Origin of the sequence: Kluyvera sp. EC_51, assembly GCF_019584505.1 — a bacterium.
Lineage (GTDB): Bacteria > Pseudomonadota > Gammaproteobacteria > Enterobacterales > Enterobacteriaceae > Kluyvera > Kluyvera sichuanensis.
This window is the reverse complement of sequence record NZ_VDAG01000024.1, coordinates 57,672-281,600: the sequence shown is the minus strand read 5'-3', so window position 1 is coordinate 281,600 and position 223,929 is coordinate 57,672. Positions and strand designations below refer to the sequence as shown.

Annotated in this window: 202 protein-coding genes, 8 tRNA genes, 5 pseudogenes, 1 riboswitch and 1 other annotated feature (1 of these 217 cut by a window edge); of the genes and pseudogenes, 136 read left to right on the top strand and 79 right to left on the bottom strand. The window is 54.3% G+C overall.

What is annotated here, in order from left to right; genetic code table 11:
• Together FHC49_RS07420 and FHC49_RS07415 are read left to right on the top strand one after the other, a co-directional pair.
• On the top strand, nt 1-100 hold a 100-nt coding region (locus FHC49_RS07420; RefSeq protein WP_000641146.1), incomplete at its 5' end, for an IS1 family transposase.
• Nucleotides 101-465: 365 nt separating this feature from the next.
• Nucleotides 466-1,122 carry an oligogalacturonate-specific porin KdgM family protein gene (locus FHC49_RS07415; RefSeq protein WP_220439431.1) on the top strand — a complete coding sequence of 219 codons (657 nt, stop codon included), beginning with the start codon at nt 466-468 and terminating at the stop codon, nt 1,120-1,122.
• A 65-nt stretch (nt 1,123-1,187) separates the two neighbouring features.
• Here the strand turns inward: FHC49_RS07415 and FHC49_RS07410 are convergent, their stop codons facing one another.
• The gene (locus tag FHC49_RS07410) at nt 1,188-1,760 is read right to left on the bottom strand and encodes a DedA family protein (protein WP_185666930.1); all 573 of its coding nucleotides are present in this window, start codon (nt 1,758-1,760) and stop codon (nt 1,188-1,190) included.
• A gap of 154 nt (nt 1,761-1,914) precedes the next feature.
• On the opposite strand from FHC49_RS07410, the gene FHC49_RS07405 reads away from it, so the two are divergent.
• Together FHC49_RS07405 and pbpG are read left to right on the top strand one after the other, a co-directional pair.
• Entirely contained in the window at nt 1,915-2,502 is a 588-nt protein-coding gene (locus FHC49_RS07405; RefSeq protein WP_185666931.1) for a Yip1 family protein, read from the top strand.
• Nucleotides 2,503-2,682: 180 nt separating this feature from the next.
• A complete protein-coding gene (pbpG, locus tag FHC49_RS07400; RefSeq protein WP_185666932.1) occupies nt 2,683-3,636 on the top strand; it encodes a D-alanyl-D-alanine endopeptidase in 954 nt (317 codons plus the stop codon).
• Here pbpG and FHC49_RS07395 read toward each other — a convergent pair whose 3' ends face one another.
• Nucleotides 3,637-4,191, bottom strand: a complete 555-nt coding sequence (locus FHC49_RS07395; RefSeq protein WP_185667042.1) for a GNAT family N-acetyltransferase — start codon at nt 4,189-4,191, stop codon at nt 3,637-3,639.
• 121 nt (nt 4,192-4,312) lie between these two features.
• Entirely contained in the window at nt 4,313-6,034 is a 1,722-nt protein-coding gene (dld, locus tag FHC49_RS07390) for a D-lactate dehydrogenase (protein ID WP_220439419.1), read from the bottom strand.
• A gap of 198 nt (nt 6,035-6,232) precedes the next feature.
• Here dld and bglX point away from each other — a divergent pair, with 198 nt between their 5' ends.
• The 8 genes from bglX to FHC49_RS07350 all read left to right on the top strand — a co-directional run bounded on the left by bglX (nt 6,233) and on the right by FHC49_RS07350 (nt 17,031).
• Nucleotides 6,233-8,530, top strand: a complete 2,298-nt coding sequence (gene bglX, locus FHC49_RS07385) for a beta-glucosidase BglX (RefSeq protein ID WP_220439418.1) — start codon at nt 6,233-6,235, stop codon at nt 8,528-8,530.
• Between the two features lie 411 nt (nt 8,531-8,941).
• The gene (locus FHC49_RS07380) at nt 8,942-10,282 is read left to right on the top strand and encodes a glycoside hydrolase family 28 protein (protein WP_220439417.1); all 1,341 of its coding nucleotides are present in this window, start codon (nt 8,942-8,944) and stop codon (nt 10,280-10,282) included.
• A 62-nt stretch (nt 10,283-10,344) separates the two neighbouring features.
• Entirely contained in the window at nt 10,345-11,907 is a 1,563-nt protein-coding gene (locus FHC49_RS07375) for an MFS transporter (protein WP_185666936.1), read from the top strand.
• A 71-nt stretch (nt 11,908-11,978) separates the two neighbouring features.
• On the top strand, nt 11,979-13,214 hold the full coding sequence (locus FHC49_RS07370) for an MFS transporter (RefSeq protein WP_220439416.1): 1,236 nt from the start codon (nt 11,979-11,981) through the stop codon (nt 13,212-13,214).
• Between the two features lie 71 nt (nt 13,215-13,285).
• Nucleotides 13,286-14,203: an ABC transporter substrate-binding protein gene (locus tag FHC49_RS07365; RefSeq protein WP_220439415.1), complete on the top strand. Its 918-nt coding sequence runs from the start codon at nt 13,286-13,288 to the stop codon at nt 14,201-14,203.
• Between the two features lie 12 nt (nt 14,204-14,215).
• On the top strand, nt 14,216-15,370 hold the full coding sequence (locus FHC49_RS07360) for an ABC transporter permease (RefSeq protein ID WP_220439414.1): 1,155 nt from the start codon (nt 14,216-14,218) through the stop codon (nt 15,368-15,370).
• Complete coding sequence (locus FHC49_RS07355) at nt 15,363-16,310, top strand: ABC transporter ATP-binding protein (RefSeq protein WP_220439413.1); 948 nt, start codon at nt 15,363-15,365, stop codon at nt 16,308-16,310. The genes FHC49_RS07360 and FHC49_RS07355 overlap by 8 nt, the downstream gene beginning before the upstream one ends.
• Entirely contained in the window at nt 16,294-17,031 is a 738-nt protein-coding gene (locus FHC49_RS07350) for an ABC transporter permease (RefSeq protein WP_220439412.1), read from the top strand. Before FHC49_RS07355 ends, FHC49_RS07350 begins: the two co-directional genes overlap by 17 nt.
• On the opposite strand, the gene FHC49_RS07345 is transcribed toward FHC49_RS07350, so the two are convergent.
• Both FHC49_RS07345 and FHC49_RS07340 read right to left on the bottom strand, forming a co-directional pair.
• Nucleotides 17,006-17,119 carry a protein YohO gene (locus tag FHC49_RS07345; protein WP_185666941.1) on the bottom strand — a complete coding sequence of 38 codons (114 nt, stop codon included), beginning with the start codon at nt 17,117-17,119 and terminating at the stop codon, nt 17,006-17,008. The genes FHC49_RS07350 and FHC49_RS07345 overlap by 26 nt on opposite strands.
• A gap of 59 nt (nt 17,120-17,178) precedes the next feature.
• Nucleotides 17,179-17,898 (bottom strand): MerR family transcriptional regulator, encoded by a 720-nt coding sequence (locus FHC49_RS07340; RefSeq protein ID WP_220439411.1) that lies wholly within the window; start codon nt 17,896-17,898, stop codon nt 17,179-17,181.
• A gap of 334 nt (nt 17,899-18,232) precedes the next feature.
• On the opposite strand from FHC49_RS07340, the gene FHC49_RS07335 reads away from it, so the two are divergent.
• Genes FHC49_RS07335 through FHC49_RS07325 form a run of 3 tightly spaced genes read left to right on the top strand, consistent with a single transcriptional unit; the run spans nt 18,233 to nt 21,149 of the window.
• Nucleotides 18,233-19,918, top strand: a complete 1,686-nt coding sequence (locus FHC49_RS07335; protein WP_185666943.1) for a sensor histidine kinase — start codon at nt 18,233-18,235, stop codon at nt 19,916-19,918.
• On the top strand, nt 19,915-20,634 hold the full coding sequence (btsR, locus tag FHC49_RS07330) for a two-component system response regulator BtsR (protein WP_185666944.1): 720 nt from the start codon (nt 19,915-19,917) through the stop codon (nt 20,632-20,634). The genes FHC49_RS07335 and btsR overlap by 4 nt, the downstream gene beginning before the upstream one ends.
• 47 nt (nt 20,635-20,681) lie before the next feature.
• Nucleotides 20,682-21,149, top strand: a complete 468-nt coding sequence (locus FHC49_RS07325) for a DUF1456 family protein (RefSeq protein ID WP_185666945.1) — start codon at nt 20,682-20,684, stop codon at nt 21,147-21,149.
• A 142-nt stretch (nt 21,150-21,291) separates the two neighbouring features.
• On the opposite strand, the gene metG is transcribed toward FHC49_RS07325, so the two are convergent.
• Nucleotides 21,292-23,325 (bottom strand): methionine--tRNA ligase, encoded by a 2,034-nt coding sequence (gene metG, locus FHC49_RS07320; RefSeq protein WP_220439410.1) that lies wholly within the window; start codon nt 23,323-23,325, stop codon nt 21,292-21,294.
• Between the two features lie 139 nt (nt 23,326-23,464).
• On the opposite strand from metG, the gene apbC reads away from it, so the two are divergent.
• Nucleotides 23,465-24,574, top strand: coding sequence for an iron-sulfur cluster carrier protein ApbC (apbC, locus tag FHC49_RS07315; RefSeq protein ID WP_185666947.1), 1,110 nt, complete (start codon nt 23,465-23,467; stop codon nt 24,572-24,574).
• A gap of 51 nt (nt 24,575-24,625) precedes the next feature.
• Here apbC and FHC49_RS07310 read toward each other — a convergent pair whose 3' ends face one another.
• A complete protein-coding gene (locus tag FHC49_RS07310; protein ID WP_185666948.1) occupies nt 24,626-24,943 on the bottom strand; it encodes an RcnB family protein in 318 nt (105 codons plus the stop codon).
• Nucleotides 24,944-25,098: 155 nt separating this feature from the next.
• Here FHC49_RS07310 and FHC49_RS07305 point away from each other — a divergent pair, with 155 nt between their 5' ends.
• A complete protein-coding gene (locus FHC49_RS07305; protein WP_220439409.1) occupies nt 25,099-25,998 on the top strand; it encodes a LysR family transcriptional regulator in 900 nt (299 codons plus the stop codon).
• A gap of 71 nt (nt 25,999-26,069) precedes the next feature.
• On the opposite strand, the gene speG is transcribed toward FHC49_RS07305, so the two are convergent.
• From speG to FHC49_RS07290, 3 genes and pseudogenes are all read right to left on the bottom strand, one after another.
• Nucleotides 26,070-26,627 (bottom strand): spermidine N1-acetyltransferase, encoded by a 558-nt coding sequence (gene speG / locus FHC49_RS07300; RefSeq protein WP_185666950.1) that lies wholly within the window; start codon nt 26,625-26,627, stop codon nt 26,070-26,072.
• Nucleotides 26,628-26,778: 151 nt separating this feature from the next.
• Nucleotides 26,779-28,122: an NCS2 family permease gene (locus FHC49_RS07295; RefSeq protein WP_220439408.1), complete on the bottom strand. Its 1,344-nt coding sequence runs from the start codon at nt 28,120-28,122 to the stop codon at nt 26,779-26,781.
• A gap of 17 nt (nt 28,123-28,139) precedes the next feature.
• Nucleotides 28,140-29,934 (bottom strand): annotated as a pseudogene (locus FHC49_RS07290) (adenine deaminase); the annotation flags it as partial.
• 125 nt (nt 29,935-30,059) lie between these two features.
• Here FHC49_RS07290 and FHC49_RS07285 point away from each other — a divergent pair.
• Complete coding sequence (locus FHC49_RS07285) at nt 30,060-30,980, top strand: LysR family transcriptional regulator (protein ID WP_185666953.1); 921 nt, start codon at nt 30,060-30,062, stop codon at nt 30,978-30,980.
• A 74-nt stretch (nt 30,981-31,054) separates the two neighbouring features.
• Here the strand turns inward: FHC49_RS07285 and FHC49_RS07280 are convergent, their stop codons facing one another.
• The gene (locus tag FHC49_RS07280; protein WP_370631757.1) at nt 31,055-31,546 is read right to left on the bottom strand and encodes a hypothetical protein; all 492 of its coding nucleotides are present in this window, start codon (nt 31,544-31,546) and stop codon (nt 31,055-31,057) included.
• A 419-nt stretch (nt 31,547-31,965) separates the two neighbouring features.
• A protein-coding gene (locus FHC49_RS07275) for an IS1-like element IS1B family transposase (protein WP_095033700.1) occupies nt 31,966-32,663 on the bottom strand; the annotation gives its coding sequence in 2 pieces (ribosomal slippage) (nt 31,966-32,414 and nt 32,414-32,663; 699 coding nt in all).
• A 118-nt stretch (nt 32,664-32,781) separates the two neighbouring features.
• Here FHC49_RS07275 and FHC49_RS07270 point away from each other — a divergent pair.
• The 12 genes from FHC49_RS07270 to FHC49_RS07215 all read left to right on the top strand — a co-directional run bounded on the left by FHC49_RS07270 (nt 32,782) and on the right by FHC49_RS07215 (nt 46,875).
• Nucleotides 32,782-34,140, top strand: a complete 1,359-nt coding sequence (locus FHC49_RS07270; protein WP_370631756.1) for an amidohydrolase — start codon at nt 32,782-32,784, stop codon at nt 34,138-34,140.
• A 304-nt stretch (nt 34,141-34,444) separates the two neighbouring features.
• Nucleotides 34,445-35,797 (top strand): bifunctional diguanylate cyclase/phosphodiesterase, encoded by a 1,353-nt coding sequence (locus tag FHC49_RS07265; RefSeq protein WP_220439406.1) that lies wholly within the window; start codon nt 34,445-34,447, stop codon nt 35,795-35,797.
• A 110-nt stretch (nt 35,798-35,907) separates the two neighbouring features.
• Nucleotides 35,908-36,004: riboswitch (TPP riboswitch) on the top strand.
• Between the two features lie 34 nt (nt 36,005-36,038).
• A complete protein-coding gene (gene thiM, locus FHC49_RS07260) occupies nt 36,039-36,824 on the top strand; it encodes a hydroxyethylthiazole kinase (RefSeq protein ID WP_220439405.1) in 786 nt (261 codons plus the stop codon).
• On the top strand, nt 36,821-37,621 hold the full coding sequence (gene thiD / locus FHC49_RS07255) for a bifunctional hydroxymethylpyrimidine kinase/phosphomethylpyrimidine kinase (RefSeq protein ID WP_220439404.1): 801 nt from the start codon (nt 36,821-36,823) through the stop codon (nt 37,619-37,621). The genes thiM and thiD overlap by 4 nt, the downstream gene beginning before the upstream one ends.
• 145 nt (nt 37,622-37,766) lie before the next feature.
• Nucleotides 37,767-38,819, top strand: coding sequence for a class I fructose-bisphosphate aldolase (fbaB, locus tag FHC49_RS07250; RefSeq protein ID WP_220439403.1), 1,053 nt, complete (start codon nt 37,767-37,769; stop codon nt 38,817-38,819).
• 269 nt (nt 38,820-39,088) lie between these two features.
• The gene (locus tag FHC49_RS07245; protein ID WP_035894884.1) at nt 39,089-40,243 is read left to right on the top strand and encodes a mandelate racemase family protein; all 1,155 of its coding nucleotides are present in this window, start codon (nt 39,089-39,091) and stop codon (nt 40,241-40,243) included.
• A 67-nt stretch (nt 40,244-40,310) separates the two neighbouring features.
• Nucleotides 40,311-41,933, top strand: coding sequence for an ABC transporter substrate-binding protein (locus FHC49_RS07240; RefSeq protein WP_220439402.1), 1,623 nt, complete (start codon nt 40,311-40,313; stop codon nt 41,931-41,933).
• Nucleotides 41,930-42,967: an ABC transporter permease gene (locus FHC49_RS07235; protein ID WP_220439401.1), complete on the top strand. Its 1,038-nt coding sequence runs from the start codon at nt 41,930-41,932 to the stop codon at nt 42,965-42,967. Before FHC49_RS07240 ends, FHC49_RS07235 begins: the two co-directional genes overlap by 4 nt.
• Entirely contained in the window at nt 42,964-43,869 is a 906-nt protein-coding gene (locus FHC49_RS07230) for an ABC transporter permease (RefSeq protein ID WP_220439400.1), read from the top strand. The genes FHC49_RS07235 and FHC49_RS07230 overlap by 4 nt, the downstream gene beginning before the upstream one ends.
• Entirely contained in the window at nt 43,841-44,707 is an 867-nt protein-coding gene (locus FHC49_RS07225) for an ABC transporter ATP-binding protein (protein ID WP_220439399.1), read from the top strand. The genes FHC49_RS07230 and FHC49_RS07225 overlap by 29 nt, the downstream gene beginning before the upstream one ends.
• Before the next feature lie 10 nt (nt 44,708-44,717).
• On the top strand, nt 44,718-45,491 hold the full coding sequence (locus FHC49_RS07220; RefSeq protein ID WP_220439398.1) for an ABC transporter ATP-binding protein: 774 nt from the start codon (nt 44,718-44,720) through the stop codon (nt 45,489-45,491).
• 94 nt (nt 45,492-45,585) lie between these two features.
• Nucleotides 45,586-46,875 (top strand): ABC transporter substrate-binding protein, encoded by a 1,290-nt coding sequence (locus tag FHC49_RS07215; protein ID WP_255581212.1) that lies wholly within the window; start codon nt 45,586-45,588, stop codon nt 46,873-46,875.
• On the opposite strand, the gene yegS is transcribed toward FHC49_RS07215, so the two are convergent.
• Complete coding sequence (gene yegS, locus FHC49_RS07210) at nt 46,872-47,771, bottom strand: lipid kinase YegS (protein ID WP_220439397.1); 900 nt, start codon at nt 47,769-47,771, stop codon at nt 46,872-46,874. The two genes, FHC49_RS07215 and yegS, sit on opposite strands and share 4 nt — an antisense overlap.
• A 145-nt stretch (nt 47,772-47,916) precedes the next feature.
• Between yegS and FHC49_RS07205 the strand changes: the two are divergent.
• Both FHC49_RS07205 and FHC49_RS07200 read left to right on the top strand, forming a co-directional pair.
• Nucleotides 47,917-48,245: pseudogene (locus tag FHC49_RS07205) on the top strand (type II toxin-antitoxin system RelE/ParE family toxin).
• The gene (locus tag FHC49_RS07200) at nt 48,242-48,583 is read left to right on the top strand and encodes a DNA-binding protein (protein ID WP_185666963.1); all 342 of its coding nucleotides are present in this window, start codon (nt 48,242-48,244) and stop codon (nt 48,581-48,583) included. The pseudogene FHC49_RS07205 and the gene FHC49_RS07200 overlap by 4 nt, the downstream one beginning before the upstream one ends.
• A gap of 183 nt (nt 48,584-48,766) precedes the next feature.
• Here the strand turns inward: FHC49_RS07200 and yegQ are convergent, their stop codons facing one another.
• The 7 genes from yegQ to FHC49_RS07165 all read right to left on the bottom strand — a co-directional run bounded on the left by yegQ (nt 48,767) and on the right by FHC49_RS07165 (nt 61,347).
• Nucleotides 48,767-50,128: a tRNA 5-hydroxyuridine modification protein YegQ gene (gene yegQ, locus FHC49_RS07195; RefSeq protein WP_220439396.1), complete on the bottom strand. Its 1,362-nt coding sequence runs from the start codon at nt 50,126-50,128 to the stop codon at nt 48,767-48,769.
• Between the two features lie 167 nt (nt 50,129-50,295).
• A complete protein-coding gene (gene baeR, locus FHC49_RS07190) occupies nt 50,296-51,018 on the bottom strand; it encodes a two-component system response regulator BaeR (RefSeq protein ID WP_220439395.1) in 723 nt (240 codons plus the stop codon).
• Nucleotides 51,015-52,466, bottom strand: coding sequence for a two-component system sensor histidine kinase BaeS (gene baeS, locus FHC49_RS07185; protein WP_220439394.1), 1,452 nt, complete (start codon nt 52,464-52,466; stop codon nt 51,015-51,017). Before baeS ends, baeR begins: the two co-directional genes overlap by 4 nt.
• 3 nt (nt 52,467-52,469) lie before the next feature.
• Nucleotides 52,470-53,882, bottom strand: coding sequence for an MFS transporter (locus FHC49_RS07180; protein WP_185666967.1), 1,413 nt, complete (start codon nt 53,880-53,882; stop codon nt 52,470-52,472).
• A 2-nt stretch (nt 53,883-53,884) separates the two neighbouring features.
• Complete coding sequence (mdtC, locus tag FHC49_RS07175; RefSeq protein WP_185666968.1) at nt 53,885-56,962, bottom strand: multidrug efflux RND transporter permease subunit MdtC; 3,078 nt, start codon at nt 56,960-56,962, stop codon at nt 53,885-53,887.
• Nucleotides 56,963-60,085, bottom strand: coding sequence for an MdtB/MuxB family multidrug efflux RND transporter permease subunit (locus FHC49_RS07170; RefSeq protein WP_220439393.1), 3,123 nt, complete (start codon nt 60,083-60,085; stop codon nt 56,963-56,965).
• Nucleotides 60,085-61,347 (bottom strand): MdtA/MuxA family multidrug efflux RND transporter periplasmic adaptor subunit, encoded by a 1,263-nt coding sequence (locus tag FHC49_RS07165; RefSeq protein WP_220439392.1) that lies wholly within the window; start codon nt 61,345-61,347, stop codon nt 60,085-60,087. Before FHC49_RS07165 ends, FHC49_RS07170 begins: the two co-directional genes overlap by 1 nt.
• Before the next feature lie 253 nt (nt 61,348-61,600).
• On the opposite strand from FHC49_RS07165, the gene FHC49_RS24660 reads away from it, so the two are divergent.
• Nucleotides 61,601-61,660 carry a type I toxin-antitoxin system Ibs family toxin gene (locus FHC49_RS24660; RefSeq protein ID WP_220439428.1) on the top strand — a complete coding sequence of 20 codons (60 nt, stop codon included), beginning with the start codon at nt 61,601-61,603 and terminating at the stop codon, nt 61,658-61,660.
• Between the two features lie 82 nt (nt 61,661-61,742).
• Here the strand turns inward: FHC49_RS24660 and yegD are convergent, their stop codons facing one another.
• Nucleotides 61,743-63,095, bottom strand: coding sequence for a molecular chaperone (gene yegD, locus FHC49_RS07155; RefSeq protein ID WP_220439391.1), 1,353 nt, complete (start codon nt 63,093-63,095; stop codon nt 61,743-61,745).
• A gap of 149 nt (nt 63,096-63,244) precedes the next feature.
• On the opposite strand from yegD, the gene alkA reads away from it, so the two are divergent.
• Nucleotides 63,245-64,087, top strand: coding sequence for a DNA-3-methyladenine glycosylase 2 (gene alkA / locus FHC49_RS07150; RefSeq protein ID WP_220439390.1), 843 nt, complete (start codon nt 63,245-63,247; stop codon nt 64,085-64,087).
• On the opposite strand, the gene FHC49_RS07145 is transcribed toward alkA, so the two are convergent.
• On the bottom strand, nt 64,039-66,309 hold the full coding sequence (locus FHC49_RS07145) for a PAS domain S-box protein (protein ID WP_220439389.1): 2,271 nt from the start codon (nt 66,307-66,309) through the stop codon (nt 64,039-64,041). The two genes, alkA and FHC49_RS07145, sit on opposite strands and share 49 nt — an antisense overlap.
• Before the next feature lie 352 nt (nt 66,310-66,661).
• Here FHC49_RS07145 and udk point away from each other — a divergent pair, with 352 nt between their 5' ends.
• From udk to asmA, 3 genes are all read left to right on the top strand, one after another.
• Nucleotides 66,662-67,303: a uridine kinase gene (gene udk / locus FHC49_RS07140; protein ID WP_185666974.1), complete on the top strand. Its 642-nt coding sequence runs from the start codon at nt 66,662-66,664 to the stop codon at nt 67,301-67,303.
• Between the two features lie 79 nt (nt 67,304-67,382).
• Nucleotides 67,383-67,964, top strand: a complete 582-nt coding sequence (dcd, locus tag FHC49_RS07135; RefSeq protein WP_185666975.1) for a dCTP deaminase — start codon at nt 67,383-67,385, stop codon at nt 67,962-67,964.
• A gap of 26 nt (nt 67,965-67,990) precedes the next feature.
• On the top strand, nt 67,991-69,841 hold the full coding sequence (gene asmA, locus FHC49_RS07130; RefSeq protein WP_220439388.1) for an outer membrane assembly protein AsmA: 1,851 nt from the start codon (nt 67,991-67,993) through the stop codon (nt 69,839-69,841).
• A gap of 94 nt (nt 69,842-69,935) precedes the next feature.
• On the opposite strand, the gene FHC49_RS07125 is transcribed toward asmA, so the two are convergent.
• Nucleotides 69,936-71,519: a TerC family protein gene (locus tag FHC49_RS07125; RefSeq protein ID WP_220439387.1), complete on the bottom strand. Its 1,584-nt coding sequence runs from the start codon at nt 71,517-71,519 to the stop codon at nt 69,936-69,938.
• Nucleotides 71,520-72,176: 657 nt separating this feature from the next.
• On the opposite strand from FHC49_RS07125, the gene FHC49_RS07120 reads away from it, so the two are divergent.
• The 35 genes from FHC49_RS07120 to ugd all read left to right on the top strand — a co-directional run bounded on the left by FHC49_RS07120 (nt 72,177) and on the right by ugd (nt 112,994).
• Entirely contained in the window at nt 72,177-73,310 is a 1,134-nt protein-coding gene (locus FHC49_RS07120) for a polysaccharide export protein (RefSeq protein ID WP_185666978.1), read from the top strand.
• 5 nt (nt 73,311-73,315) lie between these two features.
• A complete protein-coding gene (gene wzb / locus FHC49_RS07115; protein WP_220439386.1) occupies nt 73,316-73,759 on the top strand; it encodes a low molecular weight protein-tyrosine-phosphatase Wzb in 444 nt (147 codons plus the stop codon).
• A 2-nt stretch (nt 73,760-73,761) separates the two neighbouring features.
• Nucleotides 73,762-75,924 (top strand): tyrosine-protein kinase Wzc, encoded by a 2,163-nt coding sequence (wzc, locus tag FHC49_RS07110; protein ID WP_220439385.1) that lies wholly within the window; start codon nt 73,762-73,764, stop codon nt 75,922-75,924.
• 129 nt (nt 75,925-76,053) lie between these two features.
• Nucleotides 76,054-76,896, top strand: coding sequence for a colanic acid biosynthesis glycosyltransferase WcaA (gene wcaA / locus FHC49_RS07105; protein ID WP_220439384.1), 843 nt, complete (start codon nt 76,054-76,056; stop codon nt 76,894-76,896).
• A gap of 2 nt (nt 76,897-76,898) precedes the next feature.
• A complete protein-coding gene (wcaB, locus tag FHC49_RS07100; RefSeq protein ID WP_220439427.1) occupies nt 76,899-77,387 on the top strand; it encodes a colanic acid biosynthesis acetyltransferase WcaB in 489 nt (162 codons plus the stop codon).
• On the top strand, nt 77,384-78,601 hold the full coding sequence (gene wcaC / locus FHC49_RS07095) for a colanic acid biosynthesis glycosyltransferase WcaC (protein WP_220439383.1): 1,218 nt from the start codon (nt 77,384-77,386) through the stop codon (nt 78,599-78,601). Before wcaB ends, wcaC begins: the two co-directional genes overlap by 4 nt.
• Complete coding sequence (gene wcaD / locus FHC49_RS07090; RefSeq protein WP_220439382.1) at nt 78,576-79,799, top strand: colanic acid polymerase WcaD; 1,224 nt, start codon at nt 78,576-78,578, stop codon at nt 79,797-79,799. Before wcaC ends, wcaD begins: the two co-directional genes overlap by 26 nt.
• Before the next feature lie 8 nt (nt 79,800-79,807).
• On the top strand, nt 79,808-80,554 hold the full coding sequence (wcaE, locus tag FHC49_RS07085) for a colanic acid biosynthesis glycosyltransferase WcaE (RefSeq protein WP_220439381.1): 747 nt from the start codon (nt 79,808-79,810) through the stop codon (nt 80,552-80,554).
• 9 nt (nt 80,555-80,563) lie between these two features.
• The gene (gene wcaF / locus FHC49_RS07080; protein ID WP_185666985.1) at nt 80,564-81,118 is read left to right on the top strand and encodes a colanic acid biosynthesis acetyltransferase WcaF; all 555 of its coding nucleotides are present in this window, start codon (nt 80,564-80,566) and stop codon (nt 81,116-81,118) included.
• A gap of 24 nt (nt 81,119-81,142) precedes the next feature.
• Nucleotides 81,143-82,264 (top strand): GDP-mannose 4,6-dehydratase, encoded by a 1,122-nt coding sequence (gmd, locus tag FHC49_RS07075; protein WP_185666986.1) that lies wholly within the window; start codon nt 81,143-81,145, stop codon nt 82,262-82,264.
• A 2-nt stretch (nt 82,265-82,266) separates the two neighbouring features.
• Nucleotides 82,267-83,232 carry a GDP-L-fucose synthase gene (locus tag FHC49_RS07070; protein WP_185666987.1) on the top strand — a complete coding sequence of 322 codons (966 nt, stop codon included), beginning with the start codon at nt 82,267-82,269 and terminating at the stop codon, nt 83,230-83,232.
• Nucleotides 83,233-83,235: 3 nt separating this feature from the next.
• Nucleotides 83,236-83,715 carry a GDP-mannose mannosyl hydrolase gene (locus FHC49_RS07065; protein WP_185666988.1) on the top strand — a complete coding sequence of 160 codons (480 nt, stop codon included), beginning with the start codon at nt 83,236-83,238 and terminating at the stop codon, nt 83,713-83,715.
• The gene (gene wcaI / locus FHC49_RS07060; protein WP_185666989.1) at nt 83,712-84,935 is read left to right on the top strand and encodes a colanic acid biosynthesis fucosyltransferase WcaI; all 1,224 of its coding nucleotides are present in this window, start codon (nt 83,712-83,714) and stop codon (nt 84,933-84,935) included. Before FHC49_RS07065 ends, wcaI begins: the two co-directional genes overlap by 4 nt.
• A 3-nt stretch (nt 84,936-84,938) precedes the next feature.
• Nucleotides 84,939-86,375: a mannose-1-phosphate guanyltransferase gene (gene cpsB / locus FHC49_RS07055; RefSeq protein WP_220439380.1), complete on the top strand. Its 1,437-nt coding sequence runs from the start codon at nt 84,939-84,941 to the stop codon at nt 86,373-86,375.
• Between the two features lie 106 nt (nt 86,376-86,481).
• Nucleotides 86,482-87,852: a colanic acid biosynthesis phosphomannomutase CpsG gene (cpsG, locus tag FHC49_RS07050; protein ID WP_220439379.1), complete on the top strand. Its 1,371-nt coding sequence runs from the start codon at nt 86,482-86,484 to the stop codon at nt 87,850-87,852.
• Nucleotides 87,853-87,971: 119 nt separating this feature from the next.
• Nucleotides 87,972-89,366 (top strand): undecaprenyl-phosphate glucose phosphotransferase, encoded by a 1,395-nt coding sequence (gene wcaJ, locus FHC49_RS07045; RefSeq protein ID WP_220439378.1) that lies wholly within the window; start codon nt 87,972-87,974, stop codon nt 89,364-89,366.
• Between the two features lie 9 nt (nt 89,367-89,375).
• Nucleotides 89,376-90,857, top strand: coding sequence for an MOP flippase family protein (locus FHC49_RS07040; protein WP_220439377.1), 1,482 nt, complete (start codon nt 89,376-89,378; stop codon nt 90,855-90,857).
• A gap of 30 nt (nt 90,858-90,887) precedes the next feature.
• Nucleotides 90,888-92,168: a colanic acid biosynthesis pyruvyl transferase WcaK gene (gene wcaK, locus FHC49_RS07035; RefSeq protein ID WP_220439376.1), complete on the top strand. Its 1,281-nt coding sequence runs from the start codon at nt 90,888-90,890 to the stop codon at nt 92,166-92,168.
• Nucleotides 92,165-93,388 (top strand): colanic acid biosynthesis glycosyltransferase WcaL, encoded by a 1,224-nt coding sequence (gene wcaL / locus FHC49_RS07030; protein ID WP_220439375.1) that lies wholly within the window; start codon nt 92,165-92,167, stop codon nt 93,386-93,388. Before wcaK ends, wcaL begins: the two co-directional genes overlap by 4 nt.
• A 9-nt stretch (nt 93,389-93,397) precedes the next feature.
• On the top strand, nt 93,398-94,792 hold the full coding sequence (gene wcaM / locus FHC49_RS07025; protein ID WP_220439374.1) for a colanic acid biosynthesis protein WcaM: 1,395 nt from the start codon (nt 93,398-93,400) through the stop codon (nt 94,790-94,792).
• Nucleotides 94,793-94,926: 134 nt separating this feature from the next.
• A complete protein-coding gene (gene galF, locus FHC49_RS07020) occupies nt 94,927-95,820 on the top strand; it encodes a UTP--glucose-1-phosphate uridylyltransferase GalF (protein ID WP_220439373.1) in 894 nt (297 codons plus the stop codon).
• Nucleotides 95,821-96,136: 316 nt separating this feature from the next.
• Entirely contained in the window at nt 96,137-97,255 is a 1,119-nt protein-coding gene (locus tag FHC49_RS24655) for a glycosyltransferase (protein WP_220439372.1), read from the top strand.
• A 159-nt stretch (nt 97,256-97,414) separates the two neighbouring features.
• Nucleotides 97,415-98,851 (top strand): mannose-1-phosphate guanyltransferase, encoded by a 1,437-nt coding sequence (cpsB, locus tag FHC49_RS07010; RefSeq protein WP_220439371.1) that lies wholly within the window; start codon nt 97,415-97,417, stop codon nt 98,849-98,851.
• Between the two features lie 123 nt (nt 98,852-98,974).
• Entirely contained in the window at nt 98,975-100,342 is a 1,368-nt protein-coding gene (gene cpsG, locus FHC49_RS07005; RefSeq protein ID WP_220439370.1) for a phosphomannomutase CpsG, read from the top strand.
• A gap of 13 nt (nt 100,343-100,355) precedes the next feature.
• Nucleotides 100,356-101,630: a lipopolysaccharide biosynthesis protein gene (locus tag FHC49_RS07000; RefSeq protein WP_220439369.1), complete on the top strand. Its 1,275-nt coding sequence runs from the start codon at nt 100,356-100,358 to the stop codon at nt 101,628-101,630.
• Nucleotides 101,617-102,849: an oligosaccharide repeat unit polymerase gene (wzy, locus tag FHC49_RS06995; protein WP_220439368.1), complete on the top strand. Its 1,233-nt coding sequence runs from the start codon at nt 101,617-101,619 to the stop codon at nt 102,847-102,849. The genes FHC49_RS07000 and wzy overlap by 14 nt, the downstream gene beginning before the upstream one ends.
• A 143-nt stretch (nt 102,850-102,992) precedes the next feature.
• Nucleotides 102,993-104,090: a glycosyltransferase gene (locus FHC49_RS06990; RefSeq protein ID WP_220439367.1), complete on the top strand. Its 1,098-nt coding sequence runs from the start codon at nt 102,993-102,995 to the stop codon at nt 104,088-104,090.
• 9 nt (nt 104,091-104,099) lie between these two features.
• A complete protein-coding gene (locus FHC49_RS06985; RefSeq protein WP_220439366.1) occupies nt 104,100-105,131 on the top strand; it encodes a polysaccharide biosynthesis protein in 1,032 nt (343 codons plus the stop codon).
• A complete protein-coding gene (locus tag FHC49_RS06980) occupies nt 105,124-105,993 on the top strand; it encodes an SDR family oxidoreductase (RefSeq protein WP_220439365.1) in 870 nt (289 codons plus the stop codon). Before FHC49_RS06985 ends, FHC49_RS06980 begins: the two co-directional genes overlap by 8 nt.
• On the top strand, nt 105,971-107,125 hold the full coding sequence (gene wecB / locus FHC49_RS06975; protein WP_220439426.1) for a non-hydrolyzing UDP-N-acetylglucosamine 2-epimerase: 1,155 nt from the start codon (nt 105,971-105,973) through the stop codon (nt 107,123-107,125). The genes FHC49_RS06980 and wecB overlap by 23 nt, the downstream gene beginning before the upstream one ends.
• The gene (locus FHC49_RS06970) at nt 107,125-108,318 is read left to right on the top strand and encodes a glycosyltransferase family 4 protein (protein ID WP_220439364.1); all 1,194 of its coding nucleotides are present in this window, start codon (nt 107,125-107,127) and stop codon (nt 108,316-108,318) included. The genes wecB and FHC49_RS06970 overlap by 1 nt, the downstream gene beginning before the upstream one ends.
• 18 nt (nt 108,319-108,336) lie before the next feature.
• On the top strand, nt 108,337-108,831 hold the full coding sequence (locus tag FHC49_RS06965) for a WbuC family cupin fold metalloprotein (protein ID WP_220439363.1): 495 nt from the start codon (nt 108,337-108,339) through the stop codon (nt 108,829-108,831).
• Between the two features lie 153 nt (nt 108,832-108,984).
• Nucleotides 108,985-110,391 (top strand): NADP-dependent phosphogluconate dehydrogenase, encoded by a 1,407-nt coding sequence (gene gndA / locus FHC49_RS06960; protein WP_220439362.1) that lies wholly within the window; start codon nt 108,985-108,987, stop codon nt 110,389-110,391.
• 187 nt (nt 110,392-110,578) lie between these two features.
• On the top strand, nt 110,579-111,598 hold the full coding sequence (locus tag FHC49_RS06955; protein WP_220439361.1) for a Wzz/FepE/Etk N-terminal domain-containing protein: 1,020 nt from the start codon (nt 110,579-110,581) through the stop codon (nt 111,596-111,598).
• A gap of 229 nt (nt 111,599-111,827) precedes the next feature.
• Nucleotides 111,828-112,994, top strand: a complete 1,167-nt coding sequence (gene ugd / locus FHC49_RS06950; RefSeq protein ID WP_220439360.1) for a UDP-glucose 6-dehydrogenase — start codon at nt 111,828-111,830, stop codon at nt 112,992-112,994.
• Nucleotides 112,995-113,094: 100 nt separating this feature from the next.
• Here the strand turns inward: ugd and FHC49_RS06945 are convergent.
• From FHC49_RS06945 to hisL, 11 genes and pseudogenes are all read right to left on the bottom strand, one after another.
• Nucleotides 113,095-114,459 (bottom strand): annotated as a pseudogene (locus tag FHC49_RS06945) (IS3 family transposase).
• A 66-nt stretch (nt 114,460-114,525) separates the two neighbouring features.
• Nucleotides 114,526-115,530, bottom strand: coding sequence for an NAD-dependent epimerase (locus FHC49_RS06940; RefSeq protein WP_220439359.1), 1,005 nt, complete (start codon nt 115,528-115,530; stop codon nt 114,526-114,528).
• A gap of 154 nt (nt 115,531-115,684) precedes the next feature.
• The gene (hisIE, locus tag FHC49_RS06935; protein WP_123652587.1) at nt 115,685-116,284 is read right to left on the bottom strand and encodes a bifunctional phosphoribosyl-AMP cyclohydrolase/phosphoribosyl-ATP diphosphatase HisIE; all 600 of its coding nucleotides are present in this window, start codon (nt 116,282-116,284) and stop codon (nt 115,685-115,687) included.
• Nucleotides 116,278-117,054, bottom strand: a complete 777-nt coding sequence (gene hisF, locus FHC49_RS06930) for an imidazole glycerol phosphate synthase subunit HisF (RefSeq protein WP_220439358.1) — start codon at nt 117,052-117,054, stop codon at nt 116,278-116,280. Before hisF ends, hisIE begins: the two co-directional genes overlap by 7 nt.
• The gene (gene hisA / locus FHC49_RS06925) at nt 117,036-117,773 is read right to left on the bottom strand and encodes a 1-(5-phosphoribosyl)-5-[(5-phosphoribosylamino)methylideneamino]imidazole-4-carboxamide isomerase (RefSeq protein ID WP_220439357.1); all 738 of its coding nucleotides are present in this window, start codon (nt 117,771-117,773) and stop codon (nt 117,036-117,038) included. Before hisA ends, hisF begins: the two co-directional genes overlap by 19 nt.
• Nucleotides 117,773-118,363, bottom strand: a complete 591-nt coding sequence (gene hisH / locus FHC49_RS06920; protein WP_185667010.1) for an imidazole glycerol phosphate synthase subunit HisH — start codon at nt 118,361-118,363, stop codon at nt 117,773-117,775. The genes hisA and hisH overlap by 1 nt, the downstream gene beginning before the upstream one ends.
• On the bottom strand, nt 118,363-119,430 hold the full coding sequence (gene hisB, locus FHC49_RS06915) for a bifunctional histidinol-phosphatase/imidazoleglycerol-phosphate dehydratase HisB (protein ID WP_185667011.1): 1,068 nt from the start codon (nt 119,428-119,430) through the stop codon (nt 118,363-118,365). The genes hisH and hisB overlap by 1 nt, the downstream gene beginning before the upstream one ends.
• Entirely contained in the window at nt 119,427-120,488 is a 1,062-nt protein-coding gene (gene hisC / locus FHC49_RS06910) for a histidinol-phosphate transaminase (protein ID WP_220439356.1), read from the bottom strand. Before hisC ends, hisB begins: the two co-directional genes overlap by 4 nt.
• The gene (gene hisD, locus FHC49_RS06905) at nt 120,485-121,789 is read right to left on the bottom strand and encodes a histidinol dehydrogenase (RefSeq protein ID WP_220439355.1); all 1,305 of its coding nucleotides are present in this window, start codon (nt 121,787-121,789) and stop codon (nt 120,485-120,487) included. The genes hisC and hisD overlap by 4 nt, the downstream gene beginning before the upstream one ends.
• 5 nt (nt 121,790-121,794) lie before the next feature.
• Nucleotides 121,795-122,694 carry an ATP phosphoribosyltransferase gene (hisG, locus tag FHC49_RS06900; RefSeq protein WP_185667014.1) on the bottom strand — a complete coding sequence of 300 codons (900 nt, stop codon included), beginning with the start codon at nt 122,692-122,694 and terminating at the stop codon, nt 121,795-121,797.
• Between the two features lie 34 nt (nt 122,695-122,728).
• Nucleotides 122,729-122,849: a sequence feature (His leader region), on the bottom strand.
• Nucleotides 122,825-122,875: a his operon leader peptide gene (gene hisL / locus FHC49_RS06895; protein ID WP_071594744.1), complete on the bottom strand. Its 51-nt coding sequence runs from the start codon at nt 122,873-122,875 to the stop codon at nt 122,825-122,827. (Overlaps the previous feature by 25 nt.)
• Before the next feature lie 178 nt (nt 122,876-123,053).
• On the opposite strand from hisL, the gene FHC49_RS06890 reads away from it, so the two are divergent.
• The 4 genes from FHC49_RS06890 (at nt 123,054) to tsuB (ending at nt 127,136) form a co-directional block, all read left to right on the top strand.
• Entirely contained in the window at nt 123,054-123,875 is an 822-nt protein-coding gene (locus tag FHC49_RS06890; protein WP_220439354.1) for an SDR family oxidoreductase, read from the top strand.
• A 440-nt stretch (nt 123,876-124,315) separates the two neighbouring features.
• Nucleotides 124,316-125,674 (top strand): APC family permease, encoded by a 1,359-nt coding sequence (locus tag FHC49_RS06885; protein ID WP_035894859.1) that lies wholly within the window; start codon nt 124,316-124,318, stop codon nt 125,672-125,674.
• Between the two features lie 171 nt (nt 125,675-125,845).
• Entirely contained in the window at nt 125,846-126,901 is a 1,056-nt protein-coding gene (gene tsuA / locus FHC49_RS06880) for a thiosulfate utilization transporter TsuA/YeeE (protein WP_185667016.1), read from the top strand.
• 10 nt (nt 126,902-126,911) lie between these two features.
• A complete protein-coding gene (tsuB, locus tag FHC49_RS06875; RefSeq protein WP_035894857.1) occupies nt 126,912-127,136 on the top strand; it encodes a thiosulfate utilization sulfurtransferase TsuB/YeeD in 225 nt (74 codons plus the stop codon).
• Between the two features lie 83 nt (nt 127,137-127,219).
• On the opposite strand, the gene sbcB is transcribed toward tsuB, so the two are convergent.
• The gene (gene sbcB / locus FHC49_RS06870) at nt 127,220-128,644 is read right to left on the bottom strand and encodes an exodeoxyribonuclease I (protein WP_220439353.1); all 1,425 of its coding nucleotides are present in this window, start codon (nt 128,642-128,644) and stop codon (nt 127,220-127,222) included.
• Nucleotides 128,645-128,858: 214 nt separating this feature from the next.
• Between sbcB and dacD the strand changes: the two genes are divergently transcribed.
• The 6 genes from dacD to cobT all read left to right on the top strand — a co-directional run bounded on the left by dacD (nt 128,859) and on the right by cobT (nt 134,419).
• The gene (gene dacD / locus FHC49_RS06865) at nt 128,859-130,025 is read left to right on the top strand and encodes a serine-type D-Ala-D-Ala carboxypeptidase DacD (RefSeq protein ID WP_185670123.1); all 1,167 of its coding nucleotides are present in this window, start codon (nt 128,859-128,861) and stop codon (nt 130,023-130,025) included.
• A gap of 237 nt (nt 130,026-130,262) precedes the next feature.
• Nucleotides 130,263-131,321, top strand: a complete 1,059-nt coding sequence (locus tag FHC49_RS06860; protein WP_185670124.1) for an FUSC family protein — start codon at nt 130,263-130,265, stop codon at nt 131,319-131,321.
• Nucleotides 131,322-131,522: 201 nt separating this feature from the next.
• Nucleotides 131,523-131,843, top strand: coding sequence for a DUF496 family protein (locus tag FHC49_RS06855; RefSeq protein ID WP_035894853.1), 321 nt, complete (start codon nt 131,523-131,525; stop codon nt 131,841-131,843).
• Nucleotides 131,844-132,052: 209 nt separating this feature from the next.
• Nucleotides 132,053-132,598, top strand: coding sequence for a bifunctional adenosylcobinamide kinase/adenosylcobinamide-phosphate guanylyltransferase (gene cobU, locus FHC49_RS06850; RefSeq protein WP_185670141.1), 546 nt, complete (start codon nt 132,053-132,055; stop codon nt 132,596-132,598).
• Nucleotides 132,595-133,335: an adenosylcobinamide-GDP ribazoletransferase gene (gene cobS / locus FHC49_RS06845; protein WP_185670125.1), complete on the top strand. Its 741-nt coding sequence runs from the start codon at nt 132,595-132,597 to the stop codon at nt 133,333-133,335. Before cobU ends, cobS begins: the two co-directional genes overlap by 4 nt.
• Nucleotides 133,336-133,363: 28 nt before the next feature.
• A complete protein-coding gene (gene cobT / locus FHC49_RS06840) occupies nt 133,364-134,419 on the top strand; it encodes a nicotinate-nucleotide--dimethylbenzimidazole phosphoribosyltransferase (protein WP_220439352.1) in 1,056 nt (351 codons plus the stop codon).
• 3 nt (nt 134,420-134,422) lie between these two features.
• Here cobT and FHC49_RS06835 read toward each other — a convergent pair whose 3' ends face one another.
• On the bottom strand, nt 134,423-135,313 hold the full coding sequence (locus FHC49_RS06835; protein WP_220439350.1) for a LysR substrate-binding domain-containing protein: 891 nt from the start codon (nt 135,311-135,313) through the stop codon (nt 134,423-134,425).
• 124 nt (nt 135,314-135,437) lie between these two features.
• Between FHC49_RS06835 and FHC49_RS06830 the strand changes: the two genes are divergently transcribed.
• Nucleotides 135,438-135,956: a hypothetical protein gene (locus tag FHC49_RS06830; RefSeq protein WP_220439349.1), complete on the top strand. Its 519-nt coding sequence runs from the start codon at nt 135,438-135,440 to the stop codon at nt 135,954-135,956.
• A gap of 38 nt (nt 135,957-135,994) precedes the next feature.
• On the opposite strand, the gene FHC49_RS06825 is transcribed toward FHC49_RS06830, so the two are convergent.
• Nucleotides 135,995-136,070 (bottom strand) — tRNA-Asn (locus FHC49_RS06825).
• Nucleotides 136,071-136,076: 6 nt separating this feature from the next.
• On the opposite strand from FHC49_RS06825, the gene FHC49_RS24650 reads away from it, so the two are divergent.
• From FHC49_RS24650 to FHC49_RS06810, 3 genes are all read left to right on the top strand, one after another.
• A complete protein-coding gene (locus FHC49_RS24650; RefSeq protein ID WP_220439348.1) occupies nt 136,077-136,256 on the top strand; it encodes a DUF5951 family protein in 180 nt (59 codons plus the stop codon).
• Complete coding sequence (locus FHC49_RS06815; RefSeq protein WP_255581206.1) at nt 136,232-137,698, top strand: EmmdR/YeeO family multidrug/toxin efflux MATE transporter; 1,467 nt, start codon at nt 136,232-136,234, stop codon at nt 137,696-137,698. The genes FHC49_RS24650 and FHC49_RS06815 overlap by 25 nt, the downstream gene beginning before the upstream one ends.
• A 141-nt stretch (nt 137,699-137,839) precedes the next feature.
• Nucleotides 137,840-137,915, top strand: a tRNA-Asn gene (locus FHC49_RS06810).
• Between the two features lie 91 nt (nt 137,916-138,006).
• Here FHC49_RS06810 and FHC49_RS06805 read toward each other — a convergent pair.
• On the bottom strand, nt 138,007-139,455 hold the full coding sequence (locus FHC49_RS06805; RefSeq protein WP_220439346.1) for an AMP nucleosidase: 1,449 nt from the start codon (nt 139,453-139,455) through the stop codon (nt 138,007-138,009).
• A gap of 187 nt (nt 139,456-139,642) precedes the next feature.
• Between FHC49_RS06805 and ldtA the strand changes: the two genes are divergently transcribed.
• Nucleotides 139,643-140,575, top strand: coding sequence for a L,D-transpeptidase (gene ldtA / locus FHC49_RS06800; protein ID WP_185670131.1), 933 nt, complete (start codon nt 139,643-139,645; stop codon nt 140,573-140,575).
• Between the two features lie 80 nt (nt 140,576-140,655).
• Nucleotides 140,656-141,597, top strand: coding sequence for a Gfo/Idh/MocA family protein (locus FHC49_RS06795; protein WP_220439345.1), 942 nt, complete (start codon nt 140,656-140,658; stop codon nt 141,595-141,597).
• Nucleotides 141,598-141,635: 38 nt separating this feature from the next.
• Here FHC49_RS06795 and FHC49_RS06790 read toward each other — a convergent pair whose 3' ends face one another.
• Nucleotides 141,636-142,517, bottom strand: coding sequence for a DMT family transporter (locus FHC49_RS06790; protein WP_220439344.1), 882 nt, complete (start codon nt 142,515-142,517; stop codon nt 141,636-141,638).
• Between the two features lie 87 nt (nt 142,518-142,604).
• On the opposite strand from FHC49_RS06790, the gene FHC49_RS06785 reads away from it, so the two are divergent.
• Nucleotides 142,605-143,939 (top strand): PLP-dependent aminotransferase family protein, encoded by a 1,335-nt coding sequence (locus FHC49_RS06785; RefSeq protein ID WP_220439343.1) that lies wholly within the window; start codon nt 142,605-142,607, stop codon nt 143,937-143,939.
• Nucleotides 143,940-144,029: 90 nt separating this feature from the next.
• Here the strand turns inward: FHC49_RS06785 and FHC49_RS06780 are convergent.
• Nucleotides 144,030-144,105 (bottom strand) — tRNA-Asn (locus FHC49_RS06780).
• 306 nt (nt 144,106-144,411) lie between these two features.
• Between FHC49_RS06780 and nac the strand changes: the two genes are divergently transcribed.
• From nac to FHC49_RS06765, 3 genes and pseudogenes are all read left to right on the top strand, one after another.
• Nucleotides 144,412-145,329 (top strand): nitrogen assimilation transcriptional regulator NAC, encoded by a 918-nt coding sequence (gene nac, locus FHC49_RS06775; RefSeq protein WP_185670136.1) that lies wholly within the window; start codon nt 144,412-144,414, stop codon nt 145,327-145,329.
• 102 nt (nt 145,330-145,431) lie between these two features.
• A complete protein-coding gene (gene cbl, locus FHC49_RS06770; protein ID WP_185670137.1) occupies nt 145,432-146,382 on the top strand; it encodes an HTH-type transcriptional regulator Cbl in 951 nt (316 codons plus the stop codon).
• 188 nt (nt 146,383-146,570) lie between these two features.
• A pseudogene (locus FHC49_RS06765) lies at nt 146,571-148,175 on the top strand (alpha/beta hydrolase); the annotation flags it as partial.
• Here FHC49_RS06765 and FHC49_RS24345 read toward each other — a convergent pair.
• From FHC49_RS24345 to mtfA, 3 genes are all read right to left on the bottom strand, one after another.
• On the bottom strand, nt 148,092-149,024 hold the full coding sequence (locus FHC49_RS24345; protein ID WP_255581205.1) for a nucleoside recognition domain-containing protein: 933 nt from the start codon (nt 149,022-149,024) through the stop codon (nt 148,092-148,094). The pseudogene FHC49_RS06765 and the gene FHC49_RS24345 overlap by 84 nt on opposite strands.
• Before the next feature lie 180 nt (nt 149,025-149,204).
• Nucleotides 149,205-149,280 (bottom strand) — tRNA-Asn (locus FHC49_RS06760).
• A gap of 100 nt (nt 149,281-149,380) precedes the next feature.
• The gene (gene mtfA, locus FHC49_RS06755) at nt 149,381-150,175 is read right to left on the bottom strand and encodes a DgsA anti-repressor MtfA (protein WP_185670139.1); all 795 of its coding nucleotides are present in this window, start codon (nt 150,173-150,175) and stop codon (nt 149,381-149,383) included.
• Nucleotides 150,176-150,268: 93 nt separating this feature from the next.
• Between mtfA and FHC49_RS06750 the strand changes: the two genes are divergently transcribed.
• The 4 genes from FHC49_RS06750 to FHC49_RS06735 all read left to right on the top strand — a co-directional run bounded on the left by FHC49_RS06750 (nt 150,269) and on the right by FHC49_RS06735 (nt 152,532).
• A tRNA-Ser gene (locus FHC49_RS06750) sits at nt 150,269-150,358 on the top strand.
• Between the two features lie 224 nt (nt 150,359-150,582).
• Nucleotides 150,583-150,837, top strand: coding sequence for a hypothetical protein (locus tag FHC49_RS06745; protein WP_220439341.1), 255 nt, complete (start codon nt 150,583-150,585; stop codon nt 150,835-150,837).
• Between the two features lie 467 nt (nt 150,838-151,304).
• The gene (locus tag FHC49_RS06740) at nt 151,305-151,865 is read left to right on the top strand and encodes a DNA-directed RNA polymerase subunit beta (protein ID WP_185670140.1); all 561 of its coding nucleotides are present in this window, start codon (nt 151,305-151,307) and stop codon (nt 151,863-151,865) included.
• A gap of 16 nt (nt 151,866-151,881) precedes the next feature.
• Nucleotides 151,882-152,532 carry a hypothetical protein gene (locus tag FHC49_RS06735; RefSeq protein ID WP_220439340.1) on the top strand — a complete coding sequence of 217 codons (651 nt, stop codon included), beginning with the start codon at nt 151,882-151,884 and terminating at the stop codon, nt 152,530-152,532.
• Between the two features lie 87 nt (nt 152,533-152,619).
• Here the strand turns inward: FHC49_RS06735 and FHC49_RS06730 are convergent, their stop codons facing one another.
• Nucleotides 152,620-153,360 (bottom strand): ABC transporter permease subunit, encoded by a 741-nt coding sequence (locus FHC49_RS06730; RefSeq protein ID WP_220439425.1) that lies wholly within the window; start codon nt 153,358-153,360, stop codon nt 152,620-152,622.
• A gap of 14 nt (nt 153,361-153,374) precedes the next feature.
• Entirely contained in the window at nt 153,375-154,283 is a 909-nt protein-coding gene (locus tag FHC49_RS06725; RefSeq protein ID WP_220439339.1) for an extracellular solute-binding protein, read from the bottom strand.
• Nucleotides 154,284-154,796: 513 nt separating this feature from the next.
• Between FHC49_RS06725 and FHC49_RS06720 the strand changes: the two genes are divergently transcribed.
• Complete coding sequence (locus tag FHC49_RS06720) at nt 154,797-156,773, top strand: alkyl/aryl-sulfatase (protein WP_185669487.1); 1,977 nt, start codon at nt 154,797-154,799, stop codon at nt 156,771-156,773.
• 144 nt (nt 156,774-156,917) lie between these two features.
• Entirely contained in the window at nt 156,918-157,547 is a 630-nt protein-coding gene (locus tag FHC49_RS06715; protein WP_220439338.1) for a winged helix-turn-helix transcriptional regulator, read from the top strand.
• A gap of 44 nt (nt 157,548-157,591) precedes the next feature.
• On the opposite strand, the gene FHC49_RS06710 is transcribed toward FHC49_RS06715, so the two are convergent.
• Nucleotides 157,592-157,975 (bottom strand): hypothetical protein, encoded by a 384-nt coding sequence (locus tag FHC49_RS06710; RefSeq protein WP_185669485.1) that lies wholly within the window; start codon nt 157,973-157,975, stop codon nt 157,592-157,594.
• Between the two features lie 252 nt (nt 157,976-158,227).
• Here FHC49_RS06710 and FHC49_RS06705 point away from each other — a divergent pair, with 252 nt between their 5' ends.
• Nucleotides 158,228-160,210 carry an alkyl/aryl-sulfatase gene (locus tag FHC49_RS06705; RefSeq protein WP_220439337.1) on the top strand — a complete coding sequence of 661 codons (1,983 nt, stop codon included), beginning with the start codon at nt 158,228-158,230 and terminating at the stop codon, nt 160,208-160,210.
• An 82-nt stretch (nt 160,211-160,292) separates the two neighbouring features.
• Here the strand turns inward: FHC49_RS06705 and FHC49_RS06700 are convergent, their stop codons facing one another.
• The 5 genes from FHC49_RS06700 to FHC49_RS06680 all read right to left on the bottom strand — a co-directional run bounded on the left by FHC49_RS06700 (nt 160,293) and on the right by FHC49_RS06680 (nt 166,362).
• Nucleotides 160,293-161,270, bottom strand: a complete 978-nt coding sequence (locus FHC49_RS06700; protein WP_220439336.1) for a LacI family DNA-binding transcriptional regulator — start codon at nt 161,268-161,270, stop codon at nt 160,293-160,295.
• A 17-nt stretch (nt 161,271-161,287) separates the two neighbouring features.
• A complete protein-coding gene (locus tag FHC49_RS06695) occupies nt 161,288-162,193 on the bottom strand; it encodes an ROK family protein (RefSeq protein ID WP_185669482.1) in 906 nt (301 codons plus the stop codon).
• A gap of 168 nt (nt 162,194-162,361) precedes the next feature.
• A complete protein-coding gene (locus tag FHC49_RS06690; protein WP_220439335.1) occupies nt 162,362-162,922 on the bottom strand; it encodes an Ail/Lom family outer membrane beta-barrel protein in 561 nt (186 codons plus the stop codon).
• 219 nt (nt 162,923-163,141) lie between these two features.
• Nucleotides 163,142-164,791, bottom strand: a complete 1,650-nt coding sequence (gene fumA, locus FHC49_RS06685; protein WP_220439334.1) for a class I fumarate hydratase FumA — start codon at nt 164,789-164,791, stop codon at nt 163,142-163,144.
• Nucleotides 164,792-164,847: 56 nt separating this feature from the next.
• Entirely contained in the window at nt 164,848-166,362 is a 1,515-nt protein-coding gene (locus FHC49_RS06680) for a DASS family sodium-coupled anion symporter (RefSeq protein ID WP_191092161.1), read from the bottom strand.
• 631 nt (nt 166,363-166,993) lie between these two features.
• On the opposite strand from FHC49_RS06680, the gene FHC49_RS06675 reads away from it, so the two are divergent.
• The gene (locus tag FHC49_RS06675; RefSeq protein ID WP_220439332.1) at nt 166,994-169,798 is read left to right on the top strand and encodes a flavocytochrome c; all 2,805 of its coding nucleotides are present in this window, start codon (nt 166,994-166,996) and stop codon (nt 169,796-169,798) included.
• A 76-nt stretch (nt 169,799-169,874) separates the two neighbouring features.
• Nucleotides 169,875-170,840 (top strand): FAD:protein FMN transferase, encoded by a 966-nt coding sequence (locus FHC49_RS06670; RefSeq protein WP_220439330.1) that lies wholly within the window; start codon nt 169,875-169,877, stop codon nt 170,838-170,840.
• Here FHC49_RS06670 and dcuR read toward each other — a convergent pair.
• Together dcuR and FHC49_RS06660 are read right to left on the bottom strand one after the other, a co-directional pair.
• Complete coding sequence (dcuR, locus tag FHC49_RS06665; RefSeq protein ID WP_185669477.1) at nt 170,821-171,540, bottom strand: two-component system response regulator DcuR; 720 nt, start codon at nt 171,538-171,540, stop codon at nt 170,821-170,823. The genes FHC49_RS06670 and dcuR overlap by 20 nt on opposite strands.
• Nucleotides 171,537-173,156 carry a sensor histidine kinase gene (locus FHC49_RS06660; protein WP_185669476.1) on the bottom strand — a complete coding sequence of 540 codons (1,620 nt, stop codon included), beginning with the start codon at nt 173,154-173,156 and terminating at the stop codon, nt 171,537-171,539. Before FHC49_RS06660 ends, dcuR begins: the two co-directional genes overlap by 4 nt.
• A 168-nt stretch (nt 173,157-173,324) precedes the next feature.
• Between FHC49_RS06660 and FHC49_RS06655 the strand changes: the two genes are divergently transcribed.
• Entirely contained in the window at nt 173,325-174,221 is an 897-nt protein-coding gene (locus FHC49_RS06655) for an N-acetylmuramic acid 6-phosphate etherase (protein WP_220439328.1), read from the top strand.
• A gap of 49 nt (nt 174,222-174,270) precedes the next feature.
• On the opposite strand, the gene ompC is transcribed toward FHC49_RS06655, so the two are convergent.
• Nucleotides 174,271-175,434 carry a porin OmpC gene (gene ompC / locus FHC49_RS06650; protein WP_220439326.1) on the bottom strand — a complete coding sequence of 388 codons (1,164 nt, stop codon included), beginning with the start codon at nt 175,432-175,434 and terminating at the stop codon, nt 174,271-174,273.
• A gap of 707 nt (nt 175,435-176,141) precedes the next feature.
• On the opposite strand from ompC, the gene drpB reads away from it, so the two are divergent.
• From drpB to FHC49_RS06630, 4 genes are read left to right on the top strand one after another with little or no spacing between them, the layout of a single operon-like run.
• Complete coding sequence (drpB, locus tag FHC49_RS06645) at nt 176,142-176,423, top strand: cell division protein DrpB (RefSeq protein ID WP_220439324.1); 282 nt, start codon at nt 176,142-176,144, stop codon at nt 176,421-176,423.
• Nucleotides 176,424-176,468: 45 nt separating this feature from the next.
• Nucleotides 176,469-177,179: a phosphohydrolase gene (locus FHC49_RS06640; protein ID WP_220439323.1), complete on the top strand. Its 711-nt coding sequence runs from the start codon at nt 176,469-176,471 to the stop codon at nt 177,177-177,179.
• A 40-nt stretch (nt 177,180-177,219) separates the two neighbouring features.
• Nucleotides 177,220-178,641 (top strand): DNA cytosine methyltransferase, encoded by a 1,422-nt coding sequence (locus tag FHC49_RS06635; protein WP_220439322.1) that lies wholly within the window; start codon nt 177,220-177,222, stop codon nt 178,639-178,641.
• Nucleotides 178,622-179,116: a very short patch repair endonuclease gene (locus FHC49_RS06630; protein WP_220439424.1), complete on the top strand. Its 495-nt coding sequence runs from the start codon at nt 178,622-178,624 to the stop codon at nt 179,114-179,116. Before FHC49_RS06635 ends, FHC49_RS06630 begins: the two co-directional genes overlap by 20 nt.
• Here FHC49_RS06630 and yedA read toward each other — a convergent pair.
• Nucleotides 179,091-180,002 carry a drug/metabolite exporter YedA gene (yedA, locus tag FHC49_RS06625; RefSeq protein WP_220439321.1) on the bottom strand — a complete coding sequence of 304 codons (912 nt, stop codon included), beginning with the start codon at nt 180,000-180,002 and terminating at the stop codon, nt 179,091-179,093. The two genes, FHC49_RS06630 and yedA, sit on opposite strands and share 26 nt — an antisense overlap.
• 175 nt (nt 180,003-180,177) lie before the next feature.
• Between yedA and FHC49_RS06620 the strand changes: the two genes are divergently transcribed.
• The 3 genes and pseudogenes from FHC49_RS06620 to dgcQ all read left to right on the top strand — a co-directional run bounded on the left by FHC49_RS06620 (nt 180,178) and on the right by dgcQ (nt 183,212).
• Nucleotides 180,178-181,089: a DUF808 family protein gene (locus tag FHC49_RS06620; RefSeq protein ID WP_220439320.1), complete on the top strand. Its 912-nt coding sequence runs from the start codon at nt 180,178-180,180 to the stop codon at nt 181,087-181,089.
• Nucleotides 181,090-181,166: 77 nt separating this feature from the next.
• Entirely contained in the window at nt 181,167-181,346 is a 180-nt protein-coding gene (locus tag FHC49_RS06615; RefSeq protein ID WP_185669468.1) for a YodC family protein, read from the top strand.
• A 169-nt stretch (nt 181,347-181,515) separates the two neighbouring features.
• Nucleotides 181,516-183,212: pseudogene (dgcQ, locus tag FHC49_RS06610) on the top strand (cellulose biosynthesis regulator diguanylate cyclase DgcQ).
• Between the two features lie 320 nt (nt 183,213-183,532).
• Here the strand turns inward: dgcQ and FHC49_RS06605 are convergent.
• Entirely contained in the window at nt 183,533-183,739 is a 207-nt protein-coding gene (locus tag FHC49_RS06605; RefSeq protein ID WP_220439319.1) for a YodD family protein, read from the bottom strand.
• Nucleotides 183,740-183,912: 173 nt separating this feature from the next.
• Between FHC49_RS06605 and dsrB the strand changes: the two genes are divergently transcribed.
• On the top strand, nt 183,913-184,101 hold the full coding sequence (gene dsrB, locus FHC49_RS06600; protein WP_185669465.1) for a protein DsrB: 189 nt from the start codon (nt 183,913-183,915) through the stop codon (nt 184,099-184,101).
• 50 nt (nt 184,102-184,151) lie between these two features.
• Here the strand turns inward: dsrB and rcsA are convergent, their stop codons facing one another.
• The 14 genes from rcsA to fliF all read right to left on the bottom strand — a co-directional run bounded on the left by rcsA (nt 184,152) and on the right by fliF (nt 195,696).
• Nucleotides 184,152-184,775, bottom strand: coding sequence for a transcriptional regulator RcsA (rcsA, locus tag FHC49_RS06595; protein WP_220439318.1), 624 nt, complete (start codon nt 184,773-184,775; stop codon nt 184,152-184,154).
• 279 nt (nt 184,776-185,054) lie between these two features.
• The gene (gene fliR / locus FHC49_RS06590; protein WP_220439317.1) at nt 185,055-185,849 is read right to left on the bottom strand and encodes a flagellar biosynthetic protein FliR; all 795 of its coding nucleotides are present in this window, start codon (nt 185,847-185,849) and stop codon (nt 185,055-185,057) included.
• A 5-nt stretch (nt 185,850-185,854) separates the two neighbouring features.
• Nucleotides 185,855-186,124 (bottom strand): flagellar biosynthesis protein FliQ, encoded by a 270-nt coding sequence (fliQ, locus tag FHC49_RS06585; protein ID WP_062778154.1) that lies wholly within the window; start codon nt 186,122-186,124, stop codon nt 185,855-185,857.
• 9 nt (nt 186,125-186,133) lie between these two features.
• On the bottom strand, nt 186,134-186,871 hold the full coding sequence (gene fliP, locus FHC49_RS06580) for a flagellar type III secretion system pore protein FliP (RefSeq protein WP_185669462.1): 738 nt from the start codon (nt 186,869-186,871) through the stop codon (nt 186,134-186,136).
• Complete coding sequence (gene fliO / locus FHC49_RS06575) at nt 186,871-187,206, bottom strand: flagellar biosynthetic protein FliO (RefSeq protein ID WP_185669492.1); 336 nt, start codon at nt 187,204-187,206, stop codon at nt 186,871-186,873. Before fliO ends, fliP begins: the two co-directional genes overlap by 1 nt.
• 121 nt (nt 187,207-187,327) lie before the next feature.
• A complete protein-coding gene (gene fliN, locus FHC49_RS06570; RefSeq protein ID WP_185669461.1) occupies nt 187,328-187,741 on the bottom strand; it encodes a flagellar motor switch protein FliN in 414 nt (137 codons plus the stop codon).
• Complete coding sequence (gene fliM, locus FHC49_RS06565; RefSeq protein WP_220439316.1) at nt 187,738-188,742, bottom strand: flagellar motor switch protein FliM; 1,005 nt, start codon at nt 188,740-188,742, stop codon at nt 187,738-187,740. Before fliM ends, fliN begins: the two co-directional genes overlap by 4 nt.
• A gap of 4 nt (nt 188,743-188,746) precedes the next feature.
• Nucleotides 188,747-189,214 carry a flagellar basal body-associated protein FliL gene (gene fliL, locus FHC49_RS06560; protein WP_220439315.1) on the bottom strand — a complete coding sequence of 156 codons (468 nt, stop codon included), beginning with the start codon at nt 189,212-189,214 and terminating at the stop codon, nt 188,747-188,749.
• Between the two features lie 104 nt (nt 189,215-189,318).
• Nucleotides 189,319-190,512 carry a flagellar hook-length control protein FliK gene (locus tag FHC49_RS06555; RefSeq protein WP_220439314.1) on the bottom strand — a complete coding sequence of 398 codons (1,194 nt, stop codon included), beginning with the start codon at nt 190,510-190,512 and terminating at the stop codon, nt 189,319-189,321.
• Nucleotides 190,509-190,952: a flagellar export protein FliJ gene (fliJ, locus tag FHC49_RS06550; protein ID WP_106929946.1), complete on the bottom strand. Its 444-nt coding sequence runs from the start codon at nt 190,950-190,952 to the stop codon at nt 190,509-190,511. Before fliJ ends, FHC49_RS06555 begins: the two co-directional genes overlap by 4 nt.
• 21 nt (nt 190,953-190,973) lie before the next feature.
• The gene (gene fliI, locus FHC49_RS06545; protein ID WP_185669491.1) at nt 190,974-192,344 is read right to left on the bottom strand and encodes a flagellar protein export ATPase FliI; all 1,371 of its coding nucleotides are present in this window, start codon (nt 192,342-192,344) and stop codon (nt 190,974-190,976) included.
• Nucleotides 192,344-193,042, bottom strand: coding sequence for a flagellar assembly protein FliH (fliH, locus tag FHC49_RS06540; protein ID WP_220439312.1), 699 nt, complete (start codon nt 193,040-193,042; stop codon nt 192,344-192,346). The genes fliI and fliH overlap by 1 nt, the downstream gene beginning before the upstream one ends.
• Complete coding sequence (fliG, locus tag FHC49_RS06535) at nt 193,035-194,030, bottom strand: flagellar motor switch protein FliG (protein WP_185669456.1); 996 nt, start codon at nt 194,028-194,030, stop codon at nt 193,035-193,037. The genes fliH and fliG overlap by 8 nt, the downstream gene beginning before the upstream one ends.
• Nucleotides 194,023-195,696 (bottom strand): flagellar basal-body MS-ring/collar protein FliF, encoded by a 1,674-nt coding sequence (gene fliF / locus FHC49_RS06530; RefSeq protein WP_220439311.1) that lies wholly within the window; start codon nt 195,694-195,696, stop codon nt 194,023-194,025. The genes fliG and fliF overlap by 8 nt, the downstream gene beginning before the upstream one ends.
• 215 nt (nt 195,697-195,911) lie before the next feature.
• Here fliF and fliE point away from each other — a divergent pair, with 215 nt between their 5' ends.
• Nucleotides 195,912-196,223 (top strand): flagellar hook-basal body complex protein FliE, encoded by a 312-nt coding sequence (fliE, locus tag FHC49_RS06525; protein ID WP_220439309.1) that lies wholly within the window; start codon nt 195,912-195,914, stop codon nt 196,221-196,223.
• Nucleotides 196,224-196,407: 184 nt separating this feature from the next.
• On the top strand, nt 196,408-196,821 hold the full coding sequence (yedD, locus tag FHC49_RS06520; RefSeq protein WP_220439307.1) for a lipoprotein YedD: 414 nt from the start codon (nt 196,408-196,410) through the stop codon (nt 196,819-196,821).
• A gap of 43 nt (nt 196,822-196,864) precedes the next feature.
• Here yedD and fliT read toward each other — a convergent pair whose 3' ends face one another.
• From fliT to fliD, 3 genes are read right to left on the bottom strand one after another with little or no spacing between them, the layout of a single operon-like run.
• Nucleotides 196,865-197,239: a flagella biosynthesis regulatory protein FliT gene (gene fliT, locus FHC49_RS06515; protein WP_185669452.1), complete on the bottom strand. Its 375-nt coding sequence runs from the start codon at nt 197,237-197,239 to the stop codon at nt 196,865-196,867.
• Nucleotides 197,239-197,649, bottom strand: a complete 411-nt coding sequence (fliS, locus tag FHC49_RS06510) for a flagellar export chaperone FliS (protein ID WP_220439305.1) — start codon at nt 197,647-197,649, stop codon at nt 197,239-197,241. The genes fliT and fliS overlap by 1 nt, the downstream gene beginning before the upstream one ends.
• Before the next feature lie 24 nt (nt 197,650-197,673).
• Nucleotides 197,674-199,083: a flagellar filament capping protein FliD gene (fliD, locus tag FHC49_RS06505; RefSeq protein WP_220439303.1), complete on the bottom strand. Its 1,410-nt coding sequence runs from the start codon at nt 199,081-199,083 to the stop codon at nt 197,674-197,676.
• 264 nt (nt 199,084-199,347) lie between these two features.
• On the opposite strand from fliD, the gene FHC49_RS06500 reads away from it, so the two are divergent.
• The 8 genes from FHC49_RS06500 (at nt 199,348) to sdiA (ending at nt 206,603) form a co-directional block, all read left to right on the top strand.
• The gene (locus FHC49_RS06500; protein WP_220439302.1) at nt 199,348-200,679 is read left to right on the top strand and encodes a FliC/FljB family flagellin; all 1,332 of its coding nucleotides are present in this window, start codon (nt 199,348-199,350) and stop codon (nt 200,677-200,679) included.
• A gap of 164 nt (nt 200,680-200,843) precedes the next feature.
• Nucleotides 200,844-201,563: an RNA polymerase sigma factor FliA gene (locus tag FHC49_RS06495; RefSeq protein ID WP_185669448.1), complete on the top strand. Its 720-nt coding sequence runs from the start codon at nt 200,844-200,846 to the stop codon at nt 201,561-201,563.
• Between the two features lie 60 nt (nt 201,564-201,623).
• Nucleotides 201,624-202,175 (top strand): flagella biosynthesis regulatory protein FliZ, encoded by a 552-nt coding sequence (gene fliZ, locus FHC49_RS06490; protein ID WP_220439423.1) that lies wholly within the window; start codon nt 201,624-201,626, stop codon nt 202,173-202,175.
• Between the two features lie 86 nt (nt 202,176-202,261).
• Nucleotides 202,262-203,062 carry a cystine ABC transporter substrate-binding protein gene (tcyJ, locus tag FHC49_RS06485; RefSeq protein WP_220439300.1) on the top strand — a complete coding sequence of 267 codons (801 nt, stop codon included), beginning with the start codon at nt 202,262-202,264 and terminating at the stop codon, nt 203,060-203,062.
• 81 nt (nt 203,063-203,143) lie between these two features.
• Nucleotides 203,144-204,130, top strand: a complete 987-nt coding sequence (gene dcyD, locus FHC49_RS06480) for a D-cysteine desulfhydrase (RefSeq protein WP_185669401.1) — start codon at nt 203,144-203,146, stop codon at nt 204,128-204,130.
• 13 nt (nt 204,131-204,143) lie between these two features.
• The gene (gene tcyL, locus FHC49_RS06475; protein WP_185669402.1) at nt 204,144-204,812 is read left to right on the top strand and encodes a cystine ABC transporter permease; all 669 of its coding nucleotides are present in this window, start codon (nt 204,144-204,146) and stop codon (nt 204,810-204,812) included.
• The gene (gene tcyN, locus FHC49_RS06470) at nt 204,809-205,561 is read left to right on the top strand and encodes an L-cystine ABC transporter ATP-binding protein TcyN (RefSeq protein ID WP_185669403.1); all 753 of its coding nucleotides are present in this window, start codon (nt 204,809-204,811) and stop codon (nt 205,559-205,561) included. Before tcyL ends, tcyN begins: the two co-directional genes overlap by 4 nt.
• Nucleotides 205,562-205,880: 319 nt before the next feature.
• On the top strand, nt 205,881-206,603 hold the full coding sequence (gene sdiA, locus FHC49_RS06465; RefSeq protein ID WP_220439298.1) for a transcriptional regulator SdiA: 723 nt from the start codon (nt 205,881-205,883) through the stop codon (nt 206,601-206,603).
• Nucleotides 206,604-206,672: 69 nt separating this feature from the next.
• Here the strand turns inward: sdiA and FHC49_RS06460 are convergent, their stop codons facing one another.
• Nucleotides 206,673-206,897: a DUF2594 family protein gene (locus FHC49_RS06460; RefSeq protein ID WP_035894108.1), complete on the bottom strand. Its 225-nt coding sequence runs from the start codon at nt 206,895-206,897 to the stop codon at nt 206,673-206,675.
• Between the two features lie 457 nt (nt 206,898-207,354).
• On the opposite strand from FHC49_RS06460, the gene uvrY reads away from it, so the two are divergent.
• From uvrY to FHC49_RS06420, 8 genes are all read left to right on the top strand, one after another.
• Nucleotides 207,355-208,011, top strand: coding sequence for a UvrY/SirA/GacA family response regulator transcription factor (uvrY, locus tag FHC49_RS06455; protein ID WP_064544562.1), 657 nt, complete (start codon nt 207,355-207,357; stop codon nt 208,009-208,011).
• Nucleotides 208,008-209,840 carry an excinuclease ABC subunit UvrC gene (uvrC, locus tag FHC49_RS06450; RefSeq protein WP_185669405.1) on the top strand — a complete coding sequence of 611 codons (1,833 nt, stop codon included), beginning with the start codon at nt 208,008-208,010 and terminating at the stop codon, nt 209,838-209,840. The genes uvrY and uvrC overlap by 4 nt, the downstream gene beginning before the upstream one ends.
• Before the next feature lie 55 nt (nt 209,841-209,895).
• Nucleotides 209,896-210,444 carry a CDP-diacylglycerol--glycerol-3-phosphate 3-phosphatidyltransferase gene (pgsA, locus tag FHC49_RS06445; protein ID WP_185669406.1) on the top strand — a complete coding sequence of 183 codons (549 nt, stop codon included), beginning with the start codon at nt 209,896-209,898 and terminating at the stop codon, nt 210,442-210,444.
• 151 nt (nt 210,445-210,595) lie between these two features.
• Nucleotides 210,596-210,671, top strand: a tRNA-Gly gene (locus FHC49_RS06440).
• Between the two features lie 40 nt (nt 210,672-210,711).
• A tRNA-Cys gene (locus FHC49_RS06435) sits at nt 210,712-210,785 on the top strand.
• A gap of 11 nt (nt 210,786-210,796) precedes the next feature.
• Nucleotides 210,797-210,883, top strand: a tRNA-Leu gene (locus tag FHC49_RS06430).
• 296 nt (nt 210,884-211,179) lie between these two features.
• On the top strand, nt 211,180-212,307 hold the full coding sequence (locus FHC49_RS06425) for a PD-(D/E)XK nuclease family protein (RefSeq protein WP_185669407.1): 1,128 nt from the start codon (nt 211,180-211,182) through the stop codon (nt 212,305-212,307).
• A 215-nt stretch (nt 212,308-212,522) separates the two neighbouring features.
• Nucleotides 212,523-213,218, top strand: coding sequence for a hypothetical protein (locus FHC49_RS06420; RefSeq protein ID WP_220439296.1), 696 nt, complete (start codon nt 212,523-212,525; stop codon nt 213,216-213,218).
• Nucleotides 213,219-213,284: 66 nt separating this feature from the next.
• Here FHC49_RS06420 and FHC49_RS06415 read toward each other — a convergent pair whose 3' ends face one another.
• Nucleotides 213,285-213,962: an HAD family hydrolase gene (locus FHC49_RS06415; protein ID WP_185669430.1), complete on the bottom strand. Its 678-nt coding sequence runs from the start codon at nt 213,960-213,962 to the stop codon at nt 213,285-213,287.
• Nucleotides 213,963-214,412: 450 nt separating this feature from the next.
• Between FHC49_RS06415 and FHC49_RS06410 the strand changes: the two genes are divergently transcribed.
• The 7 genes from FHC49_RS06410 to FHC49_RS06380 all read left to right on the top strand — a co-directional run bounded on the left by FHC49_RS06410 (nt 214,413) and on the right by FHC49_RS06380 (nt 220,854).
• Nucleotides 214,413-215,534 (top strand): branched-chain amino acid ABC transporter substrate-binding protein, encoded by a 1,122-nt coding sequence (locus tag FHC49_RS06410; protein ID WP_185669409.1) that lies wholly within the window; start codon nt 214,413-214,415, stop codon nt 215,532-215,534.
• A 79-nt stretch (nt 215,535-215,613) separates the two neighbouring features.
• Nucleotides 215,614-216,528 (top strand): branched-chain amino acid ABC transporter permease LivH, encoded by a 915-nt coding sequence (locus tag FHC49_RS06405; protein ID WP_220439422.1) that lies wholly within the window; start codon nt 215,614-215,616, stop codon nt 216,526-216,528.
• Nucleotides 216,529-216,537: 9 nt separating this feature from the next.
• Nucleotides 216,538-217,827 (top strand): high-affinity branched-chain amino acid ABC transporter permease LivM, encoded by a 1,290-nt coding sequence (gene livM, locus FHC49_RS06400; RefSeq protein ID WP_185669410.1) that lies wholly within the window; start codon nt 216,538-216,540, stop codon nt 217,825-217,827.
• Entirely contained in the window at nt 217,824-218,702 is an 879-nt protein-coding gene (locus FHC49_RS06395; RefSeq protein WP_185669411.1) for an ABC transporter ATP-binding protein, read from the top strand. Before livM ends, FHC49_RS06395 begins: the two co-directional genes overlap by 4 nt.
• The gene (locus FHC49_RS06390; RefSeq protein ID WP_220439294.1) at nt 218,699-219,415 is read left to right on the top strand and encodes an ABC transporter ATP-binding protein; all 717 of its coding nucleotides are present in this window, start codon (nt 218,699-218,701) and stop codon (nt 219,413-219,415) included. Before FHC49_RS06395 ends, FHC49_RS06390 begins: the two co-directional genes overlap by 4 nt.
• Nucleotides 219,416-219,457: 42 nt before the next feature.
• On the top strand, nt 219,458-220,111 hold the full coding sequence (locus FHC49_RS06385; RefSeq protein ID WP_220439292.1) for a LysE family translocator: 654 nt from the start codon (nt 219,458-219,460) through the stop codon (nt 220,109-220,111).
• Nucleotides 220,112-220,188: 77 nt separating this feature from the next.
• Complete coding sequence (locus tag FHC49_RS06380) at nt 220,189-220,854, top strand: YecA family protein (protein WP_220439290.1); 666 nt, start codon at nt 220,189-220,191, stop codon at nt 220,852-220,854.
• 79 nt (nt 220,855-220,933) lie between these two features.
• Here the strand turns inward: FHC49_RS06380 and tyrP are convergent, their stop codons facing one another.
• Nucleotides 220,934-222,145, bottom strand: coding sequence for a tyrosine transporter TyrP (tyrP, locus tag FHC49_RS06375; RefSeq protein ID WP_185669416.1), 1,212 nt, complete (start codon nt 222,143-222,145; stop codon nt 220,934-220,936).
• Between the two features lie 195 nt (nt 222,146-222,340).
• Between tyrP and FHC49_RS06370 the strand changes: the two genes are divergently transcribed.
• Nucleotides 222,341-222,580 carry a YecH family metal-binding protein gene (locus tag FHC49_RS06370; RefSeq protein ID WP_220439289.1) on the top strand — a complete coding sequence of 80 codons (240 nt, stop codon included), beginning with the start codon at nt 222,341-222,343 and terminating at the stop codon, nt 222,578-222,580.
• A 35-nt stretch (nt 222,581-222,615) separates the two neighbouring features.
• Here FHC49_RS06370 and ftnA read toward each other — a convergent pair whose 3' ends face one another.
• The 3 genes from ftnA to FHC49_RS06355 form a co-directional block, all read right to left on the bottom strand.
• Nucleotides 222,616-223,113 carry a non-heme ferritin gene (ftnA, locus tag FHC49_RS06365; RefSeq protein WP_220439287.1) on the bottom strand — a complete coding sequence of 166 codons (498 nt, stop codon included), beginning with the start codon at nt 223,111-223,113 and terminating at the stop codon, nt 222,616-222,618.
• Between the two features lie 186 nt (nt 223,114-223,299).
• Nucleotides 223,300-223,635 (bottom strand): YecR family lipoprotein, encoded by a 336-nt coding sequence (gene yecR, locus FHC49_RS06360; RefSeq protein WP_220439286.1) that lies wholly within the window; start codon nt 223,633-223,635, stop codon nt 223,300-223,302.
• Nucleotides 223,636-223,719: 84 nt separating this feature from the next.
• Nucleotides 223,720-223,929: the end of an HD domain-containing phosphohydrolase gene (locus tag FHC49_RS06355; protein ID WP_220439284.1), read on the bottom strand. The gene runs 1,977 nt beyond the window's last position; 210 of the gene's 2,187 nt are visible here — the last part of the coding sequence; its start codon lies off the right edge, out of view; its stop codon occupies nt 223,720-223,722.

Sequence of the window (223,929 nt, the reverse complement as noted above, 5' to 3'; positions counted from 1 at the left end):
CCTGGCACGGCTGGGACGGAAGTCGCTGTCGTTCTCAAAATCGGTGGAGCTGCATGACAAAGTCATCGGGCATTATCTGAACATAAAACACTATCAATAAGTTGGAGTCATTACCACTTCCCCCCCTGTATTATTCATGCAGGGGGAAAGTGGAAAATAAATACTTAGATTAAATAATATCACTAGCTAATATATACCCTCGGTATTTGATTTTTAATTTTATTAAAAATCACCATCAATATTGCATTAAAATATGTTTGTGATCACGTATTTTGATTTAATTTAATGACACTTCATTTGCTCGCCACTAGTATCGCCCTCCGAAGAAAGAATATTCTTTATTGATAATAAATACCCTACACCTTTTTATATTCATATTTTAAATATTAAAGCCAGTTCCTCACCGCTTTGGAGTTAACGATAACAACAGAGGACGATTGCGTGAAAAAATTAATAACCTTTGGGATGCTGGCCTTCGCCAGCGCATCAGCACAGGCGGTCACTATCGACCTGCGCCATGAGTATACCGACGACAGTCAGGTGCAGAAGGACAGGGTGCTGATATCACACCGCTTTGCTAACGGCTTTGGCTTCTCGGTTGAGGCAAAAAGCAAATCGGGCGGTGAACATTCGCGGAAAGCGTTTAATGACGTCGTTGATAATGGTAGCGAATATGTGGTGAGCTATCAGTTTAACGCGACGCCGGAAATAACGATTCAACCCGGCCTGGCATTAGAGACCTCTTCGTCTAAGTCAATTTATAAACCGTATATTCGTGGGCAGTATAATTTCAGTAATGGTATTTATCTGGCAGCGCGATATCGCTACGAATATGTGCGAGATACTTCTGAAGATAAAGACGATGAACATATTAACCGCGGTGACGTATGGCTGGGTTATAAAACCGGCGCGTGGGCATTCGAAGGCAACTACCTTTATAAAAAGAGCGAAGATTTTAATCGCTATGACAACGGTAAAGATGATTACGAGCTGAACTTTAAAACGGCCTACAGTATTGATAAAAACTGGAAGCCGTATGTGGAAATCGGCAACGTCTCCGTGCGTAATACCACCGACGAGCGTCAGACGCGTTATCGTGTGGGCGTACAGTATTCGTTTTAAGTCCTGAGCGATTCCCGGCGTCGCGTTGCTCGGCTGGGCTACCCTAAACCCGGCCTGCGCCGGGTTTATTCCTGCGGTTTTTTCGCTTCGCGATGCTTCATCCACCAACGAACGGCAATCACCAGCGCGACCACCAGCACCAGCCAGATGAGATGCTTCAGATGTTTATCCAGATGATGCAACCACGGACCAATGGCTTCACCGCCAAGGTACCCAAGCGTGGTGAACAGCAGCGCCCAGATTAACGCCCCCAGAATATTGAGCGGCAGGAAGATCTTCGGCGGCAAACCGCTGGCGCCAATCAGCAGCGGCCCAATGACGCGGAAACCGTACATAAAACGGGTGCCAATCACGAACAGATAGGGACGACTTTTAATCAGCCGCTGCGCCTTGCGAATGCGCGCCTGGTGGCGTGAAAAACGTTTAAGCAGTCGCCCGCCAAACCGCCGACCAAGCAGGTACAGCAACTGGTCGCCAATCATACCGCCCAGCGCCACCGAAATAACCACTAGCGGAAATTTTAACAGACCCTGATGCGCCACCACCCCGCCGAGCAGCGTAATCGTTTCGCCCTCCGCCATACTGCCAATCACCAGCGCAGCGTAACCATAGTGGGAAATCAGGTTATTGATATCCATGCAAACACTCACTCCTTACTGCATCAATCCTTTAATCATACACCCTCACGCGAGAAGTGCGGCGGCGTCTATTTTTTGCGTTGTACATAAAACAATCTATTTATGTGAATTATACTTAGAGCAACGTGGTACGAAGCCGTGCTGAGGAGGCGTTATGAACCATGTATGGGGACTCTTCTCCCACCCTGATAAAGAGATGCATGTGATCCGTAGTGAGAACGAAACCGTCTCTCACCACTATATGCATCATGTGCTGGTGATGGCGGCCATTCCGGTGGTGTGCGCGTTTATCGGTACCACCCAGCTTGGCTGGAACTTTGGCGAAGGCACCGTGGTCAGGCTTTCACTGATGACCGGGATTGGGCTGGCGATACTCTTCTACGCACTGATGCTGGCGGGCGTAGCGGTGATGGGCCGGGTTATCTGGTGGATGGCACGCAACTACCCGCAGCGTCCTTCACTCAAGCGCTGTATGGTGTTTGCCGGCTACGTGGCGACGCCGATTTTCCTGAGTGGTATTGTCGCGCTCTATCCGCTGGTGTGGCTGTGCGCGCTGGTGGGGACGGTGGCGCTGTTTTATACCGGGTATTTGCTCTACGTCGGCATCCCTACCTTCCTCAATATTAACCGGGAAGAGGGGCTGAGCTTTGCCAGTTCCACCCTCGCCATTGGGGTGCTGGTACTGGAAGTGCTGCTGGCGCTGACCGTGGTGCTGTGGGGCTACGGATACAGGCTATTTTAACTCGCTGAATGCATTGCTGATGTGAATGTAGATTCCGTCAGCAATGCAGCATTTATTCACTATTCTTTTCTGGTAGATGCCGCGTACTCCGCGCTATGATGAGCCATTCCGCTTCGTACCCCTTAGGTACGAGGCGGTTGTCTATCATAATGTGCATAAATAACCACCAGAATACTCACCATGCAGAAATTTCGCGTTTCCCTGCTAAGCCTTGCCTTTGTGCTGGCTTTGCCTTTTGCGCCTCAGGCGAGTGCTAAAACGGCCGTCACCGCCGTTGCCTCGCAGCCGGAAATTGCCTCCGGTAGCGCGATGATTGTTGATCTTGAAACGAACAAAGTTATTTACGCCAACCAGCCGGATCTGGTGCGCCCGATGGCCTCTATCACCAAGCTGATGACGGCGATGGTAGTGCTGGACGCGCATTTGCCGCTGGATGAGATCCTGACGGTGGATATCAGCCACACGCCAGAGATGAAAGGGATTTACTCCCGCGTGCGTCTGAACAGCCAGATCAGCCGTAAAAATATGCTGCTGCTGGCGCTGATGTCGTCAGAAAACCGCGCGGCGGCGAGCCTGGCTCACCACTATCCGGGCGGCTATGACGCGTTTATCCGGGCGATGAATGCCAAGGCAAAATCGCTGGGGATGACCAACACCCGCTACGTTGAGCCAACCGGGCTGTCGATTCATAACGTGTCGACCGCGCGTGACCTGACGAAGCTGCTGATTGCCACCAAACAGTACCCGCTGATTGGCCAGCTCAGCACCACCAAAGAAGACACCGCGACCTTCGCCCATCCGGCTTACACGCTGCCGTTCCGCAATACCAACCATCTGGTGTATCGCGATAACTGGAGCATTCAGCTGACCAAAACCGGCTTTACCAACGCCGCGGGTCACTGCCTGGTGATGCGCACCGTGATGAACAAACGCCCGGTGGCGATGGTGGTGATGGATGCGTTCGGTAAATTTACCCACTTCGCCGACGCCAGCCGTCTGCGTACCTGGGTAGAAACCGGAAAAGTGATGCCGGTACCTGCGGCCGCGCTGAGCTATAAGAAGCAGAAGGAAGCCCAGGTAGAGGGCGATATCGCCAGAGCCCAGAAGAGCGGGCAGACCACCCAGGACGATTAATTACTCGGGCAGCGTCCAGTCACCATCATTGAGTGGACGCTGCATAATCACCGTATCCCGCCAGTCACCCATCTTGTAGCCGACGCTACGCAGTTGACCCACCACCTCGAAACCGTGCTTTTTATGCAGGCGCAGCGAACCGGTATTGTTATTGCCGTCGCCAATTACCGCCAGCAGTTGCCGCCATGGCCCTTGCTCGCAAATCGTAATCAGCGCCGTTAACAGGCGGCTGCCGATGCCGTGCGCCGTCATGGTGGTGTCAACGTAGATAGACTCTTCAAGGGTGTAACGGTAAGCCGGGCGAGGGCGGTAGTGGTTGGCATAGCAGTAACCGACCACTTCGCCGCGATAGAGCGCCACCAGCCACGGCAGGCCCTGTTCCTGAATATTGCGCATCCGCTGCTGCATTTCATCAATGGACGGCGGCACCTCTTCAAACGAGGCGCGGCCGTTAAGCACGTGCCAGGCATACAGCGCGGCAATGGCTTGTACATCGTCAGCCTGCGCGTCACGGATTTCAACATCGCCGTCGCGGGTGACATCAAGCGTAGACATCATTGTATTCCTTATCGTGTTGGGAAAATTCCCAGCGTCGCTGCGCTCGGCCGGGCTATATGCGAATCGTAGCCCGGGCGAGGCGTTTACGCCGCCCCCGGGAAACGCTACCGGCGTCGAGTTATACGTCGGTTTTTTCGCCCCAATATTTGAGCTTACTGGTTTTACCGATCCCCGGGTTCATACTGTTGGTCGGATCGTTTTCGCGGTAATGGCGCTTCAGGTTTTCATCTGCTTCATACAGATGCCCTACGTTATGCTCCGCCGGATACTGTGCGCCGCGTTCACGCAGCAGGGCCAGCATCTGCTCTTTGACCTCGTGCGGATCGACCCCTTTCTTGACGATATAATCCTGGTGGAACACGTAACACATAAAGTGCCCGTAATAGAGCTTATGCACCAGCTTGCTGTCGATTTCCGCCGGCAGATGCTCGAACCACTCGGTATCATTACGGCGTAGCGCAATATCCAGCGCCAGAATATCTTCCACCTCATCGGCGTGAACCGCCTGATAACGGATGGCTGCGCCCGCCGCCGCGAAGCGGTGCAGGAAGGCTTTGCTACCTTCTTCTGGCGTACAGACGAAGAAGTCACCTTCCGCCTCTTTAAAGTATTCGGTCAGCCATGCCTGCGCTTCATCAATGCCGTCACCGGCCATTTTCAGCAGCAGGTGATGCTCGTATTTATCACGCCAGGTTTTCATGCGCTCCGGCAGATGCGCCGGGAAGGCATGCCCCAGCTTTTGCATAAAGCGGTCGGTGAAGTGCGGCTTGAACAGCGACACTTTTTCCAGCATCGCATCCGCGCGGCCCTTCATGGTGAAGAAGAACGGCATTTTGTCGGTGCCGAGCTTGTCGATCATCAGGAAGGTATCTTTGCCGTACTGCTCGGCAATATCGTAGATATCGCGGTGCATGTATTCGCCCGCGACCGGCAGATTTTTGAACTCCGCCAGAATATGGCGACGAATCTCGGTCAGCACACCCGGCTGATTGGTGCCGATATAGAACACCTGCTGGCGTTTTTCCGCCGGGAAGGTGTCGAGGCGCACCGCAAACACCGCCAGCTTACCCGCACAGCCGGAGGACTCAAACAGGCGTTCCGGGTCGGCGTTGTAACGCGCTGGCGTATCCGCGTTCACGTCGCGCACGCGGTTCACGTAATCATAGTCATGCGCGTGGCGACCATCGTGCTGCACGTCGCTGTCTTTGACGCGCTCGTCGTCAAGCTTGCTGAGGATCTGCTCTGGCGTCTCGCCAAGGTCAATGCCCAGATGGTTGACCAGCGTCAGCTTGCCCTGTTCGTCAATGCGCGCAAACAGCGACATTTCGGTGTAGGCCGGGCCGCGCTGCACCAGCGAACCGCCGGAGTTGTTGCAGATACCGCCAATCACCGAGGCGCCGATACAGGAAGAACCAATCACCGAATGCGGCTCGCGGCCAAAGGGCTTCAGCGCTTTTTCCAGCGAATAGAGCGTGGTGCCCGGCCATGCCAGCACCTGTTCGCCGTTATCCAGCAGGTGCAGCTTATCGAGGCGCAGGGTGCTGATAATGACGATATCGCGGTCGTAGTCGTTACCGCTCGGGGTTGAACCTTCGGTCAGGCCGGTGTTGGCGGCCTGCATCAGAATAATTTTGTCGGCGTTGATGCAGGCGTTCAGCACGCGCCACAGCTCAAGCAGAGAGCCGGGGAAGACCACGGCCAGCGCGTCGCCGTGGCCGGAACGGAAGCCTTTGCGATAGCGAGCGGTTTTAGCAGGGTCGGTCAGCAGGTGGGCGTGACCAACCAGGCGGGAGAGTTCGTTAATCAGCGCATTATTATCAGTTGTGGTTTGAGAAGACATTCTCCACTCCTTGTGGCGAGACAAATTTGTCGTTTCTAAGAATAGCGCTTTGTATGATCATTTGGTGAGCGAATGTTTCTAAAAATCAGAGAATAACCTTAGCTTTCTGTACCGCCGTCATTTAAGTTTATGGCAAACTGCGTTTTTTCATCGACTCTCGCCGCGCTACCCGGCATGGAATAAAGAGATTACAAGAATATGAAATGGCTACTTTCTGTTGGCGTCGCCGTGAGCCTGGCGCTGCAACCCGCTCTGGCGGAGGAACTGTTCGGCAATCACCCACTCACGCCGCAGGCGCGTGACGCCTTTGTGACCGGTCTGCTTAAGAAGATGACGGTCGATGAAAAAATCGGTCAGCTGCGCCTGATTAGCGTCGGGCCGGACAACCCGAAAGAAGCCATTCGCGACATGATCAAAGAAGGGCAGGTGGGGGCAATCTTTAACACCGTCACCCGTCAGGATATCCGCACCATGCAGGATCAGGTGATGTCCCTCAGCCGCCTGAAGATCCCGCTGTTTTTCGCCTATGACGTGGTACACGGTCAGCGTACCGTCTTCCCGATTAGCTTAGGGCTAGCCTCTACCTTTAACCTCGATGCGGTGAAAACCGTGGGCCGCATTTCGGCCTATGAAGCGGCGGACGACGGCCTGAACATGACCTGGGCGCCGATGGTCGACGTGTCCCGCGATCCGCGCTGGGGCCGTGCCTCCGAAGGTTTTGGCGAAGATACCTATCTAACCTCCATCATGGGTGAAACCATGGTCGAAGCGATGCAGGGCAAAAGCCCGGCAGACCGCTATTCGGTGATGACCAGCGTGAAGCACTTCGCTGCCTACGGCGCGGTCGAAGGCGGTAAAGAGTACAACACCGTCGACATGAGCCCGCAGCGCCTGTTCAACGACTATATGCCGCCGTACAAAGCGGGGTTGGATGCCGGCAGCGGCGCGGTAATGATCGGCCTGAACTCGCTAAATGGCACCCCGGCCACCGCCGACGCCTGGCTGATGAAAGACGTGCTGCGTAAGCAGTGGGGCTTTAAAGGCATTACCGTTTCTGACCACGGGGCCATCAAAGAGCTGATTAAACACGGCGTGGCCGCCGACCCGGAAGATGCGGTGCGCGTCGCGCTGAAAGCCGGTATCGACATGAGTATGAGCGACGAGTTCTACAGCAAATACCTGCCGGGGTTGATTAAGTCGGGCAAGGTCACGATGGCGGAACTCGACGATGCCACCCGCCACGTGCTGAACGTCAAATATGACATGGGGCTGTTTAACGACCCGTACAGCCACTTAGGGCCGAAAGATTCTGACCCGCAGGACACCAACGCCGAAAGCCGTCTGCACCGCACCGAAGCGCGTGAAGTCGCGCGTCAGAGCCTGGTGCTGCTGAAAAACCGTCTGGAAACGCTGCCGCTGAAGAAAAATGCCACCGTCGCCGTGGTGGGTCCGCTGGCCGATAGCCAACGCGACGTGATGGGGAGCTGGTCTGCCGCAGGCGTCGCCGCGCAGTCGGTGACCGTGCTGACCGGTATCAAGAACGTGATGGGCAACGAAGGCAAAGTGGTTTATGCCAAAGGCGCTAATGTCACCAACGACAAAGGCATCGTCGACTTCCTGAACCTGTACGAAGAGGCGGTAAAAATTGACCCGCGCTCGCCGCAGGCGATGATTGATGAAGCGGTTGCAGCGGCGAAACAGTCCGATGTCGTCGTTGCCGTGGTCGGTGAAGCGCAGGGCATGGCGCATGAAGCCTCCAGCCGTACCGAACTTTCGATTCCGAAAAGCCAGCAGGATCTGATTGCCGCGCTGAAAGCCACCGGCAAGCCGCTGGTCTTAGTGCTGATGAACGGTCGCCCGTTGACCCTGGTGAAAGAAGACCAGCAGGCTGATGCCATTCTGGAAACCTGGTTTGCCGGTACCGAAGGCGGTAACGCTATCGCCGACGTGCTGTTTGGCGACTACAACCCGTCCGGTAAGCTGCCGATGTCCTTCCCACGCTCCGTAGGGCAGATTCCGCAGTACTATAGCCACCTGAACACCGGTCGCCCGTACAATGCCGACAAGCCGAACAAATACACCTCGCGCTACTTCGATGAAGCGAACGGCCCGCTCTATCCGTTTGGCTATGGCCTGAGCTACACCACCTTCTCGGTCTCCGACGTGAAGCTGTCTGCGCCAACCATGAAAGCGGGCGGTAGCGTGACCGCCAGCGTGCAGGTGACTAACACCGGCAAGCGTGAAGGGGCGACGGTTATCCAGATGTACCTGCAGGATGTCACCGCTTCGATGAGCCGTCCGGTTAAACAGCTGAAAGGGTTTGAGAAAGTGACCCTTAAGCCGGGTGAAACCCAGACCGTCAGCTTCCCGATTGACGTCAACGCGCTGAAGTTCTGGAACCAGCAGATGCAGTACGCGGCGGAGCCGGGCAAGTTTAACGTCTTTATCGGTGTGGATTCAGCGCGCGTGAAGCAGGGCGAGTTCGAGCTGCTGTAAGGATTACCCTCACCCCGGCCCTCTCCCTAAAAGGGAGAGGGTGTGTGCAAACCTCCAGACCGCACCAAACAGTCCCCTCTCCCCCTGGGGAGAGGGTTAGGGTGAGGGGAGCAATCCCCCAATCCTCACTTCCGCACCGCTTTGTGATCCCCCTCCCAATTTATCCACTATTCCCCCCTTATCTGCGTCAACCCACCGCTTTTCCCCCACCAAACCCAGCCATTATGTGACCTCCGTCACTCATCAAATCCCGCCGCCTCGCCGTTTTGTGCGCTTGCTCAAAAGCGATGACCGGGGGCCATAACAGGCGTGATGCCATTCACTAATACGTAAAAAAGCCCGTATCTGCCCGGCGAGAGAATGAGTGGAACCGCGTTAAATGCAGCTATCTCAATCTACGCAGGTAGCCACATGAAGATTTCATTGCATAACACCGCCCTCGACCGCAGCGGCAACACCCCGCTTACCGCGCAGCTTCAGCAGTTGATTGATGAAATCGACCGCGCCGGAGGCGGCACGCTGGTGGTCTCTCCGGGCGACTGGATGACCGGGACGCTGGTCCTGCCATCGAACTTTACCCTGCATCTGGAAGCCGGAGCGCGCCTGTTGGCGAGCCCTCACGCCGAGGATTATCCGGCTGAGCTGACGCAAACCGTCGCCGAACTGTCCCGCATGGCGCTGATTTATGCGCGCAACGCCCACCACATTACGCTGAGCGGTGAAGGCTGCCTGGCGGGTGGGGCCAGCGCCTGGTTTTCTGAGTGCGCCGATGCCCAGGGCTACCGTCAGCCGAAAACCATGCGCCCGCGCATGCTGGTGCTGGAAGACTGCCAGCAGGTGCGCATCCGTGATATCACCATCAGCGACTCGCCGATGTGGACGGCGCATCTGGTGAGCTGCAACCAGGTGTTTATCCAGAATCTGACCATTGATAACGATCTGGCGCTCTCCAACACCGACGCGCTGGACATCGACAGCTGTCAGCACGTGCATATCAGCGACAGCTACTTCAGCGCCGCCGATGACGGCATCTGCGTGAAAACCACCCGCAAACCGGAAGGGCTCCAGCAGCCAACGCGCCACGTGGTGGTGAGCAACTGCCTGATCCGCTCAAAAAGCTGCGCCATCAAAATTGGCACCGAAACCTTCGCCGACATCAGCCATATCGCGGTGCACAACTGCTCAATCTTTGAGTCCAACCGCGGCATTGGCCTGGTCTCCCGCGACGGCGGCCAGTTCAGCCAGATGATCTTCAGCAACATTCTGTTCGACTGCCGTCACGGTCACCCGTGCCACTGGGGTAAAGCCGACCCGGTGTTTATCTCCGTGCGCCACCGCGACCCGCAGGTGCAGCCGGGAAGGGTAGAGGACATTACCTTCAGCCAACTTTCTGGGGTGAGCGAAGGGGCCATCAACCTGCATGCGGAAACGCCGGGCGATATCCGCCACGTCACCTTCAACGGACTTTCATTGCAGCAGCTTACCGGCCCGTCCGATGAGCAGGGCTGCTATGACATCCGCCCGCCGTGCAATCCGGCAAGCCCAACCGGGATGGGGCTGGATAACGCCTACCGCGTGAACCCGCAAACCGGCCGCGCCTGGGGCGTGGATGCCTATCCGGGTGGCCTGCCCGCGCTGTACGCCAACGGGGTGAGGGGACTCACGCTTAACGATTTACGCATACGCCGCCCGCAACCGCTGCCGCAGGGCTGGAGTGAGCACACCATCGTGCAGGAAAACGCCGACGCCTGATGCTATTTGACGACGGCGCGGCTTGTGGCTTCGCCGTCCTGTTATGTTCAAGGGGATGGAAAATGATAAAAAAAGTGCGGGAGATAAAACTCCACAACTATATCTGTTACGGCCTGGCCGATGTTATCGGTTCAGGGGCTTTTACTCTGGTGAGTGCCTGGCTGCTGTTCTTCCTGACCACCTTCTGCGGCCTGACGCCGATTGAAGCCGGTTCGCTGTTTGCCGTGGCGCGTATCGTCGATGTGATCATGTGTCCGTGCATGGGCTACATCTCCGATAACTTCCACAAAACCCGCCTCGGTCGTCGCTTTGGCCGTCGCCGTTTCTTCCTGCTGCTGAGCATTCCACTGGTGGCGGTTTACAGTCTGCTGTGGGTGCAGGGCTTTAACTACTGGATGTACCTGCTGGTCTATATCCTGTTTGAAATCGTCTACTCGATGATTTTGATCCCGTACGACACGCTGTCGGCCGAGATGACCAACGACTTCACCAAACGCTCGAAGCTGACCAGCGCCCGCATGTACATTGCGCAGTTCGCGGGCTTCACCGCTGCGTTCCTGCCGGGCCGCCTGCTGGCCTACTTTGGATCTGATTCTGCTATTTCCTTCTTCTACGCCGGGGCGATTTTCACCGTTGCCTTTATGGTGGTGCTGTTCTTCGTCTACTTCGGTACCTGGGAACGTTCGCTGGAAGAGATTGAACAGAGCGAACGCAGCGTTGAGACCGAAGAGAAGCAGCCGCTGAGTAAGCGCCTGTTCGATATCTACTACGATTTTGTCTCTACCCTGAAAATTAAAACCTTCCGTTCACACCTGGGGATGTATCTGGGCGGTTCGGTGGCGCAGGATATCTTTAACTCCGTCTTTACCTATTTCGTGGTCTTTGCCCTGGCGACCTCTTCCGTTGTGGCCAGTAACCTGCTGAGCGTCATCAACGGCCTGCAGTTCTTCGGCGTAGGCGTCGCCACCTGGCTGACCCTGCGTTACTCGCCGTCTCGCGCGTTTGCGACTCAGGCGCTAATGGCGCTGGTGGCATTTGCCCTGTTCGCGGTGACCTATCTCTACGGCTCGACCAGCATGTCGATGCTGTATCTGGCAGCGGGCGTTGCTGGCCTGGCACGCGGCGGTATCTACTCCATTCCATGGAACAACTACACCTTCGTGGCGGATGTGGATGAAATCCTGACCTGTAACCGTCGTGAAGGGATCTTCGCGGGCTTTATGAGCCTGCTGCGTAAAGCGTCCCAGGCGTTCTCTATCTTCCTCGTTGGCGTGGCGTTGCAGATGTCCGGCTTTATCACCGGCCACACCAGCCAGCCGCAGTCGGCGATTAATATGATCCTCGCCATCATGATTATTCTGCCGGTTATCCTGACCCTGTGGGGCATCTGGTCGGCCTTCCAGTTCAAAGTCAACAGCCGTACCCATGCGGTGCTGAACGAAGAAGTGGCGCGCCTGAAACAGGGCGGCAGCAAGGCAACCGTGACGGCAGAAACCAAAGAGGTTATCGAAAGCCTGACCGGGATGCCGTACGACCACTGCTGGGGTGATAACACCGTCGGCCACGTCAACCGCAGCCTGCTCAAAGCCAAACAGCATCAGTTAGCGCAGTTGAAAAACGCGTAAAACCAAACAAATAAACACCTTGTAGCCCGGGCGAGCGCAGAGCGACCCCGGGATTTTTTTGGATAACAGAAATGACCGATCAAAGTTTATATATTCAACAAGGCATCTGGGCACGCATCGGCCTCCCACGCGAGCTGGTATGGGGATTCGTGGGCGTCTTCCTGTTTATTACTGGGGCAACCATCGAACAGAGCTGGCTGGCCTCGCTGCTGCAACAGCGCGGGCTTGATGCGGTACATATCAGCCTGCTGTCATCCGTCTTTGGCCTGTGCGTGGCGGCTATTTCGTGGTTTTCCGGCATTGGCGCGGGCGTACTTGGCGTGCGTCGCCTGATGTGGCTGGCGACGCTGCTCTACTTTGTCGGCTCAGTACCGTTTATTTTCGTCGCGCTGCCGGACGGCAACTACCCGTTGATGATGGTGAGCTATGCGGTGCGCGGCATGGCCTATCCGCTGTTCGCCTACTCGTTTCTGGTGTGGATTAACCAGCGCTGCGAAAGCCGGATCCTCGGCCGCGCCGTCTCCTGGTTCTGGATTGCCTTCGGCGTCGGCATGACCATCGTCGGGCCGTGGTTCTCCGGCTTTATGATCCCGCGTTTGGGCGAAACGACCACCTTGCTCTCCGGTTTTATCTTTGTGCTGGCGGGCTGCGGCTGTGCGCTTCTCCTCAACCGCGATAAACCGCAGTGGCAGCAGGATGGTGCGGTCGGCAAGGCGCTGGCGGAAGGGATTATCGTGCTGGTGCGCGAACCGAAAATGCGCCTGGCGGTGGTGGTTAAAACCATCAACGATATCGGCAAGTTCTCGCTGGTGATTCTGATGCCGGTTTACCTGCCGCGCTTTGGCTTCAGCATTGAAGAGTGGCTGACCATCTGGGGACTGGTGAACGTGGTGAATATCTTCGCCAACTACTTCTTCGGCTGGCTGGGCGATACCATTGGCTGGCGTAACACCGTGGTCTGGTTTGCCGGGACGCTCTGCGGCGCGTCGGCGCTGGCGGTGTGCTACGCGCCGGTACTGTTTGGTCATAGCAGCGTGGCGATGGTCATTGCGCTGGCGATTTATGCCATCGGCCTTGGTGCTTTCGGCCCGCTGAGCGCGCTGATTCCTTCGCTGTTGCCGGAAAATAAAGGTGCGGCGATCTCCTGCCTGAACCTTGGATCTGGTCTGAGCAATTTTGTCGGGCCATTTATCGTCACCCTGTGCGTTAACCCGCTCGGCGTGGAGGGCACGCTGTGGGTTATCGCGCTGCTGTACTTCGCCGCGAGCTTGCTGACGATCCCGTTAACGATCCCGAAAAAGGGCTGATTGCTGAGATTTCGTCTACGCTTTTTACTTAAGCGCCTGTTAATTGAGCGCAAATAATAAGAGGAAAGCGTATGACGATGGCAAGGGGATGGACGGCGTCACTGGTACTCCTGGCGGCGGTTGCGCTGCCGTTACAGGCCGCGGAGCCGGTAAAAGTAGGTTCAAAAATTGATACCGAAGGGGCGCTGCTCGGGAACATTATTCTGCAGGTGCTGGAAAGCCACGGCGTCAAAACGGTGAACAAGGTTCAGCTTGGCACCACGCCGGTGGTGCGCGGTGCTATCACCTCCAACGCGCTGGATATTTACCCGGAGTACACCGGCAACGGCGCATTTTTCTTCAAAGATGAAACCGACGCGGCCTGGAAAAATGCGGCGGCGGGCTACGAGAAAGTGAAAAAGCTCGATGCCGAGAAAAATCATCTGATCTGGCTGACCCCCGCACCGGCGAACAACACCTGGACTATCGCCGTTCGTAAAGACCTGGCGGAACAAAACAAACTCACTTCTCTGGCCGACCTGAGCGGCTATCTGAAAAAAGGCGGCACCTTTAAGCTGGCGGCCTCTGCTGAATTTATCGAACGCCCGGATGCACTTCCGGCGTTTGAAAAAGCCTACGATTTCAAACTGAGTCAGGACCAGCTGCTGTCGCTGGCGGGCGGGGACACCGCCGTCACCATTAAGGCGGCGGCGCAGCAAACCTCTGGTGTCAACGCGGCGATGGCCTACGGTACCGACGGCCCGGTGGCGGCGCTGGGGCTACAGACCCTGAGCGACCCGAAAGGCGTGCAGCCGATTTATGCGCCGACGCCGGTAGTGCGTGAAGCGGTGCTGAAAGCCTATCCGCAACTGGACGAATGGCTGAAGCCGGTGTTCGCGAGCCTCGATGAAAAGACCCTGCAAACGCTGAACGCGAAGATTGCGGTCGAAGGGCTGGACGCCAAAACCGTGGCGGCGGAATACCTGAAACAAAAAGGGTGCGCGAAGTAATCGGTTAATCGCGTGCCTCGTTGTACTCATCGCGTGGTGGCGCTGCTGGCGGTTTTGCTGCTGGCTGCCGCCGCGCTGCCGTTTGTCAATTTCGCCCCGAACCGTCTGGTGTCGGGCGAAGGCCGTTGGCTATGGCAAATCTGGGATTTCCCTCCGCTTATCCTGTTGATTATTCCGGCGCTGTTTTTATGGCTTAGTTGGCTGCCTGGGCGGCTGCCGAGCCTGTTAATTCTGCTGCTGGCCGAAGGTGGCTTTGCGCTCCTGCTGTGGGCGAGCGGCGAGGCCGCGCAGCATCTGGCGCAGATCAGTAGCCCGCTGGCGCGTACCTCGCCGGGGAGCGGGCTATGGCTGGGTTTACTGCTGATGCTGTTGATGTGTAGCGAGGCCATTCGCCGCCTGACGTCGCATGCGCGGTGGCGCTGGCTGCTGAACGTGCAGCTGTGGCTGCTGCCTTGCTGGCTGCTGTGGAGCGGGGCGCTTGATGGCCTGTCGCTGATGAAAGAGTACGCCAACCGGCAGGAGACCTTTAACGATGCCTTAAGTCAGCATCTGACGCTGCTCTGGGGCACGCTGCTGCCAGGGCTGCTGCTCGGCGTGCCGCTCGGCATGTGGTGCTGGCGGCATCCGGGGCGGCAGTCGAGCGTGTTTACTATCCTCAACATTATTCAGACCATCCCTTCGGTGGCGCTGTTTGGCCTGCTGATTGCACCGCTTGCCGGGCTGGCGCAGCGTTTCCCGTGGCTGGCGAATCTCGGCGTGGCGGGAACCGGCTTGGCTCCGGCGCTGATTGCGCTGGTGCTCTACGCGCTGCTGCCCATCGTACGCGGCGTGGTCGCCGGGATGCAGCAGGTCTCAATGCAGGTGCTGGAGAGCGCGGCGGCGATGGGCATGAGCCGCGCTCAGACTTTTCTTCGCGTGCAGTTACCGCTGGCGCTGCCGGTGCTGCTGCGTAGCCTGCGGGTGGTAACCGTACAGACGGTGGGTATGGCGGTGGTGGCGGCGCTGATTGGCGCGGGCGGCTTCGGCGCGCTGGTGTTCCAGGGGCTGCTCAGCAGCGCGCTGGATCTGGTGCTGCTTGGCGTGATCCCGACCATCGCGATGGCGGTTATCGCCGACGCGCTGTTCAGCCTGGCGGGCAGCGTATTACAAGGAGAGAACGATGATTGAATTCTTCCAGGTCAACAAATCGTTCGGTCACCATCCGGCGGTAAAAAACCTCTCATTGCGGCTGGCAGAAGGGGCGTTTTCGGTGCTGATTGGCACCTCCGGTTCGGGAAAATCCACCACCCTTAAGATGATTAACCGGCTGGTGGAGCCCGATAGCGGGACAATTCGTTTTGCCGGGCAGGATATCCGCGAGCAGCCGCTGCTCGCCCTGCGCCGACGTATGGGCTATGCCATTCAGTCGATTGGTCTGTTCCCGCACTGGACGGTGGCGCAAAACATCGCCACCGTGCCGCAGCTGCTGAAATGGCCGAAGGCAAAGGTCGAGGCTCGCATTGATGAACTAATGGTGCTGCTGGGGCTAGAGCCGACGCTGCGCACACGATTCCCGCATCAGCTCTCCGGCGGCCAGCAGCAGCGCGTTGGCGTGGCGCGGGCATTAGCGGGCGACCCGGAAGTATTGCTGATGGATGAACCCTTCGGCGCGCTGGATCCGGTGACGCGTGGCGCACTTCAGCAGGAGATGCGCCGTATTCACCAACTGTTGGGGCGCACCATTGTGCTGGTGACTCATGATATTGATGAAGCGCTACGTCTGGCAGACAACATTATCCTGCTGGACGGCGGCGAGGTGGTGCAGCAGGGTACGCCGCTACAGTTGCTTAGCCAACCGGGCAGCGAATTTGTACGCACCTTTTTTGGCCGTAGCGAGCTGGGCGTACGATTGTTGTCGCTGCGTCAGGTGGCGGACTACGTGCGCCACGGCGAGCAAGCCGAGGGGGAGGCGATTATTGCTACCGCGTCGCTGCGCGATGCGCTCTCCGGTTTTATGGACCAACGGCGCACCGTTTTGCCGGTGGCGGATGAGGCGGGAAGGGCTTACGGCACGCTGCATTTTGCCGACCTGCTACGCGAGGAGCCGAGTGATGCGCCTGGTTCGTGACCCGCTGCTGTGGCTGCTGGCGCTGTTTATCGGGCTGCTGGTGGGCCTGCCTTACAGCGAGCCCCTATTTCACCTGCTGTTTCCCGAGCAGCCGCGCCCGCTCTATCAGCAGGCAGGTTTTTTGTCGCTGACGCTGGCTCATGCCTGGCTGGTGGGGGTTTCGAGCCTGACGGCGATCGTTATCGGCGTGAGTGCTGGCGTGGCGGTAACGCGCCCGGCGGGCAGTGAATTTCGCCCGCTGGTTGAGACGCTGGCGGCAATGGGGCAAACTTTTCCGCCGGTAGCGGTGCTGGCGCTGGCGGTTCCGGTGATGGGTTTTGGTGAAAAACCAGCGATTATTGCCCTGATCCTGTATGGCATTCTGCCCGTATTGCAAGGCACGTTAGCCGGGCTGGCGGCAGTACCGCAGAGTGCGTTGAGCGTGGCAGAAGGAATGGGGATGTCGGGCTGGCAGCGGCTGCGTCAGGTTGAGCTACCGTTAGCGGCACCGGTTATCGTGGCGGGCGTGCGGACCTCGGTTATCGTCAATATCGGCACGGCAACCATCGCTTCCACGGTGGGGGCGAATACGCTGGGCACGCCAATTATCATCGGCCTGAGTGGGTTCAACACGGCCTACGTGGTGCAGGGGGCGATACTGGTGGCGCTGGCGGCGATTATCGTCGACCGCGCCTTTGAACGGTTGAATCGACGGCTCAGCCGACACCTCCGCGCACAATAAATGAATAGCCTGCGAGCATCACGCCGCCAATACCGCTGATGGCCATCAGGGCAAAAATCACGATCGCGGCGAGTTTGGTAGACTTCATGGTGTACTCCTTTTGTTAACCAAAAGATTATACCGCGAAGCCAGCCTGTTAACGAACGATTAATTCGTGGGGAGCGCGAAGGCCACGCCTTCTTCTTGCCAGCAGGCGAGTTGCTGTCGCTGCAAGGCGCTTGGCGACACGCCGCACCAGATAAGCAGCGTCTGGCCGGGGAACAGCTCCGGCTGCACGTGGGTCAGCGTATGAGCCAGCACATCTACGCGCCAGCCCTGCTCGCAGGCGACCCAGCTTTCCAGCCACAGGCGCGTCATATCGGTAACGTTCCAGCCGACCACCAGCGCGTGCGGCCCCGATTTGCGACGGCCGGAGGCGAGATTCAGCGCGATGTCGTTAATCAGTACACCGTCGAGCAACCCCAGCAGCGTTTGCTGGGCAAACTGCGCGCTTTGTAGCCGCTGGCGCAGGGGGTTAAACAGGCAATCGACCAGCGTGCGGGCGCTGTGGTTGCGGCGCAAATCTTTGACCCACAGGCGCAGCGGGTGCAGGTGACCGCTACGCAGATAGCTCAGTACTTTTTCCTGCTGTTCCCGCCAGCCGTCCTGCTGTTCGCTGAGTAGCCCTTTGACTTTCCCGACCTGAACGCCGTTTTCTATCCAGCGCTGGATCTCGCGGATGCGGTCGATATCGTCATCATTGAACAGGCGATGGCCGCCGTCGGTACGCTGCGGCTTCAGCAGCGCGTATCGCCGCTGCCAGGCGCGAAGCGTCACTGGGTTAATATCACAGAGCTGTGCGACTTCACCAATCGTATAAAGCGCCATCTTTTCCTCCGGCATGCGATATCCCATTTATACACTTCATCCTTCAAGCCGCCTCGGCGTTGGCTGCGCTCGCTCACCCCAGTCACTTACTAGAGTAAGCTCTTGGGGATTCACTCGCTTGCCGCCTTGATGCAACTTGAATGATTTTGTGTATAACTTTAGACGGGGATTACCGGCGCAGCCTCCTTTGATTGTTTTTTATCCACTTCGCGACCATGGTGATGGATAAAATGTGATCGGTAGCATTTTTTGCACTTTTTTTGCCAGGTTTCAAAGAAAGTTATGCCAACTGTGTGTATGTTACGCAGTTTTATTTCTGCTGTGGTGAACGGGTATGTACGAGTTTAATCTGGTGTTGCTGCTGCTTCAGCAGATGTGTGTTTTCCTGGTCATCGCCTGGTTAATGAGCAAGACGCGTCTCTTTATCCCGCTGATGCAGGTGACCGTGCGCCTGCCGCACAAGCTGCTGTGCTACGTCACGTTCTCCATTTTCTGTATTCTCGGTACCTATTTCGGCCTGCACATTGAAGATTCCATTGCCAACACCCGCGCGATTGGCGCAGTGATGGGCGGCCTGCTCGGCGGCCCGGTGGTCGGTGGGCTGGTGGGGCTGACCGGCGGCTTACATCGCTACTCGATGGGCGGGATGACCGCGCTAAGCTGCATGATCTCGACCATGGTTGAGGGGCTGCTTGGCGGGCTGGTGCACAGCCTGCTGATCCGTCGTGGTCGCCCGGACAAAGTATTCAGCCCGTGGACGGCAGGGGCGATTACCCTGGTGGCGGAGTTGGTGCAGATGCTGATTATCCTGCTGATTGCCCGCCCGTTCGAAGACGCGCTGCATCTGGTGCAGAGCATTGCCGCGCCGATGATGGTCACCAATACCGTGGGCGCGGCGCTGTTTATGCGTATTCTGCTCGATAAGCGGGCGATGTTTGAGAAGTACACCTCAGCCTTTTCCGCCACCGCACTGAAGGTAGCCGCCTCGACGGAGGGGATCCTGCGTAAGGGCTTTAACGAAGAGAACAGCATGAAGGTGGCGCAGGTGCTGATTCAGGAGCTGGATATCGGCGCGGTGGCTATCACCGATCGCGAGAAGCTGCTCGCTTTTACCGGTATCGGTGAAGATCACCATCTGCCCGGCAAGCCTATCTCCTCACGCTACACGCAAAAAACTATTGAGACCGGCGAAGTGGTCTACGCCGACGGCAACGAAGTGCCGTACCGCTGCTCGATTCACCCCAACTGCAAGCTCGGCTCGACGCTGGTTATCCCGCTGCGTGGTGAGAACCAGCGGGTGATTGGCACCATCAAGCTCTACGAGGCCAAAAACCGCCTGTTCAGCTCCATCAACCGTACGTTAGGCGAGGGGATTGCTCAGCTGTTGTCGGCGCAGATTCTTGCCGGGCAGTATGAGCGTCAGAAGGCGCTGCTGACCCAGTCGGAGATCAAGCTGCTGCACGCGCAGGTCAACCCGCACTTCCTGTTTAACGCCCTGAATACGCTCAAAGCGGTGATTCGCCGCGACAGCGAACAGGCGAGCCAACTGGTGCAGTATCTGTCGACCTTTTTCCGCAAAAACCTCAAACGCCCGTCGGAGATTGTCACCCTGGCGGATGAAATTGAGCACGTGAACGCCTACCTGCAAATTGAGAAGGCGCGCTTCCAGTCGCGGCTGCAGGTGCATCTGGATATTCCCGACGCGCTGGAGCATCAGCAGCTTCCGGCGTTCACCCTGCAGCCGATTGTCGAAAACGCCATTAAGCACGGCACTTCGCAGTTGATGGATGTCGGCGAGATTACGCTGCGGGCCCGCCAGCAGGGCAGGCATCTGGTGCTGGACATCGAAGATAACGCCGGGCTGTATCAACCCAATACCTCGTCCAGCGGGTTGGGTATGAGCCTGGTGGACAAGCGTCTACGGATGCGTTTTGGCGACGAATGCGGGATTGCCGTCGCCTGCGAACCGGACCGTTTTACCCGGGTCACTCTGCGGTTACCTCTGGAGGAGAATGCATGATTAAAGTGCTGATTGTTGATGACGAGCCGCTGGCGCGAGAGAACCTGCGCGTCCTGCTGCAAACGCAGGATGACCTTGAGATTGTGGGTGAGTGCGCCAACGCGGTGGAGGCCATCGGCGCGGTGCATAAGCTGCGCCCGGACGTGCTGTTTCTCGATATCCAGATGCCGCGTATTAGCGGGCTGGAGATGGTCGGCATGCTCGACCCGGAGCATCGCCCCTATATCGTGTTCCTGACCGCTTTTGACGAATACGCGGTGAAGGCCTTTGAGGAGCACGCCTTTGACTATCTGCTCAAGCCGATTGAAGAAAAACGGCTGGAAAAGACGCTGATGCGCCTGCGTCAGGAGCGTGCGGTGCAGGATATGTCGGTGCTGGGTGAAAACCAGCAGGCGCTAAAGTTTATTCCCTGCACCGGACACAGCCGGATTTACTTGCTGCAGATGGATGATGTGGCGTTTGTCAGTAGCCGGATGAGCGGCGTTTATGTCACCAGCGGTGAGGGCAAAGAGGGCTTTACCGAGCTGACGTTGCGTACTCTGGAAAGCCGTACGCCGCTGATCCGCTGCCATCGCCAGCATCTGGTGAACATGGCGCATCTGAAGGAGATTCGTCTGGAGGATAACGGCCAGGCCGAGCTGCTATTGCGTAACGGGCAGACCGTGCCGGTAAGTCGCCGCTATTTGAAGACCTTGAAAGAAGCGCTAGGCTTATAATTCGTGTAGAATTAGCCACCGTATTTTTCATCACCACCGAAGGCACTATGGTCAGTAACGATATTTTACGCAGCGTCCGCTACATCCTGAAAATGAACAACAACGATCTGGTGCGTATTTTCGCGCTGGGCGAAGCCGAAGTCACCGTCGAACAGTTGGCGCCGTGGCTGCGCAAAGAGGATGAGGAAGGCTTCGTACGTTGCCCGGACATTATGCTGTCGTGCTTCCTGAACGGCCTGATTTATGAAAAACGCGGTCGTGACGAGTCCGCGCCAGCGCTGGCGGTGGAACGCCGTATTAACAACAACATCATGCTGAAAAAACTGCGTATCGCGTTTGCGCTGAAAACCGACGATATTCTGGCGATCCTGACCCAGCAGCAGTTCCGCGTCTCGATGCCGGAAATCACCGCTATGATGCGCGCCCCTGACCACAAAAATTTCCGCGAGTGCGGCGACCAGTTCCTGCGCTACTTCCTGCGCGGCCTGGCAATTCGCGAGCACGCCGCGAAGTAATCTCACGTTGTTCCCCGGCGGCGCTGCGCTTGGCCGGGCTACCAATATGTGCGAAACGTAGCCCGGCCAAGCGCAGCGCCGCCGGGAATGAAAACGAAAGACCCATAAAAAACGCTGCCGAAGCAGCGTTTTTTTGTGCAGATTATTTCACCTGCTGGCCAGGTTGTGCACCGTCATCCGGGCTTAACAGGAAGATATCTTTGCCGCCAGGGCCTGCGGCCATCACCATCCCTTCCGAGATGCCGAAGCGCATTTTACGCGGTGCCAGGTTGGCCACCATGATGGTCAGGCGACCAATCAGCGGCTGCGGGTCCGGGTAGGCGGAACGGATGCCGGAGAAGACGTTGCGCTTCTCGCCACCGAGATCCAGCGTCAGGCGCAGCAGTTTGTCGGAACCTTCCACGAACTCGGCGTTTTCAATTAGCGCCACGCGCAGGTCAACTTTGGCGAAATCGTCAAAGGTGATGGTTTCCTGAATCGGGTCGTCCGCCAGCGGGCCGGTGACCGGGGCTGCGGTTGCTTTCACTTCTTCTTTCGACTCTTCCACCAGCGCTTCCACCTGTTTCATTTCAATACGGTTGTACAGCGCCTTGAAGGTGTTGATCTTGTGGCCCACCAGCGGCGTGTTGATAGCATCCCAGCTCAGTTCGGTGTTGAGGAACGCTTCGGTACGCGCTGCCAGTTCAGGCAGAACCGGCTTCAGCCAGGTCATCAGCACGCGGAACATGTTCAGGCCCATGGTGCAGATAGCCTGCAGGTCGGCGTCGCGGCCTTCCTGTTTTGCGACAACCCACGGTGCCTGCTCGTCAACGTAGCGGTTAGCCACGTCGGCCAGCGCCATGATTTCACGGATGGCTTTACCGAATTCACGGCTTTCCCACGCTTCGCCAATGCTTGCTGCCGCGTCGGTGAAGGTTTTGTACAGCTCAGGGTCAGCCAGTTCAGCGGACAGCACGCCGTCGAAACGCTTAGCGATAAAGCCCGCGTTACGGGAGGCCAGGTTCACCACCTTGTTGACGATGTCGGCGTTAACGCGCTGGATGAAGTCTTCCAGGTTCAGGTCGATATCATCGATACGGGAAGAGAGCTTCGCCGTGTAGTAGTAGCGCAGGCTATCGGCATCGAAATGCTTGAGCCAGGTGCTGGCTTTAATGAAGGTGCCGCGAGACTTGGACATCTTCGCGCCGTTCACCGTCACATAGCCGTGCACGAACAGGTTGGTCGGCTTGCGGAAGTTGCTGCCTTCCAGCATCGCTGGCCAGAACAGGCTGTGGAAGTAGACGATATCTTTACCGATAAAGTGATACAGCTCGGCGGTAGAGTCTTTCTTCCAGTATTCGTCGAAGCTTACGGTGTCGCCGCGCTTGTCGCACAGGTTCTTGAAGGAGCCCATGTAGCCGATTGGCGCATCCAGCCAGACGTAGAAATATTTGCCCGGCGCGTTCGGGATTTCAAAGCCGAAGTACGGCGCATCGCGGGAGATATCCCACTGCTGCAGGCCGGATTCAAACCATTCCTGCATTTTGTTTGCTACTTGCTCCTGCAGCGCGCCGCTGCGGGTCCACGCCTGCAGCATTTCGCTGAAGGACGGCAGGTCAAAGAAGAAGTGCTCAGACTCGCGCATCACCGGGGTCGCGCCAGACACCACGGATTTCGGCTCGATAAGCTCGGTTGGGCTGTAGGTCGCGCCGCACACTTCGCAGTTATCGCCGTACTGATCCGGTGATTTACATTTCGGGCAGGTGCCTTTAACGAAACGGTCCGGCAGGAACATGCCTTTTTCCGGATCGTACAGCTGAGAGATGGTGCGGTTTTTAATAAAACCGTTCTCTTTCAGGCGACCATAAATCAGCTCGGACAGCTCGCGGTTCTCGTCGCTGTGCGTCGAGTGGTAGTTGTCATAGCTGATGTTAAAGCCCGCAAAATCAGTCTGATGCTCCTGACTCATTTCGGCAATCATCTGCTCTGGGGTAATACCCAGCTGCTGTGCTTTCAGCATGATTGGCGTGCCGTGGGCATCGTCCGCGCAGATGAAGTTAACCTCGTGGCCGCGCATTCGCTGGTAACGGACCCAGACATCAGCCTGGATGTGCTCCAGCATATGGCCGAGGTGGATGGAGCCGTTGGCGTACGGCAGCGCGCACGTTACCAGAATCTTCTTCGCGACTTGAGTCATAGTGGGTATTACTTCTTCTGTTTTAAAAAAGGGGTTTTGATATTACCAAAAGGGTAGAGGGTGTGCCATATATGGATGCCGCTTACCTGTGGTAGACTTAGGCGTACTGAAAGCATGTTAAAACAACAAAGGAGTCGGGATGAACTCAGAATCCCAGGCCAAATCACCTGAACGTCTACGTGCGATGGTGGCCGGTACGCTGGCAAACTTCCAGCACCCCACCCTTAAGCACAACTTAACGACGCTGAAAGCGCTGCACCACGTCGCCTGGCTTGACGATACCGTGCACATCGAACTCCAGATGCCGTTTGTCTGGCACAGCGCCTTTGAAGAATTAAAAGATCAAACCAGCGCTGAACTGCTGCGGGTGACCGGGGCGAAAGCCATCGACTGGAAGCTGTCACATAGCATCGCCACGCTGAAGCGTGTGAAAAATCAGCCGGGCGTGAACGGCGTGAAAAACATTATTGCCGTCAGCTCCGGCAAAGGTGGGGTGGGGAAATCGTCCACCGCCGTAAACCTGGCGCTGGCGCTGGCCGCGGAAGGGGCGAAAGTGGGCATCCTCGATGCCGACATCTATGGCCCGTCTATCCCGAACATGCTGGGCGCAGAAAACCAACGCCCAACCTCGCCGGACGGCACCCATATGGCGCCGATTATGGCCCATGGCCTCGCCACCAACTCCATCGGCTATCTGGTGACGGACGACAACGCCATGGTGTGGCGCGGCCCGATGGCCAGCAAGGCGTTGATGCAGATGCTGCAAGAGACGTTGTGGCCGGATCTCGACTACCTCGTGCTCGACATGCCGCCGGGTACCGGTGATATCCAGCTGACGCTGGCGCAGAACATTCCGGTGACCGGGGCCGTGGTCGTCACCACGCCGCAGGATATTGCGCTGATCGACGCCAAAAAAGGCATCGTGATGTTCGAGAAGGTGGAAGTGCCGGTGCTGGGTATCGTGGAAAACATGAGCATGCACATCTGCAGCAATTGCGGTCACCATGAGCCTATTTTTGGCACCGGTGGCGCAGAGAAGCTGGCGGAGCAGTATCACACCCAACTGCTGGGGCAGATGCCGCTGCACATCAATCTGCGAGAAGATCTGGATAACGGTACGCCAACGGTTATCGCGCGTCCGGACAGTGAATTCACTGAGATTTATCGCCGACTGGCGGGGCGCGTTGCGGCGCAACTCTACTGGCAGGGCGAAGTGATTCCGGGCGACATCGCGTTCCGCGCGGTGTAACGAGGGAAGAAAGAGGCCGGGCGCATCAGTGATGCGCCCGGCCTTTATTCATTAACGGTGGTAGAAAATCTCGCCGTCGTAGATTTTGCTGATGGTGCCGTCGGTATCGCTAATCTGTACATAGTTACCGCCCATGTACGTCCAGCGGGTGCCTGCATCCGGCGCTGGCAGGTTACGCTGCTGCCACTGCGTGATGTTGTACTCCGGTGTCAGGTACATCGCAGGCGCTTTGTCGCCAATCTTGAACTGCGTGAAGTCGGCAGTGAACTCTTGCAGTTCAAACTGCTTAATTCCCGTTGCCGGTGCAGCCCATGCTGCGCTCGCCGTCGCCAACAGTACGCCCAGAAGCATCATTTTTGTTTTACGCATACTATCCCCACATTATCCTGGATATAAAATTGCAGCTCCGTATGATTCCTGATGCGCGGCCTGAATGGCAAGCGCTGCTTTCTTAAAAAGTGTAAGCAAACCGCGACTATTCGGTTTTGAGGACTATTCTGGCACTCGCGACTAAGGACCCTTTCATGTTCAGGCTGGAAGATTTATCTCTGTTCGTGCGCGCCGCCGCGCTGAACAGCTTTAGCGATGCGGCGCGCGAAGCGGGCATCCCCCCGGCGCAGGTCAGTTCGGCCATCAAACGGCTGGAAACCGCGCTTAACGTTCGCCTGTTTGCTCGCTCAACGCGCAGTCTGCGCCTGACGGCGGAAGGGGAGACCTGGCTGCCGTTTGCCGTACAGATGCTCGATGCGCTGCAAAATGGGCTGCAAAAGATACATACCCCAGACGATGAGGTGCGCGGCACGCTGCAAATCGCTGTGCCGTCCGACCTCGGCCGTAACCTGCTGCTGCGGGTGTTCCGCCAGTTCCGCGAGCGTCACCCGGCACTGCGCCTGCGTATTCTGTTTTCCGATCATCGCACCGATGTGTTTAAAGACCCGGTCGACGTGGCGTTTCGCTACGGTGAGAACGACGATGCTTCGTTTGTCTCCCTGCCGGTCGCAGCAGAAAACCGACGCGTGGTGGTGGCCTCGCCCGACTGGATTGCCCGTCACGGCGAACCCCAGACGCTGGCCGACCTCGAAAAATGTAACGCGTTGACCTACGTGCTGCGCGGCAGGCCGTTTGACCGCTGGCCACTCAGTCTTGACGGCGTGGAGCACAGCGTGCAGGTTTCCGGTAGCATCACCAGCGATGATGCGGAAGTGATCCGCCGTCTGGCGGTTGCCGGAGAAGGGATTGCGTTTAAATCAGGGCTCGACGTTAGCGACGACCTGCGGGAAGGGCGACTCAAGGTGCTGCTGCCGCACTATCTCGGCGACCGGGTGCCGCTGAATATGATCTGCCCACACCGCAAGCAGCTCTCTGCGGCGGTGCGGTTATTGTATGAGGCGGTGAAAGCGGAGTGTGCGGCGAAACAGTCTTAACTGCCGTTGCGCTGGATACCTGAGCGGGTGGTGCCCACCGGCTCGGGTAGGCAATAACCGCTAAATCACCGTTATTGCGCCGTCGGTTTCAGTATCCCGCCCGTCGATTTGTTATTTTCTAAATATTGATGTTGGAAAATACACATGCGGATCGTGTTGCGGTATTCACCGTTCACGAAGAACTCATGGATTAATTCTCCCTCCTGGATAAAACCAAGCTTACGGTAAATATGAATCGCTTTGGCGTTCTCTTTATCGACGATGAGATAGAGCTTATAGAGATTCAGTACGGTAAAGCCGTAATCCATTGCCAGCTTAGCAGCACGGGTCGCCAGGCCTTTACCCTGATATTCCGGCGAGATGATAATCTGAAACTCAGCCCGGCGGTGAATATGGTTTATTTCGACAAGCTCCACCAGGCCCGCGTTATTGCCATTAAACGAAATGACAAAACGGCGTTCGCTCTGATCGTGGATGTGTTTATCGTAAAGATCGCTCAGCTCAACAAACGCTTCATAGGGTTCTTCGAACCAATAGCGCATCACGCTCGCGTTATTATCGAGTTGATGGACAAAGCGCAAATCTTCGCGTTCCAGGGGTCTTAGTTTAATGTCTGATGGTTCTGGCATAATATTTTCAGCCTCTTGGTAAACTGGAAATATATTATCTGCTTGCGGTGGGCGTCATCAAGATTTGAAAAAAATTACAATTAATTCAGTGTGGTAAGCCTGCATGCTTTGCCTCATCAGGCGAAGATGTTCGCCTGATGAGGCAGAAGAGTTAGTGCTTCACCAGCGTCGCGAAGTAGTACACCAGCGGTACCGCCAGCACCCACAGACCAATGGGGATTTCACGCCATTTTCCAGCGATGGTTTTAATCACGATAAAGAACAGCAGGCCACCGGCAATTCCGGTACCGAAGCTGTTGGCAATCAGGGTGATCATCACCATCATCAGCACCGGCAGGCCGTCGGTGAAATTACCGAGGTCAACCTTACGCAGGCCACTGAACATATTCAGCCCGATCAGCATCAGCGCAGGGGCGGTCGCTTCTTTCGGGATCATCAGCGCCACCGGCGTGAACAGCAGCATCAGCAGGAACATCACCGCTGCCGCCAGCGCCGTCAGGCCAGTTTTACCACCAGCTTCCGCTGCCGCCGAGGATTCAATCAGCGCGGTGGCCGCCGGAATGCCAAGCCACGGACCGATAGCGGCGGCAATGGAGTCCACCATAAACGGGCGGTTGATGTGCGGCATGTTGCCTTCTTTATCCAGCAGACCCGCTTCGCCGCCGACTGCCAGCGTGGTGCCCATGGTGGAGAAAAACTCAGAGGCGAAAAAGACGAACAGGAACGGCAGGAAGGCGATATTCAGCGCGCCCAGCATGTCAACGTGACCGAGCACTGGCGTGAGCGAATGCGGCATATCGATAAAGCTGGCGGGGAGATGCGTCACGCCCGCCGGGATGCCAACCAATGTCGCGAACAGAATTGCCCAGAGAATCGCGCCGGGAATACGGCGAGCCTGCAATGCGATCGCCAGGAACAGGCCGCATAGCGCAACCAGCGCGCCGGAGGCCATAAAGTCACCCAACATCAGCGAGTTGGTTTTGGCGTTCGCCAGTACCAGACCGGCATTACGAAAACCTAACACGGCGACAAACAGGCCGATTGAAGCGGTGAGGCCGAGCTTAATCGACTGCGGGACCGAACGGGTCACTACTTCGCGCAGGCCGAATTTGGTCAGCAGGAAGAAGAGAATGCCCGACCAGCAGGCGATGCCGAGGCCAATCTGCCAGCCAATACCTTCGCTGCCTGCCAGCGTCACGCCGACCAGCACCGAACCGCCAATACCCGGGCCGACGATAAACGGCAGGTTAGCGTAGAACGCCATCAGCAGCGTACCGCCAACGAACACTAAAATGGTGCCGGTGGTGGCCGCACCTTTATCCATTCCCCCTACGGCCAACAGGCCTGGGATCACCACCAGAAGATAGGCGGCGGCGAGAAACCCGGTGACGCCTGCCAGGCACTCGGTACGCAGCGAACTGCCGCGGGAAGACAATGCAAAACGTCGCTCAAGCCAACTCCCAGCGGTTGGCGTTTGAAGGGTGTTATCGGCCATGGTGTGGCGCTCCCGTGATTATTGTTGTGATGTGTGTTCCGGCGTTTCCCGGCAATCCAGTACGGGGTCGACTATCTGGCGCGTCGTGCCGTCGGTCAGCCCTAAATCGGTTAAATGCGGCCCGGCGTTGCAGGCAAGACAGGTGCCCTCAATCGCCTTAAAGACGCGGTACGGCGGCTCCCAGTCGGCTATCTCGGCGCTTAGGTCGCGCAGCTGGCGGAACTCGGCGGCCAGCGTATGCGCCGGTTTGTCGGAGAGCATGCCGGCAATCGGCATCGCCACGTGGGCCAGAATGCCGCCGTTTTGCGCCAGCGCCATGCCGCCGCCGGAGGCGATCAGCTGATTGGCCGCCAGCGCCATATCTTCGGCGCTGCGCCCCAGCACCACCAGGTTGTGGGAGTCGTGCGAGTAGCTGGTGGCAATCGCGCCACGCAGCTCACCCCAGCCTTCCAGCAGGGCAATCTGCGGTTTAGCTTCATGGCGGCCGTGGCGGTGCTTCACCCAGATCAGGCTGAAGCCCGTTGGGATCTCGACCTCGCCGTTGCGGATCTGTACGTCGATTTCGCCCCATTGAGTAAAGCGCGCGCCGCGGATGTGGCGCAGACGGGCGGTGCCGTGCTGGATATTGCCCACGCGCAGCGCGAAATCATCAGCCTCAAGCGGGGAGAGGCGCAGGGTATTACGCGGCGGCGTGACCCCAACGGCTGCGGTCAAGGTGCTTAGCAGCTTGCCGTCGCGGGCAATCTGCTTCCCGGCGACGTACACCGCACGGGCGTTGAGTTTTTCCAGCGAATCGAACACCACCAGGTCGGCGCGGCGTCCGGCGGCAATCAGCCCAAGGTCATAGCGCTGCAGGCGAATGGCGGCGTTCAGCGTGGCGAAGCGCAGGGCATCGGTCGCTGGCAGACCATGTTCAATCAGCAGGTTCAGCAGGGCGATAATGCCGCCTTTTTCCAGCAGCATGTCCGGCGGCACATCGTCGGTGCAGACGGTAATTTGTGAAGAGAGATGCGGCAGCGATTTCAGCGCCTTGACGATATCCGGCAGCAGGTAAGGGTGCGAGCCGCGAATCTCAAGGGTCAGACCGGCGCGCAGCTTCTCAAGCGCGTCGTCGGCGGAGGTCAGTTCGTGATCGGAGGTGACGCCTGCGGCAAGATAGGCCTGTAGATCGGCACCGCTCAGGCCGCGGGCGTGGCCTTCAATCAGCTTGCCGCTGTTGAGCCCCGCCTGCACGATCTCCTGCATCCGGCAGCTGCCGTGCAGCACGCCGTGCATATCCATCACTTCCGCTACGCCGCGCACTTCCGGCCAGCCCAGCATGGTTTCCATTTCGGCACCGGCAAAATCGGCCCCGGACATCTCCAGCCCCGGTGTAGACGGCACGCTGGACGGTGCGGCGACCATCACCTGCAGAGGCAGATGACGACTGGCTTCTACGGCATAGCGAACGCCCGCCACGCCCAGCACGTTTGCCAGCTCATGCGGATCCCAGAATACGGCGGTGGTGCCCTGTGCCAGTACGATCTCCGCGTAGCGCTCCGGCGGCAGATGTGAACTTTCGAGGTGAACGTGGGTGTCCATCAGGCCTGGAGAGAGGTAAACGCCGGGCAGGGAGTGATGTTCCAGCGTGTCGCTGCGGCTGCCGCGCGGGTGGACGCTGGCAATCATATCGCCAACGATACCGACATCGGCTTCGCGAATTTCACCGGTCGCCATATCGACAACGTTGGCATCGGTGATTAAAAGATCAAACGGGGACTCGCCACGTGCGGCCTGAACGGCGCGGCGGCGGTTTTCAGCATTGCTGGACATAACAACTCCGGCACAGGGATAATGCGTGCTACTTTAGGGGCAGAGCAAACGGTTGCCCAGATGATTAAATTTATCACCCGATAACTTCAGCTTATTGTGCGTGATAGCCACGAGTGAAGCACACCATGACCGACCCCTGGCAGCGATTGCCTGCGCTCTCGCTTAAACAGTTGCAGTATTTTGTCACGCTGGCGCAACTGCGTCACTTTACCGATACCGCCAACCGGCTGGCGATTAGCCAACCGGCGCTGAGCAGCGCTCTGCGTCAGATTGAAACGGTGCTGGGCGGTAAGCTGGTCAACCGTACCGCCTCGGCGGTGACGCTGACCGAGCTGGGCGCGGCCATTTTGCCGCATGCCCAGCGGGTGCTGAGCGTGGCGCAGTTGGCGTTTCACGATATGCAGCAGATTGTGGAAGCGGGCGGTGATGGTACGGTGCGCATTGGGCTGGTGCCGTCGGTCAGTTCGCTGCTGTTTCCGCTGTTACCCGAGGCGCTAGCGCAGGCATTTCCGCGCCTGCGCGTCGAGTTTCTCGATCGCACCAACGATGCCCTGGCGCGCGATCTGCAAAGCGGGCACATTGATTTTGGCGTGGGGGCTATCGACAGTTCTCTGCCCGCAGAATTGCAGGTTTTTCCGCTGCGTGAAGACCCGCTGGTGGCGATACTCCACGTGGACGACCCGCTGGCCGGGCAGCCGCATTTGCCGTGGAAACAGCTGGCAGGGCGCGATATTGCCGTGTTCTCAAAAGGAAACATTCAGCGTCTGGTTGGCGCGCTGGTGGAGAGCCAGCGATTGACGCTCAATACCCGTTATCAGGTTGATTATATTGAAACGCTGTACGGGTTGGTGCGTTCACGCTTAGCGGTGGGGATCCTCCCACAGCTGTACACTACCCATCTGCAGGATACGGCGCTGCGAGTCGCGCAGCTTCAGCAGCCGGAGTTAACGCGTACCGTCGCGTTAATGCGTGGCCCGCAGACGCTGCCGCCGCTTATCGAAGCCTGCTTCACATTGCTGTTAAAAGCGCTTCGCGATACCCCATAGCCCGGCCGAGCAAAGCGACGCCGGGAAGACGCCGCCCAATAAAGAAATAAGGAGGCCAAAGCCTCCTTAGCGAATTACTTCTGGGTAACGGTCAGCATCCCGTTATCGCGGCCATGGGTTTTATTCCATGACGCACTTTCAATACCGTCGGCATTCATGCTGACGGAAATAACATATCCTGCACCATGAATTTCATAGAAATTAGCGTTAACACGCTTAACCACCGCTTTCTTACCGTTGATGGTCGCGGAGAAGAAGCCGTTTGACAGGGTTGCTTTCAGGACGTTGGAAGAGAGAGTGGCTTCGCGCATTGGATCCGCGACGTGCGCGGCCTGAGCGTGCTGCTCGACGTCTTTGCTACGGGTAGCGTTTGCCGCGTTAGCGTACGCCGCCGTCATTGCCGCATTGTTAATGCTCTGCTGGCGGTTCTGCTCGGATAAATAGCAGGTGTCTTTAGAGACGCCCTGTGCTTCGCAGGATGCCATGCGCTGTGCCGGGGAGCTGCAACCTGCCAGCGCTGCGGAACCGACCAGAACGGCTAACACCATCATTTTTGCTTTCATCATTAACCTTTTTTCTTATTAACCAATACACAATATTTAACCGGAATGATTATTTAATCACTTCCGTTATTACCAACAAACGTTAAAAGTATAAGTGCAGTCTGAATTATTCGTGGTTACAGTCAATGCTTACCGTTGATAGGGTATTGTTAAATACCGTACCAAGAAGCACGCCTGTTGCCACCAGTGCCATAGAGGCAATGGCGTAAGCAAGAATGAGTTTTATCATCGGTCTTTATTTTTATAGAACGGCTATCGTCATTATTGTTTACGTTGTACCAAAAAAGAAAACCGGCAGCAGTGCCACGGACACTCGATTCTCTTCTTTCGTAACGCAAAGCAACTATCAACTAAGATGGCTAAGTGAATATTGATTTAGATCATGCATAGAATCGGAAGGGAAGAGGGGTAATGACTCCAACTTATTGATAGTGTTTTATGTTCAGATAATGCCCGATGACTTTGTCATGCAGCTCCACCGATTTTGAGAACGACAGCGACTTCCGTCCCAGCCGTGCCAGGTGCTGCCTCAGATTCAGGTTATGCCGCTCAATTCGCTGCGTATATCGCTTGCTGATTACGTGCAGCTTTCCCTTCAGGCGGGATTCATACAGCGGCCAGCCATCCGTCATCCATATCACCACGTCAAAGGGTGACAGCAGGCTCATAAGACGCCCCAGCGTCGCCATAGTGCGTTCACCGAATACGTGCGCAACAACTGTCTTCCGGAGCCTGTCATACGCGTAAAACAGCCAGCGCTGGCGCGATTTAGCCCCGACGTATCCCCACTGTTCGTCCATTTCCGCGCAGACGATGACGTCACTGCCCGGCTGTATGCGCGAGGTTACCGACTGCGGCCTGAGTTTTTTAAATGGCGGAAAATCGTGTTGAGGCCAACGCCCATAATGCGGGCGGTTGCCCGGCATCCAACGCCATTCATGGCCATATCAATGATTTTCTGGTGCGTACCGGGTTGAGAAGCGGTGTAAGTGAACTGCAGTTGCCATGTTTTACGGCAGTGAGAGCAGAGATAGCGCTGATGTCCGGCAGTGCTTTTGCCGTTACGCACCACCCCGTCAGTAGCTGAACAGGAGGGACAGCTGATAGAAACAGAAGCCACTGGAGCACCTCAAAAACACCATCATACACTAAATCAGTAAGTTGGCAGCATCACCGCCGCTGCGATTCAGAAATTTGTTGCCGATAATAAAAATAATAGCCAGCGTGACCTCAATGGCGTGCAGTTCTATAGCAACCTTAACTTAGATTACTGGAATAATATTCAACTGCTCTCGTCGGTATTTAACGCCCCTGAATATAAAAATATTCCAGTGGTATTAGCCGGCTCGGATGCGCATACCGGTTGGGCGAACCAGGCGATGCTACGACAGGCTAATCTGACCGATGAGATGCTGAGTCAAGCCGACCCAGGAATTAAAGCCGGGACCGGATTAACAGCCGATGGAAAAATTAACGGATTTGTCGCGGAAGGCGCATGGGACTATGTGCTCAATGCTATTCCTCCTGTCGATGATAATAAAATTGCTCAGGGGATCCTCGCGGGAACCAAAGAGATGAACAGCGTGGGTATCACGGCGTGGATGGACCCCATCAGCAACGTCCGCCCGCTGGCACCGGTGTTTAATGCCCATCCCGGCCTGCACGATGAGGGCTTACTGCCGGCTTACACCACGCTTGCCGCAGAAGGTAAGCTCAATGCCCACGTGACCGGCCTGGCGCTGGTGAATATTCACGCCACGCCAGCGGCCATTGATAACGTGGTGGCGCTGAGAGCGAAGTTTTCCCACACGCCAGACGTGCGCCTCGGCGGGATAAAGATTTTCCAGGATGGGGTGATCGAATATCCGGCCCAGACGGCAAAACTCAGCGAGGCCTATCTTAATCGACCGGGCTACAGCGGCGATAACACCCTGGATAAAGCCCAATTCTGCCAGCTCATTGCCAAAGCGGATGCGGCGCATCTGATTGCCCATTTCCATGCCATCGGCGACCGGGCCGTCTCTGAAGCGCTTGATGGTATTGCCTGCGCTCGTCAGCAGAACGGCAATAGTGGCGTCATGCACAGCATTACGCATCTTGAAGTGGTCAGCCCGCAAAGCCTGCCTCGCTTCCAGCAGTTGAACGTGGCGGCATCCATGCAGCTATTGTGGGCCGGCAAGGATGCGGCCTCGACCACCTTAATTGACGGTAAAGTGCCGGCGCCGTTGTTGAAAAACCTCTACCCGGCGGGAGATTTATACCGCCATCACGCGCTGATTGCCGGTGCCAGCGACTGGCCAGTCTCCAGCCCGAACCCGATGCTGGCGATTTACACGGCGGTGACGCGCATGGGCGAGTTGGGAGAGCTGCCGCCTGCCAGTGAAAAAATGCACCGCGAGGCGATGCTACAGGCCTACACCCTGAACGCTGCCAAAGTGATCGGGCGGGATAAAGAGATTGGTTCAATTGAACCGGGGAAAAGCGCTGACTTTGTGCTGTTTGACCGTAATCTGGAAACGGTGAGTATCGATAAATTGCAGGATGCCAAAGTGCTGTGGACCATGTTTGAAGGGAAACAGGTTTATCAGGCGCAATAAAATAAATAATTAACCACTGTTATTATATGGCCTTCGAAAGGCGGCCCTATATTAAAATATAGGCCGTCTTTACCCTCATAAAAAGCAACGTTACTAGCTTACAAAAGCTCAATTCAGCCCTGGCGGATAACGCCTCTCCATTATATCTCCAATACCTTAGTGCTTTTTTAGCATCGTCACGTGGCGTTTTCTGATTGTATAGTAAACTGCGGCTGTACTATATTTAACCTTTGCTATAGTGCTTATGGGCGACGGTTCTCAAAAGTAGTCGCACTCATTCCTATATTCAGGCCTGACTTTCTCTATGGAATCGAATTCTCACGCACCGTTGAGCAGTTTTATCGATCTCATGATGGACGCGGTTTTTGCCGTTGACGCCCACGCCAATATCATTTTTGCCAGTGCGTCCTGCGAGCGTATTTTTGGCTATACGCCGAAAGAACTGATTGGCCGAAACATGTTCGAGATGATGCTGCCGGAAGACCGGGAATTAACCCGGAATTCGATAGTTGACGTGATGTCGGGTAATCCTCAATTTCATTTCGAAAACCGCTATGTCCACAAAAATGGGCAGGTCCTGAATATCATGTGGTCGGCGCGCTGGTCGCCGGCCGATCAATTACGTATCGGCGTGGCCCGCGATATCACCGAGCGTAAACGTTCCGAATTGCTCCAGTCGGTGCTTTATGCCATTTCTGAAGCCGCACATACCGCCGAAGATCTGCTCAAACTATTCCAGCGTATTCATGAGATCGTCGGCACGCTGCTACCGGCCGATAATTTCTCGGTGACGCTCTATGATGAAAAAACGTCCCAGCTGAGCTTTCCGTATCATGTCGATGAATTTCAGCAAACCCCGGAGCCGTTCACTCTGATCCCAGAGACGTTTTATGCGGAAGTTATCCATACCGGCCAACCTCTGCTGCTCACGCCTGAAACGATGGCAGGGCGCCTCGAGGAACTACGCAGCTCCTTTGGCCCTAATCCATTCTGCTGGTTGGGGGTGCCGCTAAAATCGCATAAAGGCACTATCGGCGCGTTGGTGCTTAAAAGTTATCCGGGCGGCGTGTGCTACAACCAACAGGATCAAGAGCTGCTGCAGTTTGTGTCGACGCAAATTGCGACGGTGATTGAACGCCAGCAGATGCAGGCCCGATTGCAGCATATGGCGCAGTATGACCAACTCACCGATCTGCCAAATCGCGGCCTGTTGTACGATCGCCTGAAAACAACGCTGGCGAGGGTACGCCGCGAAGATGGACAACTGGCGCTGCTGTTTATCGATCTCGATAAATTTAAGCAGGTGAACGACACGCTGGGCCACAGCATGGGCGATCTCCTGCAGCAAGAGACCGCCGTGCGTCTAACACGGTGTGTACGTGAATCGGATACCGTCGCGCGCATTGGCGGCGATGAGTTTGTGATATTGATTCAGGGAACGTTGTCGCCTGAACATGCGGCGCGGGCCGCTCAAAAAATTGATGACGCGTTCCACACGCCTTTCAGCCTTCAGGGCCATATATTGACCATCGAACCCAGTATTGGGATCGCCTGTTATCCAGAGCATGGCAGCGATGAGCGCCAGCTTCTCGACTATGCCGACAAGACGATGTATTTAGCGAAACAGGGTAAAGCTCAGCGGCGAAATTACGGATAAGTCATCAGTCGCGTAATGCTGCCCGCTCAACGTATGGGCTTGTTTGTCGTGCATCCTGCTGGCATTATTGCGGGCAGCCATTAATGAAATGTTAATCGCCACTAATTGATTTAAATGACTCGGGGTGCCCTTCTTTACGAAGGCTGAGAAAGACCCGTACCACCTGATCTGGATAATGCCAGCGTAGGGAAGTCAGAGACCATATGGTCATTGCTTCTTCGCGTTTTGGCAGGAGCAAACCATGCAAGCCGACCTGCTAAGTCCCGCGCAATTCGCGCATACCGCACACCTTCTGCAGCAACATTCTCCCCTTGTTCACTGTATGACTAACGATGTCGTGCAGACCTTTACCGCCAATGTGCTGCTGGCGCTCGGCGCATCGCCAGCAATGGTCATTGATGCCGGAGAAGCCGGGCAGTTCTCGGCTATCGCCAGCGCATTATTGATTAACGTCGGCACCTTAACTCAGCCGCGCGCGCAGGCGATGCGGGCGGCGGTTGAAAGCGCGAACCGGGCGGGAACGCCGTGGGCGCTCGATCCGGTGGCGGTGGGCGCGTTGACGCTGCGCAGTGATTTCTGCCGCGAACTGGTGCAGATGACCCCGGCGGCGATTCGTGGCAATGCCTCAGAAATAATGGCGCTGGCCGGTGAGAGCCAGGGCGGGCGTGGCGTGGATACCACCGATACCGCTGCGGCGGCGCTGCCGGCGGCGCAGAAACTGGCGCGCGCAAGCGGGGCGATTGTTGCAGTGACCGGCGAAGTTGATTACATCACCGACGGTGAACGAACGCTGGCGGTGAACGGTGGCTCTCCATTGATGACCCGCGTGGTTGGCACCGGCTGCGCGCTCTCGGCCGTCGTGGCGGCGAGCTGTGCTTTGCCGGGCGACCGGTTGCTGAACGTCGCGGGAGCCTGCGCGGTGATGAAGCGGGCGGGGCAGATTGCTGCGCAGGGGCGAGGGCCGGGCCGTTTTGTTCCTGCGTTTCTTGATGCCTTGTATGTGATGCACGGGGAGGTAGCGGCATGAAGCGTATCAATGCACTGACCATTGCCGGTACCGATCCTAGCGGCGGTGCGGGCATTCAGGCCGACCTGAAAACCTTCTCGGCGCTTGGTGCCTACGGCTGTTCTGTTATCACCGCACTGGTGGCGCAGAACACCCGTGGAGTGCAGTCGGTCTACCGGATTGAACCCGACTTTGTTGCTGCGCAGTTAGATTCCGTGTTCAGCGACGTGCGCATCGATACCACCAAAATCGGCATGCTGGCGGAGACGGATATCGTCGAGGCGGTGGCCGAGCGACTGCAACGCTATCATATTCAAAACGTGGTGCTGGATACGGTGATGTTGGCCAAAAGCGGTGACCCGCTGCTTTCCCCATCTGCCGTTGAAACGCTGCGCCAGCGCCTGCTGCCGCAGGTGTCGCTGATCACGCCAAATCTGCCGGAGGCCGCGGCGCTGCTCGATACGCCGCATGCTCGTAACGAGCATGAGATGCTGGAACAAGGCAGGGCGCTGCGGGCGCTCGGCTGCGAAGCGGTGCTGATGAAGGGCGGCCATCTTGATGATGCGGAAAGCCCCGACTGGCTGTTTACCGCCGAAGGCGAAATGCGCTTCACCGCGCCGCGCGTGATGACCAAAAACACGCACGGCACCGGCTGTACGCTGTCGGCCGCGCTGGCGGCATTGCGACCGCGCCATGCCAACTGGCAGGAGACGGTGCCGGTCGCCAAAGCCTGGCTGTCGCAGGCGCTGGCGCAGGCCGACACCTTACAGGTAGGCGAAGGTATTGGGCCGGTACACCATTTCCACGAGTGGTGGTAGCTGTCCGGCTGACGTGCCAGTTGGTTGTGCTTAAAATCTGCCAAAAGTTGGACATTCCACGCTCCCGGTACCAGGCTTATCCTGCTCAAAAGTGTTGAGCAGGATATCCAGCCGACATGATGTCGGCGCTTACGGGAGCATAGCTATGACTGATATTGCGCAGTTGCTTGGCAAAGACGCCGACAGCCTTTTACAGCATCGTTGTATGACCATTCCAGCCGACCAACTCTATCTGCCCGGCCACGACTACGTTGACCGGGTGATGGTGGATAACAACCGTCCGCCTGCCGTACTGCGAAATATGCAGACCCTCTACAATACCGGGCGTCTGGCGGGTACGGGCTATCTGTCGATTCTGCCGGTAGACCAGGGCGTTGAGCACTCGGCCGGGGCCTCGTTTGCCGCCAACCCGCTCTATTTTGACCCGAAAAACATTGTTGAACTGGCGATTGAAGCGGGCTGTAACTGCGTGGCTTCCACCTACGGCGTGCTGGCCTCGGTCTCTCGCCGCTACGCACACCGCATTCCGTTCCTCGTCAAACTGAACCACAACGAAACCCTGAGCTACCCGAACACCTTCGACCAGACGCTGTACGCCAGCGTCGAACAGGCGTTCAATATGGGCGCGGTAGCGGTGGGGGCAACCATCTATTTTGGTTCGCAAGAGTCTCGCCGTCAGATTGAGGAGATCTCTGCCGCTTTTGAGCGTGCGCATGAGTTGGGGCTGGTCACCGTGCTGTGGGCCTATCTGCGCAACCCGGCGTTTAAAAAAGATGGCGTGGATTATCATGTATCTGCCGACCTTACCGGGCAGGCCAACCATCTGGCCGCCACCATCGGCGCCGATATCGTGAAGCAGAAAATGGCTGAGAATAACGGCGGCTATAAAGCGGTGAACTTCGGCTATACCGACGAACGCGTCTACAGCAAACTGACCAGCGAGAATCCTATCGACCTGGTGCGCTACCAGTTGGCGAACTGCTATATGGGCCGTGCCGGGCTGATTAACTCCGGCGGCGCAGCGGGCGGTGAAACCGACCTTGCGGACGCGGTCCGTACGGCGGTCATCAACAAACGTGCGGGCGGTATGGGGCTGATTCTTGGCCGTAAAGCCTTCAAAAAATCGATGGCCGATGGCGTGCAGCTTATCAACGCCGTTCAGGACGTCTACCTCGACGGTAAAATCACCTTCGCCTGATTTTTGCCCATCCTCTCCCGCCTGGGAGAGGATAATGATCGTTCTCACACTTCCCCATCCTTTTGTGAAAAACATCACGCACCCTCGTGCGCATGCCCAAAAAACAGCCCGGCGTTAGCGGAATTTGTCCGTGGAAGTGGTGCTATTTTGTGCTTAGATTAGTGATGAAACGCCTTTTCAATTCCACAAAACCGTTTTACCGGAACCGTGTTTTACACAGACCCGTGGTGAATTAATCGCCATGTAGCATGTTGTATAAAGGACACTTAATGAAAATTGAATCTGTAAATGTCACCGTTTTCCAGCACCCTACGCGCCGCGTTTCCGACAGCGCCGGACACTCACATCCGGGCCCAGAAAGCATGGCCAAAATGGCGATGCTGACCATCACTGCCGACGACGGCAGCAAGGGCTACTCCTTTGCGCCGCCAGAAATCGTGCGTCCGTTCGTGGTTAACACCTTCTTCCGCAAGGTGCTGGTAGGGCAGGACCCGTTCGACCGTGAACGTATCTGGCAGGATCTGGTGCATTGGCAGCGTGGCAGCGCGCATCAACTGACCGAACGTGCGCTCTCCTTCGTTGAGCAGGCGTTATGGGACCTGATTGGGCGTAAGCTCAATATGCCGGTTTACAAGCTGCTGGGCGGCTATCGCGACAAAGTACCGGCCTACGGTAGCACCATGTGTGGCGATGACCTTGAAGGCGGCCTGTCCACGCCGGAAGAGTACGCGGCCTTTGCCGAAACGCTGGTCGCGCGCGGCTACAAAGCCATCAAGCTGCATACCTGGATGCCGCCGGTCTCGTTCGCACCGAACCCAAAAATGGATATCAAAGCCTGCGCTGCGGTACGTGAAGCGGTAGGCCCGGATATCGACCTGATGATCGACGGTTACCACTGGTACAGCCGCACCGAAGCGCTGTGGATTGGTAAAGAGCTGGAAAAACTCAACTTTGCCTGGTTCGAAGAGCCGATGGAAGAAGACAGCATGTCCTCCTACGCGTGGCTGGCTGAGAACCTCTCGATTCCGATTATCGGGCCGGAAAGCTTTGGCGGTAAACACCACAGCCGAGCCGACTGGGTGAAAGCCGGAGCCTGCGACATTCTGCGCGCAGGGGCCAACGGCGTGGGCGGCATTACGCCAACCATGAAGGTGGCAGCGCTGGCAGAGTCGTTTGGTATGGACTGCGAAGTACACGGTAACGGCGCGGCGAGCCTGGCGGTGATTGGCGCCATTCGCAACTGTCGCTGGTATGAGCGTGGTCTGTTGCATCCGTTCCTCGACTACGACCAGCCAGCGGCCTACCTGAACAGCATCGTCGACCCAATGGACGCCGATGGCTATGTTCACCTGTCTCAACGCCCTGGACTGGGCGAAGACATCAATTTTGCCTTTATCGAAGCCAATACCGTCAGCCACGACTGACACATAACAAATACAAGACAGGCACGGACGGATTCGTCGCCTGTCGTACCCTACAGGCGATAGATAGATGAAAAAATCCTCCTTGCTGGGAGCGTGTTTGCTCGCGCTTACCATGACGATGGGGAGCGGGGCGGCGTTGGCAAAAACGCCGCCGGATCAGCTCATTATCGGCATGAACATGAATAACCTCCTCACTCTCGACCCGGCGGCAATGACCGGTAACGAAGTGGTGGGGATAGTGGTGAATCTCTATGACTCGCTGGTCGAGCTTGACCCTGAACAGCTCACCAACGTTAAACCGGCGCTCGCCAAATCCTGGGATATCAGCCCGGACGGCAAAACGCTGACCTTCCATCTGCACAACAACGTCAAGTTTCACTCCGGCAACCCGCTGACCGCCGCCGACGTGGTGTGGTCGATGCGCCGCATTCTGCACCTTAACCTGGCGCAGGCATCGGTATGGAAATCCTACGGTTTTAGTAAGAAGAACGTCGACAAGCAGGTCACGGCGCTGGACGACTATACGGTGCAAATTGTCCTGCCTAAGGATAACGACCCGCAGCTGGTCATTTACTCGCTGGGGGCGCTCGGCAACCTTGGCGTGCTCGACAGTAAAACCGTGCAAAGCCATGAACAGAATAACGACTGGGGCAATAAGTGGCTGACGACTCACGAAGCCGGTTCCGGGCCGTTTACGCTGGAAACCTGGCAGGCAAAAGACGTGCTGCGCATGAAGCGCAACCCGGAGTACTGGCGCGGCGAGGCGAAGATGAACCGCGTGGTGCTGCGTCACTTCCAGGAATCGCAGACCCTGCGTCTGATGATTGAAAAAGGCGACCTTGATATTGCCAACAACATGGCGGTGTCGGATATCAACGCCCTGCGTAAAGACCCGCAGCTCACCGTTGACGCGGTACAGCGCGGCACCATGTACTACGTGTCGATGAGCATGAAAGAGCCGCACTTCGCCAACCCGAAAGTGCGTGAAGCGGTGCGCTACCTGATTGATTATCAGGGCATTAATAAAGCCCTGATGCCGGGCTATGGCGTGCTGCACCAGCGTCCGATCAAAGCCGGCATGCCGTCGACGCTGCCGGACCCTGGCTACACCTTTGATCTCGCGCGGGCGAAAAAGCTGCTGGCGGAGGCCGGATATCCTGACGGCTTTGACACCACGCTGCGCGTACTCGCCGACCAGCCGTTCCTCAATATCGCCATTGCCGTGCAGTCCACGCTGATGCAGGCGGGCATTAACGCCAAAATTATCACCGGCACCGGCAACCAGATTTACGGCGCGATGCGCGAACGTAAGTTCGACATGCTGGTAGGACGCGGCGGCAGCGGTATGGAACCACATCCGCACTCCAGCCTGCGTGCGCTGGTCTATAACCCGGACAACAGCGATGAAGCGCGCCTGACCAACTTCCAGGGCTGGCGCACCGGGTTCTATGACAAACAGCTTAACGAGATGATCGACGGCGCGCTGCTTGAGCGTAACCCACAAAAACAGATTGCCGATTATCAGGCCATTCAGACCCGCTTCGACGCGCTGATCCCGGCGATGATCCCGGTGTCGCAGATGGTCGACTCGGTGGTGGTGCGTAACGAGGTGAGGGAGTACAAGCCGCATCCGTCGGCCACCACGTTCCTGCGTGAAGTCTACAAAGTCAGCGAAGGAGATAAAGGATGAGTACGGCAATTCTTGCGCCCGGCTCCCGGACCCGGCGCTTCTCAAAACGGTTGTTGCAGGTGGCGATTACGCTGTTCGGCCTGCTGCTGTTGACCTTCTTTATTGGCCGCGTGATGCCTATCGACCCGGTGCTGGCGATTGTCGGCCCGGATGCCGACCAGAGCACCTATCAGCAGGTCTATCATCAACTGGGCTTTGACCAGTCGCTGATGACCCAGTTTGGCATCTACTTTGTCAATCTGCTGCATGGCGACCTCGGCAATGCGCTGCTGACCGGCAAACCGGTGACCGATGACATTATCCGCGTCTTCCCGGCCACTATGGAGCTGGCGACGATGGCGATTATCGTCGGCGCGGGCCTTGGCATTCCACTGGGCGTATTGGCGGCGGCGCGCCGCAACAGTATCTCCGATTATGTGGTGCGCATTATCAGCCTCGCTGGTTACTCCACGCCGATTTTCTGGGTGGGGATGATGGGGCTGCTGGTGTTTTACGCCTGGCTCGGCTGGGTGGGCGGCGCGGGGCGCGTTGACCTGGGGCTGGACGGCATTGTGCCGCGTCGCACCGGGCTGATGACCGTCGATGCGCTGCTGGCCGGAAACAGTGAAGTGTTCTGGAACGCCATTAACCACCTGATCCTGCCGGCGGCGCTGCTGGGCTTCCACTCGCTCGCCTACATCAGCCGTATGACCCGCAGCTTTATGCTGGCGCAGCTGTCGCAGGAGTTCATCATCACCGCGCGCGTCAAAGGGCTGACCGAGCGTCAGGTTATCTGGAACCACGCGTTCCGCAACATCCTCGTCCAGCTGCTGACGGTGGTGGCGCTGGCCTACGGTTCACTGCTGGAAGGGGCGGTGTTAATTGAAACCGTCTTCTCCTGGCCGGGCTTTGGCTCCTATCTCACCGGCAGCCTGCTGCTGGGCGACATGAACGCGGTGATGGGCTGCGTGCTGCTGGTTGGGGTGATCTTCGTGATGCTCAACCTGCTCTCCGACATGCTGTATCAATTCTTCGACCCGAGGACAAAATCATGACGGTTTCTCTCGATAGTCGACTCTCCAGCGCCTCCGGCGAAGGCCGCCAGCGTTTGCTGCGCGGGCTGGCAAGGGCGGGGGGATTTATCGGCAAGATGGCGCGTAATCCGCTGACCGCTATCGGCGGCGGGATTATCTTCCTGCTGCTGGTGGTGGCGATATTCGCCCCGCTGATTGCCCCCTATAACCCGCTGGTGCAGGACTTAAACAACGCGTTGATGGCACCGAATGCCCAGCACTGGTTCGGTACCGATGAATTTGGCCGCGATATCTTTAGCCGCCTGGTGTACGGCGCGCGGATTACGCTCTACATCGTGCTGCTGGTGTCGGTCACCGTGGGCCCGCTGGGGCTGCTGCTCGGCGTTTGCGCGGGCTACTTCGGTGGCAAGGTCGATATGGTGCTGATGCGGGTGACCGATATCTTCATCTCCTTCCCAAGCCTGGTGCTGGCGCTGGCGTTCGTTGCTGCCTTAGGCCCTGGGCTTGAGCACGTGGTGATTGCGATTACCCTGACCGCCTGGCCGCCAATTGCGCGTCTGGCGCGTGCGGAAACCCTGTCGCTGCGTCAGGCCGACTTTATCTCTGCCGTCCGTTTGCAGGGGGCCTCTCCGGCCCGCGTGCTGTGGCGTCACATTGTGCCGCTGTGCCTGCCGTCGGTGATCATCCGTATCACCATGAACATGGCGGGGATCATCCTGACCGCCGCCGGTCTGGGCTTCCTTGGCCTCGGTGCGCAGCCGCCCGATCCTGAGTGGGGGGCGATGATCTCCAGCGGCCGTACCTACATGATGGAGTGCTGGTGGGTAGTAACGATCCCGGGGCTGGCGATTCTTATTAACAGCTTAGCGTTCAACTTCTTAGGAGATGGCCTACGTGACATCCTCGATCCTCGCAGCGAATAACGCTGCACCGCTGCTCGACGTACGCGATTTAAGCGTGGATTTTGTCAACGGCAGCGCGGTAACCCACGCGGTGCGCGGTGTCTCCTTCCAGCTTGGGCAGGAGAAGCTGGCGATAGTCGGTGAATCCGGTTCCGGGAAATCCACCGTGGGCCGCGCGCTGCTGCACCTGCACCCGAAAAAAGCGCGCATTGATGCTAGCCGGATGCAGTTTGGCGATATCGACCTGCTGAACGCCAGCGAGGCGCAGATGCGCGCCTTTCGCGGCAAGCGTATTTCGATGATTATGCAGGACCCGAAATATTCGCTGAACCCGGTGGTGCGCGTCGGCGACCAGATTGCCGAAGCCTGGCTGACTCACCATCCGGGTTACAAAACCGAGGCGAAAGCCAAGGCGATGGAGATGCTCGACGTGGTGCGCATTCGCCAGCCGGAGCGCGTCTACAACCTCTATCCGCACGAGATTTCCGGCGGGCAGGGGCAGCGCATCATGATTGCGATGATGCTGATAACGGACCCTGAGCTGGTGATTGCCGATGAGCCGACCTCGGCGCTCGACGTGTCGGTACGTTTGCAGGTGCTGGGGCTGCTGGATGATCTGGTGAAGTCGCGCGGGCTGGGGCTGATATTTATCAGCCACGACATTAACCTGGTGCGCAGCTTCTGCGACCGCGTGCTGGTGATGTACGCCGGGCGAGTGGTGGAGTCGATTGCCGCCTGCGACCTCGATAACGCCACCCATCCCTATACGCAAGGGCTGATTAGCGCCCTGCCGGATATGCACCATCGCCGACCGGTTCTCCCGGTGCTACAGCGTCAGACCAGCTGGCTGACCGATTAAGGAGCGCACGATGATTGAAGTGAACAACTTAAGCCTGGTGTTTGGCGAGGGCGAAAAGCGCAACCAGGTGCTGTTTGACGTCAATTTCCACGTTAAGCCGGGCGAGATTTATGGCCTGGTGGGGGAGTCAGGCTCTGGGAAAACCACGGTGCTGAAGTGTCTTGCCGGGCTGTTTAACCACTGGCAGGGCGAGCTGGCGATTAGCGGCCAGGGGCTGGCGCATAAGATCAGCCGCGAGCGCTGTCGTCAGGTACAGATGGTGTTTCAGGACCCGTACGGGTCCTTGCATCCGCGCCATACCATTGGCGACATTCTGGAAGAGCCGCTGCAAATTAACGGCATCGGCGAGCGGGACCGGCGCATCAACACGCTGCTCGACCGCGTGGGGCTGAACCGCGCCTTCCGCGACCGCTATCCGCACCAGCTTTCCGGCGGCCAGCGCCAGCGCGTGGCGATTGCTCGCGCGCTGATCCTCGAACCGCAGGTGCTGTTGCTCGATGAACCGACCTCGGCGCTGGACGTGTCGGTGCAGGCGGAGATCCTCAATCTGCTGGCGGAACTGCAAAAAGAGTCGAACCTGACCTACCTGATGGTGACGCACGATCTGGGCGTGATTGCCCACCTCTGCCAGAAGGTGGCGGTGATGCAGTACGGCAAGATCCTTGAAACGCTGACGGTTGATGCGCTGGTTAACGGTGAAGCGCAAACGCCGTATACGCAGATGCTGGTTAACGCCAGCCGTCAATATACGCGAGAAATGGCGCGCGAGGTGGCGGCGTATTAAAACCCGTAGCCCGGCCGAGCAAAGCGACGCCGGGTTTAGCTCAGTGCATGGCCCCGGCGTGGCCGGGCTACTCGAACTCTGGGAAATCATAAAAATGGATAAAAAATCCTTCCGTCTTGCTCTTCCTCTTGTCCTCTGTGCCTGTTCTGCCTCCGCGCTGGCGGCGGAAACTGTCGACCTGCGAATGTCCTGGTGGGGCGGCAACGGCCGTCATCAGGTCACGCTGAAGGCGCTGGAAGCCTTCCATCAGCAGTATCCGGATATCAACGTCAAAGCCGAATACACCGGCTGGGATGGGCATACTTCGCGCCTGACCACGCAACTGGCGGGCGGCACCGAACCGGACGTGATGCAAACTAACTGGAACTGGCTGGCGCTGTTCTCTAAAGACGGCAACGGCTTCTACGATCTCAACAAAGTGAAAGATGAGATTGGCCTCGATCAGTTCACCGCCAAAGACCTCCAGCCGGTCACGGTCAAAGGTAAGCTGAACGGCATCCCGGTCGCCATGACCGCGCGTATCTTCTACTACAACGATCAAACCTGGAAAAAGGCGGGGATCGGTTACCCGAAAAACTGGGATGAGCTGATAAGCGCCGGGAAAACCTTTGAGAGCAAGCTCGGCAAACCGTACTACCCGGTGGCCCCGGAAAGCCTGGGCGTGCTGGCGTTGCTCAACTCCTATATGGTGCAGAAGTACAACATTCCGGCTATTGACCAGCAGAGTAAAAAATTCACCTACAGCGACGCGCAGTGGGTCGAGTTTTTCCAGTTGTATAAAACGCTTATCGACAACCACGTCATCCCGGATATGAAGTACTACGCCTCGTTCGGCAAGGGCAATATGTACGAAATGAAGCCGTGGATTGAAGGAGAGTGGGGCGGCGTTTATATGTGGAATACCGCCGTCACCAAATACTCGGATAACCTCAAGCCACCGGCGAAGCTCGAACTGGGTGATTATCCGATGCTGCCGGGGGCCACTGACGCAGGGCTGTTTATGAAACCGTCGATGATGCTGTCGATTGGCAAAACCACTCAACACCCAGAAGCAGCAGCGAAGCTGATTAACTTCTTGCTGAACAGCAAAGAGGGCGTCACGTTACTGGGGCTGGAGCGCGGTGTGCCGCTGAGCAAAAGCGCGGTGGCAACGCTGACGGCGGCGGGGGTGATTAACGACAAAGATCCGTCGGTTGCCGGGATTAAACAGGCGCTGGCGCTGCCGACCACGCTTTCCGTGTCGCCGTATCTGGAAGACCCGCAACTGGTGCAGGAGTTTGATAGCGCGCTGCAGTCGATTGATTACGGTAAGAAAACCGTCGCCGAAGCGGCAACGGATTTCAAACGCCAGTCAGAGCGCATCTTAAAACGCGCAATGCGTTAACGTAGCAGCGGACAGTCCGGCGGCAGGCGACAGCGTAATGCCGCCGGTAAAATCTCCATGCGGAAGGTTTTACCGCTCAGCGGTTCGCCGTCGAGGTTAAAGGTCATCTCATGCGGTGCGGTGACCTCAAACCACGGTGAAACGCTATCCACCAGGTTTTCCGCGCCATCGTTGCTGGCAAGCGTATTAAACAGCGCCGGAATAAGCTCTTCTCCGGTGAAAATACGCAGGTGCAGTAGGCCGTCGTTAATCAACGCATCCGGGCATAGCTGCTGCCCACCGCCCGCCTGACGTCCGTTGCCGATACCGATAACCAGCGCGTCGCCCTGCCAGTGAAAGTTCTCGCCGTGAATTTCGCAGCGGTCAGGCTTCAGGGTGTCCATCCGCATCAGCCCATGAATCAGGTAAGACACGCCGCCCAGCGCGGCTTTTAGTTTCTCTGGTGTTTCGGTGGTAATGCGCGTGCCGAAGCCGCCGGTGGCCATATTGATAAAACAGGTTTTATGGTTCACCTGGGCGATATCAACCGGCACGTCACGACCGGCAATGGCGAGCTTCAGCGCATTGGCCAGATCGGTTGGAATATTGACGCTGGTGGCAAAGTCGTTGGCGGTACCGAGCGGCAAAATACCGAGGGCCGGTACCTCGCGGCTTTCGCTGTGGATCAGCGCCGTCGCCACTTCGTTAATCGTCCCGTCGCCGCCGCCCGCAATCACCGTCTCGACGTTCAGGCGAATGGCCTCTTCCACGTAACGCACTGCATCACCTTTCTCCCAGGTAACGCGAACATGAATGGTCACGCCCTCATCGCGCAGCAGTTCAACCGCCTCGCGCAGTTGAGGGGTATTGGCACCCTTGCCGTTTAAAATCAATAAGCTTGCAGGAAAGTCGGACATCCGTGGTACCTCTTTGTGGGGTATGCAAAGAGTGTAACAAAGGATACGCAGATGTGCCTGTTGTCTCTTATAGGTGACAAATATCTTGCCCGCCTGTCTCTTATAAGTGACAATTAAAACGAGCAAAAGGAATGAGGGTAAAGGGATGTACACATCTCAATTCTATCAGGATGAAAATGGCAATAAGCCTTTTAGCGATTGGCTGGCTCGGTTAAAAAAGAAAGATCGAATAGCCGCCGTGAAGATCGATACCGGTTAGACCGGGCTGAGTCTGGAAATTTCGGAGACCACAAGTTTGAAAGGGATGGTGTCTGGGCGTTACGTATTGATAATGGCCCCGGCTATCGAGTGTACTACTCCTTAGAAGACGGCGAGATTATCCTATTACATATCGGCGGTACGAAGAAAACTCAGGCCGCAGATATCGATAAGGCAGTTGAATATCTTAGAGATTTTAAAGTGAGGGCTAAATGACATCAGCGACTAAAAAAGTAGGGGCCATCGCCCCAGCGGTAGACCGTGACAAGCTCATGATCGAAGCATTTCGCGCTGATCCTGATTATGCTGACCTCTATCTAAAAACAGCGCTAGAAGAGATTAACGAAGAAGGTGGTTTAGGGGGATTCCTCATCGCATTACGCCGCGTATTAGAGGCGCGCGGTGGTATCGCTGAAGCAGCGAAAAAGACCGGTCTTGCGCGTCAGAGCATTTATCGTGCGTTATCTGAGAAGGGAAACCCAACGGTCACCACGCTTGCCCAGCTTGCCGCGGTAGCAGGCTTACAGCTCACGTTAAGTAAAGCGCCACACTGAACGGCCTGTTAGAAAAAAATAAGCCCGTGTAAGGGAGATTACGCGGGCTAAGGAGGTGGTTCCTGGGTACAGCTAGCATTTATGGATTATGTTTTTCAGCGAAGCGAATGATATCTACAATCGATTATTCCGTCTGTGATCCATTTCTAAGAATCTTTGCTATTGAAAAACAATATAAATGCACTAGCCGTTATGCGGATTCCGAGTGGATTCTCCTGCGAAGTTACGCATCAGCAGGCCATACTCCAGCGCCACGTCTTCCGGCACGGGTAACCATACGGTGTGCCCATCGCCAGGTGCGACGGACGTGGCTTCACCTTTGCTGTTTTCCATGTGCTCGAGGGTGAAGTTGACGTTGCCCTGTGGGGTCATCATCTCCAGGCTGTCGCCGACGGTGAATTTGTTTTTGACCGCAACGGCAGCCAGATTGCCTTTACGCTCACCGGTGAATTCGCCGACAAACTGCTGACGCTCGGAGACGGAGTAGCCGTGCTCGTAGTTCTGGTAGTCATCGTGAGTGTGACGACGCAGGAAGCCTTCGGTATAGCCACGGTGCGCGAGGTTTTCCAGGGTTTCCAGCAGGGAGGCATCGAACGGTTTGCCCGCGGCGGCGTCGTCAATGGCCTTGCGATAAACCTGAGCGGTACGGGCGCAGTAGTAATGCGATTTGGTACGGCCTTCGATTTTCAGCGAGTGCACGCCCATCTGGGTCAGACGCTCAACGTGAGCGATGGCGCGCAGATCTTTGGAGTTCATGATGTAGGTACCGTGTTCGTCTTCAAAGGCGGTCATGTACTCGCCCGGACGTTTGGCTTCCTCAATCATAAAGACTTTATCAGTTGGCGCGCCGATGCCGAGGGTTGGCTCAACGTTTTGCACCGGAATTGGCTCGAATTTATGGACGATGTTGCCCACGTCGTCTTCTTTACCTTCCTGAACGTTGTATTCCCAGCGGCAAGCGTTGGTGCAGGTGCCCTGGTTCGGGTCACGCTTGTTGATGTAGCCGGAGAGCAGGCAGCGGCCGGAGTAGGCCATGCACAGCGCGCCGTGAACGAAGATCTCGATCTCCATATCCGGCACCTGGGTACGGACTTCTTCAATCTCTTCCAGCGACAGTTCGCGGGAGAGGATCACGCGGGTCAGCCCCATCTGTTTCCAGAATTTTACCGTCGCCCAGTTCACGGCGTTGGCCTGCACGGACAGGTGGATGTCCATCTCCGGGAAGTTTTCACGCACCAGCATAATCAGGCCTGGGTCAGACATAATCAGCGCATCCGGCCCCATATCCACTACTGGCTTCAGATCCCGAATAAAGGTTTTCAGCTTGGCGTTATGCGGGGCGATGTTCACCACCACATAGAACTTTTTACCCAGCGCATGGGCTTCGTTGATGCCGAGCTGCAGATTTTCGTGATTGAATTCGTTGTTACGGACGCGCAGGGAGTAGCGTGGCTGGCCAGCGTAAACTGCATCGGCACCGTAAGCGAAAGCGTAACGCATATTTTTCAGCGTTCCCGCCGGGGAGAGGAGTTCCGGTTTAAACATGATTATCTCGTTCTGATGACAGGTCAGATTCGTCGCACCTGATGCGGCGAGTTGGGGAGTGCCCCCACATTAAGGGCGGGCATTGTAGCGCTGTGGGGGAGGGGAGTAAACCTTTGTACGCTTTATGCCGGATAAGCGTAGCGAGCGCCATCCGGCAATCTGTCAGATTACGCCATGCGGCAGGCGTCAGCTTCCCAACGGTAGCCCACCCCATAGACGGCGCGGATAAACGACTGCTCGGCGTCCAGTGACTCCAGCTTGCGGCGCAGGTTTTTGATGTGGCTGTCGATGGTGCGGTCGGTCACCACGCGGTAATCATCATAGAGATGATTGAGTAACTGCTCGCGGGAAAAGACCTTCCCCGGCTCCTGCGACAGGGTTTTCAGCAGGCGGAACTCGGCGGGGGTGAGGTCGAGCAGGCGGTCGCGCCAGGAGGCCTGAAAGCGGTTTTCATCCACGATAAGCGGGCTCTGGGCATCCATCGTCTGAAGTTCAGCGCGTGGCTTGCAGCGGCGCAAAATGGTTTTCACGCGCGCCACCACTTCACGTGGGCTGTACGGCTTACAGATATAATCGTCGGCACCAATCTCTAAGCCCAGCAGGCGGTCTATCTCTTCGATTTTGGCGGTCACCATCACGATCGGCACATCGGAGAAGCGGCGAATTTCGCGGCACAGCGTCAGACCGTCGGTGCCCGGCAGCATCAGATCCAGCAGGATAAGATCCGGCGGCGTTTGATGAACGTACGGCAGCACTTTATCCCCGTGGCTAATCAGTGTCGGGGCATAGTGGGCCGCCAGCAAATAGTCGATGAGCAGTTGTCCCAGCTTCGGTTCATCTTCAACAATCAGAATGCGTGGGGCGTTTTCATCAATCGGTAAATCGGTCATATCTCTCTCGGTATTGCACGTTCCAGCGGTAACTCTACTTTAATGCTAACCCCGCCAAAAGGCGAATGTCCGACGTTTAGCTGCCCGCCGTGGGCAGTGACGATGTTGGCGCAAATCGCCAGCCCCAGGCCGGAGCCGCCGCTGGCACGGTTGCGAGAACCTTCGGTACGATAGAAGCGTTCGCACAGTCTTGCCAGCTGTTCGTCGGTAACGCCGGGGCCGCTGTCGGCGAACTCCAGCACGATATGCTGCGCGTCGAGCGCGGTGCGAATCAGCACCTGGCCGCCGCTGTCGGTGTAACGCAGGCTGTTTTCCAGCAGATTGTTGAACAGCTGCATTAAGCGGTCGGGGTCGCCAAATACGCTGGCGCTTTCCACCAGCGCCAGATTGAGCGTCAGGCCGCGGCTGGCAAGGCGTTCGCGGAAGGCATCGGCAGCAATTTCCAGCAGCGCGATGATATCGACGGTGGATTTCTGGTAGGCCAGCGCCCCTTCGTCAGACATGGATAGCTGATGCAGGTCATTGACCAGCTTGGTCAGCGTGGCGACTTCGGCCTGGAGCGAAGTCACCGACTCAGGGGTAAATTTGCGTACCCCATCCTGTATCGCTTCCAGCTCGCCGCGCAGCACCGCCAGCGGGGTGCGCAGCTCGTGGGAGATATCGGCCATTAAATCCCGGCGCATCTGCTGGTTTTTTTCCAGCGTACTGGCGAGCTGGTTAAAGTCTTTCGCCAGTCTCCCCAGTTCATCGCCGCTGGTCACCGGGACGCGGGTGGAGAAATCGCCCGCCGCCAGCTTATGGGTGCCTTCTACCAGCCGTCTGACCGGGGCAATCAGGCCGCGGGCCAGCGGGAAGGTGGCCAGCGCGGCGAGCAGCGTTGCCAGCCCGACGATAAGCCAGCTGGTACGACGCTGCTGCTGATCAAAGTTGATGTCGGTGTTGCGCGTCAGGCGCTCTACCGGCGAGGCGATCACCGCGCCCACCTCCATACCGTTGACGATAATGCCGCGCCGGGAGCCGTCATGGGGTACCGCTTCGCGCGGGCCAACCAGCACCCGGGCGTTTTGATCGACCACCCAGAACTGGGTGCGCCAGCCGTGCGGCGGCATGCCGCCACGATCCGGGCCGCGAGGTGGCTCCCCGTCCGGCCCCGGAGGGCCAGGCGGTTGGCGCTCTTCGTTATTGTCATGCTCAAAAGAGCGCAGGATTTGGAAAATAAAACGGTCGTTATTACGTAAAAAGCGCCAGTTCCCATGTTGGGCATACTGCTCCGCCAGCGCATCACTCAGCAGCTGGAGCCGCTGTTCGTTGCCGCGCTTGATATAGTCAATAAAGCCGCGCTCAAAGCTGATGCGCACGGCCCAGTGCATGCTGATAAGCAGCACGATACAGGTGGCTAAAATGACCAGAAACAGTTTGCCGGAGATGCCCGGGCGCCATAGTTTCACGCTTTACTCCTTGAGTTTGTGTCGGGCGATCACCACGTTTTTGGTGGTGTCGTCCGGTACGCGGGCAAAGACCAACGCCGGGAGGGCAATAATCGCCGCCATGCAAAGATAGGTGTACATAAAGACGTGGTGCGTCGCGTCGCTGCCGACGGCGATATGCTGTTGACCGAAGGTGCCGAGCAGGATCCCGGCGATGGTGACGCCGATACTCATCGACAACTGCATGATCATCGACAGCAGGCTGTTGCCGCTGCTGGCAAATTCATCGGGCAGGTCTTTCAGCGTCAGAGTGTTCATCGACGAGAAGCGGCTGGAGTTCACCATTCCCTGAATGAACAAGATCACCGGCAGCGCGTAGTACCAGCCCGCCAGCGCGGTGAACATAAACAGCAGGCTGATAACGGCCAGGCTGACGGTGCTGACCACCAGCACGCGGCGATAGCCAAAGCGGTTCACCACCTGCACCACAATGCGCTTCATCCCCATGCTGCCCAGCACCATCGGAATCATCATCAGCCCGGCGTGGAACGGCGAGAAACCCATGCCAATTTGCAGGAATACCGGGGTCATAAACGGCAGCATGCCGCTGCCGATACGCCCGCTAAAGCTGCCGGCCAGGCCAAGAGAGAAGGTTGGCGTACGGAACAGCTTGAGGTTGAACAGTGCGCCATCGTTGCCGCGGGCGTGCCACAGATACATCACGATAGAGACGATGCCGATAGCCACCAGCGCACCCATCATCAACGGCGAGATGCCGAGGCCTTTTTGCCCATCCAGCGCCAGCGTTAAGGTGGCCATGCCCAGTGCCAGCACGACAAAACCCGCGATATCGAATCGCCGGGTCTGGACGGTGTAGTTCGGCATCAGCGCCAGCGTAGCAATACAGCCGATAATGCCGACCGGGATATTAATCAGGAAGATCCAGTGCCAGGAGGCGTACTCCACCAGAATCCCGCCGAGCGCCGGGCCGAGGAGCGGGCCAACCTGACCGGGAATGGTGACGAAGGTCATTGCCGCCATATACTGGTCGCGCGGGACGATTTTCATCACCGTCAGCCTGCCGACCGGCACCATCATGGCTCCGCCAATCCCTTGTAGTACGCGCGCCATCACCAGCTCGTTGAGCGTTCCGGCAAGCGAGCAGAACAGCGAACCGGCGGTGAACAGTACGATGGCGGTGAAAAAGATATTTCGCACCCCAACCCGGTCAGCCAGCCAGCCGCTGGCGGGCAGCATCACCGCGACGGTCAGCACGTAGGAGACCACTACCATGTGCATATGCAGCGGGCTCTCCCCGAGGCTTAGCGCCATTGAGGGGAGGGCGGTATTGACGATCGTGGTGTCCAGCGATTGCATAAAAAAGCCGAATGCCACGATCCAGAGTTGCCAGCGAACGTTGGCGGGTAGGTCAGTCATAGTTATTCAGTTACCGATTGTCGGGGTTGACGTGAAAAACGCAGACGCAGACGATCGAAGAACAGATAGACCACCGGGGTGGTGTAGAGGGTTAACAGCTGGCTCATCACCAGACCCCCTACAATGGTAATCCCCAGCGGTTGACGCAGTTCCGAACCGTCGCCCCCGGAGAGAACCAGCGGTAAGGCACCAAAAAGCGCCGCCAGCGTGGTCATCATAATCGGACGAAAACGCAGCAGACAGGCCTGGAAAATCGCCTCTTCCGGGGCGAGGTTACCGTTACGCTGCGCTTCAAGGGCGAAGTCGACCATCATGATGGCGTTTTTCTTCACAATGCCAATTAATAGCATGATCCCGATAAGGGCGATTAGGCTGAATGGGGCATCGAATAGCTCCAGCGCCAGCAGCGCCCCGACGCCCGCAGAGGGCAGCGTAGAGAGGATGGTCAGCGGGTGAACGTAGCTCTCATACAGGATCCCCAGCACAATATAGACCGTAGCAATTGCGGCAATGATCAGGATCACCTGCGAGTTCATTGTCTGCTGGAATACCTGCGCGGTACCGGCGAATGAGCCGCGCACCGTGGACGGCACGCCAAGCTGGGTCATGGTCCGCGTGATGGCATCGCTCGCTTCCGACAGTGATTTACCGGTCGGCAGGTTGAAAGAGACCGTCGATGCCGCCGACAGCCCCTGGTGGTTAACCGACAGCGGCGCATTGGCGGGCTGCCATTTGGCGAAGTACGACAGCGGAATCGCCTTGCCTTCGCTGTTAATCACGAACATTTTGTCCAGCGCGCTGACGTCCTGGGTATAAACCGGATCCACCTCCATCACTACCTTATACTGGTTCAACGGTTGGTAGATGGTGGAGATCTGGCGTTGACCAAAGGCGTTGTTCAGCAGGCTGTTGGCCGCTTCGACGCTGATCCCCAGCCGTGACATGGTTTCACGGTCATAGATAAGGTCCATTTCCGCGCCGTTGTCCTGCTGGTCTGAGTTGACGTCGGCTAACTCCGGCAGCGCCGCCAGCGCTTTACGAATTTTCGGTTCCCATTCCCGCAGCGCGCTGAGGTCGTCGGAGAGCAGCGTGTACTGATAGCTGGCGTTGGCCTGACGGCCGCCGACGCGAATATCCTGTACCGCCATCAGGAACAGGTTAGCCCCCGGCTCTTTGGCGAGCTTTTTACGCAGCCGATCGATAACCTGCTGCGCCGATTCATGGCGCACGTTGCGCGCTTTCAGGGTGATAAACATCATGCCGCTGTTAACCCGCGAGCCGCCGGTAAAGCCGGTGACGTTATCCACCGCCGGGTCTTCACGGATGATTTTCATAAAGTCCTGCAGCTTGCCGCGCATCGCCTGGAACGAGATGCTCTGGTCAGCCTGAATGCCGCCCATCAGCACCCCGGTATCCTGTTCCGGGAAGAAGGTTTTCGGCACCGTAATATACAACCAGATATTGAGCGCAATGGTGGCGAGGAACACCACGCCGACCAGTTTCGCATGCCCCAATACCCACTTCAGCGATTTACCGTAGCCCTGCTGCATGGCGACCAGCACGCGCCCAAATCCTTTGTTGCGGGTTGGCGAATGCCGACGGTTAGATTTCAGCATCCAGCCGCACATCATCGGCGTGAGGGTGAGCGAGACGGCGAGCGAAATAGCGATAGCCACCGACAGCGTGACGGCAAACTCCCGCAGCAGCCTCCCCGGCAGGCCGCCCATCAGTAACAGCGGCAGGAATACCGCGACCAGTGAAACGCTCATCGACAGAACGGTGAAGCCGACCTCGCGGCTACCCTGAAGCGCCGCCTGCATCGGTTTCATCCCGGCCTCAATATGGCGTGAGATATTCTCCAGCACCACGATGGCATCATCGACCACAAAACCGGTGGCGATGGTCAGCGCCATCAGCGACAGGTTATTGAGGCTAAAACCGCACAGATACATAGCGGCAAAGGTGCCAATCAGCGACACTGGCACCGCCACGGCGGGGATAAGCGTTGCGCGTCCGGAGCGCAGGAACAGGAAGACCACCAGAATGACCAGCGCGACGGAAATCACCAGCGTCTGCTCAACTTCCTCCAGCGAGGCGCGGATGGTGGGCGAGCGGTCCTGGGCGATTTGCAGGTCAATTGCCGCAGGAATGGTCTGTTGCAGCTCCGGCAGTTCCGCACGGATGCGGTCCACGGTGTCGATAATATTGGCTTCCGGCAGCTTGCGGATCATCAGCAAAATCGCCGGTTTGGCGTTGGTCATCCCGGCGTTGCGGACATCCTGTACCGAGTCGGTCACATTGGCGACATCGCCAAGGCGCACCGCGCCGCCGTTGTTGTAGTGAACGATCAGCGGCTGGTATTCAGCGGCTTTTTTCAGTTCGTCGTTGGTTTGTAGCTGCCAGCGGTGGGTGGTGTCGTCAATCGCCCCCTGCGGTTTGCGCACGTTGGCGTTACTGATGGCGGTGCGCACGGCATCCAGCGACACGCCCTGGTTAAACAGCGCCTGTGGGTTGAGGTCAACGCGCACGGCGGGCAGGGAGCTGCCGCCGACGTCGACGTCGCCCACGCCGTCAATTTGCGAAATGCTCTGCGCCAGTTGGGTAGAGGCGAAGTCGTACAGTTCGCCCTGGGAATAGGTGTCAGAGGTCAGCGTCAGGATCATGATTGGTGCATCTGACGGGTTAGCTTTACGGTAGGTCGGACGGCTCGGCATGCCGCTTGGCAGCAGATTCTGCGCGGCGTTGATAGCCGCCTGTACGTCACGCGCCGCGCCGTTGATATCGCGGTCAAAGTTAAATTCGAGAATGATGCGCGTACTGCCAAGCGAGCTGCTTGAGGTCATCTCGTTGACCCCCGCAATACGCCCAAGCGAGCGCTCCAGCGGCGTTGCCACGGATGAGGCCATGGTCTCTGGCGACGCCCCCGGCAGCGAGGCGCTGATCATAATCACCGGGAAATCGACCTGCGGCAGCGGGGCGACCGGCAGCAGGCGGAATCCGAGGATCCCGCACAGCGTAATGGCGAGCGAAATAAGAATCGTCGCTACCGGACGGTAGATGAAGAGCGCAAAAAATTTCACTTACGCTTCCTCTTCACGATGCGGGAACCGGCTTTTCAGGTACAGCGACAGTCGGTCGAACAGCAGATAGATAACCGGGGTGGTGAACAGCGTTAGCACCTGGCTTACTAACAGACCACCGACCATGCCAATCCCCAGCGGGCGGCGTAGCTCCGCGCCGACGCCGGTACTCAGCATCAGCGGCAGCGCCCCCAACAGGGCCGCCAGCGTGGTCATCAGAATTGGGCGGAAACGCAGCAGGCAGGCCTGGTAAATCGCCTCGCGCGGCGGCATGCCCTGTTCGCGCTCGGCGGCGAGCGCAAAGTCGATCATCATGATCGCGTTCTTCTTCACGATACCAATCAGCAGGATGATGCCGATGATGGCAATCACGTCTAGTTCGTTACCGGCAATCATCAGCGCCAGCAGCGCGCCGACGCCGGCGGTTGGCAGCGTCGACAGAATGGTGATCGGGTGGATAAAGCTCTCATAGAGCACGCCGAGCACGATATACATCGCTACCACCGCTGCGACCACCAGCCAGATAGTACTGCTCAGCGCCGACTGGAAGGCGAGGGTGCTACCCTGGAATTCAGTACGAATATCTGACGGCAGGTTCAGCGTTTTTTCGGTGTCCAGAATCGATTGCACCGCATCGCCCAGCGAGTACTTATCCGGCACGTTGAACGAAATGGTGGTCACCGGGAACTGGTCGAGGTGGTTTATCGACAGCGGCGCAAACCGCTGCTCAACTTTGGCAATCGCGGTTAACGGCACGATGCCGCCGTCGCTGCTGGTCAAGCGAATGTTATCAAGCGCTGCCAGCCCCGGCGTTTGGCGGGTATCGTGTTCGAGTACCACGCGATACTGGTTAGCCTGGGTGTAAATGGTGGAGATAAGACGCTGGCCAAAGGCGTTGTACAGCGCGTTATCGACGTCCGCCATCGAAATGCCCAGGCGGCTGGCGCTGTCGCGGTCAACGTTAACGTAGGCCACCAGCCCTTGATCCTGCCAGTCGCTGCTGACATCCGAGAGCTGCGGCAGTGCCTGAAGCTGTTCCATCAGTTGTGGTACCCACTGGCTTAACGCGTCCAGTGAGTTGGCCTGCAGGGTGAACTGATACTGCGTGCGGCTCACGGTAGTATCGATGGTCAGATCCTGCGTTGGCTGCAGATAGAGCTGGATGCCCGGAATGCGGTCAGCCGACTGCTGCAGACGGCTGATAACTGCCTGCACGCGGTCGTCACGCTCGCTCAGTGGCTTGAGGTTAATCTGTAAACGGGCGCTGTTGAGCGCCGGGTTGGTGCCGTCCACGCCGACGAATGAGGTCAGACTTTCGACCGCCGGGTCTTTGAGAATCGCATCGGCCACCGCCTGCTGGCGCTGCGCCATGCTGGCAAATGACACCGACTGCGGCGCCTGTAAGGTGCCCTGAATAATGCCGTTATCCTGCGTCGGGAAGAAGCCTTTCGGAATGGTCACCCACAGAATCACCGACAGCGCCAGCGTACCGAGCGCCACGCTCAGGGTTAACCACGGATGGTTCAGCACGCGGGCCAGCAGGTGCCCATAACCGGCAATCACCCGGTCAAAGAAACGCTCGCTGGCGCGGGAGAAACGGTTCTGTTTGCGCAGCGATTCGTGGCTGAGCATGCGCGCGCACATCATTGGCGTCAGCGTTAACGACACCACGGCGGAGATCAGTATGGCGACCGCCAGGGTGATGGCGAACTCGCGGAACAGGCGGCCAACGATATCACCCATAAACAGCAGTGGGATCAGTACCGCAATCAACGAGAAGGTGAGGGAAATAATGGTAAAGCCAATCTCGCCCGCGCCTTTCAGCGCTGCGGTCATCGGCTTCTCGCCTTTTTCGATATAGCGCGAGATGTTCTCAATCACCACGATGGCGTCATCAACCACGAAGCCGGTGGCAATGGTGAGCGCCATCAGCGTCAGGTTGTTAATCGAGAAATCAAGAAACACCATCACCGCGAACGTGCCGACCAGCGAGAGCGGCACGGCAACGCCGGGGATGATGGTCGCCGGAACGTTACGCAGGAACAGATAGATGATCATCACCACCAGCGCAATCGCCAGCATCAGCTCGAACTGGGTGTCGGAGACCGAGGCGCGTATGTTGGTGGTACGGTCGGAAAGCACCTCAACCTTGACCGATTTCGGCAGGCTCTCGGTGAGCTGCGGTAGCATCTGGCGGATGCTGTCGGCCGTGGAGATGATGTTAGCACCCGGCTGGCGCTGCACGTTCATCACGATGGCCTGTTTTTTATTGGCCCACGCGCCAAGCCAGGTGTTCTCTGCCCCTTGTTCCACGGTCGCTACATCGCCTAAGCGAATCGGCGCGCCGTTTTTGTAGGCGATAATCAGCGCCCGGTACTCCTGCGCCGACTGCATCTGGTCGTTTGCCGAGAGCGTCACCGCGCGCGCGGGGCCGTCGAGGCTACCTTTCGCCGAGTTAACGTTGGCGTTGGTAATGGCGGTGCGAATATCTTCGCTGGTCAGCCCGAGCGCGGCAATGGCCTGAGCGTTCAGCTTCACGCGCACGGCAGGGCGCTGACCGCCCGCCAGCGTTACCAGACCAACGCCGGAAACCTGCGAAATTTTCTGCGCCACGCGGGTCTCAACCATATCTTCCACTTCGGTCATCGGCGTGGCAGTTGAGGTGACGGCGAGGGTCATGATCGGCGGATCCGCCGGGTTGACCTTGCTGTAGACCGGCGGGTTAGGCAGGTCGCTTGGCAGCAGGTTGGTGGCGGCGTTAATCGCAGCCTGTACTTCCTGCTCAGCAACGTCCAGCGGCAGCGTGAGCTGGAACTGGAGGGTGACAACCGATGCGCCGCCGGAGCTTTGCGATGACATCTGCTTCAACCCGGACATCTGGCCGAACTGGCGTTCAAGCGGCGCGGTAATTGCCGAGGTCACCACGTCCGGGCTGGCACCCGGATAGAGCGTGACCACCTGAATCGTTGGATAGTCCACCTCCGGCAGCGCGGAGACGGGCAGAAAACGGTAGCCGATAATCCCGGCCAGCAGAATCGCCACCATCAGCAGCGTGGTGGCGACAGGGCGCATAATAAACAGGCGGGACGGGCCGCCCGTGTTGCTCGGCGGTAAAACTTGCATCAGCCGCGCGCTCCTTTATGACCGGCGGCATGGCCTTCAGCCGCCGCCGGTTTTTCCGTTCCGGAGGTGGTGGCATCGTGGGCGGTGACGACTTCCACTTTGGCCCCTTCGGTTAAGCGGTCGATACCGTCGGTCACCACGCGATCGCCTGCGGAAAGTCCGGCATCAATGACCACTTTCTGGCTGTCCTGAATGCCCGGCACCACGGTGTGTTTGCTGACTTTATTGTCGCTGTTCAGCACCCAGACAAAGTGACCGTCGTTGCCCATCTGCAGGGCGGCGGTAGGGATAACGACGGCGTTCTGCTGGGTATCGACCAGCATGCGGGCGTTAACGAACTGGTTCGGGAACAGCGCGTCGTCCTGGTTGTTAAAGCGCGCTTTGAGTTTGATGGTACCGGTGGTGGCATCAATCTGGTTATCAAGGCTCAGCAGCGTACCGGCGCTCAGCTTCTGCTTGTTGGTGCGGTCCCAGGCTTCAACCACCAGACTTTTGCCCGCTTTCTGTGCGGCAACCACGGTAGCAATATCATTTTCCGGCAGGGTGAAGACCAGGTCGATTGGGTGAGTCTGGGTCAGAACGACGATACCGGTGGTATCGCCGCTGGAGATCTGGTTGCCGATATCGACCTGTTTTAAGCCCACACGGCCATCGATTGGCGCGGTGATGCGACTCCAGTCGAGCTGCAACTGGGCGCTGGCGACGGCGGCTTCATCGGCTTTGATCGTCCCTTCGGATTCACTGACCAGCGATTGCTGGGTATCCAGTTCCTGACGGGAGATCAGGTTGGTTTTGACCAACTGCTGGTAGCGGGACAGATCACGACGTGCGTTGGCGAGCGTAGCTCTGTCTTTTGCCAGCTGCCCCTGCGCCTGGGCGAGGGCGACTTTGAACTGGCTTGGGTCAATTTCCGCCAGCAGATCGCCGGCTTTCACCTGCTGCCCTTCCTGGAAGTGAATCGCCATCAGCTGGCCGTCAACGCGGCTGCGGACGGTGACGGTGTTGGCAGCGGTAATGGTGCCCAGCCCGCTCAGATAGCGAGGTACCGCTTCGCTGGTGGCGGTGGTGGCCTGAACCGGCGCCAGCGTGCCGCCAAAGCGACCACCGTGACGACCGCCAGCGGCAGGCGCGCCCGCCGGTTTCGCGGCGGTGGAACCCGAGGTATCAGAATTGCTGCTGAAGTGCCAGATACCGAACGCGACTGCGACAGCCACCAGCACGGCCAGCGCAATGCGCCAGCGATAGTTATGAATGCCTTTCATTGTTATCCGTTTCTCGCCCTGAATCATTTCACGAAATGATACTAGTTTAGTTACGGAACGCTCAGAAAAAATGGAGGAAATATGAAAGACGGAAGGAATCGTCCGAATCCTGCGCGGCTTTACGAGTAGGCTCGCAAACTCTGGGGATGAAACTGCGGGCCGGACTAACGCGTGCTACCGTCAGCGGCGTTTAGCAGGGCGCTAAAACAGGAAAGCCCCTCCTGACGAAGGGGCCTTATATAAGGAAAGGGTTATGATGAAGCTAGTCATCATACTGGTGATACTCTTAGTGGTGAGCTTACCGGCTTACTAAGACACCAGGGGGAGGAGAAATCCTCCCTTACCCTCATTCCTTTACGATAGGTCGAGAAAACAGCGAAGTCAACGACGATATTTCAGGCGAAAACCACCTGCGCCCAGCGCGCCAGACCAGCGGTCACCGAGCCAAAATCGTCGCCACCGGCAATCGGAATGCCGGGAAGCTGTTGGGCCAGCGCCTTCTTAATCAGCGGTGAGCGTGCGCTGCCGCCGGTTAAGTAGATGACATCCGGCTTTTCGTTGCTGTTTTCCAGCGCCAGCTGCACCTGTTCAAGGATGCGCGTCAGCGGCTGATTCAGCGCCGCTTCCAGCCCATCCTGGCTGATGGCAGTCGCCAGTTCGTCGCTGATAAACGGCAGCGAGGTATCAATTTGTGCGGTTTCGGACAGCGCGATTTTGCTCTCTTCGGCGCTGCGCACCAGACGGTAGCTCAGGCGCTGCTGCCAGACCTTATACAGCAGGGCGACTTTCTCGGCGTCGCGGGCGTCGCGCGCCAGGTCGCGCAGCAGTCGGCCGTTAGCCGCGCTGTAGAAATCGGTTTGCGCCGGAACGTCGTTGATAGCCACCGCGTTCCACCATGGCAGAATTGGCAGGGCGATGCCTTTTTCGGTGTCGCCGCCCATACCGAGCAGCGGCATCAGACTCTTAAAGGCCAGCGCGATGTCCAGGTCGTTACCGCCGACGCGGCAGCCGCTGTGACCAAGCAGGCTCTGTTCACGGTCGTGGCGGGTGCGCCACTGCGGCCCCATCAGCAGCACCGAGCAGTCGGTGGTACCGCCGCCGATATCGACGACCAGCACGCGTTTTTCTTCACTCAGTGTGGCTTCGAAATCGAGCCCCGCGGCAACCGGTTCATACTGGAACACCACCTCACGGAAGCCCGCGCGCTTTGCCGCACGTTCAAGGATGCCGACCGCCTGGGCGTTAGCGTCGTCGCCACCGAGGCCCTGGAAGTTAATCGGGCGACCGATCACCGCCTGGTCGAGGTTATCCGTAAGCTGCGACTGCGCCTGCTGGCGAATATGCAGCATCATCGAGCAGACCAGGTCTTCGAATACCGCCACCTGCTGCGGCTTCAGGCCGCTGGCGCCAAGGAACGATTTCGGTGATTTAACAAAATAGACCTCTTCCGGGTCGGCGATGTACTGCTTGAGCGACGCGAGGCCAAACTGCACGCTATTGCTCAGTACGTCGATATCTTCTTCGCGGTTGAAGTTCATCGCCCGACGCAGCAGCGCCTGCGCTTCATCGCCGGTGGCAGGCACCTGATGGTGGCGATAAAGCCACTCGCTCACCGCTTCGCGCGTTGGCGCCGCGAGCATTGAAGGCAGCAGCGTACTGCCGTTTTCCATCGTCAGCATGCGCGGTGCGCCATCCTGCATCACGGCGATAGAACAGTTCGCCGTCCCGTAGTCAAAACCAATAAACACGACAATTATCCCCATGCCAGTGAAGAAAGGGGGGCGACTTTAGCGGAATGTCGCGAAGGCGGCAACTGGAATATGAAAGCAAGGTCACTGACGTGATAACCCGCTATGCTATTACGCTCGGCTTATCGCTATGTGCTTAAGGAGCAACGATGTTTGAACTGCCGTGGTTACCGCCGTACGACTGGCAATGGATGTTTGGCTTTCTGCAGGCGCGTGCCGTCAGCGGCATTGAACGTTTTGACGACGGTAGCTACTCCCGCAGCTGGCGCTGTGGCGAACATCACGGGCTTATCACCATGACGCCGGACACGGCGCACTACCGACTTTGCGTCACGCTCTCCACCGGGCTTTTACCCGTGGCCGACCGGGCGCTGGCAGGCGTGGAAAAGCTGTTGGACCTGCGCTGCTGTCCGCAGCAAATTCAGCATGCGCTGGGCGATCTCGCTGCCGCCAGACCGGGGCTGCGTCTGCCGGGAGCACTTGAGCCATTTGAACAGGGGATAAGGGCGATTCTTGGCCAGCTTGTGAGTGTGAAGATGGCGGCGAAGCTGACAGGCAGCGTGGTGGCGCTCTATGGCGAACCGTTGGCTGAAGAGGAGGGCTTTTTCCTGTTTCCTACCGCCGCGCGTCTGGCGGCGGGCGACCCGCTGGCGCTGAAAGTGCTGGGGATGCCGCTAAAACGCGCGGAGGCGCTTATCTATTTCGCGCAGGCGACGGTCAACGGCGAGCTGCCGCAAGCGCTGCCTGAGGATGTTCCCCTGGCGCTTAAAACGCTACAGCAGTTTCCCGGCATTGGCCGCTGGACGGCAAACTACTTCGCACTGCGTGCCTGGCAGGCGAAGGATATTTTCCTGCCGGATGATTACCTGATCAAACAGCGTTTCCCGGGAATGACGCCCGCGCAAATTCGCGTTTACGCCGAGCGCTGGCAACCCTGGCGCTCTTACGCGTTATTGCATATCTGGCATACGGACGACTGGTCGCCGGTATGAATCACCGGCGTGTAGACCGTGACTCTGCCACGTCCGTTGTTTTTCGACTCGTAGCAGGCGGCGTCGGCCTGTACCAGCAGTTCCGCCAGTTTAGCGTTGTGCTCATGCACCAGGGTTAACCCGGCGCTGGCGCCCACCCGGTGCAGGCGGCCTGCCCAGATAAATTCGTAGTGATTAATCGCCTCGACGACGCGCTCGGTGGCGTTCACCGCCTGCTCGGTGGAGCAGTGGCGCAGAATAAAACCGAACTCATCGCCGCCGAGGCGCGCCAGAATATCGCTGGGGCGCAGCATTGAGCGCATCAACGAGGCAATTTCGTGCAGCAGCGCATCGCCTGCCGCATGTCCCGCGCTGTCGTTGACCGCCTTAAAGAAATCAAGGTCGAGCATAATCAGCGCGTGCGACTGGTGGCTGCCCGGCAGCACTTTCAACAGCCCTTTGAGCTGGCTTTCAAAGCTTGAACGATTGGGCAGACCGGTCAATGCATCGTGGGTCGCGCTGTAGCTGAGCTGGCGCAGCAGTTTGCGCGATTCGGTAACGTCCTGAATGACCAGCACGAAGCCGATATGCTCCCCCTCAAGGGTTTTTAGCGGCGTCATGCTGTAGTGGATGTCAAAGCTGTCGCCATAGCGGTTTTTCAAGCTATTATCGTACTCGGCGTCGCTTTCTGGACCCGCCTGCGCGCTGAGGGCTTCCAGTATCTCTCCACCTGGCCCCTCGGTAATACGTAACACGGTAAGCAATGGCTTGCCTTGCGCTTCTGACTGCTTCCAGCCGCACATTTTTTCAGCGACCGGATTCATGAAAATAATGTTTTGCTTATTGTCAGTGCTGATCACCGCATCATGAATGGAGTCGAGGGTGATATGCAGGCGCTCTTTTTCCTGGAACAGCGCTTCGTTGGCCTGGGTGAGCTCCGCCATCAGCGCTTTATTCGCTTCGCGGCTTTTTTTCAGCGAGTTGATATCTTCAACCTGCTTAATAAAATAGAGCGGCGTGCCGTCGTTATTGCGCACGACCGAGACGGCAAGCAGCGCCCAGACCACCTCTCCGTGCTTGGTGCAGTAGCGTTTCTCCAGCGAATAGCTGTCAACTTCCCCGCGATTCAGCCGATCGAGTTGGGCCAAATCGGTAGCTAAATCTTCCGGCCAGGTCACCTGCTGGAAGGTCATCCGGTGCAACTCGTCCTGGCTGTAGCCAAGGAAGGCGCTCAGCGATTTGTTGACCTGCAGCCACTGCCCGTAGGTATCGACCAGCGCCATGCCGATGGCGGAATACTCCATCGCGTTACGGAAGCGAGTTTCGCTCTCGGCAATATGTCGGCGTTCGTTGTGCACGGCGTACATGGCGATGCTCATTACGCCGGTCGGCAGCAGCACCATCAGGAACGGCAGTCCCGGCATATTGTGCAGGCGATAGCTATTGAGGGTGTTCTCAATCATGTGCTGAACCAGCGGGTGCAAAGAGGTCAGCATCAGCACCACCATAATGGTCAGCAAGGAGATGATAAACGCCTCTAAACGCGGTAGGCGCACGGCGCTCCACATCAGCAACACCATGATGAAGGTGAACGGCCACGGTAGATAGAGCATTGCTGTAATACTTAGTGCCAGGGTAAGCACGGCGGTCAGCAGCGTGGAAACCAGCAGCGCGGTATTTTGATAACGCGTGGCAAACCGGGCTTTCAGCAGCAGGCCAATCGGAACCAGCGCTAACGCGCCAGTGGCCTCGGCAAGCACCCAGACTATCAGCGTTTGCAATGCGTTCGTGCCGGGAGAGAGGCTGGCGACCAGAATGCCGCCCAGCAACGCTGGCACCAGCGCGCAGGCGATCGCCATGCGGGTCCAGTCCACCAGGTTTTGCAGCGGGTTATCGAGCACCAGCCAGCGACGTAGCAGCAATGCGCCGACCAGCGCCTCCAGAATGTTAATCGCCGGATAAGTCAGCGTCACCGCCGACGGGGAGTAGAGGCTCGTTGCGGTAATAATACCCAGCGCGCCCGCCAGCCCAATACCGGGCCACAGGGAACGCTTAAAACGATAGAATCCTGCCATCATGACCGCCGTCGGGAACCACACTGGCGACAGGTCACTTGGCTGATGCATCAGCGCGAACGAATAGAGCGTGAACAGGAACGTCAGGAACCCGAGGCCAAACAGGAGTTGCGCCGTACGAAACGGTGAGGTCAGGGCGATGGGGATGTACAGTTTTTCTTTCTTCATTACCACGATTATCCGGAACGACACACTCCGGCCTTGCTGACATTACCGCTGATTATGCACCAACTTACGCGCCTTTTATCGGATCGGTGACACTTATTGACAATAATCGGCAATTGATCACAAGTGTAATATTTACTTCGTGAATAACGACTTGCGCCGAAACGCGCCTCGACAGCGTTTCACCGATTGTCACCGCAGAACGATGCATTCGACTGGTATCGTCGCTATGAAATCCCTATAATTGCCGCGTTTGGCGCGGGTACACCTGATTATTCAGAGCTTCACCTCTTGAATAATATTGTCTGTCCGTGCCGTCCTTCCTATCATCCAGGTTAATCGGGTCGCAAAATTTATGACTGATAAGTCTCATCAGTGCGTCATTGTAGGCATCGCCGGCGCATCGGCTTCAGGTAAAAGTCTTATTGCTAGTACGCTGTATCGCGAATTACGCGAGCAGGTTGGTGATGAGCATATCGGTGTTATCCCTGAAGATAGCTATTACAAAGACCAAAGTCACCTGTCCATGGAAGATCGGGTAAAAACCAATTATGACCATCCTAACGCGATGGACCACAGTCTGCTGTTCCAGCATTTGCAGACCTTAAAACGCGGCACCGCTATCGAACTGCCGGTCTATAGTTACGTCGAGCACACCCGTACCCAGGAAACGATCCACATCGAACCGAAAAAAGTGATCATCCTTGAAGGGATCCTGCTGCTGACGGATGCGCGCCTGCGTGAAGAGATGAACTTCTCTATTTTCGTTGATACCCCGCTGGATATTTGCCTGATGCGTCGTATCAAGCGTGACGTTAACGAACGCGGGCGTTCGATGGACTCGGTGATGGCTCAGTATCAGAAAACCGTGCGTCCAATGTTCCTGCAGTTTATCGAACCGTCCAAGCAGTACGCCGACATCATCGTGCCGCGTGGGGGGAAAAACCGCATCGCTATCGACATTCTGAAAGCGAAAATTAGTCAGTTTTTTGAATAACTCACGCGAATTGTGTAACGTGCATTAATAGCCCTCAACCATGCCGGAAGAGGGCAGGTAGTACATAAAGGAGAGTGATATGCGTCTGTGCGACCGAGACATAGAAGCCTGGCTGGATGACGGCCGACTGTCGATTAACCCGCGTCCGCCGATTGAGCGTATCAACGGCGCGACGGTTGACGTGCGTTTAGGTAACAAATTTCGTACCTTCAGCGGTCATACGGCGGCCTATATTGATTTAAGCGGGCCGAAGGCGGAAGTCAGCGCGGCGCTGGATCGCGTCATGAGCGAAGAGATTGTGCTGCCAGAGGGCGATGCTTTCTATCTGCACCCGGGAGAACTGGCGCTGGCGGTGACGCTGGAGTCGGTGACGCTGCCGGCGGATCTGGTCGGCTGGCTCGACGGGCGCTCCTCGCTGGCGCGTCTGGGGCTGATGGTACACGTGACCGCCCACCGTATCGATCCAGGCTGGTCCGGCTGTATCGTGCTGGAGTTCTACAATTCAGGCAAACTGCCGCTGGCACTGCGTCCGGGGATGTTAATTGGCGCGCTGAGCTTCGAGCCGCTGTCTGGCCCGGCCGATCGCCCGTACAACCGTCGTGAAGATGCGAAATATCGCGATCAGCAGGGTGCGGTCGCCAGTCGTATTGATAAAGACTGATCCGCCGCGAACCTGATGAGGGTGCCATGAGACGAATATTGACGACGCTGATGATCCTGCTGGTGGTGCTGGTCGCTGGACTATCATCGCTGGTGCTGCTGGTGAATCCCAACGATTTCCGCAGCTATATGGTGAAACAGGTTGAAGCACGTAGTGGTTATCAGCTCCAGCTTGATGGCTCGTTGCGCTGGCACGTCTGGCCGCGTCTGAGCATCCTCTCGGGTCGTATGACCTTAACCGCGCCGGGGGCCAGCGCGCCGCTGGTACGGGCGGACAATATGCGTCTTGACGTGGCGCTGATGCCGCTGCTTTCGCATCAGCTTCAGGTAAAGCAGGTGATGCTTAAAGGCGCGGTGATTCAACTAACGCCGCAAACCGAAGCCGAACGTGCGCAAAATGCCCCGGTGGCGCCAAAAGGCACGTCGCTGCCGCAGGAGCCCGGCAGTAGCGGCTGGTCCTTTGATATTGCTGCACTGCAGGTCGTGGATAGCGTGCTGGTCTTCCAGCATGAAGACGACGAGCAGGTGACGGTGCGCGATATTCGTCTGCAGATGGAACAGGATGCCAACCATCGGGCAGAAGTCGATTTCTCCGGTCGCCTCAACCGCGACCAGCGCGATTTAACCCTCAGTTTTTCTGCCCAGGTTCAGGCTGCAGACTACCCGCATAGCCTGGACGCGCAGCTGTCGCAGCTTAGCTGGCAGCTCCAGGGCGCAGACCTTCCGGCGCAGGGCATCAGCGGAAACGGCAGCCTGAACGCCAACTGGCAGGAGGAGGCGAAAAAGCTCAGCTTTAGCGCCCTGAACCTGACGGCGAACGACAGTTCATTGACCGGTGCGGGTAGCGTAATACTCGACGATCACCCTATCTGGGCGCTGGATCTGCAGTCCGATAAACTCAATCTTGATAACCTGCTGCTGCATTCGGATATTCTGCCGAGCGGCGGTGGTGAAGTCCAAAAGGCGCAGGCGACGCCAAAACAGCCGCGTCCGATTATCGCCAATGGCGTGAAGGTGGTGCCATACAGCGGGCTGCACAGCTTTGACGGCACGCTGGCGATGACGGCGAAACAGGTGATCTGGCGTGAGATGCCGTTTACCGACGTGCGGATTCAGGCTGATAACCAGCGCGGGTTGCTGCACATCGCCCAACTGGAAGGAAAACTCGACGGCGGGACGCTCTCGTTGCCGGGTACGGTAGACGCTCGTAACGGCGCACCGCAAGCTGAGTTCCAGCCGAAGATCGATAACATCGAGATAGGCAGTCTGCTGAAAGCCTTTAATTACCCGATAGACATGGCCGGTAAAATGTCGCTGGCGGGGGATTTCTCCGGCTCGGTGGTGGATGCCAACCATTTCCGTCGCGACTGGCAGGGTCAAGCATCCATTGAAATGCACGATACCCGTACCGAAGGGCTCAACTTCCAGCAACTGGTGCAGCAGGCGGTGGAGCGCAGCTCCGACGTACGCGCTAAGGAAAACGACGACAGCGCGACGCGCCTCGATAAGCTCACCGCTGATATCGATCTCGACAGCGGCATTCTGACCCTCGATAACATGAACGGCTCGTCATCGCTAATGTCATTAACCGGCAAAGGCGCGCTGGACCTGGTGAAAGAAGAGGGGGATATGCAGTTCGCTATTCAGGTGACTGATGGATGGCAGGGCGAGGGCAAGCTGGTGGATATGCTTAAGCGCACTGCGATTCCACTGCGGGTTTACGGCAAATGGTCAGAGCTGAATTACAGTTTGCAGGTTGATCAGATCCTGCGGCGTCAGCTGCAAAATGAAGCGAAGCGTCGGCTGAATGATTGGGCTGAGCGCAATAAAAACACTCAGTCCGGCAAAGACGTGCAGAAACTCTTGAATAAGCAGTAGCTGTTAAAAACCCGGCGTCGCTTCGCTCGGCCGGGCTACAATTTGTGCATTCGGTAGCCCGGCCGGGCGAAGCGACGCCGGGATGCGTTCCTCACTACACTTCGTAATCCCACTCATCATCCCGCGGCGGCGGGATAATCTGCACTTTCTGTACCCGGTGGCTCTCAACCTGCAGGGTCTTGAGCGTCCACGGGCCAATCTGCACTTCCTCACCGGCTTTCGGAATACGCTGCAGGTGCTCCATCAGTAGCCCGGCGATGGTGTGGTACTCACGCTTCTCGTCCAGCGGCAGCGGAATGTACTGCACTAAATCTTCCAGCGGCATATGCCCGTTAGCGGTCCAGGTGCCGTCGGCATTTTTCTGAATGTCGTGGCGGGCATCAATCTCTTCCGCTTCGTTTGGCAGATTACCGGCGATGGTTTCCGTCACGTCGCTGAGCGTCACAATCCCTTCCACCGAGCCAAATTCATCCACCACGAAGGCGAAGTGGGTGCGGGCGTTACGGAACTGCTCCAGCGCCGACAGCAGCGGCAGCGCTTCCGGGAACACCAGCGGCTGGCGGATTAACACCCGCAGATCCAGCGGCTCACCGCGCAGCGATTGTTGTAACAGGTCGATGACGTGTACAACGCCGAGCAAATCCTCTTCATCATCGCCGCCGGTAACCACCAGGCGGGTGTGCTGGTTTTTCTCCAGCAGCGCGCGCACTTCGCTTTCCGGCGCGCTCAGGTCGATGTGCTCAATATCATGACGTGAGGTCATAATGCTGCTTACCGTACGCTGGTTGAGGTTCAGCACGCGCTCAATCATCCGCCGCTCCTGCGGGTCGAAGATTTGCTGGTCGCTCTGGTCTACCAGCAGTGAAGCGGTACCCGCATCAAGTTCGGCATCCTCTTTTTGGCCGCTCAGCAGACGCATCACCGCCTCGGTGGTGCGGCTTCGCAGCGACTGATTGGCGGTAAGGAAGCGGCGACGGTTAAAGATAGCCAGCTGGTTTAAGAACTCGATCATTACCGAGAAACCGATGGCGGCGTATAGATAGCCTTTTGGTATGACGAGGCCGAAACCTTCCGCTACCAGGCTAAAGCCAATCATCAGCAGGAAGCTCAGACAGAGAATCACAATCGTTGGGTGGCTGTTCACAAAGCGGGTTAGCGCCCGGCTGGCCATCAGCATCAGGCTGATAGCAATAATGACCGCGGCCATCATGACTGCCAGATGGTCGACCATGCCGACGGCGGTGATCACCGAATCAAGCGAGAAGACCGCATCCAACACCACGATTTGCGCGACAACGCCCCAAAAACGCGCGCCGCGGCGCTGCGTCGGATTGTCGCTATCTTTCCCCTCCAGCCGCTCGTTAAGCTCTACCGTGGCTTTAAACAGCAGGAAGAAGCCACCGACCAGCATAATCAGGTCGCGGGCGCTAAAGGTGAAGTCGCGGACGCTAAACAGCGGTTTGGTCAGGGTGACCAGCCACGAGATAGAGGCTAGCAGCAGCAGGCGCATCAGCATCGCCAGAATCAGCCCGGTGACGCGCGCGCGGTCGCGTTGGGCTGGCGGCAGTTTTTCGGCGAGGATGGCGATAAACACCAGATTATCAATTCCGAGAACCAGCTCGATGACGACCAGCGTCACGAGTCCCGCCCAAATAGACGGATCGGCAATCCATTCCATACGTTGGTTAAAACCTTATGTTATATGACGAATTGATCATGGATAAAGCGACGGCAAATTGCAACGTCTGGCTGCGATTTCTCGCAGCAAAAAATCAATGTACAACAGGAAATAATAGTGAAAAATGGCCCTGAATTTATTATTGATAATATATTTTTCGGTATGGCGTAATTTAATTTGTCAACATAAAGAAAATCCTAAAAAGTCATACGGTATTGATCTTAATCTTATTCTTAAAATTATTTTTTAGGCGGAGCTAACCTTGCCTGCTATTCGCTTAGCTGCAACAATTCTCCCGGTACTGAATGGAATAGCCATTGATGTACGTCATGAAATAGTCATGCGGGAATGAAAGTCTCTGCATTATATATCCAGGAATATTCTCCATTCTTATTTTTGGTGTGGTTAGATTCCATATAACAACATGATTTTTAGGTGAATTGGTAGCTATGAGCCAAGGGCGGTAGCGTGCCTGAAGGCGTGAAGCGAAGCCTCGATTATTCTGTCAATAGCCTGCGGATGAATCCAAACTTTTTTCGGATATATGCCAGTTATATTCGCCGGTAATTAAATGCATGGTGGATGTACGGGTAATCAAATGGTACGGATTAATTTAATTCGCACAGGATAATTTTCTGCCAAAGTGATAAATAATCAATGATGAAATCCAAACTAAAATTGATGCCATTATTGGTGTCGGTAACCTTGATGAGTGGTTGCACCATACTTCCCGGCAGCAATATGTCTACCTACGGAAAAGATGTGATTAAGCAGCAGGATGCTGATTATGACATTGGCCGGATGGTGAATGTTTATCCGCTGACCCCGCGACTGATTGAGCAATTACGCCCGCGTCCTAACGTCGCGCAGCCCAACATGTCGCTGGATCAGGAGTTAAGCAATTACCAGTACCGCGTGGGGTCGGGCGATGTGCTGAACGTCACCGTCTGGGATCACCCGGAACTGACGACCCCGGCGGGGCAGTATCGTAGTTCCAGCGATACCGGCAACTGGGTTCAGCCTGATGGCACCATCTTCTATCCCTACATCGGCAAAGTGCAGGTTAAAGGGCGCACGCTGGCGGAAATCCGTCAGACCATCACCCAACGCCTGGCAGCCTATATCACCGACCCGCAGGTTGATGTCAACGTTGCCGCCTTCCGTTCGCAAAAAGTCTACGTCTCCGGTCAGGTGAATAAATCCGGCCAGCAGGCGATTACCAACGTGCCGCTGACCGTGCTGGACGCCATTAACGCCGCTGGCGGACTGGGTGAACTGGCCGACTGGCGCAACGTGGTGCTCACTCATGACGGGCGTGAGCAGCGTATCTCCGTACAGGCGCTGATGCAGAACGGCGATCTGAGCCAGAACCGGCTGCTTTATCCGGGCGATATTCTGTTCGTACCGCGCAACGACGATCTGAAAGTGTTCGTGATGGGCGAAGTGAAGAAACAGAGCACGCTCAAAATGGACTTCAGCGGCATGACGCTGACCGAGGCGCTCGGCCAGGCGGAAGGTATCGACCTGACGACCTCAGACGCCAGCGGCATCTTCGTGATTCGTCCAACCAAAGAGGGCAACAACGGCAAGATGGCCAACGTCTATCAGCTGGATATGTCCGATGCCACCTCGCTGGTGATGGCGACCAACTTTGTCCTGCAGCCTTACGACGTGGTTTACGTCACTACCGCACCGGTTGCCCGTTGGAACCGTCTGATCAACCAACTGTTGCCGACCATCAGTGGCGTTCGCTACATGACCGATACGGCAAAAGACATTCACACCTGGTAACCGCCATGTTTAACAAAATTCTTGTGGTATGCGTGGGGAACATCTGCCGTTCCCCTACGGCAGAACGTTTATTACGCCGTCATCTTCCGGCGGTGACCGTTGACTCGGCGGGGCTGGGAGCGCTGGTGGGAAAAACGGCGGATGAACGCGCCGTCAGCGTCGCAGCAGTGCATGACATTTCGCTTGAGGGGCACTGCGCGCGGCAAATCTCCGGGCGCATGTGCCGGGAGTACGACCTGATTCTGGCGATGGAGAGACGGCACGTTGCCACCCTGCATGAAATGGCGCCGGAGATGCGCGGCAAGGTGATGCTGTTTGGCCATTGGGATAACGAGCGCGAGATCCCCGATCCGTATCGCAAAAGCCGCGAGGCGTTTGAAGCGGTGTACCAGTTACTCGACAGGTCTGCCAGCCAGTGGGCGCAGGCATTGAAAGCGCAGCAGGGATAACCATGACTGATAAAGTAAAACAGATAAGCCCGGCGGCCTCGGGCGGCGATGAGATTGATATTGGCCGCCTGGTGGGAACCGTTATTGAAGCCAAGTGGTGGGTGGCTGGCATTACGGCGCTGTTCGCCGCCGCCGCGATTGTCTACGCCATCTTCGCCACGCCTATCTACAGCGCTGATGCGCTGGTGCGTATTGAGCAGAATCAGGGAAGCGCGCTGGTGCAGGACATCAGCAACGCCTTAACCAGCAAGCCACCGGCCTCCGAGGCGGAGATTCAGATGATCACCTCGCGTCTGGTGCTGGGCAAAACCGTCGACGAGCTGGACCTCGATATTGCGGTCAGCAAAAACACCTTCCCTGTCCTGGGCGCAGGGTGGGATCGCCTGATGGGGCGTCAGAACCAGACCGTCAAAGTCACCACCTTCGAACGTCCGGCCGCAATGGCGGACAGCACCTTCACGCTGGATGTGCTGAGCCCAACTACTTACCGTTTCAGCAACGATAGTGGTTTCAGCGCTGAGGGCAAAGTGGGTGAACCTGTCAATAAAGGCGGCGTGTCGCTCATGGTTGCGGGGATTGCCGCCGATGAAGGGGCCAGCTTTACGGTCACCAAATACTCGACGCTGGGGATGATCAATACCCTGCAAAACAGCCTGAGCGTCACTGAGGACGGCAAAGACTCCGGCGTGCTGACGCTGACCATGGTGGGGGAAGACAAAGACCAGATCCGCGAAATCCTCAACAGCATTGCCCGCAACTATGTGGCGCAGAACGTCGCGCGCAAATCTGAAGAGGCGGCGAAGAGCTTGGAGTTCCTCGAAGTGCAGCTGCCGCAGGTGCGCAGCCAGCTTGATATCGCCGAAAACAAACTCAACGCCTACCGTCAGCAGAAGGACTCCGTCGACCTGCCGCTGGAGGCCAAGTCGGTGCTCGACTCGATGGTCAACATTGATGCTCAGCTTAATGAACTGACTTTCCGTGAGGCGGAAATTTCCAAGCTCTACACCAAAATCCACCCGGCGTACCGCACGCTGCTGGAAAAACGTCGGGCGCTGGAAGAAGAGAAAGCGAAGCTCAGCCAGCGCGTGACGGCAATGCCGAAAACCCAGCAGGAGATTGTGCGTCTGACCCGCGACGTGGAGTCCGGTCAGCAGGTCTATATGCAGCTGCTGAACAAACAGCAGGAGCTGAAAATTACCAAAGCCAGCACCGTGGGCGATGTCCGTATCGTCGACCCGGCGATTACCCAGCCGGGCGTGGTGAAGCCGAAGAAAGCGCTGATTGTGCTGGGGAGCATTATTCTTGGCCTGATGCTGTCGATTGTTGGCGTGCTGCTGCGCTCGCTGTTTAACCGCGGCATCGAAAGCCCGCAGGTGCTGGAAGAGCACGGTATTAACGTGTATGCCAGCATCCCGCTCTCTGAATGGCAGAAATCCCGCGATAGCGTGAAGAGCGTCAACGGCGTGAAACGCTACAAGCAGAGTCAGCTGCTGGCGGTAGGTAACCCAACCGATCTCGCCATTGAAGCCATCCGCAGCCTGCGCACCAGCCTGCACTTCGCCATGATGCAGGCGCAAAACAACGTGCTGATGATGACCGGGGTCAGCCCTTCAATCGGTAAGACCTTCGTCTGCGCCAACCTCGCGGCGGTGATTAGCCAGACCAACAAGCGGGTGCTGATGATCGACTGCGATATGCGTAAGGGCTACTCCCACGAGCTGCTCGGCACCACCAATGACAACGGCCTGTCGGAGGTGCTGGTGGGCAAAACGGCGATTGAGCACTGCGCGAAGAAAACGTCGGTAGCCAACTTCGACCTCGTCCCTCGCGGGCAGATCCCGCCGAACCCGTCTGAACTGCTGATGGGGGAGCGTTTCAGTGAACTGCTGAAGTGGGGGAGCGCGAACTACGACCTGGTGCTGATAGATACCCCACCAATTCTCGCCGTCACCGACGCTGCGATTGTGGGCCGCCATGCGGGCACCACGCTGATGGTGACGCGTTACGCGGTCAATACGCTCAAAGAAGTGGAGACCAGCCTGAGCCGCTTTGAGCAGAACGGCATCGCGGTGAAAGGGGTGATCCTCAACTCTATTTTCCGCCGTGCTACCGGTTATCAGGATTACGGCTATTACGAGTACGAGTATCAGTCGGATTCTAAATAGTATTTTCCCCCTCACCCTAACCCTCTCCCCATAGGGGAGAGGGGACCGTCCGGTTTTCTCCCTCGCCCCTATGGGGAGAGGGTCGGGGTGAGGGGAATAACCGCCCAATTGCCTATTCAGGGATATCCCATGCCAACAGACTATCCGTTGATCTCCATCTATATGCCGACCTGGAACCGACAGCAGCTGGCGATTCGCGCCATCAAATCGGTTCTGCGTCAGGACTATCCCCATTGGGAAATGATTATCGTCGATGACTGCTCCAGCAGCTTCGAGCAGCTCCAGCAGTACATCACCGAACTGAACGATAGCCGCGTGAAGTACACCCATAACGCCTTTAATTCCGGTGCCTGCGCGGTGCGCAACCAGGCAATTTTACAGGCTAAAGGCCAGTTTATTACCGGCATCGACGACGACGATGAGTGGACGCCAACCCGGATCTCAACCTTTCTGGCGGACAAGCAGCAGCTCACCAATCATGCGTTTCTCTACGCCAACGACTATGTCTGCGAAGGGGAGGTCTATTCGCAGCCGGCCAGCCTGCCGCTGTACCCGAAATCACCGTTCTCGCGTGAGCTGTTCTACAAGCGCAACATCATTGGCAATCAGGTGTTTAGCTGGGCCTGGCGTTTTAAAGAGTGCCTGTTCGATACCGAACTGAAGGCGGCACAGGATTACGACATCTTTCTGCGTATGGTGATGGCCTACGGCGAACCGTGGAAAATTGAGGCGGCGACACAAATCCTGCACATCAACCACGGGGAGATGCAGATAACCTCTTCGCCGAAAAAATTCTCCGGCTACTTCAGCTTCTATCGCAAGCATAAAGAGAAGTTTGACCGCGCCAGCAAGAAGTACCAGCTGTTCACCCTGTACCAGATTCGCAATAAACGGATGACCTGGAAGACGTTTCTGACGCTGCTGTCGGTGCGTAACGGTAAGCGCTGGGTTGATGGATTACGGAGTAAATAATGCTGCTGGAAGATTTACGTGCCAATAGCTGGAGCCTGCGCCCGTGCTGCATGGTGGTGGCCTATCGCCTCGCTCATTTTTGCTCAGTGTGGCGTAAGAAAAACGTGCTCAACAATCTGTGGGCCGCGCCGGTGCTGGTGCTCTATCGCCTCATCACCGAATGCGTCTTTGGCTATGAAATTCAGGCGGCGGCGACCATTGGCCGACGTTTCACCATTCACCACGGCTATGCGGTGGTGATTAATAAAAACGTGGTGGCGGGGGATGACTTCACCATTCGCCACGGCGTGACGCTCGGTAACCGTGGCCCAGATAGCCTGGCCTGCCCGACGTTGGGTAACGGCGTGGAACTGGGCGCCAACGTGGTCATCATCGGCGGCGTCACCATCGGTAATCAGGTGACCATCGGCGCGGGAAGCGTGGTGCTGGACGATATTCCCGACCATGCGCTGGTAGTGGGCGAAAAAGCACGAGTGAAGGTAATCAAATGAATATTCTGCAATTTAACGTGCGTCTTGCTGAAGGTGGCGCGGCGGGCGTGGCGCTGGATCTGCATCAGCGCGCGCTGCGTCAGGGGCTGTCCTCGCAGTTTGTCTACGGCTACGGTAAGGGCGGCAAAAAGAGCGTCAGCCACGAGCGTTATCCGCAGGTGGTAAAGCAGACCGCGCGCCTGACCTCGATAGCGAACCTGGCGCTGTTCCGCCTGTTTAACCGCGACCTGTTTGGCAACCTGAATAACCTTTATCGCCAGGTGACCCGCACCGAAGGGCCGGTGGTGCTGCATTTTCACGTCATGCACAGTTACTGGCTGAACCTGGCGGAGATTATTGATTTTTGCGAGCGTGTAAAAGCGCACAAAGCGGACGTCACGCTGGTCTGGACGCTGCACGACCACTGGAGCGTGACCGGGCGCTGCGCGTTTCTCGACGGCTGCGATGGCTGGAAAAACGGCTGTCTGAAGTGCCCGACGCTCGACAACTATCCGCCGGTTAAGGTCGATCGTGCGCATCAGCAGGTGGAGGAAAAGCGCCATCTCTTTCGCCGTATGCTCGCGCTCGGCTGCCAGTTTATCTCCCCGAGCCAGCACGTGGCCGAAGCGTTTAATAGCCTGTATGGCCCGGGACGCTGCCTGATTATCAACAACGGCATTGATGTTGCCACCGAAGCGATTCTGGCGGAGCTGAAGCCAATGACGGCGACCACGCCGCGGCCGAAAATTGCCGTTGTCGCCCACGACCTTCGCTACGACGGTAAAACCAACCAGCGCCTGGTGCGCGACATTATGGCGCTCGGCGAGAAAGTGGAAATTCATACCTTCGGTAAGTTTTCGCCGTTTGAAGGCGCGAATGTGGTGAACCACGGTTTTCTCACCGACAAGCGTCAGTTGATGAGCGAACTCAACCCGCTCGATGCGCTGCTGTTTAGCTCTCGCGTCGATAACTACCCGCTGATCCTCTGCGAAGCGCTCTCTATTGGCGTGCCGGTGATTGCCACCCACAGCGAGGCGGCAAAAGAGGTGCTGGAAAAATCCGGCGGCCATACGGTTGACGAAAGCGCGGTGCTTTCGCTGGTGCAGCGGTCAAAAGCGGAGATCGCTGAAGCGGTGTTTGGCACGACGCTCGGCGCATTCAGCGCCCGCAGCCGTAAGGCCTATAGCGGACAACAGATGCTGGAGGAATATGTCTCGTTCTATCAGAGTCTGTAGCTATTTGCTGCTGCCGTTAATCTATCTGCTGGTTAACGTGAAGCTGGCGCAGCTCGGCGAGAGCTTTCCCATCACCATCGTGACCTTCCTCCCGTTGCTGCTGCTGCTATTTGTTGAACGCATTAACCTGAAAAAGCTGATGATTGCCCTCGGGCTGGGCGTCGGGTTAACGCTGTTCAACTACGTGTTCGGTCAGTCGCTGGATCCGAGCAAATACGTCACCTCGACGATGCTGTTTGTCTACATCGTTATCATCATTGGCATGGTCTGGAGCATTCGCTTTAAAACCATTTCGCCGCATAACCACCGTAAGATCCTGCGCTTCTTTTACGTCGTTATCGGTATCGTGGTGATGCTGGCGGCGCTTGAAATGGTGCAAATTATTCTCTCCGGCAGCAGTAGCCTGATTGAGATGATTTCGAAATATCTTATTTACAGTAATAGCTATGTACTGAACTTTATCAAATTCGGCGGGAAGCGTACCACGGCGCTCTATTTTGAACCGGCATTCTTCGCTCTGGCATTAATCTCAATTTGGCTTTGCATCAAACAGTTTGGTATCAAAACCCCAAAATCTGATGCTATGATTCTCGCAGGGATAATTCTTTCAGGATCGTTCTCCGGGGTAATGACATTTATCCTGTTTTACCTGCTGGAGTGGGCGTTTCAGTATCTGAACAAAGAGGCGATTAAAAAGAAATTACCGTTAGCAATTATTTCTTTAGGCGCATTTTTTGTTGGTTTGATATTTGCTGGCCCCTATATTGCGGAACGTGTTGGTGACCTGGGAACGGAAGGTTCGTCATCGTATTACCGTATTATTGGCCCACTGGTGATGGTCGGTTATTCATTAACCAGTGTTGATGGGGTGGTGCGTTTCGGTTCTCTTTACGAATATGTTGCATCATTCGGAATATTTAACGGTGCGGATGTCGGTAAAACCATAGACAATGGCCTGTATCTGTTAATGATCTATTTTTCCTGGTTTGCCGTGATATTAACAATCGGCTACCTGTATTACGTGTTTAAAATGTTCATTAACGCTTTTGGGAATAATCGCAATTTCGCCGTGCAGCTGTATTTATTCACGCCGGTATCACTGTTTTTTACCGGTTCGATATTTAGCCCGGAATATGCATTTTTAATTGTGTGTCCTTTTATTCTGCGTAAAGCGCTGAATATTGCCGACAGCAGATGAGGTGGAACATGTTGTTAAGTGTGGTGACCGTGGCGTTTCGCAACGTGGAAGGCGTGATGAAAACCTGGCGTTCGCTGGCCCATCTGGCGAACGATCCGAGCCTTGCATTTGAGTGGATTGTGGTCGACGGCGGTTCAGAAGATGGCACCGCAGAGTTTCTCGAAAAACGTAATGGGCAGTACCAGTTACGCTACGTCAGCGAGCCGGATAAAGGGCTGTATGACGCGATGAATAAAGGCATTCGCATGGCGCAGGGCAAGTTCGTGTTGTTCCTTAACTCCGGCGACAGCTTTCACCCGGATGTCTCGCAGTTTGTCCGCCAGCTTCGCGGCAAGAGCGATGATGCCATGTACCTCGGTGATGCGATGCTCGACTTCGGCGATGGCACCCAGATTCGCCGCAGTGCGAAGCAGGGCTGGTATATTTACCACAGCCTGCCGGCGAGCCATCAGGCTATTTTCTTCCCACTGCGTGGGTTGAAAAATTATCCATATGATGTGCAGTACCGCGTGTCGTCAGATTATGCGTTGGCCGCCAGAATGTATAAGTCAGGCTATGCCTTTAAGCGAATTAAAGGTTTGGTGTCGGAGTTTTCAATGGGCGGTGTGTCAACCACCAATAATCTGCAATTGTGTCAGGATGCCAAAAAAGTGCAGCAAGAAATATTACGTATGCCAGCCGTACTGACGGAATTATCTTATTTATTACGCCTGCGGACGACCGGAAAAACCAAAGCCTTATATCACAAAGCATAAGGAATCAGGATGCAGGAATTATCTGGCTTTACGGTGCCCAAAGGTTTTCGCGGTGCCGGGGGCATTAAAGTTCAACTCTGGTGGGCGGTGCAGGCGACATTATTTGCCTGGTCCCCGCAGATACTCTACCGCTGGCGCGTATTTTTATTGCGTTTGTTCGGCGCAAAAATAGGAAAAAACGTAGTGATTCGCCCATCGGTAAAAATCACCTATCCGTGGAAATTAACCATCGGTGATTATGCCTGGGTTGGGGACGATGCAGTGTTATATACCCTCGGTGATATTACCCTTGGGGCAAATTCAGTCGTCTCACAGAAATGTTATTTATGCACCGGCAGCCACGATTATCAGAGCGCGCATTTTGATATTAATGCCACGCCGATTGTGGTCGGCGAGAAATGCTGGCTGGCAACGGATGTCTTCGTTGCTCCCGGCGTCACGATTGGCGACGGCACCATCGTCGGTGCACGAAGCAGCGTTTTTAAATCGCTACCGGCAAAGGTGATTTGCCGTGGCAATCCCGCAGTGGTCACGCGTGAACGCGTTGAGAAAGTTACTCCCTAAACGGGACTATTTGAGGAAAATATAATGTCGAAAGTCGCACTTATTACCGGCGTAACCGGGCAGGATGGTTCTTATCTGGCGGAACTGCTGCTGGAAAAAGGGTATGAAGTTCACGGGATCAAACGTCGTGCTTCCTCTTTTAACACCGAACGTGTCGATCACATCTACCAGGATCCGCACAGCAGCAACCCGAAATTTCACCTGCACTATGGCGATTTGACCGACAGCTCCAACCTGACGCGTATTCTGCAGGAAGTGCAGCCGGACGAAGTGTACAACCTCGGTGCGATGAGCCACGTGGCGGTGTCGTTTGAATCTCCGGAATATACCGCCGACGTGGATGCGATGGGCACGCTGCGCCTGCTGGAAGCCATCCGTTTCCTGGGCCTGGAGAAGAAAACCCGTTTCTATCAGGCGTCCACCTCTGAACTGTACGGCCTGGTGCAAGAGATCCCGCAGAAAGAGACCACGCCGTTCTACCCCCGCTCGCCGTATGCCGTTGCCAAACTGTATGCCTACTGGATCACCGTCAACTACCGTGAATCCTACGGTATGTACGCCTGTAACGGCATCCTGTTCAACCACGAATCCCCGCGCCGTGGCGAAACCTTCGTGACCCGCAAAATCACCCGCGCGATTGCCAACATCGCCCAGGGTCTGGAGAAGTGCCTGTACCTCGGCAACATGGACTCCCTGCGTGACTGGGGCCATGCCAAAGACTACGTCAAAATGCAGTGGATGATGCTGCAGCAGGAACAGCCGGAAGATTTCGTTATCGCCACCGGCGTGCAGTATTCCGTACGCCAGTTCGTTGAAATGGCGGCAGCACAGCTCGGTATCAAACTGCGCTTTGAAGGCACCGGCGTGGAAGAGAAGGGGATTGTAGTTTCCGTCACCGGTCATGATGCGCCGGGCGTGAAGCCGGGTGATGTGATGGTGGCCGTTGACCCACGCTACTTCCGTCCGGCGGAAGTGGAAACCCTGCTGGGCGACCCAACCAAAGCGCACGAAAAACTGGGCTGGAAACCGGAAATCACCCTGCAGGAGATGGTCTCTGAAATGGTCGCCAAAGACCTTGAAGCGGCGAAAAAACACTCCCTGCTGAAATCCCACGGTTACGAAGTGGCGATCGCGCTGGAGTCTTAAGCATGACCAGAGAACGCATTTTTGTGGCGGGCCACCGGGGAATGGTGGGCTCTGCCATCGTCCGACAGCTTGAGCTGCGCGGTGACGTGGATCTGGTTCTGCGCAGCCGCGACGAGCTTAACCTGCTGGACAGCCGCGAGGTGCATGACTTCTTCGCCCGCGAAAATATCACTCAGGTGTATCTGGCAGCGGCGAAGGTGGGCGGTATTGTCGCCAACAACACCTTCCCGGCGGACTTCATCTACGAAAATATGATGATTGAAAGCAACATCATTCACGCAGCGCATACGCACAACGTGAACAAGCTGTTGTTCCTCGGTTCATCCTGTATTTACCCGAAGATGGCCAACCAGCCGATGCACGAGAGCGAACTGCTGCAGGGCACGCTCGAAGCCACCAACGAGCCGTACGCGATTGCCAAAATCGCCGGGATCAAGCTGTGCGAATCCTACAACCGTCAGCACAACCGCGACTATCGCTCGGTGATGCCGACCAACCTGTACGGGCCGAACGATAACTTCCACCCGAGCAACTCCCACGTGATCCCGGCGCTGTTGCGTCGCTTCCACGAGGCGGTGCAGAAGAACGATGCCGACGTGGTGGTGTGGGGCAGCGGTACGCCAATGCGCGAGTTCCTTCACGTCGATGATATGGCGGCCGCCAGCATCCACGTGATGGAGCTGGACCGCAGCGTGTGGCTCGACAACACCCAGCCAATGCTGTCGCACATTAACGTCGGCACCGGCGTTGACTGCACCATCCGCGAGCTGGCGCAGACGCTGGCGAAAGTGGTGGGCTTTAAAGGCCGCGTGGTGTTTGACGCCACCAAGCCGGACGGGACGCCGCGCAAGTTGCTCGACGTATCGCGCCTGCATCAACTGGGCTGGTATCACGAGATTTCGCTGGAGGCTGGGCTTGCCAGCACCTACCAGTGGTTCCTCGAAAACCAGCACCGCTTCCGGGGGTAACGCATGTTTCTGAGCGAGGAGGCGTTTGCCACCGTGGTGCAGTCTACGCCGCTGATTTCCATCGATCTGATCGTGGAGAACGCGCAGGGCGAGTTTCTGCTGGGTAAACGCACCAACCGTCCGGCGCAGGGATACTGGTTTGTCCCCGGCGGACGGGTACAGAAAGATGAACCGCTGGCCGAGGCGTTTGCTCGCCTCACCCTAGCGGAACTGGGGCTGAGCCTGCCGATGACGGCAGGCCGCTTCTACGGCGTCTGGCAGCATTTTTATGACGACAACTTCTCGGACGCGGACTTCTCGACCCACTACATCGTGCTGGGGTTCCGCCTGCAGGTGGACGCCGAGGCGCTCACGCTCCCGGAGGCTCAGCATAACGACTACCGCTGGATGAGTCCTAAGGCGCTGCTGGCGGCGGACAATGTCCACGAAAACAGCCGCGCCTACTTCCGGGTCGACAAAATGGCCGAGGTACCGGGCTTATGAAGATTCTGGTGTATGGCATTAACTACTCGCCTGAACTGACCGGCATCGGCAAGTACACCGGCGAGATGGTGGAGTGGATGGCGCGTCAGGGCCACGAGGTGCGGGTGATTACCGCGCCGCCGTACTACCCGGAGTGGCAGGTTGGCGTGAACTACTCCAGCTGGCGCTATCGTCGGGAAGAGGGTGAGGCCACCGTGTGGCGCTGCCCGCTGTACGTGCCGAAGCAGCCCTCGACGCTCAAGCGTCTGTTGCATCTTGGCAGCTTTGCGCTCAGCAGCTTCTTCCCGCTGATGGCCCAGCGTCGCTGGAAACCGGACCGCATTATCGGCGTCGTACCGACCCTGTTTTGCACACCGGGCATGCGCCTGTTAGGCAAACTCTCCGGGGCGCGCACGCTGCTGCATATTCAGGATTATGAAGTCGACGCCATGCTAGGTCTCGGCATGGCCGGTAAAGGCAAGTCCGGCAAGGTGGCGAAGCTCGCCAGCGCTTTTGAGCGCAGCGGCCTGCACAACGTCGACAACGTCTCGACGATCTCGCGTTCGATGATGAACAAAGCCTGCGAGAAGGGCGTACCGGCGGAGAAGGTGATCTTCTTCCCTAACTGGTCTGAAGTATCGCGTTTTCGCGAGGTGTCCGAAACGCGGATTATCGCGCTGCGTCAGCGTCTGGGTCTGCCGGGCGAGCGAAAAATTGCGCTCTATTCCGGCAATATCGGTGAAAAACAGGGACTGGAAAGCGTCATTACCGCCGCTGAGCAGCTCCGCGAGCAGCCGCTGCTGTTTGTGATTGTCGGCCAGGGCGGCGGCAAAGCGCGGCTGGAAAAGATGGCCGCCGAACGCGGACTGGATAACGTGAAATTCCTGCCGCTGCAGTCTTATGACGATTTACCCGCCCTGCTGGCGATGGGTGACTGCCATCTGGTTATCCAGAAGCGCGGCGCGGCGGATGCGGTACTGCCGTCCAAACTGACCAATATTCTGGCGGTGGGCGGCAACGCGGTGATCACCGCAGAGGCGGACACCGAGCTTGGACAGCTTTGTCTCGACAACCCAGGCATTGCGGTATGCGTCACGCCTGAATCGGTTCCGTCGCTGGTGGAAGGGATTGAACAGGCGCTGAGCATGCCAAAACGCAACGCGGTGGCCCGCGCCTGGGCAGAACGCTCGCTCGAAAAAGAGCACGTTCTTAACCAATTTATTGCTGATATTCGGGGTTAAACGATGAGTCAATCTACGCTTTTCCCGGTCGTGATGGCCGGTGGCTCGGGCAGCCGCCTGTGGCCGTTGTCCCGAGTGCTGTACCCCAAGCAGTTCCTATGCCTGAAAGGGGACATGACCATGCTGCAGGCCACGGTTAACCGCCTGGAAGGGGTGAAATGTGCGAGCCCGGTGGTTATCTGCAACGAGCAGCACCGTTTTATCGTCGCCGAGCAGCTGCGCCAGCTGAACAAGCTGACCGAAAACATCATTCTGGAACCCGCTGGGCGCAACACCGCCCCGGCAATTGCGCTGGCCGCGCTGGCCGCTATGCGCCGTGAGCCGGATAACGACCCGTTGATGCTGGTGTTGGCGGCAGACCACGTCATTCAGGACGAAGATGCCTTCCGCGCCGCGGTACGCGATGCCACACCGTACGCCGAAAGCGGCAAACTGGTGACGTTCGGTATCGTGCCGAGCCTGCCGGAAACCGGCTATGGCTATATTCGTCGCGGCGACGTGAGCCCGGCTGCCGGTGAGGCGTTGGCGTTTGAAGTGGCGCAGTTCGTCGAAAAACCGAACCTTGATACCGCTCAGGCCTACGTCGCCTGCGGTGAGTACTACTGGAACAGCGGCATGTTCCTGTTCCGCGCCGGCCGTTACCTGGAAGAGCTGGGCAAATATCGCCCGGACATTCTTCGCGCCTGCGAAAAAGCGATGAACGTCACCGACCCGGATCTCGATTTTATCCGCGTCGAGGAAGAGGCTTTCCTGAGCTGCCCGGATGAATCTATCGACTATGCGGTGATGGAACGCACCAACGACGCGGTTGTGGTGCCGATGGACGCTGGCTGGAGTGACGTCGGCTCCTGGTCATCGCTGTGGGAAATCAGCAACCATACGCCGGAAGGCAACGTGCACCACGGCGATGTGATCAGCCATAAAACCGAGAACAGCTACGTCTACGCGGAATCAGGCCTGGTGACGACCGTCGGGGTAAAGGATTTGGTGGTGGTGCAGACCAAAGACGCGGTGCTTATCGCCGATCGCAACGCGGTGCAGGACGTGAAAAAGGTGGTCGAGAAAATTAAGGCCGATGGCCGTCACGAACACCATATCCATCGTGAAGTCTATCGTCCGTGGGGCAAATATGACTCTATCGACTCCGGCGATCGCTACCAGGTGAAGCGCATCACCGTGAAGCCGGGCGAGGGACTCTCTCTGCAGATGCATCACCACCGGGCCGAACACTGGATTGTGGTGGCCGGCACCGCCAAAGTGACTCTCAATGATGAGATAACCCTGCTGGGTGAAAACGAATCCATCTACATCCCGCTGGGTGTGACGCACTGCCTGGAAAACCCGGGGAAAATTCCGCTCGACCTGATTGAAGTGCGCTCAGGCGCCTATCTCGAAGAGGACGACGTGGTGCGATTCGCCGACCGCTACGGGCGCGTCTAGCGCGCCTATTCTGCCCGATGGCGCTGCGTCATCCGGCAACTCACGATATGAAAAATCATGACCCTCACCGGTCAGGGCCAACCGTTGCCTGAAGAAAGGTAAAAACATGAAAAAGCTGACCTGTTTTAAAGCCTATGACATTCGCGGCAAGCTGGGCGAAGAGCTGAATGAAGAGATTGCCTGCCGCATTGGTCGCGCCTATGGCGAGTACCTGAAACCGAAAACCGTGGTGCTGGGCTGCGACGTACGCCTGACCAGCGAAGCGTTGAAGCTGGCGCTGGCGCGCGGCCTGCGCGATGCGGGCGTGGACGTGCTGGATATCGGTCTTGCCGGTACTGAAGAGATCTACTTCGCCACCTTCCATCTCGGCGTGGACGGCGGCATTGAAGTGACCGCCAGCCATAACCCGATGGACTACAACGGCATGAAGCTGGTGCGCGAAGGCGCGCGTCCGATCAGCGGTGACACCGGGCTGCGTGATATTCAGCGTCTGGCGGAAGAGAACTTCTTCCCGCCGGTGGACGACGCAAAACGCGGCGGCTATCAGCAAATTAACCTGCGCGATGCCTACGTTGAGCATCTGCTGGGCTACATCGATGTGAAAAATCTCACCCCGCTCAAGCTGGTGATTAACTCCGGCAACGGCGCGGCGGGCCCGGTTATTGATGCGCTGGAAGCCCGCTTCAAGGCGCTGAACGTGCCGGTCAGCCTGATTAAGGTGCATAACAACCCGGATGGCAACTTCCCACACGGCATTCCTAACCCGCTGCTGCCGGAGTGCCGCGATGATACCCGCGATGCGGTGCTGAAGTACGGTGCCGATATGGGCATTGCCTTTGACGGCGATTTCGACCGCTGCTTCCTGTTCGACGAGCAGGGGCAGTTTATCGAGGGCTACTACATCGTTGGCCTGCTGGCGGAAGCCTTCCTCGAGAAAAACCCCGGCGCGCGCATTATCCACGACCCGCGCCTGTCGTGGAACACCGTCGACGTGGTGACCGCCGCAGGCGGCACGCCGGTGATGTCGAAAACTGGTCACGCGTTTATCAAAGAACGTATGCGCAAAGACGACGCGGTGTACGGCGGCGAGATGAGCGCCCACCATTATTTCCGCGATTTTGCCTACTGCGACAGCGGGATGATCCCGTGGCTGCTGGTGAGCGAACTGCTGTGTCTGAAGGGCAAAACCCTGGGGCAACTGGTGCATGACCGCATGGCGGCATTCCCGGCAAGCGGGGAGATCAATAGCCAGCTGAAAGCGCCGTCTGAGGCGATTGCCCGGGTAGAGGCGCATTTTGCCGGCAGCGCGCTGGAGATTGACCGTACCGACGGCATCAGCCTGGCGTTCGCCGACTGGCGCTTCAACCTGCGTTCGTCGAACACCGAACCGGTGGTGCGCCTGAACGTGGAGTCTCGCGGCAATACGCCGCTGATGCAGGCGCGAACGCAGGACATTCTGGCGCTGCTTAATCAGTAACAGTTTCCCCCCTCACCCTAACCCTCTCCCCACAGGGGAGAGGGGACCGTCTGGTTTTCTCCCTCGCCCCTGTGGGGAGAGGGCCGGGGTGAGAGGGAACACATTGAATAGGACCAACGATGACGACTCTAAAAAAGCGCGAACGAGCCAAAACGAATGCATCGTTAATCTCCATGGTGCAACGTTTTTCAGATATCACCATCATGATAGGTGGGCTGTGGCTGGTGTGTCAGGCCGTCGCGTTGCCGTTTTTGTACCTGCATCTGCTGATGGCGCTGGTCACGCTGGTGGTATTCCAGATGATCGGCGGGATCACCGACTTTTATCGCTCATGGCGCGGCGTCCGTATCACCACCGAGCTGTTACTGCTGCTGCAAAACTGGACGTTGAGCCTGGTCTTTACCGCTGGGCTGCTGGCGTTTAACGATGACTTCAACACCAACTTCGCCATGTGGCTAGCGTGGTATCTGCTGAGCACCATCGGCATGCTAGCCAGCCGGGCGTTTATCCGCTACGGCGCGGGCGTGCTGCGCCATCGCGGCTACAACACCCGCTATGTGGCGGTGGCTGGCGATATGCCGGAAGGGCAGGCGCTGCTGGAGAGCTTCCGCAATCAACCGTGGCTTGGCTATGCGTTAGTGGGCTGCTATCACGATGCAAAACCGGGCGGCGTGAATACCGACTGGATGGGCAACTTCGAGCAACTGCTTGACGACGCCCGCTGCGGCAAGATTCACAACGTCTATATCTCCATGGCGATGCAGGACGAGCTGCAGATCAAAAATCTGGTGCGCGATCTCGCCGACACCACCTGTACCGTGCTGCTGATCCCGGATGTATTCACTTTCAACATTCTGCACTCCCGCGTCGAAGTGGTGAACGGCATTCCCGTCGTCCCGCTGTACGACACCCCGCTCTCCGGCGTAAACCGCATCCTGAAACGACTGGAAGATATCGTGCTGGCCAGCGGCATTCTGCTGCTTATCTCTCCGGCGCTGTGCTGTATCGCGCTGGCGGTGAAGCTCAGTTCGCCTGGGCCGATTATTTTCCGCCAGACCCGCTACGGTATGGACGGTAAGCCTATCAAAGTGTGGAAATTCCGCTCCATGAAGGTGATGGAGAACGACAAGGTGGTGACTCAGGCGACGCAAAACGACCCGCGCGTGACCCGTGTGGGCAACTTCCTGCGCCGGACCTCGCTCGATGAACTGCCGCAGTTTATCAACGTGCTCACCGGCGGGATGTCGATTGTTGGCCCACGTCCGCACGCCGTGGCGCATAACGAGCAGTACCGTCAGCTGATTGAAGGCTACATGCTGCGTCACAAAGTGAAGCCTGGCATTACCGGTTGGGCGCAGATTAACGGCTGGCGCGGCGAGACCGACACCCTGGAGAAAATGGAAAAACGGGTGGAGTTCGACCTCGAATACATCCGCGAGTGGAGCCTGTGGCTCGATATCAAAATTGTTTTCCTGACGGTGTTTAAAGGCTTCGTCAACAAAGCAGCCTATTGAGGACGCAACATGGGCTTACGAGAAAAAACCATCAACGGCGCCAAATGGTCGGCGATGGCAACGGTGGTGATTATTGGCCTTGGACTGGCGCAGATGACCGTGCTGGCGCGACTGTTTGACGCCCATCAGTTTGGCCTGCTCACCGTGTCGCTGGTGATTATCGCGCTGGCGGATACGCTGTCGGATTTCGGCATTGCCAACTCGATTATTCAGCGCAAAGAGATTAGCCAACTGGAGCTGACCACGCTCTACTGGCTGAACGTCGGGCTTGGGGTGGCGGTGTTTGCGGCGGTTTATCTGCTGAGCGACACCATCGCCAACCTGCTGCATAACCCGGACCTGGCACCGCTGATTAAAACCTTGTCGCTGGCGTTCGTGGTGATCCCGCACGGCCAGCAGTTCCGCGCGTTGATGCAAAAGGAGCTGGAGTTTAACAAAATTGGTTCGATTGAGACCGCCGCCGTGTTGTCAGGCTTCACCTTCACGGTGATAAGCGCCTGCTTCTGGCCGCTGGCGATGACCGCGATCCTTGGCTATCTGGTTAACAGCGCCGTGCGCACGCTGCTGTTTGGCTACTTTGGCCGCAAAATTTACCGCCCGGGCCTGCACTTTTCGCTCGTCACCGTGATGCCCAACCTGCGATTCGGCGCGTGGCTAACGGCGGACAGCATTGTTAACTATATCAACACCAACCTCTCTACCCTGACGCTGGCGCGTATTCTCGGGGCGAGCGTCGCGGGTGGCTACAACCTGGCCTACAACGTGGCGGTGGTGCCGCCAATGAAGCTTAACCCGATTATCACTCGCGTGCTGTTCCCGGCGTTTGCCAAGATTCAGGACGACAACGACAAGCTGCGGGTGAACTTCTACAAGCTGCTGTCGGTGGTGGGGATTATCAACTTCCCGGCGCTGCTGGGGCTGATGGTGGTGAGCAATAACTTCGTGCCGCTGGTGTTTGGCGAGAAGTGGATGCACATCGTGCCGATCCTGCAATTGCTGTGCGTGGTGGGGCTGCTGCGCTCCATAGGCAACCCGATTGGCTCGTTGCTGATGGCCAAAGCGCGCGTGGATATCAGCTTTAAATTCAACGTGTTTAAAACCTTTCTGTTTATTCCCGCGGTGATTATCGGCGGGGAGATGGGCGGCGCGATTGGCGTGACGCTCGGCTTCCTGCTGGTGCAAATCATCAACACCATCCTCAGCTACTTCGTGATGATCAAACCGGTACTGGGGCCGGGCTACCGTGACTACCTGCTGAGCCTGTGGCTGCCGTTCCGGCTTTCGCTGCCCACGCTTATCACCAGCTATGCCGTCGGGCGACTGCTGGCGGCCAGCGTGTCGTTACCGATGCTGCTGGCGTTACAGGTGCTGGTGGGCGTACTCAGCTTTGCGCTGGTGATTGTGCTGTCGCGCAATAGCCTGCTGATTGAACTTAAAAAACCGCTCTGTCGGAGCCAGAAACTGAAGACGCTCCTACGCGTCCCTAATTGATTTGCTTGAAACCCCTTTGATGAGGCCATGATGAAATTATTAATTTTGGGAAACCACACCTGCGGCAACCGCGGCGATAGCGCCATTATGCGCGGCTTGCTCGATGCCATCGTCCGCCAACAGCCGGACGTAGAAATGGACGTGATGAGCCGTTTCCCGATCAGTTCCTCCTGGTTGCAGGGGCGTGAGATTATCGCCGATCCGCTGTTTCAACTGAGCCAGAAGCAGCAGGCGGCAGGGGGGATGAGCGGGCGCGTGAAGAAGGTGCTGCGCCGTCGCTTCCAGCACAAGATCCTGCTGGCGAAGGTGACCGGCGAAGGCAAATTGCGGAACTTTGAGATTGCGCCGGAGTTCCATGAATTTGTACGCTTCCTCGGTAACTACGATGCGATTATCCAGGTCGGCGGCTCGAACTACGTCGATCTCTATGGCTTGACCCACTTTGAGTATCCGCTGTGCGCCTTTATGGCCAATAAGCCGATTTACATGATTGGCCACAGCGTCGGGCCGTTCCAGAACCCGGACTTTAACCAACTGGCGAACTACGCCTTTGGCCGCACTCATGCGCTGATCCTGCGTGAAACCGTCAGCCGTGAGCTGATGGCGAAAGCGGAGATCGATACGTCGAAAGTGGAGCAGGGCGTGGATACCGCCTGGTTGGTTGAGCACCGTAATGACAGCTTCGAAGCGAGTTACGCGGTGCAGCACTGGCTGAATCTGACCGCCCAGCGTAAAACCGTCGCGATTACCCTGCGCGAGCTGGAGCCGTTCGATAAACGTCTTGGCACCACGCAGCAGGCCTACGAAAAAGCCTTTGCCGAGGTGGTAAACCGGATGATTGCCGACGGTTATCATGTACTGGCGCTCTCGACCTGTACCAGCATCGACCGCTACAACCGTGATGACCGCATGGTGGCGTTACGCATGGCGCAGTACGTCGAAAACCGCGAACACTTCCATATCGCCATGGATGAACTGAACGACGTGGAGATCGGCAAGATCCTCGCCTCCTGCGAGCTGACCATCGGCACGCGTCTGCACTCGGCGATTATCTCCATGAACTTTGGCACCCCGGCAATTGCCATTAACTATGAGCACAAATCCGCGGGCATCATGCAGCAGCTTGGGATGCCGGAGATGGCTATCGACATTCGCCACCTGCTGGATGGTTCCATGCAGGGCGTGGTGGCCGATATTCTGAATCAGCTTCCGGCGCTGGGTGAGAAGGTGGCGACGGCGGTAGAAGGCGAGCGTCAGAAAGGCTTTAGCATGATTGAATCGGTGCTCAGCCGTATTCGGGAGGGCCGATGAAAGTCAGCTTCTTTCTGCTGAAATTCCCGTTATCGTCAGAGACCTTCGTCCTGAACCAGATTGTGGCGTTTATCGAGATGGGCCATGAGGTAGAGATTGTCGCGCTGCAAAAGGGCGACCTCACCAACACCCATGCCGCCTACACCCAGTACCGGCTGGCGGAGAAAGTCCGCTGGTTACAGGATGAGCCCGCCAGCGCGCTGGAAAAGCTGCGCTACCGCGCGTTCAGCACTCTGCGCGGCCTGCACCGTCCCGCGGTCTGGCGGGCGTTGAATACGCGTCGCTATGGGCAAGAGGCGCGCAATCTCATTCTTTCCACCATCTGTAGCCGCACACCGACGCCAATTGTGGCCGATATCTTTATCGCCCACTTTGGCCCGGCGGGCGTAACGGCGGCGAAGCTACGCGAGCTGGGGGTGATTGACGGTAAAATTGCCACCGTGTTTCACGGTATTGATATTTCCAGCCGCGAAGTGCTCAGCCACTATGGCGGGGAGTATCAGCAGCTTTTTCGGCGCGGCGACATGATGCTGCCCATTAGCCAGCTGTGGGCTGAACGGCTACAGGCGATGGGCTGCCCGGCGGATAAAATCACCGTCTCGCGGATGGGGGTGAATATGGACCGTTTCTCATTACGGCCTTTGAAAGCGCCGGACGACTGTCTACAGATTATCTCCGTTGCCCGGTTGACCGAGAAAAAGGGGCTGCATGTGGCGATTGAAGCCTGTCGCCAGCTAAAAGCGCAGGGAGTCAACTTTCGCTACCGTATTCTCGGCATCGGCCCGTGGGAACGGCGTTTGCGCACCCTGATTGAACAGTATCAGTTGGAAGACCGCGTGGAGATGCCGGGATTTAAACCGAGTCACGAAGTGAAAGCGATGCTTGATGAAGCCGACGTGTTCCTGCTGCCGTCGGTGACCGGCGCGGACGGCGATATGGAGGGGATTCCGGTGGCGCTAATGGAGGCGATGGCCGTGGGGATCCCGGTGCTCTCTACCGTTCACAGTGGGATCCCGGAGCTGATTGAGTCTGGGGATTCCGGCTGGCTGGTGGCCGAAAACGACGCGCGGGCGCTAGCCGACAAGCTGAAAGCATTAGGACGGATGGATGCGCAGAGCCTCCAGCCGGTGCTTGAGCGGGCTCGTGAAAAAGTGGAAACCGATTTTAACCAGCAGGTGATCAACCAACAGCTTGCCCACCTGCTGTACACGCTTTGCTAAGGAGGTGCCATGCGTACTTTAACCCGACGACACTTTCTGACGGCCGGCGCGACGCTGGCCGCCTTGCCGCTGCTGCCCGTCGACCTCGCCCGTGCGGCAGGGCAATCAGCAGCGGCTGATATTCGCGAATTCTATCGTGACGGTGACTGGATCCGCGCGTTTAACGAGGCGTTCAGCAAGGCGGATACGGTCTCCGTTCCTGCTGGCGTGACCTGCGACAATATCAACACCGCCATCACCGTGCCGCCGGGCAAAACGCTGGCGGTTACCGGGGCGCTAAAGGGCAACGGCCGCGGGCGGTTTATCCTGCAACAGGGCTGTAAAATTAGCGGCAGCGGCGAGGCGAGTCTCTATAACATCACCCTCGACGTCCGCGGCGGCGACTGCACGATTGAAGGGCTGACCATGAGCGGTTACGGCCCGGTGGCGCAGATATTTATCGGCGGCAAAGATAAGCAGCAGATGCAAAATCTTAACATTACCCGCCTCACCGTCACCAAAGCGAACTACGGCATTCTCCGCCAGGGCTACCACAATCAGTGGCAGGACGTCAGCATCACCCACTGCCATTTCAGCTACCTGCAGGGCGACGCCATTGAATGGAACGTGGCGATAAACGACAGCAATATCCTCATTTCTGACCATGTCATCGACCATATCGACTGCACCAACGGCAAGGTAAACTGGGGGATAGGCATTGGCCTCGCGGGTAGTACCTACGATAACGGCTACCCGGAAGACCAGGCGGTTAAGCACTTTGTGGTTGCCAACATCACCGGCAGCAACTGCCGCCAGCTGGTGCACGTTGAGAACGGAAAGCATTTTATTATTCGCAACGTCAAGGCCAGTAATATCACCCCAGAATTCAGCAAGCAGGCGGGAATAGATAACGCCACCGTAGCGATCTACGGATGTGATAATTTCGTTATCGATGGTGTCGATATGGTTAATAGCGCGGGAATGCTGATCGGCTATGGTGTTATCAAAGGTAACTATTTGTCGATACCGCAAAATTTCCGTTTGAATAATATACAGATTAATAATGAGAAGGCAGATACTAAGCTGCGGGGGATCCAGATCTCCTCAGGTAACGCACAGTCCTTCATTTCTATCACCAACCTGAATCTGCGCTATGCCTCGCTGGCGCTGCACAACAAGCCACAGCATATTTTCATGCGCAATATCAATGTGATGCAGGTAGCATCGCGTGAGCCAGCGCTGTCGCTCAACTTTGACTTGCGTAAGGATGTGCGCGGTAAATTTATGGCCAAACAGGATACGCTGCTGTCGCTGGCGCACGTCAACGCCGTTAACGAGAAGGGACAGCCGTCGGTGGATATCGACCTTATTGATCAACATGTTGTTAATTCTGAACGGCTTAATTTCACGCTGCCGCGCCGCTAGCGGCAACTTCCCTGCCCATTCTCGGACTATATCCAGAGATTTCGCCTAATCCAAAGAGATACTATGAGAAAACAGGGTGGATTAAACATGTTTAATCGCTATAATTCAGCAACCGAATATAGGTGGACAAGATAATGGTTAATTTGAAAGCAGTCATTCCGGTAGCGGGTCTGGGCATGAATATGCTCCCTGCCACGAAGGCGATTCCCAAAGAGATGCTGCCGATCGTCGACAAGCCAATGGTTCAGTATATCGTTGACGAAGTGGTTGCTGCAGGTATCAAAGAGATCGTTCTGGTAACGCATGCATCGAAGAACTCGGTGGAGAACCACTTTGACACCTCGTACGAACTGGAAGCGCTGCTGGAACAACGTGTAAAACGTCAACTGCTGGCTGAAGTTCAGTCTATCTGTCCTCCTGGCGTTACCATCATGAACGTTCGTCAGGCTCAACCGCTGGGTCTGGGACACTCTATCCTTTGCGCCCATCCGATCGTTGGCGATAACCCGTTTGTGGTTGTGCTGCCGGACATCGTGCTGGACAACGCAAGCGCTGACCCGCTTCGCTATAACCTTGCCGCAATGGTGGCTCGTTTCAATGAAACGGGGCGTAGCCAGGTACTGGCAAAACGCATGCCGGGCGATCTGTCTGAATACTCCGTGATCAAAACCAAAGATCCGCTGGACGTGGAAGGCAAGATTAGCCGCATTATCGACTTCATTGAAAAACCTGACCAACCGCAGGAACTGGACTCAGACCTGATGGCCGTTGGCCGCTACGTGCTTTCCGCTGATATCTGGCCTGAACTGGCGAAAACCGTGCCGGGGGCATGGGGTCGTATTCAGTTGACGGATGCGATTGCTGAGCTGGCTAAAAAACAGTCTGTTGATGCGATGCTGATGACGGGCGAGAGCTACGACTGCGGGAAGAAAATGGGGTATATGCAGGCGTTTGTGCAGTATGGGCTGCGGAATGTGAAGGATGGGGCGAAGTTCAGGAAAGGGATTGAGAAGTTACTTAGTCAATAAAACCTAAGGACTTAGTTACGATAATACAGAATAATTGCGGCATCTAACATCCCGGTGTTTAGGTTTATTATACGGAATGTTAATGCCGTTTTTTACTAAAAATTAAAAAAAAACAATGAATTAGTTGAGCGTGTCTGGTTGTAATTACCTAGTTAATCCTTGTATCTGGTCGCATTTGGTAAGACAATTACGGCCTAAAATTTGGACTTGGAGGTTAATTAAAGCCAAGCATATCTAAAGGCGCGTAGTGCACTGGTAGCTGTTAAGCCAGGGGCGGTAGCGTGGTTTTCTGTCTAATGTGCTATTGGGAAAAGTAGTGGAAAATATAATATTTTTAACATTAGATTTGGTCTATCCTGATGATACTGGTGGGCGTAAACTATCATTAGGTAGAATATTATATGAGCAAGAAAGAGGGAATCGAGTAACGGTAATTCATTACAATTTAAAAAATCAAGTTGAAGATGAAGCCGTTCTTTTCTTTAAAGAAAGAGATATACCATTTTATTCCTTTAATAAAAATAAAAAACAGAGCATTTGCTCTCGATTATTTGGTTATTTAAAATCATTTATAAATAAAATACCTGAGCCAAGTTATTTAATTAACAAAGATAAGGATTTTAATTATTTCCTAGATGATAAAATTAAGGAAATAAAACCAACGCTAGTATCTATAGAATCTATCTTCTTAGTTGGTGTTGGTAGTTTATTGCAAAGCCGCATGGTCAACAGGAATTATACATTTCATAATGTAGAATCGAGTTTTTACTATAGCCTATTTGTTTCCGATAAAAAAATAATTAAAAAAATACATTATCTCATTCAATCCTATTTATTAAAAACAGTAGAGAAGGATATTTTTAATTCTACAGGAGATGTTACCTTTACTTTCCTATCAAAAAACGATATGTCTGAATACCAAAAAAAATATATCATTAATAGCGATCGCTGTCTGATTAATCATAATCATTTAAATGTAACTCAAAAAATAGAAAGAAATATCAATCACGTTGAGCCATTTTATCTCTTTGCGGGCAGTTTGGATTTTCCTGCTAACAGTTATGCCATCAGAAAATTACTTGATACTCCGGGTGTAAACTGGGATTTTCTGCCAAAAATCATAATTACGGGGACGGTTTCGGACAGCACAAGAAAAATGTTTTCTGGATATAAGAATATAAATTTAGTCGGTAGAGTTAATGATAATGAATTGAATGAACTATTTGCAACATGCCTGGCAAGTATTTCACCAATTTTAACTGGCGGTGGTATTAAAATAAAAAACTTAGAGGCCCTAAAATTAGGAGTACCTCTAATAGCTACAGATTTTTCGTGTATTGGTATTGATGTTAAATCAGAGAGCGTTATTTTAACAGAAAATGATCCAGCGAGCTTCTATAAAGCAATGGTTGACTACTATAAAAATAATGGCTAATTAATGTAACACTTGCTCATTCATTAATGGACACGGATACGTTATTATAAGGTTAATTTATCTGTAGAGATTTAATAAATTTTTTTGTTGTTTATTCAGAACGTCAAAGTTGTTATGGCAATTTATTAATACTTATCACTAAATCAAATGAAGGTTTTGATGACAAATATCAGTCTTTGTCCTGTAGTGATGGCAGGAGGTACAGGGAGCCGATTATGGCCACTCTCGAGAGAGTTATACCCTAAGCAATTCCTTTGTCTACAGGGTAAATACAGCATGTTGCAGGAAACAATTAACCGATTAAAAGGGATTGCATGTGAAGACCCGATGGTTATTTGCAATGAACAACATCGATTTATTGTTGCAGAACAACTAAGAGAAATAAATAAACTAGCAGGTAACATTATACTTGAACCATTTGGTCGCAATACTGCACCAGCTGTAGCACTTGCAGCAATTGCGATGAGGTGTCGCAGTAGTGATACTGATCCAGTATTATTAGTTCTGGCAGCAGATCATATTATACAAAATAGTGATGCATTTAGTGATGCGGTGCTGAATGCACTTCCATACGCTGAAGCTGGTAAGTTGGTCACGTTTGGTATCGTGCCTAATAAACCCGAAACCGGTTATGGCTATATTAGGCGAGGTAATATTACTCGAGTACAAAGTTGTATGAATGCTTTTGATGTTGCCCAGTTTGTTGAAAAGCCGAATCTTAAAACTGCGGAGAAATATGTAGCAAGCGGCGATTATTATTGGAACAGTGGCATGTTCCTGTTTAGAGCAGATTGCTATTTAGATGAATTACGGAAATATCGTCCAGAGATTCTAGACTACTGTGAAAAGGCCATGGCCGCCACAAATTTTGATCTGGACTTTATACGCATTGACGAGGAAGCATTTCATTCTTGTCCAGAAGAATCAATCGATTATGCGGTAATGGAAAATACAGCCGAAGCAGTGGTTATGCCCTTGATGGCTGGGTGGAGTGATGTAGGGTCGTGGTCATCATTGTGGGAAATTAGCGACCATACGGCTAAAGGTAACGTCAATCATGGCGATGTAATTAGCTACGCCACTGAAGATAGCTATGTGTATGCAGAATCAAGTCTAGTTGCTACGGTGGGCGTGAAAGATCTGGTTGTAGTGCAAACTAAAGATGCGCTTCTGATTGCTGATCGGCATGCCGCACAGGACGTGAAAAAAGTAGTGGAGCAAATTAAAACCAGTGGCCGTCATGAACACCATATTCACAGAGAAGTTTATCGGCCATGGGGAAAATATGACACTGTTGATACTGGGGAACGCTACCAAGTCAAGCGTATCACTGTCAAACCTGGCGAGGGGCTATCTACCCAGATGCATTACCATCGTGCAGAGCATTGGGTAGTGGTGGCTGGGACTGCTAAGGTTACTGTTAATGGTGAGATAAAAGTGCTCACCGAAAACGAGTCTATCTATATCCCGCAAGGTGTAATCCACTGCCTGGAAAACCCAGGAAAAATGCAACTTGAGATTATAGAAGTGCGGACGGGGTCATATCTTGCCGAGGACGATATAGTGCGGGTTGCTGATCGCTATGGCCGTATTTGAACATAATAAAAAATATGTATACAGATCTCTATCTTCGATGAGTGTTTCATGAGTGAGTGATAATAAAAAATAATTGCAAAATTTTCATTCAGTTTGAATTTAGGTCTGGAGTCAGAGGTAGTAATGGATAATTTAACCTGTTTCAAAGCATACGATATTCGTGGAAAGTTAGGTGAAGAACTAAATGAAGATATCGCATGGCGAATTGGGCGTGCTTATGGCTGTTATCTAAAACCTAACACGATCGTGGTGGGAGGCGATGTGCGTCTAACGAGTGAGAGTCTTAAACATGCTTTGGCAAAAGGTTTACAAGATTCAGGGGTCAATGTCTTAGATTTAGGTACCTCTGGAACAGAAGAAATTTATTTTGCCACTTTTCACTTAGGTATCAGTGGCGGTATTGAAGTGACGGCTAGCCATAATCCTATAGACTATAATGGTATGAAACTGGTTCGAGAAGGCGCTCGACCGATAAGTGGCGATTCAGGCTTACAAGATATACAGCGTTTAGCAGAAATAAATGAATTCCCACTTGTTGACAAAAATGTCCGTGGCAGTTATCAAAAAATAAACATACGATCAGCATATATTGACCACTTGATGGGCTATGTCGATATCAATAATTTTAAAAAAATAAAGCTGGTTATTAACTCAGGTAATGGAACAGCTGGCCCAGTTGTGGATGCGATAGAGGCTAGATTTCAGGAACTCGGTCTTCCTGTTACTTTTATCAAAATCCACAACTCTCCAGATGGAAATTTCCCAAATGGCATCCCAAACCCGCTTCTGCCTGAATGTCGGGATGATACTCGTGATGCAGTTATCAAACATAAGGCTGATTTGGGTATTGCATTTGACGGGGATTTCGACCGTTGTTTTATGTTTGATGAAACAGGGCGGTTTATTGAGGGTTATTATATTGTAGGTTTGTTAGCTGAAGCGTTTGTTAACAAACATCCGGGGGCTAAAATAATTCATGATCCACGGCTATCATGGAATACTGTTGATGTAGTGACTACTGCGGGAGGTTCAGCAGTTATGTCGAAAACAGGGCATGCATTTATCAAAGAGCGGATGCGTCTTGAAGATGCAGTTTATGGTGGGGAAATGAGTGCCCACCACTATTTTAAAGATTTCGCATACTGTGACAGTGGTATGATCCCGTGGTTACTGGTGACTGAACTTATGTGTTTGAAAGGAAAATCACTAGGCGAGTTGGTTAACGATCGGATTTCTGCATTCCCAGCAAGTGGAGAAATTAATTGCCATCTTGCTAACCCACCAGAAGCTATTGCAAGAGTTGAAGCCTATTTTCGCGAAACCGCAATTGTAGTCGACCGAACTGATGGTGTTAGTATGGAATTTTCTGACTGGCGTTTTAACCTACGATCATCGAATACTGAACCTGTAGTACGTTTGAACGTAGAGTCACGTGGTAATATTACTCTAATGGAATCAATGACAAAATCTATCGAATCTTTATTATACTGATCAGAAATAAAACATGGAATTAAACAAAAGTAATATACTAAATAAATATTTAAAACAATCAGGTTCATTCTTAACAAGAATAGTTGTTTCAGTTATATCACTACTATTGAGTGTAATAATTGTTCGCGTATATGATAAAAATGCCGTAAGTTCTTTTTTTCTATTCGTAAGCTATACAACATTTTTAACGCAGGTATTATTATTTGGTATGACACCTGCTTTGAATATACTGGCCGCTAATAAAATTCGGATGTTAGATATTTACCGTGAGATTGCGAAAAAATTGTGTATTTCGATTCCCATAACGATAATAACACTTTTTATTTTCATTAAAACGTTTAATATCGAGAACGTATATTTGCTATTTTTTGCTACGATAGTAAATGGAATAATAAACATATTAACGGAATTAATGAAAGGGAATGGTGCATACATATCCTCACAGTTATACAATGGTGGCGTGAGCACAGTTTTATTTATTGGACTTATTGTATTAAATAACTTTGTTCCGTTTGGTGCTAATGTTGTTGAGTTGTATGTTTTATCGCTAGTTCTATCTCTAGGTATGAATTATTATGAATGGTCGTTGAAATATAATAAAGTAACAATGATTCGCATTTGTAATAAAAATAGGATTTTATTTAAAAATATACTTCCCATATATTTGTCTACGGTGATTGTATATTTGTTTTCGCAAATGGATTTATGGGTTATATCAAAGAGTTTTGAAGCTGAAACAATTGCTCAATACGGTCTGGCAATAAGGCTAGCTGCGCTATTGAGTTTTTCAACACTATCAGTACGTGCTATAGCTGCTAGTCGCATACCACTATTAATAAATAATAAAATGCTACTGCAAAGAGAAATTCATAATAGCTGTAATTTTTCCTTCATAGTAAGCACTATGACATTATTATCATTGCTTACATTAGGATACTGGCTTATAGGAATAGTCTTTGGGGTAAGTTATCAATTTTCCTGGTATATATTAGTAGTTTTCTCTGTGGGGCAAATTGTGAATGCTGCTACTGGGCCATGTGATTTTCTCTTAAGTCACACGGGGCATGGTATATCATTGATGTGGATAACATTTATTTCATTCTCAATGTTAGTTCTCATGTTTGTAGTGGTTAAATTTTTCCAAGCGGATAATGTTTTTTTATACTGCAGTTCAGTTTCCGTAGTCATTGCAGTGCAAAACTTAGGTGTTATGTATATAGCATACAAAAAAACCGGTATTCTATCATTGCCATCCTTTAAAAAGGAATGCACTAGTGTTGAAAGGTAATAGGAGTTCGATCGTATCTTTTTTACTTCTCTATATAATATCAGCATTTATATCGTTATTTCAGACGCTAACACAGCCAAATTATCCAGGGGAACTTGGTGAGTTTACCCGCTCTATTACTTCTTTTGACGTGGTGGCAATAAGCTTATTAAATATAATATCATTTTTTGTTTGCTATTTTGTTTTTTTAGCATTAACCGGTTTTCGCCTGAAATTTGATAATAAAATTCATGTTGAATTTAATAAAAAAAGAATAAATAAAGTTTTAACATTATTATTAGCTGCCCAGTTGTCTTTTTTACTTACGACAAATGTAGGGAAAGTAGCGGTAACTGCGAGTGATGTTGCTACTTCCATTTATAGTCCTTTATTTGCCTTTTTAAAACCAGAACCATTTATTTATATGTTCTTTCTTGCTTTCCGTACAGAAAAGAATTTCACATATAGAAAAAATATTCTATTCACATTTAATATTTTATTATTCATATCGTTTAAAATATTACAAGGCTGGACAAGTTTTCTTCTTATAATGTTTTTCTTAGAGATATATGCTCGCTTTCAAGAAAAAAACAATAAATTTGTGTTACTATTTCCAATTTTTATCATTATCTTAGGAGGCGGGATTTATCAATACGCTTTTGAATTGAAAAACGAAATTCGTGGAGTAAAAAAAGTTGAACCATTGACCTATTATCAAGGTGTTGAACAACTAACTTCGCGACTATCGATGAATCCAGTTTCGTTAGGGGCGTATGAAAACGATAACAAAATTATTGAGTTGTACAAAGAAGATAATAGAGAATTTAAAGAATCGGTATCTTTGTTGAGGCCTATAATTCCCAATAGATTTATAGATAAGGATTATAGAATATTAAATAATAATGTTATTGAATCTTTTTATCCAGATCTAAATCAATATACTAGTTCTGATTTTGGTGCTGTCATTTATTATTATATATTATTTAGAGCTAGTCTGCCTGATTTTATAACCACTATTCTGATTGCGATTATATTAATTTTGTTTGCAAAGATCTATTTTGATTCGATGTCCTTGTATAATGGGCAATATGATATTTTATTGTTTTTTATTGTGTTTTATTCATTTTATACGGTCAGTCTGGAAAATGTGTTTGGGCAAGGTTTTTTCCCCTATCTATTTAGCTCCTTATTTTTCTTCATTACTGGTGGAATTAGATTAGTCAGAAAGAGTGAGATATGAATGCAGTACTGACATTTATTTGATGATAACGTTTATCATTAACATATAATTATATGTTAATTTATTTTTGAATTATATTTATGAGCAATCAGATCCAGAATCGTGACATACTGTAGGTTGTAATAATGGTGAGCAGGTGTTTAATGTTTGATCAAACAAAAGAATATGTAATCGTCAGTGCAACAGCGCTCGAATCAAGTGGTGCATTAACGATTTTGCGACAATTTATTGAACATGCTTCTAATGATTCTCATGATTTCATTATATTCGTACCTTCCTCGTTAGATTTACCCGAATATAAAAATATAGTCTATGTTAAGACTTCTCCGAAAAACTGGATAAAAAGAATTTATTGGGATTGGTTTGGATGCGGTAAATTTTTGAAGCGTGAATCGATTAAAGTAAAATTGGTCATTTGTTTGCAAAATTCCAGTCTAAATGTCCCGTATCAACAAATAATTTACCTTCATCAGCCAATTCCTTTTAGTGAATTTAGTTTATCTTTAAGAAATTTAACGCTAAATGATCTTAAATTATTCCTATATAAAAAATTCTATGCGTTATTTATTTTTAAATTCATAAATGATCAAACTATTTTTGTTGTGCAGACTGAATGGATGAAACTCGGTGTATTAAAAAAATGTACTGGTTTGAATATAGAGCAAGTAGTAGTATTAAAGCCGGACCTGAAACTTGCCAGTGAATTAATAAACGAAAATTTAATACATAAAAACACATTGTTATATCCAGCTACTGCTCTAAGTTATAAAAATCATATAGTGATTTTAAAATCCTTAGTAATTTTAAAGGAAAAATATCATATAAATGATATTAAATTCCAAGTTACTTTCGATAAAGGGATGTATAAAACTTTTGATCGCTACATCTCCAAGTATAGTCTTTCTGATAACATAGAGTATCTTGGTTTTATTTCCTATTCTGAGTTGCAACAAAGATATCATAGAGTTGCGGTAATTGTATTTCCAAGTTACATCGAATCATATGGTTTACCATTAATTGAGTCTGCTAGTCTGGGAAAACAAATCGTATGTAGTGATTTACCTTATGCACGTGATGTTCTCGAAAACTATGAAGGAGTAAGTTTTGTCAAATATGATGATGAAAGCCATTGGGCTCATTCGATATATAATGCACTAATAATAAAATCTCATACACAAATTAGGCCTTATGAAAATGACACCCGCTCCTCATGGCCACATTTCTTCGATCTTATTCAATAGGGATAAAAAATGTTTAAAGATGCTACATTACTGATAACAGGTGGGACTGGATCCTTTGGTAACGCGGTATTACGTCGCTTCTTAGATTCTGATATTGGCGAAATTAGAGTCTTTAGCCGCGACGAGAAAAAGCAAGATGACATGCGTAAAAAATATGCAAGTGACAAACTTAAATTTTACATAGGTGATGTAAGAGACTATAAAAGTGTCTTAACTGCCACACGCGGAGTTGATTTTATTTATCACGCAGCAGCGTTAAAACAAGTACCTTCGTGCGAGTTTTATCCAATGGAGGCAGTTAAAACAAATGTTATAGGAACAGATAATGTACTAGAGGCTGCAATTGCTAATAAAGTTTCTCGTGTTGTTTGCTTAAGTACAGATAAAGCAGTGTATCCTATAAATGCCATGGGTACTTCAAAGGCCATGATGGAAAAAGTCATTGTTGCTAAATCCAGAAATTTACCTAAAGGTATCACAATCTGCGCGACTAGATATGGTAATGTAATGGCGTCGAGAGGATCTGTAATTCCACTTTTTATTAACCAAATTATGGAAGGACGTCCGCTTAGTATTACCGATCCGCATATGACTCGTTTCATGATGACTCTAGACGATGCCGTGGATCTAGTGCTACATGCTTTCGAATATGGTTCTAATGGTGATATTTTTGTTCAGAAGGCTCCGGCTGCGACAATTGAAACATTAGCTCAGTCATTACTAAATATTACAAATAAACCTGGCCATCCTATTAATTCTATCGGTACGCGTCATGGCGAAAAACTCTTTGAGGTCCTTTGCAGTCGTGAGGAAATGTTAGTCGCTGAAGACCAGGGCAATTACTATCGAATACCTAGTGATAAGCGTGATCTGAATTATGAGAAATTCTTCGACAAGGGAAGGGAAGATATTCAGCATATTGAAGATTATAATTCTCATAATACTCAGCGTTTGAATGTTGATGAAATGAGTATGTTACTTAGAAAACTGGAATATATAAATAAGATAGAAGCAGGTGAAATGGTTGATCCAGATGCGTAACAAAATATTGGTAGTTGGTGCAAATGGTATGTTGGGTAGCAGTATATTACGCTACTTTTCAGAAGTTGGTCACTATGAAGTTTTGGGTACTACGAGAAGTACTGAAAGCGCGAGATATCTTGAAAATTCAACGAATGCAAACCTCATTAGCGGTATTGATGTTAATGATTTCGCACGTTTAGAATCTGTGATTATTGAACATAAGCCCAATATCGTATTTAATTGTATTGGCGTTATTAAGCAACTTGATGCAGCAAAAAATAACATTATTACTATCGGTATAAACTCGTTACTACCTCATAAATTGGCACAAGTATGCTCTGTAAATGATGCGAAATTGATACATTTCTCTACAGATTGTATTTTTAAGGGAACTAAAGGTAACTATATTGAGACTGATGAATCAGATGCAATTGATTTATACGGTAAATCCAAGTTTCTAGGCGAGGTTGATTATGGTGGACATCTGACTCTACGAACGTCCATTATTGGCCATGAGTTGGGCACAAATCATAGTCTCGTTGATTGGTTCTTATCTCAAAAAGGTTCTGCACGCGGATTTACAAATGCTATTTTCTCTGGATTACCGACCTGTTATATGGCTGAGGTTATCCATCGTTATGTAATTCCAAACAATTTATCAGGTTTATATCATTTAAGCGTAGATCCCATCAGCAAATATGAATTACTTAAGATAATTAATTCAATATATGGAAAAAACATTGAGTTGGTTCCAACAGGCGATCTTCGAATTGATCGTAGTTTGAACTCAAGTCAGTTCCAAAATAAAACAAATTATTCTCCAAAATCTTGGGTGAAACTAATTGAGATGATGAATGATGAGTACAAAAAATATTTCTAAAACAAAAATTAAAGTAGTGACTGTAGTTGGTACGAGACCAGAAATAATTCGTTTATCCCGTGTCATAGCTGTTCTTGATGAGTTTACTGAGCATTATCTTGTTCATACAGGCCAAAACTATGACTATGAGTTAAATGAGGTTTTCTTTACGGAATTGGAAATAAGAAAACCTGACTTCTTCCTGAATGCTGCGGGGGATAATGCTGCTGAAACGATTGGTAATGTGATTATTGAGTCTGATAAAGTATTTGATGAATTACGACCAGATGCATTACTCATTCTTGGTGATACGAATAGTGCTTTAGTAGCAATATCAGCTAAACGGCGTAAAGTCCCAATTTTCCATATGGAAGCCGGTAATAGATGCTTCGACTTTAGAGTTCCTGAAGAAATAAATAGAAAAATCGTTGATCATATTTCAGATATTAATCTGACTTATAGTGAGATTGCAAGAGAATATCTTTTAAAAGAAGGTATCCCTGCAGATCAGATTATAAAAACTGGTAGCCCGATGCGTGAGGTTCTCAGTTTTTACAAAGATCGCATTCTTGCCTCAAATATTTTGAATAAATTTAATTTGCATGAAAATAGCTATTTTTTAGTTAGTAGCCATCGAGAGGAAAATGTAGATTCCCCTGATAAATTATATTCATTAATTGAAACTCTAAATACTATTTCTGAGATATATGCATTGCCTGTAATAGTCTCAACGCATCCACGAACTAGAAATAGAATTAATAATCTAGATATCGAAATAAATGATAACATAATATTTTCTAAACCCTTTGGGTTTTTCGATTATATAAAGCTTCAACAAAATGCTAGGGTCGTACTTTCTGATAGTGGAACTATAACTGAAGAATCCTCGGTGCTAAATTTCCCTGCATTGAATTTACGTGAAGTACATGAACGTCCTGAAGGATTTGAAGAAGCGGCCGTCATGTTTGTAGGCCTTGATAAAGACAGAATTATTCAAGGCATTGATATATTACAAAATCAAAAACGTGGTGAAAATCAGCGTGATCTCCACATGGTAACTGATTATAAAACGAATAATGTTTCGATAAAAATCCTCAGAATAATAATGAGTTATACAAATTTTGTTAATGCAAAAGTTTGGAAGAAATTCTAATGCGAATTGCATTAATATGTGATGATTACATGCCTGATAGTACTCGTGTGAGTGCGAAGATGATGCATGAATTAGCTTGCGAGCTTCTAAGAATAGGGTATGACCCCGTTGTTATTTGCCCAAACGATAAAATAAAAGCTATTGATGTAATTAAGTTAGATGGTGTTACAATTTATAGATTTCCGAACGGTGCTATAAAGGATGTCTCAAAAATATCGAGAGCAATTAATGAATCTATGTTATCAATTAATGCTTGGAATAGTATTAAAAGCAGAGTCAATTGTGAAAAAATAGATGGCGTAATTTATTACTCGCCATCTATTTTTTTAGGGCCTTTAGTTAATAAAATAAAAAAAAGATTTAATTGCAAATCTTATTTGATATTGAGAGATTCATTTCCTCAATGGTTAATCGATCAGAAAATAATAAAATCAGGTTGGTTGACCGATCGTTATTTTAGATGGTTTGAAAAAATAAACTATGAAGTTGCTGACTGTATTGGTTTAATGTCGGAAAAAAATAAAGATATTTTCCTTAATAAATATGATGGTAAATATAACGTGGAAACGTTATTTAATTGGGCAGACATTAAAGAGGTTGATAAAACTCCGGATTCCCCTCTGTTATCGATGATGGGCCTTGAAAATAAAACCATATTTTTTTATGGTGGCAATTTAGGTCATGCTCAAGATATGATGAATTTAATGAGATTAGCGAGTGCAGTATCGTTTCGAGATGATATCCATTTTCTTTTTATTGGGCAAGGAGATGAAGTCCGTCTTGTCCAGCAGTTTATAAGCGATAACGAATTAACTAACTGTACCTATTTGCCTTCTATTCCTCAGGATGAGTTCAAATCGGTTTTGAAAGTTGTTGATGTTGGGTTGTTTAGTCTTGCTAAACACCACTCAGTTCATAATTTCCCCGGCAAGCTATTGGGTTATATGGCTAGCAAATTACCTATCCTGGGAAGTGTGAATGAGGATAATGATGTTATGCAAATTATCAATAATGCCGAGGCAGGATATTCATTTGTAAATGGCAATGACGAAGATTTGGCCAAAGCGGCAATTCGACTCGCTGATAGTCCAGAATTAAGGGATAAACTGGGGGGGAATGCTTTTTCTCTATTGCAAAATAAGTTTTCCGTTGAGTCTGCAGCAGAGTCCATCTTGAAAAAGCTATTCGGTTGATAACTTACGGTATTTTATATGAGTGTGTTTTTATATTCTCAGGCTGATCTCGATAAATTAATTCTGAAGGCTTCTAAATCTGTGCGATTAAGAGCACATTTGACTCTTCATGAAAGTCATGCAGACTCTGTGCAAAGAATATTGATTGGTCTTGTGAGAGGGACTTATATTCCTCCTCACTACCATGAACTACAACGCCAATGGGAATACTTTAATATTTTTAATGGCGAAGTCGAATTATTGCTATTTGATAATAATGGTTGTTTGAACAATAAAATTACCCTCCAGCATGGAGGCAACATTATGGTTAATATTCCGCCTTTAACTCCGCATACATTATTATGCAAGAGCTCATCTGCTGTTTTAATGGAGGTTAAAGAAGGGCCTTTTGAACAAGATAATGCCAAAGTTATACCTTCCTGGTCCCACAATGAAGATTATTCGCAGTTTTCTCGCGATGAAATCATTGGCATGCTTTCAAATCTATCTTTGGGCGATTGTTTTAATCTCTAAATATCATGTAAATATTTACATTACTATTTTCTGTATGCATTTCGGTCGTTGTGTTTCCAGACACTATGATAGCCTTTCGTCCTGAGTTAACATCTATACCACATTCAAACCGTGCACACGTCGCACGGTGACCACACCTGACAGGAGTATGTAATGTCCAAGCAACAGATCGGCGTAGTCGGTATGGCAGTGATGGGGCGCAACCTGGCGCTCAACATCGAAAGCCGTGGTTATACCGTCTCCATCTTCAACCGTTCCCGTGATAAAACCGAAGAAGTTGTCGCTGAGAATCCAGGCAAGAAGCTGGTTCCTCACTACACGGTCAAGGAGTTCGTCGAATCTCTTGAAACCCCACGTCGTATCCTGTTAATGGTGAAAGCTGGCGCGGGCACTGATGCTGCTATCGATTCCCTGAAGCCATACCTTGATAAAGGCGACATCATCATTGATGGCGGTAATACCTTCTTCCAGGACACCATTCGTCGTAATCGTGAACTGTCTGCTGAAGGCTTCAACTTCATCGGTACCGGTGTTTCCGGTGGTGAAGAAGGTGCACTGAAGGGCCCATCCATCATGCCTGGCGGCCAGAAAGAAGCGTACGAGCTGATCGCGCCAATTCTGACTAAGATTGCAGCGGTTGCTGAAGATGGTGAACCATGCGTAACTTACATCGGTGTCGACGGTGCAGGTCACTACGTGAAGATGGTTCATAACGGTATCGAGTACGGCGACATGCAGCTGATTGCTGAAGCTTACTCCCTGCTGAAAGGCGGCCTGAATTTGTCTAACGAAGAGCTGGCAACCACCTTTACCGAGTGGAACGAAGGCGAGCTCAGCAGCTACCTGATCGATATCACCAAAGATATCTTCACTAAGAAAGACGAAGAAGGTAAATACCTGGTTGATGTGATTCTGGACGAAGCGGCGAACAAAGGCACCGGTAAGTGGACCAGCCAGAGCTCTCTGGATCTGGGCGAACCGCTGTCCCTGATCACCGAATCCGTATTCGCACGTTACATCTCCTCTCTGAAAGACCAGCGCGTTGCGGCATCTAAAGTGCTGTCCGGCCCGCAGGCTAAACTGGCCGGTGATAAAGCGGAGTTCGTCGAGAAAGTACGCCGTGCACTGTACCTGGGTAAAATCGTCTCCTACGCGCAGGGCTTCTCCCAGCTGCGTGCTGCGTCCGACGAGTACCAGTGGGATCTGAACTACGGCGAAATCGCGAAGATCTTCCGCGCGGGCTGCATCATTCGTGCACAGTTCCTGCAGAAAATCACCGATGCGTATGCTGAAAACAAAGGCATTGCTAACCTTCTGCTGGCACCGTACTTCAAGAATATCGCTGATGAATACCAGCAGGCGCTGCGTGACGTAGTTGCCTATGCGGTTCAGAACGGTATTCCGGTTCCAACCTTCTCTGCAGCCGTCGCATACTACGACAGCTACCGTTCTGCGGTACTGCCAGCAAACTTGATTCAGGCTCAACGAGACTACTTCGGGGCGCATACCTATAAACGCACCGATAAAGAAGGTGTGTTCCACACCGAATGGCTGGAATAATTTTTAATTAAAACTGAGCCTGGTGTAATATCACCAGGCTATTATTCTAACTTACCACACTAGTCTTTTTATTAGTAATGTTTTATATTTTCAAGTGCAATTGAAAATCACATTTAATATGTGAGTGATGATTTTCGTTTTCTATTTGTGATGCGATTGATTTTCGACGAAAAAAAGTAGAGGTAATGTGAATACAAAAGCTGATAATAATGAAGAAAGAAAAAAAGAAGATGTCAGTATAGATTTTATTGACGTTTTGATAAGGTTGTGGCGGGGTAAAGTTACTATTGTTTGTTGTATTGCTGTTTCGCTAATATTAGGTGTCTTGTTTTTAAAGTTCGCGCCAAAAAAAATGACATCGACGGCGTTGATTACTCAACCAACGACAGAGCAGATATCTGGATATATAAATACGTTGGGAGTAATGGATGGAGAGAACCCTCTAACTATTGCTGGCAGTCAGAAATTGTTTTTAACGAATTTCAAGTCGGCATTTTTTGCTTTATCTAGCGATAACACAAAAAACATTGGTGGCGCAATTGCATTTGAAACAGTGATTCTAGATAAATCAAAGGTTGTAGCGCAAAGCTCTTCTGCGTTGATAGACCCATCTCTTCCTTTTAAAATCACCTTTTCTACCCAAGGAGCATCACCGCAGCAAGTTCAAAAGACACTTGAAGAACTAATACAAGAAGTTAACCAAAGTACAGTGGCGAGACTTAAGCATGATCTTGCGGCAGCTTTGCAAACCAGAATCAATCTTCTGAAAAAAAAATTAATTATGCAAGAGCAAGTCGCTGAAAATATCAAAAAGTCGCGCATTAATAATATTGAACATTCGTTAGCATTGGCTAATGAATTAAATATTAAGATTTCAGCGCCTAATTTAGTTGAATCTCCAGTTCAAAGTTCTATGTTTATGTTAGGAAGTGATAAACTAGTGATCTTGATGGAAAGTGAGAAAAATAGCCCTTTGGTATTCTCAGAGAACTACTATTCTACTCTTTATGAATTACAATTACTGGAGTCAATCAATCTAGGAGATGTAAATTTCAATTCGTATGACTATTTAATGAAACCATCTTTGCCAAGCGTTAATGATGGTCCCAAAAAGCCATTAGTTCTGATTTTGGCAATAATACTGGGTTGTATGACTGGTGCTTGTAGCGTGTTAGTTTGGAGTGTAATAAGAAACCGTGTTCGATAGGTTGTGAATTTTTTTTGGGCTCCTTAATTTAAATATAAATACGTATTTCTTATCCGAGATAGCCCTTTTCCTATAATTACTAATATCAGACCAACTCCCATAGACTCAGTTTCAATTCAGTTTATACTGGCAAAGTTTCTACCGAATTGTCACTGTATTTAGCGACAGATCAAGTAGCGGTGGTGATATCCTCACCCTCAACGTTTAACCAGAAGAAGTTACACAACGAATGAAGATAACTATTTCAGGAACAGGTTACGTAGGTTTGTCTAACGGCATTCTGATTGCCCAACACCATGAAGTGGTGGCGCTGGATATCGTGCAGGCCAAAGTCGATATGCTGAATCAGAAGAAATCGCCGATTGTCGATAAAGAGATTGAAGAGTATCTGGCAACAAAGTCGCTTAATTTTCGCGCGACGACTGATAAGCATGACGCTTACCGTGATGCTGATTTCGTGATTATTGCCACGCCGACTGACTACGATCCGAAAACCAACTACTTCAACACCTCAAGTGTAGAATCGGTTATCCGTGATGTAACGGAAATCAACCCGAAAGCGGTGATGATTATCAAATCGACCATCCCGGTTGGTTTTACGAACTCTATCAAAGAGCAGCTCGGCATTGATAATGTCTTCTTCTCGCCGGAGTTTCTGCGCGAAGGCCGTGCGCTGTATGACAACCTGCACCCATCCCGTATCGTTATCGGTGAGCGTTCAGAGCGTGCCGAGCGTTTTGCGGCGCTGCTGCAGGAAGGGGCGATTAAGAAAGACATCCCTACGCTGTTTACGGATTCGACCGAAGCCGAAGCCATCAAGCTGTTTGCCAATACTTATCTGGCGCTGCGTGTGGCCTACTTTAACGAGCTGGACAGCTATGCGGAAAGCCTAGGGTTGAACTCCCGTCAGATTATCGAAGGCGTGTGTCTGGATCCGCGTATTGGTAATCACTATAACAACCCGTCGTTTGGCTATGGTGGTTACTGCCTGCCGAAAGACACCAAGCAGCTGCTGGCGAACTATGAGTCGGTACCGAACAACATCATCGGCGCTATCGTTGATGCCAACCGTACGCGTAAAGATTTTATTGCGGATTCGATTCTGGCCCGCAAGCCGAAGGTGGTTGGGGTTTACCGGCTGATTATGAAGTCCGGTTCTGACAATTTCCGTGCTTCCTCAATCCAGGGGATCATGAAGCGTATCAAAGCGAAGGGCATTCCAGTCATTATCTATGAACCGGTTATGCAAGAGGATGAGTTCTTTAACTCCCGCGTGGTGCGCGATCTGGATGCCTTTAAGCAGGAAGCGGATGTGATTATCTCTAACCGTATGGCGGAAGAGTTAGCGGACGTGGAAGAGAAGGTTTATACGCGCGATCTGTTTGGGAATGATTGATCGTTGATTGTCGTCTAGTCCCTGCTGTGCTTTGTCTGGCCTGGCTATGAAAGAAAAAGCCCTCTGATTGGACTGACCCCATAAAGTTGGACAGTTCATGTTAAGCGGCTAACAGGGCCTGGGTTCGGTATTCTACCGGGCTCAGGCCTTTTAATCTCAGGCTGATACGCTCGTTGTTATAGTAATGGATATAGTCCTCTATCGCCTTTCTCAGTTCATTTAGATCGCTGAACCTGTTCAGGTAAAAACACTCCGATTTCAGTGTGCCGAAGAAGTTCTCCATCACCGCATTATCCAGGCAGTTTCCCTTCCGCGACATGCTTTGTGTCATACCCTGCGCCTTTAATTTTTGCCTGATAGCCTGCCATTCGATATTGCCAGCCCTGATCCGTGTGCAGCAACGGTGCATCTTCCGGTCCGAGCACTGAGAGCGCATCGAGCAGCATCGTATTAACCATCTCCATCACCGGCCTTTCAGACAGGCTGTAGGAGATAATCTCCCGGTTAAACAGATCGAGAACCGGCGACAGGTACAGCTTTTTTCCCTGCACCGAGAACTCTGTAACATCCGTGACCCATTTTTCATTGGCTCTCGATGCGCTAAAGTTCCGGCTCAGGATATTGGGCGCAGCCTTGCCCACTTCCCCTTTCCAGGCACGATATTTCTTCACCCTTATCAGAGAGCGGAGCGACAGCTCTGCCATCAGTCGTTGCACTGTTTTATGGTTTACCAGCAACCCCTGTTTTCTCAGTGAGAGCGTGATCCTGCGGTAGCCATAACGCCCTTTGTGATAGTGGTAAATCTCCCTGATTTTGTCTTTCAGACCGGCATGCCTGTCCACTCGCTTCAGCGCATTCATATTGTGATACCACGTACTGCGGGACATACCCGCTGCACGCAGAAGATCACCAAGCGCATGCTCCAGCCTTAGCTCACTGATTATTCCGGCTTTCTGCCGCCTTTCTCGCTTTGAACTAAGGCCTTCAGCTTTTTTAGATAGGCATTCTCTGCGCGCAGATAACGGAGTTCAGCCCGCAGTTCTTCGGGAGATAACTTTTCCAGCGCAGCATCGGTAAGTGGAGATGTTTTTTTGGGTTTTGTCATGTCTTTGCTCCGGCCAGGTTTTATGCTCAGAAGTCCTTTCTCACCTGCGTCTTTGTAGACATTCACCCAGTGCCGGACAACGGTTTCATTTGAGATATTAAACTGTGCGGCAGCTTCACGCATCGAAAGTTCTTCATCGAGAACAGCTTTAACAACGGTCATCCGGAACGCTGGAGAATGGCGGTCATTCTTCCAGGTAATGCCATCAATACCATGGAGTTGCCAGGCTCTTACCCAGCGTCGCACTGATGTTCTTTCAACACCAAAGCGTTCAGCTGTACGATGTGTTCCCTCTTTTCCGGCGAGGTAGTGATTAACTACAGCCAATCTGGTTTCGAGGGAATATTTTGGTTTTGCCATAAAAAAACTGCACCTTACTCAGTTGGGTGTCCAACTTTTGGGGTGCAGTCCAGATGAGGGCTTTTTTTATGCTTTATAAAACTCGCGGTACCACTCCACGAAGTTTTTCACGCCTTCTTTCACCGAAGTCTGCGGGCGGAAGCCCACCAGGTCGTACAGCGGCTGCGTCTCTGCGCTGGTTTCCAGCACGTCACCGGCCTGCATCGGCATCATGTTCTTCTTTGCTTCAATACCCAGAGCTTCTTCCAGCGCTGTGATGTAGTCCATCAATTCAACCGGCGCGCTGTTGCCAACGTTGTAAACCCGGTATGGCGCTGAGCTGGTTGCCGGAGAGCCGGTCTCGACGGTCCATTCGCTATTGGCAGCAGGAATAACGTCTTGCAGGCGGATGATGGCTTCTACGATGTCATCAATGTAGGTGAAGTCGCGCTTCATCTTACCGTAGTTGTACACATCGATGCTTTTCCCTTCCAGCATTGCCTTGGTGAACTTGAACAGCGCCATATCCGGGCGGCCCCACGGACCATAGACGGTAAAGAAGCGCAGTCCGGTAGTCGGCAGGCCGTACAGATGGGAGTAAGTATGTGCCATCAACTCGTTGGCTTTTTTCGTGGCGGCATACAGCGATACCGGATGATCCACGCTGTCGTCTGTCGAGAACGGCATTTTGCTGTTCAGACCGTAGACCGAGCTTGAGGAGGCGTACACCAGGTGCTGGACTTTGTTGTGACGGCAGCCTTCCAGAATATTCAGATGCCCAATCAGGTTCGCCTGCGCGTAGGCGTGCGGATTTTCCAGCGAATAGCGAACGCCAGCCTGAGCGGCCAGGTGGATGACGCGATCAAACTGCGCATCGGCAAACAGTTCTGCCATGGCGACATTGTCGGCGAGATCGATTTTTGCAAAATGGAAATTCGGCGATTGCAGCAGGTCCAGACGCGCCTGCTTCAGGCTGACGTCATAATAATCATTGAGATTATCGAGTCCGACAACGTGATGACCAGCAGCAAGCAGGCGCTGGCTGACGTGAAAACCGATAAACCCTGCGGCGCCGGTGACCAAATATTTCATAGTAATCCTTCAATCTATTCAGATGCGAACATCCCTACTGGGCGCGATCATACCGTCTGTTAGCGAAAAAATATAATCGTTATATGCCATTAGGGTTATCGGAATGAGGACTAAATGAAAAACCCGGCGGATTGGCCGGGTTCGGGGAGGGGGATTACTGATGCCGTTCACGCAAATTATCGATAACGGTGGTCAAATCCAGTTCCTGATCCTGCAGCAGCACCAGCAGGTGATACATTAAGTCAGACGCTTCGTTCTTCAGCTCAAACTTATCGTGCACCGTGGCGGCCAGCGCGGTCTCCACGCCTTCTTCACCCACTTTCTGCGCGATGCGCTTGGTGCCGCTGGCGTACAGTTTGGCGGTGTAGGAACTTGCAGGATCGGCGGTTTTACGCTCGGCCAGCAGTTGTTCAAGCTGATACAGGAACAACCATTTATGGCTGGTGTCACCGAAGCAGCTCGAGGTGCCTTTATGGCAGGTTGGGCCGATAGGGTTCACCAGAATCAGCAGCGTGTCATTATCGCAATCGGGCGCGATGCTGACCACGTTCAGGAAGTGGCCGGAGGTTTCGCCTTTGGTCCACAGACGCTGTTTGGTGCGCGAGAAAAAGGTGACTTTGCCCGTTTCCTGCGTTTTAGCCAGCGCTTCCTGGTTCATATAGCCCAGCATTAACACTTCGCCGGATACCGCGTGTTGGATAACGGCGGGCATCAGTCCGTCGGTTTTTTCCCAGTCCAGTTGTTCAGTTAACATACCCGTATCTCCACGCCCTGTGCTGCCAGGTACGCTTTTAGTTCACCAATATTAATAATTTGCTTATGGAACACCGATGCGGCCAGCGCGCCGTCGACGTTAGCGTCGCGGAAGGCCTCCAGGAAGTGTTCCATGGTGCCTGCGCCGCCGGAGGCGATCAGCGGGACGTGGCAGACGTCGCGCACTTTTTTCAGTTGTGCCAGGTCGTAGCCGTTACGCACGCCGTCCTGGTTCATCATGTTTAACACGATTTCACCCGCGCCGCGTTTTTGCACTTCCTGTACCCAGTCCAGAGTTTCCCACTGGGTCACACGGGTGCGGCTTTCGTCGCCGGTATATTGATTGACATGATATTTGCCGGTGTCGGCATCAAACCAGGTATCAATACCCACCACAATACACTGCACGCCGAAGCGATCCGCCAGGCGAGTAATCAGCTCCGGGTCGGCCAGCGCCGGGGAGTTGATGGAAATTTTGTCCGCACCGAACGAGAGAATGCGCGCGGCATCCTCGATGGATTTGATGCCACCGGCAACGCAGAACGGAATATCAATCACTTCGGCAACGCGGGAAACCCAGCTTTTATCGACCACGCGGCCATCGCTGGAAGCGGTGATATCGTAGAACACCAGCTCATCAGCGCCTTCGTCAGCGTAGCGTTTTGCCAGCGGCACGATATCGCCGATGATTTCGTGGTTGCGGAACTGCACGCCTTTAACAACCTGACCATCACGCACATCAAGACAAGGGATTATCCGTTTTGCCAGCATTGGATGGCCTCCGTTACGTTGAATTTACCTTCCAGCAGCGCACGTCCGACAATCACGCCGCGCACGCCGGTGCCGCGCAGGGCGGCAATATCATTGAGGTCGCCAATGCCGCCGGAAGACTGGAATGCCACCTGCGGATAGCGGGCGCAGACTTCTTCATACAGCGAAACGTTAGAGCCTGCCAGCGTGCCGTCGCGGGAGATATCGGTGCACAGCACGTGCTGTAGGCCAACCGGCAGATAGGTTTCAACCAGTTCTTCCAGCGTCACGCCGGAGTTTTCCTGCCAGCCGCTGACCGCCACCTGTTTAGTGCCGTTTTCATCAATGCGCACGTCCAGCGCTAGCACCAGGTGCTCGGCGCCAAAACGTTTAAACCAGCCTTTGACCACTTCCGGTGATTTCACTGCCGTTGAGCCCACAACTACGCGGGCTACGCCTGCGTCGAGCAGGGCGGCAACGTCTTCTTCAGTACGTACGCCACCGCCAACCTGTACCGGCACCTTCACCCCGGCAACCAGCGTTTTCAGCAGTGGAATCTGCCGCTGGGCCGGGTCTTTCGCGCCGGTTAAATCGACTAGGTGCAGCACTTCCGCGCCCTGTGCCGCATAGTCCTGCAGACGCGGCAGCGGGTCGTTGCCGTAGTCGCGCTGCTTGCCGTAATCTCCCTGATGGAGACGCACTACGGTGCCGTTAATCAAATCTAAAGCAGGAATGATCATTACATCTCCAGGAAGTTTTTCAGCAGCTGTGCACCCGCGCTACCCGAGCGCTCCGGGTGGAACTGCACGCCGTAAAAATTATCTTTTTGCACGGCGGCGGTGAACGGCTCGCCGTAATTGCACTGGGCGATGGTGTACTCGTTGACCGGCATGGCGTAGCTGTGGACGAAGTAAAAGTACGCGCCGTCCTCAATGCCGCGGAACAGACGGTCGCCCGCTTTCGGGTAGACGCGGTTCCAGCCCATGTGCGGCAGCGGCAGACCAAAATCGGCCATCTTCGGCACGTCCTGGTCGATGATACCGAGCAGGTCAACGCCGTTAGTCTCTTCACTACGACGGCCCAATAGCTGCATGCCAAGGCAGATCCCCAGTACCGGCTGGGTACAGGCCTTAATCAACTCAACCAGCTCGCGCTCGCGAATTTGATCCATGGCGGCCTGCGCCGTGCCGACGCCCGGCAGAAAAAGCTTATCTGCGCGCAGTACCACTTCCGGGTCGCGGCTTACTACCGGCTCGTAGCCGTGACGGGCAATCGCTGACTTCACGGAATTGAGGTTCGCGCAGCCGGTATCAAGGACAACCACGTTCATCACAGCACTCCTTTTGAGGAGGGAAGGGTGTTGCCGTCTACGCGAATCGCCTGGCGCAGAGTACGGCCGAAGACTTTGAACAGGCTTTCTACGCGGTGGTGATCGTTTTTGCCCTTGGTTTTCAGGTGCAGCGTGATGCCCATCGCGTAAGAGAGCGAGCGGAAGAAGTGCTCGATCATCTCGGTGCTGAGGTCGCCTACGCGCTGGTAGGTGAATTCAGCTTTATATTCCAGGTGTGGGCGGCCGGAGATATCCAGCGCGCAGCGCGCCAGGCATTCATCCATCGGCAGCACAAAACCGAAGCGGTTAATGCCGCGCTTATCACCGAGCGCTGCTTTCAGCGCTTCGCCAAGCGCCAGGCCGGTATCTTCTACGGTGTGGTGATCGTCGATATACAGGTCGCCCTTCACGGTGATGTTCATGCGGAAACCGCCGTGGGTGGCAATTTGGTCCAGCATGTGGTCGAAGAAACCGACGCCGGTGTTGATTTTGCTGCCGCCTTCACGGTCGAGCCACACTTCCACGTCAATCTGCGTTTCGCGGGTATTACGCTCGATGTGCGCGTAGCGGTCACGGCGGGTCAGCTGTTCGCCGATCATCGCCCAGTTCAGCGTGTCGCGGTTATAGCGCAGGCCGGTAATGCCCATGTTGGTCGCCAGCTCAAGGTCAGTGGCGCGATCGCCAATCACGTAGCTGTTGGCGGTGTCCATCACTTCGTTCGCCAGCCAGGCGGTGACCAGCTGCGTTTTCGGCTTGCGACATTCGCAGTTGTCGGCCGGCAGGTGCGGGCAGATCAGCACATCGTCAAAAACCACGCCCTGAGAGGTGAAGATCTGCATCATCAGGTTGTGCGGGCCGTCGAAGTCTGCCTGAGGGAAACTGGCGGTACCCAGCCCGTCCTGGTTGGTGATCATCACCAGCTTGTAGCCCGCTTTTTGCAGCTGCAGCAGGACCGGAATAGCGTTCGGCTCGAAGGCCAGCTTATCAAAACGGTCTACCTGATAGTCGCTTGGTGGTTCAGAAATCAGGGTGCCATCGCGATCGATAAAGAGAAACTTCTGGGTCATACGGTCTCCGCTTTCAAAGCGTCAATCACGCGCTGGCTCTCGGCACGAGTGCCGATAGTGATGCGCAAACAGCCGCTTAAAGAAGGTTGTTTATTCTGGTCTCGTAAGATAATGCCCTGATCCCACAAAGATTTAAATACGCTACTTGAGGCTTTGATACGAGCCAGTACGTAGTTGGTCTCGGAATCAAAAACCTGCTCAACGCAGTCGATGGTGCGCAGCGCCTCCACCAGGTATTCGCGCTCGCTTAAGATCTGCGCCACGCGTTCGCGCATCGCGGCAATTCCCTGCGCACTAAGCGCCTGGGCGGCGATATCGGCAACCGGGGTCGATAGTGGATACGGAGCAATCACCTTCATTAATAAGGCAATCACTTCCTCATTGGCGAGCGTGAAGCCGCAGCGCAAGCCAGCCAGAGCAAACGCTTTCGAGAGGGTGCGCAGAATCACCAGGTGCGGATATTCCGCCAGCCATCCTGCCAGCGTCGCCTCAGGACAGAACTCAATATAGGCTTCATCGGCAACGACCAGCGCTTTATCGCGGGTCATCTCCAGCAGGGTGCGGAAGTCCTGCGGGTTAATAATCTGCCCGGTCGGGTTGTTTGGGCTACAGACGTAGACCACTTTCACGTTTGCCAGGCTATCGGCAATCGCTGGTAGGTCGAGCTGCCAGTCGGCTTTGGCTGGTACGGTGCGGCATTCTACGCCGATGGTTTCAGCGCTGACGCTGTACATGCCGTAGGTCGGCGGGCAGAACAGCACTGCGTCGCGGCCCGGCTCACAGAAGGCGCGCACCAGCAGTTCGATTCCTTCGTCCGCACCGCGGCTGACCAGCACCTGCGTTGGCTTCACGCTCGCGTAGGCGGCGTAGTTTTCAATCACCGCTTTAGGCTGACACTCCGGGTAGCGGTTCAGCGTCTGCTGGCTCAGTTCGAAAGGTACCGCCGTGGGGTATTCATTGGCGTTCAGCCAGACGTCACCTTTGCCGCCAAGGCGGCGGGCCGACTGATACGGGGTCAGGGCGCGAACGTTGTCGCGGGCTAACTGTTCAATGCTCATGCTTGCTCCTTCAGGGCGTTTACGCGCAGGGTGACGGCATTTTTGTGGGCGGTCAGCAGCTCGGCGGCGGCCAGCGTTTCAATCGTCGCGGCGAGAGCGCTAAAGCCTTCGCGGGACAGTTCCTGCACGGTCATCCGTTTCTGGAAATCGGCCAATCCCAGGCTGGAACAGGTTGCGGTGTAGCCGTAGGTCGGCAGCACGTGGTTGGTGCCGGAGGCGTAGTCGCCAGCGGACTCAGGTGACCAGTCGCCGAGGAAGACCGAACCGGCGCTGGTGATGTCGTCAACCAGTTCACGGGCGTTGCGGGTCTGAATAATCAGGTGTTCCGGGCCGTAGGCGTTAGAGATAGCCACACACTGCGCCAGATCTTTTGCCACGATCAGGCGGCTGGCGGAAAGCGCCTGACGTGCGGTGTCGGCACGGGACAGTTCGGCAAGCTGGCGTTCTACGGCTTCGGCAACGCCTTCGGCAATCTTCGCGTCCGGGGTGAGCAGAATCACCTGGGAGTCCGGGCCGTGCTCCGCCTGAGACAGCAGATCAGAGGCGATAAAATCTGGTGTGGCGCCGCTGTCGGCAATCACCAGCACTTCAGACGGGCCTGCTGGCATATCAATTGCCGCGCCGTCGAGGCGCTGGCTAACCTGGCGCTTCGCTTCGGTAACATAGGCATTGCCTGGCCCGAAGATTTTATCAACCTTCGGAATGGATTCGGTGCCCAGCGCCAGTGCGGCAATCGCCTGTGCGCCACCGACTTTATAGACGTTCTCTACGCCACAAAGCTGTGCGGCATACAGGATCTCATCGGCAATCGGCGGTGGTGAACAGAGCACCACTTTTTTGCAGCCCGCGATGCGTGCCGGGGTGGCCAGCATTAATACGGTAGAGAACAGCGGCGCGGAGCCGCCGGGAATATAAAGGCCAACCGAGGCGATAGGGCGGGTAACCTGCTGGCAGCGCACGCCCGGCTGGGTTTCGATATCCACCGGCGGCAGGATCTGCGCCGTGTGGAAGGTATCGATATTGCGAACCGCCGCCTGCATTGCCTGCTTGAGCTCATCGCTCAGGCGGCCGCTGGCCTGTTGAATTTCTTCTGCGGTGACTTTCAGCGCACCGACTTCGGTTTTATCAAACTTCGCGCTGTATTCACGCAGCGCGCTATCACCGTTGGCTTTAACGTTATCCAGAATCTCGGCCACCGTACGGGTGATGCTGTCGGAAGCGGAGATGGCTGGGCGCATCAGCAGCGCTTGCTGTTGTTCGGGGCTACAGCTATTCCAGTCAATCAGGGTATTGAAGCTCATGGCGATTACTCCATCATCTTCTCAATCGGCAGCACCAGAATAGAGCTGGCACCCAGGGACTTCAGTTTTTCCATGGTTTCCCAGAACAGGGTTTCGCTGCTCACCATGTGCATCGCGACGCGCTGCTGATCGCCTGCCAGCGGCAGAATGGTTGGGCGTTCAGCGCCCGGCAGCAGGGCGATGACTTCATCCAGACGCTCGGTTGGCGCGTGCATCATGATGTATTTCGATTCACGAGCCTGAATCACGCCCTGAATACGAGTTAACAGGCGGTCGATCAGCTGCTGTTTGGCTTCGCTCATCTCGCCGTCGCGCTGAATCAGGCAGGCTTTAGAGCGGAACATCACTTCTACTTCACGCAGGCCGTTGGCTTCCAGGGTTGCGCCGGTAGAGACCAGGTCGCAAATGGCGTCGGCAAGGCCAGCGCGTGGGGCAACTTCAACGGAACCGTTCAGCAGGCAGGATTTAAAGCTGATGCCTTTCTGGTCGAGGTAACGCTTCAGCAGGTGCGGGTAAGAGGTGGCGATACGTTTGCCGTCGAGCGCGGCCGGGCCGTTCCACGCTTCATCCGCCGGGGTGGCGAGAGACAGTCGGCAGCCGCCGAAGTCCAGGCGACGCAGGGTAAAGTAGCGCGGGTCTTCGCCCTGTGCGCGGCGGCTCAGAAGCTCTTCTTCCAGCACGTTTTCACCGATGATGCCGAGGTCAACGACGCCGTCCATAATCAGGCCAGGGATATCGTCATCACGCACGCGCAGGATGTCGATTGGCATGTTCTCCGCCATCGCAATCAGGCGCTGGGTGTGGAGATTGATTTTGATGCCACAACGGGCCAGTAATTCGCGTGAATCATCGCTCAGGCGACCTGATTTCTGCATAGCTATGCGTAAACGGCTGTTATCTAACATTCTCTATTCCTCATTACCCTGCTGAATTTGGTTCAAAAAAAAGCCCCCGGAAGATCTCTTCCGGGGGCTCTCTTGTGTTCATGCACCACTGGAAGATCTGAATGTCTCCCAGCACACATCGCCTGAAAGACTAGTCAGGGTGATGGTGATGATGGTGGTGTTTAAATTGAACGCGGCTCATAAATTTCTCGTTGAATGACTATTCACTTGATGTCTTTTAACCTAAACCACTTTTGTCATTGAACGCAAGCGCTTTTTACATTCATTAAATCAATTCATGTAGCGACTATAAATTGTCAGTTTTATCGTGGTGGCGTAGCCTTATAAAGGTAGTGCGGCAAGAACCAGGAGATAGCGCAATGAAGAAAGTGGCGATCGTCGGTTTAGGGTGGCTGGGTATGCCGCTAGCGCTGTCGTTGATGGCGCGTGGCTGGCAGGTGACCGGCAGTAAAACGACTGAGGACGGTGTGGAAGCAGCACGGATGTGCGGGATTGATAGCTATCCGTTGCGGCTCGACCCACAGTTGGTATGCGAGGCCGATGACCTCGATGCCTTAATGAACGTTGATGCGCTGGTGATTACCTTACCGGCGCGTCGTAGTGGCCCGGGGGAAGATTTTTACCATCAGGCGGTGCAGGAGATTGTAGACTCGGCGCTGGCGCACCATATCCCGCGCATTATCTTTACCAGTTCGACCTCGGTATACGGTAATGAAGAGGGAACGGTTAAAGAGAGTACGCCTCGTGACCCGGTGACCGCGAGTGGCAGAGTGCTGAAAGAGCTGGAGGACTGGCTGCATCAATTGCCGGGAACCTCGGTTGACATTCTGCGTCTGGCCGGGCTGGTTGGGCCGGAACGTCATCCCGGCCGTTTTTTTGCCGGAAAATCGGCACCGGACGGGCAGCAGGGGGTAAACCTGGTGCATCTGGAAGATGTGATTGTGGCTATTACACTGCTGTTGCAGGCCCCGAAAGGCGGCCATATCTACAATATCTGTGCTCCACAGCATCCTGCACGCGGCGTTTTTTATCCGCAGATGGCACGTGAGCTTGGCCTGGCGGTACCCGTGTTTAGCGACAGCGGTAAAGGGCAGGGGAAAATTATCGACGGTAGTCGTATCTGTCGCGAATTAGGCTTTGAATATCAATTCCCTGACCCATTGAGAATGCCTCTGGAGTAGCGTTTCATTGACATTTGGCGATGACGTAACCGCTGTCGGCAAATCATTTAACATATAAATAGATACACATTTTGCATGGTTATTGGTTATGGTAGCCAATAATGCTTTAGCAAAAAGTGCTATAAAAGTTAGCGCTGCTTTAGAGATTGCTTGTTAATCAGCCGGTTGGATGAGAAGTCGCATTATTACTTCTCTCACCGGCTTGTATTTTTACATTCGTTTGGTGCAAAATATGTCGAATGTAAAAAATGAGACTAACCGACGTGATTGCCACGTCGGTTATTTTTTTACATCAAAACAACCATCCAATAAAAGAGGCCGGGCTTCGTACCGGATAGATATTTACTTAAAAAACGACAGTTGTTGTCGCTGAGGAAACAGAAAAAAAATGGGGCAATTTTTCTTTTTTGCACCGGCAGTCGCCGCACAGGAGACTCACCGTGTCAAATAACGTTACTCCAAACACCTCTCGCGTGGAATTGCGTAAAACGCTTACGCTGATTCCGGTTGTCATGATGGGCCTGGCCTATATGCAGCCAATGACGCTGTTCGATACGTTCGGTATCGTATCTGGCCTTACCGACGGTCACGTTGCAACGGCGTATGCCTTTGCGCTGATCGCGATTCTTTTTACAGCGCTAAGCTACGGTAAACTGGTTCGCCGGTTCCCGTCCGCTGGCTCTGCATACACCTATGCTCAGAAATCCATTAGCCCGGTCGTTGGCTTTATGGTTGGCTGGTCATCGCTGCTGGACTACCTGTTCATGCCGATGATCAACATTCTGCTGGCTAAAATTTACTTTGAAGCGCTGATGCCTTCTGTACCATCGTGGATCTTTGTTGTCGCGCTGGTGGCCTTTATGACCATCTCTAACCTGCGCAGCATTAAAGCCGTGGCGAACTTCAACACGCTGATTGTGGTTCTGCAGATGGGTATCGTGGCGGTCATCGTTGGCCTGATCATTTACGGCGTAATGCACGGTGAAGGCGCAGGCACGCTGACCAGCACCCGTCCGTTCTGGTCTGAAGGCGCGCACGTGGTGCCGATGATTACCGGCGCAACCATCCTGTGCTTCTCGTTCCTGGGCTTCGACGGTATCTCTTCTCTGTCTGAAGAGACCAAAGATGCAGAACGTGTGATCCCGAAAGCTATCTTCCTGACCGCGCTGATTGGCGGGATGATCTTTATCGGTGCATCTTACTTCCTGCAGCTGTACTTCCCGGACATCTCCCGCTTTAAGGACCCGGATGCGTCTCAGCCTGAAATCATGCTGTACGTTGCGGGTAAAACCTTCCAGTGGGGCGTGCTGATCTTCTCCAGCGTGACCGTTCTGGCATCGGGTATGGCGGCACATGCAGGCGTATCGCGTCTGATGTACGTGATGGGTCGTGACGGCGTGTTCCCGAACAGCTTCTTCGGCTATGTGCATCCGAAATGGCGTACCCCAGCGTTCAACGTACTGCTGGTTGGCGCGATTGCCCTGCTGGCGATTAAGTTTGACCTGGTCACCGCAACGGCGCTGATCAACTTCGGTGCGCTGGTGGCATTCACCTTCGTTAACCTCTCCGTGATTTCGCAGTTCTGGATCCGCGAGAAGCGTAACAAGACGCTGAAAGACCACTTCCAGTACCTGGTACTGCCAGTGTGCGGCGCGCTGACCGTTGGCGCACTGTGGATTAACCTGGAGCAGAGCTCAATGATTCTGGGCCTGATTTGGGGTTCCATTGGCCTGCTGTACCTGGCGTGCGTGACCAAGCGTTTCCGCAACCCGGTTCCGCAGTACGAAGACGTCGCATAATTCACGAGCGTGAAATAATGAAACCGGAGGCCATGTGCCTCCGGTTTTTTTTGGTCTGAACAACAGCGAATTAATAACCTTCAGGAATAATATAGAGCTTTTGGTTATTGGAGCCGAAAGGCGGGCTCGGGAATAATTTTACGACTGATAATATTGGGTTAATTAATTCTTATGTTGCACATGATAATAAGCGGAATAGTCTGCGGCGCACTGCTGGGGTTCGTCATGCAGCGCGGTCGCTTCTGCCTGACGGGCGGCTTCCGCGATATGTATATCACTAAAAATAACCGCATGTTCTACGCGCTGTTGATTGCTATCTGCATTCAAAGCGTAGGCGTTTTTGCGCTGATCCAGCTCGGTCTGGTGCAGTACGATGCAGGCGCGTTTCCGTGGCTGGGCACCGTTGTCGGCGGCTTTGTCTTTGGTATCGGTATTGTCTATGCCGGTGGCTGCGCTACCGGGACGTGGTATCGCGCTGGGGAAGGGCTTATCGGCAGCTGGATTGCGCTGGTGACCTACATGGTGATGAGCGCGGTGATGCGTTCTCCACATGCCGCTGGCCTGAATAAATTCCTCGGCGAACATACCACGGCGCACAACGGTATTGCAGAAACCCTCAATATCTCCGTCTGGCCGATTATCGCGCTGCTGGTGCTGGTGACGCTGTGGTTTGTGCGCAAAGAATTGCGTAAACCAAAGCTGAAGGTGGCTTCATTGCCGCCGCGTCGCAGTGGTCTGGCGCATTTGTTGTTTGAAAAGCGCTGGCATCCCTTTTTCACCGCGGTGCTGATTGGTCTGATTGCGCTGCTGGCGTGGCCGATGAGTGAAGCGACCGGCCGTATGTTCGGTCTGGGTATCACATCGCCTACCGCCAATATTCTGCAGTTCCTGGTCGGCGGCGACAGCAAGTACCTGAACTGGGGCGTGTTCCTGGTACTGGGTATTTTCATCGGTTCCTTTATTGCTGCGAAAGCCAGCCGCGAGTTCCGTGTGCGTGCCGCTGATGCGAGTACCACGCTGCGCAGCGCCGGTGGCGGCGTGCTAATGGGCTTCGGCGCCAGCATTGCCGGTGGTTGCTCGATTGGTAATGGTCTGGTCATGACCGCGATGATGACCTGGCAGGGCTGGATTGGCCTGGTATTTATGATCCTTGGCGTGTGGTGCGCGTCCTGGGTGTTGTATGTTCGCCCACAGCGGAAAGCCAAACTGAAAACCGCGACGGCATAAGGAGTTAAAGATGGTTGTGAAGAAACTGGATGTGGTTACCCAGGTGTGCCCGTTCCCATTAATTGAAGCCAAAGCGGCGATGGCTGAACTGGCCAACGGCGACCAACTGGTGATTGAGTTTGACTGTACCCAGGCAACGGAAGCGATTCCACAGTGGGCGGCAGAAGAGGGCTATACGGTCACGGATTACCAGCAGTCCGGCGATGCGGCCTGGACCATCACGGTACAGAAGTAAGTATGACGTCCGGTTAGGCGAAACGACGCGGGGTTCTGAATACGAAAACCCCGGCGTCGCTTTGCTCGGCCGGGCGACAATGGTTATACAATCTCCTGCGCGTACTGATACAGCGCTTTCAGCAGCGACAGCTTTTCCGCATTCCCTTCATACTGCCCGTAGAGCATTTCGAGCTCCTGCGCGTAGGCCTGTAAAAACTCTGGCGTAAAGATCTGCCGACGGTGCTCTAACCAGCGCTGTTGCTCGCTTTCATCCAGCGTGCCGGGGAAATTGCGCGCCCGGTAGTTAAACAGCAGTTTCTCAATACGCTTATCGGCGAAGGTGATATCCAGTGCCGGAAGATTACGTGGCTCGGTCTCGAGTACGATTTTCATCGCCGTTCTGTCGGCATCGCTGAAGAAGCCGTTATAGAGTTGGGCATCGACGTTTTCTGACGGCACAAACGGCTCGGCTTCGGCAAAAATGGCTACCGCTTTCTCGCGAACCTGCGGATTCTCACGCAGCTTTTTCAGATTATCCAGACAGTGCTGGCGATTGATCCCCAGACGGTCGGCATCTTCTGGACGCAGGGTGTTGGCCTGCGCCAGCACCGGGCATTTGTTCAGGTGCACCAGCTTGATAGGGATCGGGGAATTATCGCCAAGACTGGCTTTGGCGGTATAGAGGCGATCGCGCAGCGTATCGGCGTCCAGATCCAGCAGCGGATTGATATCGCCGGCAAGATCCACCATGATCACCGCGTTGCGGTTATCCGGATGCCACGCCAACGGTGCTACCCAACTGGTGTTGCCGCGCCAGGCGCCGAACATGCCGGAGACGTGCACCAGCGGCTTCATCTGCGGCACGTCAATCAGCGTCATCAGCTTGTTTTTGCCGCGATAGGCGTAGAGATAATCAAACAGCTTCGGCTGCTGCGTTTTTACCAGTTTCGCCATCGCGATAGTCGCGTAAACGTCGGCCATCGCATCGTGGGCGTTGCTGTGTTCAATGCCGTTAGCTTTGGTTAAATGTTCAAGACGGAAGCTTGGCAGGCCGTCGTCGTTCTCCGGCCAGTTAATGCCTTCCGGGCGCAGGGCGTAGCAGGCGCGCATCACGTCCAGTAGATCCCAACGCGAGTTGCGGTTTTGCCAGCTCCAGGCGTACGGGTCGTAGAAGTTGCGATAGAAGATATTACGCGTCACTTCATCGTCGAAGCGCACGTTGTTATAGCCCACCACGCAGGTGTCCGGCACGGTGAAGATATCGTGGATACGCTTAGCAAACGCCGCTTCATTATCACCCTTGGCCCTCGCCTCCTGTGGCGTAATGCCGGTAATTAACACCGCTTCAGGCTGCGGCAGATAATCCTCCGCGGGCTTGCAGTAAAAAACCTCTGGCTCACCGATTATCGTGAAATCCTTATCGGTACGAATGGCGGCGAATTGCGCGGGGCGATCGAGGGAAGGGCTGGTTCCGAAAGTTTCGTAGTCGTGAAACAGGAATCCCGGCGCGCTTGAAGTCTCTTGCATGGCGTTAACAGTGTCCGTCTATGGCATTTAAGGTTCATGGTAAACGATTTGGCAGTGCATCAGAAGGGCGTTAACCGAATCTGGAAGAGGGCGCGCAGGGTATTTTTTCGAGTCCAGATAGATACATGTCATATTTTCTTGCAATTTAAGCCTGTCACAAAGCACGAACTTCCGTAAAAAGGACAACGAATTTGTGAATGTTGAGGATTTACCGTTGAAAGCCCGTTTTTTTATTGCCGTTTCTTTGCTCGCTTCGAGCGTTTCTTGTGCCTTTGCTGGCGAATCCGCGATTCCTTCCGTCACACCGCCACCGATTAAAGCCGGTGCCTGGGTATTAATGGACTACACCACCGGGCAGATCCTGACCGCTGGTAATGAGCACCAACAGCGTAATCCAGCGAGCCTGACCAAGCTGATGACCGGCTATGTGGTTGACCGTGCTATCGATAGCCACCGTATTACGGCGGACGATATGGTGACCGTGGGCCGCGATGCCTGGGCGGCAGGTAACCCGGTGTTCGATGGTTCTTCATTGATGTTTCTCAAGGCGGGCGATCGCCTGAGCGTACGCGATCTGAGCCGCGGCCTGATTGTGGACTCCGGCAACGATGCCTGCGTGGCGCTGGCGGATTACGTGGCGGGCGGCCAACCGCAGTTCGTGAAGATGATGAACGACTACGTGCAGAAACTGAACCTGCGCGATACCCATTTCGAAACCGTTCACGGCCTGGATGCGCCGGGTCAGCACAGTTCGGCCTACGATCTGGCGGTGCTCTCCCGTGCGATTATTCACGGCGAGCCAGACTTCTATCACATGTACAGCGAAAAAAGCCTGACGTGGAACGGGATTACCCAGCAGAACCGTAACGGCCTGCTGTGGGAAAAATCGATGCACATCGACGGACTGAAAACCGGCCACACCTCCGGCGCGGGCTTTAACCTGATCGCCTCATCGGTAGACGGCCAGCGTCGTCTGATTGCCGTGGTAATGGGGGCCGATAGCCCGAAAGGGCGTGAAGATCAGGCGCGTACGCTGCTGCACTGGGGCCAGCAGAACTTCGATACCGTACAGATTCTGCAAAACGGTAAGAAAGTCGGCACCGAGCGAATCTGGTACGGCGATAAAGAGAATATCGCGCTGGGTACCGACCAGGATTTCTGGCTGGCGCTGCCAAAGGCGGAAGTGCCGAATATCAAAGCGAAATATGTGCTTGATACTAAAGAGCTGGATGCCCCGATTGCCGCGCACCAGCGCGTCGGTGAGATCCAACTGCTCGACCGCGATAAGGTTGTCGCGCAGTGGCCGCTGGTGACGCTGGAAAGCGTGGGCAAAGGTGGGCTGTTCTCGCGCATGAGCGATTATCTGCACCATAAAGCCTGAACCGGCGTCGCGTAGCCCGGACGAGGTGCGCTAGCACCGACTCCGGGGGGCTCGGTGCCACTTCCGGCGTCGCGATGCTCGGCCGGGCTACTTGATCATATGTAGCCCGGCCGAGGTGCTTTAGCACCGACGCCGGGGCGGCTCGGCGCCAACCCCAGCGTCACCTTGATCGGCCGGGCTACTTTCTTGATGCAGGAGCAGGTACAATTCGCGCTTTAGTCTTGTCGGAGAGTGGGTGTGCGTCCAGATAAGTCACTCAGCCCTTTTGAAATTCGTTTATATCGTCACTATCGTACCGTGCACGGGGCGCGTATTGCGCTGGCCTTCGTCCTGACCTTTTTGATAGTCCGCCTGCTGGGTGTGCCCGATGGCTCCTGGCCGCTGATCACGCTGGTGGTGGTGATGGGGCCCATCTCCTTCTGGGGCAACGTGGTGCCGCGCGCGTTTCAGCGTATCGGCGGTACGGTGCTCGGCTCCGCCCTGGGCCTGATCGCCCTCAAACTTGAGCTTTTCTCCCTGCCGTTGATGCTTATCTGGTGCGCTGCGGCGATGTTCCTGTGCGGCTGGCTGGCGCTGGGGAAAAAACCGTATCAGGCGTTACTTATCGGCATTACCCTCGGTGTGGTGGTTGGCGCACCGGCGGGGGATATGACCACCGCGCTGTGGCGAAGCGGCGACGTCATCTTCGGCTGTCTGTTAGCCATGCTCTTTACCGGCATCTGGCCGCAACGAGCGTTTATCCACTGGCGCATCCAGATGGCCTCGTTCGTGACGCAGTTTAACCGTATCTATCAGGCGGGGCTGTCGCCGAACCTGATTGAGCGACCTCGCCTGGAAAAGCATCTGCAAAAAGTCCTCAACGACGTTGTGAAAATGCGCGGCCTGATTACGCCTGCGAGTAAAGAGACGCACATTCATAAGGGCATCTTTGAAGCCATTCAGACCGTCAGCCGCAACCTGGTCTGCATGCTGGAGCTGCAAATCAACGCCCACTGGGCGTCGCGTCCCGGCCACCTGCTGATGCTGAACGCCCATACGCTGCGCGAAACCCAACTGATGACCCAGCAAACGCTGCTGGCGATTGCCCATGCGCTGTACGAAGGCAACCCGCGTCCTATCAAAGCGAACAGCGAAAAGCTCAATGAAATTGTTTCGGAGCTGCGCCAGCTGGTGCATGAGTACAAAGATGACCATCTGGCTGAGACGTCCATTCACGGCTACGTCTGGCTGAGCATGGAGCTGGCGCGTCAGCTGGAATTATTATCTAACCTGATGTGTCGCGCGTTGCGTAAATAAAAGGCAGATGCACAGGCTTTTGCGCCAGGTTGTTTCGATTCAGCTAGATTTAGGGTTATGATGAACCCAAAGTAAAAATGATTGTTTGCTACAACGGCAGTACGAAAAATCATACAGGTTGAAGGGTATATGACTAATGTGTACCTTATCGTGTAGCCGTTGTTTAACGAATCCGAGTCTCAACATATCAGGGGTATAAAAATGGAAACCACGAAACCTTCGTTTCAGGACGTACTGGAATTCGTACGTTTGTTCCGTCGTAAGAACAAACTGCAGCGTGAAATTCAGGACGTTGAGAAAAAGATCCGTGACAACCAGAAACGCGTGCTGCTGCTGGATAACCTCAGCGACTACATCAAACCAGGCATGAGCGTTGAAGCTATTCAGGGCATCATCGCTAGCATGAAAGGCGACTACGAAGATCGCGTTGATGATTACATCATCAAAAATGCTGAGCTGTCCAAAGAACGCCGCGACATCTCCAAGAAACTGAAAGTGATGGGCGAGCAGAAAGGCGAGTAACCGTCATTAACGGGTGGCTGCGCCAGCGGCCACCTGGTCCTTGTTTTATTCCTTCCTGCACTCTCTCTTCTTCGACCTTTCGACAATCCAGTGACATCGCGAGCAATGCGGAGTATAAAGCTTTCTGTTTGATATATTAGCCACGGTTATGTGGGAACGTGTTGATATCAAAGGATCTCGCCAACAATGCAGCAACATCTGGAAGCGCAATCATGATACTGGTGACCGGCGGCGCGCGCAGCGGAAAAAGCCGTCACGCGGAATCGTTACTCAGCAAATACCCCCGGGTTTGCTATATCGCGACCTCACAAATCTTCGACGCCGAAATGGCCGCACGCATCCAGCATCATCGGGACGACCGTCCTGCACACTGGCGCACCGAAGAGCGCTGGCAGCATCTTGCCGACATCATTACGCCTGATAACGATCCTTCAGAAGCGATTCTGCTGGAGTGTATCACCACGCTGGTCACCAATATTCTCTTTGCCTCGGGAAACGAGGAAGAGATTGAGCGCTGGGACTTCGCGGCGCTTGAGGCGCAGGTCAATGGCGAAATCGATGCGCTGATCGCGGCCTGCCAGCGCTGCCCGTCGCCGATTGTGCTGGTGACCAATGAAGTGGGAATGGGCATCGTGCCCGAGAATCGTCTGGCCCGGCATTTTCGCGACATTGCCGGGCGCGTAAATCAAAAGCTGGCGCAGGCGGCAGATGACGTCTGGCTGGTGGTATCAGGGATTGGAGTCAAAATAAAATGAGTCGACTGTTTTTCGCCACACTCTCCTTTATGAGCCGTCTACCGGTGCCACAGCGCTGGTCGCAGGGGCTGGATCTGGACCGTTACGTGAGCGGCGTCATTACCTTCCCGTTTATTGGCCTGTTACTGGGGGCGATAAGCGGCCTGGTCTTCATGATTGTGCAGAGCTGGTGTGGTATTCCGCTGGCGGCATTCTTTAGCGTTCTGGCGCTGGCGCTGCTGACCGGCGGCTTCCACCTGGATGGCCTTGCGGACACCTGTGACGGCGTGTTCTCCGCACGTCGCCGCGAGAAGATGCTGGAAATTATGCGCGATAGCCGATTGGGCACCCACGGCGGTCTGGCGCTGATCTTTGTGCTGCTGGCAAAAGTGCTGGCGGTCAGCGAACTGGCGCTACGTGACACTCCTATGCTGGCGGCGATCGCCAGCGCCTGTATCGCCGGTCGCGGCGCCTCGGTGCTGATGATGTATCGCCACCGCTATGCCCGCGAAGAAGGGCTGGGTAATCTGTTTATCGGTAAAATCAGCTTCCGCCAGACCTGGGTGACGTTAGTCATTGCAGGGGCATTGGTCACCGCCATGCTGGGCGTACATGGCCTGAAAGCGCTGCTGGTGGCCTTTGTCGGCGTCTTTATTCTGGGCCAGTTGCTGAAGCGTACGCTGGGTGGGCAAACCGGCGACACGCTGGGCGCAAGTATCGAGTTGGGCGAAGTGATTTTCTTGCTGGCGCTTTTGTAAGCCAGCGTATGACTACGTGGGAATAATAATGCAAACAACATTGGCTTCACTGCTGTCGACTATTCCAGAAATGGACAGCGCCGCGATGGCGCAGGCGCAGCAGCATATTGATGGGCTATTAAAACCGACGGGCAGCCTCGGGCGTCTGGAAGCGCTGGCGGTACAGCTTGCGGGCATGCGCGGCCTACAGGGCACGCCGAGCGTCGACAAGAAAGCGATTCTGGTGATGTGCGCCGATCACGGCGTCTGGCACGAAGGGGTCGCCATTTCGCCGCAGGTGGTGACCGCGATTCAGGCCATGAATATGACCCGCCACAATACCGGCGTTTGCGTTCTCGCTGCACAGGCAGGCGCGGACGTACACGTGATTGACGTGGGCATTGATGCTGACCCCATCCCAGGCCTTATCGATATGAAAGTGACACGCAGCAGCGGCAACATCGCTCAAACGGCGGCTATGACGGCCGAGCAGGCGCAAACCGTGCTGCTGTCGGCAATTAACTATACCCGTAGCCTGGCAGAGCAGGGCGTAACGCTGTTTGGCGTGGGCGAGCTGGGCATGGCAAACACCACGCCAGCCGCTGCGGTAGTCAGCGTGCTGACCGGCAGCGAGCCGGAGGCAGTGGTGGGCATTGGCGCCAACCTGCCACAGGCGCAGCTAACGCATAAAGTGGATGTGGTTCGTCGCGCTATTGCAGTGAACCAGCCCAACGCCGCTGACGGCCTTGAGGTTCTGGCGAAGGTCGGTGGTTACGATCTGCTGGGGATGACAGGCGTGATGCTCGGCGCTGCCTCGTGTGGCCTGCCGGTGGTGCTGGACGGCTTCCTGTCGTACGCGTCTGCACTCGCGGCCTGCCGTATTGCGCCTGCCGTGAAACCCTACCTGATCCCTTCCCATTTCTCCGCCGAGAAGGGCGCGCGTATCGCACTGGCGCATCTGGAACTGGAACCGTATCTGCATATGGAGATGCGTTTGGGTGAAGGCAGCGGTGCAGCGATGGCGATGCATATCGTTGAGTCGGCCTGCACCATGTACAACCGCATGGGAACGCTGGCTGGCAGCAATATCGTGCTGCCAGCGTAACGGCTATTCTCCCGCCATTTGTTGCAAAAGCCATTCGCGTAGCGCCGTAATATCCCGGCGCTGCGCGTTCTCTTCAGTTGCCACCAGATAGTAGTTCGCGCCCGGCAGCGACATGTCGAACGGCATCATCAGTACCCCACGTTGCAGTAAATCTCTCGCCAGTAACTCGCTGGCAATCACTACACCTTGCCCGGCTACCGCCGCCTGCAGCGCATGCGTTTCATCGCTGAAGGTCAACCCCGCCTGAAGGTTTAATGCCTGAGGCCCATAGCGCTTTTTCCAGTTTGCCCAACTAGGTTCATCGGCCGGAACCTGGCGGTTTTCCACGTGAAATAGGGGGACGTTGGCTAAATCTTCGGGCTTTTGCAGCGCTAGCGCGGGGCTCGCCACAACGATAAAGCGGTCTGCATGCAGCAGAGTGCAGTGCAGCGAGGATTCCGGCATCTCACGATAGCGGATAGCCACATCAACGGTATGCTGGCTGAGATCGACACGCTCGACGCTGGTATGCAGCCGCAGGTCGATGGTTGGACATTCCGCTTTGAAATCCGCGAGTCTCGGCACCAGCCAGTGGGTGAGAAAATTAGAGGTGGTAGTGACCGTCAGCGCGGGTGGCTGATGGGCTTGCAGCACCTGCGCCGTCGCTTCTTCCAGTGCACTAAAGGCGCGTTGGGTGCCTGCATAAAGCACTTTGCCACTCTCGGTCAGGCTAACGCCCTGAGCGCTGCGTTCACAGACCCGGCATTCCAGTACCGACTCCAGAAGTTTTATTTGATGGCTGACCGCCGTTGCGCTCACGCCGAGGACATCTGCCGCGCGCTTGAAGCTGAGCTGTTCCGCCAGCGCATGGAACGCCCTTAGCGCCCCAAGCGGTGGCAATCTGACTTTTCTCATGGCTGAGTTTTTCTCATCTATGGCTGAAAACTATGCGTTTGTTTTACGCCTTATAGGCGGCGTAGTCTACCCAGCAGAAACAAGAGGGTGAGTTAATCTCATGATAATACCGAAGGGGAAAACGATGAGCGTACGGGTAAACAACACTGCGCCAATGAATAAAAATATCGCTGAGCGGGCAATAGCGATGAGTGCGGCGATTGCCGGAGCGGGGCTGTTGGTGAAGCTATCGATGGCGGTCAGCGTAATCCAAAGTCTGGCTCAGCTTTTTGCGCTGGGCCTGAGCTTTGCGGTAGGGATGATGCTGGCAAGCACAGGCAGTATGGTGCGCTACGGTTTTCCGCTTTCGGCGGTGGGGTGGCTGCTGGTGCTGCTTAGCCTGCTTGGTGGGCAAACGGGGCTGGTGCTGTTGCCGGGAATCGTCGCCGGTGGCCTGGGGCTGGGGTTGGCACATGGGCGGTTGATGGCTGGCAACAAAGTTGCCAATGCGCTGAGTAGCGTGGCAGCGCTAGTCGCAGTATTGCTTATCCAGGCCAATGCGGCGCCGGGTATACATGGCTATGGGTTTGCCTTTGCGGTTGTCATCGATTTGACGCTGCTGGGGGTGGTGCTGGTGCGAATTGCTGAAACGGATAGGGGTTAAAAAGCAAAAAGCCTGCTCGAAAGCAGGCTTTTTAAATTTGGCTCCTCTGACTGGACTCGAACCAGTGACATACGGATTAACAGTCCGCCGTTCTACCGACTGAACTACAGAGGAATCGGTGTGGAGTCGTATCTTAGCGGCGAAAAAATTTTTGTCAAACATCAATTCTGGTCTTGTGACGCGACTGCCTATTCCATCAACAATTTGTCGCCATTCCCGACAAAAATTAAGGAAAAATGTTTTGCAGGATCGGGAATTCTCCATCATCATTTGAAATGGAGTTTCAACTTTCTGATCTAAGGCCCATTTTGAACGTCACCGCCGCACTTCGCCAGGCCGTTGCCCGCACGCCCTGGTACAAAAAACGCAAAAGTTATCGAGTTCTCTTCTGGCGTGAAATCACCCCCCTTGCCGTACCTATCTTTCTGGAAAACACCTGCGTTTTATTGATGGGGGTGTTGAGTACCTTCCTCGTCAGCTGGTTGGGTAAAGAGGCGATGGCGGGCGTGGGTCTGGCCGATAGCTTCAATATGGTGATCATGGCGTTCTTTGCCGCGATAGACCTTGGGACGACGGTGGTGGTTGCCTTCAGCCTTGGTAAACGTGACCGCCGTAAGGCGCGAGCGGCGGCACGGCAATCGCTGGTGATCATGACTCTGTTCGCTACCATCCTGGCGGCGGTAATCCACTATTTTGGTGCCGGAATTATTAATATCGTTGCCGGTGATGCCACCGAGGAAGTGAAAGGGCTGGCGTTGACCTACCTTGAGTTGACCGTGCTGAGCTATCCGGCGGCGGCGATTGCGCTTATCGGCAGTGGCGCGTTGCGTGGGGCGGGGAATACTAAAATCCCGTTGATGATTAACGGCGGGATGAACATCCTCAATATTATTATCAGTAGCTTCCTGATTTACGGGGCGTTCTCCTGGCACGGCATGGGGTTTGCCGGGGCAGGGCTCGGGCTGACCATTTCCCGCTACATTGGCGCAGTAGTGACCATTATTGTGCTGATGGTTGGCTTTAACCCGGCGCTGCGTATTCCGCTCAAAAGCTATTTCAAGCCGCTCAATTTCGCCATTATCTGGGAAGTGATGGGGATTGGTATTCCAGCAAGCGTCGAGTCGGTGCTGTTTAACAGCGGTAAATTGCTGACACAGATGTTTGTCGCCGGGATGGGGACCGACGTTATCGCCGGTAACTTTATCGCCTTCTCCGTGGCGGCGCTGATTAACCTGCCGGGGAACGCCCTGGGTTCGGCATCCACCATTATCACCGGTAAGCGGCTGGGGACCGGGCAGCTTGCCCAGGCGGAACGTCAGCTCCGTCACGTGTTCTGGATGTCGACCATTGTACTGACCCTGATAGCCTGGGGGACGGCGCCGTTTGCCGGATTGTTCGCGTCGTTCTATACCCACGAGCAGGACGTCAAAGACGTGGTGAAAATTCTCTTGTGGATGAACGCTGCCTTTATGCCAATCTGGGCCGCCTCCTGGGTGCTGCCAGCGGGCTTTAAAGGGGCGCGAGACGTACGCTTCGCCATGTGGGTCTCCATGCTCAGCATGTGGGGCTGTCGCGTGGTTGTAGGCTACGTGCTGGGTATTCTTCTGGGTTGGGGCGTGGTCGGCGTCTGGATGGGGATGTTCCTCGACTGGGGCGCACGTGCGGTGCTGTTCTACCGTCGTCTGATAACCGGCCGCTGGGCGTGGAAATACGTGCCGACCAAGAAAACGGACGCCGCGTAACAGCCTGATTGCGGTGAAAATCGGCAATAAAAGTCAGTTTTCAGCCGAATCGAAGAATAAATCGGCAAACGAATTATTTTGTGCAAATCAGGCTTTGACAACAATGGGGCACATCGATAATATGCGCCTCGTTCACACGATTCCTCTGTAGTTCAGTCGGTAGAACGGCGGACTGTTAATCCGTATGTCACTGGTTCGAGTCCAGTCAGAGGAGCCATATTTAAGAAGCCTGCTTAGGAAACTAAGCAGGTTTTTTGCTTTTCTGCGTTTGATAAAAAAAGCCGGACCAGAGTCCGGCTGATGTTGGCTTAACGGAACGGCGGTTCGTTAAAGGTCCGCAGCTTACGGGAATGCAGACGATCGCCTTCCGCGCGCAGCAGGTCGATGGCCCGAATGCCAATTTGCAGGTGCTCGGAAATCGCCCCTTCATAAAAACGGTTTGCCTGACCGGGCAGCTTAATCTCACCGTGCAGCGGTTTGTCTGATACGCACAGCAACGTGCCGTACGGCACGCGGAAGCGATATCCTTGCGCGGCAATGGTCGCACTCTCCATATCAATCGCCACGGCGCGGCTCAGGTTGAAGCGCAGCGCCGACGCGGAATAGCGCAGCTCCCAGTTGCGATCGTCGGTGGTCACTACCGTCCCGGTACGCAGTCGCTGTTTAACCTCTTCGCCCGGCATCCCGCTCACCTGCTTGGTGGCGTCGTACAGTGCACGCTGCACCTCGGCAATGCTCGGAATGGGAATATCCGGCGGCAGTACGGCGTTCAGCACGTGGTCGTCACGCAGATAGGCATGGGCCAGTACATAATCGCCAATCGACTGACTTTCACGCAGGCCGCCGCAGTGGCCGATCATCAGCCAGACGTCCGGACGCAGCACCGCCAGGTGGTCGCAGATATTTTTGGCATTCGACGGACCGACGCCGATGTTAATTAAGGTGATCCCTTGCCCATCTTTGGTGATCAGATGCCAGGCTGGCATTTGGTGCTTTTTCCACGCCAGATCGGAAATAGCCTCTTCCGGCGCTTCGGTGTCGGCGGTGATCCAGATTCCCCCTGCGCAGGAGAGCGATACGTACGGGCTGTCAGGATCGAGGATCTGACTGCAGCCCCAGCGCACGAACTCATCGACGTAGCGGGTGTAGTTAGTGAACAGCACAAACGGCTGGAAGTGTTCGACCGGGGTGCCGGTGTAGTGACGCAGACGCGCCAGCGAGAAATCCACGCGGCGGGCGTCAAAGTGCGAAAGCGGATAGAAATCGGTGGAGTGGGTCAGGCCATCCGCGGTTTCATCGCCAATCTGCGACAGCTCGGTGGTAGGGAAAAAGCGCGTCAGGTCAGCGCTCATCGAGCGATCGAGGTTCAGGCCATCAATCACGTACGGATAGGGAATTTCATGATGCGACAGGCTGACTTCAATATGGGCGTCGTAATCTTCGTGCAGCAGGCTTAGCTGCTCCAGCAGGTAGCTGCGGAACAACACCGGGTGCGTGATGGTGGTGGTGTAGCAGCCGGAGTGGGTAAAGCGGCCAAACGCGCGGGTTTTCTGCGCCTTGTGCGCGTTGCCGCTCCAGGAGACCGAAAGCTGGGGGTAGACAAATAGCCCGTTTGCCCGCGCTTCGGCGCTGGGTAATGAGCGGTCGTCAATAAACAGACGGATAGCGTCACGTAATGCACTTACCGATTGATCGTACAGCGCCTGGAGTTTCTCCAGCGCTTGTTCTGGGGTCAGACTCACGCCCGTATTACTCATCGTTCGCTCCTTGTGTGCGGCTTTTATCGATAGTATGCCAGCCGATGATGAAACAAAAGCGTAAGCCGGTTTCGATGTAACAACTGATTAACCTTTAACCGGGTGATTTCTCATCCGGTTAAAGGCTGCGCGTCGGAGTAAAAAAGCTATAATCAACCGACATCTGCTGTGATTTGAGGAAAGGGAAATGAAACCTCGTGTAAAACTCTTGTGTGCGTTCGCGCTGGCACTCTGTAGCCAGGGCGCGCTGGCTGTGACCTATCCGCTTCCACCGGAGGGGAGTCGTCTTGTGGGAAGCACGTTGAATATCACGGTGCCGCAGGATAACCACCTGCCGCTGGAGGCCTTTGCGGCGCAGTACGGGCAAGGGCTCAGCAATATGCTGGAGGCGAATCCGAACGTGGATGTCTTCTTGCCAAAATCGGGTTCCACGCTGGTGGTGCCACAGCAACTGATTTTGCCCGACACGGTGCGTCGAGGCATTGTGGTGAACGTCGCGGAAATGCGCCTTTATTATTACCCGCCGGAGGGTAACACCGTTGAAGTGCTGCCCATTGGTATCGGTCAGGCGGGGCGAGAAACACCGCGTAACTGGGTGACGACCGTCGAGCGCAAACAGGAAGCACCGAGCTGGACGCCAACGCCAAACACCCGTCGTGAATACGCGAAGCGTGGCGAAAGCCTGCCTGCGTTTGTCCCCGCCGGGCCGGATAACCCGATGGGCCTGTACGCCATCTATATTGGCCGCCTGTACGCCATTCACGGCACCAATGCGAATTTTGGCATCGGGCTGCGCGTGAGTCAGGGCTGCATCCGTCTGCGCAATGATGATATCAAGTATCTGTTTGATAACGTGCCGGTCGGCACGCGTGTGCAGATTATCGACCAGCCGGTGAAATACACCGTTGAGCCAGACGGCAGTCGCTGGGTGGAAGTGCATGAGCCATTATCGCGCAACCGCACAGAATATGAGTCTGATAACAAAGTTCCGTTGCCTATTACGCCCGCGCTGCGTAGTTTTACTCAGGGTGAAGGCGTGGATGGTAGTCGGGCAAGAGGCGCGCTCGAAAGGCGCTCCGGCATGCCGGTCAATATCAGCACCTCGCATAACGCGTTGTAAGCCTGTCTATATTCAACGCCAAAAGCCCGCGATTTGCGGGTTTTTGACTTTTTAACCAGGGTTGGCAAAAGGAGCATTGAATGAGCGATGTCGTGAACTGGGGCGTGCTGGGCTATGCCCGAATCGCAAAAAATTCCATTATTCCGGCGATTCAACGTGCCGATAACGCGCGCGTCTACGGCGTGGCTTCGCGTCATCAGGACGAACTGCCGGTGGGGGAGTGGCAGAAAAGCTATGGCGATTACGCGGCGCTGTTGGCCGATGAGGCGATTCAGGCGGTCTATATTCCTTTGCCTAATTCGCTGCACAAAGAGTGGGTGATCCGGGCGCTGGAGGCAGGGAAACACGTGCTGTGCGAGAAGCCAATTGGCCTTACCGCCGATGAAGCGCGCGACATGCAACGGGTGGCACAGCAGCATAACCGCCTGCTGATGGAAGCCTTTATGTACCAGTACACCGACCGGGTACGGGTGATTAAACAGGTGCTGGAGAGCGGTGAGCTGGGTGAGTTGCGCCATATCAACGTTTCGTTCCGCTTCTTCCTCGACCGGCCTGGCACCATCAAAATGCAGCCCGCGCTCGGCGGCGGGGCGCTGTATGACGTTGGCTGCTACCCGGTGAACTTTATCGGCATGGTGACCGGACGTCTGCCGGTGAGCTGCAAAGTGGTGAGCGAAACAGATCAAGGGGTGGATACCAATCTCTCGGCGCTGCTGCAATATGATGATGGCCTGATTGCCAATATTCACTGCGGCTTTAACGCCTTTGGTCGCAACTACGCGGAGATTATTGGCAGCAAAGGGATGCTGATTATCGATAAGCCCTTCCTCGATGATGCCGGCGCGTTGGAGCTGCACACCAGCGAAGGCGTACGCGAGCTGCCGGTGAGCGAGTCGGACCGTTACCAGGCTGAAATCCGCCACTTCTCCAGCGCGATCCTCAACGAGCCGTCGCGGCTGATCCCGCTGGATGAAACCGTGCGTAATATGCAGGTGCTGGATATGATTCGCGCCGCGCTGTAGTGGGTAACGCCCGGCCGGTATCGCGCCGCCGGGCTTTGCTATCGGGCAAACTTTTTCGAGCCGATAACGCAGAGGATCACCCCAAGCGTAACCAGCATCATCAGCGGATTCACCGCCTCGTGCAGCAGCAAGGCGCTCAGCGCCAGCCCTAAAAACGGCTGTAAAAGCTGGAGCTGGCCTACCGCGGCAATTCCGCCCTCAGCCAGACCTTTGTACCAGAAGATAAAGCCAATCAGCATGCTGAACAGCGAGACGTAGCCAAGCGCCAGCCACGCCTGACCCGTAATGGCGCCGGGGTTAGCAGGTAACGTCAGTAACGTCGCCAGCAGCATTATCGGCAGCGATAAAATTAGCGCCCAGCTAATCACCTGCCAGCCGCCCAACTGCCGCGTCAGTGTGGCCCCCTCCGCATAGCCCAGCCCGCAGACCCCCACAGCGGCAAGCATCAGCAGATCGCCGGTTAACGACGCGCTGGCGTTTTGTGAAAGAGCAAACCCGGCAACCAGCAGGCTCCCCAACAGCGAGAAGATCCAGAACGCCGGATGTGGCCGCTCCCGCCCGCGCAGCACGCCAAAAATCGCCGTGGAGAGGGGCAGAAGCCCAAGAAAGACAATCGAGTGCGCCGCCGTAACGTAGCGTAGCGCCATGGCGGTGAGCAGAGGAAAGCCTACCACCACTCCGAGTGAAACGACCAGCAGCGGAAAAATTTGTCCGGACGTGGGGCGACGCTCACGAAAGATGACAATCAGCGCCAGGGCGAGAAGCCCGGCAATCGACGCCCGCAGAAAGGTCAGAAAAAACGGGTCCATAGCGCCGACCGCGATACGCGTTGCCGGCAATGAACCGCTAAAAATCACTACGCCCAGCAGCCCGTTAAACCAGCCGGATGCTGTGTGTGTTTGAAATACCGCTGCCTTCATTTTGTCCACCTCACCGTTGAGTCATTAACAGCGCGATGGTAGTTTTCTTAATCTAATACAATCAAATTATTGTCATGGATACATTGTATGAAGGCGCGATACAAAACGATCGTTGACAGATTCGCCGCACGGATACGCGATGGACAACTCACAGCCGGAACCCGGCTGCCCACGCACCGGCGGCTGGCGGCGGAGGAACGTATTTCTCTTGCCACCGCCACGCGTGTTTATGCCGAACTGGAGGCGATGGGGCTGGTGAGTGGTGAAATCGGGCGCGGCACCTTTGTGCGCGAAATTACCCTCGCGGCGGGTCATGGCGTTGACCAGCAGGTGATGATGCCTGGCGTGCGTGACCTGAACTTTAACTACCCATCGCAGCCGGGGCAGGGCGAGGAGTTGCGTGACGCCCTGCGACAGCTCGCCAACGTCGGCGATATTGAATCGCATCTGCGCTACCAGCCTCACGCCGGGCGCAAAGCGGATCGCGAGATGGTCGCCCGCTATTTTGCGAGCCTGGGTTTTACCCCTGACTCCGACAATATTTTGCTGGTTAACGGCGCCCAACATGGTCTGGCGGTCACGGTAATGGGGCTGCTACAGCCCGGTGATGTCGTGGCGGTAGACGCGTTAACCTACCCCGGATTTAAAGCGCTGGCGGCGCTGTATCACCTGGAGCTTCTCGCAATCCCCTCGCTTGCCGATGGCCCGGATCTTGATGCTCTCGATACTATTTGCCAGCAGCGTCACGTGCGAGCGGTTTACACCATGCCGACGCTGCATAACCCGCTAGGCTGGGTGCTCAGCCACCGACAGCGCCAGCAGCTGGTCGCTATTGCCCGTCAGTATGATCTGCTGATTATTGAAGATGCTGCCTACGCCTTTTTAGTCGAACAACCGCCACCTCCCGTTGCCTGCTACGCGCCGGAAAGAACGGTCTATGTCAGCGGATTTTCAAAGAATGTGGCGACCGGACTGCGCGTTGGCGTAGCGATTTGCCCCGGCTCGCTAAAACCAGCGCTGGAGCGGGCGATCCGGGCCACCACCTGGAATACGCCTTCGCTGCTCACCGCCTTGATGAGCCACTGGATTCAGGACGGCACGGTGGCCCGGACGACGGTCTTAAAAAGAGACGACGCCCGTCAACGACAGGCGCTAGCCCGTGAATGTTTGTACCCGCTGCCCTGTATCGGCCACCCAAACTCCTGGTTTGTCTGGTTACCGCTGGCCGATGAGTGCCGTGCCGACCGCATCGTGAAGGCGCTGATGGATAACCATATTCTGGTCTCCACCGCTGAACCGTTCTCAACTTCAATCAACGTCCCGCAGGCATTACGCGTTGCACTGGGGTCGGTGCCGCTGGAGAGCCTGCGTGAAGCGCTGGTGGCGGTGAGGGAAGCGGTGGAGTATGAGATGAGTCGGTAGGAAGGTGAAACGCTTAAGCGCTGCGGGCTGATTTACGCAAGGCAAACGCAGAAAAGCAAAAAGCCCGCTCGAAAGCAGGCTTTTTAAATTTGGCTCCTCTGACTGGACTCGAACCAGTGACATACGGATTAACAGTCCGCCGTTCTACCGACTGAACTACAGAGGAATCGTGTGAACGGGGCGCATATTATCGATGTCACCCCGGCTTGTCAAAGGGTGAAAAGCGCTAATAAGTTCGTTTGCTGACAATTTCAGCAATTCCGCGTCATTTGTTGTTTTTTTGACTGTTCTGCACCGTGAAAGTGCAGAATTACCCCTTATGGGGCAGATCACAAACTTCTGATAGCCGCAAAAAAGGGCCTGAGCGATAGGTTTACACGGTTTTACGGGCTATTTTAAAACTGGCAAGCATCTTGCAACTCCTCCGATTACTTAACGCCAGCGTGGCAGTGATTCCGAACCGGAGGCAAAAATGAACTTAAGACGGCTGAAGTACTTTGTGAAAATCGTCGATATCGGTAGCCTGACTCAGGCCGCAGAAGTGTTGCATATCGCGCAGCCCGCTTTAAGCCAGCAGGTGGCGACGCTGGAGGGAGAACTCGATCAGCAGCTGTTGATTCGCACCAAGCGCGGCGTCACGCCAACGGAAGCGGGCAAAGTGTTATATACCCATGCCCGAACAATTTTACGCCAGTGCGAACAGGCGCAGTTGGCGGTGAATAACGTCGGTCAGACCCTCAGCGGCACGGTCTCTATTGGCCTTGCACCAGGCACGGCAGCGTCATCTATTACTATGCCGCTGCTGCAGGCGGTGCGTAACGAACTGCCTGAAGTACTGGTTTATCTGCATGAAAATAGCGGTACCGTGCTGAATGACAAACTGTTGAACGGTCAGCTGGATATGGCGGTGCTGTACGATCGCGCGCCGCTGGCTGGGATCGTTAGCCAACCGCTGCTGAAAGAAGATCTCTATCTGGTTGGTACACGCGATTGCCCAGGTCAAAGTGTCGATCTCACCGCGGTGGCGGAGATGAACCTGTTCCTGCCGCGGGATTACAGCGCCGTTCGCGCTCGTGTCGATGAGGCTTTCTCGCTGCGTCGATTAACGGCAAAAATCATTGGTGAAATTGAGTCTATCTCTACGCTGACTGCTGCGATTGCTAGCGGAATGGGCGTGACGGTGCTGCCAGAATCGGCGGCGCGTTCGCTGTGCAGCGCGGCAAACGGCTGGATGGCGCGGATCACGACCCCGTCGATGAGCCTGCCGCTGTCGTTAAACGTGTCGGCGCGCGGTCAACTGAGCCCGCAGGCGCAGGCGGTGAAAGAGATCCTGATGTCGCTGGTCAGCCGACCAATGCTGGATAACCGTGAACTGCTGCTGGTGAGCTAAGCTTATATTCCATTCAGATATAACTTGCTGGTTTTTATTATTTGTTCACAAGGGCATCAGACTTTAACAATAGTTCAACGTCTGATTGACCCGGAGAGAAGCGTGAACTTCCAGCAGCTCAAAATAATTCGTGAAGCGGCACGGCAGGATTACAACCTGACCGAAGTTGCCAATATGCTTTATACATCGCAGTCCGGCGTAAGCCGACATATTCGTGAGCTCGAAGAAGAGCTGGGGATTGAGATTTTCATCCGTCGCGGTAAGCGCCTGTTAGGGATGACGGAGCCGGGCAAAGCCCTGCTGGTGATTGCCGAACGCATACTGAACGAGGCCAGCAACGTCCGACGTCTGGCCGATCTCTTTACCAACGATGCGTCCGGCGTGCTGACGATTGCCACCACGCACACCCAGGCTCGCTATAGCCTGCCGCCGGTGATTAAAGCGTTCCGGGAAATTTTCAAAGACGTGCGCCTGGAGTTGATTCAGGGCACGCCGCAGGAAATTGATGCGTTGCTGCATAACGGCGGAGCGGATATCGGCATTGCCAGTGAGCGCCTCAGTAACGACGCAACGCTGGTGGCCTTCCCGTGGTTCCGCTGGCATCACAGCCTGTTAGTTCCGCAGGACCATCCACTGACTCACACCTCACCGCTGACGCTGGAAGACATTGCTCGCTGGCCGCTTATTACCTATCGCCAGGGGATCACCGGGCGTTCCCGTATTGATGAAGCCTTTAATCGCAAGGGGCTGACGCCAGATATCGTGCTGAGCGCCCAGGACTCTGATGTGATTAAAACCTACGTTGAGCTGGGCCTCGGCATTGGTCTCGTGGCGGAGCAGTCCGGCGACCCGCAGGAGTCCGGCAGCCTGGTGCGTCTGGATACCCATCACCTGTTCGACGCCAATACCGTCTGGCTAGGGCTTAAGCGCGGGCAGCTACAGCGCAACTATGTATGGCGCTTTATTGAGCTCTGTAATGCCGGGCTGTCTCTGGAAGAGATTAAACGCCAGGCGATGGAGCTGGAAGAGTCGGTGCTGGATTACCAAATTTAACGCCGCGCCCTCTGGGGGGCGCTGCTGCTTACCTCTCCATACCGTTTCAGCTCATTACCTCATCCTATTCTGGGCCACGAAAAGTGGCCGCTGGTTTAGTCTATGTTTAAAAGGCACATCGCAGGATCGCAGTTGGTTTTACGATATACCCTTACGAACAGAGAGATAAACCGGATAGCACTATGGCAATGATGCGTTTAACCCGACTGCTGAATACGTCTGGTAAGAGAATACTCTCATGGGCAAAAAAGGCGCTTGTTGGCCTGGTTGTGGTCATCATTGTCTTTTTTATCGGTCGCATCTATGAATCCCAGCGCGGCCCGGCGCTGCACCGCTGGCATACCTGGACGGCGGATGAAATGACCGCCGGGGAGATCGATAACGCGACGTTTGCGGACTATCTGACGCGGGAAGCGACGATTTTCCGCGATATGAAAAATAAGATTACCGACACGTTGACCGCCGACGAGAAAACGGCGATTAACCGTTTTTATGCCCAAAGTCTGGTTTATCCCGATAAGTTTCAGCCTGACTGGAACCGCTCTTTTATTCTGCAGCCCGAGGGCAAACCTCGCGGTGCGGCGGTGCTGCTCCACGGCCTGACGGACTCTCCTTACAGTGTGCGCTATCTGGCACAACGTTATCAGCAGCAGGGGTTTATTGCCGTTGTCCCCCGACTACCGGGTCACGGTACCGCGCCAGGGGCGTTAACCGGCGTTGACCGCGAACAGTGGGTAGCAACAACGCGGATGGCCGTGCGCGAAGCGACGCGGCTGGCAGGAAATGATGTACCGCTGCATATTGTCGGGTACTCCAACGGCGGGGCGCTGGCGATGAAATATGCTCTCGATAGCCTGGAGGATAAATCGCTGCGTCGGCCGCAGCAGATAATCCTGCTATCGCCGATGATCGGTGTCACCGCCTTTGCCCGTTTTGCCGGGCTTGCCGGACTGCCCGCGATATTCCCTGCCTTTGCTCGTGCGGCGTGGCTTAACGTCGTGCCGGAGTTTAATCCTTATAAATATAACTCGTTCCCGGTTAAGGCCGCGCGCCAGTCGTGGTTGTTATCTCAGGCGCTGCAGCAGCAAATCGTGCAGGAGTCGCAAAATAAGCGGCTGGCTGAACTGGCGCCGGTACTCACGTTTCAATCGGTAATGGACTCCACGGTGAGCACCCGGGCGGTGGTGGATTCGCTCTATCGCTATTTGCCGGATAACGGCAGTGAGCTGGTGATTTTCGATATTAACCAAGCGGCGAATTTACGCGCGCTGTTCAGGCCGTCGTCCTACTCGGCGGTGAACACCTTGCTGCCGCCAGCCCCAAGGCTATACACGACCACGGTTATCACCAACGCCGCGCCGGACACCAATCAAACGGTGGCGCGCTCAACGGAGGCTGGCGCTCTGACGGAGACCGTGGCGCCTCTGCAGATCGCCTGGCCGCAGGATATGTATTCGTTGTCGCACGTGGCGGTGCCGTTCCCGCTGACCGACTCACTTTATGGTCGAAACCCGCAGGAGAAAAATCGTTACGGCATTAGTCTGGGCACAATTTCGCTGCGCGGAGAGACGGCTACGCTGAGCGTGGGGCTGGATACGCTGATGCGCGTTACCTCCAACCCCTTTTTCCCGTGGATGATGGCGCGCGTTCAACAGCATATTGCCTGTAGCGAGCGGCCTGATGTTATCGCCTGCCTCCGGGAAGCGGTGTCAGAACAGGGCAAGGTGCAAAAGGGTGCGGACAGCGATCCCGGCGAGCGCGCCGGTGGCGGCGTAGCGGAACAGGCGAACGAAGCGGGAACTCACACCCAGAAAAATTCCGATGCCGGGAAGATCGAAGGTCTGAACTAACAGCCCGGCAGAGGCGTTAATCTGACTCACGGTGATTTTTCCCTGCTGCACCAGTTCAGAGACGACGCCAAAATAGGCCGTGCCGCCGGCCACGCATTTGACCAGCGCGGGGAGCACAAAGTTAACCGGAATATGCAACCACACCAGTAATGGCATCAACAGTTGCTGGAGCATCTCAATCAGGCCAGCTGATTTCATTACGCCAACGATAGCTAGCGACAGGATAAGCATGGGTACTGCACCAAGCGCCAGACGAATGGCGTCGGAGCCTGCGCTGTTAATCACCGAAATAATTCCCTGATTGTTTTTCTCGGCGTCAGGTAATGCCTCGGCTCGGGCGTTCTCTACCACCGATAGCCGACGCCCCGTGACGTGCCAGGTAACCGCAGCAGCGCACAATCCGCCAGCGATTGAGATAACGATGGAGGTCAGCCAGTGCAGGCCAAACGGCGTGAGCGGATAGAAGACGTTGCCCTGGCCCATCGCGAAGAGCATCGCCAGCGTAGCGGCCATCTGCCGGTCCGAAACGCCGCGTTTGTCCATAATGGCAAGGGTTGCCAGCGGAGCGGCAAAGCTGACGAAATTCATCTGGATAAGCGCAAAGGCGCTCATTCCGGTGAGACCAAACGGCTTAAGCAGCGGGGCGAGCCAGCGTACGATAACGTCCAGTACGCCGCGCACTTCCAGATACTTCATGACGATGAGCATAACTACCATGATCGGCAGCAGCGTATAGAGCGCTACATCGACGGAGGTTTTCCCCGCCGACATAATGATGCTGATGAAGTCCATCAATTTCTCGGTGACAACGAACAGAAAGGATAATAAGCGTCATCATAATCCTCGTGGGGAGGAAATGAAATTGTCGTTGCGGGCTAATCTGTCCTGAAGGGCGCGGTGAACTGTACTGGGGTTTGGCAAAGGCAGAAAAGCAAAAAGCCTGCTTAGTTTCCTAAGCAGGCTTCTTAAATATGGCTCCTCTGACTGGACTCGAACCAGTGACATACGGATTAACAGTCCGCCGTTCTACCGACTGAACTACAGAGGAATCGTGTGAACGAGGCGCATAGTACTGGCCCCCGATAATTGTGTCAACACTAAATTTAACTCGCTGATTCGAATGGATGAATTTAGCGCAAGATGTTGTTTTAGTGAACTACTGGGGGATCTTCATCCTGTCCGCTGTTATCGCGCAACCGCTGCAGTGGATCCTGGCGATAGAAGCCGCAGAAACGCTGCCACAGTGCCGGGAAACGCGGGGCGAAAAGTTCAGGTGCGCTGAAAAAGTATTCAGAGAGCACGGCAAAGCACTCAGCAGGGTCGGTGGCGGCATAGGCATCGATGCTGGCCGCGTTTTCACCAACTAAATCAATCTCATCCTGAATGTTATTCATCGCAGCATGAAGGTCATGCTCCCAGCCAGCGACTTCGCGCAGCGGGATAAAAGGCACGCCGCTGGCGCGGTCGCCGTTGCGGGTATCCAGCTTATGCGCCACTTCGTGAATGATGAGGTTAAAACCGGAGGCATCGAACGAGTCCTGAATATCCAGCCAGTTGAGCACAATCGGCCCCTGCTGCCAGCTTTGACCAGACTGAACAACGCGCTGATTGTGCACCAGTCCGATATCATCTTCCCATTCGTCGTCAACAATAAAAGGCGCCGGGTAGATCAACACTTCATGGAATCCGTCGAGCCATTCGATCCCGAGTTCCAGAATCGGCAGACAGAAGAGCAGGGCAATACGCGTCTCGATGATAGGCTCCGCCGTCAATCCTTGCAGAAACACCAGCCGCTTTTGCTGTAAAAAACGGTCGGCCAACTGCACCAGTTTGACCTGCTCGTCGTCAGACAAATTCGCTAATAGGGGGATCGCCAGAGCTTCCGCCCACGGTAAGTCGGTTATCTCGGCAGTGTCACTTGCTTTCCAGGGCCATTTAATCATCGTTTTGCTCGCAAACTCGTCACTTGAACGCAATTGAAGAGACTGGGTCTGTTAAAATGCCAAATAACCTGGCATGATGGCAACCATCAAAACGGAGAGATGCCAGAGCGGCTGAATGGACCGGTCTCGAAAACCGGAGTAGGGGTAACTCTACCGGGGGTTCAAATCCCCCTCTCTCCGCCAATCATTCACCAAAATCAATAAGTAACAAACTATGTTGATTTTGTCATGCATCAATGCCGGCATTAAAATTTCTGGCTTTCGCTCTGTTTCCCTACCTCTAACGCTGCCATTTTTATCATGTTGCCTCATGTCGGGCATCCACTTTTATCCTCTTTAGCTCACAAGCTCACACTATTAACAACAACTTAGTCAATTCTGAACCCCTGATGGCACCATGTTGAGGTTTGTTTATTAATGCACCACCGACATTTGCTAACCAACTCCCTGCGGGCAAAAGTATTTATAACAACCACCAAAAACACCAGCGATTTAATGCTTGGGCAAATTCGTCAGGTATCAATGAGTCTGATGGGCATTTTTATATTGATATTTTTCTGGCTGACAACCGTTCAGGTTCAGATATTTCACTTAAGGAACGTTGTGCGATTACGATGCATCGGGTCGGCAGAAAGAAAATAAACGAAAAAAAGAAACTATAGGGCTCGATAAAAAACAGACGGTCTATCCTGATATGTGATTATAAGCCTGGTAACGTTTGATACTTGCTTTGCGCTACTGGGCACATAAATATCAAAAGCCAGGATCAATGCATTTTATATAAATTCAAAAACAATAGATATTAACTATCATTGGTTAGGTTTTAATAGGTGTAATGGTTTTGTGAAAACATTATTGAAAAATAAAAAATAATTAAAGTAATGTATTTCTATTGTGTATACTTTTGCACACATCTGATACCTACAACGGGGCGGTATTGCCTACCTGGATGACGACTCTGGTCTTGATGATACTGTTTTTATCGATAAGAAAGGGCAGAAAGTCAGCGTTACAGGAACCGTTCACCAGGTTAACGTTCGTGGATTCGCTACGGTAAACAACGCCGATATATCGGTACGTCTGGTTTTATTGTGAAATGGCGCTATCGACCATTAAAGAGGACTCATCTATGCGTAAGATTGTGATAGTTGCGGGAGTTGCAACTTTGCTGGCGGGTTGTGGAGATAAAGGGGATATTGAAACTGCGATTAATAAGACCATTAGCAAAGAGCCTGTTTGTTATTCTTTTAATTCAAAACAAAATAACAGCGCTGCGTATTATCGTTTCAGCGAGGCTGGCGTTTTAGTCAGAGTCAATGTTCGAGGAAATGATGTCGGCCCTATCTTAGCGGGGCTTAAAAAATCAGGTTTAATCGATATTGAATACGAACAGCAACTGTCCGGGCCTGTTGCCGTCTTATCGGCTACAGACAAAGGTGTTAAAGCTAAATTCTGGGATCAGGAGCATGGGGCTTGCGTAGGGAAGAGAGTTGTTGCTGAAATAAAAGAGTGGACCGAACCTGGTAACTCTGACAGTCAAAAAGTAACGCAGGTATCCTATACATGGAAACTGTCAGATGTTCCTGGCTGGGTTGACAAAGATGCTTTTTCCAGCGTGAAAGGAATGTCAGAACCAGAAGAAGCTAGAATTGTTCTGGTTAAAACCAATAACGGCTGGACCGCAATGTAAGTAAAGGAAGAATGTTATGAATTCTATCTATTGGGTGATTTTCATGGCGCTGCTGATAAACGTACCGTCACTTGTCCCAGTGCTGTTTATCCGTACGATCGGAAAAAACGTGAAAATATCGATGGCGTCCAGACTTTTTCTGCTAAACGCTTTCCTGGTGCTTTCATTGGTGACGCTATCGCAGAACATTACGCAAGAATATGGGCGGTTCCCGATATGGCTGCTCTTAGCTGCCGTGGTGTTGTTTTTGGTCACGCTAGTGGCAACGGTAAAATTTTTAGTTAAGCATTTAACCGTAGGTAAAAGTCGAGTTGTTATCCTCTCATCATTCCTGATTGTTTATGCCATCAGATTTCATGCTGTGTTTTCGGATGTGTATGGCAGTGGATATACGCTTAACGGCTATAACACCATATGGACATTCTTCTTCCTGTTTGCCTGCCTGTTAGCCTATATCGGTTGTTCCGGGAATAGACAATACCAAGGGACCTATATCCCCCCAACGACTACGCAGCCTCAAGGCAGTAAAGCCTATGCTTCCCAAACAGAAATTGATACCGATATTGCGGTGAAAGGATCAAGTGTGTTATTCGATCCAAATCTGGATATTGTGGAACAACGGCGCTATCGGGAAGCGCTTGAAAAGCGAAATAATGACAGCCTGTAAGTTTTTTAATCTGTAATCCGTCATTCATATGCCCTGTTTAATACAGGGCATATTGCATTTAATAGAGGTTTGCACCGTCGCTATCCGCTACTTAACCCTTCTGCCTAGCGCAAAGCACATCATCGGCAGCGGCAGGGTCACAATCAGCAGCATCCACAGCAGCGTATACACCGCATCTACGCCGTCGTTTTGCAGGTTGGTATAGAGTTTGACCGGGATGCCTTGAGGAAAATAGGCGAAAATCATCACGATGCCAAATTCACCGACGGCCCGCACCCAGGCAAGGGTAACGGCAGAGGCGAGGCCGGGAAAGGCGATGGGAAGCGTGAGGTAGCGAAAGCGATGCCAGCCCGAAGCGCCGAGAGTCTGACCGGCTTCGAGAATATCTTTGGGCACGGTAGCGAACGCCGAGCGGGCGACCACAATAAAGTAGGGCAGCGATCCGTATATCTGCGCCAGCACAAAGGCTGCCGGATTGTTGACCAGCGTTACGCCAAGTTTTGAGATCCACGTGCCGACTAACCCATAGGGTCCCAGCGCCGAGACCAACAGGATACCCATTGCCAGCGGCGGGGTGAGCAAGGGGATCATCACCAGCAATTCCCCCAGTAAACGGCGGCGTCCGCGCGCCTGCGAAAGCCACCAGGCAACGGGCAGCCCAATGGCGACCGTGATGCACAGCGCCACGCCTCCAAGCCCCATCGAGACGGCGATGGCATCCCCGTCTCGCCATGCCAGCTGCAAATGGTGCCACGGCGTAACGCTAACCAGGGTAATAAAAGGAATGCTCAGCAAGAGAATAGCGGGCAGCGAGAGCCAGCCCGCTATTCTGGCTGGGCGGTTTAGCGGGCGTATAGCGCGTCCCCTTTTGGTTCCGCGTAACCGTACTGTTTAAACAGCGCCTGACCCTGGGTGCTTTGCATAAATTTAACGAATTTCTCGCCTTGTTCAACACCGTTAGGCGCATTTTTCAGCACCGCAGCGTAGAACACCATCGGCTGGGTATGCAGAACCTGATCTTTGCCCTGGGCGTCTTTAATGGTGAAGCTGACGGTGTCATACCACTGCTTTGCCATCGCCGGGTTGCTCAGGTTAATCTCGTCTGGCAGCACCACGTAAGGCAGGTGCGCGGAGCGAATTTCGCTCTCATAGCCGGCGGCGGCGTCCACCTGACCACTCTCAAGGCGTGATATCAGGCCGCCTTCCTGGTGGGTCTGCTGCGGGTTTTGCAGGCTGCCGAGGATTTTCATCGCGATGCCCGGCTGCTGGTAATATTTCTCCGCCAGCATCAGCGTAAAGACGATGTTCTGACCTTTCGGGTCGACGTACGGGTCGGTGCGCCCGAAGCTGATATCTTTTTGTGCCAGCAGATTAAGCCATGAGCCATCGTGTTTCTGATTGGCGGCGGCAAACTGAGCGCCATATTTTCCTTTCGGATTGTACGCTACCACCATGCTGGTGCTGGCAACGGGCACGGCTTCATCAATCAGCCCGGCATCTTTGAGGATCTGCATTGGACCAGGGTTGATGGAAACAAACACATCGGCCTCAATTTTATGGCTGGCTAACAGACGAGCCATACCGTATGCCCCCTGACCTTGCCCTTGATAGTCACCGTTATCGGCTTTACTGAACGCAGGCCCTAACCCTTGATCCATGACTTTGCCCATTGAACCGGCGTAGGTGACGCGGATGTCTTTTGCGAACACCGCTGGGGTACATACCATCAGCGCCAGAATCCCGTACTTCATTTTTCCTGAAACCATCGACTTGTCTCGTTATGTAGTTTTATACATAGCGATTTTTCATGAAAAAGGCGGTGCTGGCAACGACGATGAAACGGTCGTTGAGCTTAAATTGAAAAAATACTCACTATGGAGTAAATCCTGTGTCTAACTGTTTCTAAATATTAACATTTTATGGTGATGTTAAATGATAGAACGGCAGGATATTTAAGTCTTAATGTCTAAAAATGGCGGTAAATATGACTGCGATACTTACTTTGCTGAATTATTCGGGAATGACGAATATTAAAATTGTTATTTTTTCTAGTACATGAAATACAATTCGTCAAATTAAAGGAGGTCATTTAACATGTTGATTTAAAAGGATTATATCTCAACATAAAAACCCTATTTTTATCAACTATTCTTCCTTGCGTAATGGCGATTCCTGGTTATGTTTTTATAGGGTGAGGAAAAATAATGTATCTCAACCGATTACCTTCTGGGGTTATATAAAATACTGTAAAATCGAGGGTCATAATGAAAATAAAGCTTATTGTCAGAAGCCTGGCGCTGGCAGGTTTTATGTCGACAATTATCCTCCCGGCCTATGCCGACGTGACGCCGAAAGAGGCGACGGATACCACGCAAAAAGCTAATGACGCACTCTTAACTCAGCTGCCTTTCTCCGACAATACCGATTTCACCAACGCCCACAAAGGCTTTATCGCCGCGCTGCCAACCGATGTGATTAAAGGCGAGCAGGGCAACGTTATCTGGAACCCGCAACAGTACGCCTTTATCAAAGAGGGCGAAAAAGCCCCGGCTACCGTCAACCCTAGCCTGTGGCGTCAGTCGCAGCTGATCAACATCAGCGGGCTGTTTGAAGTGACCGATGGCGTCTACCAGATTCGCAACCTCGATCTTTCCAACATGACCATTATCGAAGGGAAAGAGGGGATCACCGTCGTTGACCCACTGGTCTCGGCGGAAACCGCCAAAGTGGGGATGGACCTGTACTACAAAAACCGCGGCAAAAAGCCGGTGGTGGCAATCATTTACACCCACAGCCACGTTGACCACTACGGTGGCGTGCGCGGAGTGGTGGATGAAGCCGATGTGAAATCCGGCAAAGTTAAAGTGTACGCACCGTCCGGCTTTATGGAAGCGGCGGTGGCGGAAAACATTATGGCCGGTAACGTAATGAGTCGCCGCGCCAGCTACATGTACGGCAACCTGTTGAAACCGGATGCGAAAGGGCAGGTTGGCGCAGGGCTGGGTACCACCACCTCGGCCGGGACCGTCACCTTAATCGCACCGACCAATATTATCGATAAAGATGGGCAGAAAGAGACGATTGATGGGCTGACCTATGACTTTATGCTGGCTCCTGGCTCAGAAGCGCCGTCTGAAATGCTGTGGTTTATTGAAGAGAAAAAGCTTATTGAATCGGCAGAGGACGTGACGCATACGCTGCACAACACCTACTCGCTGCGCGGCGCGAAGATTCGTGAACCGCTGCCGTGGTCGAAATACATCAACGAAGCGATTGTTCGCTGGGGTGATAAAGCGGAAGTGATTATGGCGCAGCACCACTGGCCAACCTGGGGCAATGAAAACGTGGTGAATCTGCTGAAGAGCCAGCGTGACCTCTATCGTTACATCAACGACCAGACGCTGCGTATGGCAAACGAAGGGCTGACCCGGGATGAAATCGCCGCCAACTTCAAGCTGCCGGACAGCCTGGCAAATACCTGGGCTAACCGTGGTTACTATGGCTCGGTGAGCCACGACGTGAAGGCCACCTACGTGCTGTACCTCGGCTGGTTCGACGGCAACCCGGCGACGCTCGACGAGCTGCCACCTGAAGAAGCGGCGAAGAAATTTGTCGACTATATGGGCGGCGCTGAGGCGATTCTGAAAAAAGCCAAAGAGGATTACGACCAGGGCAACTACCGTTGGGTGGCGCAGGTGGTCAGCAAAGTGGTCTTTGCCGACCCGCAAAACCAGGATGCGCGCAACCTGGAAGCCGATGCGCTGGAGCAGCTGGGTTATCAGGCCGAATCGGGCCCGTGGCGTAACTTCTACCTGACCGGCGCGCAGGAGCTGCGTAACGGCGTGGTGAAAGGGCCAACGCCGAACACTGCCAGCCCGGACACGGTGCGTGCGATGACGCCGGAAATGTTCTTTGACTATCTGGCCGTACATATCAACGGTGAGAAGGCTGGGAAAGCGAAGTCGGTGTTTAACATTGATTTGGGCAATGATGGCGGCAAATATAAGCTGGAGCTGGAAAACGGCGTGCTGAACCATACCGCCAACGCGGAAGCGAAAGATGCTGATGCGACGCTGACCCTGGATAGGGCAACCCTGAATAAAATCATCCTGAAAGAGGAAACGCTTAAACAGGCTGAAGATAAGGGCGAAGTGAAGATCAGCGGCAACGGAGCAAAACTCGACGAGATGCTGGGCTATATGGACAAGTTTGATTTCTGGTTCAATATCGTCACGCCATAACCCTGTAGGCCGGATGGCGCTAAGCTTATCCGGCCTACCGTCAGGACAAGCTTTTATTGGTTTGAATTTAAACAACGTTGCGCTTTATGGCACATCTGTCGATGTGCGTAAATGCAACGTTGTGTCATTTTTACAGGTAGGACTATGCAAAATTTACCGCCGATTCGCCCGGAGCAGAGCATTCAACGATTGACGGCGCTGCTGCAGCCGATAGCCGAAAAAATGAAGGTGGTTCCCCGTAAACGGATGACTTGGACGCACAAAAACCAGCCGCAGCTTTTTCTCTTTCTGGAAGGTGAACTCTCCATCTTACGGGCGTCAGACGGCCTGCTGATTGTCACCGTGTATGACCCTCATCTGTTCGGTATTGCTGAGATGATCCAGCCGGTACGCGGCCATTTGCTGCGGGCAGAGTCGGAATCGACCATTCTACGCGTGGATGCACAAACGGCGATGCAGATGTTCCGTGACGAGGGCGTCTGGGAAGATGTGGCTTCGGTGTTGTCGTATCACACCGCCTATCTTTTTTATCGTGACGCGCTGGTGGTGCAACAGCGCACCTATTCGGTGATTCGTAATCACCTGCAAGAGATGATATTACTGCCTGAAGAGACGCGCATGAAAATATCGATCCTGGATTATATTCAGGAGCGTACGCATCTCTCGCGCAGTAGCGTATTAAATGTATTATCGGCGCTTAAAAACGGTCATTATATCGAGTTTAAGCGCGGGGGTTATTTAATGTCCGTCAGCAGCTTGCCTGAGGGATTTTAGTTCAATGAAAAAAGCTCACTCATCGATGATGAGTGAGCTTTTTTTTATCCTTTTTCCAATGGCTGCAGTGAACTGCCCACGTGGTTAAGGCCGTCGAGATTCTGCGCTTTCAGATAATAGCGGTTGATAAGCTGCAGCTGGTCGAGCTTGGATAGCGCCGCGTAGACCTGGTGTGCCTCGCTATGAACGTCGAAAATGTCACGGCTGCTAACATTCTGTAGATACTGTGTTTTTAGCGCATCGGTGACGTTTTCTATGATGCGCTCATTGTTCTGATATTGTGCAGCGAGCGCGTTGGGCTCCGCAGGGTATGGGCTCTGTGCGACCACCGGAATTTGCAGGGCATCAATTTTGCTCAACGTTTGCGGTTTATCGGCACTGCACGCCGTTAACGTGGCGGCCAGAAGCAAAACAGTCACTTTATACATGGTGTTTCCAGGCTTAACGAATAAGCTGCCTATTATCTTTTTATACCGAGGCCTGACGACCAACGATTTGTTTATTTTTAAATGCATTGTGGGCTTGCAGTATAAATTTAAATTTAAATGGTTCATGTTTTCCCCTCGCTAAATACCGGTGTTACTCTTACCTCATCGTTATTCAATCGAAAACTCTCACGCCGTGGCTTATATCAATAAGCAACCTCCTTTGTGCGGCGCAATGTTATGAATAGAGGCTTTATGAAACTGAAAAAATTAGCGGGCTATATGGCCATCGCTGGCGTGTGCTCGAGCGCCGTCATTTCCCTTCCGGCAATGGCGCAGGAGCCAGGTAAAGCGGCAACGGCACAAACCAAAGAGGCGAATGATGCGTTGTATGCGCAACTGCCTTTCGCGGATAAAACCGATTTCGCTAATGCGCACAAAGGATTTATTGCGCCGCTGCCGCCAGAGCTGATTAAAGGTAAGCAGGGTAACGTGGTCTGGAACCCGCAGCAGTACGCGTTTATTAAAGAGGGCGAGAAAGCGCCGGATACGGTCAACCCAAGTCTGTGGCGTCAGTCGCAGCTCATCAATATCGGCGGCCTGTTTGAAGTGACCGACGGCGTCTACCAGATTCGTAACCTCGACCTTTCCAATATGACCATTATGGAAGGGAAAGAGGGGATCACGGTTATCGACCCGCTGGTCTCGGCGGAAACGGCGAAGGTAGGGATGGATCTCTACTATAAGAATCGCGGTAAAAAGCCGGTCGTCGCGGTGATTTATACCCATAGCCACGTTGACCATTACGGTGGCGTGCGCGGCGTCGTGGACGAAGCCGATGTGAAATCCGGCAAGGTGAAAGTCTATGCGCCTGCAGGCTTTATGCAGGAAGCGGTGTCTGAAAATATCATGGCCGGGAATGCCATGAGCCGTCGTGCCAGCTATATGTACGGTAACCTGCTGAAACCGGACGCGAAAGGTCAGGTTGGCGCGGGGCTGGGTACCACCACGTCAGCCGGTACGGTGACGCTGATTGAGCCGACCAACTACATCACCCATACCGGTCAGAAAGAGGTGATCGATGGCCTGACCTACGATTTTATGATGGCACCGGGTTCGGAAGCGCCGTCTGAAATGCTGTGGTATGTCGAAGAGAAGGGAATGATTGAGGCGGCGGAAGATGTGACCCATACGCTGCACAATACCTACTCGCTGCGCGGCGCGAAAATCCGCGATCCGCTGGCCTGGTCGAAGTACGTCAACGACGTTATCGACCGCTGGGGCGGGAAAGCGAAGATCATTATCGCTCAGCACCACTGGCCGACCTGGGGCAACGAGAACGTTGTCAAGCTGATGAAAGGCCAGCGCGATATGTACCGCTATATCAATGACCAGACCCTGCGTATGGCAAACCAGGGGCTGACCCGTGATGAAATCGCCGCTAACTTTAAGCTGCCGGACAGTCTGGCGCAAACCTGGGCCAGCCGCGGCTATTATGGCTCGGTCAGTCACGATGTGAAGGCGACCTATGTCTTCTATCTCGGCTGGTTTAACGGTAACCCGGCAACTCTGGACGAACTGCCGCCGGTAGCGGCTGCGAAGAAATACGTGGAGTATATGGGCGGTGCCGACGCCATTATGCAAAAAGCGGAAGCCGACTTTGTGAAGGGTAACTACCGCTGGGTAGCGCAGGTGACCAATCAGGTGGTGTTCGCCGATCCGAGCAATAAAGCTGCGCGTAGTCTGGAAGCCGATGCGCTTGAGCAGATGGGCTATCAAGCCGAGTCGGGCCCGTGGCGTAACTTCTACCTGACCGGTGCGCAGGAGCTGCGTAACGGCGTGGTGAAAGGACCAACGCCGAACACCGCCAGCCCGGATACGGTGAAGGCGATGTCGCCGGAGATGTTCTTTGACTATCTGGCGGTTCACATTAATGGTGAAAAAGCGGCGAATGCCAAAGCGGTCTTCAATGTCGATTTAGGCAGCGATGGCGGCAAGTATAAGCTGGAGCTGGAAAACGGTGTACTGAACCACAGCGCGAACGCGCAGGCCAGCAATGCCGATGCCTCTATTACGCTTAACCGCGCGACTTTGAACAAGATTATCCTTAAGGAAGAGACGCTGAAGCAGGCGGAAAACCAGGGCGATGTGCGCATCTCCGGTAACCATGCCAAAGTGGATGAGCTGTTGAGCTATATGGATACGTTCGAGTTCTGGTTCAATATCGTGACGCCATAATCGTCTGCCTTCCCGGCGCGCTACGCTTTGCCCGGGCTACAGGATAAGTAGCCCGGGCGAGGCGTTCACGCCGACCCCGGGATCAGGCACCAGAGCTACCTCGCACCACCAATTCCACCGGCAACATCACGTTTGCCTCCACTCGTTCACTGAGCAAAATATCCAGCGCTTCCCGCGCCAGCTGTTGTTTATCCACCGCCAGGGTGGTCAGCGGCGGCTGCGACCAGGCCGCAGGCTCAATATCATCAAACCCCACCACCGCGACATCTTCCGGCACCCGTAAGCCACGTTCGGCGCACACCTGCAGCACCAGCAGTGCAGTGGCATCGTTGTAGGCAAAAAGGGCATCCGGCGGTTCAGCAAGGTCGAACAGTTCGTTTATCGCCCGCAGCAGCGACTGCTCGGTATCCAGCTGCGGTAAGGCGATGGCTTCATACTCCGGCGGCATCAGCAGCTTCGCGTCGTACAGCGCCTGACGATACCCTTTTTCACGCTGACGAATGCTGTAATGGCCCAGCGTACTGGCCAAAAACGCGATACGCGTGCGCCCTTGTTCCAGCAAATGTTGAGTGGCGAGATAGCCGCCCTGTAGGTTATCCGGGTTGACGCAGGGCAGGCCAGGCGACCAGAGATCGACCAGCACCAGCGGCAGCTTCAACTGTTCGAGCACCGCCAGCAGCTCCGGCTCAAAGAACCCCGCGCAGATTAATGCATCCGGCTGGTGGAGCATCACCTGTTCGGCGACGGCATCACCGGGGCCAACGGACAAAAAGCTCAGCGCGATGCTCTGTTCACGGCAGGCGGACTCCAGCCCCAAAAACAGCGGCGAGTAGAACGGCAGCGCGCGGCTGATATTGTGCTGACGGTGCAACAAAAACAGCACCCGTTTGATCTTCTCGCTGCGCAGGCGGCCAAAGTCGTAGCCCTGCTGCTCCGCCGCCGCAATAATGCGCTGCCGCGTCTCTTCCCGCAGGCCTGGCTGGCCCTTTAATGCGCGGGAGACCGCACCCGGCGACACGCCGCAGGCGGCGGCGATATCTCTGATTCTGACGGCTTTCACCTGTTCATATCCTGTCTTTATGCTTTACGTTGGGCACCGAGCCAGGCCGCGCCGCGGACGCCGCTGCTGTCGCCGTGGCGCGCCTGTAGAATTGGGGTGCAGCACTGTTTACCGAAGACATACTGTGCAATACGCGCCTGTAGCCCGTCATAGAGTTGCGGGATATTCGAAACGCCGCCGCCGATGACAATCGCATCCGGGTCGAGGGTATTAACGACGCCCGCCAGCGCCCGGGCAACCTGATCCTGATAGCGTTCCCATAGTGCAGCAACCGGTTCTTCACCTGCGTTCAGTCGGGCAACGATCTGCGGGACTTTATCATGTTTACTAAACAATTGAGCATGTTGACGTTCAAGGCCGCTGCCGGAGATAAAGCTCTCGATGCAGTTGGTTTGGCCGCAGTAGCACTGCGCCGACTCGCCGTCTTTCGCAGGATGATAGTGTGGCAGTACGTTATGCCCCCACTCACCGGCGCAGGCGTTCGGCCCCGTGATCAGCCGATTATCTACGCACAACCCGCCGCCGCAGCCGGTGCCTAGGATCACGCCAAACACCACGCCATAGCCTTTCCCCGCACCGTCGATGGCTTCTGACAAGGTGAAACAATTGGCGTCGTTGGTCACCGCAACGGGCATATTGAAATGCTGTTCAAGCTGTTGCACAAAGGGTTGCTGGTTCAATACCAGAATATTGGAATTCTTGATAAGCCCGTCGGTGGCAGAGGCGCCAGGTATGCCAAGCCCAATGGATAGTGAGTAAGTGGTTGCCGCTCTAGCGGCGTCAATTGCCGTGATAACCGAGTGGAAAAAAGCATCGTAGCTCTGTTTTTGCGTACTGTAGCGCTGGCGGTAAAGCGTCTCGCCCTGGTCATCTAATACTACAGCCTCAATTTTGGTCCCGCCAATATCCAGCCCTAATCGCATTGCCGTCTTCCCGATAGTCAGTAGGTTAATGGCAACGCAGTGTAGGTATTTTGTTTACTATACAAAAGGGGCGGGCGGTAATTTTGTGACGGCGTCTGGCAAAATTCACCGTGACGGAGGCTGGCGGCTTCTCACCCGCAAGAGTAAGAAGCCGCACGGCAGAGTGGCTTAGAAACGATAGCCGACCCCGATGTTGAAACCGTTGATCTGGTATTTGTCTTCGATATCGGCGGTGGTGCCTTCGTAGCCAACGTTTACCGTCAAGTTTTCGATTGGGTTGATGATGATCCCTGCGCCGTAGGCGAAGGAGGTGGAATGGCGAGACTCGCTCTCACGATAAATTTCGTTATTGCTCGACTCCAGCCATTTCACATCGATATCGGCTTTGGTTCGCGCCGCACCGCCCAACGCATAAAGGGAGACATATTCGTTGATGCGGTAGGCCGGGCCGACCATCAGTGAGTAATATTTAACGTCAATATTGGTGTTGACCGAATCAGAATCAACATAATAATTACGGTCTTCGCTGCCACTCATATAGGTAAATGAGCCGACAACGCTGAACGGAGAATCAAATTCGTAGCGATATTGTAGGTTAACGCCACGGATATTCTTGAAGTCTTTAACGTCGGCCTGGGCATAACCAATCGAAACGCTTTGGCTATCCGCAATTGCCATTCCACTTGTCAGGACTCCCATAGCCAAAACTGCCAGAGATAGTTTTTTCACTTTAAAAATCCTATAAAGATTATTGTGTTGTGTTTATCGATGAGTTTAAAAATCGAGGGGAGTATATCGGCAATGATATTTCTGATGAACTACCTGAATTTATGGGAACAAGAGTGGAATATTGTTTCGGAGACGGTGTTGTGCAGGGATTAGCTAATTTATATTTGTGTTAAGAAAAGTCCTAAAATAAATCCCCCCGCAATGACGGGGGGGGTAAATTTAACGCTGAGGACACCCTGCGCACTGCTTATTCTGAATTTGCTGGAAGAAGTCGTTCCCTTTATCGTCCACCAGAATAAAGGCCGGGAAGTTTTCCACTTCGATTTTCCAGATAGCCTCCATCCCCAGTTCAGGGTAGGCCACGCATTCCAGGCTCTTGATGCTGCTCTGTGCCAGAACGGCCGCCGGGCCGCCAATGCTGCCAAGATAGAAACCGCCATGTTGATGGCAGGCATCGGTCACCTGCTGGCTGCGGTTGCCTTTCGCCAGCATCACCATGCTGGCGCCATGGGACTGCAGCAGGTCAACGTAGGAGTCCATACGTCCAGCGGTAGTTGGGCCTAAAGAACCTGAGGCATAACCTTCCGGCGTTTTGGCTGGGCCTGCGTAGTAGATTGGGTGATCTTTTACGTACTGCGGCAACTCTTCGCCGTTATCCAGCAGCTCTTTCAGTTTGGCGTGGGCGATGTCGCGGGCAACGATAATGGTACCGTTCAGCGATAGGCGGGTGGATACCGGGTGGGCGGAAAGCTGGGCCAGAATGTCACTCATCGGTTGATTGAGGTTGATGCTGACCGCGTCGCCTTCACCCTGTTCGCGCAGCGCTTCGGGAATGTACTGCGCCGGGTTATGTTCCAGCTTCTCAATCCAGATACCGTCACGGTTGATTTTGGCTTTAATGTTACGGTCGGCGGAGCAGGAGACGCCCATGCCGATCGGGCAGGAAGCACCGTGACGCGGCAGACGGACAACGCGGATATCGTGGGCGAAGTATTTGCCGCCGAACTGTGCACCCAGGCCCAGATTCTGCGCCTCGATCATCAGCTCTTTTTCCAGATTCACGTCGCGGAACGCCTGGCCGTGCTCGTTGCCTTCGGTTGGCAGACCGTCGTAATAACGGGTTGAAGCCAGTTTGACTGTTTTCAGCGTCACTTCCGCCGAGGTACCACCAATCACGAAAGCGATGTGGTACGGCGGGCAGGCCGCGGTACCAAGGGTGCGCATTTTTTCCACCAGATAGTTTTTCAACTTCGCTGGGGTGATCAGCGCTTTGGTTTCCTGGTAGAGATAGGTTTTGTTGGCTGAACCGCCGCCTTTGGCGATGCACAGGAACTTGTATTCGTCACCGTCGACGCTGTAGAGGTCAATCTGCGCCGGCAGGTTAGTACCGGTGTTCACCTCTTTATACATATCCAGCGCCGCGTTCTGCGAGTAGCGCAGGTTGTCGGAGATATAGGTGTTGTATACGCCCTGAGACAGCGCCGCTTCATCGCCGCCGCCGGTCCAGACGCGCTGGCCTTTTTTCCCCATGATGATCGCCGTGCCGGTATCCTGACAGGTTGGCAGCACGCCTTTGGCGGCAATGTCGGAGTTACGCAGGAACTGCAGGGCAACGTATTTATCGTTTTCACTGGCTTGTGGGTCACTCAGAATGGCAGCAACCTGCTTCTGGTGGGAAGGGCGCAGCATAAAGGCGGCGTCGTGGAAAGCCTGCTGGGCAAGCAACGTCAGGGCTTCAGGTTCCACTTTTAACACGTCCTGGCCGTCAAACTGACTTACTGAGACGTGCTCACGGCTGAGCAGGTAGTATTCGGTATCGTCGTGAGACAGCGGGAAGGGATTCTGATAGTAAAATGATTTGTTCGACATAGCGCTTCACTCCATAAAAATAAAACCGCCGGAGGTTGCCCCCCGACGGTTATGAATCAGAACATCATAGACATCCATGGGTAGCCGATGACCAGCAGCGCTACCAGGAAGATGCCCCCAAAGATGGTGCCAAGGCGCCAGTAGTCTTTGGTCGGCAGATATCCGCTGCCGTAGTAGATAGGGCTTGGGCCGGTGCCGTACGGGGTGATGATCCCCATGATACCCAGCGAGGTCACCATCAGCAGCACGAAGACGTTCATGTTCATGCCCGGAATGGTTGAGGCGATGGTCAGCATCGCTGGCAGCAGCGCGGTGGTGTGCGCGGTGGTGCTGGCAAACAGGTAGTGCAGCAGGTAGAACGCCAGCAGCAGCACGATGGTTGCCACGCCTGGAGAGATACCGCTCATCAGCATGCCGCCTTCTTTGCCCAACCAGCCGATAAAGCCGGTAGAGGAGAGGCCGTCGGCGAGAGCAACCAGGGTGGCGAACCACACGAAGGTGTTCCACGCGGCTTTATTACCGGTGATGTCGCTCCACTCCAGCACGCCGGTCCACAGCATCAGGCCGATAATCAACAGAGCCGCCATTGCCGGTTCAATCCACTGAGCGGCGAAGATCCACATCATCAATGCGCAGCAGACGAAGACCAGCAGCAGGATTTCGTTACGGGACAGCTTGCCCAGTTTTTCCAGCTCACGGGCAGCCCACAGCGGCACTTCATCGTTCACCTTCACTTCTGGTGGATAGAACCAGTAGGCCAGCAGCGGCATGGTCAGAATTAACAGCAGGCCCAGCGGCAGGAAGGCGATAAACCAGGTGCCCCAGGAGATGTTGATACCGACGATGCTTTTCACCAATGCCAGCGCCAGCAGGTTAGGGGCCAGGGCGGAAAGGAACATAGAACTGGTGATACAGGCGGCGGTAATCGCCACCCACATCAGATAAGAGCCAATTTTACGCGCGCTTGGGTCGTTTGGTTTTGAGCCGTACAGCGGCGGCAGGTTGGCGATAATCGGGTAGATAGTCCCGCCGCTACGCGCGGTGTTGGACGGGGTAAACGGTGCCAGCAGCAGGTCGGCCAGCGTGATAGCGTAGCCGAGCGTCAGGCTGCGACGGCCCAGATATTTCACCAGAATCAGCGCCAGACGGCGGCCGAATCGGGTTTTATCGTAACCGGCGGCGAACATAAACGCACCGAAGATAAGCCAGACGGTAGAGTTGCCGAAGCCGCTGACCGCCCATTTAAAGGAGGCGCCTGCCAGCTGGAACTTTGGTGCTGCCATCTGTTCAGGGCTGAACAGCACCCACTGGCTGCACAGGGCAATGGCAACCACCCCGGTCAGGCCGATAACGGCGCCCGGCAGTGGTTCAAAGATAAGGCCGACAATCACGCCGACGAAGATAGCGAAATAGTGCCATGCATACGGTGGAAGCCCGTCAGGAACCGGGACAAAGAGGAGCAGCACGGCCACGATAATAGGCAGTGCCATCATCAGAAGACGGTTTTTCTTACCGTCCTTTGGTTTACTCACCGGAGTCGGCGAGTGCGATGTCGCAGATTTCTCGTTCATATTACGCTTCTATAAGTAGTTAATAATTCGGTTCGCTAAAACTGCCGCTTTGCTTTTTTTAGTTTTTTTACTTTATTTAGATTTCAAAAGTACGGCTGGCAATTTCGTATATAAGGTCGATGTCGCTATATTATTTAGCGCCAGGTTTAAAAAATCTTATATTCATATAATGCGCTTTTGGAGGCTATTACAATTGATCGCGATCAAAAAAGCACAACCACAACATTATTTTTATACTTTAAGTAATAACCCTATTAGGTTATAGGGTATTAATGGTGTTAGGTTAAATTAATTTCTAAATAAAATGTTATTAATCGTACGCGATGTTGTGATAACGCGTTGATTTTATTGTTGTTTTAAATAATGAAACACTGGTTCGACCACTGTTAAGAAAGTTATAATTGTACTCATATATATTAAATAATTGTGAATAAAACGGAATTAAATTAGTAACACCATAGGAGTATGTGTGTTATTTAAGGGATTAAATAGTTTTATAACTAACGTAATAACTTTAGTAACTAAAATTATCGCTATATTAATATCATGATATCGGCATAACAAATAACTCAAATGCAGCCCGATCCCGAATTCTTAAATTTTAATTTTTAAAAGTTTGGAGTTAACCCTTATGAACAATCATCATCGCGTACTGAGCTCTTGTACCTTACCGAATGGTACCGAGCTTAAAAACCGTCTGTTTATGGCGCCAATGACAACCTGCTCTGGCTATTATGATGGCTCGGTCAGTAGCGAGCTGGTGGAATACTACCGTGCGCGTGCCGGTTTGATTGGCACCATCATCGTAGAATGTTGTTTTGTTGATGATTTAGGCCTGGCGTTCCCCGGTGCGCTCGGCATCGACAGTGATGACAAAATCGCCGGGCTGGCGAAAATCGCTGAGGCGATTCAATCAAAAGGCTCCAAAGCGCTGCTGCAGATTTATCACGGTGGCCGTATGGTCGACCCGAAACTGATCGGTGGCCGGACGCCGGTTGGCCCAAGCGCCGTCGCGGCACCGCGTGATGGCGCGGCAACGCCGGTGGCCCTGACCGCTGAAGAAGTAGAAGGGATGGTCGGTAAATTCGGCGATGCCGTACGCCGCGCGATTCAGGCAGGTTTTGATGGCGTCGAGATTCACGGCGCAAATACTTATCTTATCCAACAGTTCTACTCACCAAACTCCAACCAGCGTGATGACGAGTGGGGCGGCAGCCGCGATAACCGCGCGAAATTCCCGCTGGCGGTACTGGATATCACCCACAAAATGGTTCGCCAGTATGCGGACGACGCCTTCATCATCGGCTATCGTTTCTCGCCGGAAGAGATGGAAGTGCCGGGGATCCGCTTTGACGACACCCTGTATCTGCTGGAAAAACTGGCCGCGCGCGGGTTGGACTATCTGCACTTCTCCGTAGGCGCTTCGCTGCGTTCGTCTATCGTGGACACCACCGACCCAACGCCGCTGATTGAAAAATACGTTGCCCAGCGTTCCGAAACGCTGGCGCAGGTGCCGGTGATGGGCGTGGGCGGCGTGGTAAACGATAGCGATATTGATAGCGCAATGGCACACGGCTACGACCTGATTGCAGTTGGTCGCGCTTGCATCGCGTATCCGGACTGGGCCGAACGTATTGCCGACGGCCAGACGCTGGATCTGTTTATCGACAGCACCCAGCGTGAAGCGCTGAACATCCCTGAGCCGCTGTGGCGTTTCTCGCTGGTGGAAGCGATGATTCGCGATATGAGCATGTCAGTGTCTAAATTCAAACCGGGCGTGTTCGTTGAAACCGTGCAGGATGAAGCCGGTGAGCTGGTTATTAACGTCAGCCTTGAAACCGACCGCATCGCTGACATTGAACTGACCGGCGGCGTGGATCAGGACGTAGAGTTCGTCACCAGCTTTGAAGAAATTCGTTCACGCATCCTGGATGCTAATACTCCACACGTTGATGCCATTTCCGGGGCAACCAGCCAGAGCGAAGCGGTGAAAAAAGCGGTCTCCAAAGCGATGGTGAAATCCAGCAAAGCGTTGGTGGCGGAAGAGGGTGGTGATACCGCTGCACCGAAATCTTATGATGTAGTGGTGGTCGGGAGCGGCGGTGCCGGTCTGGCTGCGGCTATCCAGGCGCACGATGACGGTGCTCGCGTGCTGATCGTCGAAAAAATGCCGACCATTGGCGGGAACACCATTAAAGCGTCAGCTGGGATGAACGCGGCGGAAACGCGCTTCCAGCGGGTGAAAGGGATTCAGGACAGCAAAGAGCTGTTCTATGAAGAGACCCTGAAAGGCGGCAAAAACAAGAATAACCCAGCGCTGCTGCGCCGCTTCGTGGAAACGGCCCCGCAGGCGATCGAATGGCTGGCGGATCGCGGCATCATGCTGAACGACATCACCACCACCGGGGGCATGAGCATTGACCGTACGCACCGTCCGAAAGATGGCTCTGCGGTAGGCGGCTATCTGATCAGCGGCCTTGTGCGTAACGTCACAAAACGTCAGATTGATGTCATGCTCGATACCTCCGTGGTCGATATTGTCATGGATGGGGGCGAAGTTTCTGCCGTACGCCTGCTAACCGACGAGCAGGAAACGATCGCCATTCAGACTCGCAGTATCATCATGGCGACCGGCGGCTTTAGTGCCAACAGCGAAATGGTGGTGAAATACCGTCCGGACCTGGCGGGCTTCGTCACCACCAACCATAAAGGGGCGACCGGCGGCGGTATCGCACTGCTGGAACGCATTGGTGCCGGTACGGTAGATATGGGCGAGATCCAGATTCACCCGACCGTTGAGCAGAAAACTTCTTATCTGGTTTCTGAGTCGATTCGCGGCGGCGGGGCAATTCTGGTTAACCAGCAGGGTAACCGCTTCTTCAATGAGATGGAGACCCGTGACAAAGTGTCTGCGGCGATTATTGCGCTGCCGGAGCACTATGCTTACATCGTGTTTGACGAACATGTTCGTACGAAAAACAAAGCGGCGGATGAGTACATCGCCAAAGGGCTGGTGACCAGCGCCAGCACGCCGGCTGAGCTGGCGGCTAAACTGGGTCTGGATGAACAGCCCTTCCAGGCGACGCTTACCCGCTACAACGGCTTTGTCGAAAAACAGGATGACGAAGAGTTTGGACGTAAAACCGCGCTGCGTGCGCCGCTGAATGAAGGGCCGTATCACGCCATCCAGATTGCGCCGGGCGTACACCACACCATGGGTGGGGTCACCATCAATACCGATACCTGTGTGCTGAACGTCAACAAACAGGTGATCCCTGGTGCTTATGCCGCCGGTGAAGTGGTTGGCGGTATCCACGGCGGTAACCGTATTGGCGGGAACGCGGTGGCTGATATTATTATCTTTGGTACGCTTGCCGGTCGTCAGGCCGCACAGCGTGCGCAGCAGGTACCCTGGGCGATGCTTGAGTCCGCGTAATTAACCCATGGCACCATCCCGTAGCCCGGCCGAGCGTAGCGACGCCGGGTTGTTACCATCAGCAGAGGGGATATCGATGTCAGACAGTACAAGGGTATACAGCTATTCTGCCGTACTGATGGGGTCACCCATCCTGCTCAAGCTTTTCGCGCATAACGAGGCGCTCGCCTCACGCGTTTTCCGCCTTATCAAACAGTATGAAGACCTGCTTACCGTCAACCGCGCCCAGTCGCAGGTGATGGATATCAACCACGCTGCGGGCCAGCACCCGGTCGTCGTGAGCGCCCCCGTTTATGCTTTGATCAAATGCGCCAAATCGGCGAGCCTGCTGCCGCAAAGCGCATTTAACCTCGCCATTGGCCCGTTGGTGAAGCGCTGGCGTATTGGCTTTAAAGGCGACAGCGTCCCGCCGGCGGACGAAATTTCACACCTGCTGACGCTCACCAATCCTGAGCAGGTGGTGCTGAACGACGACGATAACAGCGTGTATCTGGTGCAAAGGGGTATGGAAATTGATCTTGGCGCGATTGCCAAGGGCTATATTGCCGACCGCGTACGCGACTATCTGCGTCAGGAAGGGGTTGAGCAGGGGCTGATTAATCTTGGCGGTAACGTGCAGACGCTGGGCACGCCGGAAGGCGGTTGGTCAATTGGCCTGAAAAAACCGTTCTCCACCTCAGGGGCGATGATTGGCACGCTGGAAATTGAGAATAAATCGGTGGTGACCTCCGGCGTGTACGAGCGTTTCTTTGAGCAAAATGGTCAGCTTTATCACCATATTCTCGACCCGCGTACCGGCTATCCGCTGGATAATGAACTGGACAGCGTGACGATTATCAGCGCCGACTCGATTGACGGCGATATCTGGACCACGCTGATGTACGGCATGGGCGTGGAAAAAGGGTGCGCTGCGCTGCGTTCACGCCCGGATATTGAAGCTATTTTTGTGACTAAAAACAAAGAGGTGGTGCTCTCTTCATCCCACCTCTATCGTTTTACGCTGCTGGACCGCGAGTACCGTCTTACTGGCAGTACTGCTTAAGCAGACCATACTGCTCCTGCAGCAAGCGGTAGCGATAAACCGGGCGGCCGGTCGCACCGTAGTGAATGCTGGTGAACAGAATATTAATCTGCGCCAGCCAGATAAGATATTTACGGCAGGATACGCGAGAGATATTGACCGCCTGCGCCAGATCGTCGGTGGAGAATTCGGTCTCAGGATGCGCATCTATCCACTGACACAGCGTGCGCAGCGTCTGCGGTGTGAGCCCCTTTGGCAGCCGCTTCGTGTCCGCTAATTCTGGCGAACCGCCATGCAGCAGGCGATCGACGTCAGCCTGCTCGTAGTAGGCGTGGCTGCCCATCAACTGCTTTTTCTCACGCCAGCTCAGCAGCGCCTCTTCAAAGCGCGGAAACTGGAACGGTTTGATGAGATAGTCCACCACGCCATAGCGCAGCGACGTCTGCACGGTGGCGGCGTCCGAGGCGGATGAAATCATAATCACGTCGATGGCGCGGCCCGAGTCGCGCACGATAGGCAGCAGATCCAGACCGTTGTCCTGCTGCATGTAGACATCCAGTAAAATCAGGTCGATGGCCTGGGAAGCATCCTGCACTTTATCTTTCGCCTGCTGGAGCGTGGAGGCGATACCACAGCAGACAAACCCATCAACGCGCTCAATGTAGCAGCGGTTCAGGTCGGCCACCATGGCATCATCATCGACAATTAAAACATTTATCACGCGCTTGTCCTCTCGCTATCCCAGGGAATTTGAACAAAAAATTGGGTGAACACTCCCGGCTCGGACTCGACGGAAAGTGTCCCGCCGAGATTCTCCGTCTGCTGACGAGCTAAAAATAGCCCGACACCGCGGTTTTCGCCTTTGGTGGAAAATCCTTTATTAAAGATGGCATCGATGCGGTTTGCCGCAATACCCGGGCCATCGTCGCTAACCTCACCGCTGAGCCAGCCGTTCTGGTAGTGCAGCAACAGGCCAATTTCGCCTTCACCCTGATCTGCCATTGCATCCAGCGCGTTCTCAATCAGGTTACCTAGCACCGTGACCAGCACCGCAACCTGCTCTTCATTTGGGTTGTCCGGGATCAGGCTCTCATCGGCCAGGGTTAGCGCGATCCCGGCATCGCTGGCTCGGTTGATTTTACCGAGCAGGAAGCCGGCAATGATCGGTGATTTGATCTTATGCTGCAAGGTGCCAATGTCGGTCTGGTAGTTTTGCGCGGTCTGCAGGATGTAACCTTCCAGCTTATCGTAGCGCTTCATGTGCAGCAGTCCCAGAATCACATGCAGCTTGTTCATAAACTCATGGGAGTGGCTGCGCAGGGCATCGACGTAGTTGACCAGCCCGTCCATTCGCTGCATCAACTGGCTGATTTCAGTTTTATCGCGGAAGGTGGTGATCGCGCCAATCACGCGACGGTTGTTGAGCACCGGTACGGTGTTGCACAGCAGCAGACGACCGTTACAGCCGATTTCGCGGTTTTCGACGGGCGTACCACTGTCCAGCACCTCTTTCAGACTCGACAGCAGCGGCGCATGCTGGACTGCGCCCAAAGCCGGTGCCTGAGGTGAAAACAGGATCTGCCGTGCGGCCTGGTTAATCAACGTGACCCGGCCTTTGGCATCGACGGCAATGACCCCTTCGCGAATCGATTGCAGCATTGCCTGGCGTTGCTCGAACAGGCTGGAGATTTCGTGGGGTTCGAGACCAAACAGGATGTTTTTAAGCACCCGCACCAGCCCCCAGATGCCCAGAACGCCGACGATGGCGCTAAACAGCACGAATCCAATCGCATTCCAGCGGGCGGCGTTAATCTGCTCATCCACTTTTTGCAACGAAATGCCGACAATCACCACGCCAATCTGCTGCTGGCGGTCGTTATAAATAGGCGTGAACACGCGTACGGCTTCGGCCAATACACCGTGGTTAATCGAGAGGTTCTCTTTGCCTTTCAGCGCAGGCTGGAGATCGGTACCGATAAAATGCTGGCCTATCAGATGCGCGTTCGGGTGCGAATAGCGAACGCCGTCCATATTGGTGACTACGGCGTAAAGTAGGCCGTTGTGCTGCTGCACGGCGCTGGCGATAGGCTGAATGCTATTGTGGTCCGGCGGTTCGCTAAGACCGCGCTTGATATCCGGGGAGTTGGCCAGCGTACGAGCAATAGCAAAGGCGGTATCTTCCACACCGGAGCGGGTGGCTTTGGTTATCTGCACAAAATAGAAGGCGTAAACCACCAGTAATACGGAAATGATGACGCTGCAGACCATCAGCGTCACCAGCGTACTGAGCTTCATCGGGCGCTTCGGTTGGGGCTGAGTTTGCTGCATACCGCGCATTAACACCTTTTATTATCGGAGGTCAAAAACTCATTATCGCCGATGTGCCTGATTTCATAAAGCTATCCTCCCTTACAAAACCAAACCTCTCTTTGTGACCGTTCTCGCAGAGCAATCCATACAAAACACTTTAGTATTGCTTCAGAACCCATAATAAGGAGTCCGTTTATGAGCATTAAGCTTGCCGGTTCAGTCATGGAACGACGCAATTCAACGACGGCTGAGATTGATAGACTGTCCACCCGCGATATGTTGAACGTGATTAATCAAGAAGATAAACGCATTGCTGATGCGATAACTCCTTGTCTCGACGACATTACCCTGCTGATTGATAATGCGGTGGCCACCCTTAGCCACGGCGGGCGCGTGGTGATGGTTGGTGCCGGTGCTTCCGGGCGTAATGCGGTGATGACCGCCAACGAATTCTCCCCGGATGAAAAACACCCGGTCATGGGATTGATTGCCGGTGGGGCGTTGGCGATGCTGCACGATATGACGGGGGCTGCACAGGACTACGATCGTGGGGTGCTGGATCTTCAGGCTATTGGGTTCACGCAAAAAGATATGCTGGTGGCATTAAGCGTCAGCGGCAAAACGCCGTGGCTGTGGGGCGCGCTGCGCCATGCGTGGTCTCTGGGGGCAACACGCGCGCTGATAACCCGTAATCCACAAAGCGAAGCAACCGATCTTGCCAGTATCGTTATTGCGCCGCAAACCGGCGCTGAAGTGGTGGCAGGTTACGGCAATCCAAAGGCGATTGCTGCGCAAAAAATGGTGCTCTCCATGTTAACGACCGGGCTCGCCATTCGCACCGGACGAGTCTATAGCAATATGCGCGTAGACATCCGCGATACCGGTACGCATATGGTTGAGCGTCAAATCGCGATAGTGATGGAAGCGGGCGGGTGCAGCCGGGCGGTAGCAAAAGCGGCGCTGGAAAGCTGCGATCACCAATGTAAGACGGCGGTGTTGATGGTGCTCACCGGGTTGGATGCCTGGAAAGCGCACGACCTTCTGGCGCAGAACAATGGTTTTGTGCGGATGGCGCTACAAGAGGCGCCGTAGTTGGCAGCATAAAAAAAGCCCGCTACGCGGGCTTTTTTACAGCGGTCGATTAGAACTGATAAACCAGGCCGATAGCCAGGATATCGTCAGTGGCGATACCGTTATCTTTGTAGAACTGTACGTCATCGTCCAGCATGTTGATTTTGTAATCAATGTAGGTGGACATGTTTTTGTTGAAGTAGTAGGTGGCGCCGACATCAATATAGTTCACCAGCGCTTTGTCGGTGTACTCAATGCCGTGACGGCCATCGTAACCGCCCATATCTTTGCCCTTGGAATAAACCCAGGCCAGGGATGGACGCAGGCCGAAGTCAAATTGATACTGTGCCACAGCTTCGAAGTTCTGCGTTTTGTTGGCAATGTCGCCGTTGCCATAGCGGGTCATGTTGTTGGTTTCGGCATACATCATCGCCAGATAGACGTCATTAGCGTCGTATTTGGTACCAATGGTCCAGGCTTCAGCGGTATCACCACCGGCGGATTTGCTGTAGCGGTTATGGATGCCGCCAGCAACCACCTGATCGTTGGTACGGTCAGAGCTGGAATAGGCTGCACCTACGCTTAAGCCTGGCAGGAAATCGGTAAAGTTGTAGGTGGTGGACATTGCGAAGCCGTCACCGTTGCCTTTCGATAAATTGCCGCCCGCGCCATTTGAGGTGCCTTCGCCGGAACCACCGTCTTCATTTTTGCCCTGATACTGCAGCGCAAAGTTCAGGCCATCCACAAGGCCGAAGAAATCGTTGTTACGATAGCTGGCAATACCGTTTGCACGGCCGGTGAAATAGACGTCGGTCTGGGTGTAGCTGTCACCGCCGAACTCCGGCAGCATATCGGTCCAGGCTTCGATGTCGTAGATGGCACCGTAGTTACGGCCGTAATCGAATGAACCGAAGTCGCCAAATTTCAGACCGGCGAAGCCAAGACGGGTCCAGGAGTTGTTACCGCTATCGCTTTCCGGGGTGTCGGCCTGAATGTTGTATTCCCACTGACCGTAACCGATCAGCTGATCGGTGATTTGGGTTTCGCCCTTGAAGCCGATACGTGCGTAAGACTGATCGCCGTTATCACCGCTGTGGTCTGAGAAATAGTGCAGGCCAACCACTTTGCCGTACAGATCCAGCTTATTGCCGTCTTTGTTATAAACTTCAGCTGCATTCGCTGCACCAGCCATCAGTAAAGCTGGAACTAACAGTACCAGAGCTTTTATTTTCATTATATTTTCCTTTGCATTATTGCGCATATGAATATAAGTAATGCCATCCGGTGTTACTATGTTGGATGGTATAGGTAGAGTTCATTTTTTTTAAAAATATAAATGTAATAAAATTATATAAAATACTTCAAAATATTTCTTTTATATTTAATTTGATATGTATTTCATCGATTTATTTTGTTTTGTCATTGTTTTTTAATGTAATTATTATGTTTTGTTATTTTTCCATCCTTGTCATTGATAAAGCGAATGCATCTGATAAAGGCAAAAAAAATCCCGACCGTACTGGCATACGATCGGGAAGGTCAAAAACATAAATATATTGATGCATAACAAAAGGCTAATAACGGAACAGATAATGGCATGGTTGTCATGAAAAATAAAGATACAGAAAAAGACTTTGTTATTATTTATTATATGAATTTAAATTGGTAATTATTATAATATTTTTATTATTAAAATCGCATGGTTGCGGCGATTGCACAGGGAAGGGGCGAAAGATCGCTGCCGCGAATCATGAGTACCTCCGTTGGCGTAGATGTCATCTGACAAAATTGCTGGAGATCAAGCTAACGGCAAATTGTTACCGGTAACGTAGCAGTGGACTACCTTGCACCATTTTAATCGTTATAATGTGAGCGATATCACATCAATTGCCAGCGTGATGTCGTGGCAGTGAACATGAATAGCGTAATGAGAGTGTTTTTATGCAAGAGCAAATGGAGCGTGGCCCAGGCGGCAAACTGGTGCTGTGGGTGTTTTACGCGTTTTGCGGTTACTTTGTCTGGGCGATGGCGCGCTACCTGTGGGTCATCAGCGATGTACAGAGTATTCCCGGCGCGACGATCGATGGTGAAATCGGTTCGTCCATGGGGAAATGGATTGGCGCGCTGCTGGGATTTCTGGTGCTGAGTATCGTCGGCGCGCTGCTTGGCGGAATAGCCTGGTATACTCGTCCTCGCCGTCTGGAACAGGAAGAACAGCGCTAATATTGCTATGCTGGGGGTCAATGTACTCTTATCCGCGGTGAAGGAATGGATATAGCAGCATGGCAGCAGGACGTTGAACGTTGGTTTGAAACCTATTATGTCGGCAGCGATGCGGCGCATGATATTGCCCATTTTCGCCGGGTCTGGCGCACCGCCAGGCGCATTGCTGCCGATGATCCCGTCGACCTCACGGTGATTCTGCTGGCGAGCTATTTTCACGATCTCGTCAGCCTGCCGAAGAATCATCCCGATCGCGCCCGTTCCTCTTTATTATCCGCGCAGCAAACGCTGTTGATTCTACAGCGCGATTTCCCGCAGTTTCCCGTTGACCGCTATGGCGCCGTTGCCCACGCCATTGAAGCGCACAGCTTTAGCGCGCACATCACGCCGAATACCCCAGAGGCTAAAATCGTTCAGGACGCCGACCGGCTGGAAGCGCTGGGCGCAATCGGCCTGGCGCGAGTGTTTGCCGTCTCCGGGGCGATGAACGCGGCGCTGTTTGATGCCGACGATCCCTTTGCCGATAACCGTGAGCTGGACGACAAAACCTACGCGCTTGACCATTTCCAGACCAAACTGTTGCGGCTACCTGAGACGATGCAAACCGAAAAAGGACGCGAGATGGCGCAGCATAATGCCGATTTTCTGGCGCACTTTATGGCGAAACTGAGTGCCGAACTGGCGGGCGACCCGCTCGCCGTGGACGCGCAGGTACTGCGGAGATTCGCGACGCCAGACCCTGGCAACTTATGGTAACCTCAGGTTTATTTTTCTTTTTCTGTATCTGGTCAAATTTATGCAACAACGAGTCTTATCACACGAGGGCGCGCCGTTAGACGCACCGGATGCTCAGACGCTGCTTGAGCATATTCTGGAGATTTACGATCTAAAGACCGTTGTCGCTGAGCTTAGCGCTGTGGGGGAACAGCACTGGAGTCCGGCTATCGTCAAACGCGTGGTGACTCTGTCGCGCGCCAACACGCGTCTGAGTGAAAATGAGTGCACCCATCTGGCCTCTTTGCTGCCGAAGCCGTCGAAGCATCACCCGAATTATGCATTTCGCTTTGTCGATCTATTTGCGGGGATAGGCGGCATTCGTCACGGCTTTGAAGCCATTGGCGGGCAATGCGTGTTTACCAGCGAGTGGAACAAGCACGCGGTGCGCACCTACAAAGCCAACTGGTACTGCGACCCAGATGAGCATCGGTTTAATGCCGATATTCGCGATGTGACGCTAAGCCATCAGCCTGACATCAGCGACCGTGAAGCTCAGGAACATATCCGGGCGTCAATTCCTCAGCATGACGTGCTGCTGGCGGGCTTCCCGTGTCAGCCGTTCTCGCTGGCGGGGGTGTCAAAAAAGAATGCATTGGGCCGGGCGCACGGTTTTGCCTGCGATACTCAGGGCACGTTGTTTTTTGACGTGGTGCGCATTATTGATGCCCGCAGGCCGCCCATTTTTGTGCTGGAAAACGTCAAAAACCTAAAGAGCCACGATAACGGCAAGACTTTCCGCATCATCATGCAGACGCTAGATGAGTTGGGTTATGAAGTTTCTGACGCCGCCGATATGGGGGCCGATGACCCGAAAATCATCGATGGCCAGCATTTCTTACCACAGCACCGTGAGCGCATTGTGCTGGTCGGTTTTCGCCGTGATTTAGGGTTGCACGAGGGCTTTACCCTGCGTGATATCCCGTCGCTCTATCCGGCGCAGCGGCCGACCTTTGGCGAACTGCTGGAGCCGAACGTTAACCCGAAATTTATCCTCACCCCGGTGCTGTGGAAATATCTCTACCGCTATGCGCGCAAGCACCAGGAGAAGGGCAACGGGTTCGGTTACGGTCTGGTGGATCCCACGCGCGCCAGCAGCGTCGCGAGGACGCTATCGGCGCGCTATTACAAAGACGGTGCCGAGATCCTTATCGACCGTGGCTGGGATCGCGCGCTGGGTGAAAAGCACTTTGACGATCCGCAAAACCAGCTGCATCGCCCACGTCGCCTGACGCCGCGCGAGTGTGCTCGCCTGATGGGTTTTGAATCACCGCAGGGCTACGGTTTTCGTATTCCGGTGTCGGATACTCAGGCGTACCGGCAGTTTGGCAACTCGGTGATTGTGCCGGTGTTTGCCGCCGTTGCGCGCCTTTTGCAGTCGCGCATTTTGCAGGCGGTGGCGCTGCGTGATTCGGAAAACGGCGATGGCGGACGTTCACGATAAGGCCACTCGCAGTAAGAATATGCGCGCCATCGGCGCGCAGAATACCGCCATTGAAAAACGGATGGCCGCGCTGCTGGACAGCCTTGGCCTGCAGTGGCTTGCGCAGGACACGCGCCTGCCGGGCCGCCCCGATTTTACTCTCGACGACTACCGCTGCGTGATATTCACTCACGGCTGCTTCTGGCATCACCACGACTGCTATCTGTTTAAAGTCCCCGCGACGCGCACCGACTTCTGGCTAAATAAGATTGGCGCTAACGTTGCGCGCGATGAGCGGGATATGTGCCAGTTGGTTGCTCAAGGCTGGCGTGTGCTGGTGGTGTGGGAATGTGCGTTGCGCGGGCGTGAGAAGCTAACGGACCTTGAGTTATGCGAGCGGCTAGAGGAGTGGATCTGCGGCGGCGAGGGCAGCGCGCAGATCGGCATTCAGGGAATTTCCCGTCTGAGCTTTACTTCTCTGTCTGGCAAGGAATAGCGGTGGCTTTCGCCGGGAAGAGATATTTCCCCAGCGTCACCAGCACCACGGCGGCAATGATGATGGCCAGTGCCAGCCACTCGGTACCGGAGAGGTGTTCACCGTTAAAGCCGGTGCCTAAGAGCACGGCGACCACCGGGTTGACGTAGGCATAGCTGGTTGCCACCGCAGGCGTAACGTTGCGAATCAAATACATATAGGCGTTGATGGCAATAATCGAACCAAAGACCGCCAGATACCCCACCGCCAGAAAACCGTGCAGGCTCGGCAGCGTGGTTAAACGCTCACCGCTGAGCAGCGAGGCGACCATCAGGACAATACCAGCGGCCAGCATCTCGATGGCACCTGCCATCATGCCGGTCGGCAGTTCAATACGCGAGCCATATACCGAACCAAACGCCCAGCTCAACGAACCAATCAGGATCATCAATGCGCCCCACGGGTTGCCGCTGAGGTTACCGCCGCTGTTGAGCAGCACAATGCCCGCCAGACCAATGGCAATCCCCAGCCACTCCAGCTTGCGGGTGGCAATGCCAAAAAAGCGGCTAAAGCAGAGGGTAAATAACGGTACGGTGGCGACCATTACGGCGGCGATACCTGAAGGAACGTTCTGATGTTCCGCGACGGTCACCATCCCGTTACCCACCGCCAACAGCAGGACGCCAATGATGGCGGCATTGATCAGCGGTTTGCGTGCCGGTAAGCGATGGCCGGTGGCGAGCAGAAATCCCATTAACACCACGCCCGCCGACAGGAAGCGAATACCCGCCATCATTAAGGGGGGCCAGCTGGCAACGCCAATGCTGATGGCAAAGTAAGTTGAGCCCCAGATAATGTACAGCGCGAACAGCGCGCCTATCAGCGGTAACAGTTGTTTAAAACGCATACTTCCTCACGGCAAAATAGCAAGCAGGCAGATAGTAAACGCCAAAACTACCGTGCTGGCGAGTGCTTTAATTCAGGGGTTGATGTTGTCTTTATGTTATAAATATGTATCACTTACGCCCCGGGCGATTTTGCTTCATACTTTGTTATCACTAAAAAAATGAAGGAAGTCGTTTGTGGCAGGAAGTAGCTTATTAACCTTGTTAGATGATATCGCCACCTTGCTGGATGATATCTCGATGATGGGGAAACTGGCGGCGAAGAAAACCGCTGGCGTGCTGGGGGATGATTTGTCGCTGAACGCTCAGCAGGTGTCTGGCGTGCGGGCTAATCGGGAACTGCCGGTGGTGTGGAGCGTGGCGAAAGGGTCGCTGCTCAATAAGGTCATTCTGGTGCCGCTGGCGCTGCTGATTAGCGCGTTTATTCCCTGGGCGGTGACGCCACTGCTAATGATTGGCGGCGCGTATCTCTGTTTTGAAGGCGTGGAGAAGGTGCTGCACACTCTTTATGAACGCAAGCATAAAGGTGACGATGCCGCGCGTCAGCAGCGACTGGAAGCGATAGCGCAGCAGGATCCTGCCCTTTACGAGCGGGATAAAGTCAAAGGTGCTATCCGCACCGATTTTATTCTCTCCGCCGAAATCGTTGCTATTACTCTCGGTATCGTGGCGGAAGCGCCGCTGCTCAATCAGGTGCTGATTTTATCCGGCATCGCCATTCTGGTGACCATCGGCGTGTATGGCCTGGTCGGCGTGATTGTGAAGCTTGATGATATGGGCTACTGGCTGGTGGAGAAGCGTAACGCGCTGGCGCAGGGCGTGGGTAAAGGGTTGCTGGTGGTTGCTCCCTGGCTAATGAAAACGCTGTCGGTGGTGGGCACGCTGGCGATGTTCCTGGTCGGCGGCGGCATCGTGGTTCACGGCGTGGCACCGGTGCATCATGCTATCGAAGCGTTTGCTGCCCAGCAGGGGGCGTGGCTTGCTGCGTTGGTACCGGTGCTCGCTAATCTGGTCCTTGGTTTTATCATTGGCGCGGTGGTGCTGGCGGCGGTGAATCTGGTTTCACGCTGGCGGAAAACTGACGCATAAAAAGTGCGGTTCCGGTACGCAAACTGTCTGTGGATCGGCTAAGGTGAAACAGTTTCACCCTGATACCGGAGGCAACAATGGTCTTTTTGGTCAGTGATGAAGTCCAGCCCAAGAACGGTGGGCCGCGGATGGTTGTAACGGGGTATGCCAGCGGGATGGTGGAGTGTCGCTGGTATGACGGCTTTGGCGTTAAGCGGGAGGCATTCCGCGAGGAAGAACTGATCCCAGGCAAAATTCCTCCGCAGGAGCAAGCTTAGTCTCTACCTTTGCGCCCGGCGTTAGCCGGGCGGTTTAGCGCCGCATTATTCCAGCGCTTTGTCGTAGTATGTCGTCGTGGAGCACCATGAATTATCAGCAGCAGGCAAGTATAGAACGGTATCGGGTGCTCGGCCCTAACGAGAGTGTGGGAGCGCAATTGTGCCTCCCGTGAACGTGACGACAGCAACCCCCACAGGCTGGTGGGCAAAATTAACGCGCCGCATTCGGCCAGACCGGGTGGTGAATATCTGCTTTCTGGTGGTGTTGTTCTTTTCAACGCTGCTGACCTGGCGCGAAACTATCGTGCTAGAAGACGCCTATATCTCCAGCCAGCGTAATAATCTGAAGAACGTCACTAACGATATGGACGCGCAGCTGCAGTTCAATACCGACCGGCTGATGTTTTTCCGCAACGGCATGCAATCGGCGCTGCAAATCCCGCTGGCGTTCGAAGTACTGCGCACCGCCGAGCAAGAGTTTGAGCGTCAGCGCGCGCAGGCCGACTGGCGTATCTCCCTCAATAACAACCGTACGCTGCCGCTGAACGGCGTCTCCGATGCCTTTGTTGAACACACTAATCTGCTCTCGCGCGATAACCCGCTGCTGGGCAACGAGTTTATGGCCACCATCGAGCTTGGCTATCTGCTGCGCCTGTCGGCGATGACGCGTCAGCATCTGGCGCGTTTTGAAACCCATATGCTGTACGTCTCACGTGCCGGTTTTTATCTCAGCACCGAGCCGACGCAGGAAGGCAGCATCACTGAATATTACTATCGTCTGGCAACCAGCCCGTGGTTTATCCAGCAGTCGCAGCGGGATAACCCGGAGCGGGGCGTTAAGTGGCAAACCACCTTTAGCCGCGATAAAACGCCGGTGGCACAGACCGTCACGGCCGCGGTGCCGCTTGATTATCAGCAGTACTGGTTTGGCGTGCTGGCTATTCAGCTCTCGGTCAGCGAAATGACCCAGTTCCTCACGCATGCGGTAGAGGGGGAGGATGAAGGCGAATATCAGCTTTATGACCGACGCATGAACCTGATTGCCTCTTCCGAACCTGATAAATCAAAGCACAGCCAGCTGTCGCAGGAAGTCCAGGCGCAGCTGGCGCGGGCCTACGAATTGGAAAATGAAGGCAATGTGCGCGAGTTTTCGCGCTATATCAGCTGGGAGAAACTGCGGAATTTTGACGGCGTACTGCTGCGCATCCACTCTCTGGAAGAGGGGATTGCGGTGATTTCGGCTCTATCAGTATTGCTATCACGCTGTTGTGGCTGCTGTTTACCGCCATGCTGCTGATCTCCTGGATGGTTATCCGCCGTATGGTGCGCAATATGTCTTCGCTGCAGGATTCGCTTGAGTGGCGCGCGTGGCACGACATGCTCACTCGCCTCTACAACCGTGGGTCACTATTTGAGCGCGCGGGTATTGCGCTGGCGACCTGTCAGCAGGCCGGTGAACCGCTGGCGGTAATCCAACTCGATCTGGACCATTTCAAAAGCATTAACGACCGCTTTGGCCATCAGGCTGGTGACCGGGTGCTGATTCATATCGGGCGGGTTATTCTGAATAAGATCCGCAAAGACGATATTGCGGGCCGCGTCGGCGGGGAAGAGTTTTGTATCGTGCTGCCGGGCACGTCGCTGGCGCAGGCCGAGGTGATTGCCGAACGTATCCGGGACAGCATCAACAGTCGGGAAATTCTGATTGCCAGAAAACAGACCATTCGGGTGAGCGCCTCGTTGGGCGTTTGCAGCAGCGAAGAGCTGGAACAGTACGACTTCCAGCACCTGCAATCCGTTGCCGACAAGCGGCTGTATCAGGCTAAAACCGGTGGGCGAAATCAGGTCTGCGCGAAAGATGGCTAGCAGGGTGATTAATCACGGTATGAAATATAAATTTAACTTATGGAAAACTGGTTAAATGGGATTAATCTTAAAGCCTGGCTGGCGCAAGTCTGAAAATAAAAATGTTATCTTCCTGATTTATCATCATGTTAGCGAAGCGTCTACGTAAGCACGACTACGCTGTCATATTAATTTATTAGGTGAATAATTCTTGTCATTCAACATAAACGACGATAATGTTTCACTCACGTCAGGTTTCCTGATGTAACGAATATTTCAATGCTTCTTGCTTAGGCAAGGTTGATCCCGACGCTCGCGTGTCGGGATTTTTTTTCCCACATTTAGCGCGTGACTTCCGTGACGCTGAAGTCGCGGATATCCAGCTCAAAGGCTTCCGCCAGATCGCGCCAGGTATGGTATTCGCGGCCGTCAACGCTCACGTGATGTGGGTCCTCAGTCGCGCGGTGGATTTCGCTTTCGCTGATTTCATTGATAGCTGCCAGCAGCGCATCAACGTTTACCCCTCGGGGGTCAATCGCCATCTTCATCACAGATACCCTTTATTTCCGTCCCTGTATAAGTATACATCTAATGAATGTTATTGCTCAAAAACTGACCAATTTAGTCAATGTGAATGAGAATTAAGCACTTATGCAGCGGGGCGCTGTCAGCGCGGTCATTTTGTTCTAAACTGGGCTAAACCACTCAGGAGATGACGTTTATGCAAGTTAACGATCGTGTGACGGTCAAAACAGATGGGGGGCCGCGTCGCTCCGGTGTCGTACTGGCAATTGAGCAGTTCAATGAAGGCACGATGTATCTGGTGTCGCTGGAGGATTATCCGCTGGGGATCTGGTTCTTCAACGAGTCGGGGCACCCTGATGGTATTTTCGTGGAGAGCGAAGCGTAATTGAATCATCTGGCGGTAGCGATACCGCCAGTTTCCCTGCTGTTGTTGTCCTAGCGCATATTGACGTAAATGCCGGAAGTGACATTCTCCGCCAGCCGGACAACATGATAGATAACCTGTTTGTTATGCGTTTTTATTTTCTTTTTAATATTACCCTTATGTGACGATACGGTTTTGGCTTTAATATTCATCTGATCGGATATTTGTATCGTTCCCTGGCCTGACATCCACATTTTCAGCATGCTGGATTCCGTCCGACTTAATGACAGGGTAGAGATATTAGTTTGCTTTACTTCTGCCGTTTCTTTTTTCAGATAATTCCCCAGAATGCTATCGAGCGTTTCGGGTTTTATTGATTTAGAACTAATTAGCAGATTACTGCGCACCATCAGATATTCGTCAAAATGTATATTGGCAATCGCCATAAAAACAATGAACAACGTCCTGGGGTGTTGATTAATGATCTGCTTAATATGCAGACTACTCTGCACATCATGAATGAAGCAGTCCTCATTAATAAACACGACAGCTGGACCGCGAGTAGCACAGATCTCAGCGAGTCCGTCGACGTTATCTACATTGTCAATATCACGTTTTTTTACCCCACGACTGGCCAGGTATCCGGTTAACCCTAGCCGCGTATAACTACATAGATCCATAATAATCGTTGACATGGCATACCCTCACTCAATGCGTAACGATAATTAACCCAGTGCCCTCGAACTTCATCGCCGCAACGAACCTGGAAAAAATAAAAAACAAGAGGATGAAGACGAACAGGCGGCATCAACTATCCCGTAAAGTTACGTATAATTTGCCAGGAATCATCTCAAAGTAAAGTAAATGTTATGTTATGTGAAAGACCTAAAAACAAATAACCCGCGCCAGCGATATGCTGGTAGATGTTTTTTACGTTTGACTTTAGGAATTTCCTCATAATAACCAGGAGGGAATTATGGAGAATTTATGCGTGGTAACTCACTGATAATATCTGCTAATAGATCAAATATCTCACTAAATAAGTGCTCGCAGAACGGTGCGATAAGCGGCATTAATGCGGCCATCAGCAGAATACCGACGGTGAGGGTAATGGGAAAACCGATAACGAAGACCGACAGCTGTGGCGTCATGCGGTTGAGCATCCCCAGCGCCAGGTTAACCGTTAGCAGCAGGGTGATAATCGGCAGCGCGAGCATCAAACCGTTGAGGAAGATCATACCGCCCGCACGGGTTAGCGCCAGAAACGCGTTGCTGTTGATCGGCTCGCCGCCGATGGGCAGGGTGTGGAAGGTGTCGACCAGCAGCGAAATCAACCACAAATGACCGTTAAACACCAAAAACAGCAGCAGGGCGAGCATATCCATAATACGTGCCAGGATAGGCATGTTGAGGTTGCTACCGGGGTCAACAAACGTCGCAAACGACAGCCCCATCTGCAGGCCGATAATCTCGCCGCAGTAGCGTATCGCGGCAAAAGCGAACTGCATGGTAAACCCGAGCGCAATGCCGATAAGAATCTGCTGTAGCGCCAGCCAGAGCGCGGCTGCCGAGAAAATCGGTACTTCCACCACCGGCAAAGAAGGGGCAATAACGAGGGTAATGATGATTCCCAGCCCCACCTTGACGCGTTTAGGCACCGAGCGTTCGCTCAAAATCGGCGCGGTGGTGACCAGCGCCAGCACGCGCAGCAGCGGCCAGAAATAGAGGCTGAGCCAGGAGAGCCACTGGTAGCTGGTAAAATTGAGCATCGCGCTTAGCCGATGATATAGGGCAGGTTGCTGAACAGCGTGCGCACGTAGTCTAGCAGCAGATTAAGCATCCACGGCCCGGCGACGATGATAGCGATAAACACAGCGATGATTTTTGGAATGAACGACAGCGTCATTTCGTTAATCTGCGTCGCGGCCTGCAGAATACTGATAATCAGGCCGGTGACCAGCGACACCAGCAGCAGCGGGGCAGCCAGCGCTAGCGCTACCTTCATCGCTTCGGTGCCCATCATCATGACGGATTCAGGGGTCATGGGTACTCCTTAACTGTAAAAACTCTGCGCCAGCGAACCGACCAGCAGCTGCCAGCCGTCAACCAGCACAAACAGCATTAGCTTAAACGGCAGCGCGATAGTGGCGGGGGGCACCATCATCATCCCCAGCGCCATCAGCACGCTGGCGATCACCAGGTCGATAATCAGAAACGGGATAAAAATGGTGAAGCCAATCTGGAAGGCCGTTTTCAGCTCGCTGGTGACATAAGCCGGGAGCAGAATGCGCATTGGCACGGCTTCTGGCCCCTGCATCGGCTGGCTGTTGGCCAACCGGGCAAACAGCGCCAGATCGGCTTCTCGCGTCTGGCGTAGCATAAATTCACGCAGCGGCTGCGCCCCTTTTTCCAGCGCATCCTGCATGGTGATTTTATCTTCGCTGAACGGCTGATAGGCGTCGGTATAAACCTTGTCGATGACCGGCGACATGATGAAAAAGGTGAGGAACAGCGCCAGCCCCAGCAGCACCTGGTTAGGCGGCGCGGACGGGGTGCCCAGGGCGCTGCGCAGCAGGCCGAAGACGATGATGATGCGGGTGAAGCTGGTCATCATCAGCAAAATAGCCGGAAGGAAGGTCAGAGAGGTAATAAATACCAGTGTCTGAATCGGCAGCGACCAGCTCTGACCGCCGTTGGCCAGCGGTTGGCTGATAAGGCCTGGAAGTTCAGCAAATGCCGAAGGCGAAAGCAGTAATAGCCCACTCAGCGCAAGGGAATAAACACGACGCATCAGGATCTCCCGGGACGCTTAAGCATATTTTTCATCAGTGAAGCAAACTCAGGCGCAGCGGCCTGCGGCTGGCTATCGGTTGGTGCGGGCGGCAGTTTATGCAGCAGCGTGACCTGTTGGGCAGTGACGCCTAGCACCAGGCGCGCGTCGTCGACGTTCACAATGACCACGCGTTCGCGAGCGCCAAGTGAAGCGCTGGCGCTCACTTTCAGCCCGCTAGCGGCCGGATTTCTCATCGCACCGGGCATCACGCGTTTGACTACCCACGCGGCGGCCAGAATTAAGACAATAATGCCCAGCAATGCACCGCTCACCTGAATCAACGGCGAGGTCATGGGTTCATTGACATGGGCAACGGTCACCGGCGTGGTGGCCGGTGCTGCCGCCGCACCGTGGCTTGACGGCGCGGCGGCGTGGGCAGTAGGGGCGGATGGCGCAGCGTGGTTGGTACTCATTTTAACGGCTCAGGCGGCGCATACGTTCTGACGGCGTAATGATATCGGTGATGCGTACGCCGTACTTATCGGCCACGACCACGACTTCGCCCTGGGCAATCAGATAGCCGTTGATCAGAATGTCCAGCGGCTCGCCGGCCAGACCGTCCAGCGCCACCACGGAACCTTGCGTCAGACGCAGCAGCTCTTTGATGGTCATCCGGGTGCGCCCCAGTTCAACGGTCAGCTTGACCGGGATATCCATGATCAGGTCAATATCCTGCAGGGTGCCGCTGACGTCGCCGCCGCCCAGTTGCTGGAATACCGCATCGGCAGCGCTTTTGCTGCTGGTCGTTTTCTGTTCGTTCAGCGCGTCAGCCCACAGATCGTCCACGGATCCGCTGTTGTCATCGGGTGGAGTATTCATATCACTCATTTGGGCTGTTCCTCGTTCAGCGAATTCAAAATCGGGTTGATCAAATGTTCTACGCGCAGCGCATATTGCCCATTAACCGTGCCGTACTGGCTGGTTAACACCGGCACGCCATCGACGTGCGCAATAATGCGATCGGGCTTCTCTATCGGCAGCACATCACCGGGTTGTAGTTTGAGTATTTGTGACAGTCGAAGCGAGATATCGGCGAAGTTCGCGACCAGTTCCAGCTCGGAATGCTGCACCTGACGCACCAGATTTTCACGCCAGTTCTGATCTTCATGACGTGAGTTCTCCAGCGGCGGGTTAACCAACAGTTCGCGCAGCGGCTCAATCATGCTGAACGGCAGGCAGATATTAAACTCGCCGGTCAGGTTGCCTATCTCTACGTGGAACGGGGTATTCACCACAATGTCGTTCGGCGAGGTGGTGATGTTGGTGAACTTCACCTGCATCTCCGAGCGCACGTACTCTACTTCCAGTGGGTTAATCGCTTTCCACGCGTCGCTATAGCCTTCCAGCGCCAGCTTCAGCATGCGGTTGATGACCCGCTGCTCGGTATGGGTGAACTCACGACCTTCTACCTTGGTTGGGAAACGCCCATCGCCACCGAACAGGTTATCCACGGCGATAAACACCAGGCTTGGCGAGAACACCACCAGACCGGTACCGCGCAGCGGCTTCAGATGGATCAGGTTAAGGTTGGTCGGCACCGGCAGGTTGCGGGCAAACTCGTGGTAGGGCTGAATGCGAATCGCCCCCACGGTGATGTCCGGACTGCGGCGCAGCAGGTTGAACAACCCCATACGGAAGTGGCGGGCAAAACGCTCGTTGATGATCTCCAGCGCCTGCAGACGTTCACGTACGACGCGTCGCTGGGTATTGGGATCGTAGGGGCGAATGTCATCTTCGCCTTTGGCACCCGCCAGCGGTTCGTTAGGATTGTCGCTGTCGCCGTTCAACAGCGCGTCAATTTCGGCCTGAGAAAGAATGCTATCGCCCATGGTGCTATCGCAAAATAAAGGCTGTATACAGCACGTCAGTAATGTTCTGTTTCGGCTGACCAGCAATCAACGGCGCGCTCAGCGTCTCTTTAATCTCGGCGGCGAGCTGTTTTTTGCCATCATCAGTAGCAAGCTTAGTCGCATCCTGGCGCGAGAGCAGCAGGAGCATACGGCTACGCACTTCCGGCAGATAGTCATTCAGTCGGGCGCGGTCGGTCTCAGACTTCATGCGCAGCGTCACGCCAACGTACAGCACGCGGTCGGCATCGCCGAGATTGACGGTAAAGGTATCCAGCGGGAAGAAGACCGGCGCAGCGGGCGGCGGCGCTTCTTTTGGCGCGGCGGTCTCCGCTTTATTGGTTAAACGCCAGTAGCTGTAGCCTGCGGTGGCGCAGGCGGCGAGCGTTACCAGCACCAACAGAGGGATCCAGAGGGAGCGTTTGCTCTTTTTATTGATAGCGGTGTCAGTCATCTGATGCGGTCTTCCTTTTTACTACTACTTATCCGATGATTATCCCGCCTCCCGCGCGGGTCAAAGCGTGGAAAAGACGGGAATAATCGTGTTACCTCGGGCGTTTAAGCAAAGATGTCTACCGCATTGTCCCCGCGAGCGGCGGATTGCAGGGCGGCAGGGACGGCAAGAAGCTCATTGTCGTCCTGATTTTCGCGGCCGTCAGCGTCGCTGCGCGCGGCAAACGACTGTTGAGATGAAGGCTGTTGTTGCTGCCCGGCAAAACCATCGCTGCTGATATTGCTCTGCCCCAGCTGAATACCGTTCTCCTCAAGCTGCGTACGCAGTACCGGCAGCGCAGCTTCCAGCGCGGCGCGAACGTGGCTGTGCGGTGAGGCCATCTGGATTTGTGCCAGGTTGTCTTCCACCTTCAGCGTAATGTGAACCTGACCAAGCGATTCCGGGTGCAGGCGCAGTTCGGCGGTCTGCTGGCCCGAACGGGTAAACAGCGTGATATGCTGGCTCACGTTCTGCTGCCAGTCCGGTGTGCCAAGCTGGGCGCGAATGTTTGCCGTTGCCGCTGCCGGAAGAACCGGTGCCGCATGGTTCTGGTTGGCGACCGGCGCCAGCGCAGCGGTTGCGGCCGTTGGGCTTGAGACGCTTTCAGATTCGGCTTTCTGCGTTGGAATCACAAAGGCGGAATCGGCGGGCAGCGTGCGAGCATCAACGCCCGTTTGTGTGGTCGGCGTGCCTTTGACATCCACAAAGCCCTGAGATTTTGCACCACCACGGCTGAGTGCGGTGGTCAGCGAACTGAGCGCGTCACCATTTTGCACCGGCGCCGTGACGGTTGCTGCCTGCTGAATCGGCGGAGTGACAGGTAGCATTGCCATCAACGCGCTGAGGCTTTTAAGGTCGTCGTCGCTGAGTTTGCTCTCAGCGGAATCGTCGTCACTTTTGACGTCCGCTTTACCGGTCGTGAGTTCACTTTTTAGATGTGCCGCCAGCGAGCTTAACAAGGCCTGAGCATCACTCGAAGCCGCGAAGTCACCGTCGCTTTCCGCGCTGGCGTTAGCCTGGGTGGCTTCCTGCTGAACCAGCCATTTGGTCAATGACTGTCCCTGAACTTTAATATCGCGCAGGCCTTTAGCATCGTCGCCGCTTAACAGTGCGGTTTTCGCACCACTTGGATCGGCGCTCTGGGTTAATGCGCCTGCCAGCAGCGCCAGAAAATCCTCGGGAGATCCCGGGGTTTTCGCCGTCGCGTCCGCGCCTGCAAGGTTCGCATCGCTAACAGCAAGGTTAGGCAGAGTAATCATTCGGGTTTCCTCAAGGTTGCGCGTTGGGCAAACTCATCCATTTTTTTCTGATCAAGACGGTTTTCTGCCAGCAGCGCGGCAGAGGCTTGACGGTCCTGGAGCGTTTGCCATGCCTGCAAACGCTGTTTTTTCTCGCGCCAGAAGTTCAGCGCCTGCTCCACTTTGTTATTCCACTGAACCAACTGCTGACGGTGCTGATCGATGGCTTTTTCCAGCGTCTGGATAAACTGCTGGTAGTTCTGCCATCGCAGGCTGGCAATGCCCTGCGTCATGTCGTTGTTCAGGCTGTTCTGGTATTCCAGTTGATAGTCCATCAACATCTTGAGCTGTTCTTCCGCCTGCTGGCAGCCGCGGCGCATTTCGCCCAGTACCAGGGCGGCGTTGTCCACGTCGGTTTCTGCCAATTCTTTCAGCGTTGCTAATGCACCGTGCTGCGCCATATTTGTGATCCTCTTGCTTCACTATGACGATGGGAAGATCAATTCCAGGGCCTGGATTGACGATTCCCAGTCTGCTTTTTCAAGAATGCCTTGCTGTAAAAATGCTTCCAGATGCGGCCAGAGCGTAATGGCCCTGTCGAGCATCGGATCGCTGCCCTTGGCGTACGCGCCGACGCTTATCAGGTCGCGGTTACGCTGGAAGCTCGAGAGCAGCTGCTTAAAGTTGCGCACCCGAGCGTAATGCTCTTCGCTGATGAGCGCGGTCATCGCACGACTGATTGACGCTTCAATATCAATCGCCGGATAGTGCCCGGCTTCGGCCAGCCGACGCGACAGCACGATATGACCATCAAGGATGGCGCGCGCGGAGTCGGCAATCGGATCCTGCTGATCGTCGCCTTCGGTCAGTACGGTATAAAACGCGGTGATTGAACCGCCGCCGGTGATGCCGTTGCCCGCACGTTCAACCAGCGCGGGCAGTTTGGCGAACACGGAAGGCGGATAGCCTTTGGTGGCCGGCGGTTCGCCGATCGCCAGTGCGATCTCACGTTGCGCCATGGCGTAGCGGGTCAGTGAATCCATGATCAGCAGGACGTGCTGACCGCGGTCACGGAAATCTTCCGCCACGCGGGTGGCATAGGCGGCACCCTGCATACGCAACAGGGGAGAGACGTCCGCCGGGGCGGCAATGACTACCGAACGCGCGCGGCCTTCGGTGCCGAGAATGTTCTCGATAAAGTCTTTTACTTCACGGCCGCGTTCGCCGATAAGCCCGACGACAATCACGTCGGCGCGGGTGTAGCGGGCCATCATGCCGAGCAGCACGCTCTTACCGACACCGGAACCGGCAAACAGCCCCATACGCTGGCCGCGTCCGACGGTGAGCAGGGCGTTGATTGGCCGCACGCCGGTATCCAGCACGTGCTCAATCGGCGTGCGCTGTAAGGGGTTAAACGGCGCGGTGATCAGCGCCCCGGTTTCGGTGGTGTCGGGTGATGGCAGGCCGTCGAGCGGTTTGCCGCTGCCGTCGAGTACGCGGCCCAGCAGCGCCGGGCCAAGCGGTAGCTGTTTGCCGCTTTGCAGGCCGTCGCCAGCAATATTGCGGGCATAGACGCGTGCGCCGGGCAGAATGCCTTCCACCTCTTCGAGGGGCATCAAGAACAGGCGATGACCGTTGAAGCCGACCACTTCGGCCTCCACTTCCTGCATCTCTGCCCCTTGCTGGCGCTCAATAATGCAGGTCGCGCCAAGCGGTAGCTGTAGCCCGGTGGCTTCCAGCACTAGCCCGGTAGCGCGAGTCAGGCGACCGTAGCGGCGCACGGCAGGCAGCTGCGCGATGCGCGCTTCGAAATTGTCGAGCGTATTCAGCCAGCGGGTCAGACGCACGGTCATTAGCAGGCTCCCGGTGCCGCCAGGCGGCACAGTTCCTGCCATCGCGTGGCTACGCTGGCATCGAGATCGCCTTCATCAGCGGAGACTTTGCAGCCGCCGGGGTGCAGCGTTGGGTCGCCGCGCAGCCGCCAGCCGTGCAGGTTGAGCGTGGCACCGAGCATCTCCTCAACGCGCGGTAAATCTTCCGGGCTGACGCGCAGCTGCGGTTTGCCGCTGAACAGCGGCTCCTGCTGCAACAGCGCCTGGATCTGCTTAATCAGCGCGGTGTTATCCACTACCGGTACCTGGCCGACAATCTGTCGCGCCGCTTCCAGCGCCATCTGCATCAGGCGCGAAGCAATCACGCTGTCGAGGGTATCCAGCGTATGCTGAAACTCGCTTGCCAACTGCTGCATTCGGGCGTGAATAGGGGCCTGCTCCTGTTTGGCCTGCACCAGACCCTGTTCGAGCCCCTGTGCCAGACCTTCCTGATAACCCTGCTGCTGACCGGCGGCATGACCTTCACGCAGCCCGGCCTGGTAGCCCTGTTCGTGGGCCTGAATCTGCAGCTGAGCCAACTGCTGCTGTTGCAGCTGTTCAGCGGAGATCTCCTCCTGCTCGTCACTCGGCTCGTCGAGGGAGAGCGGGGTAAACTCCATCTCCATCGGCGGCGAGAGATCGTCAGGCTGCCAGACTTTCCACGGCGTGGTATCAGACATAGGTGTCGTCTCCGCTGCCAATCACCATCTCGCCGGTTTCGGCCAGACGACGCACAATAAGCAGGATGGCTTTCTGTTCGTTCTCGACCTGAGACAGACGGACCGGGCCACGGTTGGCCAGATCGTCGCGCAGAATGTCGGCCGCACGCTGGGACATATTGCGCAGGAACTTCTCGCGCAACGGCGGCTCGGAGCCTTTGAGAGCAATGAGCAGCGATTCGGAGTCCACTTCCTGCAGCAGGCGCTGGATGCTGCGATCGTCGACCTCGACCAGGTTTTCGAACAGGAACATCTCGTCGATGATTTTCTGCGCCAGATCGCCGTCGAATTCGCGTACTGCGGTGATGACTGCTTCTTCCTGCTGCGTTTTCATCAAGTTGATAATTTCGGCCGCCGTTCTCACGCCGCCCATTTTGCTGCGCTTGAGGTTCTGGCCGTCGAGCAGGTTGTTCAGCACTTCGGTCAGCTCCGCCAGCGCCGCCGGCTGCACGCCGCCGAAGGTGGCGATACGCAGCATCACATCGTGACGCAGACGCTCGTCGAATAGCGCCAGAATATCTGCCGCCTGAGCACGTTTGAGGTGCACGAGGATGGTGGCGATAATCTGCGGGTGCTCGTCGCGAATAATATCGGCGGCGCTCTGCGGCTCCATAAAGTTGAGGGTTTCGATACCGCTGGTGGTTTCGCGGGTTTCGAGAATATCCTCCAGCAGGCTGGCAGCACGCTCTTCGCCCAGCGCTTTCACCAGCACCGTTCGCAGATATTCGTTGGCGTTGACGCTGAGCGCCGCAAACTGCTCGGCTTCTTGTTCAAACTCCGACAGTACGTCGGTCAGTTGCTGATTGGAGATCTGCTTTACGCCCGCCATTGCGGTACTCAACTGCTGTACTTCGCGGGTGCTGAGGTGCTTGAACACCTCCGCCGCGCGGTCTTCGCCAATCGTCATCAGCAGAATGACGCTTTTATCGATTCCAGAAAGGTTACTCATGGTCGTTATTCATCCATTGGCGAATGACCAGCGCCACGACGCGCGGATCGTTATCAGACATTTCGCGGATACGTTGGCTCATGACCTCAGCACCCAGGCGCTGGTTAGCGCGGCGCTGCTGCGTCTGCTCATCTTTGCTGAGGCGAACCTCAACGGCTTGCTGCGTTTCCTGCTTAACTTTGGTCTGCTCGGCAGCGGCTAATGCGAGAGCTTCGCGACGCTGAAGCTGCGGTTTAATCGCCTTACGCCACAGCAGCCATGCAACGATCACAACCAGTAACCAACGACCGGCGGACAACAGCTGATCGATAAACGACTGCTGTTTCCAGAACGGCAACTCGCCGCCGCTTTCATCGGTATCGTTAAACGGTGAGTTGACCACGTTCAGGGTGTCGCCACGGGTGGTGGAGAAGCCCATCGCTTCGCGGGTCAGATCTTCAATCTGCTTCATTTGATCGCTGGTCAGCGGCAGCGGTTTCCCGTCCGGCAGATTGCGATAGTTGACCACCACGGCCACCGACAGACGCTGGACATCGCCGACGTTTTTCTTGGTGTGCATGATGGTGCGGTCAAGTTCGTAGTTGCTGGTTTCATTGCGCTGCGTATTGCGTGGACCGGTGGTGGTCGCGGTATTCCGGTTCGCGGCAGTCTGACCGTTAGCCTGATTGGCTGGCGGTGTGCTGATCGGTGCCGAAGGCGCTGGAGCCGGCGTATTCGATAACGCACCTGGTACACCACCTGGATATGGGCTGCCCACCTGGTCGCTTTCGCTGACCTGACGGGAACGCACCGCCGCCTGGCTGGCATCGCCGTTCGGGCGATACTGCTCGTCGGTTTGCTCTTTATTGTCGAAGTTAAGCTGGGCGGTAACCTGCGCGTGGACGTTGCCGTTGCCGACAATCGGCCCCAGAATCGCTTCGATACGGCGCTGAACGCGGCCTTCCACGTCGGCCGTGTATTTTAACTGCGCATCGTTGAGGTCGCGGGCGTTGGTGTTGGACTGGGTCAGCAGGTGACCCCCCTGATCGACCAGCGTCACGTTACCCGGCGGTAAACCCGCTACGGCGCTGGAAACCAGATGCACCACGGCAGAAATCTGGCCTTCATCAAGCGCGCGACCCGGTTCCAGGTTGACGGTGATGGAGGCGGAAGGGGATTTTTGTTCACGGACGAACAGCGACGGCTTCGGCATGGCTAAGTGCACGCGGGCGCTTTTTACCGGGCCGAGGGTTTCAATGGTACGGGCCAGCTCGCCTTCCAACGCGCGCTGGTAGTTCACCTGCTCGCTAAACTGGCTGATGCCGAATTTTTCCTGATCGAGCAGTTCAAAGCCGACCGCGCCGCCCTTCGGCAGGCCGATCTGCGCCAGACGCAGACGCAGTTCGTGAACTTTATCCGCAGGCACTTCCAGCGCGCCGCCGTTATCGGCAAAGCGGTAGGGGACGTTCATCTGGGTTAACTGCGTGACGATAGCGCCGCCGTCCTGATCGGACAGGTTGCTGAACAGCGTGCGATAGTCTGGGGTTTTTGCCCACAGCACCATCGCCACCAGTACGGCCACCGCAGCTGCGCTGGCGACCATCAGTGGAATTTTAGGATTCGCGCGCAGGCGGTTAACCCACTCTAAGGTTTTATTTTGTGGCGTAGCCGTAGCACTCGCGCTCATTGCGCACCTCGTCGATCCTGATCAATGGCGTTAAACGTTAACGAAAACAAAGCAGACTCCCAGGTCAGAACACATAAAGATAGCCATGCCATTATTTGTTCCTTTAGGAAATTTGATGGGCCAAATAACCCGTTTTTATGGTGCTATTTAGCGCCTTTATCTTATTGACAAACTGGTAAGCTCGTTCCCAGGTTAAACACAATCCGGGAGTTCATATGGCGATTCAGGGTATTGAAGGTGTTCTGTCACAGCTGCAAGCCACGGCGGCGATGGCGCGCAATCAGAGCGTGGATACGCAACCAAGCATCAGCTTTGCCGGGCAGCTTCACGCCGCGTTGGATCGGGTGAGCGAAACGCAAAACAGCGCGAAGGCGCAGGCGGAGAAGTTTTCGCTGGGAGAGCCGGGCATCGCGCTGAACGATGTGATGACCGACTTGCAAAAAGCGTCGGTCTCGCTGCAGATGGGGATTCAGGTGCGCAATAAGCTGGTGAGTGCGTATCAGGACGTGATGGGGATGCAGGTTTAATCGTTAGTCCGTCCCGACAACGGTGCCGGATGGCGTTTCGCTTATCCGGCCTTCAACGGTAATCCTCCCTTCTGATTTATTCCTTTCATTTCTCAACTCTCCACGCAATGGTCAATTACCGTGAAACGGTAGTCAGTTTAACGCTATAATGTTTCTGTTTTTTTCTCCCGGAACAGGACGAATAATGAAAAAATTAGCCATTGTGGCGGCGCTGTTAACGCTGGCAGGTTGTGCGCAGATCACCGATTACTCCGCTGTGGTAAAAGCCCCTGCGCCGGCGGGGCTGGCAGGATACTGGCAGTCGGTTGGCCCGCAAAGCGCGCTGGTGAGCCCCGAAGCGATGGGCAGCCTGATTGTGACCCGTGATGGCGATACCCTGGACTGTCGCCAGTGGCAGCGTGTGATTGCTGTTCCGGGGAAACTGATGCTGCGCGATGCGGATGTCTATAACGTGACCAATAAGCTGGACGTTTACGCGGTGAAGCGTGACGGTAATACGTTGAAGTATGATGGAATGACGCTACAGCGCGTTGACCGCCCAACGGTAGAATGTGCCGCTGCGTTGACCAAAGCGCCGCTGCCGTCCGTACTGCCGTAAGGCACTGTCGCTCCGGCACAAACCGTTGTCGGAGCGAACCCTGTTAATGGTTCAGATCGACATTATCCTGAGGTACCAGCACCTGGCCCCCCTGTTTACCATAGGTCGACATCACCGACTTTTGGATCGACGATTGCCCCACCAGTTTGGCCAGTTCATCCATGCGCGCCTGTAGCAGACGTTTTACGGTGTTTTCATTATCCAGTACCGTGCGCAGCAGCGGACGAAGCTGCTCCTGAACCGGGTCGGTAGGTTCACTTATCTGGGTTAATTGAGCAATCTTTTGCACCGCATTAACGTATTCCATTTCACTGGCAATCAGTTCATCCCATAGTCCTTCCGTTGCAAGTCGCAGCATCCTGTTGCTTTTTTCGACCAGATGTTGGTACGCGAGATAAAGGTGCGGTGCATAGCTCATTAGACGGCGTCCTGAATCAAGTTAGGCGTAAGCAGAGATTCCTTCCAGGCATCGGCGATATTGCGCATGAGGTTTTCCACCTCTTCAACGGCACCAGTGTCATTGTGCAGGTTGGCCTGCAGAAGTCGTCTCACCATATAGGCGTAGAGCGATAACAGATTCTGCGTCAGCTCATCGCGGCTCTCTTCATCCAGACCGATTTTCAGGCCGTTTTCGATGATGTTGATTGCCTTCGACAAGGAAAGCCCTTTCCCCTGCAGATTACCGTCCTGCATAAACAGGCGGGCGCGGATTAGCGCGCTGAGTGCGCCGTCGAACAGCATGCTGACAAGCTGCTGCTGGCTGGCGCTCATCACTGCGCTTTCTACTCCAATCTGTGCGTAGGCCTGCGTACCTTTTGCCCCGTACATGATGTCTCTCCTGGTTAAGAATGATTACTTGGAACTGCTGGTGGATTCGAACTGCTGCGTTAAATAGCTGCTGGTGTTATTTAACGAGGTCATCAGCACGTCCAGTTGGGTAAATTGCTCTTTATAACGGGCGACCTTCACATCTATCAGATCGCTGGCGGCGTTATAGTCTTTGGTCAGCTTGTTCAGCGTCTTGCTAACCCCATCTTTAGCGGCCTGAATAATCCCAGTGCTGGAGAGCCAACTGGTCAGGTTATTACCGATGGTAGTGGTAATGCCGGTTTTTTTACCGTCGCCCACAATAAGAGCGCCGACGCCGGAGGAGTCTTTTTTCAGTGCGGCGCTGAGTTTGTCGTCACTGATGTTTAACTGACCGGTGCTTGGGTCAGAAGTGATGCCAATCTGGGACAGGGTCTTATAAGCCGAGGAGCTCAACGTGTTGCTCAATGCACTTTTCAACTGGGTCTGAATGGTGCGCAGCGTGGTGTCGCCAATCAAGGCTCCATTGCTGCTATCCTGGCTGTCGGAGCCGACATCGACCGCTGTGTATTTGGTCAGGCTGCTGAAGGTATCCTGCAGGGCGTTATAGGCCGTTACCCACGCTTTAACTGCAGCTTGTGCTTTCGTCGTATCCTGGGTGATGGTCAGTGTTTGGTTGCCGGTAGTTGTATCATTGAGGTTCAGCGTAATGTCTTCCAGCGCATCGCTGATGGTGTTGCTGCTGTTCACAATGGCAACGTTGTTTACCGTGAGCTCGGCATTCTGTGCCGTGACGCTCTCGGTCATGCCGTTAGCGCCATCGCTTTTGGTGCCGTTATAGCCCATAAAGCTTTGCAGCGCGCTGTCGCCGCTGACGCTCAGCGTCATGGCGTTATCCAGGCCGGTGTCATTTGAGGTAATTGAAAGGCGATAGGCACCGCCGACGTTAATGATACTGGCGCTGACACCCGCTTTGGCATTGTTGATAGCGTCGCGCATCCCGGTTAATGAGGAGTTTGCTGCGCTGATGTTAATGGTTACCGGCTCTTTACCACCACCCTGTTGAATGGTCAGGACACTGTCGCTGGTAGCGATGGCCGTTTTGTTGTCGGCCTGTGTTGCCTTGGTGGTCAGCGTTTGCGCCTGTGCCAGTTGCGTGACGCTGATGGTGTATTTACCGGCAATAGCGTTACCGGTGGTGGTGGCGCTGAAGGCGGTGGTAGAGCTAGCCGTGGTGGTGGCGGTAAACAGATCGGCTTTAGAAAGCGCGGTGTTAGCGGTCTGGAAGGCTTCCAGCGAGCTTTTCAGCGTGCCATAGGCGCTGAGCTTAGCGGTGTAAGAGGTCTGTTGTTTTGTAATCGGCGTTAACGTGGCTTTTTCCGCCGCGGTCAGGCTATCCAGAATGTCGCTCAGCTTCAGGCCCGATCCAATCCCCAATGAAGAAATGCTTGCCATTTTTATTCCTTAATGTGTCGACACGTAGAATGAATGTCTGGGTTATCGGCCTGAATGCGTCAAAGTTTACGCTTAATTGTTTTTTTTTAATGGCGAGAATAAGCGCCAGAGAAAAGAGTATTTCGACGGCTAAAAAAAAGTGAGTTTGGTGAAAAAAATTCTAAAGGTTGTTTTGCAGCAGACGATAACACCTTTGACGGCGATTGAGCCGACGGGTGAAAACCCATTACGTAATCAACGACTTGAAATATAGGATAACGAATCATGGCACAAGTCATTAATACCAACAGCCTCTCGCTGATCACTCAGAACAACATCAACAAGAACCAGTCTGCTCTGTCCAGCTCTATCGAGCGTCTGTCTTCTGGCTTGCGTATCAACAGCGCGAAGGATGACGCAGCGGGTCAGGCGATTGCTAACCGTTTCACCTCCAACATTAAAGGCCTGACTCAGGCGGCGCGTAACGCTAACGACGGTATCTCTCTGGCGCAGACCACTGAAGGCGCACTGTCTGAAATCAACAACAACTTACAGCGTGTACGTGAGCTGACTGTTCAGGCGACTACCGGTACTAACTCCGCTTCCGACCTGTCTTCTATCCAGGACGAAATTAAATCCCGTCTGGACGAAATTGACCGTGTATCCGGTCAGACTCAGTTCAACGGCGTCAACGTTCTGGCAAAAGACGGTAAAATGTCCATCCAGGTTGGTGCAAATGATGGTCAAACTATCGATATCGACCTGCAAAAAATAGATTCTTCTACTTTGGGCCTTAAAGGCTTCTCTGTTGCCGGTGGCAGTGTAAGTGTTGGTGACGCTATCACGCAGATTCCTTCTGCAACAGCTGGTAATCCGCCAGTAGCTATCAAATTTGCTGCAAGTGTCGCTACTGCACTGAACATCACTGATACTTCGGGCCTCAGCCTGCACAACGTAAAAAATGCGAATGGAACAGCATCAGGTAACTATGTAGTACAAAGTGGAAATGACTCCTATGCAGCATCTATTGCGGCAGATGGTACTGTTTCTCTGAACACCGCTGATGTCACTTATTCTGATGTTGCCAATGGTGTAACTTCAGCAACTCAATCTGGCAAATTAATTAAAGTTGGCTCCGACTCAAGCGGTAATGCAGTTGGCTTTGTTTCAGTTCAAGGCAAAAACTTCTCTGTAGCCGGCTCCCTCGCTAACAGTGGTCTTGCTGCTGCTACTAAAATTACCGTAGATGGTGGTACTGGTAATCCGGCTGTGATTAATCTTAGTTCTAGTGCTGATGGCACTACAACTGTAGCTTCGAAGGAATTTGCTGGTGCGTCTTCTAACGATCCTCTGGCTCTGCTGGACAAAGCTATCGCATCCGTCGATAAATTCCGTTCTTCCCTGGGTGCGGTACAGAACCGCCTGAGCTCTGCCGTAACCAACCTGAACAACACCACCACCAACCTGTCTGAAGCGCAGTCCCGTATTCAGGACGCCGACTATGCGACCGAAGTGTCCAACATGTCTAAAGCGCAGATCATCCAGCAGGCTGGTAACTCCGTGCTGTCCAAAGCGAACCAGGTTCCACAGCAGGTTCTGTCTCTGCTGCAGGGCTAATTGCTCGCAATCTAACAAACCCCGCCTCGGCGGGGTTTTTTTGTTGCTGAAATTTCACTTACTCCGCAAATAACCCCACATTTCTCCCACTGTTCCATCGATTAAAACGGCTATAGAAACGGATAATCGTGCCGATAACTCATATTAATGCAGGGCTGTTTATCGTGAATTCAATGTATACCGCTGAAGGTGTAATGGATAAACACTCGCTATGGCAACGCTATGTGCCGCTGGTGCGTCACGAAGCATTGCGCCTTCAGGTGCGTTTGCCGGCGAGCGTGGAACTGGACGATCTGCTCCAGGCGGGCGGTATCGGCTTATTGAACGCAGTTGAACGCTATGACGCTCTGCAAGGTACGGCATTTACGACTTACGCAGTGCAACGCATCCGTGGGGCGATGCTGGACGAATTACGCAGCCGTGATTGGGTGCCGCGTAGCGTCCGGCGGAACGCGCGTGAAGTTGCGCAAACGTTAGGACAGCTGGAGCAGGAACTGGGACGAAACGCGACCGAAACCGAAGTCGCGCAGCGGCTGGGGATCGCGATTGAAGAATACCGTCAGGTGCTGCTGGATACCAATAATAGCCAGCTCTTCTCCTATGATGAATGGCGAGAAGAATACGGCGACAGCATCGAGCTGGTGACGGAAGAGAATCAACACGAAAACCCACTGCATCAACTACTGGAAGGCGATCTTCGCCATCGCGTGATGGAGGCCATCGAGGCCCTGCCGGAGCGTGAGAAGTTGGTGTTAACACTCTATTACCAGGAAGAGCTGAACCTCAAAGAGATCGGCGCGGTTCTGGAAGTCGGGGAGTCGCGCGTCAGCCAACTGCACAGCCAGGCCATTAAGCGTCTGCGTATTAAACTGGGTAAATCGTAGACTGGTGTAACGTCACGTTAGCGCCAAAAATGCCGCATTATGTAATGAGAACCCGGAGTTATCATAATGATGCAGGTAAAAAGACGGCCATTAAGCCGCTATCTCAAAGACTTTAAACACAGCGAAACGCATTGCGCCCATTGTCATAAGCTGCTCGATCGCATCACCTTAGTGCGTCAGGGGGTGATCGTGAATAAAATCGCCATCTCCCGTCTGGATACGCTAATGGACGACAGCGCCTGGCAGCAGGAGCGTCAAGCCTGGTCCGCGTTATGCCGCTTCTGCGGCGATCTGCACTGCAAGGAGCAGAGTGCGTTCTTCAATATCATCGGCTTCAAACAATACCTCCTCGAACAAACCGACATGAGTGCAGGCACCGTACGTGAGTACGTTGTACGTCTGCGTCGGCTGGGCAATCACTTCGTCGACAATGACGTCCCGCGCGCGCTGCTGCATGAGCGTCATGCGGATGAGAAGCTCGAAGCCTGGCTGCCGGATACCAGCACCAACAATTATCGTATTGCCCTGCGTAAGTACCTGCGTTTTCAGCGCCACTTACCGCTAAACAGCGAGCAAAATTTCGCAGACTGTGAAACCTCTGATATATATTAAATTGGAATAAGATGTAGCTCATGGTTGTTTGTCATTGATGATGAACGGCTTACACTACGAAAAAAGTGATGCTTTTCGGGGGTATAATGAAGCTGAAGTTTCTGGGTCGTCAGGCGCTGATGGGCGCTATGGCCGTTGCGCTGGTCGCTGGAGCAAGCGTGCAGGCGTTTGCTGCAGAGAATTTATTAAACCAGGTTAAAGAGCGCGGTACGCTGCGCGTTGGCCTGGAGGGCACTTATCCTCCGTTCAGTTTCCAGGGCGATAACGGTAAGCTGACCGGTTTTGAAGTGGAGTTTGCCAACGAACTGGCGAAACACCTGGGCGTGAAGGCTGACCTCAAACCGACCAAATGGGACGGGATGCTGGCATCGCTGGACTCCAAACGTATCGACGTGGTGATTAACCAGGTCACCATTTCGCCGGAGCGTCAGAAGAAATATGACTTCTCCACCCCGTACACCATCTCCGGTATCCAGGCGCTGGTGAAAAAGGGCAGCGAAGACACCATCAAAACCGCCGCTGACCTGAAAGGCAAAAAAGTCGGTGTCGGTCTGGGGACCAACTACGAAGAGTGGCTGCGTAAAAACGTTCAGGGCGTGGATATTCGCACCTATGACGATGACCCAACGAAATACCAGGACCTGCGTGTAGGCCGTATCAACGCGATTCTGGTTGACCGTCTGGCGGCGCTGGATCTGGTGAAGAAAACCAACAATACGCTGGCCGTTGCGGGCGACGCGTTCTCCCGTCAGGAATCGGGTGTGGCGCTGCGTAAAGGCAACGAAGACCTGCTGAAAGCGGTTGATGGCGCCATCGATGCCATGCATAAAGACGGTAGCCTGAAAGCACTGTCGGAAAAATGGTTCGGGGCAGACGTGACAGAATAATCGTCATGCTTTAAAAAAGGCGCTGATTGAGCGCCTTTTTTTATTTAAGGCGCATAATAAAAACAAGACCAAGGAGATGCTATGTCACTGCAAAATTTAACCCGCTTTCCGCGCCTCGAATTGATCGGCGCACCCACGCCGCTGGAATATCTGCCGCGTTTTTCTGACTACATCGGCCGCGATATCTTTATCAAACGCGACGACGTCACCCCGCTGGCGATGGGCGGCAACAAATTGCGTAAGCTGGAGTTCCTCGCCGCCGATGCATTACGCGAAGGCGCTGACACGCTGGTGACCGCCGGGGCGATTCAGTCTAACCACGTACGCCAGACGGCGGCAGTGGCAGCCAAGCTTGGCCTGCACTGTGTGGCGCTGCTGGAAAACCCGATGGGCACGACGGCGGAAAACTACCTCAGCAACGGCAACCGTCTGCTGTTGGATCTGTTTAACACCCAGGTCGAGATGTGCGACGCGCTGACCGACCCGAACGCGCAGCTCGCCGAGCTTGCCACGCGCCTGGAAGCACAGGGTTTTCGCCCGTACGTCATCCCGGTGGGCGGTTCGAATGCGCTGGGCGCGTTGGGCTACGTTGAAAGTGCGCTGGAAATTGCCCAGCAGTGCGAAGGGGCGGTGTCGATTTCATCCGTGGTGGTGGCTTCCGGCAGTGCGGGAACCCACGCGGGCCTGGCCGTTGGCCTCGAGCAGGTAATGCCTGACGCGGAATTGATTGGCGTGACCGTTTCGCGCAAAGTGGCCGACCAGTTGCCGAAAGTGGTTACACTGCAGCAGGAGGTGGCCCGTAGCCTTGAGCTGACGGCAAGCGCCGGTATTACGCTGTGGGACGACTATTTTGCCCCAGCCTACGGCATTCCTAATGATGACGGCATGGAGGCAGTGAAGCTACTGGCGCGTCTGGAAGGCATTTTGCTTGACCCGGTTTATACCGGCAAAGCGATGGCCGGGCTTATCGACGGTATCAATCAGAAACGCTTTAAAGACGAAGGGCCGATTCTGTTTATCCATACCGGCGGAGCGCCAGCGCTCTTTGCCTATCATCCTCACATTTAAATAGAACGCGCTCATGCAAGAAAGTATTCAACTGGTTATCGACTCCGCGCCGTATCTGCTTAAAGGCGCGGTCTTTACGCTCCAGCTCAGTATCGGCGGGATGTTCTTCGGCCTGATTCTGGGCTTTATCCTCGCGCTGATGCGGCTCTCGCCCATTGGCCCCATCCGCTGGCTGGCACGCTGCTATATCTCTATTTTCCGCGGCACACCGCTGATTGCGCAGCTGTTTATGATCTACTACGGCCTGCCGCAGTTTGGTATCGAACTTGACCCGATTCCGTCGGCGATGATTGGCCTGTCGCTCAATACCGCAGCCTACGCGGCGGAAACGCTACGTGCGGCGATTTCGTCAATCGATAAAGGGCAGTGGGAAGCGGCCGCCAGTATCGGGATGACGCCGTGGCAAGCCATGCGCCGCGCGATTCTGCCGCAGGCGGCCCGCGTGGCGCTGCCGCCGCTGTCGAACAGCTTTATCAGCCTGGTGAAGGACACCTCGCTGGCGGCGACCATCCAGGTGCCGGAACTGTTTCGTCAGGCGCAGCTTATCACCTCACGCACGCTGGAAGTGTTCACCATGTATCTGGCCGCGTCGCTGATTTACTGGGTGATGGCGACGGTGCTGTCGGCGCTGCAAAACTATTTTGAAAATCAGCTTAACCGCCAGGAGCGAGATCCGAAATGAGTGCAATCGAAGTCAAAAACCTGGTGAAGAAATTCCACGGGCAGACGGTGCTGCACGGGATTGACCTGGAAGTAAAAGAGGGTGAAGTGGTAGCGATCATCGGGCCGAGCGGCTCGGGGAAAACCACGCTTTTGCGCAGCATTAACCTGCTGGAAGTGCCGGAAAGCGGCACTATTCGGGTGGGTGATATGACCATCGACACCGCGCGTCCGCTCAGCCAGCAGAAAGGGCTGATCCGCCGCCTGCGCCAGCACGTCGGCTTTGTGTTCCAGAACTTCAACCTGTTTCCGCACCGCACGGTGCTGGAGAACATCATTGAAGGGCCGGTGATTGTCAAAGGCGAAGATAAAGCAGAAGCCACCGCCAGAGCGCGGGAGTTGCTCGGCAAGGTGGGGCTTTCAGGGAAAGAGGAGAGCTATCCGCGCCGTCTCTCCGGTGGCCAGCAGCAGCGCGTAGCGATTGCGCGTGCGCTGGCAATGCGCCCGGACGTGATCCTTTTCGATGAGCCAACCTCGGCGTTAGATCCAGAGCTGGTAGGGGAGGTGCTCAACACCATCCGCGCGCTGGCCGAAGAGAAGCGTACGATGGTTATTGTCACCCACGAAATGAGCTTTGCCCGCGACGTCGCCGACCGGGCCATCTTTATGGATCAAGGGCGCGTGGTTGAACAGGGGGAAGCGAAGGCGCTGTTTGCGAACCCACAGCAGGCGCGCACCCGCCAGTTCCTGGAAAAATTCCTCATGCAGTAATAGCGGCGCGGACGCGCCCGGGATTAACGGCGCGCGTCCGCGTACGACTTATTTTTTATCGCAAATGATGCCCTAAGGTTATTTACGCGCTTTTAATGAAAAATTTTACTTAAGTATGCCTAATCAATAGGTAGGCTTTATATTGCCCTGAATAGAGCCAAATGGCCTGGTGGCGGTGTTTACGCGGCATTCGTTGCAAAAATAGGGGAAATTAGGATTATTTTGCCGAAGCGTGATATTTTATACATATAAATAAGATTTATGTGTTAGGTTTCTGTATTCATAAAAATGATTATTGATCAGGGGGTTTCTCGTAGTTATGAGAGACGATGATTTTTTCAGTTGGCGGCGGGAAATGCTGCAAATTTTCCAGGCGGCTTCAGCAAGCGATCAGATATATGCGCTCTTACAGCAGCAGACCGAATATCTGGAATATGACTTCTTCGCACTGTGCGTGCGCCATCCGGTGCCTTTCACACGGCCTCGCATCTCGGTATATACCACTTATCCCGACGCCTGGATGAGTCACTATAAGTCTGCGAATTATATGGCTATCGATCCGGTGCTGAAACCGGATAACTTCTCGTTGGGTCACCTGCGCTGGAACGATGAACTGTTTAGCGATGCACAGGAGTTGTGGCTCGCCGCGCGCAAGCACGGTTTGCATACCGGGGCGACCCAGTGTCTGATGCTGCCAAACCACGCTCACGGTTTCCTGTCGGTATCGCGCACGCGCGTGGCGCGTCAACCGCTTGCGGAAGACGAAATGGCGATGCGGTTGCAGATATTACTGGAGATGAGCCTGCTGGCGTTATTACGCGTCGAAGACGAAATGGTGATGCCGCGGGAAATGAAATTTAGTAAGCGGGAATTAGAAATTCTGAAATGGACGGCGGAGGGGAAAACATCGGCGGAGATTTCGATGATTCTGTCTATTTCCGAGAATACCGTAAACTTCCATCAGAAGAACATGCAGAAGAAATTTAGTGCGCCTAACAAAACGCAGATTGCCTGCTATGCGGCGGCGATTGGATTGATCTGACTCGTTCCTACGTTCTGCGTGCCAGACGGCAAACCGGCTGTAAGCAGCGATGCTTCAGCCGGTTTAAGATTACTGGCGATAAGCTTGTTTAATTTGCTTAACGGTGCTGGAAAATACGGCAGCCTGAGCTTCATCTTCTAACTGCGCAATTTGTTTTTCCATTTTAATAATCACACGCCCCGCATCTGCCTGCCCCATTGCCTGCAGCATCAGCGTCAGCATTGCCTTCAGGCAGGAAAGTTCCTGGGCCAGATTTTGATTATTTTCAGCGGTAGAAAAATCAGGTGTGCTCATTTATTGCCTCGTACAATTTCTGCGCATTATGCGCGTTCCGGATTATGAAAGCGGCGCAGTATACCACAAGCCGGAGGAAAAAAAGGAGCGCCTGTTTTTTGCGCGCAGCTCAGATCTGTTATTCATTATTATTTAGCGGTGAGAAGACAGGCAGTTAGCGCCGAATTGTTTAAATATGGTTCCTTCATCGTTAATTGTTGTTACATATTATAGGGGCTATTTATCAAATATACGACAAAGTGCCTGTTTACTCGGGTTATTGTTGTCCGCATACTGACTTTTGTGTTGGGCATCTTATTGTTTTTTAGGTCTTTCCAGCACCTGTACACGAATATTTCCAAAAACGAGATCGAAATCGGTGCTCTGGCATTTTTAGACTTTCACAGTTGATATAAAACCCGGTAGTATGGGTGAATTAAGAAGTAGTAGCGTTATCCCTATTCTGGAGATTATTCCTTTGATCAACGTCCTTCTTGTTGATGACCACGAACTGGTGCGCGCAGGGATACGACGCATTCTCGAAGATATAAAAGGTATTAGAGTGACCGGCGAAGCCAACTGCGGGGAAGATGCGGTGAAATGGTGCCGCGCCAACCCGGTCGATGTTGTGCTGATGGACATGAATATGCCGGGCATCGGTGGCCTGGAAGCCACGCGTAAGATTGCGCGCTCTGCCGTCGACACCAAAGTCATCATGTTAACCGTACACACGGAAAACCCACTTCCCGCGAAGGTGATGCAGGCCGGCGCTGCGGGGTATCTGAGTAAAGGTGCCGCCCCGCAAGAGGTGGTCAACGCCATTCGCTCGGTCTTCTCCGGGCAGCGTTACATTGCCTCAGACATCGCCCAGCAAATGGCGTTGAGCCAGATTGAGCCGGAAAAGACCGAATCCCCGTTCTCCAGTTTGTCTGAACGTGAATTGCAGATTATGCTGATGATCACTAAAGGCCAGAAGGTGAATGAGATCTCAGAACAGTTGAATCTGAGTCCTAAGACGGTCAACAGCTACCGCTACCGTATGTTTAGCAAATTGAACATACACGGTGATGTTGAACTGACGCACCTGGCAATTCGCCATGGCCTGTGCAATGCGGAGTCGTTAGCAAGTCAGTGAGTGATGTTTTTGATTCAAAAGCCTTTCTGAAAACCGTAACCAGCCAGCCCGGCGTTTATCGTATGTATGATGCCGGCGGTACGGTCATTTACGTTGGCAAAGCCAAAGATCTCAAAAAACGCCTTTCCAGCTATTTCCGCACTCAGGTTGCTTCCCGCAAAACGGAAGCCCTGGTGGCGCAGATAGCGCAGATTGATGTCACCGTTACCCATACCGAAACGGAAGCGCTGCTGCTTGAGCATAACTACATCAAGCTTTATCAGCCTCGCTATAACGTTCTGCTGCGCGATGACAAATCCTATCCCTTTATTTTCCTGAGCGGCGACGCGCATCCGCGTCTGGCGACCCATCGCGGCGCTAAACACGCGAAAGGGGAGTACTTCGGACCGTTCCCTAACGGCTATGCGGTGCGGGAAACGCTGGCGCTTCTGCAAAAGATCTTCCCGATTCGTCAGTGTGAAAACAGCGTCTACCGTAACCGTTCGCGTCCGTGCCTGCAGTACCAGATTGGTCGCTGCCTGGGGCCGTGCGTGAAAGGACTGGTAAGCGAGGAAGAGTATGCCCAGCAGGTTGACTACGTGCGGCTGTTTCTCGCTGGAAAGGACGACCAGGTGCTGACCCAGCTGATTGCGCGGATGGAGAAAGCGAGCCAGGCGCTGGCGTTTGAAGAAGCCGCGCGTATTCGCGATCAGATTCAGGCCGTCCGTCGTGTCACCGAGAAACAGTTTGTCTCCAACAACGGCGACGACCTTGACGTGATTGGCGTGGCGTTTGAAGCAGGTATGGCCTGTGTGCACGTGCTGTTTATCCGCCAGGGGAAAGTGCTGGGCAGCCGCAGTTATTTCCCGAAAGTTCCAAGCGATACCGAACTGGGCGAAGTGGTGGAAACCTTCGTCGGCCAGTTCTATTTCCAGGGCAGCCAGATGCGAACGCTGCCGGGCGAGATCCTGCTCGACTTTACGCTGAAAGACAAAACGCTGCTGGCCGATTCGTTATCCGAGCTGGCGGGGCGTCGCATTCAGGTGCAAACCAAGCCGCGCGGTGACCGTGCGCGCTATCTGAAGCTGGCGCGCACCAATGCGGTGACGGCGCTGTCGACTAAACTTTCTCAACAGTCCACCGTCCATCAACGCCTGCAGGCGCTCTCCGCTGAGTTAAAGTTACCGGCTATCAAGCGCATGGAGTGTTTTGATATCAGCCACACCATGGGGGAACAAACCGTTGCTTCGTGTGTGGTATTTGATGCCAATGGTCCGCTGCGCGCCGAATATCGCCGCTACAACATTACCGGCATTACGCCGGGCGATGACTATGCGGCGATGAACCAGGTGCTGCGTCGCCGTTATGGTAAAGCCATCGATGACAGCAAAATTCCTGACGTTATCCTGATTGACGGCGGGAAAGGGCAGTTGGGCCAGGCAAAAGCGGTATTTGCCGAGCTTAACGTGCCGTGGGACAAAAACCACCCGCTGCTGCTGGGCGTGGCAAAAGGCAGCGACCGTAAGGCGGGCCTTGAGACGCTGTTCTTTGAGCCGGAAGGTGAGGGCTTCAGCCTGCCGCCGGATTCCCCGGCGCTGCACGTCATTCAGCATATTCGCGACGAATCACACGATCATGCGATTTCCGGGCACCGTAAGAAACGCGCTAAGGTTAAAAGCACCAGTTCGCTGGAGACCATCGAAGGCGTGGGGCCAAAACGCCGCCAGATGCTGCTGAAGTACATGGGCGGGCTGCAAGGTTTGCAGCAGGCAAGCATTGAAGATATTGCGAAAGTGCCGGGAATCTCGGTCGGACTCGCAGAAAAGATCTTCTACTCGTTGAAACATTAGGGGCTCTGTAGCAACATAGGGCTAATATTTACTGACAACAGATAGTTACCTCGCCATGCAATATAATATTCCTACATTGCTCACGTTGTTCCGCGTCGTCCTGATCCCGTTTTTCGTGCTGGCGTTCTACCTGCCGTTCACCTGGGCTCCCTTTGTGTGTGCGCTTATCTTCTTTATCGCAGCGGTAACCGACTGGTTTGATGGCTATCTTGCGCGCCGCTGGAACCAAAGTACCCGTTTCGGTGCCTTCCTCGATCCGGTGGCGGATAAAGTGATGGTCGCGATTGCGATGGTGCTGGTGGCCGAACACTACCACACCTGGTGGGTGACGCTGCCGGCAGCGACCATGATTGCCCGTGAAATTATCATCTCCGCGCTGCGCGAGTGGATGGCGGAGCTGGGTAAACGCAGCAGCGTAGCGGTCTCCTGGATTGGCAAAGTTAAAACCACCGCACAGATGGCTGCGCTGGTCTGGATGCTGTGGCGTCCAAATATCTGGGTTGAGTGGGCCGGTATCGCGTTATTCATGGTCGCAGCGGTGCTGACGCTGTGGTCAATGCTGCAATATTTGAACGCGGCACGCGGTGATTTGCTTCAAGAGTGATCGTTTCGGCGTAATTTTCAGCAAACGATTCAAAGTTGAGAAAATTACCGTTGACTCACCGCGTCAGATAAGTAGAATGCAACGCATCGAACGGCAGCACTGATTGCCAGACGATAGCAAAATCAAGTGGTTAGCAAATCAACTTGATAATGCGGGAATAGCTCAGTTGGTAGAGCACGACCTTGCCAAGGTCGGGGTCGCGAGTTCGAGTCTCGTTTCCCGCTCCAAATTAAAAGCATCGGCATTAGCGGGTGTTTAAGCATCAAAGGCGCGTTAGCAAAGCGGTTATGTAGCGGATTGCAAATCCGTCTAGTCCGGTTCGACTCCGGAACGCGCCTCCACTTTTTTCCCTGGCCGGATGGTGGAATCGGTAGACACAAGGGATTTAAAATCCCTCGGCGTTCGCGCTGTGTGGGTTCAAGTCCCACTCCGGCTACCATGGGAAACAAAAGAATAATCAAAGCAATAAGCAGTGTCGTGAAACCACCTACGGGTGGTTTTTTTGTTTTTGTCCTTTCTACTCTCTTTTCATCTATCCCCTTATTTTTACCGTTTATTCTCCTCTGTATTTTTAATTTTGTCTTGTCTGACGCGTTCCGGCTTTGGGGTTTCGAGTAGTATCGATCATGCCAATTGCATTGAGGTACTGACGCTCGAGTTGATGCCGCTAAGAGCGCCATTCTGCAGTGGGGATGAGATGGACAAAGTAGGTGTTAGCATGAAAAGGATGGTTAAATGTCAATAACAGAGTTAGATACCAATTTTATCGAACGACTTAAAAATATTACAATTGATAGCGAATCTGAGCTCAACTTTTTTGAACTGGGCGGCTCCGGATATCTTGAAAATCCAACGTCAGACTTAATCGCGCTTTTTATGGGGGCTCAGAAGACCGTTTCGCCATGGTTGCTCAAAGCATTGTTGTGCAACCTGGATACAACTCTTGATGTTGATGATATTGATTTCACTTCGCTGGAAGTTCAGAGAGAGGCTCAAACAGCTGATGGAAAGTATCTGGATATCCTGATAAAGCATGATGAATTCATTATCGGCATTGAGCATAAGGTTCGTGCTGATACGTATAACCCTTTCCCAAGCTATGTAAATCTTATTGAGCGCTATGGTGATAACAATCAACGCGTTTATCGATGCATATTGAAGCCCGATAACAACTACGCGAAAGGTGCGGAGGGTTGGCAACTTGTCAATTATTCAGAACTGCTAACAACCGCACTGCAGCGTTTAGGCGGTGAGTTAATGGACAATCCGCTCAGCAAGTGGACTGTCTTCTATCAAGAGTTTTTAAATCATCTTAAAAATTTAAGCGAGACTAGCATGGATAGCGTATCAGATAAAAATGTCGAGTTCGTCACTGAGAACTTCAGCTCATTAATTAAGTCGGTCCAATTGCTTGAGATGTATGAGAGCGCGATAACCGAAGAAGCAAAGCTCGTGGTATCAGAAGTCCTGCCAGATGCGCATATCGCCACCAGTATCAATAACTGGAAGGACTACTATAAAGCCATTCATCTGATGCCTGGATGCTGGGGGCAGGGGAAAACCGGTGTGACCCTGGTTTATCGTCCTTCTTCTAATGGGCAAGGCGAAGCTGAGTTTTATGTGAATGGTTGGATTCACTCTGATAATTACCCAGATATTAATGCGCTCAAAGAAGAGGTGAGGCTTGCGTTAAGCAACGGGAGTTTTATTCCAACGGCCAGCCCTGAAGATTACGATGTCTCAATCACGAGCAAGGGGCAGCTTCTCGAGTTGAGTTTCTGGGGTAATACGCACAGTAAAAAGGATGCGATGATGCTTCTGAAAGATATGACTACGTGGGTAGATGAACGCATCGGAGCGTAGCGGTAGTGCGTGTTTAATAACCACCTGAATGCTCATATTTCTTGATTCTTGCGACAATATTGCTTTGCAGACAGAAATGATTGCCCGAAAACGATACCTCATTTTGAGGGCAATCATTCAACAGCTTATTCCTCTGATTCTCACAACCCAAATTACCTGCAAAATGATACCATCCAGCGATAGTCTGATAATAACGCTACGATGGTGATGCAAAGATGATGGACTCACATGCAGTAGGTCAGCGTAAAGCATTATGGGATGCTTTCTGCCGCGATCAGAACATAATTAAAAACAGCGCGCCGCTCTTCGAATTGGACGACGAATCTGTCGTGCGCATTCGCCAGATAGGCAAAACCGCATCCAGGAGTATTCTCTCGCGAAGCCTATCGATGGAAGAAAAGGTTATCACCGAGACCACCATTCTTATCGATGATATTTCGAACGCTCGTGAGCAGTTCGACGGACTTATTTATATGATGTTTACCCGCCAGAACGACGATGTGATGCCGCTCTATATCGGTAAAGCAGAGTCAAAAGGGCGCAGTAATCCGGTGTCCGCCAATATTAAAGATATCGCCCGGGTAAAAGACAAATTTGCTCGATGGGGGGATAACTACCAGTATCATATTGGCGATCTGAGCGCTTCCGTTCTGCCGGGACACGATGCTAAATACGTGACCTTAAAGTATCAGCACTGGGCTGAACGTCTGTTTGTTTCATATCCCTCGGAAAGGCCGCAGCTAAAACAGGATGTCTGGTTCTGGTGCAAAGCGTGGAATAAAAATGATGTCGGTATCTGGCCCGAGTTTGGCCCAACACGATTAACGTTCCTGGAATATCTGTTGATCGGCGTGGCAAGTTCGCTATTCCCTGACGTATTGCTTAATCGTGAAGGGCACAGCCGAAGCTAATTGCCCTATATCATGTCGGGGAGCCATGTACCCAGAAAAACGGATCACGACGCTTAGGTAACCCCCTCAGGTCAAATCCTTCATAAACTCACTGCGAAAGCGCGCAATTGGGTTTTTCTTGCGCGACCACCCAGGCTGAAAATGCTGCCAGTGCGCATCGCTGGCGGTGGCCAGCAGCTCATAATCGCCGCGGGTATCTCCCCAGGCGCGGAGATGATAGCGGCTGAGCGGGCCATAAACCGCCTCAAGGCGATTGATTTTGTGGATGCATCGGCAGTTATGGCCGACGATCCGCCCCGTTAACACGCCATCCTTGCTTTCCAGTTCGGTACCTATCAGCTTAATCCCCAGCTTTTCAGCAAAAGGCCGCAGGACGATCATCGGCGAGGCGGAGCACAGCGTTACTTCGGCGCCGGATGCGCGTTCTGCCGCTACCGCCATCAGCCCGGCCGGGCGCATCAGTTTTTTCCAGGTGCGCTGGCAGTAGGCTTCCGCTTTGTCCTGTACCCATTTTTCGTCACATCCGGCGAGGAAGGTGGTGATCAGCACTTCCTTAAGCTCATCGCGGGTCAGTCGGCGGCGAAAGCACTGCACCGAAGGGATAACGAGACGCAGCATTTTGCGGGCAAACCGGCGACGACCGAAGGCGAACTTCAGGAAGGGGATAAAGCTGTCGTGCCGGGTCAGGGTACCGTCAAAGTCAAAAACGGACAGGATCTGTTTATCGGCCTCGATTATCGTCATCATTTTTCTCGCGCTGGTAGGTATAGATAAAATGTTACCACTAGCCATAGCGGAAGCAAAATTAGCTCATTTCTCCCTGCACGCCATCTGCGCACCGCATCCCCCTTTGCACCACCAGGTAACATAAGTCGAACAATTTGCTACAAAAATGCACAAAGCGTGACTATTGCATTATTTATGTACTTTATTGTTAACGAGATGTGATCCCCGCCGTAATTTCACCGCGCCGAGGCAGAGGCTTGACCCGCGCACTCTATACTCAAAATTGTCAAATTCCAGGCAAGGGTGCGTAAAGTTGGCAACCATTTTGCTTAATGATTTGGCCTGAAAAGCGTAAGGAAACCTCGCCGTTATCAGCAGGATATTGTCAGGATGTCGTTGTTTGGTGCTCGCGCCAGTCGTTCGGCTTCACACCGTTATGCATAAACCTCTTTGCTAAGGTAGATAATAATGTCGCTGAAATTTATAAAAAGTCCGCTTTCTCTTGTGTTGGCAGGGTGTCTGGTGACGGCGTTTTCCGCCCAGGCCGATATCGTGATTGGCGTGGCAGGGCCGTTTACCGGGCCAAACGCCACCTATGGCGATCAATACTGGCATGGCGCCACCCAGGCGGCAGCGGACATCAACGCTGCCGGTGGGATTAACGGCGAGAAAATTAAGCTGGTGCAGGGGGATGACGCCTGCGAACCGAAACAGGCCGTGTCGGTCGCTAACCGCCTGGTCGATCAGGACAAAGTGCAGGCCGTGGTCGGCCATTTCTGCTCCTCTTCCACCATGCCTGCCTCAGAGGTTTATAACGACGCTGGGGTGCTTGCGATTACCCCGGGCTCCACCAACCCGCTGATTACCGAACGTGGGATGAACGATATGTTCCGCATGTGTGGTCGCGATGACCAGCAGGGCGGCGTCGCCAGTGATTTCATCATCGATAAACTGAAGGCCAAGCGCGTGGTGATTATCCACGATAAAGACACCTACGGTCAGGGGCTGGCGGATGCCACCCGCGCCGCGCTGGCAAAACGTGGCGTCAAGGATGTGATGTACGAAGGTCTGTCACGCGGGGAGAAAGACTTCAACGCCCTGGTGACCAAGATTGGCGCGCAGAAACCGGACGTGGTCTTCTTCGGTGGCTGTCACCCGGAAGCGGGCCCGCTGGTGCGCCAGATGCGTGAGCAGGGCGTACAGGCGAAATTCTTCTCCGGCGACTGTATCGTCAACGAAGAGATGGTCACCGCCGCGGGCGGGCCGCAGTACACCAAGGGTATCTATATGACCTTCGGTAAAGACCCACGCCTGATCCCGGACGGCAAAGCGGTCATCGAGAAATTCCGCGCCAACAAGTTTGAGCCAGAAGGCTACACCCTCTACTCCTACGCCTCAATTCAGGCGATTGCCGCGGCGTTCAAAGCCACCGGCGGTGCCGACTCTGCGAAAGCCAGCGCCTGGCTGAAAGCCAACCCGGTTGAGACGGTGATGGGCAAAAAAGCCTGGGACAGCAAAGGCGACCTGAAGGTCTCGGATTACGTGGTCTACCAGTGGGACGACCAGGGCAAGTACAAGGAAGTCGAGTAACGAGACGGAATCACGCTCAGCGCCGGTATGAGTTCATACCGGCGCTCAATAATAGATGACACAACACGAGCGAGCGATGATGGAGACATTCTTCCTGCAACAGTTAGTTAATGGATTGACGCTAGGTTCCGTCTACGGATTGATAGCCATTGGTTACACCATGGTCTACGGCATTATCGGTATGATTAACTTCGCGCACGGCGAAGTGTATATGATATCGGCCTATCTCTGCGCCATCGGTCTGGCGCTGCTCTCCTTTTTTGGTCTGCACTCTTTTCCGCTGCTGATCCTCGGCACGCTGGTGTTTACCATCGTGGTGACGGGAGTTTACGGCTGGACGATTGAGCGCATCGCCTATAAACCGCTGCGTAACTCCACGCGCCTGGCGCCGCTGATTTCCGCCATCGGCATGTCGTTAATTCTGCAAAACTACGCGCAAATCAGCCAGGGGCCGCGTCAACAGGGCGTGCCGACGATGCTCGACGGCGTGCTGCGACTGCATATCGGTGAAGGCTTTGTGCAGATAACCTACACCAAAATCTTTATTCTGCTGGCCTCGTTTGCGGGCATGCTGCTGCTGACCTGGATAATTGGCCATACCCGCCTTGGGCGCATGTGTCGTGCCGTGCAGCAGGATCGCAAGATGGCATCCATCCTCGGCATTAATACCGACCGGATTATCTCGTTGGTGTTCGTTATTGGCGCGGCGATGGCCGGGCTGGCGGGGGTGCTTATCACCATGAACTACGGCACCTTTGATTTCTATGCCGGGTTTATCATCGGTATTAAAGCTTTTACCGCCGCGGTGTTAGGGGGCATCGGCTCGCTGCCGGGGGCGATGCTCGGCGGGCTGCTGCTCGGCGTTGCCGAAGCGCAGTTCTCCGGAATGGTGAACACCGACTATAAGGACGTCTTCTCCTTTGGTCTGCTGGTGGTCATTCTGATTTTCCGTCCGCAGGGGCTGCTTGGCCGCCCGATTGTCGCCAAAGTGTAGGAGCCGAACATGACGCATTCAACGGCCGTACACGACGGTTTTTCTCTCAAGCGCTGCGTGCTGGATGCGATTTTCGCAGGCCTGGTGGCGCTGATTATCTTTGGCCCCATCGTGGGCGTGGTGCTGGACGGCTACAGCTTCAACTTTAACGGCCAGCGGCTGGTGTGGATTGTCGCGGCGGTGATGATAGGGCGTTTTGCCTTAAGTGCGCTGTCGATGACCGCCGTCGGCAGGCGCTTCAGCGCGCGGTTTGAAGGTGACAGTGCCGGGGTTTATGTCCGCTCGCCGGACTATAAAAGCAACATGCGTTGGGTTATCCCGCTGATCCTGGCGCTGGCGGTCTGCTTCCCGTTTGTGGCGACCAAATATGTGCTGACGGTGGCAATCCTTGGGCTTATCTACGTGCTGCTAGGCCTGGGGCTGAACATCGTGGTCGGGCTGGCGGGGCTGCTGGATCTTGGCTACGTCGCCTTCTACGCCATTGGTGCTTACGGGCTTGCGCTCGGGTATCAGTATCTGGGGTTGGGCTTCTGGTCGATGCTGCCGATCGCGGCGCTGATGGCCGCTGCCGCTGGCGCACTGCTCGGCTTCCCGGTGCTGAGGATGCACGGCGACTATCTGGCGATCGTGACGCTGGGGTTTGGCGAAATCATCCGCCTGGTGCTGAACAACTGGCTGAGCTTTACCGGCGGCCCGAACGGCGTATCGGCACCGCCGCCAACCTTCTTTGGCCTCGAGTTTGGTCGGCGGGCGAAAGAGGGGGGCGTGCCGTTCCATGAGTTTTTCCATCTCACCTACAACCCCAATATGAAGTTTATCTTTATCTATGCGGTGCTGGTTCTGGTGGTGCTGCTGGTGCTTTACATCAAGCATCGTTTAACCCGCATGCCGATTGGCCGCGCGTGGGAAGCGCTGCGGGAAGATGAAATCGCCTGCCGTTCGATGGGGCTTAACCACGTGCTGGTGAAGCTGTCGGCGTTTACGCTCGGTGCTTCCACGGCGGGTATCGCCGGGGTGTTCTTCGCCACCTATCAGGGGTTCGTCAACCCGACTTCGTTCACCTTCTTTGAGTCGGCGCTAATCCTCGCCATCGTCGTGCTGGGCGGCATGGGCTCGACCATTGGCGTAGTGCTGGCGGCATTTGTGCTCACCGTCACCCCGGAGTTGCTGCGTAGCTTTGCTGAATATCGCGTGCTGCTGTTTGGCGTGCTGATGGTGGTGATGATGATCTGGCGGCCGCGTGGCCTGATTCGTATCAACCGCAGCGGCTTTGCCGTGCGTAAAGGAGTCGCGCCATGAGCCAGGACGTGATTCTGAGCGTTGAGCATCTGATGATGCATTTTGGCGGCATTAAGGCGCTGAACGACGTTAACCTTGAGGTTAAGCGCGGGTCAATCACCGCGCTGATTGGCCCGAACGGCGCGGGGAAAACCACGGTGTTTAACTGCCTGACCGGCTTCTATAAAGCCTCCGGCGGCAACATTCTGTTCAATACCCGCAATAAAACCACCAACGTGATTCAAATCCTCGGGCAGAAATTCCAACCCGGCGACTGGATAAACCCTGCGCAGTTTGGCCAGCGGCTGTTCTATAAAATGTTTGGCGGCACCCACCTGGTAAACCGGGCCGGGCTGGCGCGAACGTTCCAGAATATCCGCCTGTTCCGCGAAATGTCGGTGATTGAAAACCTGCTGGTGGCGCAGCATATGCAGGTCAACCGCAACCTGATTGCCGGGGTGCTGAATACGCCAGCCTATCGCCGGGCCGAAAGCGACGCGCTGGATCGCGCCTTCTACTGGCTGGAGGTGGTGGATCTGGTGGACTGCGCGAACCGGCTGGCGGGCGAGATGTCCTACGGCCAGCAGCGACGTCTGGAAATTGCTCGCGCCATGTGCACCGGGCCGGAGATGATCTGCCTTGATGAACCGGCAGCGGGCCTGAACCCGGTGGAAACCCGGGCGCTAAGCAAGATTATCCGCTTCCTGCGCGAGCACCATGCGATAACGGTGCTGCTGATTGAACACGATATGGGGATGGTGATGGAGATATCGGACAACATTATCGTGCTTGACCACGGCGATGTGATTGCGCAGGGAAGGGCGGAGCAAATTCAGAACGATGAAAAGGTGATTGCCGCCTATCTGGGCACCAGCGAAGACGAGGTGAGCCTATGAGCGAGCCGATGCTGGAGTTTCGTGAGGTCGATGTTTTTTACGGCGTGATCCAGGCGCTTAAGCAGGTCTCTCTGCAGGTCAATAAGGGCGAAACGGTCTCGCTGATTGGCGCCAACGGGGCGGGCAAATCGACCCTGTTGATGTCGATTTTCGGCCAGCCGCGCATTCGCGGCGGACAAATTCTCTTCTGCGGTGATGATATCAGCCACAAATCGACCCACTACGTGGCCTCAGGCGGGATTGCCCAGGCGCCGGAAGGGCGAAGAATCTTCCCTGATATGACCGTTGAAGAGAACCTGCTGATGGGCACCATCCCGGTGGGTACACAGTATGCGGCAGACGATCTGCAAACCATGTTCGATCTCTTTCCGCGCTTAAAAGAACGGCGTAAACAGCGAGCGATGACCATGTCCGGCGGTGAGCAGCAGATGCTGGCGATTGCCCGCGCGCTGATGAGCCGCCCGAAACTGCTGTTGCTGGATGAACCGAGCCTCGGGCTGGCGCCGATCGTGGTCAAACAGATCTTCCAGACGCTGCGCGAGCTGGCGCGCAACGGCATGACCATTTTTCTCGTGGAGCAGAACGCGCACCATGCGCTAAAGCTGTCGGACCGCGGCTACGTGATGGTTAACGGTCAGATTCGCCTCAGCGGCAGCGGTGAAGAGCTGCTCGGAAATCAGGAGGTGCGTAAAGCGTATCTGGGCGGGGCGTAGCGTGCTATAACAGAGCATCTTTGGCTGCTGTATACGATAATTATGCCTACGCTCGAAACGTTTTTAACCTTCCTGGCCGCGCTGGCGCTGCTCGAAATCTCCCCCGGCCCTGACATGATGCTGACCATTGCGCGCGGCATCGGTCAGGGTCGGCGTATTGCGCTGCTCTGCGTGCTGGGGAACGTCTTTATTGCCGGGTTTGTGCAGGTCTCATTCCTGGTTCTCGGGCTGGTTACGGTGGTGCACGCCTGGCCGATGGCACTGGATATCCTGCGCTGGGTCGGCGCGGCTTATCTTATCTGGCTCGGTATCAAGATGTTGGCCACCTCCGGCACCGATACCCGCCTCAAGCGCACGGTGCGCATTTCCGGCAAGCAGGCATTGAAAGAGGGGGCCATCAACAGCCTGACTAACCCCAAATCGGTGCTGTTTATGTTCGCCTTCCTGCCGCAGTTTGTTGACCCAGCCGTCGGGCCTATCTGGCTTCAGCTGCTGATTTTTGGCGTTATTCAGAAGCTTGCCGGGATCTTCTCGCTGGGTACCGTAGCGATGGCCTCGGGCAGCTTTGGCGAATGGTTAGGCAAACACCCTGGTTTCCTCAAGTGGCAGGAGCGCTTTACCGGGGTGGTGATGATTGGTCTTGGTCTGCGTATGCTGCTCGGCGGCAGCGCCATGTCGCCGGGGAAAGGGCAATGACGCTGGAGTTCAACGGCAAACTCCTGCATCATTGCGCCTTAACTGATATGCCTCATCAACAACGATAGAGAAAGAGTATGAAAACGGGACCGTTAACCGAAAGCGAACTGGAATGGCTGGACGAAACAATTGCAAAGTATGCCACCGATGCGTCAATTATTGATGTGTCTGAACTGGACGGCATGCTGACGGCGATTCTGTCGTCTCCACTGGAGATTGAACCTGCCGAGTGGATGTTTGCCGTTTGGGGCGGAGCCGACCACGTGCCACACTGGGCGACTGACCGCGAGCGTGACCGTTTCGTCAACCTGACGCTGCAGCATATGAGCGACATCGCCGACCGTCTGAACGACTACCCGGATCAGTTTGATCCGCTGTTTGGTACCCGCGAAGAAGAGGGCCAGGAGCTGACCATCGTTGAAGAGTGGTGCTATGGCTACCTGCGCGGTGCGGCGCTGACCGATTGGTCCGGCCTGCCGGAAGAGCTGCAGGCGGCGTTTGACTGCATTGCGTTGCACGGTGATGAAGAAAAAACAACGGCGCTGGGTGCTTTTACCGCCGAGCAGTATCTCGACAGCATCGACAGCATCAGCCCGGCGGCGCTGGCGCTGTTTGACTACTGGATGGACAATCCGAAAGAAGCGCCGGTCAAACAACCGATTAAAAACGAGCAGAAGGTTGGGCGTAATGACCCTTGCCCGTGCGGCAGCGGTAAGAAATATAAGCAGTGCTGCGCAAAATAATGTTGTAGCCCGGACGAGGCGTTTACGCCGACTCCGGGTCATTCCCGGCGTCGCTTTGCTCGGCCGGGCTATGAAAACATTAGCCTACTGACGGTAATAGCCCCGTCGCAATCCCCGCCTGAATCAAAATCACCGCAATCCCGCAGGCAAAGACCAGCCACAGCACCGGTTTGCCACCCGCCACGCGATAGCCGCCTTCCGGGTGGTGTTTACGGCTTTGCATCGTCAGCAGCGACGGAATAATCAGCGCCAGTACCGCCAGCGCGACGCCGGCATAGCCGAGCGCCATCACGAACCCACGTGGGTAAAACAGCGCGAAGGCCAGCGGCGGCAGGAAGGTGATGGCACCGGTTTGCAGACGGCCACGCACGCTGTTTTTACGCTGGAACAGATCGGCCAGGTAGTCGAACAGCCCTAACGCCACGCCGAGGAATGAGGTTGCCAGCGCCAGGTCGGCAAACAGATGGACCGCCAGTTCGACGTGCGGTGAGGCCACCACTTCACGGATTGCCAGCAGCAGGCCGTTCAGCCCGGAGTGTTGTTCCATCAGCGCGCTGAACACCGGCGAGTCGATGCTGCCGAGCGTGGCGAGCTGCCAGAACAGATAGGCAACCAGCGGGATAGCGCTGCCGATAACAAACACGCCGCGCAGTTTACGAATATCGCCGTTCATATAGCTGACGATGCTCGGCACGCTGCCGTGAAAGCCGAAGGAGGTGAAAATCACCGGGATTGCCGAGAGCGCCAGACCCTGCTCGAGCGGTAGCGTCATCAGGTTGATCTTGTGGATATGCGGCAGCAGCAAGATCAGCATGACGATCAGAAAGATGATTTTGGCGCTGAACAGGAAACGGTTAAACAGATCGACCAGCGAAGTGCCAATACAAATCACCAGTCCGCCGACGGCGGTAAACAGCAGCACGCCAAGTGACGGCGGCATATCCATGCTGAACCACTGGCTCAGGCTGGAAGCCAGCAGTTCGCCTGCGCCGCTGATGTAGGCGGCGGTTAACGCATACATCAAGAACATCATGCTAAAACCGGTCGCCCACTGGCCGTAGCGGCCGAGGTAGCGTAGCGCCAGCGTCCCGAGACCGGTGTCGGCAGGTACGTGCTGGTAGACTTCCAGCAGCAGCAGGGCGGTATAGCACATCAGCGCCCATAGGCCTGCTAGCAGCAAGACGGTGACGCCAAAGCCTACGCCCGCCGATGCCAAAGGCATCGCCAACATTCCTGCGCCGATCGTGGTGCCGGCTACGATTAAAATACTCCCCAGGGTACGGTTCTTCACGCTTTCCTCTACTGCAGAACAGATTAACGACCAAAGATGTCGCGCAGAGTATGTGAAACCCGAAGGTTCGTCAAATCTGAATTACAGTAGGTGTACAGTATTATTTACGATTTAAGGCGGTGTGATAAAAGCTGCGTTAGCGCAAAACATGCAAAGTAAATGCAGTTTATGGTGGCGTTTTTTACAGGAGGAATAATGGAATCCATTCACGGTCATGAAGTTCTGAATATGATGATTGATTCAGGTGAGCAGTACAGTATTGAAAGCCTGGAAGCGGCCATTCATGCACGCTTTGGCGAGCAGGCGCGTTTTCATACCTGTTCAGCGGAAAATATGAGTGCTGGCGAACTGGTCGCGTTTCTGCATAAGAAAGGGAAGTTTATTCCGCAGGAGTCTGGCTTTACGACGACGGAAAGTAAAATCTGTCGCCATTAATCGGCAGCGGCGTGAAATACGCCGCTGCGCGAACCTTAATTTTGCGTATCGAGCGTGGCCAGCTCTTTATCAATAAAGTACAGGCCTTCACCGCTTTTACCCGCCAGCGTCAGCTTATCGATAACGGATTTAAACAGCTTCTCTTCTTCGTGCTGCTCAGCCACATACCACTGCAGGAAATTAAAGGTCGGATAGTCCTGATTGGTCATCGCGGCGTGAGCCAGTTCATTGATTTTACTGGTGATCAGCTGTTCATGCTCGTAGGTCACACGGAACAGTTCATCCAGAGACGCATATTCGGCAAACGGTGTCTGAATGGTGTTAATACGCGGCAGGCTGCCGGTATCGGTCAGGTAATCAAACAGGCGCTGCATATGGGTCATCTCTTCCTGTGCATGGCGGCGTAAAAAGGCTGCAGCCCCTTCAAAACTATTGAAGCTACACCAGGCGCTCATCTGCTGATACAGCAGAGAAGAATAGAGTTCGAGATTCATCTGTTCATTTAATTTCTCGATCATTGCCGCTTTAAGCATGTTTTCGCTCCTGGAAAAATACGTTACGAGTTAATTACAGCGGCACTATAAATTGTTATTAATTTATTTGCAAAAGGTAAATATAAAAACATTTATTTAATAATGCGAATGGGAATAAAACGCATTGACATAAATATAACGGTTTATTTTATTGTGATATTAACGCCGGAATACACCGGCGCGCATTTAATAATAGGCGGCGGAGGTGGGAACGTTGGCAATACCGCGGCACTGATACTGCAAGGTGATGTGCTCGTTCAGACACAGCGAACCGCTGGTGGTTGTACAGGTGGTGATAGGCTGGCCGTAGGAAAAGGCGGTGGAGTATCCTATCTGCTGGCAGGCCTTATTGGCCTCGGACTGGGCGAGATAGTTATCGGTTTTTGCATTCTGCAACATCGCCTGCCCATAGGTCAGACGGACGATGCCGCTGTTGGCATCAACCTGGCTTACGCTCGCCGCACGGGGTACGGTACAGGCCGTCAGAGCCAGGAGGGCGGGAATAAGAATGAGGCTTTTCATCAATTCGCTCTGCGCAATAATCGTGATCTCATTGTAGCCGTCGCCCCTTAGCGCAATCCTTTGAATAGCCGCTATAACCTGGGGCTAATCTTCTTGTGACTCATAAATCGCCTTAAACTGCGGGTGCAGCTCGCAGAACAGAGACACCAGCGTTGGGTCAAAATGGCTGCCGGCGCTGCTGACGATAATTTCGTAGGCGCTTTCATGAGAAAAACTTGGCTTATAAACGCGCTTTTGCCGCAGGGCATCGTAGACATCGGCCAGTGCCAGAATACGAGCTTCCAGCGGGATCTC

Bases quoted from the DNA above. Each gene is read 5' to 3' on its own strand.
- FHC49_RS07280 (WP_370631757.1), bottom strand. From the start codon at position 31,546: ATGATGAAAGCAAAAATGATGGTGTTAGCCGTTCTGGTCGGTTCCGCA.
- FHC49_RS06940 (WP_220439359.1), bottom strand. From the start codon at position 115,530: ATGAAATATTTGGTCACCGGCGCCGCAGGGTTTATCGGTTTTCACGTC.
- FHC49_RS06660 (WP_185669476.1), bottom strand. From the start codon at position 173,156: ATGCGCGGTATGCAGCAAACTCAGCCCCAACCGAAGCGCCCGATGAAG.
- FHC49_RS07310 (WP_185666948.1), bottom strand. From the start codon at position 24,943: ATGCGTAAAACAAAAATGATGCTTCTGGGCGTACTGTTGGCGACGGCG.
- FHC49_RS07335 (WP_185666943.1), top strand. From the start codon at position 18,233: ATGTACGAGTTTAATCTGGTGTTGCTGCTGCTTCAGCAGATGTGTGTT.
- FHC49_RS06790 (WP_220439344.1), bottom strand. From the start codon at position 142,517: ATGAAGGCAGCGGTATTTCAAACACACACAGCATCCGGCTGGTTTAAC.
- FHC49_RS06675 (WP_220439332.1), top strand. From the start codon at position 166,994: ATGAACAATCATCATCGCGTACTGAGCTCTTGTACCTTACCGAATGGT.
- dcyD (WP_185669401.1), top strand. From the start codon at position 203,144: ATGTCACTGCAAAATTTAACCCGCTTTCCGCGCCTCGAATTGATCGGC.
- fliQ (WP_062778154.1), bottom strand. From the start codon at position 186,124: ATGACCCCTGAATCCGTCATGATGATGGGCACCGAAGCGATGAAGGTA.
- FHC49_RS07405 (WP_185666931.1), top strand. From the start codon at position 1,915: ATGAACCATGTATGGGGACTCTTCTCCCACCCTGATAAAGAGATGCAT.
- fliT (WP_185669452.1), bottom strand. From the start codon at position 197,239: ATGAGCTATGCACCGCACCTTTATCTCGCGTACCAACATCTGGTCGAA.
- FHC49_RS06985 (WP_220439366.1), top strand. From the start codon at position 104,100: ATGTTTAAAGATGCTACATTACTGATAACAGGTGGGACTGGATCCTTT.
- wzc (WP_220439385.1), top strand. From the start codon at position 73,762: ATGACTGATAAAGTAAAACAGATAAGCCCGGCGGCCTCGGGCGGCGAT.
- FHC49_RS06630 (WP_220439424.1), top strand. From the start codon at position 178,622: ATGGCGGACGTTCACGATAAGGCCACTCGCAGTAAGAATATGCGCGCC.
- FHC49_RS07285 (WP_185666953.1), top strand. From the start codon at position 30,060: ATGACCGACCCCTGGCAGCGATTGCCTGCGCTCTCGCTTAAACAGTTG.
- FHC49_RS07215 (WP_255581212.1), top strand. From the start codon at position 45,586: ATGGATAAAAAATCCTTCCGTCTTGCTCTTCCTCTTGTCCTCTGTGCC.
- FHC49_RS07340 (WP_220439411.1), bottom strand. From the start codon at position 17,898: ATGGCGCTTTATACGATTGGTGAAGTCGCACAGCTCTGTGATATTAAC.
- FHC49_RS07395 (WP_185667042.1), bottom strand. From the start codon at position 4,191: ATGTCTACGCTTGATGTCACCCGCGACGGCGATGTTGAAATCCGTGAC.
- hisD (WP_220439355.1), bottom strand. From the start codon at position 121,789: ATGAGCTTCAATACCCTGATTGACTGGAATAGCTGTAGCCCCGAACAA.
- yegS (WP_220439397.1), bottom strand. From the start codon at position 47,771: ATGTCCGACTTTCCTGCAAGCTTATTGATTTTAAACGGCAAGGGTGCC.
- fliF (WP_220439311.1), bottom strand. From the start codon at position 195,696: ATGAGCGCGAGTGCTACGGCTACGCCACAAAATAAAACCTTAGAGTGG.
- fliG (WP_185669456.1), bottom strand. From the start codon at position 194,030: ATGAGTAACCTTTCTGGAATCGATAAAAGCGTCATTCTGCTGATGACG.
- FHC49_RS07245 (WP_035894884.1), top strand. From the start codon at position 39,089: ATGAAAATTGAATCTGTAAATGTCACCGTTTTCCAGCACCCTACGCGC.
- FHC49_RS07220 (WP_220439398.1), top strand. From the start codon at position 44,718: ATGATTGAAGTGAACAACTTAAGCCTGGTGTTTGGCGAGGGCGAAAAG.
- FHC49_RS06670 (WP_220439330.1), top strand. From the start codon at position 169,875: ATGTCAGACAGTACAAGGGTATACAGCTATTCTGCCGTACTGATGGGG.
- livM (WP_185669410.1), top strand. From the start codon at position 216,538: ATGACGCATTCAACGGCCGTACACGACGGTTTTTCTCTCAAGCGCTGC.
- FHC49_RS06460 (WP_035894108.1), bottom strand. From the start codon at position 206,897: ATGAGCACACCTGATTTTTCTACCGCTGAAAATAATCAAAATCTGGCC.
- FHC49_RS07170 (WP_220439393.1), bottom strand. From the start codon at position 60,085: ATGCAAGTTTTACCGCCGAGCAACACGGGCGGCCCGTCCCGCCTGTTT.
- fliE (WP_220439309.1), top strand. From the start codon at position 195,912: ATGGCGATTCAGGGTATTGAAGGTGTTCTGTCACAGCTGCAAGCCACG.
- nac (WP_185670136.1), top strand. From the start codon at position 144,412: ATGAACTTAAGACGGCTGAAGTACTTTGTGAAAATCGTCGATATCGGT.
- fliM (WP_220439316.1), bottom strand. From the start codon at position 188,742: ATGGGCGATAGCATTCTTTCTCAGGCCGAAATTGACGCGCTGTTGAAC.
- hisB (WP_185667011.1), bottom strand. From the start codon at position 119,430: ATGACCCAGAAGTTTCTCTTTATCGATCGCGATGGCACCCTGATTTCT.
- wecB (WP_220439426.1), top strand. From the start codon at position 105,971: ATGAGTACAAAAAATATTTCTAAAACAAAAATTAAAGTAGTGACTGTA.
- FHC49_RS07295 (WP_220439408.1), bottom strand. From the start codon at position 28,122: ATGGCCGATAACACCCTTCAAACGCCAACCGCTGGGAGTTGGCTTGAG.
- FHC49_RS06405 (WP_220439422.1), top strand. From the start codon at position 215,614: ATGGAGACATTCTTCCTGCAACAGTTAGTTAATGGATTGACGCTAGGT.
- hisF (WP_220439358.1), bottom strand. From the start codon at position 117,054: ATGCTGGCAAAACGGATAATCCCTTGTCTTGATGTGCGTGATGGTCAG.
- FHC49_RS06615 (WP_185669468.1), top strand. From the start codon at position 181,167: ATGGTCTTTTTGGTCAGTGATGAAGTCCAGCCCAAGAACGGTGGGCCG.
- FHC49_RS06830 (WP_220439349.1), top strand. From the start codon at position 135,438: ATGAGCGTACGGGTAAACAACACTGCGCCAATGAATAAAAATATCGCT.
- asmA (WP_220439388.1), top strand. From the start codon at position 67,991: ATGAGACGAATATTGACGACGCTGATGATCCTGCTGGTGGTGCTGGTC.
- sdiA (WP_220439298.1), top strand. From the start codon at position 205,881: ATGAGAGACGATGATTTTTTCAGTTGGCGGCGGGAAATGCTGCAAATT.
- FHC49_RS06385 (WP_220439292.1), top strand. From the start codon at position 219,458: ATGCCTACGCTCGAAACGTTTTTAACCTTCCTGGCCGCGCTGGCGCTG.
- ugd (WP_220439360.1), top strand. From the start codon at position 111,828: ATGAAGATAACTATTTCAGGAACAGGTTACGTAGGTTTGTCTAACGGC.
- yedA (WP_220439321.1), bottom strand. From the start codon at position 180,002: ATGCGTTTTAAACAACTGTTACCGCTGATAGGCGCGCTGTTCGCGCTG.
- FHC49_RS07265 (WP_220439406.1), top strand. From the start codon at position 34,445: ATGGAATCGAATTCTCACGCACCGTTGAGCAGTTTTATCGATCTCATG.
- FHC49_RS07380 (WP_220439417.1), top strand. From the start codon at position 8,942: ATGAAGATTTCATTGCATAACACCGCCCTCGACCGCAGCGGCAACACC.
- bglX (WP_220439418.1), top strand. From the start codon at position 6,233: ATGAAATGGCTACTTTCTGTTGGCGTCGCCGTGAGCCTGGCGCTGCAA.
- fliR (WP_220439317.1), bottom strand. From the start codon at position 185,849: ATGCTCAATTTTACCAGCTACCAGTGGCTCTCCTGGCTCAGCCTCTAT.
- udk (WP_185666974.1), top strand. From the start codon at position 66,662: ATGACTGATAAGTCTCATCAGTGCGTCATTGTAGGCATCGCCGGCGCA.
- FHC49_RS07040 (WP_220439377.1), top strand. From the start codon at position 89,376: ATGGGCTTACGAGAAAAAACCATCAACGGCGCCAAATGGTCGGCGATG.
- fliN (WP_185669461.1), bottom strand. From the start codon at position 187,741: ATGAGTGATATGAATACTCCACCCGATGACAACAGCGGATCCGTGGAC.
- FHC49_RS07375 (WP_185666936.1), top strand. From the start codon at position 10,345: ATGATAAAAAAAGTGCGGGAGATAAAACTCCACAACTATATCTGTTAC.
- hisA (WP_220439357.1), bottom strand. From the start codon at position 117,773: ATGATCATTCCTGCTTTAGATTTGATTAACGGCACCGTAGTGCGTCTC.
- FHC49_RS24345 (WP_255581205.1), bottom strand. From the start codon at position 149,024: ATGGACTTCATCAGCATCATTATGTCGGCGGGGAAAACCTCCGTCGAT.
- thiD (WP_220439404.1), top strand. From the start codon at position 36,821: ATGAAGCGTATCAATGCACTGACCATTGCCGGTACCGATCCTAGCGGC.
- metG (WP_220439410.1), bottom strand. From the start codon at position 23,325: ATGACTCAAGTCGCGAAGAAGATTCTGGTAACGTGCGCGCTGCCGTAC.
- FHC49_RS07230 (WP_220439400.1), top strand. From the start codon at position 42,964: ATGACGGTTTCTCTCGATAGTCGACTCTCCAGCGCCTCCGGCGAAGGC.
- FHC49_RS07125 (WP_220439387.1), bottom strand. From the start codon at position 71,519: ATGGAATGGATTGCCGATCCGTCTATTTGGGCGGGACTCGTGACGCTG.
- alkA (WP_220439390.1), top strand. From the start codon at position 63,245: ATGTTTGAACTGCCGTGGTTACCGCCGTACGACTGGCAATGGATGTTT.
- FHC49_RS06710 (WP_185669485.1), bottom strand. From the start codon at position 157,975: ATGTATAAAGTGACTGTTTTGCTTCTGGCCGCCACGTTAACGGCGTGC.
- FHC49_RS06370 (WP_220439289.1), top strand. From the start codon at position 222,341: ATGGAATCCATTCACGGTCATGAAGTTCTGAATATGATGATTGATTCA.
- cpsG (WP_220439370.1), top strand. From the start codon at position 98,975: ATGGATAATTTAACCTGTTTCAAAGCATACGATATTCGTGGAAAGTTA.
- speG (WP_185666950.1), bottom strand. From the start codon at position 26,627: ATGCCAGAACCATCAGACATTAAACTAAGACCCCTGGAACGCGAAGAT.
- FHC49_RS06390 (WP_220439294.1), top strand. From the start codon at position 218,699: ATGAGCGAGCCGATGCTGGAGTTTCGTGAGGTCGATGTTTTTTACGGC.
- FHC49_RS06815 (WP_255581206.1), top strand. From the start codon at position 136,232: ATGGAGTTTCAACTTTCTGATCTAAGGCCCATTTTGAACGTCACCGCC.
- cobT (WP_220439352.1), top strand. From the start codon at position 133,364: ATGCAAACAACATTGGCTTCACTGCTGTCGACTATTCCAGAAATGGAC.
- FHC49_RS07410 (WP_185666930.1), bottom strand. From the start codon at position 1,760: ATGGATATCAATAACCTGATTTCCCACTATGGTTACGCTGCGCTGGTG.
- btsR (WP_185666944.1), top strand. From the start codon at position 19,915: ATGATTAAAGTGCTGATTGTTGATGACGAGCCGCTGGCGCGAGAGAAC.
- hisH (WP_185667010.1), bottom strand. From the start codon at position 118,363: ATGAACGTGGTTGTCCTTGATACCGGCTGCGCGAACCTCAATTCCGTG.
- cobS (WP_185670125.1), top strand. From the start codon at position 132,595: ATGAGTCGACTGTTTTTCGCCACACTCTCCTTTATGAGCCGTCTACCG.
- FHC49_RS06740 (WP_185670140.1), top strand. From the start codon at position 151,305: ATGCGTAAGATTGTGATAGTTGCGGGAGTTGCAACTTTGCTGGCGGGT.
- FHC49_RS06655 (WP_220439328.1), top strand. From the start codon at position 173,325: ATGAGCATTAAGCTTGCCGGTTCAGTCATGGAACGACGCAATTCAACG.
- FHC49_RS06980 (WP_220439365.1), top strand. From the start codon at position 105,124: ATGCGTAACAAAATATTGGTAGTTGGTGCAAATGGTATGTTGGGTAGC.
- tsuB (WP_035894857.1), top strand. From the start codon at position 126,912: ATGGTTGTGAAGAAACTGGATGTGGTTACCCAGGTGTGCCCGTTCCCA.
- fumA (WP_220439334.1), bottom strand. From the start codon at position 164,791: ATGTCGAACAAATCATTTTACTATCAGAATCCCTTCCCGCTGTCTCAC.
- FHC49_RS06500 (WP_220439302.1), top strand. From the start codon at position 199,348: ATGGCACAAGTCATTAATACCAACAGCCTCTCGCTGATCACTCAGAAC.
- wcaJ (WP_220439378.1), top strand. From the start codon at position 87,972: ATGACGACTCTAAAAAAGCGCGAACGAGCCAAAACGAATGCATCGTTA.
- tcyN (WP_185669403.1), top strand. From the start codon at position 204,809: ATGAGTGCAATCGAAGTCAAAAACCTGGTGAAGAAATTCCACGGGCAG.
- FHC49_RS07145 (WP_220439389.1), bottom strand. From the start codon at position 66,309: ATGAAGAAAGAAAAACTGTACATCCCCATCGCCCTGACCTCACCGTTT.
- FHC49_RS06380 (WP_220439290.1), top strand. From the start codon at position 220,189: ATGAAAACGGGACCGTTAACCGAAAGCGAACTGGAATGGCTGGACGAA.
- wcaI (WP_185666989.1), top strand. From the start codon at position 83,712: ATGAAGATTCTGGTGTATGGCATTAACTACTCGCCTGAACTGACCGGC.
- yegQ (WP_220439396.1), bottom strand. From the start codon at position 50,128: ATGTTTAAACCGGAACTCCTCTCCCCGGCGGGAACGCTGAAAAATATG.
- wzb (WP_220439386.1), top strand. From the start codon at position 73,316: ATGTTTAACAAAATTCTTGTGGTATGCGTGGGGAACATCTGCCGTTCC.
- tsuA (WP_185667016.1), top strand. From the start codon at position 125,846: ATGTTGCACATGATAATAAGCGGAATAGTCTGCGGCGCACTGCTGGGG.
- sbcB (WP_220439353.1), bottom strand. From the start codon at position 128,644: ATGCAAGAGACTTCAAGCGCGCCGGGATTCCTGTTTCACGACTACGAA.
- hisC (WP_220439356.1), bottom strand. From the start codon at position 120,488: ATGAGCATTGAACAGTTAGCCCGCGACAACGTTCGCGCCCTGACCCCG.
- FHC49_RS06990 (WP_220439367.1), top strand. From the start codon at position 102,993: ATGTTTGATCAAACAAAAGAATATGTAATCGTCAGTGCAACAGCGCTC.
- fliD (WP_220439303.1), bottom strand. From the start codon at position 199,083: ATGGCAAGCATTTCTTCATTGGGGATTGGATCGGGCCTGAAGCTGAGC.
- cpsG (WP_220439379.1), top strand. From the start codon at position 86,482: ATGAAAAAGCTGACCTGTTTTAAAGCCTATGACATTCGCGGCAAGCTG.
- wcaK (WP_220439376.1), top strand. From the start codon at position 90,888: ATGAAATTATTAATTTTGGGAAACCACACCTGCGGCAACCGCGGCGAT.
- FHC49_RS06635 (WP_220439322.1), top strand. From the start codon at position 177,220: ATGCAACAACGAGTCTTATCACACGAGGGCGCGCCGTTAGACGCACCG.
- dcd (WP_185666975.1), top strand. From the start codon at position 67,383: ATGCGTCTGTGCGACCGAGACATAGAAGCCTGGCTGGATGACGGCCGA.
- apbC (WP_185666947.1), top strand. From the start codon at position 23,465: ATGAACTCAGAATCCCAGGCCAAATCACCTGAACGTCTACGTGCGATG.
- FHC49_RS07165 (WP_220439392.1), bottom strand. From the start codon at position 61,347: ATGAAAGGCATTCATAACTATCGCTGGCGCATTGCGCTGGCCGTGCTG.
- FHC49_RS06855 (WP_035894853.1), top strand. From the start codon at position 131,523: ATGGAAACCACGAAACCTTCGTTTCAGGACGTACTGGAATTCGTACGT.
- rcsA (WP_220439318.1), bottom strand. From the start codon at position 184,775: ATGTCAACGATTATTATGGATCTATGTAGTTATACGCGGCTAGGGTTA.
- fliJ (WP_106929946.1), bottom strand. From the start codon at position 190,952: ATGGCGCAGCACGGTGCATTAGCAACGCTGAAAGAATTGGCAGAAACC.
- tcyL (WP_185669402.1), top strand. From the start codon at position 204,144: ATGCAAGAAAGTATTCAACTGGTTATCGACTCCGCGCCGTATCTGCTT.
- wcaD (WP_220439382.1), top strand. From the start codon at position 78,576: ATGTCTCGTTCTATCAGAGTCTGTAGCTATTTGCTGCTGCCGTTAATC.
- FHC49_RS06640 (WP_220439323.1), top strand. From the start codon at position 176,469: ATGGATATAGCAGCATGGCAGCAGGACGTTGAACGTTGGTTTGAAACC.
- dsrB (WP_185669465.1), top strand. From the start codon at position 183,913: ATGCAAGTTAACGATCGTGTGACGGTCAAAACAGATGGGGGGCCGCGT.
- FHC49_RS06695 (WP_185669482.1), bottom strand. From the start codon at position 162,193: ATGCGATTAGGGCTGGATATTGGCGGGACCAAAATTGAGGCTGTAGTA.
- FHC49_RS06420 (WP_220439296.1), top strand. From the start codon at position 212,523: ATGATGGACTCACATGCAGTAGGTCAGCGTAAAGCATTATGGGATGCT.
- FHC49_RS06715 (WP_220439338.1), top strand. From the start codon at position 156,918: ATGCAAAATTTACCGCCGATTCGCCCGGAGCAGAGCATTCAACGATTG.
- FHC49_RS06795 (WP_220439345.1), top strand. From the start codon at position 140,656: ATGAGCGATGTCGTGAACTGGGGCGTGCTGGGCTATGCCCGAATCGCA.
- thiM (WP_220439405.1), top strand. From the start codon at position 36,039: ATGCAAGCCGACCTGCTAAGTCCCGCGCAATTCGCGCATACCGCACAC.
- galF (WP_220439373.1), top strand. From the start codon at position 94,927: ATGGTTAATTTGAAAGCAGTCATTCCGGTAGCGGGTCTGGGCATGAAT.
- ldtA (WP_185670131.1), top strand. From the start codon at position 139,643: ATGAAACCTCGTGTAAAACTCTTGTGTGCGTTCGCGCTGGCACTCTGT.
- FHC49_RS06605 (WP_220439319.1), bottom strand. From the start codon at position 183,739: ATGAAGATGGCGATTGACCCCCGAGGGGTAAACGTTGATGCGCTGCTG.
- FHC49_RS06965 (WP_220439363.1), top strand. From the start codon at position 108,337: ATGAGTGTGTTTTTATATTCTCAGGCTGATCTCGATAAATTAATTCTG.
- FHC49_RS07240 (WP_220439402.1), top strand. From the start codon at position 40,311: ATGAAAAAATCCTCCTTGCTGGGAGCGTGTTTGCTCGCGCTTACCATG.
- hisIE (WP_123652587.1), bottom strand. From the start codon at position 116,284: ATGTTAACTGAACAACTGGACTGGGAAAAAACCGACGGACTGATGCCC.
- wcaM (WP_220439374.1), top strand. From the start codon at position 93,398: ATGCGTACTTTAACCCGACGACACTTTCTGACGGCCGGCGCGACGCTG.
- FHC49_RS06970 (WP_220439364.1), top strand. From the start codon at position 107,125: ATGCGAATTGCATTAATATGTGATGATTACATGCCTGATAGTACTCGT.
- fbaB (WP_220439403.1), top strand. From the start codon at position 37,767: ATGACTGATATTGCGCAGTTGCTTGGCAAAGACGCCGACAGCCTTTTA.
- FHC49_RS06415 (WP_185669430.1), bottom strand. From the start codon at position 213,962: ATGACGATAATCGAGGCCGATAAACAGATCCTGTCCGTTTTTGACTTT.
- ompC (WP_220439326.1), bottom strand. From the start codon at position 175,434: ATGAAAATAAAAGCTCTGGTACTGTTAGTTCCAGCTTTACTGATGGCT.
- FHC49_RS06555 (WP_220439314.1), bottom strand. From the start codon at position 190,512: ATGATTACTCTGCCTAACCTTGCTGTTAGCGATGCGAACCTTGCAGGC.
- mtfA (WP_185670139.1), bottom strand. From the start codon at position 150,175: ATGATTAAATGGCCCTGGAAAGCAAGTGACACTGCCGAGATAACCGAC.
- FHC49_RS06890 (WP_220439354.1), top strand. From the start codon at position 123,054: ATGAAGAAAGTGGCGATCGTCGGTTTAGGGTGGCTGGGTATGCCGCTA.
- FHC49_RS07325 (WP_185666945.1), top strand. From the start codon at position 20,682: ATGGTCAGTAACGATATTTTACGCAGCGTCCGCTACATCCTGAAAATG.
- FHC49_RS07070 (WP_185666987.1), top strand. From the start codon at position 82,267: ATGACCAGAGAACGCATTTTTGTGGCGGGCCACCGGGGAATGGTGGGC.
- FHC49_RS06785 (WP_220439343.1), top strand. From the start codon at position 142,605: ATGAAGGCGCGATACAAAACGATCGTTGACAGATTCGCCGCACGGATA.
- wcaA (WP_220439384.1), top strand. From the start codon at position 76,054: ATGCCAACAGACTATCCGTTGATCTCCATCTATATGCCGACCTGGAAC.
- gmd (WP_185666986.1), top strand. From the start codon at position 81,143: ATGTCGAAAGTCGCACTTATTACCGGCGTAACCGGGCAGGATGGTTCT.
- fliH (WP_220439312.1), bottom strand. From the start codon at position 193,042: ATGTCTGATACCACGCCGTGGAAAGTCTGGCAGCCTGACGATCTCTCG.
- fliS (WP_220439305.1), bottom strand. From the start codon at position 197,649: ATGTACGGGGCAAAAGGTACGCAGGCCTACGCACAGATTGGAGTAGAA.
- FHC49_RS07120 (WP_185666978.1), top strand. From the start codon at position 72,177: ATGATGAAATCCAAACTAAAATTGATGCCATTATTGGTGTCGGTAACC.
- cpsB (WP_220439371.1), top strand. From the start codon at position 97,415: ATGACAAATATCAGTCTTTGTCCTGTAGTGATGGCAGGAGGTACAGGG.
- FHC49_RS07200 (WP_185666963.1), top strand. From the start codon at position 48,242: ATGACATCAGCGACTAAAAAAGTAGGGGCCATCGCCCCAGCGGTAGAC.
- fliP (WP_185669462.1), bottom strand. From the start codon at position 186,871: ATGCGTCGTGTTTATTCCCTTGCGCTGAGTGGGCTATTACTGCTTTCG.
- FHC49_RS06410 (WP_185669409.1), top strand. From the start codon at position 214,413: ATGTCGCTGAAATTTATAAAAAGTCCGCTTTCTCTTGTGTTGGCAGGG.
- FHC49_RS06680 (WP_191092161.1), bottom strand. From the start codon at position 166,362: ATGAACGAGAAATCTGCGACATCGCACTCGCCGACTCCGGTGAGTAAA.
- pgsA (WP_185669406.1), top strand. From the start codon at position 209,896: ATGCAATATAATATTCCTACATTGCTCACGTTGTTCCGCGTCGTCCTG.
- tcyJ (WP_220439300.1), top strand. From the start codon at position 202,262: ATGAAGCTGAAGTTTCTGGGTCGTCAGGCGCTGATGGGCGCTATGGCC.
- yecR (WP_220439286.1), bottom strand. From the start codon at position 223,635: ATGAAAAGCCTCATTCTTATTCCCGCCCTCCTGGCTCTGACGGCCTGT.
- baeR (WP_220439395.1), bottom strand. From the start codon at position 51,018: ATGACCGATTTACCGATTGATGAAAACGCCCCACGCATTCTGATTGTT.
- dld (WP_220439419.1), bottom strand. From the start codon at position 6,034: ATGTCTTCTCAAACCACAACTGATAATAATGCGCTGATTAACGAACTC.
- fliO (WP_185669492.1), bottom strand. From the start codon at position 187,206: ATGACCTCGCCGTTGATTCAGGTGAGCGGTGCATTGCTGGGCATTATT.
- cpsB (WP_220439380.1), top strand. From the start codon at position 84,939: ATGAGTCAATCTACGCTTTTCCCGGTCGTGATGGCCGGTGGCTCGGGC.
- fliI (WP_185669491.1), bottom strand. From the start codon at position 192,344: ATGACCGTGCGTCTGACCCGCTGGCTGAATACGCTCGACAATTTCGAA.
- FHC49_RS06720 (WP_185669487.1), top strand. From the start codon at position 154,797: ATGAAAATAAAGCTTATTGTCAGAAGCCTGGCGCTGGCAGGTTTTATG.
- FHC49_RS07345 (WP_185666941.1), bottom strand. From the start codon at position 17,119: ATGAAGTCTACCAAACTCGCCGCGATCGTGATTTTTGCCCTGATGGCC.
- wcaC (WP_220439383.1), top strand. From the start codon at position 77,384: ATGAATATTCTGCAATTTAACGTGCGTCTTGCTGAAGGTGGCGCGGCG.
- FHC49_RS07350 (WP_220439412.1), top strand. From the start codon at position 16,294: ATGCGCCTGGTTCGTGACCCGCTGCTGTGGCTGCTGGCGCTGTTTATC.
- drpB (WP_220439324.1), top strand. From the start codon at position 176,142: ATGCAAGAGCAAATGGAGCGTGGCCCAGGCGGCAAACTGGTGCTGTGG.
- pbpG (WP_185666932.1), top strand. From the start codon at position 2,683: ATGCAGAAATTTCGCGTTTCCCTGCTAAGCCTTGCCTTTGTGCTGGCT.
- FHC49_RS07370 (WP_220439416.1), top strand. From the start codon at position 11,979: ATGACCGATCAAAGTTTATATATTCAACAAGGCATCTGGGCACGCATC.
- FHC49_RS07180 (WP_185666967.1), bottom strand. From the start codon at position 53,882: ATGACTGACCTACCCGCCAACGTTCGCTGGCAACTCTGGATCGTGGCA.
- yedD (WP_220439307.1), top strand. From the start codon at position 196,408: ATGAAAAAATTAGCCATTGTGGCGGCGCTGTTAACGCTGGCAGGTTGT.
- FHC49_RS07305 (WP_220439409.1), top strand. From the start codon at position 25,099: ATGTTCAGGCTGGAAGATTTATCTCTGTTCGTGCGCGCCGCCGCGCTG.
- FHC49_RS07065 (WP_185666988.1), top strand. From the start codon at position 83,236: ATGTTTCTGAGCGAGGAGGCGTTTGCCACCGTGGTGCAGTCTACGCCG.
- ftnA (WP_220439287.1), bottom strand. From the start codon at position 223,113: ATGCTTAAAGCGGCAATGATCGAGAAATTAAATGAACAGATGAATCTC.
- FHC49_RS07365 (WP_220439415.1), top strand. From the start codon at position 13,286: ATGACGATGGCAAGGGGATGGACGGCGTCACTGGTACTCCTGGCGGCG.
- FHC49_RS06805 (WP_220439346.1), bottom strand. From the start codon at position 139,455: ATGAGTAATACGGGCGTGAGTCTGACCCCAGAACAAGCGCTGGAGAAA.
- FHC49_RS07000 (WP_220439369.1), top strand. From the start codon at position 100,356: ATGGAATTAAACAAAAGTAATATACTAAATAAATATTTAAAACAATCA.
- wcaL (WP_220439375.1), top strand. From the start codon at position 92,165: ATGAAAGTCAGCTTCTTTCTGCTGAAATTCCCGTTATCGTCAGAGACC.
- FHC49_RS06735 (WP_220439340.1), top strand. From the start codon at position 151,882: ATGAATTCTATCTATTGGGTGATTTTCATGGCGCTGCTGATAAACGTA.
- FHC49_RS06425 (WP_185669407.1), top strand. From the start codon at position 211,180: ATGTCAATAACAGAGTTAGATACCAATTTTATCGAACGACTTAAAAAT.
- hisG (WP_185667014.1), bottom strand. From the start codon at position 122,694: ATGTTAGATAACAGCCGTTTACGCATAGCTATGCAGAAATCAGGTCGC.
- FHC49_RS06705 (WP_220439337.1), top strand. From the start codon at position 158,228: ATGAAACTGAAAAAATTAGCGGGCTATATGGCCATCGCTGGCGTGTGC.
- FHC49_RS06835 (WP_220439350.1), bottom strand. From the start codon at position 135,313: ATGAGAAAAGTCAGATTGCCACCGCTTGGGGCGCTAAGGGCGTTCCAT.
- FHC49_RS06395 (WP_185669411.1), top strand. From the start codon at position 217,824: ATGAGCCAGGACGTGATTCTGAGCGTTGAGCATCTGATGATGCATTTT.
- FHC49_RS07235 (WP_220439401.1), top strand. From the start codon at position 41,930: ATGAGTACGGCAATTCTTGCGCCCGGCTCCCGGACCCGGCGCTTCTCA.
- fliL (WP_220439315.1), bottom strand. From the start codon at position 189,214: ATGACTGACACCGCTATCAATAAAAAGAGCAAACGCTCCCTCTGGATC.
- FHC49_RS06725 (WP_220439339.1), bottom strand. From the start codon at position 154,283: ATGAAGTACGGGATTCTGGCGCTGATGGTATGTACCCCAGCGGTGTTC.
- FHC49_RS07355 (WP_220439413.1), top strand. From the start codon at position 15,363: ATGATTGAATTCTTCCAGGTCAACAAATCGTTCGGTCACCATCCGGCG.
- wcaE (WP_220439381.1), top strand. From the start codon at position 79,808: ATGTTGTTAAGTGTGGTGACCGTGGCGTTTCGCAACGTGGAAGGCGTG.
- FHC49_RS07415 (WP_220439431.1), top strand. From the start codon at position 466: ATGCTGGCCTTCGCCAGCGCATCAGCACAGGCGGTCACTATCGACCTG.
- wcaF (WP_185666985.1), top strand. From the start codon at position 80,564: ATGCAGGAATTATCTGGCTTTACGGTGCCCAAAGGTTTTCGCGGTGCC.
- gndA (WP_220439362.1), top strand. From the start codon at position 108,985: ATGTCCAAGCAACAGATCGGCGTAGTCGGTATGGCAGTGATGGGGCGC.